At 72.9% G+C, this 230,686-nt stretch carries 200 protein-coding genes, 1 tRNA gene, 1 pseudogene and 1 riboswitch (2 of these 203 cut by a window edge); of the genes and pseudogenes, 103 read left to right on the forward strand and 99 right to left on the reverse strand.

Annotation, left to right across the window (positions count from 1 at the left end):
* A protein-coding gene (locus tag OHQ87_RS08965) for an alpha-galactosidase (RefSeq protein WP_328346777.1) crosses the window boundary here: on the forward strand, positions 1–1,860 show its 3' portion. The gene continues 390 nt to the left of window position 1, outside the view; the window shows 1,860 of its 2,250 coding nt (coding positions 391–2,250); the start codon falls outside the window, past its left edge; its stop codon occupies positions 1,858–1,860.
* Here OHQ87_RS08965 and OHQ87_RS08970 read toward each other — a convergent pair.
* Positions 1,843–2,865, reverse strand: coding sequence for a LacI family DNA-binding transcriptional regulator (locus tag OHQ87_RS08970; RefSeq protein ID WP_328346779.1), 1,023 nt, complete (start codon positions 2,863–2,865; stop codon positions 1,843–1,845). The genes OHQ87_RS08965 and OHQ87_RS08970 overlap by 18 nt on opposite strands.
* A 297-nt stretch (positions 2,866–3,162) precedes the next feature.
* Between OHQ87_RS08970 and OHQ87_RS08975 the strand changes: the two genes are divergently transcribed.
* The 11 genes from OHQ87_RS08975 to OHQ87_RS31340 all read left to right on the forward strand — a co-directional run bounded on the left by OHQ87_RS08975 (position 3,163) and on the right by OHQ87_RS31340 (position 18,002).
* On the forward strand, positions 3,163–4,524 hold the full coding sequence (locus OHQ87_RS08975) for an ABC transporter substrate-binding protein (RefSeq protein ID WP_328346781.1): 1,362 nt from the start codon (positions 3,163–3,165) through the stop codon (positions 4,522–4,524).
* 98 nt (positions 4,525–4,622) lie between these two features.
* A complete protein-coding gene (locus OHQ87_RS08980) occupies positions 4,623–5,552 on the forward strand; it encodes a carbohydrate ABC transporter permease (RefSeq protein WP_328346783.1) in 930 nt (309 codons plus the stop codon).
* A complete protein-coding gene (locus tag OHQ87_RS08985; RefSeq protein WP_328346785.1) occupies positions 5,549–6,409 on the forward strand; it encodes a carbohydrate ABC transporter permease in 861 nt (286 codons plus the stop codon). The genes OHQ87_RS08980 and OHQ87_RS08985 overlap by 4 nt, the downstream gene beginning before the upstream one ends.
* Before the next feature lie 23 nt (positions 6,410–6,432).
* On the forward strand, positions 6,433–7,962 hold the full coding sequence (arfA, locus tag OHQ87_RS08990) for an arabinosylfuranosidase ArfA (RefSeq protein WP_328346787.1): 1,530 nt from the start codon (positions 6,433–6,435) through the stop codon (positions 7,960–7,962).
* A 211-nt stretch (positions 7,963–8,173) separates the two neighbouring features.
* Positions 8,174–9,565: a glycoside hydrolase family 43 protein gene (locus OHQ87_RS08995; RefSeq protein WP_328346789.1), complete on the forward strand. Its 1,392-nt coding sequence runs from the start codon at positions 8,174–8,176 to the stop codon at positions 9,563–9,565.
* Positions 9,566–9,586: 21 nt separating this feature from the next.
* Positions 9,587–11,227 (forward strand): glycoside hydrolase family 27 protein, encoded by a 1,641-nt coding sequence (locus OHQ87_RS09000; RefSeq protein ID WP_328346791.1) that lies wholly within the window; start codon positions 9,587–9,589, stop codon positions 11,225–11,227.
* A gap of 274 nt (positions 11,228–11,501) precedes the next feature.
* The gene (locus tag OHQ87_RS09005; RefSeq protein ID WP_328346792.1) at positions 11,502–12,557 is read left to right on the forward strand and encodes an arabinan endo-1,5-alpha-L-arabinosidase; all 1,056 of its coding nucleotides are present in this window, start codon (positions 11,502–11,504) and stop codon (positions 12,555–12,557) included.
* A 19-nt stretch (positions 12,558–12,576) separates the two neighbouring features.
* Positions 12,577–14,043: a family 43 glycosylhydrolase gene (locus tag OHQ87_RS09010; RefSeq protein ID WP_328348782.1), complete on the forward strand. Its 1,467-nt coding sequence runs from the start codon at positions 12,577–12,579 to the stop codon at positions 14,041–14,043.
* A gap of 729 nt (positions 14,044–14,772) precedes the next feature.
* Positions 14,773–16,098 carry an RICIN domain-containing protein gene (locus OHQ87_RS09015; protein ID WP_328346794.1) on the forward strand — a complete coding sequence of 442 codons (1,326 nt, stop codon included), beginning with the start codon at positions 14,773–14,775 and terminating at the stop codon, positions 16,096–16,098.
* Positions 16,099–16,304: 206 nt separating this feature from the next.
* The gene (locus tag OHQ87_RS09020) at positions 16,305–17,303 is read left to right on the forward strand and encodes a LacI family DNA-binding transcriptional regulator (RefSeq protein ID WP_328346796.1); all 999 of its coding nucleotides are present in this window, start codon (positions 16,305–16,307) and stop codon (positions 17,301–17,303) included.
* A gap of 63 nt (positions 17,304–17,366) precedes the next feature.
* Positions 17,367–18,002, forward strand: coding sequence for a copper resistance protein CopC (locus OHQ87_RS31340; protein ID WP_442930721.1), 636 nt, complete (start codon positions 17,367–17,369; stop codon positions 18,000–18,002).
* Between the two features lie 29 nt (positions 18,003–18,031).
* Here the strand turns inward: OHQ87_RS31340 and OHQ87_RS09030 are convergent, their stop codons facing one another.
* The 4 genes from OHQ87_RS09030 to OHQ87_RS09045 form a co-directional block, all read right to left on the reverse strand.
* Positions 18,032–18,739, reverse strand: coding sequence for a VOC family protein (locus OHQ87_RS09030; protein WP_328346798.1), 708 nt, complete (start codon positions 18,737–18,739; stop codon positions 18,032–18,034).
* Positions 18,740–18,764: 25 nt separating this feature from the next.
* Positions 18,765–20,552 (reverse strand): putative bifunctional diguanylate cyclase/phosphodiesterase, encoded by a 1,788-nt coding sequence (locus OHQ87_RS09035; protein ID WP_328346800.1) that lies wholly within the window; start codon positions 20,550–20,552, stop codon positions 18,765–18,767.
* A 781-nt stretch (positions 20,553–21,333) separates the two neighbouring features.
* Complete coding sequence (locus tag OHQ87_RS09040; RefSeq protein WP_328346802.1) at positions 21,334–21,555, reverse strand: hypothetical protein; 222 nt, start codon at positions 21,553–21,555, stop codon at positions 21,334–21,336.
* Between the two features lie 22 nt (positions 21,556–21,577).
* The gene (locus OHQ87_RS09045; protein ID WP_328346804.1) at positions 21,578–22,090 is read right to left on the reverse strand and encodes an SDR family NAD(P)-dependent oxidoreductase; all 513 of its coding nucleotides are present in this window, start codon (positions 22,088–22,090) and stop codon (positions 21,578–21,580) included.
* Positions 22,091–22,125: 35 nt separating this feature from the next.
* Here OHQ87_RS09045 and OHQ87_RS09050 point away from each other — a divergent pair, with 35 nt between their 5' ends.
* On the forward strand, positions 22,126–22,815 hold the full coding sequence (locus tag OHQ87_RS09050; RefSeq protein ID WP_328346806.1) for an SDR family oxidoreductase: 690 nt from the start codon (positions 22,126–22,128) through the stop codon (positions 22,813–22,815).
* 12 nt (positions 22,816–22,827) lie between these two features.
* On the opposite strand, the gene OHQ87_RS09055 is transcribed toward OHQ87_RS09050, so the two are convergent.
* Both OHQ87_RS09055 and OHQ87_RS09060 read right to left on the reverse strand, forming a co-directional pair.
* The gene (locus OHQ87_RS09055) at positions 22,828–23,388 is read right to left on the reverse strand and encodes a GNAT family N-acetyltransferase (RefSeq protein ID WP_328348783.1); all 561 of its coding nucleotides are present in this window, start codon (positions 23,386–23,388) and stop codon (positions 22,828–22,830) included.
* Between the two features lie 24 nt (positions 23,389–23,412).
* Positions 23,413–25,491: pseudogene (locus tag OHQ87_RS09060) on the reverse strand (penicillin acylase family protein); the annotation flags it as partial.
* A 58-nt stretch (positions 25,492–25,549) separates the two neighbouring features.
* On the opposite strand from OHQ87_RS09060, the gene OHQ87_RS09065 reads away from it, so the two are divergent.
* From OHQ87_RS09065 to OHQ87_RS09095, 7 genes are all read left to right on the forward strand, one after another.
* A complete protein-coding gene (locus OHQ87_RS09065) occupies positions 25,550–26,260 on the forward strand; it encodes a siderophore-interacting protein (RefSeq protein WP_328346809.1) in 711 nt (236 codons plus the stop codon).
* Positions 26,257–27,501: an MFS transporter gene (locus OHQ87_RS09070; RefSeq protein ID WP_328346811.1), complete on the forward strand. Its 1,245-nt coding sequence runs from the start codon at positions 26,257–26,259 to the stop codon at positions 27,499–27,501. Before OHQ87_RS09065 ends, OHQ87_RS09070 begins: the two co-directional genes overlap by 4 nt.
* 173 nt (positions 27,502–27,674) lie before the next feature.
* The gene (locus OHQ87_RS09075; RefSeq protein WP_328346813.1) at positions 27,675–29,204 is read left to right on the forward strand and encodes a pyridoxal phosphate-dependent decarboxylase family protein; all 1,530 of its coding nucleotides are present in this window, start codon (positions 27,675–27,677) and stop codon (positions 29,202–29,204) included.
* Between the two features lie 46 nt (positions 29,205–29,250).
* Positions 29,251–30,543: a lysine N(6)-hydroxylase/L-ornithine N(5)-oxygenase family protein gene (locus OHQ87_RS09080; protein WP_328346815.1), complete on the forward strand. Its 1,293-nt coding sequence runs from the start codon at positions 29,251–29,253 to the stop codon at positions 30,541–30,543.
* Complete coding sequence (locus OHQ87_RS09085; protein WP_328346817.1) at positions 30,540–31,115, forward strand: GNAT family N-acetyltransferase; 576 nt, start codon at positions 30,540–30,542, stop codon at positions 31,113–31,115. Before OHQ87_RS09080 ends, OHQ87_RS09085 begins: the two co-directional genes overlap by 4 nt.
* Positions 31,112–32,896, forward strand: coding sequence for an IucA/IucC family protein (locus OHQ87_RS09090; protein WP_328346818.1), 1,785 nt, complete (start codon positions 31,112–31,114; stop codon positions 32,894–32,896). The genes OHQ87_RS09085 and OHQ87_RS09090 overlap by 4 nt, the downstream gene beginning before the upstream one ends.
* Positions 32,893–34,386, forward strand: a complete 1,494-nt coding sequence (locus OHQ87_RS09095; protein WP_328346820.1) for an MFS transporter — start codon at positions 32,893–32,895, stop codon at positions 34,384–34,386. The genes OHQ87_RS09090 and OHQ87_RS09095 overlap by 4 nt, the downstream gene beginning before the upstream one ends.
* A 110-nt stretch (positions 34,387–34,496) precedes the next feature.
* On the opposite strand, the gene OHQ87_RS09100 is transcribed toward OHQ87_RS09095, so the two are convergent.
* The 7 genes from OHQ87_RS09100 to OHQ87_RS09130 all read right to left on the reverse strand — a co-directional run bounded on the left by OHQ87_RS09100 (position 34,497) and on the right by OHQ87_RS09130 (position 41,056).
* Positions 34,497–34,682, reverse strand: a complete 186-nt coding sequence (locus tag OHQ87_RS09100) for a hypothetical protein (protein WP_328346822.1) — start codon at positions 34,680–34,682, stop codon at positions 34,497–34,499.
* A 253-nt stretch (positions 34,683–34,935) separates the two neighbouring features.
* Positions 34,936–35,958 (reverse strand): STM4011 family radical SAM protein, encoded by a 1,023-nt coding sequence (locus tag OHQ87_RS09105; protein WP_328346824.1) that lies wholly within the window; start codon positions 35,956–35,958, stop codon positions 34,936–34,938.
* Complete coding sequence (locus OHQ87_RS09110) at positions 35,955–37,283, reverse strand: STM4012 family radical SAM protein (RefSeq protein WP_328346826.1); 1,329 nt, start codon at positions 37,281–37,283, stop codon at positions 35,955–35,957. The genes OHQ87_RS09105 and OHQ87_RS09110 overlap by 4 nt, the downstream gene beginning before the upstream one ends.
* A complete protein-coding gene (locus OHQ87_RS09115) occupies positions 37,277–38,080 on the reverse strand; it encodes an STM4013/SEN3800 family hydrolase (protein WP_328346828.1) in 804 nt (267 codons plus the stop codon). The genes OHQ87_RS09110 and OHQ87_RS09115 overlap by 7 nt, the downstream gene beginning before the upstream one ends.
* On the reverse strand, positions 38,068–39,165 hold the full coding sequence (locus tag OHQ87_RS09120; protein ID WP_328346830.1) for an STM4014 family protein: 1,098 nt from the start codon (positions 39,163–39,165) through the stop codon (positions 38,068–38,070). Before OHQ87_RS09120 ends, OHQ87_RS09115 begins: the two co-directional genes overlap by 13 nt.
* 1 nt (position 39,166) lies before the next feature.
* Positions 39,167–40,117, reverse strand: coding sequence for an STM4015 family protein (locus tag OHQ87_RS09125; RefSeq protein ID WP_328346832.1), 951 nt, complete (start codon positions 40,115–40,117; stop codon positions 39,167–39,169).
* 6 nt (positions 40,118–40,123) lie between these two features.
* Positions 40,124–41,056: an STM4015 family protein gene (locus OHQ87_RS09130; RefSeq protein WP_328346834.1), complete on the reverse strand. Its 933-nt coding sequence runs from the start codon at positions 41,054–41,056 to the stop codon at positions 40,124–40,126.
* A 203-nt stretch (positions 41,057–41,259) separates the two neighbouring features.
* On the opposite strand from OHQ87_RS09130, the gene OHQ87_RS09135 reads away from it, so the two are divergent.
* The 3 genes from OHQ87_RS09135 to OHQ87_RS09145 all read left to right on the forward strand — a co-directional run bounded on the left by OHQ87_RS09135 (position 41,260) and on the right by OHQ87_RS09145 (position 47,161).
* Positions 41,260–42,699, forward strand: a complete 1,440-nt coding sequence (locus OHQ87_RS09135) for a pectinesterase family protein (protein ID WP_328346836.1) — start codon at positions 41,260–41,262, stop codon at positions 42,697–42,699.
* Positions 42,700–42,936: 237 nt separating this feature from the next.
* Entirely contained in the window at positions 42,937–45,132 is a 2,196-nt protein-coding gene (locus OHQ87_RS09140) for a carbohydrate-binding module family 20 domain-containing protein (RefSeq protein ID WP_328346838.1), read from the forward strand.
* A gap of 211 nt (positions 45,133–45,343) precedes the next feature.
* Positions 45,344–47,161, forward strand: a complete 1,818-nt coding sequence (locus tag OHQ87_RS09145; protein ID WP_328346840.1) for a right-handed parallel beta-helix repeat-containing protein — start codon at positions 45,344–45,346, stop codon at positions 47,159–47,161.
* A 146-nt stretch (positions 47,162–47,307) separates the two neighbouring features.
* Here the strand turns inward: OHQ87_RS09145 and OHQ87_RS09150 are convergent, their stop codons facing one another.
* The 9 genes from OHQ87_RS09150 to OHQ87_RS09190 all read right to left on the reverse strand — a co-directional run bounded on the left by OHQ87_RS09150 (position 47,308) and on the right by OHQ87_RS09190 (position 59,511).
* A complete protein-coding gene (locus tag OHQ87_RS09150) occupies positions 47,308–48,693 on the reverse strand; it encodes a carbohydrate-binding protein (RefSeq protein ID WP_328346842.1) in 1,386 nt (461 codons plus the stop codon).
* Positions 48,694–48,762: 69 nt separating this feature from the next.
* Positions 48,763–50,490 (reverse strand): pectinesterase family protein, encoded by a 1,728-nt coding sequence (locus tag OHQ87_RS09155; RefSeq protein WP_328346844.1) that lies wholly within the window; start codon positions 50,488–50,490, stop codon positions 48,763–48,765.
* A gap of 158 nt (positions 50,491–50,648) precedes the next feature.
* Positions 50,649–51,848, reverse strand: a complete 1,200-nt coding sequence (locus OHQ87_RS09160; RefSeq protein ID WP_328346846.1) for a helix-turn-helix domain-containing protein — start codon at positions 51,846–51,848, stop codon at positions 50,649–50,651.
* Positions 51,838–52,005 (reverse strand): hypothetical protein, encoded by a 168-nt coding sequence (locus tag OHQ87_RS09165; RefSeq protein WP_328346848.1) that lies wholly within the window; start codon positions 52,003–52,005, stop codon positions 51,838–51,840. Before OHQ87_RS09165 ends, OHQ87_RS09160 begins: the two co-directional genes overlap by 11 nt.
* A 186-nt stretch (positions 52,006–52,191) precedes the next feature.
* Positions 52,192–53,430: a helix-turn-helix domain-containing protein gene (locus OHQ87_RS09170; RefSeq protein ID WP_328346850.1), complete on the reverse strand. Its 1,239-nt coding sequence runs from the start codon at positions 53,428–53,430 to the stop codon at positions 52,192–52,194.
* 140 nt (positions 53,431–53,570) lie between these two features.
* Entirely contained in the window at positions 53,571–55,136 is a 1,566-nt protein-coding gene (locus OHQ87_RS09175) for a Na+/H+ antiporter (protein ID WP_328346852.1), read from the reverse strand.
* 79 nt (positions 55,137–55,215) lie between these two features.
* Positions 55,216–56,469 carry a kynureninase gene (gene kynU, locus OHQ87_RS09180; protein WP_328346854.1) on the reverse strand — a complete coding sequence of 418 codons (1,254 nt, stop codon included), beginning with the start codon at positions 56,467–56,469 and terminating at the stop codon, positions 55,216–55,218.
* Positions 56,470–56,572: 103 nt separating this feature from the next.
* Positions 56,573–58,210, reverse strand: coding sequence for a copper resistance CopC/CopD family protein (locus tag OHQ87_RS09185; protein WP_328346856.1), 1,638 nt, complete (start codon positions 58,208–58,210; stop codon positions 56,573–56,575).
* Positions 58,211–58,242: 32 nt separating this feature from the next.
* On the reverse strand, positions 58,243–59,511 hold the full coding sequence (locus OHQ87_RS09190) for a PucR family transcriptional regulator (protein ID WP_328346858.1): 1,269 nt from the start codon (positions 59,509–59,511) through the stop codon (positions 58,243–58,245).
* Between the two features lie 96 nt (positions 59,512–59,607).
* On the opposite strand from OHQ87_RS09190, the gene OHQ87_RS09195 reads away from it, so the two are divergent.
* Positions 59,608–61,266, forward strand: coding sequence for an FAD-binding dehydrogenase (locus OHQ87_RS09195; protein WP_328346859.1), 1,659 nt, complete (start codon positions 59,608–59,610; stop codon positions 61,264–61,266).
* A gap of 71 nt (positions 61,267–61,337) precedes the next feature.
* Here the strand turns inward: OHQ87_RS09195 and OHQ87_RS09200 are convergent, their stop codons facing one another.
* A complete protein-coding gene (locus OHQ87_RS09200) occupies positions 61,338–62,354 on the reverse strand; it encodes a LacI family DNA-binding transcriptional regulator (RefSeq protein ID WP_328346860.1) in 1,017 nt (338 codons plus the stop codon).
* 559 nt (positions 62,355–62,913) lie between these two features.
* Between OHQ87_RS09200 and OHQ87_RS09205 the strand changes: the two genes are divergently transcribed.
* Together OHQ87_RS09205 and OHQ87_RS09210 are read left to right on the forward strand one after the other, a co-directional pair.
* Positions 62,914–67,023, forward strand: coding sequence for a SpoIIE family protein phosphatase (locus OHQ87_RS09205; protein WP_328346862.1), 4,110 nt, complete (start codon positions 62,914–62,916; stop codon positions 67,021–67,023).
* Positions 67,020–67,328, forward strand: coding sequence for an STAS domain-containing protein (locus OHQ87_RS09210; RefSeq protein ID WP_328346864.1), 309 nt, complete (start codon positions 67,020–67,022; stop codon positions 67,326–67,328). The genes OHQ87_RS09205 and OHQ87_RS09210 overlap by 4 nt, the downstream gene beginning before the upstream one ends.
* Positions 67,329–67,434: 106 nt before the next feature.
* Here OHQ87_RS09210 and OHQ87_RS09215 read toward each other — a convergent pair whose 3' ends face one another.
* The 3 genes from OHQ87_RS09215 to OHQ87_RS09225 form a co-directional block, all read right to left on the reverse strand.
* Positions 67,435–68,139: a VOC family protein gene (locus OHQ87_RS09215; RefSeq protein ID WP_328346866.1), complete on the reverse strand. Its 705-nt coding sequence runs from the start codon at positions 68,137–68,139 to the stop codon at positions 67,435–67,437.
* A gap of 87 nt (positions 68,140–68,226) precedes the next feature.
* The gene (locus OHQ87_RS09220; protein WP_328346868.1) at positions 68,227–69,960 is read right to left on the reverse strand and encodes an ABC transporter ATP-binding protein; all 1,734 of its coding nucleotides are present in this window, start codon (positions 69,958–69,960) and stop codon (positions 68,227–68,229) included.
* Positions 69,957–71,690 carry an ABC transporter ATP-binding protein gene (locus OHQ87_RS09225; RefSeq protein WP_442930722.1) on the reverse strand — a complete coding sequence of 578 codons (1,734 nt, stop codon included), beginning with the start codon at positions 71,688–71,690 and terminating at the stop codon, positions 69,957–69,959. Before OHQ87_RS09225 ends, OHQ87_RS09220 begins: the two co-directional genes overlap by 4 nt.
* A gap of 183 nt (positions 71,691–71,873) precedes the next feature.
* Here OHQ87_RS09225 and OHQ87_RS09230 point away from each other — a divergent pair, with 183 nt between their 5' ends.
* Positions 71,874–73,019: a hypothetical protein gene (locus OHQ87_RS09230; protein ID WP_328346870.1), complete on the forward strand. Its 1,146-nt coding sequence runs from the start codon at positions 71,874–71,876 to the stop codon at positions 73,017–73,019.
* Positions 73,020–73,064: 45 nt separating this feature from the next.
* Entirely contained in the window at positions 73,065–76,301 is a 3,237-nt protein-coding gene (locus OHQ87_RS09235; RefSeq protein ID WP_328346872.1) for a BTAD domain-containing putative transcriptional regulator, read from the forward strand.
* On the opposite strand, the gene OHQ87_RS09240 is transcribed toward OHQ87_RS09235, so the two are convergent.
* The 4 genes from OHQ87_RS09240 to OHQ87_RS09255 form a co-directional block, all read right to left on the reverse strand.
* Positions 76,261–77,088 carry an ABC transporter permease gene (locus OHQ87_RS09240; RefSeq protein WP_328346874.1) on the reverse strand — a complete coding sequence of 276 codons (828 nt, stop codon included), beginning with the start codon at positions 77,086–77,088 and terminating at the stop codon, positions 76,261–76,263. The genes OHQ87_RS09235 and OHQ87_RS09240 overlap by 41 nt on opposite strands.
* The gene (locus OHQ87_RS09245; RefSeq protein WP_328346877.1) at positions 77,085–78,062 is read right to left on the reverse strand and encodes an ATP-binding cassette domain-containing protein; all 978 of its coding nucleotides are present in this window, start codon (positions 78,060–78,062) and stop codon (positions 77,085–77,087) included. The genes OHQ87_RS09240 and OHQ87_RS09245 overlap by 4 nt, the downstream gene beginning before the upstream one ends.
* A gap of 140 nt (positions 78,063–78,202) precedes the next feature.
* Positions 78,203–79,342: a CaiB/BaiF CoA transferase family protein gene (locus OHQ87_RS09250; RefSeq protein ID WP_328346879.1), complete on the reverse strand. Its 1,140-nt coding sequence runs from the start codon at positions 79,340–79,342 to the stop codon at positions 78,203–78,205.
* Entirely contained in the window at positions 79,332–80,498 is a 1,167-nt protein-coding gene (locus OHQ87_RS09255; protein ID WP_328346881.1) for an acyl-CoA dehydrogenase family protein, read from the reverse strand. The genes OHQ87_RS09250 and OHQ87_RS09255 overlap by 11 nt, the downstream gene beginning before the upstream one ends.
* Before the next feature lie 162 nt (positions 80,499–80,660).
* Here OHQ87_RS09255 and OHQ87_RS09260 point away from each other — a divergent pair, with 162 nt between their 5' ends.
* Positions 80,661–81,311 carry a TetR/AcrR family transcriptional regulator gene (locus OHQ87_RS09260; RefSeq protein WP_328346883.1) on the forward strand — a complete coding sequence of 217 codons (651 nt, stop codon included), beginning with the start codon at positions 80,661–80,663 and terminating at the stop codon, positions 81,309–81,311.
* Positions 81,312–81,461: 150 nt separating this feature from the next.
* Here the strand turns inward: OHQ87_RS09260 and OHQ87_RS09265 are convergent, their stop codons facing one another.
* Positions 81,462–81,632, reverse strand: a complete 171-nt coding sequence (locus OHQ87_RS09265) for a hypothetical protein (protein ID WP_328346885.1) — start codon at positions 81,630–81,632, stop codon at positions 81,462–81,464.
* 26 nt (positions 81,633–81,658) lie between these two features.
* On the opposite strand from OHQ87_RS09265, the gene OHQ87_RS09270 reads away from it, so the two are divergent.
* The 6 genes from OHQ87_RS09270 (at position 81,659) to OHQ87_RS09295 (ending at position 89,715) form a co-directional block, all read left to right on the forward strand.
* The gene (locus tag OHQ87_RS09270) at positions 81,659–82,168 is read left to right on the forward strand and encodes a hypothetical protein (RefSeq protein WP_328348785.1); all 510 of its coding nucleotides are present in this window, start codon (positions 81,659–81,661) and stop codon (positions 82,166–82,168) included.
* Positions 82,165–82,527, forward strand: a complete 363-nt coding sequence (locus tag OHQ87_RS09275; RefSeq protein WP_328346887.1) for a hypothetical protein — start codon at positions 82,165–82,167, stop codon at positions 82,525–82,527. The genes OHQ87_RS09270 and OHQ87_RS09275 overlap by 4 nt, the downstream gene beginning before the upstream one ends.
* Entirely contained in the window at positions 82,527–83,549 is a 1,023-nt protein-coding gene (locus OHQ87_RS09280) for a quinone oxidoreductase family protein (RefSeq protein ID WP_328346889.1), read from the forward strand. Before OHQ87_RS09275 ends, OHQ87_RS09280 begins: the two co-directional genes overlap by 1 nt.
* Positions 83,550–83,653: 104 nt before the next feature.
* Positions 83,654–84,235, forward strand: a complete 582-nt coding sequence (locus OHQ87_RS09285) for a hypothetical protein (RefSeq protein ID WP_328346891.1) — start codon at positions 83,654–83,656, stop codon at positions 84,233–84,235.
* Positions 84,232–87,318 carry a M48 family metalloprotease gene (locus OHQ87_RS09290; protein ID WP_328346894.1) on the forward strand — a complete coding sequence of 1,029 codons (3,087 nt, stop codon included), beginning with the start codon at positions 84,232–84,234 and terminating at the stop codon, positions 87,316–87,318. Before OHQ87_RS09285 ends, OHQ87_RS09290 begins: the two co-directional genes overlap by 4 nt.
* A 276-nt stretch (positions 87,319–87,594) precedes the next feature.
* A complete protein-coding gene (locus OHQ87_RS09295) occupies positions 87,595–89,715 on the forward strand; it encodes a transporter substrate-binding domain-containing protein (protein WP_328346896.1) in 2,121 nt (706 codons plus the stop codon).
* 99 nt (positions 89,716–89,814) lie between these two features.
* On the opposite strand, the gene OHQ87_RS09300 is transcribed toward OHQ87_RS09295, so the two are convergent.
* Genes OHQ87_RS09300 through OHQ87_RS09310 form a run of 3 tightly spaced genes read right to left on the reverse strand, consistent with a single transcriptional unit; the run spans position 89,815 to position 92,557 of the window.
* Positions 89,815–90,642, reverse strand: coding sequence for a DMT family transporter (locus OHQ87_RS09300; RefSeq protein ID WP_328346898.1), 828 nt, complete (start codon positions 90,640–90,642; stop codon positions 89,815–89,817).
* Positions 90,643–90,650: 8 nt separating this feature from the next.
* The gene (locus OHQ87_RS09305; protein ID WP_328346900.1) at positions 90,651–91,376 is read right to left on the reverse strand and encodes a polysaccharide deacetylase family protein; all 726 of its coding nucleotides are present in this window, start codon (positions 91,374–91,376) and stop codon (positions 90,651–90,653) included.
* On the reverse strand, positions 91,373–92,557 hold the full coding sequence (locus OHQ87_RS09310) for an MGDG synthase family glycosyltransferase (protein WP_442930723.1): 1,185 nt from the start codon (positions 92,555–92,557) through the stop codon (positions 91,373–91,375). The genes OHQ87_RS09305 and OHQ87_RS09310 overlap by 4 nt, the downstream gene beginning before the upstream one ends.
* Before the next feature lie 238 nt (positions 92,558–92,795).
* Between OHQ87_RS09310 and OHQ87_RS09315 the strand changes: the two genes are divergently transcribed.
* The 9 genes from OHQ87_RS09315 (at position 92,796) to OHQ87_RS09355 (ending at position 108,731) form a co-directional block, all read left to right on the forward strand.
* Complete coding sequence (locus OHQ87_RS09315; RefSeq protein ID WP_328346904.1) at positions 92,796–93,578, forward strand: lytic polysaccharide monooxygenase; 783 nt, start codon at positions 92,796–92,798, stop codon at positions 93,576–93,578.
* An 18-nt stretch (positions 93,579–93,596) separates the two neighbouring features.
* Positions 93,597–94,241, forward strand: a complete 645-nt coding sequence (locus OHQ87_RS09320; protein ID WP_328346906.1) for a DUF305 domain-containing protein — start codon at positions 93,597–93,599, stop codon at positions 94,239–94,241.
* Positions 94,242–94,612: 371 nt separating this feature from the next.
* Entirely contained in the window at positions 94,613–97,459 is a 2,847-nt protein-coding gene (locus OHQ87_RS09325) for an AAA family ATPase (RefSeq protein WP_328346908.1), read from the forward strand.
* A 150-nt stretch (positions 97,460–97,609) separates the two neighbouring features.
* Positions 97,610–98,620 carry a hypothetical protein gene (locus tag OHQ87_RS09330; protein WP_328346910.1) on the forward strand — a complete coding sequence of 337 codons (1,011 nt, stop codon included), beginning with the start codon at positions 97,610–97,612 and terminating at the stop codon, positions 98,618–98,620.
* Positions 98,621–98,840: 220 nt separating this feature from the next.
* Positions 98,841–101,123, forward strand: coding sequence for a TOMM precursor leader peptide-binding protein (locus OHQ87_RS09335; protein ID WP_328346912.1), 2,283 nt, complete (start codon positions 98,841–98,843; stop codon positions 101,121–101,123).
* Positions 101,124–101,198: 75 nt separating this feature from the next.
* Positions 101,199–102,656 (forward strand): SagB family peptide dehydrogenase, encoded by a 1,458-nt coding sequence (locus OHQ87_RS09340; RefSeq protein WP_328346914.1) that lies wholly within the window; start codon positions 101,199–101,201, stop codon positions 102,654–102,656.
* Positions 102,653–103,462, forward strand: coding sequence for a hypothetical protein (locus OHQ87_RS09345; RefSeq protein WP_328346916.1), 810 nt, complete (start codon positions 102,653–102,655; stop codon positions 103,460–103,462). The genes OHQ87_RS09340 and OHQ87_RS09345 overlap by 4 nt, the downstream gene beginning before the upstream one ends.
* Entirely contained in the window at positions 103,459–105,639 is a 2,181-nt protein-coding gene (locus tag OHQ87_RS09350) for an NHLP family bacteriocin export ABC transporter peptidase/permease/ATPase subunit (RefSeq protein WP_328346918.1), read from the forward strand. The genes OHQ87_RS09345 and OHQ87_RS09350 overlap by 4 nt, the downstream gene beginning before the upstream one ends.
* Positions 105,640–105,662: 23 nt before the next feature.
* Positions 105,663–108,731, forward strand: coding sequence for an ATP-binding cassette domain-containing protein (locus OHQ87_RS09355; protein WP_328346920.1), 3,069 nt, complete (start codon positions 105,663–105,665; stop codon positions 108,729–108,731).
* Here OHQ87_RS09355 and OHQ87_RS09360 read toward each other — a convergent pair.
* Positions 108,677–109,432: a MerR family transcriptional regulator gene (locus tag OHQ87_RS09360; protein WP_328346922.1), complete on the reverse strand. Its 756-nt coding sequence runs from the start codon at positions 109,430–109,432 to the stop codon at positions 108,677–108,679. The genes OHQ87_RS09355 and OHQ87_RS09360 overlap by 55 nt on opposite strands.
* Positions 109,433–109,802: 370 nt before the next feature.
* Here OHQ87_RS09360 and OHQ87_RS09365 point away from each other — a divergent pair, with 370 nt between their 5' ends.
* The 5 genes from OHQ87_RS09365 (at position 109,803) to OHQ87_RS09385 (ending at position 115,436) form a co-directional block, all read left to right on the forward strand.
* On the forward strand, positions 109,803–110,165 hold the full coding sequence (locus OHQ87_RS09365; protein ID WP_328346924.1) for a hypothetical protein: 363 nt from the start codon (positions 109,803–109,805) through the stop codon (positions 110,163–110,165).
* Between the two features lie 163 nt (positions 110,166–110,328).
* Positions 110,329–110,703, forward strand: a complete 375-nt coding sequence (locus OHQ87_RS09370) for a hypothetical protein (protein ID WP_282265158.1) — start codon at positions 110,329–110,331, stop codon at positions 110,701–110,703.
* A 29-nt stretch (positions 110,704–110,732) separates the two neighbouring features.
* Entirely contained in the window at positions 110,733–111,893 is a 1,161-nt protein-coding gene (locus OHQ87_RS09375) for a YcaO-like family protein (protein WP_328346931.1), read from the forward strand.
* Positions 111,890–113,290 carry a TfuA-like protein gene (locus tag OHQ87_RS09380; protein WP_328346933.1) on the forward strand — a complete coding sequence of 467 codons (1,401 nt, stop codon included), beginning with the start codon at positions 111,890–111,892 and terminating at the stop codon, positions 113,288–113,290. Before OHQ87_RS09375 ends, OHQ87_RS09380 begins: the two co-directional genes overlap by 4 nt.
* A gap of 10 nt (positions 113,291–113,300) precedes the next feature.
* The gene (locus OHQ87_RS09385; RefSeq protein ID WP_328346935.1) at positions 113,301–115,436 is read left to right on the forward strand and encodes a B12-binding domain-containing radical SAM protein; all 2,136 of its coding nucleotides are present in this window, start codon (positions 113,301–113,303) and stop codon (positions 115,434–115,436) included.
* Positions 115,437–115,479: 43 nt separating this feature from the next.
* Here OHQ87_RS09385 and OHQ87_RS09390 read toward each other — a convergent pair whose 3' ends face one another.
* Entirely contained in the window at positions 115,480–116,916 is a 1,437-nt protein-coding gene (locus tag OHQ87_RS09390) for an ATP-binding protein (protein ID WP_328346937.1), read from the reverse strand.
* On the reverse strand, positions 116,913–118,571 hold the full coding sequence (locus OHQ87_RS09395) for an FAD-dependent oxidoreductase (RefSeq protein ID WP_328346939.1): 1,659 nt from the start codon (positions 118,569–118,571) through the stop codon (positions 116,913–116,915). Before OHQ87_RS09395 ends, OHQ87_RS09390 begins: the two co-directional genes overlap by 4 nt.
* 523 nt (positions 118,572–119,094) lie before the next feature.
* Here OHQ87_RS09395 and OHQ87_RS09400 point away from each other — a divergent pair.
* Positions 119,095–119,418 (forward strand): TraR/DksA family transcriptional regulator, encoded by a 324-nt coding sequence (locus OHQ87_RS09400; RefSeq protein WP_328346941.1) that lies wholly within the window; start codon positions 119,095–119,097, stop codon positions 119,416–119,418.
* A 673-nt stretch (positions 119,419–120,091) separates the two neighbouring features.
* Positions 120,092–121,018: a diacylglycerol kinase family protein gene (locus OHQ87_RS09405; protein WP_328346943.1), complete on the forward strand. Its 927-nt coding sequence runs from the start codon at positions 120,092–120,094 to the stop codon at positions 121,016–121,018.
* Here OHQ87_RS09405 and OHQ87_RS09410 read toward each other — a convergent pair.
* Both OHQ87_RS09410 and OHQ87_RS09415 read right to left on the reverse strand, forming a co-directional pair.
* Complete coding sequence (locus OHQ87_RS09410) at positions 120,981–121,937, reverse strand: EamA family transporter (RefSeq protein ID WP_328346945.1); 957 nt, start codon at positions 121,935–121,937, stop codon at positions 120,981–120,983. The two genes, OHQ87_RS09405 and OHQ87_RS09410, sit on opposite strands and share 38 nt — an antisense overlap.
* Positions 121,934–122,701 (reverse strand): HAD family hydrolase, encoded by a 768-nt coding sequence (locus OHQ87_RS09415; RefSeq protein ID WP_442930724.1) that lies wholly within the window; start codon positions 122,699–122,701, stop codon positions 121,934–121,936. The genes OHQ87_RS09410 and OHQ87_RS09415 overlap by 4 nt, the downstream gene beginning before the upstream one ends.
* An 86-nt stretch (positions 122,702–122,787) precedes the next feature.
* Here OHQ87_RS09415 and OHQ87_RS09420 point away from each other — a divergent pair, with 86 nt between their 5' ends.
* Both OHQ87_RS09420 and OHQ87_RS09425 read left to right on the forward strand, forming a co-directional pair.
* Positions 122,788–125,586: a DEAD/DEAH box helicase gene (locus tag OHQ87_RS09420; RefSeq protein ID WP_328346947.1), complete on the forward strand. Its 2,799-nt coding sequence runs from the start codon at positions 122,788–122,790 to the stop codon at positions 125,584–125,586.
* Between the two features lie 167 nt (positions 125,587–125,753).
* Entirely contained in the window at positions 125,754–126,641 is an 888-nt protein-coding gene (locus OHQ87_RS09425) for an MHYT domain-containing protein (protein WP_328346948.1), read from the forward strand.
* A 92-nt stretch (positions 126,642–126,733) separates the two neighbouring features.
* Here the strand turns inward: OHQ87_RS09425 and OHQ87_RS09430 are convergent, their stop codons facing one another.
* The gene (locus tag OHQ87_RS09430; protein WP_328346949.1) at positions 126,734–128,005 is read right to left on the reverse strand and encodes a glycosyltransferase; all 1,272 of its coding nucleotides are present in this window, start codon (positions 128,003–128,005) and stop codon (positions 126,734–126,736) included.
* A gap of 178 nt (positions 128,006–128,183) precedes the next feature.
* Complete coding sequence (locus OHQ87_RS09435) at positions 128,184–129,104, reverse strand: 5'-3' exonuclease (protein ID WP_328346951.1); 921 nt, start codon at positions 129,102–129,104, stop codon at positions 128,184–128,186.
* 167 nt (positions 129,105–129,271) lie between these two features.
* On the opposite strand from OHQ87_RS09435, the gene OHQ87_RS09440 reads away from it, so the two are divergent.
* On the forward strand, positions 129,272–130,339 hold the full coding sequence (locus tag OHQ87_RS09440) for a DUF4037 domain-containing protein (RefSeq protein ID WP_328346953.1): 1,068 nt from the start codon (positions 129,272–129,274) through the stop codon (positions 130,337–130,339).
* 84 nt (positions 130,340–130,423) lie between these two features.
* Here OHQ87_RS09440 and OHQ87_RS09445 read toward each other — a convergent pair whose 3' ends face one another.
* Positions 130,424–131,557, reverse strand: a complete 1,134-nt coding sequence (locus OHQ87_RS09445) for a glycoside hydrolase family 5 protein (RefSeq protein ID WP_328346955.1) — start codon at positions 131,555–131,557, stop codon at positions 130,424–130,426.
* A 217-nt stretch (positions 131,558–131,774) separates the two neighbouring features.
* On the opposite strand from OHQ87_RS09445, the gene OHQ87_RS09450 reads away from it, so the two are divergent.
* The 3 genes from OHQ87_RS09450 to OHQ87_RS09460 are packed head-to-tail and all read left to right on the forward strand — an operon-like array spanning position 131,775 to position 133,681.
* The gene (locus OHQ87_RS09450; RefSeq protein ID WP_328346957.1) at positions 131,775–132,917 is read left to right on the forward strand and encodes an acyl-CoA dehydrogenase family protein; all 1,143 of its coding nucleotides are present in this window, start codon (positions 131,775–131,777) and stop codon (positions 132,915–132,917) included.
* Positions 132,918–132,926: 9 nt separating this feature from the next.
* Entirely contained in the window at positions 132,927–133,142 is a 216-nt protein-coding gene (locus OHQ87_RS09455; protein ID WP_328346959.1) for a DUF433 domain-containing protein, read from the forward strand.
* A 59-nt stretch (positions 133,143–133,201) separates the two neighbouring features.
* On the forward strand, positions 133,202–133,681 hold the full coding sequence (locus OHQ87_RS09460) for an Lrp/AsnC family transcriptional regulator (protein WP_328346961.1): 480 nt from the start codon (positions 133,202–133,204) through the stop codon (positions 133,679–133,681).
* A gap of 66 nt (positions 133,682–133,747) precedes the next feature.
* On the opposite strand, the gene OHQ87_RS09465 is transcribed toward OHQ87_RS09460, so the two are convergent.
* Positions 133,748–134,314 carry a histidine phosphatase family protein gene (locus OHQ87_RS09465; protein WP_328346963.1) on the reverse strand — a complete coding sequence of 189 codons (567 nt, stop codon included), beginning with the start codon at positions 134,312–134,314 and terminating at the stop codon, positions 133,748–133,750.
* Positions 134,315–134,567: 253 nt separating this feature from the next.
* Between OHQ87_RS09465 and OHQ87_RS09470 the strand changes: the two genes are divergently transcribed.
* Together OHQ87_RS09470 and OHQ87_RS09475 are read left to right on the forward strand one after the other, a co-directional pair.
* Positions 134,568–134,780, forward strand: coding sequence for a CsbD family protein (locus OHQ87_RS09470; protein WP_328346965.1), 213 nt, complete (start codon positions 134,568–134,570; stop codon positions 134,778–134,780).
* A 62-nt stretch (positions 134,781–134,842) separates the two neighbouring features.
* Positions 134,843–135,178, forward strand: a complete 336-nt coding sequence (locus OHQ87_RS09475) for a YnfA family protein (RefSeq protein ID WP_328346967.1) — start codon at positions 134,843–134,845, stop codon at positions 135,176–135,178.
* A 54-nt stretch (positions 135,179–135,232) separates the two neighbouring features.
* Here the strand turns inward: OHQ87_RS09475 and OHQ87_RS09480 are convergent, their stop codons facing one another.
* The gene (locus OHQ87_RS09480) at positions 135,233–136,639 is read right to left on the reverse strand and encodes a KamA family radical SAM protein (RefSeq protein WP_328346969.1); all 1,407 of its coding nucleotides are present in this window, start codon (positions 136,637–136,639) and stop codon (positions 135,233–135,235) included.
* A gap of 165 nt (positions 136,640–136,804) precedes the next feature.
* On the opposite strand from OHQ87_RS09480, the gene OHQ87_RS09485 reads away from it, so the two are divergent.
* The 9 genes from OHQ87_RS09485 to OHQ87_RS09525 all read left to right on the forward strand — a co-directional run bounded on the left by OHQ87_RS09485 (position 136,805) and on the right by OHQ87_RS09525 (position 147,157).
* Entirely contained in the window at positions 136,805–137,866 is a 1,062-nt protein-coding gene (locus OHQ87_RS09485) for a zinc-binding alcohol dehydrogenase (RefSeq protein WP_328346971.1), read from the forward strand.
* Positions 137,867–137,871: 5 nt separating this feature from the next.
* Entirely contained in the window at positions 137,872–139,437 is a 1,566-nt protein-coding gene (locus tag OHQ87_RS09490; RefSeq protein WP_328346973.1) for an amidohydrolase, read from the forward strand.
* A 64-nt stretch (positions 139,438–139,501) separates the two neighbouring features.
* Positions 139,502–141,061 (forward strand): lysine 5,6-aminomutase subunit alpha, encoded by a 1,560-nt coding sequence (locus OHQ87_RS09495; protein WP_328348787.1) that lies wholly within the window; start codon positions 139,502–139,504, stop codon positions 141,059–141,061.
* 53 nt (positions 141,062–141,114) lie between these two features.
* Entirely contained in the window at positions 141,115–141,891 is a 777-nt protein-coding gene (locus OHQ87_RS09500; protein ID WP_328348789.1) for an OAM dimerization domain-containing protein, read from the forward strand.
* On the forward strand, positions 141,888–142,280 hold the full coding sequence (locus OHQ87_RS09505) for a hotdog domain-containing protein (RefSeq protein WP_328346975.1): 393 nt from the start codon (positions 141,888–141,890) through the stop codon (positions 142,278–142,280). Before OHQ87_RS09500 ends, OHQ87_RS09505 begins: the two co-directional genes overlap by 4 nt.
* Positions 142,277–143,617, forward strand: coding sequence for a glutamate mutase L (locus tag OHQ87_RS09510; protein WP_328346977.1), 1,341 nt, complete (start codon positions 142,277–142,279; stop codon positions 143,615–143,617). Before OHQ87_RS09505 ends, OHQ87_RS09510 begins: the two co-directional genes overlap by 4 nt.
* A 520-nt stretch (positions 143,618–144,137) precedes the next feature.
* Complete coding sequence (gene lnt / locus OHQ87_RS09515; RefSeq protein ID WP_442930726.1) at positions 144,138–145,739, forward strand: apolipoprotein N-acyltransferase; 1,602 nt, start codon at positions 144,138–144,140, stop codon at positions 145,737–145,739.
* A gap of 22 nt (positions 145,740–145,761) precedes the next feature.
* A complete protein-coding gene (locus tag OHQ87_RS09520; protein WP_328346979.1) occupies positions 145,762–146,535 on the forward strand; it encodes a polyprenol monophosphomannose synthase in 774 nt (257 codons plus the stop codon).
* A 94-nt stretch (positions 146,536–146,629) separates the two neighbouring features.
* Positions 146,630–147,157: an FxsA family protein gene (locus tag OHQ87_RS09525; protein WP_328346981.1), complete on the forward strand. Its 528-nt coding sequence runs from the start codon at positions 146,630–146,632 to the stop codon at positions 147,155–147,157.
* A gap of 116 nt (positions 147,158–147,273) precedes the next feature.
* On the opposite strand, the gene OHQ87_RS09530 is transcribed toward OHQ87_RS09525, so the two are convergent.
* The gene (locus OHQ87_RS09530; protein ID WP_007070998.1) at positions 147,274–147,615 is read right to left on the reverse strand and encodes an RNA polymerase-binding protein RbpA; all 342 of its coding nucleotides are present in this window, start codon (positions 147,613–147,615) and stop codon (positions 147,274–147,276) included.
* Positions 147,616–147,854: 239 nt separating this feature from the next.
* On the opposite strand from OHQ87_RS09530, the gene OHQ87_RS09535 reads away from it, so the two are divergent.
* A complete protein-coding gene (locus OHQ87_RS09535; protein ID WP_328346983.1) occupies positions 147,855–149,993 on the forward strand; it encodes a molybdopterin-containing oxidoreductase family protein in 2,139 nt (712 codons plus the stop codon).
* Here the strand turns inward: OHQ87_RS09535 and OHQ87_RS09540 are convergent.
* The gene (locus OHQ87_RS09540; RefSeq protein ID WP_328346985.1) at positions 149,981–151,141 is read right to left on the reverse strand and encodes a hypothetical protein; all 1,161 of its coding nucleotides are present in this window, start codon (positions 151,139–151,141) and stop codon (positions 149,981–149,983) included. The genes OHQ87_RS09535 and OHQ87_RS09540 overlap by 13 nt on opposite strands.
* Positions 151,142–151,280: 139 nt before the next feature.
* Between OHQ87_RS09540 and OHQ87_RS09545 the strand changes: the two genes are divergently transcribed.
* The gene (locus tag OHQ87_RS09545; RefSeq protein WP_328346987.1) at positions 151,281–151,787 is read left to right on the forward strand and encodes an NUDIX hydrolase; all 507 of its coding nucleotides are present in this window, start codon (positions 151,281–151,283) and stop codon (positions 151,785–151,787) included.
* 30 nt (positions 151,788–151,817) lie between these two features.
* On the opposite strand, the gene OHQ87_RS09550 is transcribed toward OHQ87_RS09545, so the two are convergent.
* The 4 genes from OHQ87_RS09550 to OHQ87_RS09565 form a co-directional block, all read right to left on the reverse strand.
* Entirely contained in the window at positions 151,818–152,876 is a 1,059-nt protein-coding gene (locus tag OHQ87_RS09550) for a LacI family DNA-binding transcriptional regulator (RefSeq protein ID WP_328346989.1), read from the reverse strand.
* Positions 152,873–155,350 (reverse strand): beta-glucosidase family protein, encoded by a 2,478-nt coding sequence (locus OHQ87_RS09555; RefSeq protein WP_328346991.1) that lies wholly within the window; start codon positions 155,348–155,350, stop codon positions 152,873–152,875. The genes OHQ87_RS09550 and OHQ87_RS09555 overlap by 4 nt, the downstream gene beginning before the upstream one ends.
* A 228-nt stretch (positions 155,351–155,578) precedes the next feature.
* The gene (locus OHQ87_RS09560) at positions 155,579–156,799 is read right to left on the reverse strand and encodes an ROK family transcriptional regulator (RefSeq protein WP_328346993.1); all 1,221 of its coding nucleotides are present in this window, start codon (positions 156,797–156,799) and stop codon (positions 155,579–155,581) included.
* A 198-nt stretch (positions 156,800–156,997) separates the two neighbouring features.
* Positions 156,998–157,153 carry a hypothetical protein gene (locus tag OHQ87_RS09565; protein WP_328346995.1) on the reverse strand — a complete coding sequence of 52 codons (156 nt, stop codon included), beginning with the start codon at positions 157,151–157,153 and terminating at the stop codon, positions 156,998–157,000.
* A gap of 157 nt (positions 157,154–157,310) precedes the next feature.
* Here OHQ87_RS09565 and OHQ87_RS09570 point away from each other — a divergent pair, with 157 nt between their 5' ends.
* Together OHQ87_RS09570 and OHQ87_RS09575 are read left to right on the forward strand one after the other, a co-directional pair.
* Complete coding sequence (locus tag OHQ87_RS09570) at positions 157,311–159,356, forward strand: beta-galactosidase (protein WP_328346997.1); 2,046 nt, start codon at positions 157,311–157,313, stop codon at positions 159,354–159,356.
* A gap of 89 nt (positions 159,357–159,445) precedes the next feature.
* Entirely contained in the window at positions 159,446–160,732 is a 1,287-nt protein-coding gene (locus tag OHQ87_RS09575; protein ID WP_328346999.1) for an O-antigen ligase family protein, read from the forward strand.
* A 5-nt stretch (positions 160,733–160,737) separates the two neighbouring features.
* Here the strand turns inward: OHQ87_RS09575 and OHQ87_RS09580 are convergent, their stop codons facing one another.
* A complete protein-coding gene (locus OHQ87_RS09580) occupies positions 160,738–161,388 on the reverse strand; it encodes a LysE family translocator (protein ID WP_328348791.1) in 651 nt (216 codons plus the stop codon).
* Between the two features lie 141 nt (positions 161,389–161,529).
* On the opposite strand from OHQ87_RS09580, the gene OHQ87_RS09585 reads away from it, so the two are divergent.
* On the forward strand, positions 161,530–162,126 hold the full coding sequence (locus OHQ87_RS09585; RefSeq protein WP_328347001.1) for a GNAT family N-acetyltransferase: 597 nt from the start codon (positions 161,530–161,532) through the stop codon (positions 162,124–162,126).
* A 42-nt stretch (positions 162,127–162,168) separates the two neighbouring features.
* A complete protein-coding gene (locus OHQ87_RS09590; RefSeq protein WP_328347003.1) occupies positions 162,169–162,642 on the forward strand; it encodes a J-domain-containing protein in 474 nt (157 codons plus the stop codon).
* A gap of 28 nt (positions 162,643–162,670) precedes the next feature.
* Here the strand turns inward: OHQ87_RS09590 and OHQ87_RS09595 are convergent, their stop codons facing one another.
* Positions 162,671–163,006, reverse strand: coding sequence for a cupin domain-containing protein (locus tag OHQ87_RS09595; RefSeq protein ID WP_328347005.1), 336 nt, complete (start codon positions 163,004–163,006; stop codon positions 162,671–162,673).
* Positions 163,007–163,077: 71 nt separating this feature from the next.
* Here OHQ87_RS09595 and OHQ87_RS09600 point away from each other — a divergent pair, with 71 nt between their 5' ends.
* Positions 163,078–164,001 carry a GlxA family transcriptional regulator gene (locus tag OHQ87_RS09600; protein ID WP_328347007.1) on the forward strand — a complete coding sequence of 308 codons (924 nt, stop codon included), beginning with the start codon at positions 163,078–163,080 and terminating at the stop codon, positions 163,999–164,001.
* A 6-nt stretch (positions 164,002–164,007) separates the two neighbouring features.
* Here OHQ87_RS09600 and OHQ87_RS09605 read toward each other — a convergent pair whose 3' ends face one another.
* A complete protein-coding gene (locus OHQ87_RS09605) occupies positions 164,008–164,229 on the reverse strand; it encodes a hypothetical protein (protein WP_442930727.1) in 222 nt (73 codons plus the stop codon).
* A 222-nt stretch (positions 164,230–164,451) separates the two neighbouring features.
* The gene (locus OHQ87_RS09610) at positions 164,452–165,312 is read right to left on the reverse strand and encodes an NAD(P)H-binding protein (protein WP_328347009.1); all 861 of its coding nucleotides are present in this window, start codon (positions 165,310–165,312) and stop codon (positions 164,452–164,454) included.
* Between the two features lie 88 nt (positions 165,313–165,400).
* Here OHQ87_RS09610 and OHQ87_RS09615 point away from each other — a divergent pair, with 88 nt between their 5' ends.
* Positions 165,401–166,126 carry a TetR/AcrR family transcriptional regulator gene (locus tag OHQ87_RS09615; protein WP_328347011.1) on the forward strand — a complete coding sequence of 242 codons (726 nt, stop codon included), beginning with the start codon at positions 165,401–165,403 and terminating at the stop codon, positions 166,124–166,126.
* A 297-nt stretch (positions 166,127–166,423) separates the two neighbouring features.
* Here the strand turns inward: OHQ87_RS09615 and OHQ87_RS09620 are convergent, their stop codons facing one another.
* Entirely contained in the window at positions 166,424–167,422 is a 999-nt protein-coding gene (locus OHQ87_RS09620) for a tyrosine-type recombinase/integrase (protein WP_328347013.1), read from the reverse strand.
* Between the two features lie 412 nt (positions 167,423–167,834).
* On the opposite strand from OHQ87_RS09620, the gene OHQ87_RS09625 reads away from it, so the two are divergent.
* Together OHQ87_RS09625 and OHQ87_RS09630 are read left to right on the forward strand one after the other, a co-directional pair.
* Complete coding sequence (locus OHQ87_RS09625; RefSeq protein ID WP_328347015.1) at positions 167,835–169,244, forward strand: OFA family MFS transporter; 1,410 nt, start codon at positions 167,835–167,837, stop codon at positions 169,242–169,244.
* On the forward strand, positions 169,241–169,366 hold the full coding sequence (locus OHQ87_RS09630) for an MFS transporter small subunit (protein WP_328347016.1): 126 nt from the start codon (positions 169,241–169,243) through the stop codon (positions 169,364–169,366). The genes OHQ87_RS09625 and OHQ87_RS09630 overlap by 4 nt, the downstream gene beginning before the upstream one ends.
* A gap of 56 nt (positions 169,367–169,422) precedes the next feature.
* Here OHQ87_RS09630 and OHQ87_RS09635 read toward each other — a convergent pair whose 3' ends face one another.
* On the reverse strand, positions 169,423–170,151 hold the full coding sequence (locus tag OHQ87_RS09635) for an SDR family NAD(P)-dependent oxidoreductase (RefSeq protein ID WP_328347018.1): 729 nt from the start codon (positions 170,149–170,151) through the stop codon (positions 169,423–169,425).
* Positions 170,152–170,308: 157 nt separating this feature from the next.
* Between OHQ87_RS09635 and OHQ87_RS09640 the strand changes: the two genes are divergently transcribed.
* Positions 170,309–170,770, forward strand: a complete 462-nt coding sequence (locus tag OHQ87_RS09640; protein WP_442930728.1) for a peroxiredoxin — start codon at positions 170,309–170,311, stop codon at positions 170,768–170,770.
* A 66-nt stretch (positions 170,771–170,836) separates the two neighbouring features.
* A complete protein-coding gene (locus OHQ87_RS09645) occupies positions 170,837–171,529 on the forward strand; it encodes a hypothetical protein (protein WP_328347022.1) in 693 nt (230 codons plus the stop codon).
* A 100-nt stretch (positions 171,530–171,629) separates the two neighbouring features.
* Here OHQ87_RS09645 and OHQ87_RS09650 read toward each other — a convergent pair whose 3' ends face one another.
* From OHQ87_RS09650 to OHQ87_RS09660, 3 genes are all read right to left on the reverse strand, one after another.
* Positions 171,630–172,826, reverse strand: a complete 1,197-nt coding sequence (locus tag OHQ87_RS09650) for a GNAT family N-acetyltransferase (protein WP_328347024.1) — start codon at positions 172,824–172,826, stop codon at positions 171,630–171,632.
* Positions 172,827–172,943: 117 nt separating this feature from the next.
* Positions 172,944–173,942, reverse strand: a complete 999-nt coding sequence (gene cydB, locus OHQ87_RS09655) for a cytochrome d ubiquinol oxidase subunit II (RefSeq protein ID WP_328347026.1) — start codon at positions 173,940–173,942, stop codon at positions 172,944–172,946.
* Between the two features lie 15 nt (positions 173,943–173,957).
* Positions 173,958–175,364: a cytochrome ubiquinol oxidase subunit I gene (locus tag OHQ87_RS09660; protein WP_328347028.1), complete on the reverse strand. Its 1,407-nt coding sequence runs from the start codon at positions 175,362–175,364 to the stop codon at positions 173,958–173,960.
* Between the two features lie 173 nt (positions 175,365–175,537).
* Here OHQ87_RS09660 and OHQ87_RS09665 point away from each other — a divergent pair, with 173 nt between their 5' ends.
* From OHQ87_RS09665 to OHQ87_RS09685, 5 genes are all read left to right on the forward strand, one after another.
* Positions 175,538–176,365 (forward strand): lysophospholipid acyltransferase family protein, encoded by an 828-nt coding sequence (locus OHQ87_RS09665; RefSeq protein ID WP_328347030.1) that lies wholly within the window; start codon positions 175,538–175,540, stop codon positions 176,363–176,365.
* Positions 176,362–177,204 (forward strand): SDR family NAD(P)-dependent oxidoreductase, encoded by an 843-nt coding sequence (locus OHQ87_RS09670; RefSeq protein ID WP_328347032.1) that lies wholly within the window; start codon positions 176,362–176,364, stop codon positions 177,202–177,204. Before OHQ87_RS09665 ends, OHQ87_RS09670 begins: the two co-directional genes overlap by 4 nt.
* Before the next feature lie 76 nt (positions 177,205–177,280).
* Complete coding sequence (locus tag OHQ87_RS09675) at positions 177,281–178,048, forward strand: glycerophosphodiester phosphodiesterase (RefSeq protein ID WP_328347034.1); 768 nt, start codon at positions 177,281–177,283, stop codon at positions 178,046–178,048.
* 15 nt (positions 178,049–178,063) lie between these two features.
* On the forward strand, positions 178,064–179,455 hold the full coding sequence (locus OHQ87_RS09680) for an MFS transporter (protein WP_328347036.1): 1,392 nt from the start codon (positions 178,064–178,066) through the stop codon (positions 179,453–179,455).
* 57 nt (positions 179,456–179,512) lie between these two features.
* Entirely contained in the window at positions 179,513–180,223 is a 711-nt protein-coding gene (locus OHQ87_RS09685) for a thymidine kinase (protein ID WP_442930730.1), read from the forward strand.
* A 32-nt stretch (positions 180,224–180,255) separates the two neighbouring features.
* On the opposite strand, the gene OHQ87_RS09690 is transcribed toward OHQ87_RS09685, so the two are convergent.
* Positions 180,256–180,714, reverse strand: coding sequence for an Rv0361 family membrane protein (locus OHQ87_RS09690; protein WP_328347038.1), 459 nt, complete (start codon positions 180,712–180,714; stop codon positions 180,256–180,258).
* A gap of 111 nt (positions 180,715–180,825) precedes the next feature.
* Here OHQ87_RS09690 and OHQ87_RS09695 point away from each other — a divergent pair, with 111 nt between their 5' ends.
* Complete coding sequence (locus OHQ87_RS09695; RefSeq protein WP_328347040.1) at positions 180,826–182,532, forward strand: acyl-CoA dehydrogenase family protein; 1,707 nt, start codon at positions 180,826–180,828, stop codon at positions 182,530–182,532.
* A gap of 77 nt (positions 182,533–182,609) precedes the next feature.
* Here OHQ87_RS09695 and OHQ87_RS09700 read toward each other — a convergent pair whose 3' ends face one another.
* The 3 genes from OHQ87_RS09700 to OHQ87_RS09710 form a co-directional block, all read right to left on the reverse strand.
* On the reverse strand, positions 182,610–183,608 hold the full coding sequence (locus OHQ87_RS09700) for a tyrosine-type recombinase/integrase (protein WP_328347042.1): 999 nt from the start codon (positions 183,606–183,608) through the stop codon (positions 182,610–182,612).
* Between the two features lie 115 nt (positions 183,609–183,723).
* Positions 183,724–184,146: an Hsp20/alpha crystallin family protein gene (locus OHQ87_RS09705; protein WP_328347044.1), complete on the reverse strand. Its 423-nt coding sequence runs from the start codon at positions 184,144–184,146 to the stop codon at positions 183,724–183,726.
* Positions 184,147–184,262: 116 nt separating this feature from the next.
* Complete coding sequence (locus tag OHQ87_RS09710) at positions 184,263–184,652, reverse strand: cupin domain-containing protein (RefSeq protein WP_328347046.1); 390 nt, start codon at positions 184,650–184,652, stop codon at positions 184,263–184,265.
* A 102-nt stretch (positions 184,653–184,754) separates the two neighbouring features.
* Between OHQ87_RS09710 and OHQ87_RS09715 the strand changes: the two genes are divergently transcribed.
* Together OHQ87_RS09715 and OHQ87_RS31345 are read left to right on the forward strand one after the other, a co-directional pair.
* Positions 184,755–185,567 carry an NAD(P)H-binding protein gene (locus tag OHQ87_RS09715; RefSeq protein WP_328347048.1) on the forward strand — a complete coding sequence of 271 codons (813 nt, stop codon included), beginning with the start codon at positions 184,755–184,757 and terminating at the stop codon, positions 185,565–185,567.
* Between the two features lie 273 nt (positions 185,568–185,840).
* Positions 185,841–186,152: an endonuclease VII domain-containing protein gene (locus OHQ87_RS31345; protein WP_442930731.1), complete on the forward strand. Its 312-nt coding sequence runs from the start codon at positions 185,841–185,843 to the stop codon at positions 186,150–186,152.
* A gap of 295 nt (positions 186,153–186,447) precedes the next feature.
* Here OHQ87_RS31345 and OHQ87_RS09720 read toward each other — a convergent pair whose 3' ends face one another.
* Positions 186,448–187,011, reverse strand: a complete 564-nt coding sequence (locus tag OHQ87_RS09720; RefSeq protein ID WP_328347050.1) for a hypothetical protein — start codon at positions 187,009–187,011, stop codon at positions 186,448–186,450.
* A 153-nt stretch (positions 187,012–187,164) separates the two neighbouring features.
* The gene (locus tag OHQ87_RS09725) at positions 187,165–188,283 is read right to left on the reverse strand and encodes an FAD-dependent oxidoreductase (protein WP_328347052.1); all 1,119 of its coding nucleotides are present in this window, start codon (positions 188,281–188,283) and stop codon (positions 187,165–187,167) included.
* A 53-nt stretch (positions 188,284–188,336) separates the two neighbouring features.
* Here OHQ87_RS09725 and OHQ87_RS09730 point away from each other — a divergent pair, with 53 nt between their 5' ends.
* Positions 188,337–189,029, forward strand: a complete 693-nt coding sequence (locus OHQ87_RS09730) for a TetR/AcrR family transcriptional regulator (RefSeq protein ID WP_328347055.1) — start codon at positions 188,337–188,339, stop codon at positions 189,027–189,029.
* A gap of 165 nt (positions 189,030–189,194) precedes the next feature.
* Here the strand turns inward: OHQ87_RS09730 and OHQ87_RS09735 are convergent, their stop codons facing one another.
* The gene (locus OHQ87_RS09735; protein WP_328347057.1) at positions 189,195–189,974 is read right to left on the reverse strand and encodes an endonuclease/exonuclease/phosphatase family protein; all 780 of its coding nucleotides are present in this window, start codon (positions 189,972–189,974) and stop codon (positions 189,195–189,197) included.
* A gap of 189 nt (positions 189,975–190,163) precedes the next feature.
* Here OHQ87_RS09735 and OHQ87_RS09740 point away from each other — a divergent pair, with 189 nt between their 5' ends.
* Positions 190,164–190,922, forward strand: a complete 759-nt coding sequence (locus OHQ87_RS09740) for a TSUP family transporter (RefSeq protein ID WP_328347058.1) — start codon at positions 190,164–190,166, stop codon at positions 190,920–190,922.
* Between the two features lie 35 nt (positions 190,923–190,957).
* Here OHQ87_RS09740 and OHQ87_RS09745 read toward each other — a convergent pair whose 3' ends face one another.
* Entirely contained in the window at positions 190,958–191,572 is a 615-nt protein-coding gene (locus OHQ87_RS09745; protein WP_328347060.1) for a malonic semialdehyde reductase, read from the reverse strand.
* A 97-nt stretch (positions 191,573–191,669) separates the two neighbouring features.
* Here OHQ87_RS09745 and OHQ87_RS09750 point away from each other — a divergent pair, with 97 nt between their 5' ends.
* From OHQ87_RS09750 to OHQ87_RS09760, 3 genes are read left to right on the forward strand one after another with little or no spacing between them, the layout of a single operon-like run.
* Positions 191,670–192,017, forward strand: coding sequence for a winged helix-turn-helix transcriptional regulator (locus tag OHQ87_RS09750; RefSeq protein WP_328347062.1), 348 nt, complete (start codon positions 191,670–191,672; stop codon positions 192,015–192,017).
* Positions 192,018–192,020: 3 nt separating this feature from the next.
* On the forward strand, positions 192,021–192,299 hold the full coding sequence (locus OHQ87_RS09755) for a hypothetical protein (RefSeq protein ID WP_328347064.1): 279 nt from the start codon (positions 192,021–192,023) through the stop codon (positions 192,297–192,299).
* Positions 192,296–192,409: a hypothetical protein gene (locus OHQ87_RS09760; protein WP_328347066.1), complete on the forward strand. Its 114-nt coding sequence runs from the start codon at positions 192,296–192,298 to the stop codon at positions 192,407–192,409. The genes OHQ87_RS09755 and OHQ87_RS09760 overlap by 4 nt, the downstream gene beginning before the upstream one ends.
* An 11-nt stretch (positions 192,410–192,420) precedes the next feature.
* On the opposite strand, the gene def is transcribed toward OHQ87_RS09760, so the two are convergent.
* The 3 genes from def to OHQ87_RS09775 are packed head-to-tail and all read right to left on the reverse strand — an operon-like array spanning position 192,421 to position 194,957.
* A complete protein-coding gene (gene def / locus OHQ87_RS09765) occupies positions 192,421–192,930 on the reverse strand; it encodes a peptide deformylase (protein WP_328347068.1) in 510 nt (169 codons plus the stop codon).
* 10 nt (positions 192,931–192,940) lie between these two features.
* The gene (locus tag OHQ87_RS09770) at positions 192,941–193,729 is read right to left on the reverse strand and encodes a TetR/AcrR family transcriptional regulator (protein ID WP_328347070.1); all 789 of its coding nucleotides are present in this window, start codon (positions 193,727–193,729) and stop codon (positions 192,941–192,943) included.
* Between the two features lie 37 nt (positions 193,730–193,766).
* On the reverse strand, positions 193,767–194,957 hold the full coding sequence (locus OHQ87_RS09775) for a chorismate-binding protein (protein ID WP_328347072.1): 1,191 nt from the start codon (positions 194,955–194,957) through the stop codon (positions 193,767–193,769).
* 123 nt (positions 194,958–195,080) lie between these two features.
* Between OHQ87_RS09775 and OHQ87_RS09780 the strand changes: the two genes are divergently transcribed.
* Positions 195,081–195,281: a DUF5999 family protein gene (locus OHQ87_RS09780; protein ID WP_067311530.1), complete on the forward strand. Its 201-nt coding sequence runs from the start codon at positions 195,081–195,083 to the stop codon at positions 195,279–195,281.
* A gap of 139 nt (positions 195,282–195,420) precedes the next feature.
* Here the strand turns inward: OHQ87_RS09780 and gcvP are convergent, their stop codons facing one another.
* From gcvP to OHQ87_RS09860, 16 genes are all read right to left on the reverse strand, one after another.
* Positions 195,421–198,264: an aminomethyl-transferring glycine dehydrogenase gene (gene gcvP / locus OHQ87_RS09785; protein ID WP_328347078.1), complete on the reverse strand. Its 2,844-nt coding sequence runs from the start codon at positions 198,262–198,264 to the stop codon at positions 195,421–195,423.
* Between the two features lie 75 nt (positions 198,265–198,339).
* Positions 198,340–198,437, reverse strand: a riboswitch (glycine riboswitch).
* 57 nt (positions 198,438–198,494) lie between these two features.
* Complete coding sequence (locus tag OHQ87_RS09790; protein WP_328347080.1) at positions 198,495–199,382, reverse strand: NAD-dependent protein deacetylase; 888 nt, start codon at positions 199,380–199,382, stop codon at positions 198,495–198,497.
* 103 nt (positions 199,383–199,485) lie between these two features.
* Complete coding sequence (locus OHQ87_RS09795; RefSeq protein ID WP_328347082.1) at positions 199,486–200,124, reverse strand: hypothetical protein; 639 nt, start codon at positions 200,122–200,124, stop codon at positions 199,486–199,488.
* Entirely contained in the window at positions 200,121–201,347 is a 1,227-nt protein-coding gene (locus OHQ87_RS09800) for a globin domain-containing protein (protein WP_328347084.1), read from the reverse strand. The genes OHQ87_RS09795 and OHQ87_RS09800 overlap by 4 nt, the downstream gene beginning before the upstream one ends.
* 2 nt (positions 201,348–201,349) lie before the next feature.
* Entirely contained in the window at positions 201,350–202,543 is a 1,194-nt protein-coding gene (locus tag OHQ87_RS09805) for a nitric oxide synthase oxygenase (protein ID WP_328347086.1), read from the reverse strand.
* A gap of 407 nt (positions 202,544–202,950) precedes the next feature.
* Positions 202,951–203,568, reverse strand: a complete 618-nt coding sequence (locus OHQ87_RS09810) for a MerR family transcriptional regulator (RefSeq protein ID WP_328347088.1) — start codon at positions 203,566–203,568, stop codon at positions 202,951–202,953.
* Between the two features lie 174 nt (positions 203,569–203,742).
* Positions 203,743–204,207: a bifunctional nuclease family protein gene (locus OHQ87_RS09815; protein WP_130401049.1), complete on the reverse strand. Its 465-nt coding sequence runs from the start codon at positions 204,205–204,207 to the stop codon at positions 203,743–203,745.
* 167 nt (positions 204,208–204,374) lie between these two features.
* Positions 204,375–205,070, reverse strand: a complete 696-nt coding sequence (gene ftsR, locus OHQ87_RS09820; protein ID WP_328348793.1) for a transcriptional regulator FtsR — start codon at positions 205,068–205,070, stop codon at positions 204,375–204,377.
* A 50-nt stretch (positions 205,071–205,120) separates the two neighbouring features.
* Positions 205,121–205,573 (reverse strand): oxoglutarate dehydrogenase inhibitor Odhl, encoded by a 453-nt coding sequence (odhI, locus tag OHQ87_RS09825; RefSeq protein ID WP_067311506.1) that lies wholly within the window; start codon positions 205,571–205,573, stop codon positions 205,121–205,123.
* A 220-nt stretch (positions 205,574–205,793) separates the two neighbouring features.
* Complete coding sequence (gene gcvH / locus OHQ87_RS09830; RefSeq protein ID WP_328347094.1) at positions 205,794–206,174, reverse strand: glycine cleavage system protein GcvH; 381 nt, start codon at positions 206,172–206,174, stop codon at positions 205,794–205,796.
* A 55-nt stretch (positions 206,175–206,229) separates the two neighbouring features.
* Positions 206,230–207,222 (reverse strand): DUF881 domain-containing protein, encoded by a 993-nt coding sequence (locus OHQ87_RS09835; protein ID WP_328347096.1) that lies wholly within the window; start codon positions 207,220–207,222, stop codon positions 206,230–206,232.
* A 9-nt stretch (positions 207,223–207,231) separates the two neighbouring features.
* Positions 207,232–207,564, reverse strand: a complete 333-nt coding sequence (locus OHQ87_RS09840) for a small basic family protein (protein ID WP_067311500.1) — start codon at positions 207,562–207,564, stop codon at positions 207,232–207,234.
* The gene (locus tag OHQ87_RS09845) at positions 207,561–208,511 is read right to left on the reverse strand and encodes a DUF881 domain-containing protein (RefSeq protein ID WP_328347100.1); all 951 of its coding nucleotides are present in this window, start codon (positions 208,509–208,511) and stop codon (positions 207,561–207,563) included. Before OHQ87_RS09845 ends, OHQ87_RS09840 begins: the two co-directional genes overlap by 4 nt.
* The gene (locus OHQ87_RS09850) at positions 208,508–209,143 is read right to left on the reverse strand and encodes a CDP-alcohol phosphatidyltransferase family protein (RefSeq protein ID WP_328347102.1); all 636 of its coding nucleotides are present in this window, start codon (positions 209,141–209,143) and stop codon (positions 208,508–208,510) included. Before OHQ87_RS09850 ends, OHQ87_RS09845 begins: the two co-directional genes overlap by 4 nt.
* Positions 209,144–209,410: 267 nt before the next feature.
* Complete coding sequence (locus OHQ87_RS09855) at positions 209,411–209,878, reverse strand: MarR family winged helix-turn-helix transcriptional regulator (RefSeq protein ID WP_328347104.1); 468 nt, start codon at positions 209,876–209,878, stop codon at positions 209,411–209,413.
* Between the two features lie 47 nt (positions 209,879–209,925).
* Positions 209,926–211,092, reverse strand: a complete 1,167-nt coding sequence (locus tag OHQ87_RS09860; protein ID WP_328347106.1) for a PP2C family protein-serine/threonine phosphatase — start codon at positions 211,090–211,092, stop codon at positions 209,926–209,928.
* Between the two features lie 260 nt (positions 211,093–211,352).
* On the opposite strand from OHQ87_RS09860, the gene OHQ87_RS09865 reads away from it, so the two are divergent.
* Both OHQ87_RS09865 and OHQ87_RS09870 read left to right on the forward strand, forming a co-directional pair.
* The gene (locus OHQ87_RS09865; protein ID WP_328347108.1) at positions 211,353–212,231 is read left to right on the forward strand and encodes a universal stress protein; all 879 of its coding nucleotides are present in this window, start codon (positions 211,353–211,355) and stop codon (positions 212,229–212,231) included.
* A gap of 80 nt (positions 212,232–212,311) precedes the next feature.
* Positions 212,312–212,521 carry a phosphatidylethanolamine-binding protein gene (locus OHQ87_RS09870; protein ID WP_328347110.1) on the forward strand — a complete coding sequence of 70 codons (210 nt, stop codon included), beginning with the start codon at positions 212,312–212,314 and terminating at the stop codon, positions 212,519–212,521.
* Positions 212,522–212,660: 139 nt separating this feature from the next.
* On the opposite strand, the gene OHQ87_RS09875 is transcribed toward OHQ87_RS09870, so the two are convergent.
* The gene (locus OHQ87_RS09875) at positions 212,661–212,861 is read right to left on the reverse strand and encodes a hypothetical protein (protein ID WP_328347112.1); all 201 of its coding nucleotides are present in this window, start codon (positions 212,859–212,861) and stop codon (positions 212,661–212,663) included.
* A gap of 140 nt (positions 212,862–213,001) precedes the next feature.
* Here OHQ87_RS09875 and OHQ87_RS09880 point away from each other — a divergent pair, with 140 nt between their 5' ends.
* Positions 213,002–213,658 (forward strand): hypothetical protein, encoded by a 657-nt coding sequence (locus tag OHQ87_RS09880; protein ID WP_328347114.1) that lies wholly within the window; start codon positions 213,002–213,004, stop codon positions 213,656–213,658.
* A 54-nt stretch (positions 213,659–213,712) separates the two neighbouring features.
* Here OHQ87_RS09880 and OHQ87_RS09885 read toward each other — a convergent pair whose 3' ends face one another.
* From OHQ87_RS09885 to fdh, 8 genes are all read right to left on the reverse strand, one after another.
* A complete protein-coding gene (locus OHQ87_RS09885) occupies positions 213,713–213,889 on the reverse strand; it encodes a hypothetical protein (RefSeq protein WP_328347116.1) in 177 nt (58 codons plus the stop codon).
* A gap of 144 nt (positions 213,890–214,033) precedes the next feature.
* Complete coding sequence (locus OHQ87_RS09890; RefSeq protein ID WP_091240450.1) at positions 214,034–214,231, reverse strand: hypothetical protein; 198 nt, start codon at positions 214,229–214,231, stop codon at positions 214,034–214,036.
* Positions 214,232–214,318: 87 nt separating this feature from the next.
* Positions 214,319–216,079, reverse strand: a complete 1,761-nt coding sequence (gene selB / locus OHQ87_RS09895) for a selenocysteine-specific translation elongation factor (protein WP_328347121.1) — start codon at positions 216,077–216,079, stop codon at positions 214,319–214,321.
* 1 nt (position 216,080) lies between these two features.
* The gene (gene selA, locus OHQ87_RS09900; RefSeq protein ID WP_328347123.1) at positions 216,081–217,379 is read right to left on the reverse strand and encodes an L-seryl-tRNA(Sec) selenium transferase; all 1,299 of its coding nucleotides are present in this window, start codon (positions 217,377–217,379) and stop codon (positions 216,081–216,083) included.
* A 22-nt stretch (positions 217,380–217,401) separates the two neighbouring features.
* A tRNA-Sec gene (locus OHQ87_RS09905) sits at positions 217,402–217,497 on the reverse strand.
* A gap of 45 nt (positions 217,498–217,542) precedes the next feature.
* Positions 217,543–218,487 (reverse strand): NrfD/PsrC family molybdoenzyme membrane anchor subunit, encoded by a 945-nt coding sequence (gene nrfD / locus OHQ87_RS09910; protein ID WP_442930813.1) that lies wholly within the window; start codon positions 218,485–218,487, stop codon positions 217,543–217,545.
* A 227-nt stretch (positions 218,488–218,714) separates the two neighbouring features.
* Positions 218,715–219,854: a 4Fe-4S dicluster domain-containing protein gene (locus OHQ87_RS09915; protein ID WP_328347127.1), complete on the reverse strand. Its 1,140-nt coding sequence runs from the start codon at positions 219,852–219,854 to the stop codon at positions 218,715–218,717.
* Positions 219,847–223,173: a formate dehydrogenase gene (gene fdh / locus OHQ87_RS09920; RefSeq protein WP_442930733.1), complete on the reverse strand. Its 3,327-nt coding sequence runs from the start codon at positions 223,171–223,173 to the stop codon at positions 219,847–219,849. Before fdh ends, OHQ87_RS09915 begins: the two co-directional genes overlap by 8 nt.
* A 373-nt stretch (positions 223,174–223,546) precedes the next feature.
* Here fdh and OHQ87_RS09925 point away from each other — a divergent pair, with 373 nt between their 5' ends.
* Positions 223,547–223,876 carry a hypothetical protein gene (locus OHQ87_RS09925; protein ID WP_328347131.1) on the forward strand — a complete coding sequence of 110 codons (330 nt, stop codon included), beginning with the start codon at positions 223,547–223,549 and terminating at the stop codon, positions 223,874–223,876.
* Positions 223,873–224,526 carry a nucleotidyl transferase AbiEii/AbiGii toxin family protein gene (locus tag OHQ87_RS09930; RefSeq protein ID WP_328347133.1) on the forward strand — a complete coding sequence of 218 codons (654 nt, stop codon included), beginning with the start codon at positions 223,873–223,875 and terminating at the stop codon, positions 224,524–224,526. Before OHQ87_RS09925 ends, OHQ87_RS09930 begins: the two co-directional genes overlap by 4 nt.
* Positions 224,527–224,594: 68 nt before the next feature.
* Here OHQ87_RS09930 and OHQ87_RS09935 read toward each other — a convergent pair whose 3' ends face one another.
* On the reverse strand, positions 224,595–225,497 hold the full coding sequence (locus OHQ87_RS09935; protein WP_328347135.1) for an SDR family oxidoreductase: 903 nt from the start codon (positions 225,495–225,497) through the stop codon (positions 224,595–224,597).
* A 271-nt stretch (positions 225,498–225,768) separates the two neighbouring features.
* Here OHQ87_RS09935 and OHQ87_RS09940 point away from each other — a divergent pair, with 271 nt between their 5' ends.
* Complete coding sequence (locus tag OHQ87_RS09940) at positions 225,769–227,571, forward strand: bifunctional metallophosphatase/5'-nucleotidase (protein ID WP_328347137.1); 1,803 nt, start codon at positions 225,769–225,771, stop codon at positions 227,569–227,571.
* Positions 227,572–227,630: 59 nt separating this feature from the next.
* Here OHQ87_RS09940 and OHQ87_RS09945 read toward each other — a convergent pair whose 3' ends face one another.
* Positions 227,631–227,816 carry a hypothetical protein gene (locus OHQ87_RS09945; RefSeq protein WP_328347140.1) on the reverse strand — a complete coding sequence of 62 codons (186 nt, stop codon included), beginning with the start codon at positions 227,814–227,816 and terminating at the stop codon, positions 227,631–227,633.
* Between the two features lie 79 nt (positions 227,817–227,895).
* On the opposite strand from OHQ87_RS09945, the gene OHQ87_RS09950 reads away from it, so the two are divergent.
* Entirely contained in the window at positions 227,896–228,930 is a 1,035-nt protein-coding gene (locus tag OHQ87_RS09950; RefSeq protein ID WP_328347142.1) for an NAD(P)-dependent alcohol dehydrogenase, read from the forward strand.
* A gap of 28 nt (positions 228,931–228,958) precedes the next feature.
* On the opposite strand, the gene OHQ87_RS09955 is transcribed toward OHQ87_RS09950, so the two are convergent.
* Positions 228,959–230,107 carry a geranylgeranyl reductase family protein gene (locus OHQ87_RS09955; protein ID WP_328347144.1) on the reverse strand — a complete coding sequence of 383 codons (1,149 nt, stop codon included), beginning with the start codon at positions 230,105–230,107 and terminating at the stop codon, positions 228,959–228,961.
* Between the two features lie 130 nt (positions 230,108–230,237).
* Here OHQ87_RS09955 and OHQ87_RS09960 point away from each other — a divergent pair, with 130 nt between their 5' ends.
* Both OHQ87_RS09960 and OHQ87_RS09965 read left to right on the forward strand, forming a co-directional pair.
* Positions 230,238–230,474: a hypothetical protein gene (locus tag OHQ87_RS09960; protein ID WP_328347146.1), complete on the forward strand. Its 237-nt coding sequence runs from the start codon at positions 230,238–230,240 to the stop codon at positions 230,472–230,474.
* Between the two features lie 91 nt (positions 230,475–230,565).
* Positions 230,566–230,686: the beginning of an MFS transporter gene (locus OHQ87_RS09965; RefSeq protein ID WP_328347147.1), read on the forward strand. The gene runs 1,355 nt beyond the window's last position; 121 of the gene's 1,476 nt are visible here — the first part of the coding sequence; its start codon is at positions 230,566–230,568; its stop codon lies off the right edge, out of view.

Below are 230,686 nucleotides of genomic sequence, written 5' to 3' on the forward strand. Positions count from 1 at the left end.
GACCGTACCTTCCCGATCGACGTGGTGCTGCACGCCCGCCCGTACGCCGACTCGAACGCCATCGCCCGGTGGGCGACCGTACGGCACCGGCCCGGTGGCGACGCGGCCGTGGAGGTCAGCCGCCTGGACTCCGGCAGCTGGTTCATCCCCGACGCCGAGGACTACCGGTACCGGGCGGCGTTCGGGGCCTGGGCGGAGGAGAGTCAACTCCAGCATGGCCGGCTACCGGTGGGCGAGCTGATCTTCACCAGCCGGCAGGGCATCACCGGCCACCACGCCAATCCCTGGATCATGATCGACGCCGGGGACGCCAGCGAGGAACACGGTGAGGTGTGGAGTGTCGCCCTGGCCTGGAGCGGCAGTTGGCGGATGACCACCACCCGCCGGCCGGAGGGCGGGACCGCGGTGACAGCGGGATTCGGTCACGACGGATTGCGGTGGCCGCTGCCGGCCGGGGCCGAGCTCGTCACCCCTGCGGTCCTCGGCCTCTACAGCGCCCACGGGTTCGGCGGCACCAGCCGTGGCTGGCACGACCATATCCGCCGGCACATCCTGCCCGCCGGCGACGAGGACCGCCCAGTGCTCTACAACTCCTGGGAGGCGACCGGCTTCGCGGTCACCGAACCGGAACAGCTCTCGCTGGCCCGGCGGGCGGCCACGCTCGGGGTCGAGCTGTTCGTCGTCGACGACGGCTGGTTCGGCCGGCGCGACGACGAGCACAGCTCGCTGGGTGACTGGTGGCCGCACCGGGAACGGTTCCCCGACGGGTTGCAGGGCCTGTTCGACGGCGTCCGCGCGCTGGGCATGAAAGCCGGCCTGTGGGTGGAACCGGAAGGCGTCAGCCCGGACAGCGACCTCTACCGGGCGCATCCCGACTGGACGCTGCACCTGGACAACCGTCGCCGCGACCGCAAACGTCACCAGCTCGTGCTCAACTTCGCCCGTACCGACGTACGCGACTGGGCCCTGGGGTGGCTCGACCGGCTCGTCACCGACCTGCGCCTGGACTACCTCAAGTGGGACATGAACCGGCCGTTCACCCAGGCGGGCTGGCCCGGCCAGCGCGCGGGCCAGGATCGTGTCTGGATCGACCACACCCGGCACGTCTACCAGGTCATGGCCCAGCTGCGCGCCCGCCATCCGGCATTGCGGATCGAGTCGTGCGCCGGTGGGGGCGGCCGGCTCGACCTCGGCATCCTGCACCACATCGACCAGGCCTGGCCGTCGGACAACACCGACCCGATCGACCGGCAGACCGCGCAGCACGGCGTCTGCCAGCTCTACCCGGCCAACGTCGTGTCCGCGTGGGTCACCGACTCGCCGAACGCGAACGTCGGCCGGTCCACGCCGTTGCGCTACCGCTTCCACGTCGCCATGGCCGGAGTGCTCGGCATCGGGGTGGACCTGGCCCGCTGGTCCGCCGCCGAGCTGGACGAGGCCCGCGCACTGATCGCACAGTACAAGGAGGTGCGCCGCACCATCCAACACGGCCGGCAGTACCGGCTCGGTGGACGGCCCGGCGTCGAGCGGTCGGCCCTGCAGTACGTGCGCGACGACCAGGTCGTGGTGCTCGTCTACCACCCGTACGGAAACGCCAAGAGCGGTCGCCGGTGGTTGCGGCTGACCGCCCTGGATCCGGACGCGTGCTACGAGGTGGTCGCCGGGGGCGACACCGACGGCGTACCCGGACGGCTGGCCGCCGGGTCGCGCTGGCAGGGCAGGACCCTGATGGCCGTCGGCATCCGCCCCACCGCCTGGGAACCCATCGGCGCCGACCACCGCAGCGACCTGATCGTGCTGCGGACCACCGCCGGTTCGGCTCCCGGCAACGCCGTCATCCGGTCACGGGACGTCCCGTAGCGTGCTTTCTCGGGGTATGAGTCGGTGGGCGGCGCGGAGTTCCACTCCGAGCACCGGCTCGGTGCTGCCGATCCGCATGATGAGCCGTTCGACGGCGAGTTGGGCGATGGCCTTCTTGTCGGGCGAGATGGTGCTGATGGTGGGTCGACCGTACCGTCCGTCCTCGATGTCGTCGTAGCCGATCACGGCGATGTCCTCGGGAACGCGCAGCCTGCGCTGGAGTGCGGTGTGGATGGCGCCCGAGGCGACCAGGTCGCTGTAGCAGAACACCGCGTCCGGCGGGTCCGGCCGGTCCAACAGGGCGGCCATGGCGGTGGCGCCGTCGGCCCGGTTGAAGCGCGTGGTGCTGATGATCAGTGACTCGTCGACCGGTAGGCCGGCGGCGGTGTGGGCGGCCCGGAAGCCCCTGGTGCGTAGCTGCGCCGCCTCCCCGGTGGGGTAGGGCTGGTCGCCGATCGCCGCGATCCGACGCCGCCCGATGCTGATGAGGTGGCGGACGGCCTCGGTGGCGGCGGCGACGTCGTCGATGCCGACGTGGTCGAAGGTGCCGTCGGAAGGGCGTTCGCCGAGGACCACCAGGGGCAGGGTCGGATCGCGGAGCGAGAGATCCTCCTGGGACAGGCCCAGCGGGCTGATGATCATGCCGTCGAACAGGAAGCGCCGTGGCCCGCGTCCGATCAGTTCGACTTCGTGGTCGCGGTCGCCGTCAGTCTGGTCCACCAGCACGTTGTAGCCGGCCTTGCGGGCGGTGGGGATGATCGTTTGGAGTAGTTCCGCGAAGTACGGGGTGTCGAGGTACGGCACCACGACGACGATCTGCCCGGACCGGCCGGTGGCCAGGTTGCGGGCGAGGACGTTCGGGCGGTAGCCGAGCACGGCGATGGCGTGCTCGACCTTGCTCCGCGTGGCGTCGGTGACCCGGGCATACCCGTTGACCACGTTGGACACGGTGCGGGGCGAGACGCCGGCCAGTTCCGCGACGTCCCGTAGTGTGCTTTCCCCCATGGGCGCCTCCCCGCCGGGCGGGTGATGGGTCTCCCGCAGTGACGATCGTATTTTCCTCAGGTCGCCTCTTGCCAGAGCCAGGGCCCCGGTGCATAGTCCTTTGCAGCGCTGCAATGTAACCTACATGACACATGCTCATCGATGCGTTGTTACCTCGCTTCTGCCAACGAACCCCCCGAACAGCACCTCGCCACAGCCTTCGAGCCGTGCCCCGCGTACGGCCATGTCGTCCTGCCCAGGAACGCGGTGGCCAGCGCGCGGTTCGGTGATCGAAGTCCCCTCAGGAGGCTCGCAGCAATGCGTACCAGCAAGAATCTGCCCGCGTTCGTCACCGCCGTGGCGGTCGTTCTCGGCCTGTCCGCCTGTAGTGGCGGTGACGACGGTGCTGGCGCGTCCCGCGCGAAGCCCACCAACTGCACCAACAAGATCGTTCACGAGGATGCGACCCGTGTCTCGGTCTGGGCCTGGTACCCGAACATGGCCAAGGTCGTCGACAACTTCAACAACGCCCACGCCGACGTGCAGGTCTGCTGGACCAACGCCGGCCAGGGCCAGCCGCAGTACGAGAAGTTCCAGACCGCGATCTCGGCGAAGAAGGGCGCTCCCGACGTCGTCATGCTCGAATCTGACCAGCTCGTCGGCTTCGAGATCCAGGACGCGCTGGTCGACCTCGCCCCGTTCGGCGCCGATACGGTGAGGAGGAACTTCAGCGAGGGTGCCTGGAAGGACGTCTCGCAGGGCACGGCCGTCTACGCCATCCCGGTCGACGGCGGTCCGATGGCCCTGATCTACCGCACTGACGTGTTCCGGAAGTACGGCATCACGGCCCCACCGAAAACCTGGCCCGAGTACGCCGCGGCGGCGGCCAGGGTGAAGGCGGCCGGCGGCCCGGTCTTCGGCGACTTCGGCAGCAACGTGCCGGCCGTGACCACCGCGCTGATGATGCAGAAGGGCGCCCAGCCGTTCGGCTACGACCTGTCCGACAAGCAGAACATCACCATCAAACTGGACGACCAGGCCACCAAGGACGTCCTCACCTTCTGGGGTGACCTGGCCAAGAACGGCCTGGTCGGCAAGGAGGACCAGTTCACCACGGACTACATCTCCGGCATGGTCGGCGGCAAGTACGCCACCTATGTCTCGGCTGCCTGGGCACCCGGCTACCTCACCGGCGCAGGCGTCGGTGGCGGCACGGAGAAGGGCACCTGGGCCGTGGCACCGTTGCCGCAGTGGGACCCGGCCAACCCGGTCGAGGTGAACTGGGGCGGCTCCACCTTCGCGGTGACCAGCCAGGCGAGTGACAAGGCGGCCGCGGCCAAGGTCGCGATGGGCCTGTACGCCGACGAGCCGTCACTGACCGACGGCTGGAAGTCGCAGACCATCTTCCCGCTCAACACCGGCGTGCTGACCTCCACGGAGTTCGTCGACGCCAGGAGCGAGTTCTTCAACGGCCAGACCGCCAATCGGGACGTCTACATCCCGGCGGCGAACGCCTACCGGGGCGCCGTCTACAGCCCGTTCACCGTCTACTACTACGCCCAGCTCCAGGCCCAGATCGTGAAGCTCAACGCGGGTCAGACGACCGGTGCGCAGGCTGCCACCGATCTGCACGACGAGATCGTCAAGTACGCCAAGACCCAGGGCTTCACCGTACGTTGATCCGCTCCGGGTGGACGCCGCGCACCGCCGACCACCCGGTCCCCTCTCGGAACGAAGGGAGACGCTCCGTGGCCGCCACCGTCGATACCAGACCGAGCATGCCGCGCGCCGTCGCGTCCGATCCGCCCGGCACGGCACCGGCTCGCCGCCGGTCCGCCCGACGTGGTGCCCTGGGCTGGCTGTTCATCCTCCCGTTCCTGATCGTGTTCGTGGTCTTCCTGATCGGTCCGTTGGCCTACGCGGGCTACCTCAGCCTCTATACCAAAGGGCTGGCGACGGGCACCACGTTCGCCGGCCTCGACAACTACACCCGGGCCTTCGGCGACCCGTCGTTCCGCAAGGGTCTGTGGTTCGTCCTCCGGTTCAGCCTCGTCGTCATCCCGCTGCAGATGATCGTGGCGTTGGTGGCGGCCCTGGTGCTGGACGAGGTGACCGGCCGGCTGGCGCGCTTCTCGCGTCTGGTCATCTTTCTGCCGTACGCGATCCCCGCGGTCCTCGGCGCGCTGATGTGGGGCTTCCTCTACAGTCCCAGCTTCGGGCCGATCGAGCAGCTCGCCTCGGTGTTCGATGTGCGGGCGCCGTTCCTGCTCAGCCAGGGCAACATCTTCTACGGCCTGCTCAACGTCGTCACCTGGCAGTGGGCCGGCTATTACATGATCATCATCTATGCGGCGCTGCAGAGTATCGACTCCTCGGTCTACGAGGCGGCTCGGATGGACGGCGCGAACGCCCGCCAGATCGCGTTGCGGATCAAGGTGCCGATGGTGACCTCGGCGTTGACCCTCATCCTGATCTTCTCACTGATCGGCACCCTCCAGTTCTTCACCGAGCCGCAGATCCTCGGCCCGATCGCGAACGGCACCGTCACCCCGGACTTCACCCCGAACATCTACGCGTTCAACCTGGCCTTCCGCTACGCGCAGTTCAACTACGCCTCGGCGATCTCGTTCGCGCTGGGCTTCGTGGTCTTCGTGGCGGTCGCCATCTTCATGATCGTTACGCGCAAGAAGGGGAGCATCTTCACGTGAGCGACGTGCGGCGTCGGCCCCGCCACGTCTGGGCGAAACTGCTGCTGCTGGCGATGGTGTGCTATTTTCTCGTGCCCGTCTGGTGGCTCGTGGTGGCCAGCACCAAGGACGCCCCGGGCCTGTTCGCCGGCTCCGGCGCCCTGTGGTTCTCCGGCTTCCACCTGTTCGACAACCTGGGCGACCTGTTCACCCACAAGAACGGCGAGTATCTGCGCTGGCTCGGCAACTCCGTGCGGTACGCGTTCGCCGGTGGCGTCGGCTGCACGATCGTGTCGGTGCTGGCCGGCTACGGCTTCGCCAAGTTCGACTTCCGTGGGCGGAGCGTCGTCTTCGCGCTCGTCCTGGGCTCGGTCATGGTCCCGCTCACCGCGCTGGTCATCCCGACCTTCGTCATGATGAGCAACGTCGGGCTCACCGACACGATCTGGGCGGTGATCCTGCCGTCCCTGCTCAGCCCGTTCGCCGTCTACCTGATGCGGGTGTACGCGGCCGTCTCGGTGCCGGACGAACTGCTGGACGCCGCGCGCATCGACGGCGCCGGCGAACTGCGCACGTTCCTGCGGGTGTCGCTGCCGCTGATGCGGCCCGGCGTCGTCACCGTGCTGCTGCTGTCGGTGGTCGGCACCTGGAACAACTACTTCCTGCCGCTGACCATGCTGTCCAGCTCCAAGCTCTATCCGCTGACCGTGGGGATCGGGCTGTGGTCGCAACTGGCCAGCTCCAACAACGGCGGTGGCCAGTCGCTGTGGAATCTGATCATTGTCGGTTCGCTGGTGTCGATTATTCCGCTGGTGATCGCCTTCCTCACCCTGCAGCGGTACTGGCAGGGCGGGCTGGCCGTCGGCAGCCTCAAGTAACGCGTTCTAGGATGGGGAGATCCGTGTTTGCCGCCTCGTTCAGCCTTGATCCGTCCTTCACCGTCGCGCCGGTGTCCCGGCGTACCTTCGGCTCGTTCGTCGAGCACATGGGTCGGTGTGTCTACACCGGCATCTACGAGCCGGGGCATCCGAGCGCGGACGCTGACGGCTTCCGTGGGGACGTCCTGGCCCTGGTGCGCGAGCTCGGGGTGTCCCTGGTGCGCTATCCCGGTGGCAACTTCGTCTCCGGGTACCGGTGGGAGGACGGCATCGGCCCGGTCGCGGATCGGCCGGTCCGCCGTGACCTGGCCTGGCGCAGCCTGGAGACCAACGAGGTCGGGATCGACGAGTTCATGCGCTGGGCGGGCAAGGCCGGCGTCGAGGTGATGTACGCGCTCAACCTGGGCACCCGTGGGGTGCAGGAGGCGCTCGATGTCCATGAGTACCTCAACCATCCCGACCGTACCCGCCTGGCCGAGCGGCGTCGGGCCAACGGCGTGGAGAAGCCGTACGGGGTGCGGATGTTCTGTCTCGGCAACGAGCTGGACGGACCCTGGCAGACGGGACACAAGACCGCCCAGGAGTACGGCCGGCTGGCCGCGCAGACTGCCCGCGCGCTGCGCTCCGCCGAACCGGAGCTGGAGCTGGTCGTCTGCGGTAGTTCCAGCTCGTCGATGCCGACCTTCGTCGCCTGGGAGGCGGAGGTGCTGGAGACGGCGTACGACGCGGTGGACTACATCTCGGCGCACGCCTACTACGAGCCGGTCGACGGCGACATGGCCAGCTTCCTGGCCTCCGCGGTGGACATGGACCACTTCGTGGGCAGCGTGGTCGCCACCGCGGACAGTGTCGGCGCCCGGCTCAAGAGCACCAAGCGACTGAACATCTCCTTCGACGAGTGGAACGTCTGGTACCTGCGCGGTTTCCAGGAACGGCTGGACACCGGGTCCACCGAGTGGCCGGTGGCGCCGCGCGTCATCGAGGACTGCTACAGCGTCGCGGACGCCGTGGTGGTCGGGAGCCTGCTGATCTCGTTACTGCGGCACAGCGACCGGGTCACCGTCGCCTGTCAGGCCCAACTCGTCAACGTCATCGCACCCATCCGCACCGAACCCGGCGGAGCGGCCTGGCGGCAGACCATCTTCCACCCCTTCGCCATCACCTCGCGCCTGGCCCGGGGTGAGGTGCTGCGGGTGGAGCCACGCTGCCCGACGTACGAGACCGCGCGGTACGGCGCGGTGCCGGCACTCGACGCGGTCGCCACCCACGACGCGGACACCGGTGACGTGACCGTCTTCGTGGTCAACCGGCACCAGTCGCAGGCGGCGACGCTGACCGTTGCGGTGACGGGCTTCGGCGTCGACCTGCGGGTGGCGGAATCGTGGACAGTCGCCGACGACGACCTCCTGGCGGTGAACACGGCGGACTGCCCGGACCGGGTGGTCGCCCGGCCGGCGGACGACGTCGAGGTGACCGACGGGGTGCTGCGCGCGGCCCTGCCGCCCGTCTCGTGGACCGCCGTTCGGCTCTGCGTGTCGGATCCAGAATGTTAGCGCTAACGCACTAGCTCGAGCCTCTTCAGATACTGCACAGGGGAGGTGTAGACAAAATATCGATGTAGGTCTATGTTAGCGCTAACACTGATGGGAAACCTGAACTCAACATTCTCGAAATGTGTTCGCCGACGCGGTGCTCCGGCACCGTCGAACCCGGAGATCCCCGCCCGAACCGGCCACCACCGAATCACCAGAGAGGTAGACCGCTGTGTCCCTGTCCCGGAGAGATTTCACCCGCCTCGCCACGTTGGGCACGCTGACCGCCGTCGGCGGCGGCGCGGCCGCGTTGGTCGGGCCGTCGGCCGCCTCGGCCGCCAACAGCGCGTACGTGTTCGGCTACTTCAAGGAGACGCCGAACGAGAGCGGCGACAGCTACGCGCTGCACCTGGCGGTCAGCGCCGACGGCCTGAACTGGCGTCCACTGAACCAGAACAACCCGGTGGCGACCCCGACCGCCGGCACGCTCGGGCTGCGTGACCCGTTCATCCTGCGCAAGCAGGACGGCACCTTCGTCGTGCTCGCCACCGACCTGCGGGGCCGCATCTTCAACCAGAACAACCAGTACCTGCACGTCTGGGACTCGGTCGACCTGCGCAGCTTCACCGGCTACCGCCGGATCCGGATGCACGGCCTGGCCACCCACACCTGGGCGCCGACCGCCTTCTGGGTGCCGTCGCGCAGCCAGTACGCGATCGTCTACTCCGCGAACAACGGTGCCGACGTCTTCATGGTCAACTACACCTCGGACTTCCGGACGGTGAGCGCCAACCAGGTCTACTTCAGCCCCGGCTACCCGGTGCTGGACGCCGACATCGTGGCCGACGGATCGACCTTCTACATGTACTACAAGAACATGTCCAACGGCCTGATCTACGGTGCCCGGTCGTCGACCGGCGCGCCGAACAGCTACACCAACTACACCAGCGGCCTGCGGCAGGGCAATGCGATGGAGGCGCCCCTGCTGATCAAGAACAACACCGGCAGCGGCTGGCGGTTGTGGGGCGACTCGTTCAGCCCGGTCAACAACGACTACTACGGCTGGTCCACCTCGAACGTGGCGGGCAACTCCTGGACGCTGCTCAACCAGCGCGACTACACGCCACCGCTGAGCGCCAAGCACGGCTCGATCGTCGGTGTCACCTCGGCCGAGTACGACGGGCTGGTGTCCCGCTGGGGCCTGCCGTCCTGGGTCCGGCTGAAGTCGTACAACCTCCCCGACTACTACGTGCGGCACGCCGGCGACGTGGGCCGGATCGACGCCTACCCGTTCGACCCGCACCAGGACCAGCTGTGGCGTATGGTCGCCGGCCTGGCCGACTCCACCGGCGTATCGTTCGAGTCGGTCAATTCTCCCGGGCGCTACCTGAGGCACAGCGACTACGCGATCCGGCTGGCGGCCAACGACGGCACCGCGACGTTCCGCGCAGACGCGACCTTCCGGCGGGTCCCCGGCCTGGCCGACTCCGCCTGGTCGTCGTTCCGGTCCTACAACTTCCCGGACCGCTACCTGCGCCACTCCAACTACGTGCTGCGCATCGACCCCCTCAGTGCGAGTTCGAGCACCGGTGACCGCCAGGACGCCACCTTCCGTGTCTCCTGATCCCCGAAGGCAGAGGTAACTGTGCGATCTCGGATACGAACACTGCTGGCCGTCCTCGCCGCCAGCGCCACCGTCGCGGCGGGTACCGCGCTCACCCCCGCGTCGCCCGCCTCGGCGGCGCCCGGCAGCCCGGCCGTCCGGCCGCCCCTGGGCTGGAACAGTTGGAACACCTTCGGCTGCAACATCAACGAAGCCAAGATCCGCGGCGCTGCGGACGCCATGGTCAACTCCGGTATGCGCGCGGCCGGCTATCAGTACGTGGTGGTCGACGACTGCTGGCAGGCCACCACCCGGGACGCCGCCGGCAACCTGCGCTCCGACCCGGTGCGATTCCCGTCCGGCATGAAGGCGCTCGGCGACTACATCCACTCGAAGGGGCTCAAGTTCGGCATCTACCAGGCACCTCGTGAGGAGACCTGCGCCCAGTACTTCAACGCCCTCGGCGGGGCCACCGGCGCGCTGAATCACGAGCAGCAGGACGCCACCACGTTCGCGTCCTGGGGGGTCGACTTCCTGAAGTACGACTGGTGCTCGCCGTGGGGCAGCCTGAACGACCAGATCGCGGGCTTCACGAAGATGCGCGACGCGCTGCGTGCCACAGGCCGGCCGATCGTCTACTCGATCAACTCCAACAGCGCGCACTCCAACACCGGTCCGTCCTACGACTGGAGCAACGTGGCGGACATGTGGCGTACCACCGAGGACATCACCGACCGGTGGAGCACCGGCTGCCGGGCCGACTGCTTCATGGGCGTCACCGAGATCCTCGACGTCCAGGCGCCCCTGGCCGCGTGGGCCGGCCCGGGGCACTGGAACGACCCCGACATGCTCGAGGTCGGTGTCCGCGGGACGTTCACCCCGACGCAGAACCGCGCGCACTTCAGCATGTGGGCCATGATGGCCGCGCCGCTGATCGCCGGCAACGACATCACCGCGATGCCCGCCGACGTCCGTGACGTGCTGACCAACCCCGACGTGCTGGCGGTCAACCAGGACAGCGCGGGCCGGCAGGCCCGGCGGGTGCGCGACCTCGGCGAGACCGAGGTGTGGGCCAAGACCCTCGCCGACGGCTCCGGCGCGGTCGCCCTGCTGAACCGCTCGGGCAGCACCGCGACGGTGTCCACCACCGCCGCCGAGATCGGCATGCCGGCGGCCGGCAGCTACACCCTGGCCGACGTCTGGACCAGGGCGTCGCGGAACACCGCCGCGGCGATCAGCGCGACCGTCCCGCCGAACGGCGTGGTCATGTACCGGGTCCGGACCGGCTCGTCGACGCCCACCACCTCCTTCGGCCTGCGCGGCGTGGGCTCCGGTCGCTGCCTGGACGTGCTCGGCGGCGCGCCGACCGACGGCGTCCAGGCGGTCCTCTGGGATTGCAACGGCGGCATCACCCAGGTCGTCACCGCGGCTTCGGGCCAACTCCGCATTGGCGGGAAGTGCCTCGACGCCGAGAGCAACGGCACCGCGAACGGCACCAGGGTCATCCTCTGGACCTGCGGTACGGGCACCAACCAGCAGTGGACGAGCCAATCTGACGGCACCATCCGAGGAGGGCAATCAGGGAAATGTATCGACGTCAATCAAGCGGGTACTGCCAACAACAGCCCGTTGGTCCTGTGGACCTGCTCCGGCGCGTCCCACCAACGATGGACGCGCGTCTGACGGGCAGGGACGGGCCGCCCCGCGCGGAACGAACGACGCAGCGGGGGAGCCGTCGGACCGGTGTCCACCGTGCCGACCGGTGGGCCGACGCCGACCGAGCATCCCGCTCGTGAAACTCCGGGCATCCATGGCCCCCTGACCCCGTCTCCGACATCCATCCGCACCCGACCACCGATGCGCGCTGATCCACCGCAAGCCACCGAACGACGTACCACCCATCGCGCCGTTCCCGCAGGCCATCGGGCTGCCCGGCGCCCCGTCCCCAGGAGTAGTCGTGACACCTTCAGTTTCACCCGTACGGAGAACGCCCATCCTCCGCCGCCTGGCGGTGCTGTCCCTGTCCGTCGCCGTTCTGGCCGCCGGAGGGGCCGCGGCAACGCAGTCCTCGTCCGCCGCCGCGCCGACCGTCGCGCCCCGGGCGGCGGCGACCCCCACGACACCGCCTGGGTCGTACCCGGGGCCGGGCCGGGTCACCGGGGACGTCGGGGTGCACGATCCGACGATCGTGGTCCGTCCGGGTGGTGGTTACCTGTTGGCGCACACCGGTGCCAACATCGCCCTCAAGACCTCCAGTGACCGGACCGCGTTCCGTAACGCAGGTGCGGTGTTCCCCAACGGTGCGCCGTGGACCACCACGTACACCGGTGGCAGCAGCAACCTGTGGGCGCCGGACCTGTCCTACCGTGATGGTCGGTACTGGCTGTACTACTCGGCCTCGACGTTCGGGTCGAACCGGTCGGCGATCTTCCTGGCCACGAGCACCACCGGTGCCTCCGGCAGTTGGACCAACCAGGGTCTGGTGATCGAGTCCCGGACGTCGGACAACTTCAACGCGATCGATCCGAACCTGGTGGTCGACGCCTCCGGCAGGTGGTGGCTCAGCTTCGGGTCGTTCTGGTCCGGCATCAAGATGGTGGCGCTGAATCCGGCCACCGGGAAGCGCTCCGACACGACGGTGCGCAGCATCGCGGGCCGCAACGGAGGCGCGATCGAAGCCCCGGTGATCGTGCGGCACGGCAGCTACTACTACCTGTGGGTGTCGTTCGACAGGTGCTGCCAGGGCGCGGCGAGCACCTACCGGGTCATGGTGGGCCGGTCCACCTCGGTCACCGGGCCGTACCTCGACCGCAACGGTGTGGCGATGACCGCCGGCGGTGGCACCCAGGTGCTCGCCGGGCACGGCAACATCCACGGACCGGGGCATCAGGCGGTGTTCACCGACACCGACGCCGAGGTGCTCGTCTACCACTACTACGCCGACAACGGCGCGTCGTTGCTGGGCATCAACCTGCTCGGCTACGACAACGCCGGCTGGCCGTTCGTCTACTGACCGGGAAGGGGATCCGATGATGCGCAGAATCCTGGTCACCGGGGCGGTGGCGATGCTCGCCGCGGCGGGCACGGCGGTCGCCACCCCGGCCGCCGAGGCCGCAACGGTGCAGCCGAACGTGTCCTACGTGCTGGTCAACCGCAACAGCGGCAAGGCCCTCGATGTCTACAACCTGGCAACCACCGACGGTGCCGCCATCAACCAGTACACCCGCAACGACGGTGCCTGGCAGCAGTGGCGGTTCCTCGACTCCGGCAGTGGCTGGTACCGGCTGCAGTCGGTGCACAGCGGCAAGGTGCTCGACCTGCCCACCACCGCCGACGGCGTCCAGCTGGTGCAGAACACCGACCGCAACGACGCCCGCCAGCAGTTCCGGCTCGCCGACTCGGCCGGCGGTCAGGTCCGGCTGGTCAACCGCAACAGCGGCAAGGCCCTCGAGGTCTGGGAGTGGTCCACCGCCGACGGTGCCAGGGTCTCGCAGTACCAGGACCTCGACGGCGCGAACCAGCAGTGGCAGCTCGTCGCCCTCGGCCCCGGCACCCGAACCTTCACCAACCCGATCAAGCGCAACGGCCCGGACCCGTGGCTGCAGTACCACAACGGCTACTACTACCTGGCCACCACGACCTGGAACTCCACCATCACCATGCGCCGGTCGACCACCCTGGCCGGGTTGGCCACCGCGCCCGACCAGGTCATCTTCAACCTGTCGAGCCGGCCCAACGGCTGCTGCAACATGTGGGCGCCGGAGTTCCACCTGATCAACGGCCCGAACGGCAACCGCTGGTACTTCTACTACACCGCCGGCCGGAACGTCCCCGACTACAACCCCACCCAACGGCTGCACGTCCTCGAATCGGCGGGCACCGACCCGATGGGCCCGTACACCTTCAAGGCCGACCTCGGCAGCGACTGGTCCCTCGACGCCAGCGTGCTGAAGGTGGGCAGCAGCCTCTACCTGATGGCAACCTATGGCGGTGACGGCGCCGGGCAGAGCAACTCCATCCAGCGGCTGTCCAACCCCTGGACCCTGCAGGGCTCCCGTGCGCGGCTCTCCGCACCGACGCTGTCCTGGGAACGGCAGACCGGGGTGGTCAATGAGGGACCCGAGCCGCTCTACCACAACGGCAAGGTGATGGTCGTCTATTCGGCCTCCGCCTGCTGGGGTCCGGACTACAAGCTCGGGCTGCTCACCCTCACCGGCACCGACCCGATGAACCCGGCGCACTGGACGAAGAAGTCCACCCCGGTGTTCCAGCGCAGCGACGCGAACGGTGTGTTCGCGCCCGGCCACAACGGGTTCTTCAAGTCACCGGACGGCACCGAGGACTGGATCGTCTACCACGCCAACGACTCCGCCTCCGGCGGATGCGACATGAACCGTTCCACCCGTGCCCAGAAGTTCACCTGGAACGCAGACGGCACGCCCAACTTCGGGACCCCGGTACGGCTGGGCGCGACGCTTACCGCACCCTCCGGCGAATAGCACGCGCAGGTCCCGGTCGCCACCCGCGCCCAGCAGTCCCTCCGGGCGCGGGTGGCGACCACCTCGCTCAACTGCACGGGTATCGGTGGCGCAGCCGGTCGTCATTCGTGTCGTCGCTGAACAGGATCTGCCTGCACGGGACGTCGGATATGGACGCGCCCGGGGCTCCACTCGGCCTGCGGCGAATGGTTCAAGGTGGCCACAAGCCGGGTGACGGCAATTGCTGTAGAGCATGAACATTGACGGAAGTCTATCTCTTTGTTAAGTTGCAGAAGTAACTGGTAACACCGAGGAGCATGACGATTCCCGCCGTCATCGTGCGGCGAAAGGGCGTCACGAGCGTCCGACCCGAGTCGTCTCACGCTTCCGGCGGTGACCGTCCGGGCAGCCACCCCGGCGCTCGGAGCCGGGCGCGGAAGGGGGCCGGGGCGCACCCCGGTCGAGATCCGGACCGCGACGGCCAGCCCGGTCAGCAGCTCCGGATCAACGCCGACGGTACGGAGACCGCGGTCGACGCCGGCAGGTGCCCGGACGTCGACGGTGCCGCCACGGCCGACGGCACCCGGCCGCGACTGCCGGACGGCGATAACCGGACGCGGACCCGGCGACCTGCCAGGGGCGCGGCACCCGATCCGTGCCCGGACGGGGTTCGCCACGTGGGTCCGTTCACGGGTGCCGGGAAGCAGGACACACCGACCCTGATCACCTCCATCGCAAGGAGTGAGTCTCATGTACAGACGTAACTTCCTCAGGCTGGGCGTCGCCGGAGTGGCCACCGTGGGCGCGGGGTCCGTGTTCGGTCCCTGGCAGGCGCACGCCGGCCCGGTCCGTCCGCTCCGGGCCGCGCCGACCACGCCGTTCGCCGTGGGCGTGCGCCAGTACAACTGGGTGCGCGGCAGCCGCCGGATCACCACCTTCGTGTACTACCCCGCCACCGGTGCTCCCGGCGGTAATCCCGTCACCAACGCCCCCGTCGCCCCGGGCGTCTTCCCCGTCTGCGCCTACCAGCACGGCCTCGGCGGCACCCCGCAGGGCGCCCTGTCGGTCATCCGCCCGCTGGCTGCGGCCGGTTTCATCGTGCCCGCCGTCAGCGTGCCCAGCGTCGGCATCGGTGACACGTACAACGGCGAACTGCCCAGGGACAACTCCGAAGCCATCACCCGGACCCTTGCCCTCAACACCGCGGGTGACCCGTTGGCCGGCCACATCGACACCACCGTCGGGGTCGGCATGTCCGGGCACTCGATGGGCGGCATGACCACCCATGCGATGCTCACCGCCTTCCCCGACCCCCGGATCAAGGCCGCGATCCCGATGTCCTGTGTGGACATGGGCAATCCGAGCGGCAGTGTCCGTGCCAACGTGCTGTTCATCCACGGAGACCGGGACCCCACCTGCCCATACCCCTCGGCCCGCCAGGCGTATGCGGAGCTACCGGCCCCCAAGGCGTTCCTCACCTTCGTCGGTGGCGACCACGGCAACTTCTTCGGCAACGCCCTGTCCATGCGGACCTTCATCGACTGGATGCGGTGGAGCCTGTACGGCGACACCACCGCCCGCGACCGTCTCACCGCCGACGCGACGTCATCCACCACCAGGTGGGAGTTCGCCCCGGGCTCGACCGTGCCGCCGCCCACCTCCACCTTCTACGACCTGACAGCCCAGCACAGCGGCAAGGTCGCCGAGATCACCGGTGCCTCCACCACGGCCGGAGCCGCCCTCGTCCAGTGGCCGAGCAACGGCGGGCCGAACCAGCAATTCGAGTTCCTCGACGCCGGCGGGGGCTACTTCCGCATCAGGGCCCGCCACAGCGGCCTGGTGCTCCAGGTAGCCAACAACACCAGCGGTGCCGACATCACCCAACAGCCCGACACCAACGCGGCCAGCCAACAATGGCGCATAACCGACCATGGCGGCGGCGTGATCAGCCTCGTCAACCGGCAATCCGGCCTGGCCATGGACGTGTGGGAGAACTCCGCCACCGACGGCGTCCGCATCTCCCAGTACGCGTACTCCGGCAACCCGAACCAACGTTTCACCCGCCGACCCGTCTGACCCGGAAGCCCGTCGCCCCGGTGCCGGCCCGCGCCGGTACGGGGGCGACGGGCGGCCCGCCGACACCTTCTCGGCGGTCGTCGTCAGGACCGTGGGTGGACCGAGATCGAGGAGAATGGGTCGTGATCGAGGTGAACGGCCGCCGGTTGGCGGGCGACCCGTGGGCGATAGCCTCCCGACCGGCCAGGTGGCCCAGGGGCCCCGGCATGCGTGACGTCGCCGAGCTGGCAGGAGTGTCCTACCAGACGGTTTCCCGGGTGATCAACCGGCATCCGCACGTCGCGGCCGCAACCCGGCAGCGGGTGCTGGACGCGATGCAGAAGTTGCACTATCGCCGGAATCTCCTTGCCCGCGCGCTGGTCACACGGCGGTCCGGCACGGTGGGGATCATCGGCTGCGAGAGTTCGTTGTTCGGTCCGACCTCGATGCTGTTCGCGATCGAGAGCGCGGCCCGGGCGGCGGGTTACTCGGTGAGCGTCGCCAGCGCCCGCCACCTGGACCGCCGGTCGGTGCTCGATGCGGTGGACCGGCTCTGCCAGCAGTCGGTCGAGGGGATCATCACCATCGCGCCCAAGCCGGCGATGTCCGACGCGCTGACCGAGGCCCCGCCCACGGTGGCCTGCGTGACCGTGGGCGGGGGCAGCAGCGACGCGGTGCCGAGTACCCAGATCGACAACGTCGCGGGCGCGCGCCTGGCCAGCCGGCACCTGATCGAGCTGGGGCACCGCACCGTCCACCACCTGGCCGGGCCGGACGACTGGCCTGAGGCCGGCGAGCGGCTCCGGGGCTGGCGTGAGGCGTTGCAGGACGCCGGTCGACCGATCCCTCCCGTCATGTCGGGGAACTGGAGTGCCCGGGCGGGATACGAGCAGGGTGGGCGACTGGCAGCCGACCCGTGCGTGACGGCCGTCTTCTGCGCCAGCGACCAGTTGGCCCTCGGCGTGCTGCGGGCCCTGCACGAGGCCGGTCGACGGGTCCCCGAGGATGTCAGCGTGGTGGGTTTCGACGGGGTGCTCGACGGCGCGCACTATCTGCCGCCGCTGACCACCGTGCGCCAAGACTTCGCCGAGCTGGGTCGGCTCAGCCTGGGGCTCCTGCTGTCCCAACTGGACCCGGCCGGGGACCCTCCGACATCTCGGCGGCAACTGCTCGTTCCTGAGCTGGTGATCAGGCGTAGCACGGCACGACCTCGTCACCGGGAATGAGCGAGGCTCTCCGCGTCGCGTAACCGGAAGCTCCCGCCACCCCTTGTTCGGATATGACGTGACATGGCGTCGTGCCATGGAGATTCAGGCACGACTCGTTCTGGGCGTGCTCGACGGAACGCAGCCCCGATACCATGGCATCAAGATCCGATAAACCTGGACGACGTGCGGCCCCCGAGCGCGCCTACCGAGACCGCGCTCGAATTCATGGAGCGGCTCGACCAACGTTCACCATCATCGTGCTCACCGACGCGGCCAGACGATAGATCCCCACCGGTGATCCGGTGGTCGCCGGAGCAGAGAACACGGTGCAGAGGTGACCGCCCCCTGCCGAACGGCACGTGCACGGTTGCCTACCGGGTCGTCTCCACCAACGGGCACCCGGGGCAGGGGTCGTACCCGTTCACGGTGGCCGACCCGAACTCCACCGTCCCACCGGTCGCCAGCCCGCCGACGGACACCCCGCCCGCTGCCGCGACGGTGAAGGACGACCGAGGTCCGGGCGTCGGCGTCCTCCTCGTCGCCGGTTCCACCCTGACCGTCCTCGTCGTGCTGGTGGGTGGGCTGCGGCGGCGGGCGGCCCGCCGTTGGCCAGACCCCCGCTCCCGCGATCGCGGCACATTCTCCGAGGGGATCCCTGAACGCGTGGCAGGCCGGGTCCCGCCGTGCCTCGGTGTCGGTCTCGGGACGCCAGGGTGACGACGACCTGCGGGAGAGACGCCTGGCAGTCAGCTACCGGTGTGGGCCGGTCGAATGACGGTGAAGACGGCTCCCGCCGGGTCGGCGAGCGCGCAGACCCGACCGGTCACCACGTCGCGCGGCGGCACCAGCAGTCGGCCACCGCCCCGCTGGGCCCGCTCGGCGAGGTCGTCCGGGTCCGCCACGGCCAGATAGACCATCCAGCCGGCAGGCAGCAGGGTATCCAGCGGCGGAGGCGTGGCGAGCCGGCCGGCGACCGGCGCGACGTCGCCGACGAGCAGGGCGTACGAGTCGTCGGGGGCACCGGGTGGCACGCTGGACCGCAGGCCCAGGGCGGCAGTGTGGAACCGGTCCGCTCCGGCCGGGTCGGTCGTCATGTACTCGTACCAGCAGGGCCGACCGAGGCCCGGGACCACCGGGGCCGGTACGGTGCGCAGCCGGAAGCTCCCGCCCAGCGGGTCGTGCACCTCGTCGCCGGTCAGCCGGGCGCCGGCCGCGCCGGCGGCGGCCCGGACGGTGGCCTCGTCAGCGGTGCCGAAGACAGTCCACCAGCGGGCCGGGGCAGGACCGAACCGCAGCTCGGCGGCGGGAACCCCGCCGGCGGACGCGGTGCAGCCGTCGGCGGTGGTCTGGTACGTCCAGCCCAACAGGTCCTGGTAGAAGGTACGGGCAGCGTCGAGATCGCTCGTGACAAGTTCGGCGCCGGTGGGGAACGGCCTTGTCCGGGGTGCGTTCACCTGAGTCTCCAAACCGGGCGGTTGATCAGGGTTCAGGATGCCCCACGACTGTCCCGGCCGCGCCGCCGCCCTGCCGCAAATCGAACGTTCGACCGAGCAGTTCGTCCAATGGGGCCGGTCGGCCCAGGTGGTAGCCCTGGCCGGCGTCTACGCCCAGCATCCGCAGCGCCGGCACCAGCGCGGCACGCTCCACCGACTCGGCGACGGTTCGCATGCCCAGGCCGTGCGCGGCGCGGACGACCGCGTCGATGAGCACGGGATCGGCGCCGCCGTGATCCGCCTGGCGGACGAAGTCGCCCGCGATCTTGACCGTGCTGAAGGGGAGGTGCTTGAGATAGGCGAACGAGCCGAACCCGGCGCCGAAGTCGTCCAGGCTCAGCCGGCAACCCGCGTCGCGCAGGGTGCTGGCGAGGTGCCGCACCGCGGCGACATTGGTGATCGCCGCGGTCTCGGTGATCTCCAGGCCGAGCCGGCTCGCGTCGATACCGGCCGCGCGCAGGGTGCGCACCACCCAGTCACCGAAGCCCGGCGATTCCAGGGAACGAGCCGAGATGTTGACGTCGAAGCACATTCCCGCCGTCATGGCCTTGGGGTGGGCCAGCGCCTCCGTGGCGGTGAACACCACCCACCGGTCGAGCTCACCGATGAGGTCGTCACGTTCCACCGTCGGCAGGAACTCCGCCGGTGACAGGCTGGGCTCCCCGCCGTCCCGCAGCCGGATGAGCAGCTCGCGGCTGACCACTTCCCCGGTCGACAGGTCGATGATCGGCTGGGCGTCCAATCGCATCCGGTTCTCGTCGAGGGCCTTGCGGACCCGGGTCACCACGTTGACGCGCTGCACGGCGTGCCGGTACTGCTCCGGCAGGTAGAGCCTGGCCCGGTTGCGGCCGGCGTTCTTCGCCTCATACAGGGCGAGGTCGGCGTGGGCGAGCACGGCGTCGCGGGTGTCGCCCGGTTCCAGCGAGGCGGCACCGATGCTCAGGGTCACCCGCAGCCCGGTGCCGGCCAATGGCACGGGCGTGCGGACACTGGCGTCGCAGAGCCGCTCGGCGACGGCGAGGGCGTCCTCGGCGTACGCCCCCGGCAGGACGACCGCGAACTCGTCGCCGCCCAGGCGGCCCAGCACCGTGCCGTCGGGCAGCTCGTGCAGCAGCCGCCGGGCCAGGACGCGCAGCACGTCGTCGCCGACCGCGTGCCCGTGCACGTCGTTGATGTCCTTGAAGTTGTCGATGTCGATCAGCAGCAACGCCGCGGACCGTTCCCGCAGCTCGGCGATCAGGTCGTCGAGGCGGGCCAGCAGGGCACGGCGGTTCGGCAGATCGGTCAGCGGGTCGCGTTCGGCCAGCTTGGTCAGCTCGTCCTGCACCCGCCGCATCGCGGTGATGTCGTGGGCGGTGCCCAGGACGCGCGCCGGCGCCCCAGCGGCATCGGGGAAGACCTCGCCGTAGCACTCGAAGACGCGTAGTGTCACGCCGTCGGCGAGGTACATCCGATGCGTGTAGGAGAACGAGCCGCCGTCGCGCAGGGCCTTCTCCAACGTCCGTTCGATCATCGCAACGTCGTCCGGGTACAACATCTGCCGGTAGGAGTCGTAGTCGAGGTGCGCATCAGCAGGCAGACCGAACATCTGCAGCAGCACGTCGCTCCAGACGACCTCACCGGTCAGTACGTTCCACTCCCAGGTGCCCACCTTGGCGAGTTGCTCGAGGTGGGCCAGCCGCCACCGGTAGTTGCGCCCACGGTCGCGTTCCTGCCGCTCGGCGCTGACGTCGCGCAGCTCGTACAGGCGCAGCGGTTGCCCCTCGTGCTCCATGCCGTGACATCGCACCCGTAACCACCTGGTGGCCCCGTCGGCACCTCGCACCGGGAGGTCCACCGCGGGCCCGTCGGGCCCGATCTGCCCCAGCGGCAACTCTGCCAGCCCGACACCCAACTGGTGACCGGCCGGGTTGCACCAGAGACAGCGGCCGTCCGGGGCCATTATCGCCAAGGCGGTGGAGGCGGTGTCCGCCGCGAGTCCCGGCAGCATGCTCACCTAGGGCTACCCACTTCCCTTCGCCGAGCAGGGCACAGCACGGCCACGGCTGACGGACGGTCATCCTATCGCGACGGGCAGTCTAGCGGCCGTCCGGACGGTCCGCTCAGGGCGTCGGCGGCGAGAGCGGCGGGACCGGTCGCGATGCTGTTCGATCGGGCTCGTGGTGACGGGTTGGAGCTGACCGGTGAGGGCGGGCTGTGGCAGCAGTCATGAGGGCACCCCGTGGTGGTCGGCCGATGGCACGTCCGAGGGTCGCGCCGCCGGGCCGGACGGCACGGGTCCGGTGATCTCGGCCGCGGCTTCGGCTATCCCGCAGACCGGCACGTGAGGTCAGCGGCCATTGATGTCGGTGGCTTGCGCGCGGCACGGTGGCGTGGCAGGAGGAAGGGGCCTCCGGAACGAACAAAGGACTCTGGACCGGATCAGCAGGTGGTGAGCATGCCGACACGCCACCGCGACGTACAGGCCGCGCCGGGCCGGTCGCCGGAGCCGGCTCGTCTTCGCCCGCCGCGACGGCGGTAAACGGGGACGATCTCCCGACGACAACGGCGCCGGATTACGCGTCCGGCGTGATGTCGGTGGAAAAGGCCACCTCGCAGCCGTTCTCGACATCGGCGGTCAGCGCGTCGATGCGGGCCTTCGCCGACCCGTACGAGTCGGAGCCGAGTAGCTGGTGCAACGGGGCCTTGCCGTCGGCGGCCACTTCGATGATCGCGGCGGCGGCCTTGACCGGGTCGCCGAGCTGGGTGCCGGGCATCGCCTGACGCGCCTCGGTCATCTCCCGGATCGCCTGGTAACCGTCAATCGTGGCCGACGGCAGGCAGAGAGATGGTAGGCAGGAAGTCGGTGCGCGTGTAACCGGGCTCGATGAGATTCACGTCGGTGCCGAAGCCGGAAACCTCGGCGGCCAGTGCCTCGGTGAGGCCTTCCAGGGCGTACTTTCCGGCGCAGTAGAGACCCCAGCCTGGGAACGCGGTCATGCCGAGGATCGACGAGATGTTGATGATGCGACCGCCGCGCCGGGCCCGCATGGCCGGCAGCACGGCCCGTAGCACGTTCCAGACTCCGAAGATCTGTACGTCGAACATCTGCCGGGCCTCGGTGTCGGAGACCTCCTCGACCGCGCCGAGGAAGCCGTAACCGGCGTTGTTGACCACCACGTCGATCTGACCGAACCGCTGGGTGGACTTCTCCACGGCCGCCGCGACGGCCGCCTCGTCGGTGAGGTCGAGCTCGAGGATCAGCAGCCGGGACCGATCGGCTTCGCCGAGCGCCTCGTCGAGGCGCCGCGCCGTGCGGGTGGTCGCGGCCACGGTGTCGCCGCGACGCAGCAGTTGGGTGACCAGCTTTGGCCGGGCGGGGAGCGGTCGTCGTCGCCCACTTCGGCACCGACCGCGAGGGCGCTGCGGCGACCGTCGACCGGATCGGGCGGGACGGGGGAACGGCGTACGCCGTCGGCGCGGAACTGGGTGTGGACGGCGACGTCGAGACGTTGTTCGCGGGGGTCGAGGCGTGCCTGGCCGGACGGCCACTGGACATCCTCGTCAACAACGCGGCGGCACCACCCGCCGACCCGCTCGGTGTCACCACCCGGGCTGCCTTCGACCACCTGTTCGCGGTCAACGTCCGCGCACCGTACTTCGTCATCGAACGGGCGTTGCCCCTGCTGAGCGACGGCGGGCGGGTCATCACGATCTCTTCCGTGGCGACCCGGACGGCCAACGCCGGCCAGACGTCGTTCGCCATGACCAAGGGCGCGGTGGAGACGATGACCCGGACCCTGGCCCAGCAGCTCGGGGCCCGGGGCATCACGGTGAACGCGGTCGCGCCCGGCGCCACCCGGACCGCGACCAACGGGCCGGTCTTCGCCACGCCGGGCCTGGCCGCGCTGATCACCTCGATGACGGCACTGGACAGGTTGGGTGAGCCCAGTGACGTCGCCGACGTGGTCGCGTTCCTCGCCTCCGACACCGCGCGTTGGGTCACCGGGCAGGTCATCGACGCCAGCGGCGGGCACTTCCTCGGCCCGCCCGCCTGACCACCGGTCGGTTCAGGCCGGGGCCGGGTGGTCCGCCTCGAACCGTTCCCGGGTGAGGAAGGCCAGCTGGGCCCGCTTGTCGGGCATGTCGATCTCCTCGGCGAAGGTGAACCCCTCCCGCTGCAGCCGGTGCAGTGCGAACCGGTTGCGTACGTCGGGCTCGACCACGATCCGCAGGCGGGTGGGGTCGCGGAACAGGAACCGGGCCAGCGCCGGACCGATCGCGGCGGTGAGCCCGCGCGGCGGGCGACGCCCGGGGGCGAGCAGCAGGTGCATGCCGATGTCGCCGGGACGCACCCGGTAGCGCTCGCCGACCGGGTCGGCCTCCGGCTGGTAGCTCTGGAACAGGCCGACCGGCGTGCCGTCCAGTTCGATCAGGTACGCATGGTGGGTGCTCAGCCCGTCGACGAACGTGTAGGTCTCGCGTACCTCCTCGACGGTGTGCGACCCCATGCCCCAGAACGCCGCGCGGGGCTCGGTCACCCAGCCGTGCAGCAGCGCGGCGTGGGCGGCCGGGTCGACCACGGTGAGGGTCAGCTCACCGAAGCCGGGGATCTTCTCCTGGTAGGTCACGGGGTCCTCGTCTCGGGGGGAACGGGTCAGGGTGCGCCAGTCGGTCTCGACGGGGATCAGCCCACCGGTGGCCCACAGCGGGAGCTGGTCGGCGAAGTGCGGGTCGTCGGGGCGGCCGGAGACACCGAAGGGGACGATCCACCGGCTCGCCGCCCGGTCGGTCAGGTCCCACACGTACCGGGCGACCGGCCCCCGCCAGCACGCGTCGGAGACCCCGGGCACGCTGGAGGTGGCCAGCACACAGTCGGTGTCGCCGCCGAGGGCGGTGCCGTCGCGCATCGCGGCGACCCGGTCCGCGACCGCCGGGGACACCCCGAGGTGCAGCGGGTGCAGCAGGTGCCGCCGTCCCCAGGCGTCGGGAGGGTCACCGGCCGCGACCTCCTCCAGCGCGGCGGCGGCGAGCGGCTCGACCGCGCCACCGAGGCGGGGAAGCCCGGCGACCACCCCCTCCACGGCGTGCCCGATCCGGGCCAGCGGGTCGGTCCACGGCGTGAAGAGCGGGTCGTAGCCGCCGGGGGCGTGCAGGGGAGCCAGGGCCGGGTGCGCGGCGAGCCGGCGGACCAGCGCGGCCCGCCAGGCGGCGAACGCCCCGGCGTCGACGCTGTCGGGGTCCATCCGGCCGTCCCAGCCGGTCAGCCGGTCCCGCAGCCGCCGGGCCGGCCCGCTGAGCGGTCCCGGGTCGAGCCGGTCGAGCAGACCGCGCAGCACCGTCGACCCCCGCCGGGTGTCCATGTGTACGGCGGGCGCGGCGACGCCCTCGGCGAGCAGCTCGCGGATCCGGTGGGCCCGGTGTGGCGGGGCGAAGTCGACACCGAGGTCGGCCACGTCGTCACGCCTGTCGTTGGCGCAGACCGCCGGTCCACCGACGGCTACCGGTTTGGTGGCGGCGTAGTCGCCGCGCCACCGGTAGCGGGGGTCCCAGCCGGGCACCGGTTCCCGCCGGCACCTGTCGTCGCGGTGGGGCACCAGACCGGCGACGAGCTGCTGCACCGTTCCGTGCCGGTCGGCGACGAGCACGCTGTTGACCGGTTCGACCCAGCCGCGCAGCGCGTCGGCGACGTCGTCGGCGGTCCGGGCCCGCAGCAACGGCAGCAGCGCGTCGAAGCCGAGACTCCCGGTCACCCGGGCCGGGGTGCGCAGGCTGAGCGCCTCCCCGGTGTGCCGGTCGTGGTCGATCACCGGGCCGCGCGGGGTCTCGATGATCTCGACGGTCTCGGTCGCGCCGCCGCGTACCTCGATCCGCTCGACGTGCCGGTGGGCCGGCACCCAGCCGTCGGCGTCGCGGACCAGCACCCGGTCGCCGTCGCGGCGCAGCTGCTCGCGATAGAGGTCCTGGTAGTCGGCCATCGCGTTGGTGACCGCCCAGGCGACGTCGCCGGCGTGCCCGAAGTGCGGCAGCCCGGGCACCCCGGGGAAGGCCAGTCCGACCACGTCGAACTCGGGGCAGGCCAGCCGGATCTGCTGGTAGATGCCGGGCAGTTCGAGCAGCCGGTGCGGGTCGCCGGCGATCACCGGCGCGCGGCCGGTCACCGGGTCGGCGGGCAGCGCCCAGGCGTTGCTGCCCGAGCCACCCGGCCCCTCGACGGCGAACAGGTCACGGGCGGCCGGGCCGAGGGTGGCGGCGACGTGGGCGTGCCACAGCTTCTGCGGGAAGGTGCCGAACAGGATGTGCTGGACGGCGAAGACGCCAAGCGGTGACCAGGGCCGCCACCGGCCGGGGGTGCTGCCGGTGGCGGCGAACTCCGGTGCCGCCGCCGCGCCGGCGGGGAGCGCGTCGTTGACCCCGTCGGCGTACGCGGTGACCCAGCGCCGGGTGGCCGGGGTGAGCCGGTCGAAGCAGCGCCGGGCGGTGTCGTCGAGGCGGGCCCGCCGGGCGAACCGGTCCCAGTCGCGCTCGGCGGGGCCGACGTGGGCGGCGAGCCGGCCCTCGGCCCGCCAACGCTCGACCTCCACCTGCCAGGCCCGGTCGGTCGCGGCCACCCGCCCCTGCCACCGGGCCAGCTCGTCGACGGTCTCCGCCCACAGGTGCGGTACGCCCGACCGGTCGCGGCGTACGCCGACGGCCGGACGCCCGCCCGGCGGGGTGCCGGTCCCACTCTCCACAGGACTCCCTAGATAAGTTACCCTCGCCTAACTTAGGCGGACCTTACCTGGAGGGCGTGTGAAACGGAACTGGGAGGCCCTGGTGCTCAAGGCCATGGGCGGCCGGGACTTCCGGCTGACCGTGCGGGGCACGGAGTCGGTAGGCGGGCACTACAAGCGTCTGCTGATGGACGACGGCGGCCTGCTGGCGGCGGGCAAGGTGCACCCCACCATGTGGATCCGACTCTGGTTCGACGACGCCGGCCGCCCGCACCAGCGGGCGTACACCCTGGTCGACCCGGAGCCGGCGGCCGGCCGGTTCACCCTCGAGTTCGCCCTGCACGACGGCTGCGCGGCCCGCTGGGCGAGCAGCGCGCAGGTCGGCGACACCATCGTCGCCACCCTCCAGGGCAGCGCCTTCGCCCTGCCCGACCCGGCACCCGCCCACCTCTACCTGGTCGGCGACGCCTCCTCGCTGCCGGCGGTGAACAGCCTGCTCGACGCCGCCCCCGGGATCCCCGCCACGGTCTGGCTGGAGTACGCCTCCGACGGGGAACGGACGCTCGCCCCGCGCGCCCGCGACCACCACCGGGTCACCTGGGTCCCACGCGGCGAGGACGGGCGGCAACTCCTGGATGCCGTCCGCGCCGCGCTGCCGGCCGCGCCGGACGCCCACTACTGGGTGGCCGGTGAGGCGGCCAGCACCCGCGCCCTCACCCGGCACGTCCGGCGTACCCTCGGCGTGGGCAAGCAGCAGCTCACCGCGCTGGGCTACTGGAGCGCCAGTTGAAGGGACGCCTCGGCACGCTCACCACGCTCTACGTCACCCAGTACCTCGGCATCGGGTTCATCACCGTCGGGCTCACCGCCATCCTGCGCGACGGCGGGACCTCGCTGGACACCCTGGCTCTGCTCCAGTTCGTCGGCCTGGTCTGGCCGCTCAAGTTCCTCTGGGCGCCGCTGGTCGACAGGTACGGCTCCCGTCGGCACGGCCACTACCGGTCCTGGCTGCTGCCGTTGCAGGCCGGGCTGGTGCTGACCCTGCTGGCGCTGTTGCCGTTCGCCGACCCGACCCGGCAACTCGGCCCGGTGGTGGCGATCTGCGCCGCCTACGTGTTCCTCTCCGCCACCCAGGACATCGCCGTCGACGCGGTCGCCGTACGGGTGCTGTCCGAGGGGATCCGGGGCACCGGCAACGGCATCCAGGTCGCCGCCAGCTACCTGGGCAACCTGCTCGGCGGTGGCGCGTGCGTGCTGGTCTACGACCGGTACGGCTGGGTGCCGGCGATCGGGCTGCTGGTCGCGCTGACCGCCGTCGGTCTGCTCGTGGTGTGGCGGCTGCGGGAGCCGGCCCGGACCGCCCGGGTGGCCGGTGCCGGGCAGGCGTACCGGGCGTTGCTGTCGGTGTTCGGCCAGCCCGGCTGTCGCTTGTGGACCTTCGGCGTGGTGCCGCTGGTCTACACCGGGGCCGGCGCGGCCTACGCCCTGGTCACCCCGGCGCTTGTCGACGCGGGCTGGTCGCTGGCCCGCATCGGGGTCGTCACCGGGGTGGTGATCAGCGCCCCGGCGATCGTCGCCGGCCTGCTCGCCGGGATCGGCGTCGACCGGTTCGGCCGGGGGCGGCTGCTCGTCGTCGGGGGAGCGGCCCTCGCGGTCTCCACCGCGCTGCTGCTGCCGTTGATGAACGGGCGGGCCCCGCTGGTGACGACGGTGGTCGCGCTGTGCTGCTTCATGGCCGCGTACACCGTCGCCAACGTGGTCCTCTACGTGGTCAACATGGACTACTCGCGGGTGGGCACCGGGGGGACGGACTTCACCGTGCTGTCGTCGTTCGGGTTGATCTGTTCGTTCCTGGCGGCCTCACTCGGGCTGGCCGTGGCCGACCGGGTCGGGTATCCCGCCGTCGCGATCGGTTCGATCGTGCTGGTCGCCCTCGGCGTGCTGGTGGGGCTGGGGCACCAACGCCGGTTCCCGGCCGTCAGGGTCGGCCCATCCGAGCGGGTGGCCCCGCCGGTCACCGTGCCCGGCTGACCTGATCCCGGCTGCTGCGGCCCCGGCCATTCGATCCCGACCACACCGGGTGTCGGCGTTGACAACAACTTAGGTTAGGGTAGCCTAACTTGCGAGATCAACTGGGTCGACGGGACGACCGGGGACGCCCGACGTCCCTGCCCGCGCCCGTCACCGACCGTCGAGGACTGCCCATGAGCCTGCCCGGATCCACAATCGAGGCCCCCGTGACCGGGACGCGTCCCACCCCGCCCCGTGCCCACCTGTTCACCGCCGGCACCGTCGAGGAGTACCGCCGGGCCGTCACCGAGGGGATCGACCGGGTGGCGGCCCGGGTGGCCGCCGTGGACCGGCCGGGCACCGGCATCACCCCCGACGCGTTGGCCCCCCGGGTCGCCGGCATCGACCTGGACCGGCCGCTCGCCGACACCACGGCCGCCCTCGACGAACTGCACGACGTCTACCTGCGTGACGCCGTGTACTTCCACCACCCCCGCTACCTGGCCCACCTCAACTGCCCGGTGGTCATCCCCGCCCTGCTCGGCGAGGCGGTGCTCAGCGCGGTCAACTCGTCCCTGGACACCTGGGACCAGAGCGCCGGCGGCACCCTGATCGAACGTCGCCTGGTCGACTGGACCGCCGGGCGGATCGGCTTCGGCCCGGCCGCCGACGGCGTCTTCACCAGCGGCGGCACCCAGTCCAACCTGCAGGCGCTGCTGCTGGCCCGGGAGGAGGCGTACGCCCGGATCGTCGGCGGCGGCAGCGACCGGCCCAGCCGGCCCGAGGTGCTGTCCCGAATGCGGATCGTCACCTCCACCGCCGGCCACTTCAGCGTCCAGAAGGCCGCCAAGCTGCTCGGCCTCGGTGCCGACGCGGTGCTCACCATCGCCACCGACGCCGGCCGGCGGATGCGTACCGACGACCTGGCCGCGACCCTCGACCGGTGCCGCCGCGACGGTCAGACCGTGCTCGCCGTGGTCGCCACCGCCGGCACCACCGACTTCGGCACCATCGACCCGCTGGACCGGATCGCCGAGATCTGCACCGCCGCCGGGGTCTGGCTGCACGTCGACGCCGCGTACGGCTGCGGGTTGCTGGTCTCGCCCACCCGGCGGCACCTGCTCACCGGCATCGAACGGGCCGACTCGGTCACCGTCGACTACCACAAGTCGTTCTTCCAGCCGGTCAGCTCCAGCGCTCTGGTCGTCGCCGACCGGCGGGTGCTGCGGCACGCCACCTGGCACGCCGACTACCTCAACCCGGCCCGGATGGCCGAGCGGCGGATCCCCAACCAGGTCGACAAGAGCCTGCAGACCACCCGCCGGTTCGACGCCCTCAAGCTCTGGCTCACCCTGCGGATCATGGGGCCGGACGCCATCGGCGCGCTCTTCGACGAGGTGGTCGACCTCGCCGCCGCCGCCTGGCGGCTGCTCGCCGACGACCCCCGCTTCGAGGTGGTCACCCGCTCGCAGCTGAGCACCGTGGTCTTCCGCTACCTGCCCCCCGGCGCCGGCCGCGACGTCGTCGACGACGCCAACCTGTACGCCCGCGAGGCGCTCGCCGCCTCCGGCGCGGCCCTGGTGGCCGGCACCAAGGTCGACGGCGCCCACCACCTCAAGCTCACCCTGCTCAACCCCGAGACCACAGTGGACGACATCGCCCACGTGCTCGACCTGATCGCCGAACACGCCGGCTGGTACGCCCGCACCCGCGCCACCGCCTAGCCGTCCAGCCCCGTCGGCTGACCACCCCGCCCTGGAGAAAACCCCTGTGTCGACCCACGACTTCATCGCCGTCGGGCTGGGCCCGTACAACCTCGGGCTTGCCTGCCTGACCGCGCCGCTCGACGACCTCGACGGCCTGTTCCTCGAAGCCCGCGACGACTTCGACTGGCACCCCGGCATGCTGCTGGACGCCACCCGGTTGCAGACGCCGTTCATCGCCGACCTGGTCACCCTGGCCGACCCGACCTCCCCGTACTCCTTCCTCAACTACCTGAAGGAGGTCGGCCGGCTCTACCCGTTCTACATCCGGGAGAGCTTCTTCCCGCTGCGCCACGAATACAACGACTACTGCCGGTGGGCCGCCGCGAAACTGCCCTCGGTGCGCTTCGGTCACCGGGTCACCTCGGTCGAGTACGACCCCGCCGACGAGCGGTACGTGGTGCATGCCGAGGTCGACGGCGAACGGGTCACCCACCGGGCCCGGCACCTGGTGCTCGGCACCGGCACCCCGCCACACGTCCCGGACGCCTGCCAGGGCCTCGGCGGCGACGTCGTCCACAACTCCCGCTACCGGGAACACCGGGCGGCGCTGCGCACCAGGCGCAGCATCACCGTCGTCGGCAGCGGACAGAGCGCCGCCGAGATCTACCACGACCTGCTGACCGACCTCGGTGCCCACGACTACCAGCTCAACTGGGTCACCCGCTCGCCGCGCTTCTTCCCCCTCGAATACACCAAGCTCACCCTGGAGATGACCTCACCGGACTACGTGGACTACTTCCACGCCCTGCCCGAGGCGACCCGCTACCGGCTGGAGGGCACCCAGAAGAACCTGTTCAAGGGGATCAACGCCGACCTGATCAACGACATCTTCGACCTGCTCTACGCCCACCGGGTGCACGGGCCGGTGCCGACCCGGCTGCTGACCAACACCGAACTGACAAGCGCCCGCTACGACGAGGTCGCCGGCCGCTACACCCTCGGGCTGCGCAACGTCGAGCAGGAGCGGGACCTCACCCTCGACACCGAGGCGCTGGTGCTGGCCACCGGCTACCACTACCGGGTGCCGGAGTTCCTCGCCCCGATCCGCGACCGGCTGCGCTGGGACTCCCACGATCGGTTCGACGTGGCCCGCAACTACAGCATCGACCACACCGGGCGGGGGGTCTTCCTCCAGAACGCCGGCACCCACACCCACAGCATCACCTCACCCGACCTGGGCATGGGCCCGTACCGCAACTCCTGGATCATCAGGGAGCTGACCGGGCGCGAGCACTACCCGATCGAGGACCGGATCGCCTTCCAGGAGTTCGGCGTCCCGACCGGAGGCACCTCGTGACCGACGTCGTGTACCGCCGCCACCACCCCGCACTCGGTGGGTTCGCGCTGCGTACCCTCGATCCGGAGGGCGACGCCGGGCTGCTGCACGGCTGGGTGACCCACCCGAAGTCGGCGTTCTGGCTGATGCAGGACGCCGACGTCGACCGGGTCGCCCGGGAGTACCGGGGGATCGCCGACCACCCGCACCACGACGCGTACCTCGGGCTCTGGCGCGGCGAGCCGGCGTTCCTCGCCGAACGCTACGACCCGGCCCGGGTCGAACTGGTGGGCCTCTACCCCCCGGTCGACGGCGACGTCGGCATGCACTTCCTGTGCGCGCCCACCGACCGGCCGGTGCACGGCTTCACCCGGGCCGTCATCACCACCGTGCTGGACTGGCTCTTCGCCGACCCGGCCACCCGGCGGGTGGTGGTCGAACCCGACGTGCGCAACACCGCAGTGCACGCCCTCAACGCCGCCGTCGGCTTCACCGTCGTCGGCCCGATCCGCAAACCGGAGAAGGACGCCCTGCTCAGCGTCTGCACCCGCGACCAGTTCCTGGCCGCCACCCGAGGAGACGTGCCCGCGTGAACCCCGCCGCATCCGTGGCCCACCTGACCCCCGCCACCTGGGCCCGCGCCAACCGGCTGCTGGTCGGCAAGGCGCTTGCCGAGTTCGCCCACGAACGCCTGGTCACGCCCGCCCCCACCGGCGACGGGCGCTGGGTCGTCCGCACCGACGACGGCACGGTGGACTACCACTTCACCGCCCGCCGCTTCGCCCTCGACCACTGGCAGATCGACCCGGACAGCATCACCCGGCGACGCGGCGACGAGGAACTGCCGCCCGACGCCGTCGACCTCTGCCTCGAACTGCGCGCCGCGCTCGGCCTCACCGACCAGGTGCTCCCGGTCTACCTGGAGGAGATCACCTCCACCCTCGCCGGCACCGCGTACAAGCTGGACCGGCCGGCGGTCAGTGCGGCCGAACTGGCCCGCGCCGACTTCCAGGCGATCGAGACCGGCATGACCGAGGGCCACCCGTGCTTCGTGGCCAACAACGGCCGGATCGGCTTCGGCGTCCACGAATACCACGCGTACGCCCCGGAGACCGGCCGGCCGGTCCGGCTGATCTGGCTGGCCGCGCACCGCGACCACGCCACCTTCAGCAGCGCCGCCGACCTCGACTACCCCACCCTGCTGCGCACCGAACTCGGCCCGGACACCCTGGCCCGGTTCACCGCCACCCTCACCGACGCCGGCCTCGACCCGGACGACTACCTGCTCATCCCGGTGCACCCCTGGCAGTGGTGGAACCGGCTCGCCGTCACCTTCGCCGGTGAGGTCGCCCGGCAGCGCCTGGTCTGCCTGGGCGAGGCCCCCGACGAGTACCTGGCGCAGCAGTCCATCCGCACCTTCTTCAACGTCACCAGCCCGCACCGGCACTACGTCAAGACCGCGCTGTCCGTGCTGAACATGGGCTTCCTGCGGGGCCTGTCGGCCGCCTACATGGAGGCCACCCCGGCGATCAACGACTGGCTGGTCGACCTGGTCGCCACCGACCCGGTGCTCGCCGGCAGCGGACTGACGATCATCCGGGAGCGGGCCGCCGTCGGCTACCGCCACCCGCAGTACGAGGCGGCCACCGACCGTTACTCGCCGTACCGCAAGATGCTCGCGGCGCTGTGGCGGGAGAGCCCGGTGCCCGGCCTGGCCCCCGGCCGACGGCTGTCCACCATGGCCGCCCTGCTGCACACCGACCGCGATGGGCGGTCGCTCGCCGCCGCCCTGATCGCCGAGTCGGGCCTGCCCCCGCAGGAGTGGCTGCGCCGCTACCTCGACGCCTACCTGGTGCCGCTGCTGCACAGCTTCTACGCCCACCGGCTGGCCTTCATGCCGCACGGCGAGAACGTCATCCTGGTGCTGCACGACGGCGTGGTCGAGCGGGTGATCTTCAAGGACATCGCCGAGGAGATCGTGGTGATGGACCCGGACGCCGACCTGCCGCCGCCCGTGCAGCGGGTCCGCGCGGTGATTCCCGAGGACGAGCAGCTGCTGACCATCTTCACCGACGTCTTCGACTGTTTCTTCCGGCACCTCAACGCCGTGCTCGCCGGCGAGGGGGTGCTCGACGAGGACGACTTCTGGCGTACCGTCGCCGACTGCGCGACCGACTACGCCGCTCGCGTGCCGCACCTGGCCGACCGGCTGCGCCGGCACGACCTGTTCGCCGGGGAGTTCACCCTGTCCTGCCTCAACCGGCTGCAACTGCGCAACAACCAGCAGATGGTCGACCTGGCCGACCCGTCGGCGGCGCTCCAGTTCGCCGGCACCCTGACCAACCCGCTCGCCCGCTACGCCCCGCCGCGATGAGCACCGCGCTGTCCGCCGCGCCGCCCGCCCCGGCGACACCACTGCGGTCCCGTTGGCTGATCCTGGCGGTGCTCTGCCTCGCCCAGTTGACAGTGGTGCTCGACAACACCGTGCTCACCGTGGCGGTGCCGGTGCTCACCACCGAGCTGGGCGCCAGCACCACCGACATCCAGTGGATGATCAACGCCTACGCGCTGGTGCAGTGCGGGTTGCTGCTCACCGCCGGCAGCGCCGCCGACAGGTACGGCCGCCGCCGGATGCTCGTCGCCGGCCTGGTGCTCTTCGGCATCGGCTCGCTGGCCGCCGGGCTGGCCCGCTCCGGCGACCAGCTGATCGCCGCCCGTGCCGGCATGGGCATCGGCGGGGCGCTGCTGGTCACCGCCACCCTCGCCGTCGCCATGCAGGTCTTCGACGGGGCCGAGCGGTCCCGGGCGATCGGCCTCTGGGCGGCCACCAGCGCCCTCGGGTACGCCGCCGGCCCGCCGATCGGCGGGATCATCCTCGCCCACCTGCCGTGGGGTGCGATCTTCCTGGTCAACGTGCCGATCGTGCTGGTCTGCCTGGTGGCCGGCCGGGCGTTGGTGCCGGAGTCCCGGGACCCGGTCGGCGGGCGACCCGACGTCGGCGGGGTGCTGCTGTCCACCGCCGGCCTCACCGGTGTGGTCTGGGCGATCATCGACGGCCCCGAACGCGGCTGGACCGCACCGGCCATCCTCGGCGCGGCCGGCGTCGGCGTGCTGCTGCTGGCCGCCTTCGTCTGGTGGGAACGGCGGATCGCCGCCCCCATGCTGGACATGCACTTCTTCACCGACCGCCGGTTCGTCGGTGCGGTCACCGGGGTCGTCCTGATCACCTTCGGGTCCACCGGGGCGCTGTTCCTGCTCACCCAGCACCTCCAGTTCGTCCGTGGCTACCCGGCCTGGGAGGCGGGACTGCGGATGGTGCCGTTCGCGCTGTCCATCGTGCTGCTCAACCTCGGCGGGGTCGCCGCCCGGCTGATCCGCCGGCTCGGGGTGCCCGGGGCCATCGCGCTGGGCATGGTGCTGCTCTCCGCCGGCCTGACCCTGATCACCCACGTCCGCTCCGACGGCTACGCGGTGCTGTTGACCGGGCTGCTGGTGATGGGCTTCGGCTGTGCCCTGGCCAATCCCGCGATCGTCGAGGCGGTGATGAGCGCCATCCCGCCGTCGAAGGCCGGGGTCGGTGCCGGGATCGACGGCACCATGGCCGAGGTGGGGGGCAGCCTCGGCATCGCCGTGCTCGGGGCGGTGCTCAACGCCCGGTTCGCCGCGCTGGCCCCGGTCGCGGTGGCCGGTGCCGCGTCGTACCCGGCCGCGCTGGCCGCCGCCGGGGGCGACGCCGACCGCGCGCAGGTGACCGACGCGTTCGCGTCCGCGCTGGTCACCGGGCAGACCGCCGGGGCGGTGGCGGTGCTCGCCGGTGGGCTGCTCGCCGCCGGAATGCTGCGCCGCGCCGAGCGCACCCGCTGATCTGTCGTGCCCCACCGAGCGGTGCCGACAGGGTTTACCCTGCCACCGACCGTGCCGGCCGGACGGTCAGAGTCGGGGCAGGCCGGGTCGTAGATCGGATAGTGCTCGGGTCAGACCCACAGGTAGTCACCCGACTCCGACACCACCCGACGCAGACCGGCGAAGTCCCGCGCCGGCTCCAGAGCGAGCAACAACTCGCGGACGGCCCGGAAACCGGTCAGTTGGTTCCTGCGGAAATCGGCGTCCGACGAGGCGGAGAACGCCAGTCGGGGCGGTGGGTCGCTGCCGCTCGGCACGATGCTCGTCCGGCCGGGGACAGCACGGTACTGCCCAGCCGGTGGGCTTCACGAACCCGGTCGAGCACGGACGTCGACATTCAGGGTCCCCCGGGCGCTTTGGCGGACGGCGGTGGTGCCGTGCCGCCCGCGTGGAACGCCGAACATCCCACGCGGGCAGCCGATCGACGATCGTACTGAGGGCACGCCAACGGCGGGCGGTCCGGTCCGGATGTGGAAGTCCACTCTGGACGAACCGGCCGGTGACCCCTCCTCAGCGACCGGGGCCGGACACGCTCCGCACCGGCCAGGCGGCCGGAATCCGTTCCAGCACCCCACCGGCGAACACGTCGCGCAGCCCGAGCGGCTTGAGATGGACGTACCCGATGTGGCAGTCACAGAGCGCGGCATCGCAGGCCCGGGGTTTGAGGGCGGCCCGCCACGACCCGTCGTAGAGGTTGCCGATCGGGGCGGGCCGGAAGTGGCAGCGGCGTACCGTGCCGTCGCCGAGCACGGAGATCGCCGTCTCCCCGGCGTGGCAGGGCCGGTCGCGCGACGGGTGCGGGCGGACACTCCAGCCGAACAACGGGTCCAGCGCCGTCCAGGTCGCCTCCTCCTCGGCGGAGTAGCGGTGCCCGTCGGCGGCGTTCACCCACAGGTAGACCCCGTCGGGCAGGGCGGCGCGCAGCGCCCGCGCCTCGGCCAGGTGGTCGGGCAGGCCGACCACCCCGACCGAGTAGCGGACGCCCAGCTCGGACAGGCGTGCGCAGCGGGCGAGGAACCGGCCCCGGGTGACCTGCCCCGGGTGGTACGTCGTCCACAGTGCCGCGCTCGCCCGGTCGGCGTCGGCCAGCCACTCCACCCGGGCGGCCAGGTTGGTCTGGATGACCACCCGCCCGACGTGCGGCAGGTGGGAGAGCGACACCATGGCGTCCCGGTACCAGCTGCGGGTCAGCCCCTCGCCCCACGGGGTGAACAGCACCGACAGCCGCAGGTCGGTGGTGGCCGCCACCCAGTCGGTGAACCGCCCCAGCGCGGTCCGGTCCGCCCGCAGCAGTTCCGGTGGGTCGACCCGCTTGGCGAACGGGCAGTACGGACAGTCGTAGTTGCAGCTCGCCAGCGGCCCCCGGTAGAGCACCGCCAGCTCCGCGACCGGCTCGTCCCGCCGCACCGGCAGCGACGCGGTCGGGTGCGCCGGCAGCGTGGCCGGCGCCCGGACGGCGGGATCTGGCAACGGCGTCGGCGACCGGACGGCGGGGTGCGGCAACGGCGTCGGCGGCCGGGCGGCGGGAGTCACCGGGGCACGTACCCGGTCATCGCCTGCTGGACCCGGGCGGAGGTCAGCCACGGGCCGATCGCGTCGGAGCGGGCCAACCCGGACGCGGTGAGCCGCAACCCGTCGGGGGCGGCCCAGCCCCGGGCGACCAGCCGCCCCAGCTCGGGAAAGTCCACAGCCGGCGGCCGGCCGAACCGGGCGGCGTAGGCCGCCGCGTCTACCCCCTCGGCGCGCAGCAGCGACTTGAGCAGCCAGCGGCGGCGCTGCTCGGCGCCGTCGAGGGCGAAACCGAACTCGGCGTGGCGGAAGTCGTCGGCCGGGCGGGCCAGGTAGTCGGCCAGCACCGCCCGGACCTGCGACACCCCGACCGCGTAGTCGAACGAGTAGTGCAGCGCGGTGGTGTAGGAGCGCGCCCCGCACCCGAGCCCGACCATACCGTCGTCCTGGCAGCAGTAGTCGGGCCCGTCCGGATCCGGCACGTCGGCCCGGCGGAACTGCCGCATCGACTCCTGCCGGTAGCCGGCCGCACCGAGAACCTCCACCGCCTGCCGATAGAGGGCCGACCGGTGGGCGTCCCAGTCGGCCCGGCCGTGCGCCCGCCGACCCAGCCCGGTCAGCGGGCGTACGTAGAGCGGGTAGAGGTAGAGCTCCTCCGGCCGCCAGGCCAGCGCCGCGTCCAGGCTCTCCCGCCAGGTCGCCGCCGTCTGCCCGTCGATTCCGTAGATCAGGTCGATGTTGAGCACCGGGACCCTCGCGTCCCGGATCGCGCCGAGCGCCGCCTCCACCTCGTCGCGCCGCTGCGGCCGGCCGGCGGCCCGCGCCTCGACGTCGAGGAAGCTCTGCACCCCGATGCTCACCCGGCTGACCCCGTGCGCCGCCAGCACCGCCAGCCGGTCCGGCGTCGCGGTGGCCGGCGAGGTCTCCACCGACAGCGGTACGCCCGGCAGCCGGGCCCCCGAGGTGCCCGTGACGATGTCGAACAGCTCGGTCAGCTCGTCGGCGGTCAGGTAGGTGGGGGTGCCGCCGCCCAGCGCCACCCGGGCGTACCCGGCGTCGTCGCCGAGCGCGTCGGCGACCCGCTCGGCCTGCCGGCGCAGCTGCCGCAGGTAGGCCGTCACCTGCTCCTGCGGCGCGTTGGCCCGGGTGAACAGGTTGCAGAAGCCGCAGCGCATCTCGCAGAACGGCAGGTGCACGTAGAGGAAGAGCGTGTCCCGGGCCTCGGCCCGCCACACGTCGGCCAGCAGCGGCCGGGGCCGCAGCGCCCGGTACGAGGTCTTGTGCGGGTACGCGTACAGGTACTGCTGGTACGGCGAGCCGTCGAGGCCCGTGCCGGTGCTTGTCACCATTCCCCCGGTCGCAGAGTGAAGTGGGCGTACGGGACGGTCCACACCACGTCGTGGCCGATCCGGTGGCCGGTGTGGCCGTCCTCGCCGTACGCGGTGCCGTGGTCGGAGCAGATGATCGTGAACACCGGTCGCCCCCGCCCGGTGAGCAGGGCGAACAGCCTGTCGACCCGGGAGTCGACGTACTCCAGGGCGGCGGCGTGACTGTCCCGGCTGTCGTCCTCGGCACCGGGCAGGTGGTGCCGGTTGGGCTGGTGCAGGGCGGCGACGTTGAGAAAGGTGAACAACGGCCGGTCGGGCGGCTGGCCGGGCAGCACCTCGGCCAGCCGGTCGAGCTGCGCGTCCAGGCAGGTGGGGGAGGTGACCCCGAACGCCGGCTCCCAGTGCGCCTCGGCGAACAGGCCGGGCAGCACCGATCCGAGCGGGCTGCGCCGGTTGAAGAAGCCCACCCCGCCCAGGCAGAGCGTGTGGTAACCGGCCCCGGCCAGCGCGGTGGGCAGGTCGGGGGCGTCGAAGACCCAGGTGTCGGCGCCGGCCGTCTCGCTGCCCGGGAACGCCGCCGCGTACAGCCGCTCGTGCCGGCCCGGACCGACCGGGGTGGGCAGGAAGCCGGCGAAGTAGGCGTGGTGCGCGGCGTAGGTGAAGCTGGCGGGGGAGTGCCGTCGCTCCCACCGCCCACCCGGCAGCACCCGGGCCAGCCTGGGTGTCCGCCCCGCCCCGGCCAGCTCGGACGCCACGTCGAAGCGCAAGGTGTCCAGGGTGAGCAGGCAGATGTCGTGACTGCCGATCAGCGTACGCATCCCACCGTCTCCCGCTCCGCCGCCACGGTGGCCCGCCACCGGTCCCACCGGCCGCTGGTCAGCGCGTGCACCTGCTCGGCATAGGTGTCCCGGCCGTCGGCCAGCACCCCGGGTAGCAGGTCGCCGAACGCGTTGACCTCGGCGACCGCGTGCCGCCGCCAACCCAGCAGGAACATCAGGTCCACCCCGACGTGCAGCGACCGGGGGAAGCAGGCCGCCGCCCGTTCGCAGGTCCGCATCGCCGCCGCCCAGGCCGTCGGCCCGGCCGCCGCCCGCAGCGCGTCCAGGTCGCCCCGCGCGTTGCCCAGGTGCAGGTTGGTCAGTGGTCCCCGGGCGGCCCGGACCACGGCGTGGGTGGCCCGACCGGCGACCACCACCACCCGCAGGTCGACCACCCGGTCGGCCAGCCCGGCCTTGGGTAGCCACCGCTCCACGTGCAGCCCCTGCGGGGCGAGCCGGTCGACGAGCGCCGCCACGGTCGTCTCGTCGTCGTAACGGCGCAGCCGCAACGAGTTGAACAACCCGTCCGGGGTGGTCTCGATCGTGGTGACCGCCTGCACCCGGCGCGGCCCGACCGCGAGGGCGATCACCCCGGCCGCCGACGAGCCGTGCGCCGGCTTGACGAACACCCGGCTCCAGCCGGCCGCCGCCATCGCCGCCCGCATCTGCGGATAGCCCTCCACCGGGGGCAGCGCCGCCGGCACCGGCACCCCGGCCGCCGACAGCAGCGCGTGACAACGCCGCTTGTCGCACAGCACCGCCACGTCGTCCGGGTGGTTGAGCAGCGTCGCGCCGCCGGCGGCCACCCGGCCCATCCCGGCCACCAGCCCGGCGTACGTGTCGGCGAGGCCGACCAGCTCACCGTGCCTTGCCTGGGTGGCCGCCCCGCGCAGCAGCCGGTCCACCTCCGCGTCCTCGCCGGGGGAGTCGACCCGGACCAGGGTGTCGACGTCCGGCGGGGCTGCCCCGGTGAGCACCCGCGCCCAGGGCAGCACCGCCGGATCGGGCAACCCCGCGTCGCGCACGGCCCGCCGGAACAGCGCGACCCGCCGGTTGTCGGGGTTGCCCACCACGGTCAGTCGCATGTCACTCCGACACCGCCGTGTAGCGCAGGAGTTCGCCGTCGTCCTCGTCCGGCTCCTGCGGCTCGGAGACGTCGACCTCGACGCCGGGCAACGCGGCGACCACCCGGTTGGCGGCCTCCTCCGACAGGTAGTGGTGGTGCAGGTCGAGGGCGGTCAGGTGGGTCAGGGACTGCCCGGCCAGCAGCGCGGCGAGCCCGTCGTCGCCGAGGGTGCCCAACGACAGGTCGAGCCGTTCCAGCCGGGGCACCACGGCGGCGGTGGCGAGCGCGGCGGCGAGATCGTCGGTGATGTCGGCGTTACGCAGCCCGAGCCGGCGCAGCGCCGGGAAGACCTTGCCGGCCAGCAGTGGTTCCAGATCGGCCACGGTGGTGTTCCCGCCGTAGTCGTCGGTGCCGAGCCACAGGTCCAGGTCGGTCAGCGCGGGCAGCTCCGAGCTGAGCACCGCGCCGACGAACTCCCGGGACAGCCCACCGGTCTGCACGGACAGCCTGCGCAGCCGGTCGTGGCGCACCGGGGAGAAGGTGAAGTCCTCCCCGCCGCGTACCCGCAGCACCTCCAACTGCGGGTACGCGGTCAGCAACGGGCTGACGTCGCCGACCCGCATCCAGGAGACCTCGCACTCCTCGGAGGTCATGTCGCCGAGGAACAGGGCCCGCAGCCGGGGCAACCGGGGGGCCGCCGCGCAGAGCTGGGCGATCGGGGCGTGGTGGAACGCCGCGTATCCCCAGGCCCCGACGACCAGCGCCTCGACACGGTCACCGACCTGCTCGACGAACCGGTCGAACCGGTCCCGGAACTGCGCCGACAGGGTGTCCTGCCGGGTGTTCCCGTCGAAGTGCCAGTCGGCGATCCGCCAGCAGACCTCGCCGTTGACGACGGGCAGCGGCCCGTCGGCGGGGAACTCGACCACCGGCCGGCCGGCGAACGTCTCTGCGTGGGAACCGAAGCTCATCGGCGCTCACTCCCCGACCGCGGTGAACCGGTAGATCGTGCCGTGGTACTCGTCGGGCGTCTGCGGGTCGTCCAGGTCGACCTGGACGCCGGGCAGCGCGTCCACCAGCCGCTGTGCGACCTCGGGCGAGAGGAAGTGGTGGTGCAGGTCGAGGCGGCGCAGGTGGGTCAGCGGCTGCCCGGCCAGCAGCGCCTCGGCGCCGGGGTCGGTCAGCACCCCCATCGACAGGTCGAGCACCTCCAGCCGGGCCACCACCGGGGCGGCGGACACCGCCTGCGCGACGAGGTCGGCGAACTCGGCGTTGCAGACCGCCAGGTGCCGCAGCGCCGGCAACCGGTCACCGGCCAGGATGGCGGCCAGATCATCGGTGCCGGTGTCGCCGCCGTAGTCCTGCCGGCCCAGCCACAGGTCGAGCCGGCGCAGCGCGGGCAGGTCGCAGTCGCCCACCGCGCGGGTCACCCCGGCCGGCAGGCCGCCGGTCTGGAAGCCCAGCTCCCGCAACCGGGTGTGCCGGACCGGTTGCAGGCTCAGCTCGTTGCCCCCGCGTACCCACAGCACCTCCAGCTCGGGGTAGGCGGTCAGCAGCGGGGTGAGGTCGCCGTGGGTGAGCCAGGAGATCTCGCACTGCTCGCTGACCAGGTCGGCCAGGAACACCGCGCGCAGGGCGGTCCAGTCCTTCGCCGCGTCGGCCAGCAGGTCGACAGGCAGTGCCCGCTCGTACGCCGAGCCCCACTCGCCGACGACCAGCGCGCGGACCGCCTCGCCGGGAACCTCCGCCCGCAGCGCCGCGACCAGGCCGGCGAACTCCTCCGGGTCGGCCTCGAAGTCCTCGACCTCCAGCCGCCAGGCGACGGCCGACGGGTCGTCGGGCAGCGTCATCCCCGGTGTGAAGGGGACCACCGGCATTCCGGCGAACGACGACATGTGCGAACGGATCACGCCTACCTCCGGCTCGACTGGTGCGACAGCGGCGCGACCGTAACAGGGCCGCCCGACAAGATGATCAGCGCCGGTGGAGCCGGATCGTCCGCGGGCCACCGGGTGTGCCCGGCCGGTGACGCTTTACAGACAGGGCCGGGTGTGCAACTGTCGTGTCAGCGCTCCCACGGCTGTCCATGCTCGGATACCCGGGGAGTCCTCTCGTGAGAAATCGCACCCGGCGGGCGGCGTCCATCGTCGCCACCGCCGTCACCACCACCTTCGTCGCCGGTGTCGTCACCGCCGTCTCGGCCCAGGCCGCCGCCGGCTGTCAGGTCACCTACCAGGTCGGCGCGCAGTGGGCCGGCGGCTTCACCGCCGCCATCACCATCAAGAATCTGGGCGACCCCGTCGACGGCTGGCGTCTCGGCTGGACCTTCCCGGCCGGGCAGACCGTCACCAGCGCCTGGGGCTTCACCGCGAGCCCGGCCAGCGGCAACGTGGTCGCCACCAACCTCGACTACAACGCCGCCATCGCCACCAACGGCAGCATCGACGTCGGGTTCAACGGCACCTGGACCGGCAGCAACCCCAGCCCCACCGCCTTCACGCTCAACGGCACCGCCTGCACCGGATCGACCACCCCCACCACGGCTGCGCCGCCCACCACCCCGCCGGTGACCACTGCGCCCCCGACCACGCCACCCCCGACGACGCCGCCGGTGACCACCCCGCCGCCGACCACGCCCCCGGCGACGGAGACGCCGACGGTGGCGGCGGACGGCAGCGGCAGGTACCGCACGGTCCAGGCCGCCATCGACGCCGTGCCGGCGAACAGTTCGAGCCGGGTCACCATCACCATCAAGGCCGGCACCTACCGCGAGGTCGTCCGGGTGGCCTCGAACAAGCCCAACATCACCCTGCGCGGGCTCGGCTCGTCGCCGTCGAACGTGGTGCTCGTCTACCACAACTCCGCCGGCACCCGGAAGCCGGACGGGACGACCTACGGCACCTTCAACAGCGCCAGCATGTTCGTCGACGGCGCGAACTTCGTCGCCGAGAACCTCACCATCTCCAACGACTTCGTGGAGAACTCCTCCGGGGTCGACCAGCAGGCGGTCGCGCTGCACCTCAACGCCGACCGGGCGGTGCTGCGCAACGTCCGGTTGCTCGGTGACCAGGACACCTTCCTGGTCAACGACAAGACCCGGGCGTACGTGGTCAACTCCTACGTGGAGGGCACCGTCGACTTCATCTTCGGCGGTGGCACGATCGTCATCGACAGCACCTCGATCTACGAGAAGCGGTCGACGGGCGGGCCGATCACCGCCGCCCGGACACCGGCCAGCAAGACGTACGGGATGCTGATCTACCGCTCGACGATCACCGGAGCGACGAACAACACCACCCAGCTCGGTCGTCCGTGGGGGCCCGACGCCCAGGTCCTCTACCGGGAGTCGTCGCTCAGCGCGACCATGAAGACCGCCCAGCCCTGGATCGACATGTCCGGCAACGTCTGGCAGAACGCCCGCTTCCGCGAGTACCGCAACACCGGCCCCGGCGCCGGCACGAACGGCAACCGCCCCCAGCTCACCGACGCCCAGGCCACCACCTACACCCCGCAGCGCTACCTGGCCGGCACCGACGGCTGGAACCCCCTCTAACAGAGCCGTTGATCAAGAGGTTTACGTCAAGTTGATCACGGTGGATGACGTGAACCTCTTGATCAACGCGTCGAGCCGGGGTTGGCAGTGGGTGGGTGTGGATGGTTCCGAGGGATTGCAGAAACCTTGCTGCAAGGTATTGCAGGATCTTGCAGGCGTCCTGCATCGTCTTCTCCACCGGACAGTCGTCCACACCCACCAGTGCCTCTTCGACCCCCGGAAGCAGGTCCACTCCTGATGTCCACACCCCGCGTCCCCCGGGGAACCCGTCTGCGACGGGGTCTCCTCGCCCTCGCTGTCACCGCCTCCTCCCTCGCCGCGCTGAGCGCGCTGCCGGCCGCCGCCCCCGCGACCGCCGCCGTCGCCCTCAACGACAGCGAGGTCACCGCCAACCTCTGGGAATGGAACTGGCGTTCCGTCGCCTCGGCCTGCACCGACCACCTCGGCCCGGCCGGCTACGGCGCGGTCCAGGTCGCCCCGCCGCAGGAGTCGGTCAGCCTGCCCACCAGCCCCGACGGCGTACACCCGTGGTACGAGGTGTACCAGCCGGTCTCCTACCGGCTGGAGAGCCGGTTCGGCACCCGCCAGCAGTTCGCCGACATGGTCACCACCTGCCACGACGCCGGCGTGCGGGTGTACGTCGACGCGGTGGTCAACCACATGGCCGGCGCCAACAACCCCGAGTCGGTAGTCGGCTACGCCGGCACCGACTTCTCCGGACCCGGCTACAGCTTCCCCGCCGTGCCCTACGGCACCGGCGACTTCCACCGCCCGGGTGACAACTGCCCGACCTCCGGCGCGATCAACGACTGGAACAACGAGGCCCAGGTGACCAGCTGCGAGCTGCTGTCCCTGACCGACCTCTACACCGAGAAGGACAGCGTCCGCACCAAGATCGCCGGCTTCCTCAACGACCTGATCGGCCTCGGCGTCGACGGCTTCCGGGTGGACGCGGTCAAGCACGTCAAGAAGGACGACTTCGCCGCGATCCTCGGCAAGCTGCGCAACACCACCGCCGAGAACAAGCGTCCGTACGTCGCCCAGGAGATCTTCGACGGCGCCGGTAACGACGCTCTCAAGGCCCGCGCCTTCATCGGCAACGGCGACGTGCTCGACTTCGGGTACGCCAAGGGCCTGAAGTCGGCCTTCCAGGGCTCGATCGCCAACCTGGCCAACGTCGGGAGCTGGAATCTCGACGCGCCGAGCGCGAACGTGTTCGCCATGGTCACCAACCACGACCTGGAGCGCGACGGGGTGGTGCTGTCCTACCGCGACGGCAGCGACTACGTCCTGGCCAACTACTTCGCGCTTGCCTACCCGCACGGCAAGCCGTCGGTCTACGACAGCTTCTCCTGGTCCAACCGCAACCAGTCGCCGCCTGCCGACGGCAACGGCTTCGTCGCCGACGCCGTCTGCGGCAGCAGTTGGAACTGCCTGACCCGGTCCACCGGGATCAAGGGCATGGTCGGCTGGGCGAACGCCGCGAGGTCGGTCCGGACCGTCTCCGACTTCACCGTGGTGAACAGCAACGTCATCGGCTTCCACCGGGGCGACCGGGCCTGGATCGGGATCAACGACTCCGGTTCGGCCAGCACCGCCACCTTCACCACCGGCCTGGCCGACGGGTCGTACTGCGACGTGATCTCGGGGGCGCGCGGCGCGGCCGGCTGCACCGCAACGACGGTGACCGTCACCGGCGGCCGGGCCACCGTGCAGATCCCCGCCAACGGCGCGGTGGCGCTGCACGTCAACGCGAAGGGCGGCAGCACGCCGACGCCCACCGCGACCGCGACACCCACGCCCACCGCCACGCCGACCCCGACCGCCCCCGCCGGTACGGTCGCCACCACCTTCACCGTCACCGCGTCCCTCGCCGGTGACCAGGACGCCTACGTGGTGGGCAGCGTCCCGGCGCTGGGTTCGTGGACCCCGGCCGGCGCGGTCAGGCTGACCGCCCAGGGCGGTGGGGTCTACCGGGCGGTGGTCGACCTGCCGGCGGCCACCACTGTGGAGTTCAAGTTCGTCAAGAAGACCACGGCCGGCGCGGTGACCTGGGAGTCGGGGAGCAACCGGACGCTGACCACGCCGACCGGCGGCACCGCGACGGTCACCGACACCTTCCGGGGTGACCCGGCCGGCACCGCGGCGGGCGCGTCGTTCACCGTCAACGCCACCACCTCGTACGGGCAGAACGTCTACCTGGTGGGCAGCATCGCGGCGCTGGGCTCGTGGAACCCGGCCAACGCCGTGGCGCTCTCCTCGGCCGCCTACCCGCTGTGGCGGGCCACGGTCACCCTGCCGCCGAACACCACTGTCGAGTACAAGTACCTGAAGAAGAACCCCGACGGGACGGTGACCTGGGAGTCCGGTGGCAACCGCAGCGCCACCACCGGGTCCACCGGCGCCTGGAGCGCCAACGACACCTGGCGGTGACGTCGGGCGGGTGCGGCGGCCGGTCCCCTTCCCGGGGGTCGGCCGTCGCGCCGTCGGTGCCGGGGGCGCCGGTCCGGCGCCGACGGCGGTGGGGTACGGCCGGATCGGCGGGGATACGAGGTTGACGGACGTCGATGCATGCTCGTATCGTCCAGGAAAGCGCTTTCTCTCCGCCGCCACCCCCACCGCCCACCGTCGGAGGTACAGCCTCATGCGACCGTCCCGCCAGCGTCGGCTGGCCCTGCTGTTCGCCGCGGTGCTCGTTCCCGTGACCGCCCTCCTGGTCGGACCGGTCGCCACCGCCTCCGCCGCCACCCTGTTCAGCGACGACTTCACCGACGGGGACACCGCCGGCTGGTCGAAGTCGGGCGGCACCTGGGGAGTCGTCACCGACGGGTCCCCGGCCGTCCGGCAGTCGAACGTCGGCAGCGAGAACGCCCGGCTCTTCACCGGCAGCACCGGCTGGACCGACTACCTCGTCCAGGCCAGGGTGAAACCGCTCAGCCTCGGCCCCGGCGGCCAGGTCGGCCTGCTGGCCCGCGCGGCCGGGTCGACGCGCTACTACCGGTTGGCGCTGCTGCCCGGCGACCAGGTGCAGTTGCAGGCGGTGAACGGCGGCGCGGTCACCGTGCTGGCCGGCATCTCCCACCCCGTGGCCACCGGCACCTGGCACACCCTCGCCGTCGAGGTCACCGGCGGCACCGTGCGGGGCCGCGTCGACGGGGTCTTCGTCGGCGAGGTCGCCAGCTCGCTGATCGGGGCCGGCCGGATCGGGTTGCAGACCGCGTACTCGTCGGCCTCCTTCGACGACGTCCTGGTCAGGAACGCCGACATCCCGCCGGCCCCCACCCACACCCCGCCACCGAGCCCCACCCCGCCGGCCACCACCCCGCCCGTGACCCCGCCGGCCACCACGCCGCCGGCCGGGGCCGTCGTACTGGTGGTCGCCACCGACGGCGACGACGCCAACCCCGGCACGCCGGCCCGGCCGCTACGCACCATCCAGCGCGCGCACGACCTGGCCGAGCCCGGCACCACCATCGCGGTACGCGGCGGCACCTACGCGCCGACCAGCACCATCAAGATCCTCAAGGACGGCACCCCGGGCCAACCGATCACCCTCACCGGCTACCAGGGGGAGAAGGTGGTGATCGACGGCGAGAACATGCCGTACACCCCGGGCGCGGTGGGTTCCAGCATCCCCCGGGCCGACCGGGGTGCGCTGCACGTCGAGGGCGACTGGTGGCGGTTCGTCGGCCTGGAGATCGTCCACGGTCCGTACGGGATCTTCGGCGTCGACACCAACCACGGCAGCTACGAGCGCCTGATCACCAGGGACAACTACGAGTCCGGGCTGCACCTGCAGGGCGCGTCCAGCGACAACCAGATCATCGACCTGGACAGCTACGGCAACCGCGACCCCCGCAAGAACGGCGAGAGCGCCGACGGGCTGGCCATCAAGGAGGGCTCCGGCACCGGCAACGTGGTGCGCGGCGCGCGGCTCTGGCGCAACTCCGACGACGGGTTCGACGCCTGGCTTTTCCTGTCGCCGATCCTGATCGAGGACAGTGCCGCCTACGACAACGGCTACAACTACTGGAACCTGCCCGACTACGCCGGGGACGGCAACGGCTTCAAGCACGGTGGCGGCAACGACCCGCGTCCGGCCGTCGACCATGTCACCCGCAACAGCATGGCCTGGGGCAACTCGGCCGGCGGATTCATCGACAACGGCAACCCCGGCACGCTGGTCTTCGAGCGCAACACCGCGTGGCGCAACGGCAAAGCCGGCTTCGACGTGTCCCGTTCGACCTCCCAGCTCCGCCGCAACCTGGCGGTCGGCAACACCCCTGACGTGTCGCTCGGCTCCTCGACCGGGGCCGACAACTCCTGGAACCTCGGCGGCAGCTGGCCGCTGGCCGGCACCGACCCGTCGACCATCACCGGTCCCCGGGCGGCCGACGGGTCCATCCCGCCGTCTAACTTCCTGCGCCCGGCCAACGGTGCCGACGTGGGCGCCCGACTCTGAGTCACCTGTCGGCCGTGCCCCCGCCCGCACCGTCGGGAGCCCGGCCGCCCCGCCCGCCGACCGGGACCGGTCCACCGGTTCCGGTCGGCGTGGTCGGGGCCACCTGGTAGGGGCGGCGCGGTCGGCCGGTGTCCCTGAGGCGGGGCTCAGCGTCCCTGGAGGGTGCGGACGTTGTCGCCGAACGTCCAGCCCTTGGACCCGTCCCAGTTCACCGACCAGGTCATCAGCCCCTTCAGGCCACCCCGGTAGGTGTTCCACGCCTGGGCCACCGAGGCCGGTGCCAGGTAGCCGCCGCCGGCACCGGGCTGCGCGGGCAGGCCGGGCACCTGCTTGTCGTACGGGACCCGGATGGTGACGCCCTGGACGACCAGGCCGGCGTTGAGGCAGTCGGTCTGCGCGGTGAAGCCGGCCACCGTCCCGGCGGGGTACGAGTCACCGGCGCAGCCGTACATGCTGCCGTTGTAGTACTGCATGTTGAGCCACCAGAGCCGTCCGTTGTCGACGTACCGCTTGATGACCGGCAGGTACACGCCCCAGATGGAGCCGTAGGTGACGCTGCCGCCGGTTACGTACGCGGTCTCCGGGGCCATGGTCAGGCCGAAGCCGGCCGGCATCTGGGCCAGCACGCCGTCGATGATGCGGACCAGGTTCGCCTGCGAGGTGGACAGCCGGGTGATGTCCCCGCTGCCGGTCAGCCCGGTCTCGATGTCGATGTCGATGCCGTCGAAGTGGTACCGCTTGAGGATCGGCACCACGGTGGCGACGAACCGGTCGGCGACGGCCGCCGAGCCGAGGTCGATGCCGGCGGTGGCCCCGCCGATCGACAGCAGGACGGTCAGACCGGCGGCCTTGGCCTGGCACATCTCGGTGGGGGTGGGCACCCTGACGGTGGCGTCCATGCCGTCCTCCCACAGCACCGTGCCGTCGGCGCGGATCACCGGGAAGGCGGCGGTGACCACGTTGTAGCCGTGTCCGGTGATCCGCGCGTCGGTGAGGGGGATCCAGCCCAGCGGCGGGTGGACGCCGTTCGCCGCGCCGTCCCAGTTCTCCCAGTAGCCCTGGAGCACCTTGCCGGTCGGCCGGGGCTTCAGCGCGCAGCCCGTGCCGTCGGGCGGCGGTGTCGTCGTGCCGGGGGTGGCGGTGGGTGTGGATGTCGGGGTCGGCGGGCGGGTGGGCGTGGCGGTGGGGGTCGGCGACGGGGTGGGGACGACGGTGGGTGACGGGGTGGGGGAGGGGGTGCCGGTGCAGGCGCCCAGGTCACGCCAGAGCGCGGGGACGGCGGCCGGGTTCCAGCCGGCGCCGGCCGGCGGGGTGTGGGTGACCAGCGACTCGTAGAGACGGCCGAGATAGCTGACCCGGGTGCCGGCCGGGTAGCTGACGCCCTCGGCCCAGGCCGGTGCGGAGCAGGCCACCAGGGCGCCGGCGTTACCCGTGGTGGTGGTCGGCGCGGCGAAACCGTTCGTGACGGGCAGTGCGGCGGCGAGCAGTACCGCACCGGCCAGCACGGCCGTCGTCGCAGGTCGAAGTCGCATGACATACCTCCTCGTCGATGGCGGGAGGTTATCAGTTAACTTTGTTAAAAGTAAATGCCTGACTGCCGGTCAGGGGACCGGGTTCCAGCCGTCCGTGCCGGCCAGGTACCGCTGCGGGGTGTAGGTCGAGGCCTGCGCGTCGGTCAACTGTGGCCGGTCGGTGGTGACCGTCGACCCGGGGCCGCTGTTGCGGTACTCGAAGAACCGGGCGTCACGCCACGAGAAGCCGGACATGTCGCTCCACGGGGAGTCCTTCACGTGCGCGCCGAGAACGCTGTCGCGGAACACCGCCTGCCCGATCGCGTCGACGTTCCCGCTCGGGTGCCACGGCCGACCCAGGTGCACGCTCTGCGCCGCCGCCGAGTCGGTGGTCAGCGTGCAACCGGTGAAGAGCAGGCCGTACGGGTTGCCGATCATGGTGGACGGGGCGGTGACGTACCCGTTGTTACTCGTCGAACCCCGGTCGAGCGACCGGATCTCGCAGCGGTCGAAGACCCCGGTGCCCCGGCCGAAGACGAAGTCGACGTCGCCCTCGACGTAGCAGTCGCGGAAGTACGCCCGGCCGACTGCGTCGACGCTGGCGCTGTTGTGGTAGAGCGTGTCCTGGTTGCCGAGGAACCGCACGTCGTCGAAGACCAGCCGGTCGGCCCGGGTGAGCACGGCCACCGCCTGCTCGGCGCTGTAGTCGTGCGCCGCCTCGTCGAAGTCGTTGGCGAAGGTCAGGTGCCGGGCGGTGAAGTCGTTGCCGTCGACGGTCACCGTGGCGCTGCCCGAGGTGCCGTAGGTGCCGCCGCCCGGCTTCGGGGTGCCCGAGGCGTTGTCGTAGACGATGACCACGTCGCGGGCGTCACCTGTCGACCCGACGAACGACACGTACGGCTTGTCGGCCGGGACCGACACCACCTCGCGGTAGGTGCCCGGCTCGATGGTGATGGTGTGTCGGCGGGTGTTGCCCGTCGGCACCGCGTCCACCGCCGCCTGCACGCTGGTGAAGTCCCCGCTGCCGTCCGGGGCGACCACCGAGGACCCGTCGCCCGGCGCGGTGCCGGTCGGCGTGGGCGTCGGGCTGGTCGGTGGCGGGCTGCTGGGCGGCGCGGTGTCCGTCGGCGAGGCCGTCGGGCTCGGCGAGGCGACGGTCGGGGTGGCGGTGGGGGTCGGCGGCGCGCTGGTCGGGGCGGTGTCGCCCCGGGTCACCACCACGTCGTCGAACCGGGCGGTGGCGTACGCGGTCTGTACGCCGATCCGGCCGGTCGCGGTCAGCGTGCCGGTGCCGGTGCCGACCGGGACGCCGTCGACCCAGCCGCGTACCACCGTGCCGGCCACCTCGATCCGCAGGGTGTGCCAGCTCCCCACCGTCACCGGGTGGGACACCGTGCCCAGCGGGGTGACCCGGCCGCTGCGTACCGCTTCCAGCCGGACCTGGTCGCCGGGGAGCACGGCGAGCCGGTAGTAGCTCGTCGCGCCACTGGCCCTGGCGAGCAGCGCGACCAGGCCGTTGCCGGGCAGCGTCAGCGGCTTCACCCGGGCCTGGACGGCCTGGTCGGCCCAGGACGCGTCGCCGGCGAAGAGTCGGGCGTCGGTGCCGTCCCTGGCCTGCTGCAACGCCGGGCTGTCGTCGGAGACCACCGACCAGGTGCCGCCGGACCGCGACCAGCCGGCGAGGTCGCCGCCGGAGAAGTCGTCGCTGAACAGGGTGGCGGCGTGGGCGACCTGTGCCCCGCCGAGCGGGGTGAGGGCCAGCAGCGTGGTGGTGAGCGCCGCGACGGCGGCGGCGAGCAGGCGGCGGCTTCTGCGCATGGCGGATGAACCTCCGGGGACGGGGTGGAGGTGGGCAACGGTGCGTGAAAGCGCTTTCCTGGCGCACCGTAACCCCGCCCACGCACGACTGTCAATGCGTTCGGGGTCGGGGGAGAGATGCCGTCCAGGGCCTGCACGCTCCTGCTGGGAGGTCTTCCTCAGCCCGCGCCGAGGGCGGCGGCGAGGCGGACGAGGCTCGCCGGGGCGGCGGGCTCCCGGGCGACCCGGGCGAGCACGTCCCGGCCCGCCGGCCGGTGGCGGATCTCGGCGGGGGCGATCCGGTCCGCGTCGACCAGGACCCGGCCTGCGCTGACCGGGTCCGCACCCTGGAGGTAGGCGCGGGCCGCGTCGACCAGGTGCGCGGCCCGGTGCTCGACGGGTAGCCACCGCCAGCCGTCGCGCCGGGTGACCTCCTCGTGCCGGGTCACCGCGCCGTGGGTGTCGCCCAGTTCGACAGCGGCGGCGGCTCGCGCCACCGCCACGGCGGTCGGCCCGAAGCCGGTCCGGTGGTGGTCCTGCCCGTCGCCGACGGGGGCGGCCAGGGTGGCGGCCTCGTCGAGCAGGTCGACCACCGCCGCGCCGTCCCCGTGGCTGGCGGCAGCCATGGCCGCCTGGAGGAGCAGCGTCCCGCACAGGGACAGCTCCGCGGGTGCGCCGCCTTCGATCTCCGGCGGGGCGATCCGGTACGCGGCAGCCAGCATCGCCGACTTCGCCACCCGGGCCTGGCCGGACGCGCGCAGCACCTGGCCGAGCTGCACCGCTGCGGCGGCGACCAGGGCCGGGTCACCGGCGGCGGCGCTCATCGCCCGGTCCACCGCCAGCCAGGCCAGGTCCGGTACGGCCAGTTTGACCAGCAGCGATGCGGTGATCCGGTACGTCTCCACAAGTGCCGCCCGACCCGCCGGATCCGCCGCGTGGCTGCGCTCGACGTCGGCCAGCAGCCCAGGCAGCAGAGCTGCCAGCTCGGGGTACCGGGCATGCTGGAAGGTCGTCCAGGCGTGTGCGACCTGCCGCGCCACCTGGCCGACGGGCGGCACCGGCCGCCCGCCCGCCGGTCGGGCCAGCGGAACGTCGTACCGGGACAGGGCCACCCGGATCCGCGCGACGTCCGCGGCCCGCCCGGTCACCTCGGCCGGCTGTACGTCCCGACCGAGCAGCACCGCCGGATCGATCCGCAGCACGGCGGCGATCTCCTGGAGCGTCGACATCTTGTCCAGTGTGCGGACACCCCGCTCCACCTTGTCCACCCAGCTCTTCGACTTGCCCAGCCGGTCGGCGAACACCTGCTGCGACAGGTTGCGCCGCCCCCGCCAGTACGCCACCCGCCGACCCACCGGCAACACCTCGCTACTGTCCACGACGCCACCGCCGGTCGGGCACCGCCCGGGTGGTCTCCTCGGCCGGTATCCGTTCGGCCTCGGCCTGCGCGAGAAGCCGCTGCTTTGCTTCCTCATGTTCCGCCGCCTGGATCTGCTCACCCCGGCTCGCCACCGGCTTGTCGCCCTGATCCCGCATGCTGCCTCCATCGATAGGGGCGCGGCGGCACGCTCCTGGAATGACATCACGCCGCGTCCTGCGTCGGTCACCCACTTCAACGAGCAGGTGACCGAAACACAGGCTGTAGTGACTCAGGGTAGTTTCACAGGTGCGAATGGTGCGATTCGTAGATCGCTTCTCGCCACCTCGGACGCGCCGTACCAGTCAGCGTGCGCCGTCCATCAGCTTGGTCAGCTCCGCCAACTCGTCAGTCATCGCGCGACGGCGACCCGCGACGATGGTGTCCACGATGTCCCCCGCGTACCGCTGCTGCCGCAGCCAGGTGGGCGCGGTGTCCCGCAACTGCGACAGCACCGCCGTCGCCTTTCCATACCGCCGCAACTGCGCATAGGCCCAGGCCAGATCGAGTCGATGCCGCCGCCAGGCCGAGGTGCTGATGGTGGGCACGGGCGGCACCAGGGCCGACAGTTCCAGCACCCGGCCCGCGTCCCCCGCCACGGCCGCGGCCTCCGCCCGCTGCATCTGCACCTTGGCGGTGTCGAAGCCGCCCACCAGCATCAGGTGATCCGACGCCGGCACCCGCTCGCCGATCCGTGCCGCGGCGGCAGCGGCGACGCCGATCAGGTCCGCCGCCTCGTCCGGTCGGTTGTCCCTCGCCTGCGCGGCGGCGGCACTCAGCAGCAGCCACCCCCAGCCGGCCAGCTCGGCCGGGGTTGCCCGGGACAGTCGCGGCTCCACCTCGTCGGCGGTCGCCACTGCCAACTCGGCCGACTCACCGATACGTCCCTGGCGCATCAGCAGCCAGCACATCGTCCGGATGACTGTGGCAGCCACCACCCGGTCCCCGGACCGCCGGGCGGCGTCGAGCGCTCCCGACAACGCCGTCTGCGCCAGGTCGTCGGCCCGCAGTTGGATCAGGAGACCACCCGCCACGTGCTGGGTGCGGGCCAGCAGGTCATACGCGGCATCCTGCCGCTCGCTGCCCGCAAGACCGACGGCGGCGTGCACGTTCACCAGCAACGGCGGCACCACCCGCAGCGCGACCGCATAGTCACCGGCGTTGTATACCCGATCGGCGGCGTGCAGGTTCCGGCGCAGCGTGTCGAGGTCGGGCGGCTCGTCCATCGGTAGCACGAGGGGAGTGCCGTCGATCCCACGCACCGGGGCCACCACGCGGCGGATCTCCGCCAACGACAACTGCCGGTGACCCGGCTCGCCCTGCGCGGCGGCCTGTGACGCGTCACCCAGCAGCGCGGACGTCGACACCTCCAGGGCGCGGGCGAGGGCATGCAGCGTGTCGAGTCGGGCCGCACCGCGGCTGCCCTGCTCCAGCTTCCGGATCACCTCGACGCTGACGCCCGACCGCTCGGCAAGCTGCTCCTGGGTCAGCCTCGACTCACGCCGGATTCCCGCGAGCCGCTCACCCACCGTCGGTATGGCCATGGCCTCTCCCGCCAACGCAACGAGCAGCCGCCAGCCTCGCCCGGTGGCTGCCAGTTCGGACGGTACACCCAGCGTCGAGCGCAGGAAGTGTCCGGGTGCCTACCCTCCGCGTCCATCCTCTGGGTCTGTCGACGTGGCGGTCAGTCCTCGGTCTGGGGGCCGAGCAGGCGGATCTCCTCGATGTCCAGGGTCGCCTGCACCTCCCGGAGCACGGTGTCGTCGATCTCGTTGTCGTCGCGCAGCCGGGTGACCTCGCGCCGCTTGTGTTCCAGCACCCCCAGCCGCAGTTGGGCGTCCAACTCCTGTGCCCGGTCGGCCTCCTGCCCGCCGCCGGCCGCCGTCACCAGGTCCAGGTGCCGTTGGTAGTCGGCGCGCAACCGGTCCACCATCTCCGGATCGACCTCGAGGTCGGCGGCGACGTGGGGCAGCGCGGTCAACGCCGCCTCGGTGGCCCGGCGGTGGGCGTGCCGGACCTCGTCGCCGCGTGCCTCGTCGCCGCGCAGGCCGGCCCAGCGGGCCACCACAGGCAGGGTGGTGCCCTGCACCAGCATGATCGACACGATCGCCACGGCGGTGCAGAAGATGATCAGATCGCGTTCCGGCACCGGCGCGTGGGTGGTGGCCGTGGTGACCGGCACCGCGAGGGCGGCGGCCAGCGACACCGCACCCCGGAAACCCGCCCACCCGGCCGCCACCCGGACCCGCCGGCTCACCTCGGCCCCCCGGCCCACCACCGGCAGGCCGTACGAGAACAGTTGCAGCCACGTCAGCCGGACGACCACCACCATCAGGGTCACCGAGGCGGCGATGGCCACGGACCGCACCAGCGAGGTGCTGGTCACGTGGTTCACCGCCCGGGGGATCTGCATCCCCAGCAACACGAAGAGCGCGCCGTTGATCAGGAATGTGGACAGGTCCCAGAAGGCGTACGCCAGCACCCGGGACCGGGCCCGGATCACCCTCGGCCCGGCGTACGACAGCAGCAGCCCGGCGACCACGACGGCGAGCACCCCACTGGCGTGCACCACCTCGGCGGCCAGGAACGCGGCGAACGGGGTGAGCACGCTCAACGCGCCCTCCCGCAGCGGGTCGTCCAGCCGGCGGCGGATCAGCACCACCACCAGGCCGACGGCCAACCCGGCGGCGATCCCACCACCGGCTGAGCCGACGAACCGGCCCAGGAACCCGAGCACCCCCGGCGCGGTGCCGCCGACGATCAGCCCGACCGTCACCGAGAACAGCACCAGCGCGGTGCCGTCGTTGACCAGGCTCTCCGCCCGTAACGTGGTCAGGATCCGGCGGGGCATCCGCTTCGCCAGGCCGGCGACCGCCGCCGCATCGGTGGGGGCGAGCACCGCGCCCAGCACCCAGGCGGCCTGCGGGCTCATCCCCAGCGCCTTGGCGACCAGCGCCACCGCCACCATGGTCACCACCACCAGCGCCACCGCCAGCGAGGCGATCACCAGCAGGTTCGACCGGATCTCCCGCAGGCTGATCACCAGGCTCTCCCGGTAGAGCACTGCCGGCAGGAAGAGCAGCAGCACCACCTCGGGTGCCAGCACCACCTCCGACAGCGGCGGCAGCAGCGCCAGCAGCCCACCCATGGTGATCAGCAGCACCGGCGGGGCCACCCGGTACCGGCCGCCGATGGTGGTGCCGACCAGCACGGTGGCGGCCAGCACCACGATCAGGACCAGGACCTCCACGGCACCCCCCGCCTCCACCCGACATGCTGGTACGAAGTCGGCGGCGACGCGGGGGAATCCGGGATCTACCCGCCGTGGCTCAGGTGACCCGGGACGGCTCCGCCGGCAGCTCGGCCCAGGCCCGCCGCTCGGCGACGTCCCGCAGCCGGTCCATCGCGTCCCACACGTCGACGTGGCGGGTGTAGAGCGCCGCCGGGCCGAGCCGCAGCCGGTCGGGCACCCGGTAGTCGCCGACCACCCCGGCGTCGACCAGGGCGCGGGAGATCCGCAGCGCCTCCGGGTGGTGCAGCGACACGTGCCCGCCGCGTCGGCGCGGATCCCGGGGGGAGGCGAGCCGGAAGCCGTGCGGGACGAGCCAGGCGTCGGCCAGCTCGATGATCAGCTCACCGAGCCGTACCGACTTCTCCCGGACCCGGTCCATCCCGGCGTCGGCCAGCACATCCAGGGCCGGGTCGAGGGCGGCCATCCCGAGCACCGGCGGGGTGCCCACCAGGAACCGTTCCGGGCCGGGCGCGGGATCGTAGCCGGCACCCATCCGGAACTGCTCGCGCTGGCCGAACCAGCCCCAGATCGGCTGCCGCAGCGACTCCTGCAACTCCCGCCGGACGTAGAGGAAGGCCGGTGCGCCGGGGCCGCCGTTGAGGTACTTGTAGGTGCAGCCGACCGCGAGGTCGGCACCGGCGGCGGTCAGGTCCAGCGGCACCGAGCCGACCGCGTGCGAGAGGTCCCACAGCACCAACGCGCCGACCCGGCGGGCGGCGGCCGTCACCGCCGCCACGTCCAGCAGCGCCCCGCAGCGGTACGACACCGCCGACAGCACCACAAGCGCCACGTCCTCGGTCAGCGCCGCCGTCAGGGTGTCCTGGTCCAGCCCCTCGTCCAGGTCGGAGGGGAGTAGCCGCAGGGTGTGCCCGCGCTGGGCGGCCAACCCCTCCAGCAGGTACCGGTCGGTGGGGAACTCCTCGGCGTCGGCCAGGATCGTCCGCCGGCCGGGCCGGGCGTCGAGGGCGGCGGCGGCCAGCTTGTAGAGGTTGACCGAGGTGGAGTCGGAGACGATCACCTCACCCTCCCGGGCGCCCAGCGCGTGGCTGGCGATCCGGTCGCCGATGCGGCGCGGCCACTCGATCCAGGTCGGCCAGCTCCGCACCAGTTCGGTGCCCCAGCCGCCACGCACCAGGCCGGCCAGGTGGTCGGCGGTGGCGGCCGGCAGCCGGCCCAGCGAGTTGCCGTCGAGGTAGAGCAGGTCGTCCACCACGAACCGGTCGCGTAATCCGGCGATCGGGTCGGCGGCGTCCCACTCCTGCACGACCTGTCGGGACGTCTGCTCGGCCATGGTGTCCTCCCTCCGCCGGGGTCACCCGGGTCGATGCAGGCTAGCCGATCGGCCCGTCGACCGGTAACGGCCGGTGGGCCGCCCACCCCGTACCCCGGCCAGGTCAGCCGACCGGGACGGTGGCGGTGACGGTGGCCTGGTCGATGTCGCTGGTCCGGACGGTGAACCGGATCGTCCACTCACCGCGCGCCGGCAGGCTGATCTCGGCACTGCCGTGGTGCGGCTCCGGGCTCTCCACCGGTACGGCCATCGGTTCGATCCCGGCCGACGGCAGGGCGAGGCTGACCGTCCACTGGACCACCGGCAGCGGCTGCCCCTGCGGGGTGTAGACGTAGGCGTGCAACGAGTTCGGCACGCCCACCCGTACCGGATAGATGTCGAACTGGAGGGTGTAGTGACCGCTGGTGAGGGTCTGGGCGACGCCCTCGCGGCTGGCGCGGGCGGCCTGGGTGTCGGCGGTCCGGCCGGGCGGGGTCTGCACCAGCACGGCGGTCAGTGCCAGCACCACCGCCGTGACGGCGAGTTCCACCCCGGCGGCCCGCGCCACCCGGCGGGGTCGGTCGGCGGCCCGACCGCCGCGCACCATCCGCCGCTGCCCGGCCGCGACGCCGAGCACGGCGGCGAGCAGCGCCGCCTTGGCGCAGAGCAGCCGCCCGTAGCCGGTGCCGAACAGCGCCGCGGGCCGGCCGAGTTCGATCGCGGCCTGCCCCACGCCCGAGGCGACCAGCCACCCGACCGCGATGGTCGCCCACCGCGACCAGGCCGGCAGGACCCGGGCCAGCACCCGCCGGTGGGTGCCGGGCAGCAGGAACACCGCCAGGGTGAACAGCCCGCCCAACCACACGCTCATCCCGGCCAGGTGCACCACGTCGGCCAGGATGCTCACCGGCGGCAGTGGTGAGGCCACCGGGTGCCCGGCCAGCGGCCAGGTGACCAGCCCGACCAGGCCCACCACCGCCAGCACCGCCCGCCGGCCGCGACCGGCCCGCCCGCCGGCCACCGCCGGCAGCAGCACGGCGGCGAGGCCGGTCAGCGCCAGCCGGGCACCCAGCACCGGCCCGATGTCGCTGCCCGCCACCGCCGTGAGGTCGCCGCGGGACAGGCCGCCGACCGGCACCCCGACCATGTCCGCGGCCTGCGCCACCCAGGACCCGGCGGTGCCCACGGCCACCAGGGCCAGGCCGACGTACCCGGTGGTGGTCACCGCGCGCCGGCGACGACGGCGGGGCCAGCGTGCGGCACCGAGCAGCGTCGGGCCGACCGCCAGCACCAGGCCCAGGTAGCCGACGAACCGGGCGGCGGGCGTCCACGCGCCGGCGGGCCGCTCGTCCACGGCCACCGGCTCCGGGGGAGTCGCCGACGGCGCACCGGCGGAGTAGGCGAAGCTGCCGGCGACCGGGTGGCTGTCGGCCGAGATCACCCGGTAGCTGACCAGGTAGGTGCCGAGCGGCCGGTCCGGCACCCGCACCGGGATCCGCAGCGTGGCTCCCTGCGCGACCGGATCCCCGGCGGTGACCCGTCGCCCGTCCGGGCCGAGCACCTGCACCCGGCCGACGACCGGGGAGACCGCCTCGCTGAAGACCAGCACCACCTCGCCGGGTGGGGCACCGATCACCGCGTCCCGGACCGGGCTGGTGGCGACCAGCGCGGCGTGGGCGGCGGCCGGCGTCGCCGGGGTCAGCGGTACGGACAGCAGCGCGAGGAGCAACCCCAGCAGCACGGCGGAACGGGTGGTACGCACACACAGTGGTTCGTATTTCGTGATCACATGGTTCAACCGGCGGTGGAATGATCTGCCTCGCCGGTCGGTCGTTGGTGCAGGGCGAGGGTCAGCAGGAGGCGGGCGTCCGGGTCGTCCAGGGCCGGACCGAACAGGGTGCGCAGCTGCCGCATCCGGTAACGGACCGTCTGCGGGTGGGTGTGCAGGTCCTCGGCGACCGCGACCACCTGCCCCTGCCGGCGCAACCAGCCGTGCAGGGTCTCCGCCAGGGCCTGCCGGGTGGACGGTCGGAGCCCGGCCAGCGGGGCCAGCACGAGGTCGGCGAGGTGTCCGGCCAGGCCCGGCTCCCACGCGGTGAGCAGGGTGAGCAGCTGGTCGTCGCAGGACACCACCGGCTCCGGGCCGAGCGCGCCCTGCTGGTGCAGGGTCAACGCCCGGCGGGACAGCCGGTACGACAACCGCGCCCGGTGCCGCGGCACCGCCGGCCCGAGCACCGCCCGCCGCCCGGCCAGCGCCTGCCGGGCCCGGTCGAGCCGACTCGGGGTACCGGGATCGGGCAGCACCACCCGGACGGCGTCGCCGATGACGGCGGCCACCGCGCCCGCACCGATGCCCCGGGCCAGGTGCTCGGCGTCGGTGCCGTCCACGCTGAGCACCGCCACGGTCGCCGGCAACGGCCAGCGGGCCGCGTCGGCGGCGGCGTGCAGCACCGCCTCGGTCGGCGGATCGGGCTGCACGAGCAGGGTGACCAGGCGACGTCGGATGGTGGCCCAGTCCTGGGCGGTGTCCCGCTGCTCGTCGAGGAACCCCTCGGCGGCGGCACCGGCCAGCGCGTCGGCGTAGCCGAACAGCGCCCCGGCGATCACGTACAGGTCGGCGGGTGCCGGGCCGGTGCCCCCGCCGGTCGGCGCGGTGGCGGGCCCGGCCTGCCGGGTGGCGACCCGGGTCGCTGCGGTGGCGTGTTCCACCAGGAAGGCCCAGATGTCGCGGGCCCCGAGGGTCAGCACGGTGCGTAGCGCGTCCACCCGGTGGCCCTCGCGGTACTCGGTGCGGCCCAGGGCGTGGAACACCTCCCGGGTGCCGGTCAGCTCCCGGCCGGGGTCGGCGACCGCGTCGACGAAGGTGTCGACGGCGGTCTGCACCCCCAGGGCCAGCCCCTGCCCCTGTCCACCGGTCAGCGACCGGCCCTGGGCAGCCATCGCGGCCCGGACGGTGCCGAGGATCCGCTCGTGCAGTAGCCCGCGCAGCCCCCGCAGGTGGTCGCCGACTGCAGGTGCGAGACCGGCGAGGCCGGGCGCGATGTCGAGCAGGGCATCCGACACGGACGGCCTCCCTTTGTCATCCAGGTGACAACTACGGAGGCGGATTCTGCGCCCCGGCACTGATAATTTTGGCACCCTCGTACGTAGGGTCGGCGGATGGACACGGATGTCATCGTGATCGGTGCCGGCCTGGCCGGCCTGGTCGCCACCGTCGAGGCCGCCGACGCGGGCCGTCGGGTGCTGCTGCTCGACCAGGAATCGGCGGACAACCTCGGTGGGCAGGCCTTCTGGTCGTTCGGCGGGCTCTTCTTCGTCGACTCGCCCGAGCAGCGGCGGATGGGCATCCGTGACTCGGTCGAGCTGGCCTGGCAGGACTGGACCGGCAGCGCCGCGTTCGACCGGCCGGAGGACCACTGGCCGCGCCGCTGGGCGCAGGCGTACGTGCACTTCGCCGCCGGGGAGAAGCGGGCCTGGCTGCGGTCGATGGGTCACCGGGTCTTCCCGGTGGTGAGCTGGGCGGAGCGGGGCGGGGGAGCGGCCCACGGGCACGGCAACTCGGTACCCCGGTTCCATGTCACCTGGGGCACCGGCCCCGGCGTGGTCGAGCCGTTCGCCCGGCGGGTCCACGACGCCGTCGCGCAGGGCCGGGTGACGCTGGCGTTCCGGCACCGGGTCGACGAACTCGTCACCACCGGCGGCGTGGTCACCGGGGTACGCGGCGCGGTCCTCGCCCCCGACGACGCGCCGCGCGGGCGCAGCAGCTCCCGGGAGGTCGTCGGCGACTTCAGCCACGGCGCGCAGGCGGTGATCATCACCTCGGGTGGCATCGGCGGCAACCACGACCTGGTCCGGCAGGCCTGGCCGGCCCGGCTCGGCACCCCGCCGACCCGGATGGTCGCCGGGGTCCCCGCCCACGTCGACGGGCGGATGCTCGCCATCACCGAGACCGCCGGTGGGCAGGTGATCAATCCGGACCGGATGTGGCACTACACCGAGGGGCTGCGCAACTGGGACCCGGTCTGGCCCGAACACGGCATCCGGATCCTGCCCGGCCCGTCCTCACTGTGGCTCGACGCCACCGGGGCCCGGCTGCCGGCGCCGTTGTTCCCCGGCTTCGACACCCTGGCCACCCTGCGGCACCTGCGCGCCACCGGCCACGACTACAGCTGGTTCCTGCTCACCCAGAAGATCATCGAGAAGGAGTTCGCGCTGTCGGGCTCCGAGCAGAACCCGGACCTGACCAACCGCAGCGTACGGCAGGTGCTGCAACGGGTCCGGCCGGGCGCACCCGGGCCGGTGGAGGCGTTCAAGCGGCACGGGGCCGACTTCGTCGTCGCCGACACCCTGCCGGAGCTGGTGGCCGGGATGAACAAGCTGGCCGCCGAGACCGGCGGACCGCAACTCGACACCACCGCGCTGACCGCCCTGGTCGAGGCGCGCGACCGCGAGGTCGCCCACCCGTTCGGCAAGGACGCCCAGCTCACCGCGATTCGGGGGGCCCGTCGCTACCGGGGTGACCGGCTGATCCGGGTGGCTGCCCCGCACCGGCTGCTCGACCCGGCGGCCGGCCCGCTGATCGCGGTCCAGCTGCACGTGCTCACCCGCAAGAGTCTCGGCGGGCTGCACACCGACCTGTCCGCCCGGGTGCTGCGCCCGGACGGGGAACCGCTGGGCGGGGTGTACGCCGCAGGCGAGGTCGCCGGCTTCGGTGGCGGGGGCATGCACGGCTACAGCGCGCTGGAGGGCACCTTCCTCGGCGGCTGTCTCTTCTCCGGCCGTACCGCCGGTCGGGCCGCGGCGGCGACGGCCGGCTGACCGTCGGCGTTCCAGGCGTGGCGTTGCGCTTTCGACGTGGTCGTGGCGTTGCGGTTTCGGCGCGGGTGGGATCAGGGCAGGCGTCGGGTGCTGTGCCGGACGATCAGCGGGGTGGCCAGCTCGATCCGATGGCTGTCCAGCCCCTCCCCGGCGATCAGCGACAACAGCATCCGGGTCGCCATGCCGGCCATCTCGGCCAGCGGCTGGCGGACGGTGGTCAGCGGCGGGGCGGCCCAGCGGGCGGAGTCGAGGTCGTCGAAGCCGACGATGCTGATGTCGTCGGGAACCCGGGCGCCGCGCTCGTAGAGCGCCTCGTAGGCGCCCAACGCCATCTCGTCGGCGCAGGCGAACACGGCGCTGGGCGGTTGGGCGAGGTCAAGCAGGGCGTTCATCTCCCGATAGCCCGACGGGGAGGTGAAGTCGCCGTGCCGGACGTACCCGGCGGGGATCTTGCGGTTGGCGGCGTTCATCGCGGCCCGGTACCCGTCGACCCGGGCGCGGCTGCACGGCACGGTCGGTGGCCCGCCGATCACGGCGATCCGGTGGTGGCCCAGGTCGAGCAGGTGTTCGGCGGCGGCCACGCCCCCGGACCAGTTGGTCGCGCCCACCGAGGGGATGCCGGCGCCGGGTTGGCCGGCCGGGTCGATGATGACCACCGGGATGCCGAGCTCGTTGAGCTGACCCTGCTGGCTGGGGGACAGGTCGGAGAGCACGAGCAGCACCCCGTCGCAGCGGCGCTTGGAGAGCTGTTCGATCCACCGCCGGTCGGGGCGGCTGCGGCTGCGGCCGTGCACGGCGGAGACCACCACCCCGACGCCGGCCCGGTAGGCCAACTCCTCGACGCCGTCGAGGATCTGCATCGCCCAGGGGCTGCCGAGATCCCGGAAGACCAGGTCGATGAGGCCGGCGGCACCGGGCATCGAGGGCGCCCGGCGGGCGGTGTACGACCGCCTGTCGAGCAGGTCCTGGATGCGACGCCGGGTCGCCGGGGCGACGTCGGGTCTACCGTTGAGCACCTTCGAGACGGTGGGGACGGACACCCCCGCGGCCGTCGCGATCTCCGACAGCGTCGCCCGGTCCTCCGCCATGCCCATCTCCTCACAGTCACGCGCCCGCGGGCAGCATAGCCCGAAAGTTTCGGAAGTCGGGGGTCGGCCTGGCCGGATCGGCGGTTCGGCCGGTCCGCGCCCGCCGTTCGCCGTGCGGCGGTGTCGAGGCGTACCGCCGGACGGTGGGGAATTCGAAACTTTCCCGAAACGACTGTCCGCCGGCCGGTCGGGCACGCCGACGCCGGCGCCAGGCAGATGTCGCGTCACCGCGCCACTGCGCCCACCGCGCCCACTGCGCCACCGCGCTCGATCCAGGATGTAGTGGCCTCGGCCCCTTCGGATCCCACTACATCGTGGATCGAGCGCGGCGCGGCGCGGCGCGGCGCGGCCCGGCGGCGCGGTCGGCTGCCATCGGGCGGACCAACGGTCGGTGGATCGGGTTCCCCGCTCGACCCCGCCGGGGGCGGTGCCCGATTTCTGCTCCGGCTGCTCATACGGCATGCTGTGCCGCAACGGCAGGAGACTCTGCCGGTGGCCGGCGACGACCTGCGGACACGGGGTCGTCCCTGCGCGAGACGTGCGGGAGGACAGGGCGGCGATGGCCGAAGCTGAGGCGTGGCGTTCCGTGTTCACCGGCACCAGTGAGATGGCGGCGCGGATGCGTGCCTTCGACTGGTCCGCCACCTCGCTCGGCCCGGTCGACGAATGGCCGGCGAGTCTGCGTACGGCCACCCGGATCTGCCTGACCTCCCGCTTCCCCATGATCGTGTGGTGGGGGCCGGAGCTGCGGTTCATCTACAACGACGCCTACGGCCCGCTGCTCGGCAGCAAGCACCCCGCGCTGGGCAAGCCGGGTGACCAGGTGTGGCCCGAGATCTGGGAGATCATCGGGCCGATGCTGCGCGGCGTGGTGGAGACCGGCGAGGCGACCTGGTCGGAGGACCTGCTGCTGCCGATGAACCGGCACGGGTACTGGGAGGAGACCTACTGGACGTACTCCTACAGCCCGCTGCACGACGACGACGGTGTGGTACGCGGTGTCTTCACCGCGGTCAGCGACACCACCGAGCGGGTGATCGGCCAACGCCGGCTCGCCGCGTTGCAGGACCTGGGCGCGCAGGCCGGCACCGCCCGCACAGTGGGGGAGGCGTGTGAACTGGTCGCCACCTCGCTCGGCCGGGCCGGGGTCGACGTGCCGTACGCGGCGGTGCACCTGCGTACCGGTGACGGTGACCTGAGTCTGGCCGCCAGCACCCTGGCCGGTGAGGTCGACCGGTCCACCGGGGCGGCTCCGCCGGTGTGGCCGGTGGCCACCGTCCTCGCTGACGGCCTGCCGGCCCAGCTCACCGACGTCCTCACCAGCGTCGGTGAGCTGCCTACCGGTGGTTGGCAGACCGCACCGACCGAGGCGGTGGTGCTGCCGCTGCACGGCGAGACCGGTGCCGAGGACATCGGCGTCATCGTCCTGGCCGCCAGCGCCGGCCGGGCGCTCGACGACGGTTACCGCACCTTCCTCGACCTGGTGGCCCAGCAGACCGCCGCGTTGATCAACGGCGCGGTGGCCTACGAGGTGCAGCAGCAGCGGGCCGAGGAGCTGGTGGAGCTGGACCGGGCGAAGACGGCGTTCTTCTCCAACATCAGCCACGAGTTCCGTACCCCGCTCACCCTGATCAACGGACCGTTGCAGGAGTTGCGCGCCCGCCTGGGCGACCAGGACGAGCAGGTTCGCGCCGAGCTGGAGGTCATCAACCGCAACGCGCTGCGGCTGGGCAAGCTGGTCACCGCGCTGCTCGACTTCTCCCGCATCGAGGCCGGCCGGATGCAGGCCAGCTACGAGCCGGTCGACCTGGCCCGGTTCACCGCCGAGCTGGCCAGCGTGTTCCGGGCGGCGGTCGAACGTGCCGGCCTCACCCTCGACGTGGACTGCCCACCACTGTCCCGGCCGGTCCACGTCGACCGGGCGATGTGGGAGAAGGTGGTCCTCAACCTGCTCAGCAACGCCCTGAAGTTCACCTTCCACGGTGGCATCCGGGTCTCGGTGGCCGAGCACGACGGCATACCGGCGGTGCAGATCGCCGACACCGGCATCGGGGTGCCGGCCGACGAGATCCCCCGGTTGTTCGAGCGCTTCCACCGGGTGCCGCAGGCCCGGTCCCGGTCCCACGAGGGCAGCGGTATCGGACTGGCCCTGGTCAAGGAGTTGGTCGGCCTGCACGGCGGCACGATCACCGTCGACAGTGCCCCGGACGTGGGCACCACCTTCACCGTCCGGCTCCCGTTCGGCGTCGCCCACCTGCCCGCCGAGCACGTCGTCACCGGCACCGCGACGCCGGCGACGTCGGACAGCGCCGAACCGTTCGTCCGGGAGGCGCTGCGCTGGCTGCCCGCCGACGACACCGGCGACCGGCCGTTGCCCGACCCGCACCGGCCCGACGACGCCGGCGCCGACCGGCCCCGGGTGCTGATCGCCGACGACAACGCCGACATGCGCGAGTACCTGCACCGCCTGCTGCGTTCGCGCTACGACGTCACCGCGGTGGGCGACGGGTACGCCGCCCTGGCCCGCGCCCGGACCGAGCTGCCCGACCTGATCGTCAGCGACGTGATGATGCCCGGCCTGGACGGCCTCGAACTGGTCGCCGCGCTCCGCGCGGAGCCCCGCACCATGGGGGTGCCGGTGCTGCTGTTGTCGGCCCGCGCCGGCCAGGAGGCAGCCGTCGAGGGGTTGGAGGCCGGTGCCGACGACTACCTCGTCAAGCCCTTCTCCGCCGAGGAACTGTTGGCCCGGGTCCGGGCCAACGTCGACCTGGCCCGGTTGCGCAACCACCACGCCAACTGGCGGGCCGCGATGATCAACTCGTTGCAGGAGGGCTTCTTCGTCCTCGACGCCGACGGCGCGCTGGTCGAGATGAACACCGCCTTCGCCGACCTGTTCGGGTACGGCCCGGAGGGCGTGCCGTACCGTCCGCGCTATCCGTGGTGGCCCGACGGCACGACCGACCCGTCGGCGAACCGGTTGGTGGCCGACGCGTTCGCCCAGGCCATGACGGTGCCCCACGGCTCCTTCGTGGTGCCGTTGCGACACCGTGACGGCCACCGGCTCTGGACGGCCGTCGCCTTCAACGCGGTCACCGACGACCACGGCCGGCGGATGGTGGTCGGCACCATCCGCGACGTCACCGCCGAACGGTACGCGGTGCAGCGGGAAACCGCCCTCAGCGCACTCAACCAGCGGTTGTCCCGGGCAGCCAGCACCACCGAGGTGTTGCACGCCGGGGTGGAGGAGCTGCGCCATCTGTGGCAGGCCCGTCGGGTCCTCGCCGCCCACTGGGAAGCGAGCGGTGCACCGACGTTGACCGCCACGGCCGCCTCCGACTGGGCGCAGCTCCCCGGCCCGGTCCGCGACACGATCACCGCTCTCCGGTCGCAGCCGCCGTTGCGGATCACCATCGACCCGGCCACCGGTGTTCGACCGGCCGGTGCCGGCACCACTGTCGACTCGCCGCAGGGGCCGCTGGTGATCTGGCTCGAACTCGACCCGGCGCGGGGGTTCGGCACCGAGGACCAGATGCTGCTGCTGCTTCTGTGCGGGGCACTCGGGCAGGCGTTGCAGCGGGCCCACGCCGCCGACCAGCAACGTGAGGTGGCGGTGGCGTTGCAACGCGCCATCCTCGGCCCAGCCGACCTGCCCGACGGCTTCGCCGTCCGGTACGAGCCGGCGACCCGCCCGCTCGAGGTCGGTGGCGACTGGTACGACGCGGTGAACCTGCCGGACGGTCGGATCGGCATCGTCGTCGGCGACTGCGTCGGCCGGGGTCTGCCCGCCGCTGCCGTGATGGGGCAACTGCGCAGTGCCTGCCGGGCGCTGCTGCTGGAGGCGTCCAGCCCGGCGCAGGTGCTCACCGCGCTGGACCGGTTCGCCCGGATGCTGCCCGGGGCGGCCTGCACCACGATGTTCTGCGGCATCCTCGACCCGGAGACCGGGAAGCTGACGTACAGCAGCGCCGGGCATCCGCCCGCGATCCTGACCCACCCCGACGGTCGTACCGAGCTGCTGGCCGGGGGGCGGGGCAGCCCGTTGGGGATTCCGTCCCGGGGCGGTCGTCCCGACGCGACGAGCCTCGTCCCACCCCGCGCCGTGCTGCTGCTCTACACCGACGGTCTGGTGGAACGGCGCCGCCAGTCGCTCGACACCGGTATCGCGCAGGCCGCCTCCGCGGTGCGGGAGGACCACACCGCCGGGGTGGAGCAGCTCGCCGACCGGGTGATGAGCCGGATGACCCCGCAGGGCGGCTACGACGACATCGCGCTGCTGCTCTACCGTCATCCGGCGCCGCTGGAGCTGTCGTTTCCCGCCGACCGGTCGCAGATGGCCCCGGTGCGGTCCACCCTGCGACAGTGGCTGCGTCGTACCGGCGCCGACCCGCACCTGGCCCAGGACGTGCTCGTGGCCACCGGTGAGGCCTGCGCGAACGCGGTCGAGCACGGCCACCGCGACGCCCGACCCGGGCTGATCCGCCTGCTCGCCGTGGCCGCCGGTGCCGACCTGTTCGTCAGGGTGGCCGACTCCGGTCGGTGGAAGGTGCCCGAGATCGATCACGACCGGGGCCGCGGCATCAACCTGATGCGTGCGTTGATGGCGCACGTCGAGATCCAGACCACCGATGCCGGCACCACCGTCGAGCTGCACACGAGGATTCCCGCATGAACACGCCTCTGGACCTGGTCACCGGCCTCCAGGCGGACGGTACCCCGGTGCTGACCGTCGTCGGTGAGATCGACATGAGCAACGCCGACCTGTTCCGGGCCGCGATCGCCGACGCCGTCGTCGACGGGCACCGGCTGACCGTGGACCTGTCCGCCGTGGAGTATCTGGACAGCGCCGCGCTCGCGGCGTTGTTCGCCCACGTCGACCGCCTCGAGGTGGTGGCGAATCCGCTGCTGGACAGCGTCCTGACCATCTCCGGTCTGCGCGAGCTCACCACGGTGACGCTGTCGGGATCCCAAACCTGATCTACCGGTGACCGAGCGTCGGTCGCCGGCCCGTCGCGCCGGAAGGACCCGCCACCGGTACGACACCCGGGCCGCCCGTCGAGATCATCCGGCGGCCGGGTGGCGCTCAGCCCGCCGTCACGCAGAACTCGTTGCCGTCCGGATCGGCCAGTACGACGACGCCGTCCGCGCCGACCTCGACCCGGGCGGCCCCGAGCGCGACCAGCCGGTCGACCTCCGCCTCCGGGTCACCGTCGGGCGCGAGGTCGAAGCGCTGCCGGTTCCGGCCCTGCTTCGGGGCCACCGGCGGACCACCCCAGGCGACCTTCGTCCCGCCGTGCGGTGACTGGACGGCGGTCTCCTGGTCCTGGTCCCACACCAGTGGCCAGCCCAACGCCTCGCTCCAGAAGAGACCGACCTCCCGGGTGCCGTCGCAGGAGACCTCGCCGAGCAGGCCGCAGCCGGCCAGGAAGCGGTTGCCCGGCGCGATGACGCAGAACTCGTTGCCCTCGGGATCGGCCAGCACGATGTGCCCCTCCTCGGGGCGCTGGCCGACGTCGAGGTGGGTGCCGCCGAGATCCAGCGCGGTCGCCACCTGCCGCTGCTGGTCGTCGGGGTCGGCGCTGGTCAGGTGCAGGTGTAGCCGGTTCGGACCGACCTGCTCCGTCCCGCTCGACACGAACCGCAGGCCGAGCTGGGTGTCCGTGCCGGGCAGCAGGACTCCGCCGCCGACCTCCTCGACGACGTCGCGGCCGAGCAGGCCGGCCCAGAAGCGTGCCGGTCGGATCGGATGGTGCGCATCGAAGGTCACGGTCAGTGGTCGCGAGAGCATCACCGCACCGTAGACACGGCCCGGCGCGACGACAAGGGAATTGCGCCGGGCCGGGCCGGGGCGTCCGGGGCGGGGGGCGGGGTCGATTCAGCGGCGGTGCCAGGAGTGCCAGAGGGCGGCGTAGTCGCCGTCGGCGGCGACCAGGTCGTCGTGCCTGCCGATCTCGGTGATCCGGCCGTCCTCCAGCACCGCCACCCGGTCGGCGTCGTGCGCGGTGTTGAGCCGGTGCGCGATGGCGATGACCGTCCGTCCGGCCAGCACCGCACCGAGCGCCCGTTCGGTACGTCGGGCGGTCGTCGGGTCCAGAGCGGCGGTCGCCTCGTCGAGAACGAGGATGTCGGGGTCGGCGAGGACGAGCCGGGCCAGCGCCAACTGCTGGGCGTCGGCCGGGCCTAGGTCCCGCACCCCGTCGCCGAGCGCGGTGTCGAGACCGTCCGGCAGGTCGGCGTACCAGTCGGCGCCGACCGTGGCGAGCGCGGCCCGCATCCGGGCGTCGGTGACACCCGGCGCGGCGAACGCCAGGTTGTCGCGCAGCGAGCCGATGAAGACGTGGTGTTCCTGGGTGACCAGGGCGATCCGGCGGCGTCGCTCGGCCGGGTCGAGGTCGGTGACCGGGACACCGCCGAGGCTCACCACACCCTGACCGGGCACGTCGATCCCGGCGAGCAGCCGGGCCAGCGTGGACTTGCCCGCCCCGGACGGGCCGACCACGGCCAGTCGTTCGCCCGGGGCGACCGTCAGGTCGATGCCGTGCAGCACCTGTGGGCCGCCGGCATAGCGGAAGGTCACCCCGCGCACCTCCACCGCCCGGCCGGCGGGCACGGCCGACCGGCCGCGCGGCTCGGGTGGCACCTGCCCGACACCGAGCACCCGGGCGAACGAGGCGATGCCGCGCTGTGCCTGCTCCACCCACTGCAAAAGCCGGTCCAGCGGTTCGATCGCCTGTTGCAGGTAGAGCGTGGCGGCGACCACCTCGCCCAGGCTGACCCGTCCCCGGGACAGCAGGACGCCCCCGGTGAGCAGCACGGCCGCGATCGGGAGCGGATAGCTGCCCTCCACCACCGGAAAGACCACCGACCGCAGGGCGAGGGTGGCGCGGCGGGCGGCCCACACCGTGCCGATGCGGGCGGTGCCGTGGGCGACCCGGCCATCGCCCAACCGCAGCGCCTCGACGGTGCGCGCGCCCTCGGCGGTCGTGGTCAGCGCCTCGGTCAGCTCCGCCGTCGCCGCCCCCTCGGTCAGGTAGGCCGGGGTGGCCCGGCGCAGGTACCAGCGCGACGCCGCCCAGATCGACGGGAGTCCGGCGAGCGCGACCAGGCCGAGCAACGGGTCCAGCAGGAACACCGCGCCGAACAGCAGCGTCAGCTGGGTTCCCGCGATGACCAGCACCGGCACCACGTCGCGCAGCATGGTGCCCACCGTGGACACGTCCACCGAGCCCCGGGTGGCCAGGTCACCGGTGCCGGCGTGCTCCACCACGGAGACGGGCAGGCCGAGCAGCCGGGTCACGAAGTCCTCCCGCAGTCGGGCCCCGGCCCGCTCACCGAACCGGTGCCCGGCGTACTGGGCGTAGCGGGCGAGCAACCCCTGGGCCAACACGCAACCGGCGATGGCGAGCGCCAACCGGTCCACCGCGCCGGTGCCGGCGCCGGCGGTGACCTCGTCGACGATCCGGCCGATCAGCCACGGCGCTGCCAGTCCGGTGAGGGCGGAGGCACCGTGCAGCGCCAGCACGCCGACGACCGCCCACCGGTCGCCGGCGAGCACGTCGCGGGCGGCCCGCCGGACCACCGCCGGGCCCGCGACCGGGAGTTTCGTCATCGTACGACCGGCTCGTCGTCGGTCCCGCCGGTGCGGGACACCAGCCGTCGGTATCCCGCGTCGTCGGCCAGCAGCGCGGTGTGCGGGCCGGTGCCGGTGACCCGACCGCCGCACAGGTGGGCGACCGTGTCGGCGTGGCCGAGCAACACCGGCGAGGTGGTCAGCAGGACAGTGGTCCGGCCGGCCCTGGCCTGCCGCAGGCGCTGCGCCACCCGGGCCTCGGTGTGCGCGTCCACCGCCGACGTCGGGTCCACCAGGATCAGCACCTCCGGGTCGGCGACCAGGGCGCGGGCCAGCCGGACCCGTTGCCGCTGACCGCCGGAGAGGGTACGGGCCCGGTCACCGATCGGGGTGTCGAGGCCGTCGGGCAGCCCTTCGGCGACGTCGCGGGCCGACGCCACGTGCAGTGCCGCGTCGATCCGTACGTCGTCGACGGCGTCGTCCGGGCCACGCAGGATCTGTCGCAGCGTGCCGGCGAAGAGGTACCCGTCGTGGTCGGCGACCAGGATCCGGGCCCGTACCTCGTCGAGCCCGACGCTGGTCAGCGGTACTCCGCCCCAGGTGACCGTGCTGGTGACGTAGCGGCCCAGCCGGTCGGCCAGGGCCACCGCGTCGGCCGGGTCGTCGGCGGCGACGCCGACCAGGCGACCCGGGGTGACCGTCAGTCCGCTGTCGGGGTCGTGCAGTTCGGCCGGGCCGTCCGGGGCGGCGCGGGTCGCCGGGCCGCCCACCGGGTCGGGGGTGAGCCGGAGCAGGTCGACGATCCGCCGGGCGGCGACCCGCCCCTGGATCAGCTGGTAGCTGCCCTCCAGCAGGAACCAGACCGGCACCACGAGCACCGCCACGTACCCGTAGACGGCCACCAGTTGCCCGACGGTGATCCCACCCTCGGCGGCCATCCGGGCGGCCAGCCACACCACCGCGGCGAGGAAGACGCCGGGGACGACGATGGTCAGCGCGTCGACCCAGCTGAGTACCGCGCCCACCCGGTACCCCTCGGCCCGCAGTCGCTGCGACCGCGCGGCGTACCGGCGGGCGAACAGGTGCCGACCGCCGACCCCGGCGAGCACCCGCAGACCGGCCACGATGTCGTCGGCCCGGGTGGTCAACTCGCCCTGCTGCTGCCGGTAGACCGACTCGGCCCGCTCCAACCGGCGCAGCAACGGCCCGATGGCCAGCGCGACCGCCGGCACCCCCAGCAGCGTCACCAGCGCCAGCAGCGGGTCGATCGACCAGAGCACCACGGCGGCGACCGCGTACGCCAGCACGGCGCCCACCCCGGGACCGGTGATCGTGAGCACCTGGGAGGTACGCACGATGTCGTACCCGCCGACGGTGGCGACGTCACCGGCGGCGAGCCGGCGGGGCAGCACCGCACCGGTCCGGGCGAGCTGACGCAGCAGCACGGCTGCCGAACGGGCGCTGGCGTCCTCACGGATGAACGTCATGGTCCGGTGCCGCATGACGCCCAGCCAGGCCACCGCCACCCCGGCGGCGACGATCGCGGCGACCCAGCCCAGCAGCGCCCGGGTGTCGCCGGTCCGCAGCCCGTCGTCGACGGCCCGGGCGATCAGGTAGGGCCGCACCGAGAGCCCCACCATCCAGACCGTCCCGAAGAACGCGCCGCGCAGCACCCGCCCCGGTTGGCAGCGGACCAGCCACCAGATGTACCGCAGCGGCCCCGCCGTGTCCGGAGTGCCGGGGTCCGGGTGGGGCAGGTGTGGGGGCACCGCATCAGGCTAGTCACCGACCGCCGCACGTACCGGCCCGTACGGTGTTCCGGCGCGGTGGCGTACGCCTCAGCGGATCGCCCCGGGGGAGACGTTGACGGGGCGGACGGTGAGCGGACAAGCTCCTTGTCTGCGGATCTTCGGCGGCGGGTCACCGGCACCGGTGCGGCGGGGGAGAAATCGATGACGAGGCGAGGATGGCCGCCCGCACGGGCCGGCTGGTCGACCGTGCTCGCCGCGCTCACCGTAGTCCCGGGCCCTGCGCAGGCGGCCTTGCCGGGCCCTGCGCTGGCGGCTGCGGCGACCCCGGTGTGCCAGGTACGCGACGAGCGGTTGACCGAGATCTCCGGGATGGTGGCCACCGACTCCGGTTTCGTGATGGTCAACGACGGCTCCGACGAGGCGTCCCGGCGGCGGATCTTCTTCCTCGACGCCCGCTGCGCGGTGGTGCGTACGGTGGCCTACCCGTCGCGGCCCCGCGACACCGAGGACCTGGTGGTCGGCGCGGACGGGACGATCTGGGTGGCCGACATCGGTGACAACGACCGGACCCGCGCGACGGTGGGGTTGTGGAAGCTGTCCCCCGGGGCCCGCCGGCCGGTGCTGCACCGGTTGACGTACCCCGACGGCGCGCACGACGCGGAGGCGCTGCTGGTCGACGGGGACGGCCGGCCGGTGGTGGTGACCAAGCAGGGCGGAGAGGCAGGTGTGTACGTCCCGACCGGGCCGTTGCGGGCCGGCGTGACGGTGCCGTTGGCGCGTGCGGGGCAGCTGCGGTTGCCGGCCACCACGACCGCGAACCCGTACTCGTTCTTCGGCCGTCGACTGGTCACCGGCGGGGCCACCGCGCCGGACGGCCGGCGGGTGGTGCTGCGCACCTATGCCGACGCGTTCGAGTTCGACGTCACCGACGGCGACGTGGTGGCCGCGCTGACCACCGGTACGCCCCGGGTCGTCGCGCTGCCCGACGAGCCGCAGGGCGAGTCGGTCAGCTACTCCGGGGACGGCCGGTGGCTGCTCACCGTCTCCGAGACCGCCGACCAGCCCCCCGGAACCCGGCCGACGGTCCTGCGCTACGCCCTGCCGGCGGGACCTGCGTCACCGGTGTCCTCCCCGCCCGCCGCATCCCCGCCCGCCGCATCCCCGGACGTGCCCGCACCGGCCGACAGGTCGCCGTCCACCCCGGCGCGGGACGCGGTGGACGCCGCCGACTCCGGTGCCGGTGCCGGTGGCGTCCGGTCGTTGCTGCTCGGGGTCGGGGTGATCGTCGCCGGACTGCTGGTGGCGCTGGTCGGGGCCGGCAGGGCGCGGCGCACCCGCCGCCGATGACGGGACGGGCGACAGCCCGACATCCGGGTGAGGAATGCTGGACCCGTGCAGATCACCATCCTCGGCCCGCTCGCCGTCGACGGGCGGCCGGTCCGGGGCGAACGGCTCGCCGCAGTCGTCCGCGCCCTGGTCGACGCCCGGGGCCGGGCGGTCTCCATCCCGCTGCTCGTGGACGCGGTGTGGGACGGCACCCCGCCCGACGACGCGGCCGGTGCGGTGCAGGCGCTGATGTCCCGGGCCCGCCGGCTCGGGCTGCCGGTGGTAGCTGTGCCGGGGGGTTACCGGCTGCCCCTCGACCAGGTGACCGTCGACTCGGTACGGGCCCGTGCCCTGGTCGAACGGGGGCGTGCCGAGCTGCGTGCCGGTGACGTACCGGCGGCGCGGGGAACCGCCGATGCGGCCCGCGCCCGGTTCCCCGAGGTCCCGGAGCTGGACACCGCCGAGACCACCCGGCTGTTCGCCGACGTCGCCGCACTGCGCGCCGAGGTGGCCCTCGCCGGCGCGGGACCGTACGACGAGGTCGACCTGAGGCGGCTCGTCGCGCGTACCCCGCCCGACGAGCCGTCGGCGGCGCTGCTGGTCCGGGTACTCGCCGCCCAGGGACGCGACGCCGAGGCGCTGGAGGTGGTCGAAGGGCTCCGCGCCGAACTGGCCGACCGGTACGGCGTCGACCCGTCCCCGGTGATCACCCAGGCGCACCTGGCGTTGTTGCGCGGCGAGCTGACCGGCCCGGCCGCCACGACACCGCCGGCCGCTCCGCCCCGGGCCGACCTGCCCGCCGCGTGGCGACGACCGACGACCGCCCTGGTCGGTCGGGAACGGGACGTCGAGACGGTGACGGCGGCGCTCACCGAGGCGGCCCTGGTGACCATCGTGGCGACCGGGGGCGCGGGCAAGACCAGGCTCGCCGCCGAGGTGACCCGTCGGGCGGCGGCGGCCGGACGGCCGGCCCGGGTGATCGAACTCGCCGGCCTGCGCGCACCCGAGGAGGTGCTGCCCACCGTGCTCGCGGCCCTCGGCGGGGCGGACACCACGGCGACCGGCGGCGCGCTGGGCCTGGAACGACGGGTGCTCGACCCGGGGGAGCGACTACGCGCCCTGGCACCGGACCTCGACGGCCTGGTCGTGCTGGACAACTGCGAACACCTCCTGGACACCGTGGCGACCGTCGTCGCGGACCTGGTCGCGGTCGCCCCGACGGAGGTCGCCGTGCTGGCCACCAGCCGGGCCCCGCTGGGCCTGGTCGGCGAACGGGTCCACCGGCTGGCCGTGCTGCCCGACGCCGACGCGCTCGCGCTGATCGAGTCCCGCGCCCGCGCCGGTGGCGCGGTGCCCACCTGGGACACCGACCGGGTGCGGGAGTTGTGCCACCGGCTCGACAACCTGCCGCTGGCCCTCGAACTGGCCGCCGCGCGGTTGCGGCACATGCCGATCGACGACGTGCTCGCCGGGCTGACCGACCGCTTCGCGCTGCTCGACGCCGCACTGCGCGGCCTGCCGGAACGGCACGCGAGCCTGTGGGCGATGGTCGACTGGAGCCGGGAGTTGCTCGCGCCCGCCGACCGGGACCTGCTCCAACGGGTCGCGGTGGTCCCCGCCCCGTTCACCGCCGACCTCGCCGCCGCCGTCGCCGGGTCCGCCGTCGCCGGGTCCGCCGCCGTCCGACGTGGTCTGGCGACACTTGTCGAACAGTCCCTGCTGACCCTGGTCGAGGGGGACGGCCCGCCCCGCTACCGGATGCTGGAGACCGTCCGGGAGTACGGCGAGGCCCGCCTCGACGCGGCCGGTGAACGCGACGTGGCGATGGCCGGCCTGGTCGGCTGGGCCCGGGAGCAGGCGGTCGGGTTCGCCGACCGGTTCATCGGCCCCGGTCAGCTCGACGCGTTCGCCAGCTGCGCCACCGAGCACGACAACCTCGTCGCCGGCCTGCGCTGGGCGCTCGGGCACGACGACGAGCCGGCCGCCGTCGACGTCGCCACCGCGCTGCTCCATCTCTGGGCCGTGCGCGGCCTGCACCTGGAGGTTTCCGGGTGGGCCCGGGGCCTGCTGCACCTCGACGATCCCGACCGGCGGGTCGGCTCGGCGATCCTGTCCGGCCGGGCCAGCGGTCGCCCGTTGCCCGAGGCCGACCGGCTCGCCTGGACCTGCCTGCTGATCGCGGTCAACGCCGGCATCAGCGGCCCGCTCCGGCTCGCCGTGCTCGCCCGGCGGGCCCTGCGCCGGCTCCTGGCGGAGCGGCCCCGGGAGGTCTCCTCCCGGCTGACCGCGCTCGCCTCGGCGTTGGCTGCCTTCGACCAGCTCGATCCGGACCACGTCCTGCCGGGAGCCGCGGTGTTGATCGCCCACCCGGACCCGTACGTGCAGGGGTTCGGCCTGTTCGCCCGGGCGGCGGCCCGGGACAGCGGTGGCCTGCCGGAGGAGTCCGTGGCCGACGCCGAGCAGGCGTACCAGCGGTTCGAGGCGGCCGGCGACCACTGGGGGATGGGGATGGCGGCGCAGGCCGTCGGGCACGCGCTGACCGCGCCCGACGGTGACCGGGCCATCGAGTGGCTGGCCCGCAGCGTGCACCACATGGACCTGATCGGCGCCACCCAGGATTCCCGGTCGATCCGGGTGCTGCTGGACGTGCAGCTCGCCCTGGCCGGAGACCCGGCGGCCGAGCAACGACTGGGGGAGACCGCGACACCGGGCCAGGGCGAGGAGCTGGACACCGCCCAGGCGTGCCTCGGGCTGGCCCAGCTCGCCTGGCGACGCGGCCGGTACGCCGAGGCGCTGGAACACGCCGACGCGGTGACCAGGGCGCTGGCCGGATGGACCGGTTCGCCGCCGCAGCCCCGGGTGGTGCTGCGGGTCGCGGTGGCGGTGTTCCACCTGCGGGTCGCCCAGGTGTGGCCGACCGCCCGGCGTACCGCCGACGTCCGGGCGGTCGGGTTGCTGGCCCAGGCCGGCGTCGAGGCGGTGTCCTCCCGGGACCTGCCGGTGATCGGGACGTGGGCGTTGGGCGGCGCCGAGCTCGCCGCCTGCCGCGACGACGTCGAGACCGCGCGGGAGTTGTTCGTGCTCGGCGTCCGGCTGGGCAGCAACTCGACGACGTTCTTCCCGCCCGGCACCGGCGAACGGCTCACCGCCGCGCTCGGGGACGAGCAGTGGCGGGAACCGTTGCTGGCCGGTTGGCGGGCCCGCCAACCCGGGCTGGCCGCCACCCGCATCCACGAGCTGATGGACGACCTGCTCGGCCTGGTCAGACCTTCCGACGGTACGCCCGCAGCGCCAGTGGCATGAACACCGCCACGAAGCCGGCGCACCAGAGCAGCGTCCACCACACGTGGTTGCCGACCGGGGTGCCGAGGAACAGTCCGCGCATCGCCGTCACCAGGTGGGTCAACGGGTTGACGGCCACCACGGCCTGCATCCAGCCCGGCAGGGTGCCGGCCCCGACGAACACGTTGGACGCGAAGCTCAGCGGCATGATCAGCGCGAACATCAGTCCCTGCACCGCGCCCGGCGTACGCACCTTCATGGACACGAAGACCGGCAGCCAGCTCAGGCAGAGCGCGAACACCACCGCGAGCAGGCAGCCGGCGACCGCCCGCAGCGGGCCGGACTCGACCCGGAAGCCCATCACGTAGCCGATCGCGAGGGTGGACCCGGTGACGATCACGTACCGCACCACGTCGCCCAGCACCGCGCCGACAAGTGGTGCGGAACGGGGGACGGGCAGTGACCGGAACCTGTCGAAGATGCCCTTGGCGATGTCGGCGTTGAGGTTCACCCCGATCGCGATGCAGCCGGTGGCGATGGTCTGCGCCAGGATGCCGGGCAGCAGGAACTGGAGGTAGTCGTGGGTGGAGCCGGCGACCGCGCCACCGAAGACGTACACGAAGATGACCAGGAAGAGCGCCGGTTGCAGGGTGACGTCGATCAGCGCCTCGGGGGTACGCCAGGTCTTGATCAGGCTGCGCTTGGCCAGGGCCAGCGAGTGTCGCAGCAGCCGCAGCGGCCGGGGGTTCGCCGCCACCGTGGACAGCTTCGGGCTGGTCCTCGGCGGGATACCGGTCAGGGTGCTCATGCGGCGACCTCCGTACGGGTGGTGTCGTCGTCGGCCGCGGTGCGGCCGGTGAGGGTGAAGAAGACCTCGTCGAGGCTCGGCAGGTGCAGGGACAGTTCGGTGACCGCGATGCCGGCGGTGGCCAACCGGGCCACGCTCTCGGTCAACGCGGAGTCGTCGGCTACCGGCACCGCGAGCACGCCCCGGCGGATCTCGTCGGCGGGTGCGCCGGAGCCCACCTGGGACAGGATCGCCGCCGTCGGGGCCAGCTGCGCCGGATCGGTCGGCCGGACCTCCAGGGTCTGCCCGCCGACGACCCGCTTGAGCCCGTCCGGGGTGTCGTGCGCGATGACCCGGCCGTGGTCGATCACCGTGATCGCGTCGGCGAGCGCGTCGGCCTCCTCCAGGTACTGGGTGGTGAGCAGCACGGTCGCCCCGTCGGCGACCAGTGAGCGGACCACGTCCCACATGTCCTCGCGCTTGGCCGGGTCGAGGCCGGTCGTCGGCTCGTCCAGGAAGATCACCTCCGGCGAGCCGACCAGGCTGGCGGCCAGGTCCAACCGCCGCCGCATGCCCCCGGAGTAGGTCTTGGCCGGTCGGTGCGCGGCGGCGGTCAGGTCGAACCACTCGAGCAGTTCGGTGGCCCGCCGCCGGGCACCGGCCCGACCGAGCTCCAGCAGGGTGCCGAACAGCTCCAGGTTCTGCCGCCCGGTCAGGTCCTCGTCGACCGAGGCGTACTGGCCGGTGAGGCCGATGGACTGCCGGACCCGTTCGGCCTGGCGTACCACGTCGAGGCCGTGGATCCGGGCGGTGCCGGCATCCGGGGTCAGCAGCGTGGACAGGATGCGTACGGCGGTGGTCTTGCCGGCCCCGTTGGGGCCGAGGACCCCGAGCACCGTCCCCCGGGGTACGGCGAGGTCCACCCCTCGCAGCGCCCGGGTGCGCCCGAAGGTCTTGACCAGACCCTCGGCCTCGATCATCAGCTCAGTTGTCATGCCGGGAAGCGTGCGCCGGCCGGCTGACACCACGCCGACACGCGGCCGACACCGGCTGACATCCCGGTGTCGGGGCGATCCCGGTGTCGGGACGGTCAGCAGCGGCTGATCGTCGAGGCGCGCACCACCGCCGGGCGATGTCAGGGGAGGGTGGGCCAGCCGTCGATGACCGTGGCGACGTCCAGCGGATCCCCCGGGTCCGGAGCGGGGCGGGGCGGGGGCGCCGGTGTCCGCCCGAACCGGGGTGCCGGCGCCGGCTGGACCTCGCCCCCCACCCGTACGAACGTGCCCCGGGCGGCGTTGTGCGGGTGGCGGTGCGCCTCGGTGGGGGCGAGCACCGGTGCGACACACGCGTCGAGGTCGGCGAAGACCGCCGTCCACTCGTCGCGGGTGCGCGCGGCGAACCGGGCGGTGAACCGGCGGCGCAGCTCCGGCCAGCCGCCCGGGTCGTACTGGGCGGGCAGCTCCGGGTCGTCGGCCAGACCCAGCCCGGCCAGCAGCGCGGCGTAGAACGCCGGCTCCAGCGCGCCCACCGCCACGAACCGGTCGTCGGCGGTGCGGTAGGTGTCGTAGAACGGGGCACCACCGTCGAGCAGGTTGCCGCCGCGCGGCGCGGACCACCGGCCGGCGGCGATCATCCCGTGCAGGAACGCGGTGAGCAGCGCCGACCCGTCGACCATCGCGGCGTCGACCACCTGGCCGAGGCCGGAGCGTTCCCGTTCCAGCAGCGCGGCCAGCACGCCGGTGACGAGCAGCATCCCGCCCCCGGCGAAGTCGCCGAGCAGGTTCAGCGGGGCGTGCGGGCGTTCGCCGGGGCGGCCCAGCGGCTCCAGCGCACCGGCCACCGCGATGTAGTCGATGTCGTGCCCGGCGCGGGCGGCCAGCGGGCCGTCCTGGCCCCAGCCGGTCAGCCGGGCGTACACCAGTCGGGGGTTGCGCTCCCGGCAGGCCTGCGGGCCGAAGCCGAGCCGCTCGGCCACCCCCGGCCGGTACGCCTCGACCAGCACGTCGGCTCGCTCGACCAGACGCAACAGGTCGGCCACCCCGGCGGGGGACTTCAGGTCCAGCGCGGTGACCCGCCGGCCCCGGTGCAGCGGCCCGGTCGTCGGGGCGGCCAGCCGTCCCGGGCCGGGGCCGTCCGGCCGGTCGACCCGCACCACGTCGGCGCCGAGGTCGGCCAGCACCAGGCAGCCGAACGGCGCCGGTGCCAGACTGGCCAGCTCCACCACCCGTACCCCGGCCAGCGGCCCGGTGCCGGGGGGTTCGCGGTCAGAGGGCACGGGCGATCAGCTCCTTCATGATCTCGTTGGTGCCGCCGTAGATCTTCTGCACCCGGGCGTCGGCGTACATCCGGGCGATCGGGTACTCGGTGGTGTACCCGTAACCGCCGAACAGCTGCAGGCAGCGGTCGACGATCTCGCACTGCCCCTCGGTGAGCCAGGCCTTCGCCATCGCCGCGGTGGCCACGCCCAGCTCGCCCCGGTCGTGCCGACTGATGCAGTCGTCCAGGAAGACCCGGCTGACCCGGGTCCGGGTGGCACACTCGGCCAGCACCATCCGGGTGTTCTGGTGGTCGATCAGCGGCTTGCCGAAGGCGGTGCGTTCCTTGACGTACGCCGTGGTCAGCTCCACCGCCCGCTGCATCGCCGCGACCGCGCCGACGCCGATGACCAGGCGTTCCTGGGGCAGCTGCCGCATCATCTGGGCGAAGCCGAGACCCTCGGCCCCGCCGAGCAGGTTCGTCGCCGGCACCCGCAGGCCGTCGAAGAACAGCTCGGCGGTGTCGTTGCCGTGCAGCCCGATCTTGGACAGCAGCCGGCCCCGCCGGAAGCCGTCCGGGCCGCCGCCCACCTCGCAGACCAGCAGGGAGATGCCGGCGGCCCGCTGCTGCGGGTCGGTCTTGACGGCCACGACGACCAGGTCGGCGAGGCCACCGTTGCTGATGAAGGTCTTGGCCCCGGTGACCAGGTAGTCGTCGCCGTCGCGGACCGCCCGGGTCCGGATCGCCTGGAGGTCGGAGCCACCGTCGGGCTCGGTCATCGCGATCGCCCCGATCAGCTCGCCGCGGCACAGCCCGGGCAACCAGCGCCGTTTCTGTTCCGCGCTGCCGTAGGCGACCAGGTAGCCGGTGACGATGCCGCTGTGCACGCCGAGGCCGAGGGTGCTCTCCCCGACGTGTGCCTGCTCGTGCAGCAGGACCGCCTCGTGGCTGAAGCCGCCGCCTCCGCCGCCGTACTCCTCGGGGACGGAGAGGCCGAGCAGGCCCAGCTCGCCCGCGCGGCGGTAGTGGTCGCGGTCCGGGTGGCCCTGCGCCAGCAACCGTTCGGTGTGCGGCAGCACCTCGCTGGTGAAGAAGTCGCGGGCCAACTCGGCGAGGTCGTGGTGCTCGGGCGCGCACCACGGCGAGGTGTAGTCGGCGAGTCCAGGCGTCGGCATGGATACACCCTCAGGCCGTGTTGGCGATGTGTCAACAAGGCGTGATCGTCGACCGGCGTCGGACCCGGCCCGGCTTCACCCTCGACACCGCGACCGCCCGGCTGGCGGGACCGGCCGCCGACCCGAGGTGAGCCCCGTTCACCGGCCGATAGGGTTCGGCGGGTGAGTCTCGACACGGAATTCCGGCGACGACGCCTGGAACCCGACGCCCGGCGGGGGCAGATCCTCGCCTGCGCGGTCCGGCTCTTCGGTGCGCGCCCCTACCCGGACGTGTCGACCACCGACATCGCCCGCGCGGCCGGGGTGGCCCGGGGCCTGGTCAACCACTACTTCGGCACCAAGAAGCAGCTCTACCTGGAGGTCGTCCGGGTGATGGTGACCGTCCCCGAGGTGGCCGTCGCGCGGCTGCCCGCCGGTGACCTGCGGACCCGGGTCGACGCCAGCGTCACCTGGTTCCTCGACGTGGTCTCCCGGCACCGCACCTCCTGGCTGGCCGCGGTGACCGCCGGGGGGATGGGCCACGACCCCGACGTCGCCCTGGTCCTGACGGAGGCCGAGGAGGTCGCGGCCGACAGTGTGCTCGTCGCCGTGGGGTTGGCCGACGTGACCGCCCATCGCGCGGAGCTGCGCGGCATGATCCGGGCGTACGGCGGGCTGGCCACCTCGACCGCCCGGGAGTGGCTCCAGCGGGGCACCCTGGACCGGGCCCAGGTGCACCTGCTGTTGACCGCCACCCTGCTGACCATCGTGGAGCAGGTCTTCCCCGCCATCGCCGGCCGTCACCCCGCCCCGGGCCGGCCACCTTCGGCCTGACCGTCCACCTGGTCACCGCGCGGCGACGTCGCGTGCCTGCGGCGGTGTGGTCGCCGCATCGGTGCAGCTCGACGCGGGCCGGCGGGGAACCCGGGCGCGATCCCCACCGGGCCCGGGTGCGCCCGGCCGGGACCGCCCCGGCCGGGCGGCTCAGCCCGGGGCGGGCGTGGTGGGCCGCTGCACGGCCATCGGCACGGTGTCGAGCCGGGCCCAGTCCTGACTGATCGCGGCGGCGGTCCGCAGCAGGCGCGGCAGGTGCTCGTCGGTGAGCCGCTCCAGCGAGGTCTCCGCGGCGTGCACGGTGACGTTGAGGGCGGCCACCACCCGGCCTGGACGCCGGTTTCGACCTGGCCTTCAGCAACGAGCTGCGGATCGACCACAGCATCACCTGTCCGATCATCACCCTGCGGCCCGAGGCGGACCTGCCGATCGTGCCGATCTACACCAACATCTTCGCCCCGCCGCTGCCGCAGCCGAAGCGGTTCGTGCAGCTCGGCGCGGCGATCCGGGAGATCGTCGAGAGCTGGCCCAGCCACCTGCGGGTGGCCGTGATCGGCACCGGCCACCTGTCGCTGGAGCTGGGCGGGCCCCGCCAGTTCGGCCCGCAGGGCCCCGACCCGGAGTTCGACCGCCGGGCGGTGGAGTGGATCGCCAACGGCGACCTGGACGGCTGCCTGTCCGAGGTGACCCTGGACAGCCTGCACGCACCCGGCAACGCCACCCACGGGTTCATGGACTTCATGCTGATGATGGGGGTGGCCGGCGCGGGCGCCAAGGCCGACCACGTGGACACCCTGGACCTGTTCCACACCATGGAGGCGTACTTCACCTGGTACCCGAACGGAGCGCCGGCATGAGCCGCTACCTGGTCGACAAGTTCCTCTACACAGTCGACCGCGACCCGGAGCTGGTCGAGCGCTACCGCACCGACCCGCGCGCCACGGTGACCTGGTGGGAGGCCGAACGCGCCAACGCCGTGCTGAACTGCCACACCGGTGAGGCGAGCACCTGGCTGCGCTTCACCGACGAGGAACGCGACGCGCTTGTCGCCCACGACCACGTCCGGCTCTTCGCCCTCGGCGCCCACCCGTTCCTGACGTTGACCCTGTTCATCGCCATGTTCGAGCGGGACCACACCGAGCCGATGGCCTACCAGAAGGAGTACGGCCTGCGGCTGGCCCACTTCTCGCTGCCCTACCCGGACATCGCCACCTGATGGCCGCCGCACCCGACACCGGGCCGGCCGCCGGGGAACCCGCCGCCGCGCTGATGCCCGCCGTCGTCGTCACCGGTCACGGCGCGCCGCCCGTCGTGGTCGAGCGCCCCCGCCCGGTCCCGGCCGAGGGCGAGGTGCGGGTACGGGTCACCGCCGCGCCGCTGACCCCGCTGGACCTGCTCTGCGCCTCGGGCACCTCCTACCTGGGCGCCCCGGCGCTGCCGTACGTCCCCGGGGTGCAGGGTGTGGGCACCCTGGACGACGGCACCCCGGTCTGGTTCCCGACCCGGGCGGGCCTGGCCCCCGGCGACGGCAGCCTGGCCGGGTACGCGGTGGTGCCCGCAGCCGATCCGGTGCCCCTGCCCGACGGCGTGGACCACCGCCTGGTGGCGGCCCTCGGGCTCTCGGCGGTCGCCGCCTGGGCGGCGCTGACCCTGCGGGGTGGCCTGCGTCCCGGGGAGGTGGTGCTGGTACTGGCGGCCGGTGGCACCGTCGGCCAGGCGGCGGTGCAGCTCGCCCGGCTCGCCGGGGCGGGACGGGTGGTCGCGGCCTGCCGGTCCGACGCCGCCGTCTACTCCGCCCGCCGCTCGGGCGCGGACGCGGTGGTCCGGCTCACCGCCGCCGACGAGCCGGAGACCCTCGCCCGGCGTTTCCGGCACGCCGCCGACGGCCCGGTCGACCTGGTGCTGGACCCTCTGTTCGGGGTGCCGGCGGCAGCGGCCCTGCGCGCCCTGGCCCCGGGTGGCCGGTTGGTCAACCTCGGTGGATCGGCGGCACCGACCGCCACGATCGACTCGGCGACCCTGCGCGGTGGGTCGTTGCGCATCCTGGGCTACACCAACAGCGAGTTGACCGCCGCCGAACGCGCGACGGCGATCGCCGTGGTGGCCGGGCACGCCGCCGCCGGCCGGTTGACCGTCACCCACCAGGTACGACCGCTGGCCGAGGCGGCGGCGGCCTGGGCCGACCAGCGCGCCGGCACCACCGCCGGCCGCATCGTGCTGGTGCCACCACCGTACTGATCCGCCCGCGCGCCCGCCCGGGCCGGCCGCGGTTCCCGTCGGCGGCTGACCGATTTCTGACCGAGGGCTGCTGTCGGCTTGCCCGTCGGCGCGAAGATGAGACGGTGCTCGATCTTCCCCCGCAGGTCGCCTTTTTCGTCGTCGACGCCGCCCGGACGGCCGTGACCCGGCAGGCCCCCGAGGAACTGGAGGTCTTCGACGCGGTCGCTGCCGACTGGCGGGCCGGCACCGCCCCTCCCGCCCGCCCGTCGGGGGCACCAGGCAGCGCGGTCGGGTTCGGCATCGACATCTCCCTGGTAAGCGAGCTGTTCCTCCAGGCGGTGGCTGCCGCCACCAGCGAGGTGCTCGTCCTCGGGGCGACCGGTATCGGGGCGGGGATCCGGGCCGGTTGGCGACGTCACCGCCGACCGGCCGACCCGGCGTCGCTCACCGCGTCACCGCCGACCCCACCCTCCGGCGACCAGGACGCCACGTCGTCCGCCGGGCGGGGGGTCGCCGCCACGTCGGCCCTTCCGCGCACCGGGGCGCCGGGACCGGAGGGGCGACTGGAGCTGACCGCCGAGCAGGCGGCCCGGTTGCACGAGGCGTGCCGGCGGCACGCGCTCGCGCTGGGTCTGTCTCCGGAGGCGGCCGACCTGCTCGCCGACGCCACCATCGGCGCGGCGGTCGTCCCGGACGACCGATGACCGACCCGGCCGACACCCGCCGACCCGACCCGGCCGGGACGACCGCAACCGTCCACGCCGCTGCACCCGTTGCGGGATCCACCGGCGGCGGGTCGGCGCCGGTCGACCCCGATGGCACCGGACCGGCCGACCCGCTTTCCGGGGACTTCGATGCCGCACCGGACCGGTTGGGCTGGTGGTACCTGCTCGTGGTGGCGGCCCTCGTTGCGGTCGGGGTCGGCGCGGGAGACCTGTACTTCCTCGCCGACCGGTTGCTCAGCCTGCCCTGGGTGGTGGCCTTCGGCGACTGCGAGCGGGCGTCCGGGGCGACCGCCACGAATCCGGTGCCGCCGGGGTTCACCGACTGCCTGGCCGCACCCGCCCGAGAGCGGGCACTGGTGCTGCTCGTCGCGGTCGTCATCGTGCTGGCCTGCGCGGTGGTGCTGCTGGTGGCGGTGCCGGCGGTGGACCTGTGGCGACTTCGCCGTCACCGCAACCGCTTCACCGTCGGCGCAGCGGTGCAGCGGTTCACCGCGCTCTGCGCCGCCGAGGGGCTGACCGGCCGGGACCGGCCGCGCCTGTTGATCGCCGGTCCACCGGTCCGGCAGGCATTCACCGTCGGGCTCGTCGGCCGGCGACCGGTCGTGGTGCTCCCGGTCGGGCTCGCCGTGGCGTACCGGGACCCTCGACGGTTCGACCCGGTGGTGCGGCACGAGCTGGCCCACGTGCGGGCCCGGGACGTGACCTGGGTGGCCGCCGTCCGTGCCCTGGTCTGGCTGCCGCTGCCAGCGGTCGCCGTCGGCGGCCTGCTGGAGGTCGGCGCATTCGGACCGAATGCGATCGTCGCCGGTGCGTTCCTGCGGGCCGGACTACTGGCCGGCCTGGTCGCCGTGCTGGCGGCGGCACTGCTGCGGGCGCGCGAACGGGCGGCGGACCGGCATGCGGCACGACGTGACGCGGGGGGACTGAGCGCCCTGTTGCGGTCGGGCGTCGGCGGCAACCCGCCGGCCCGGCGGGTGCCGTCCCTGCTGCGGGGAGTCTTCGCCAGGCATCCGACAGCCGAGGAACGGATCAGGTCGCTGCGGGAGCCGGCGAGTCGGCGGGCCGGTGAGCTGACCCAGGGGGTGGCGGTCGGCGTGGTGACGGTGGCGACCATGGCCGCCGCCCACGAACTCGTCATGAACGGGCACTACCCGGCGCTGGGCTGGCTGCCCCGGCTGGTCGACGTCTGGGTGGGCGCGGTGCTGATCGTCGGCGGGCTGCTGCCGTCGCTGCTGCGCCGGGCGGCCACGGCCCACCGGTCCGGGGTGGCGGTCGGCTGGTGGCGACCGGTCACCGGCACGGGCATCGGCCTGTTCGGGGCCACCCTCGGCACCACCTGGCTGCCGTCGCCCGGCGGTACGGACCTCTTCCTCGACCAGGGGCCGGCCGCGAGCCTGGTCTTCGCCGTGGTGACCGCGGCGCTCGGCGCGGGCGCGGTCGGGTTCTGCGTACTCGTCGCGACGGCCCTGGCCGACCGGGCCCCACCTTGTACCCGATGGTGGTTCGCCGGGCACGTGACCGCCCTGGGTGTCACGGTCGCGGTGCTGTGGCCGGTGCCGGGACTCCCGCCGGTGTGGCACGATCCCGGCCTGGTGCGGAGCTGGCTGGCCTACGAACTGCCCGCCACCGGCTGGCTGCTGCCCGCCCTCGGACTGCCGGCGTTGCTCGCCCTGCGCGCCCTGGCCGTCGCCGGACACGGTGGGCGCGACGTCCGCGCCCTGGCCCGCCGGGTGGTCCGCTCGACGCGGGCCCGGGTGGTCGCGGTCGCCGTGCTGGTCTGCGCCGGTGGTGCGGTCGGGCAGCTCCGGCTCGCACCACCCGGCACCCTCGACGAGGCGGTGGGTGACGCGCAGGCCCGGTGGCTGCTCACCGCACTCGCCGGTGGCATCGTCCTGCTGGCGACCGCGACCGGATCGAAGCCTGCGACCGCGCCCGGGTCTGCACCTGCGACCGAGTTCGCGACCGCGAACCGGTCCGGACCTGCGACCGGATCCGACCCCGGCTCGACCGCTGAGGGTCGGTCGGTGTCCCGGGCACGGTCGGATCGGCTCGGCCGGGCGTTGCTCGCCGCGGTGGCGACGACCCTGGGGTCCGCGCTGGTGCAGTACCTGGATGCGGTGCTGGCCGGACGGTCCGCCGACGGGTCGGCGTTCCGGCTGACCGTGGGCAACCCGCTGGTCGGGTTGCTGTACCTGACCGCCCTCGGTGTGCCGGTCCTGCTGCTGCCCCGGGTGCGCCGGGCCGGTCGCCGCCGGTGGGCGTTGCCGGCCCGGCTGGTGCTGCCGGCGGTGGTGCTGGCCATGCTGACGCTGACCATGCTGGTGCTCGGGCCGGGGGTGCCCGGCACCCGGGTCCCGCTGCCCACGGTCGGCCCACCGTCCGTCCCCCGGTCCATCCCGGCCGCACCGGTGCCGCCGACCGTGGCAGCGTCCGGCCGGCCGTCCGACGCTGGCCCGACGGTGTCCGGCCCGCTGCCCGTCGCGGGACGACGGCTCACCGCCGCCGAGGCGCGGACTGCTGCCCGTGCGGCCCGGTCGGCGCTGCCGGCGTCCTGGGTGTCCCGACCGGTCACCCCCGCCGGCGACGATCGGGTCGAGCCCGCCGCGTGTGCCCCTCTGGCCGGGGACCGGTACCTCGACCAGCTCCGGCCGGGGGAGCGGGCCCGTGCCGAGACCAGGTACGCGACCCCGCCCGGCCGGATCGGTGTCGCCTCGACCACGGTGGCGGTCGGCGTCACCTCCTACGCCGAGCCGGTCTCCGGGGCTGTGTTCGCCGCCGCCGAGACCGCCCGGGCCGCCTGTCACCGGTTCACCGGCGGCGGAGTGCGGTTCTCCGTCGGGGGGCGGCCCGCCCCGGCGCTGGGCGAGCAGTCCTGGCGGGTCGACTACGCCCTGGCTGTCGGCAGCGGCCGGAGCCGGATCACCGGCGCGACCGCTTTCGTCCTGGTGCGGGTGGGGCACAACCTGGTCACCGTGTCCGTGGTCGCGGTGGTGGAGCCACTGGACGAGCGGCTGCTCACCGACGTGGCGACCACCGTGGTCGATGCCCTCGACCGTCCCTGACCGGCAGCCCGCCGGACCGGCCACCCGGCCGGTCGGTCGGTGCCCCGCCACCTGCCGCAGCACCGCTCCCGACCGCCACGAGCGCACCCGGGGGCGGTGGGCGATCGCCGGGGGAGGAGGACCCGACGGGCCGGGTCCGGTTGCCGACAGCCGTGCTGGCCGACCGGGGGATGCGTCCGGGGCCGACCGACTGGTGGTCTGATCACCGACTCCGATGCGCTCGGAGGACCGATCGCGGCCGGTCCGCTGCCGCACGTCACCCGCCGGGATGGTGCCATGCGCCTGCACGTCCGCCGGTCGCCCGGCCGGGCGCGTCCCCGCACGGCCCCGTGGCGCGGGATCGGCCCGTTCCTCGCCCTGGCGCTGGTGGCCGTCTCGACCGCCGCGTTCAACCAGGGCGCGCTGAAGAGCCCCACCGTCGCGGACTACCTGCGGCGGTCCTCGATCGCTGGCCGCGACCTGCGGGTGGGCGTGTTCGCCGACCAACCGCTGCTGAGCACACCCGTCGGCGACAACCGGTTCACCGGTTTCGAGGCCAGCCTGGCCACCTTCCTGGCCCGGTCGATCGGGGTGACCCCCGACTTCGTGCCGCTGGAGCCGACGGAACGGCTGGCCGCGTTGACCTCGGGTCGGGTCGACGTCGTCCTCGCCGGCCTGGCGATCACCGCGGAGCGGCAACGGGTCGTCGAGTTCGCCGGCCCCTACCTGGTCGGCCACACCAAGGTGGCGACCCGTACCACCTGGCCGCCCCGGTCCGGACCGGGGCGGCTGTGCGTGGTGTCGGGGTCAACAGCCGAGGCCGAGGCCGCCCGGCTGGAGCACCGGATCCTCCTTGCCCCGGATCTGCAGCGCTGCCTCGCCGCCGTGCGCGTCGGCCGGGCCGACGCGGTCGCCGGTGACGAGATCCTGCTGCGTGGCCTGGTCTGGGCCGCGGACCCGGGGTGGAAGCTGGTCCCGTTCGACGGCACCCCGATCACGCAGATGTACGGCATCGGGGTGGCCCGTGGCGATCCCGCGCTGAAGGCCCTGGTCGACTCGTTCCTGGTGGCCAGCCTGCGGAAGAAGACGTCCGGGGCCTGGCAGGTGGCGATGGACGCCACCCTGCGCCAGGCGGGCTACACCGCTGCGCAGCCGTACGTGACGGGTCGGCTGCTGCGCGGCGCGAGCGACGGGCAGAACGGCACCGGAGGGGTCGTCGGCCTGCCTGCGGCGGTACCGCCCGTCGTGGCGGGGCCGTCCCGCCGGAGCCGGACGGTGGCGCATCGCCGACGTCGCCGGAGGTCGGGGCGGGTGGTCACCCGTCGACCGGTCGCCCTCGGGCGCGCCCCGGCGGGTGAGCCGGCGTCGAACGGGGCCGCTCCCGCAGCGTCCACACCGGGGGCGTGGTCGCTGCTTGTCGGTGTGCCGGTCGCGGTGTCCGCGCTGTATCTGTGGATCCAGTCCGGCGGTGACCGTCAGTTCACCCTGATGCTGGCCCAGAGCATCAACCCGATCACCTTCCTCGCCACGGTCAGCCTCTCCGTCGTGTGGGTCTTCCCCGCCGTACCCGCCCTGGTCTTCGCCATCGGCGCGGTGGTGCTCGGCGCGGCGGTCGACGACGCCGACCGGCAGCGGCTGCGTGCCCGGTACCCGGTGGCCCGCTGGACGGACCGGGCACCGGGTTGGGTGGTCTGGGGCAGTATCCTGGCCGCCGCCGCCAGCACCCCGCTGGTGTTCGCCCCGGCCTGGGCATTGGCGCTGTGTGTCGTCGGTCGACCGGGGCCCGGCGGGCGGGCCGGTGGACCTCGGCCGGGACGCGCCGTGGCCGTGGCGGGCCTGCTGCTGCTCTGCGCCACGATCGCCGGTGCGGCGTTCGCCAGGGGCGAGGTGGTGCTCGCCCTGATCGCCGGTTGGCCGGTCGCGCTGCTGCTCACCGGTGCCGACGCGCCGCTGCGTCCCGGCCAGGTGACCGCCTTCGTCCAGGCCGCCGCCGTGCTGACCGCGGTACTCGTGTCGGGTGTGCTGCACGCGGTGGTGACCACGCCGATCCTGCCGTCCACCGCGATCCAGGTGGCCGTTCCGACGGTGGCGAAGCCCACCCCCACCCCGTCCGGGTCGCCGGCCGCCGACCCGGACACCGCGGCGGTGGCCGATCCGCCGACACGCCAGTTGCGCGGGTACGTCGTGTCGGTCGACGACGAGTCGACCACGCTGCTGTCCGACCTGGGCGGGGTGGAGATCGTCGCCAACGACGAGATCAGGTCCCGGGTGTCCTGCCCCAGCCTGATCGACCTGCCGGGCGACTCGGTCGAGGTGTTCGGACTGCCGCTGCGGGAGTCACTGCTCAAGGCGCTGGCCCGCAAGCAACGGCCGACGACCGTGCAGGACCCGCGCTGTCTGCTGCGCGCCGACGGCTAGGCGCGGTACGCGGCGACGGCTGTTCACGGCGGTTCGGCTGTTCACGGCGGTTCGGCTGTTCACGGCGGTTCGGCTGCGCCGCGACGGCCCGCCGGGCGCTCACCGTCCGGCCCGGGACGCGCCGAGCCGGACACCCACCACGAGGGCGACGACGGCAGCGACGACGAGCGGCAGCCGGGCCCCGCTCAGCGACAGGGTCTCCCGGAACGCGGTGGCTCCGACGGCCACCGCGGTGACCGGCTCGGCCAGGGTCAACGCGACAAGTGGGGCGGCGAGCCGGCCGTTCTGGAACGCGACCTGGTTCACCTGCACGCCGAGCAGACCCACCACCGTCAACGCCCACAGCCGTGGGTCGGCGAGCAGTGCGACCGGGTCGCCGTGCCACCGGGCGGCCACCGACTTGAGCAGCGCGGCGGCCATCCCGTAGAGGACCCCGGCGGCGACCCCGAGCAGGGCACCCCGGGTCGCGTCGTTCACCCGGCGGGCGACGAGCAGGCAACCGGCCACCGTCGCGCCGGTGCCGGCCGCCACCCACCACCACGCCGGGGCGCTCGGCTCGGTCACGCCGGCCCGGGGGTCGGCGACGGCCAGGAAGGTGACCAGACCGACGGTGCCCACCAGGGTGGCGGCGAGGTCCCGTCGGTGCACCGGCTGCCGGTTCCAGCCGGCCTCGATCAGGATGGCCATGAAGAGCCCGCTGGCCAGCAGCGGCTGCACGAGGGTGAGCGGGCCGTACCGCAGGGCCAGGGCCTGGGCGGTCACCCCGACGAGGTCCGGAACCCAACCGACCTGCCACAGCCGGGTCCTCAGCAGCCGCGACAACAGCCGCAGGTCGAGCGCCTGCCGCCGCTGCTGCCGCTTCGCCGCCCGCTGGTGCAGCGTGGTGGACAGGGCGAAGGCGAACGCCGCCACGAGTGCGGCCAGCACCGCGGCGATCATGCCCCGGCCAGGTGACTGCCGAGCGGGCCCACCGTCCAGCCCCGTCGGTGGCACTCGTCGAGCAGGTATGGCAACGCGTCGAGAGTCGAGCGCCACGCACCGGGCGCCGCCGTGCAGGAGGAGTCGTGCAGCAGGACCGTGCCGCCGCCGGCGAGTCCACCCCGGATCTCGGTGAGCACCGATCCGGCGTCGGCCGAGCGGATCCAGTCCCGACCCCAGCAGGTCCAGAGCACCGGCCGCAGGCCCAGCCGCCGGGCGGCGAGCAGCGCCGATCCGGTCAACACCCCGTACGGTGGACGGAAGAACCGGGGGGTGCGCCCGGTCACGGTGGTGATCAGCGCTCGCCCGGCGGCGATGTCCCGGCCGGTGGCCAGCGGACCGCGCAGCAGCAGGTTGCGGTGTTCCCAGCCATGCAGGGCGACCTCGTGCCCGGCGGCGACGAGCTGCCGGCCGAGTTCGGGTGAGCGCCGCAGCATCGCGCCCAGCAGGAAGAACGTGGCCCGTACCCGGTGTGCCGCCAGCACCTCCAGGAAGTGGGGCGTGGACTGCGGATCCGGGCCGTCGTCGAAGGTCAGCGCGATCCGGTCCGGCGGGCCCACCCCGTCGAGCCGGTGCAGGAGACGTCCCCGCAGCGCCGGCACTGCGGTGACCGCCGGGGCCAGCTGCAGGGCGCCGAGCGCGACCAGTCCGGTCGCCCACCGCCCTGCCGTCCGCTGCCTCACCGGCGCCCACCGGACGACGACTGGAGCAGGGCCACGACCACGGCCACGGCGTCGCCGAGCACGTCGAGCGGGGACCGCCGGCGACGCCTGTCGTACGCGTCCGCTCCGCCGGGTACGGCGGCAACCGCCGCGACCAGCCCCTCCACGTCGACCGGGTCGGTCGGTGGGGGAGCGGGCCGGTCTCGCCTTGCGGTCGTCTCCATCAGTGCCGGCCGCAGCTGCGCCGCCGACGACACCCGCCGGATCAGCCCGGCCCGTGCGAGGATCGAGGCGTTCGCCCGCCCGTGCCCGGGAAGCGGTCGGTAGGTGACCACCGGAACCCCGGCGGAGAGCGCCTCCTGGCAGGTCAGGCCGCCCGCGTTCTCCACCACGACGTCCACCGCGCGCATCAGCGTCGCCATGTCGTCGACCCAGCCGAACACGTGTTCCCAGTCCTGCCGCAGCCGGTCGTACAACAGGGTGTTGCGCCCGCAGACCACCACCGGGCGGGCCCAGCCGGTGGCATCCACCTCGGCGACCGTCGTCTCGACATCGCCGGCACCCCAGGCGCCGGCGACGATCAGCGCCAGCCGGTCCCGCTCGGGCAGGCCGAAGCGTCGACGGGCCTGCCGCCGGTCGGTCCGGTGCGCGCCGCCGAAGGCGGGCGACACAAGCGGTTGCACCGTCGTGACCGGCACCCCGTCCGAATCGTCGGAAGGGGGTAGCTCAGCGTGTCGCAACGCGTAGTACCGGTCCACTCCGGGGCTCACCCAGGTCGGGTGGAGCGCGAAGTCGGTGACGTAGCTGACCACGGGGACGGCCAGCCGGCCCTGCCGGCGCAACGGCCCGAGCAGCTGGTTGGCGAACGGGTAGGTCGTCACCACGGCGAGGGTGTCCGGTGGGATCGTCCGGCCCAGCCGACGTCGTACCGGACGCAGCAGACCCCGGATCGCCGAGACCGACCACCGGGACCGGGCGGTGAGGGCGAACAGCAGGTCGTAGCCTCGGGGGAGCCAGCGCAGCATGTCCCGGTACGCCTCGCGGAACGCCCAGCGCACCGGTCGGGGCAGCACGTCCAGCAGGTTCAGCCGGTCCACCGTGAAACCGCGTTCCCGCAGCCGGTGGGCCAGCTCGCCGGCTGCGGTGTCGTGGCCGGCACCGACATCCGCCGAGATCACGAGTATCCGCCCTCGGCACTCCATGCCAGCGCGGATACCCGCCCACGAGCGGGACAGTCTCCGGGCAGCGGGTGCGGTCGACGGTTGCGGGAGCAGGAAAAACAGTTCAGTTGCTTTACTGTTAACAAACTTTAATTTACCGTGGTGGCAATCGTTCGAGGTCGATCCGATCGAGTGCTACGGGTTCACCGGGCGGCCCCGGTCCCCCGGTGCCCGCCCACGCCCGTCCGGACGGCCGCCCCCACCGTCGAGGAGTGCTCCCATGCGTCGAACCCTCACCGTCCCCCTGGTGGCGACAGGTGCCGTCGTCACCTCCCTTGGCCTCGCCACGCCTGCCCAGGCCCACGGCTACGTCTCCGCCCCACCCAGCCGCCAGGCTCTCTGCGCCCAGGGCAAGGTGCCCGACTGCGGCCAGATCCGGTACGAGCCGCAGAGCGTCGAAGGCCCGAAGGGGCTGCGCAGTTGCAGCGCCGGGATCAGCCAGTTCGCCGTCCTCGACGACGACAATCGGGGCTGGCCCGCCACCTCGGTCGGCAGCACTGTCACCTTCACCTGGGTGAACACCGCCCGGCACGCCACCCGCAACTGGGAGTACTTCATCGGCGGCACCCGGGTCGGTGTCGTCGACGGGGGCGGTCGGCAGCCCGAGGCCACCGTGGCGCACACCGTCAACCTGGGCGGCTTCTCCGGTCGGCAGAAGATCCTCGCCGTCTGGAACATCGCCGACACCGCCAACGCCTTCTACTCCTGCGTGGACGTGCAGATCGGCGGCGGTGGTCCGACCCCGAGCCCCACCGCCGCCCCGAGCCCCACCGCCACCCCGACCCGCACACCGGGTCCGACACCCACCCCGACCCGCACCACCCCGCCCCCGACAACCCCCACCGGTTCGCCGACCGTCGGCGGCAGCTGGACCGCCGGCCGCAGCTACCAGGTCGGCGACCTGGTCACCTACCAGGCGGTGAGCTACCGGTGCCGGCAGGCGCACACCGCCATCCCGGGCTGGGAACCCCCGTACGTGCCCGCCCTGTGGACCCAGGTCTGACCGGCCCGGGAGAGCGACGTGTCACGGGCGACCACCACGATGCCGGGCCCCACCGCGACCGCCCGACGTCCGACGGCGGCGCGACCTCCGACAGTGGTGCGGGGCCTGGCCGTGGTGGTCGTCGCGGTCACCCTGTTGCTCGCCGGGTGCACCTCCGCCGGGCACCCGGCCACCCCGGCATCGACCGGGTCGGGCCCGCCGACCGCGATCAGCGGGCTCGACCTGGTGTTCCTGCACGCGATGACGGCCCACCAGGAGCGGACCCTGGCCATCCTCCGGGTCGCACCGGAGCGGATCCGCCATCCGCGACTGCGTACCCTCGTCGCGGCGGTCGACGCGACCGAATCCGACGAGGTCACCCGGGCCCGCGAGCAGATCAGGGCCGCCGTCCCGGCGGACGGCGCGCCCCGGCACGAACACCCCGATCCGACCGGCGTCGACGACCCGGTGGCCCGGTTGCGGGGCACCCCGGCCTCCGGTTACGACGCCGTCCTGGTGGCGGTGCTGGTGCCCCAGCAACGGCAGGCCGCCGACCTGGCCCGCGCCCACCTGCCGCTGGCGGTCTCCCCGGCCGTACGTGACCTGGCCCGGCGCATCGACGAGTCCCGTACCGCGCAGATCCGGCTCCTCACCGCGCTGCCGGTCGCCCGGACCACGCCCTGACCAGGTGGTCTCCATGGGGGCGGTGACCCCACCGGGTCCGGCGGGCGGGCGGCGGCAGCGCGGCCAGGTGGAGTCCCGGCACGACAGATCTCCGAGTCGGGAGAACCGCGCGAATAGCTGTTTTCCCGACTCGGAGCACCGGTGCCACCACAGCTCCCACGCGGTTACCGGACGGTCGCCCGAACTGCCGGCGGAATCGGTTTGCGGGGCGGTCGCCATAGCGGAAGCGGCCGATTCCGCCACCCGTACGGCCAGCAGGCCGAGCCGTTCGGCCACCCCGCCCGCATCGATGTTCCTCGTATTCCCCGGCCACCGGTATAGTCCCGTCAATCCCCATTGGAGTGTCGCAGGGAAAGCACGTGATCTGCGTGATGGCAGCTGGACTGGAAACTGCGCTGTCCGGCCCACCATTCGTCGGGCGGCGACCGGAGATCGCGCGCATCAGCGCCGCGCACACCGAGAGCGTGCACACCGGGACACAGGTGGTGTGCGAGGTGGTCGGCGACCCGGGAATCGGCAAGACCCGTCTCGTCCACACCGCGCTGGACCGGTGCGCCCCGGCCCTGCCCCGCGTCGTCGGCACCTGTGTGGAGACGGAACAGGGCATTCCGTTCCACGTCTTCCGACACGCCTTCGACACCCTCCGCCCACCCCGCTCCGACCCTCGGCTGTCCGCCGGCCGGGCCGAACCCGACGACGCGCTCGTACCCCGAGGTGCCGGCCCGGTCGACGTACGTCTGTTCCGCACCTACCAACTGGCCCGCCGGCTGCTCGCCCTGGCCGCCCGGGACGGGCTGGCCCTCGTCCTGGACGACCTGCACTGGGCCGACGCCTCCTCCACCGGGCTCGTCACCCACCTGCTGCGCTACCCGGTGCCGGCCCCGTTGCTGCTGATCCTGGTCTACCGGCCCCGGCAGACGGGCACCGTGATGCCGTTCGGCCCGCCCGACACCGGCGTCCCGGCAGGCAGGGGTAGGGACCGGATCGAGCTCGGGCCGCTGAGTCTCGCCGAGACCGCCGAGCTGTACCCGCAGGCCGGCCCGGCCGAACTGGGTGAACACCACGAGCGGGCCGCCGGCAACCCCGGCTACCTCGCGGCGCTGGCAGGCGTCGCACCGGTCGACGCCGACCGGGATGCCGGGCTGCCCGGCCCGCCCCGGCTCACCGACGGGACGGTCGCGACGCTGCGCGTCGAGTGGGCCGGCCTACCGCCGGCCGACGCGGTGTGTCTGCGGGCCGCGGCGGTGTGCGACACGCCCTGCGCGGTGGATCAGCTCGCCGAGGTGGCCCAGCTGCCGGCGCAGGCGGCCAACGAGGCGGCCTGGCGGCTGGTCCGTCGCGACCTGCTGCGGGTCGTCCCGGCAACGGCCCGGTTCACCTTCCGGCACCCGGTACTGCGCTCGGCGGTCGCCCAGGACACCGACCCGGCCTGGCGGGTCGAGGCCCATCACCGGGCGCTGAGCGCGTTGCTCGCCCGGGGCGCGCCCCCGGCCGAGCGGGTGGCGCAGGCCGAACGGCTGCTCACCCTGCCCCACGACCGGCCGGTCGGTCCCTACGTGGACGTACTCTGCCGGGCCGCCCAGGAGATCCGCCGGGACGCTCCGGACCTGGCCGTGCGCTGGCTGCGGACCGCGCTGCGCGCACTGCGGCCCCCGGCCGGCTCCCCGGACAGCCGCCACGACGTCACCCTGCTGCTGGCCCGGATCACCGGGGAGGCGGGGAACCTCGCCGAGAGCCGGATGCTGCTGCGGGAGGTCGTCCCCGAGCTGCCCGTCGACCCGACCGGCCGCCGGGCCGCCGCCGTCGCCCTGTGGGTACGGGTGGAGCGACTGCTCGGCAACTACGCGGAGGCCGCCGCGATCAGCCGTCGCGAGCTGATCGGCACACCGACGCCGACCGCCGGGGCGTACCAGCTCGCCACGGAACTCGGCGCGGTCGGCATCCTGTCCGGTCACCCCTCGCCGATGCCCGCCGGAGCGCCCGACGGGGACGCCAGCGGCGTCGACCGGGCCAGCCTGCTCGCGGTACGCGGACTCGCCGCCGCCCACGACGGCGCGGTCGACCTCGCCCGTGGCCTGCTCGCCACCGGCGCGCCGATCGTCGACGCACTACCCGACCGGGATCTGCGCGACCATCCCGACTGCCTGCTGGCGCTCGGGCTGGCCGAGCTGTTCCTGGAACGGCCCGCCGACGCCACCCGGCACCTGGACCGGGGGATCACCCTGGTCCGCGACGCGCACCGCGACGACGGACTCTGCCAGCTGCTGCTCGGCCGCAGCCAGGTGGCCTACCACCGGGGTCAGCTCGGCGCGGTGATCGGGCTGACCACCGAGGCGGGGATCGTCGCCCGCCGGATCGGCAGCCGCTCGCTGCTCAGTTTCGCGCTGGCGTTCGAGGCGCAGGCCACCGCCTGGCGGGGCGGCCCCCGCGACGACGAACGGGCGGTGGCCCTGGCCCGCAGCGCGGTGGAACTCGCCACCGACCTGGACAGCTGGTCCGGACGTACCGCGGCGACCGCGCTGGCCACCGCGACGCTGCTCGCCGGTGACCCGGCCACCTGCGTGGAGATGCTCACCGATGCCGGCGGCGACGGTGGGCTGACCCGCCTGCAGGCCTCCCTGCGTCCGATGTGGCACGAACTGCTCTGCGCCGCCGCGCTGGCCGATGGGGAGCTGCCCGAGGCGGAACGGCGGGCCCGGGCCGCGCTGGCCGCCGCCGACCTGATCGGTCTGCCCGGCCAGCGCGCCTTCGCCGAGTCGGCGTACGGGGAGGTGTTGCTCGCCCGGGGCGAGGTGGTGGCGGCGATGCCGTACCTGCGCACCGCGGCGGACAGGTTCCGGGCCGCCGGCATGACCCTGCGGCACAGCCTCGCCCTGGTCGCGGTCGCCCGGGCGGCCGAGGCGGTGGACCAGAGCGGTCCCGCCGCCCGGGCCCGGCACCGGGCGCTGGAACTGGCCGTGCGCTGCGGGACCGAACGGGTCGGTCTGCGGCTGGCCCGACCGGTCCGGGCGCTCGCCGAGACCGCGCTGACCGACCGGGAGTGGCACATCGCCCGGTTGGCCTCCACCGGTGTCACCAACCGGTTGATCGGCCGCCGGCTGCACATCAGCCCCCGCACCGTGGAGGCGCACCTGACCCGGATCTACCGCAAGGCGGGGGTGGAGTCCCGCTCCGGTCTGGTCGCCTGGGTGTCCCGCTTCGATGACACCGATCGGTGACCGGTTCCCGGTGCCGATGACACCGCCCGGTGCGCCGTCGCCGGGCGCCGCACCATGAGGCCGCACCGCACCCGGCACCGCCTGTCGACGGCTCACATACTCGATCCATCGGGCGCGATTCCCGCGATCCGGCAACGGACGGAGAACGACATGGTGGGCACACGATCCGTCCGGCGGCCGCGCGCCCGTACCGGACCCACCGTCGCGTTCGTGGTGACGCTGCTCGTCCTGGCCGGTTGCGGCGACCAACCGGTGGACGCCGCCGCCCCGGCCGCCGCGTCCACCACCGCCTTCGGCGCGGACCGGGCCGCGCTCGTGCTCACCGCCTTCGACCAGGCCGACTCGGCCGCGTCCGTCTCCGGTGACGTGCAGACGCTGCGCACCCAGGAGGTGTCGCCGTCGTTGGACGTGAGCATCGCGGCGATCCACCGGGCCGAGCACAACCAGCGCCCACAACCAGCGTTCCAACACGTCAACCCGGCTTTCGCCGTACCGCCGGGTGAGCCGGGCTGCTTCCTGGCCACCGCCACCCTCCGGTTGACCGGGGCGGAGCTGGCCCCGACCGACGTCAGCCAGTTCGTCCGGGACGCCGACGGCCGGTGGAAGCTCAGCCACAACGTCCAGGTCAGCCAGCCCGCCCTGGTCACCGCCCGGAGCATCGCCGGCCGACCGGCCACCGCCGGGGGCACCGCCGTGGACGAGACGAGCCGGCAGGTCCTCGCCGCGGAACTGTTCGCCCGCACCACCGGGGCGAGCACCGGGAACAGGTCACTTGTCGCGTCGGGCCCGCTGCTCGACGGCCAGTTCGCCGGCGGCTGGGAGGTCTACCAGCAACAACTTGCCGGGGTCGGTACGCGGGTGGCGCGCACCCTGGACCGGGCGGAGTGGTCGGAGTGCGCGGTCGCCGTGCCCGAGGGAACCCTGACCTTCCTGACCGTGTACGCCACCGACACCCTCAGCCCCGCGCCCGGCGGACCGGCCACGGTGCGGATGATGCCGCAGAGCCCCGACATGATCTCCACCGGCAAGCGCGCCCCGATCGCCGGCAAACGGATCCGGGTCACCCGGGTCGAGACGTTCCTGCTCGTCGTCCCGGCGCAGACCACCGGCACCTCGGTGCTGGGTCTCAACGACACCGCGCTGACCGTCACCGCCGGCTGACCGGTTCGGCTCCGCCGACCTCCCGGCAGCTCGTGGCAGCACCGTGCCCCCGGTCGTCGGCGTGCCCTCCGACGCGACCGTGCCGGGCAGCACGCCGACGGCTGAAACCGGTGGCATCGGTCGGGATCCGGCCGGTCGGCGGTGACGATGGCAGCAGCCGTGCTCGTCGGCGACGCCCCGCCGGAGATCCCCGGTGTCGCGCCGGCGCGGGGAGGAACCCATGTGGCATCCGCGTTTCCGCTCCGACCACGTACCCGTACGGCTGCCCGAGGGGCACCTCGTGGTCCTGGGCGAGACCCGCAGTCTGCTCATCGACGACCCGGTCGCGGCGGACCTGGCCGACCTCCTGGACGGCACCGCGCCGCTGGCCGACGTGGTGGCCCGGCTGGCCGCCCGGCACCCGGTCGCCGCGGTCGCCGCCGCCCTGGCCCGGTTGCGCGGCCACGGCCTGCTCGCCTCCGGTCCGTCCGGGGTGCCGGTCGCCGAGGCCGCCGGCTGGGACGCCCGGGGCGTCGACCCGGCCGCCGGCCGGCGCTGGACCCGGTACGGCACGGTCACCCTCGTCGATCTCGGTGCCCCCACCGTGTTCGAGACCGCCGAGGCGCTGCGGACGGTGGGGCTCACCGTCACGGTCACCCGGCCGGACGCCCCCGAGGCGGACCCGGCCACCGGCCGGGATCCGGTGCTGGTCGTCCCGTCGTCCCTGCTCGACCCGGCGCTGGCCGCCGTCAACGACAGGCACCTGGCCGCCGGGCGGCCCTGGACCCTGCTGCGCCCGCACGGCAACGTGGTCTTCCTCGGTCCACACCTGATCCCCGGCGAGACCGGCTGCTGGGCCTGCCTGCGTCAGCGTTGGGAGGCCAACGAACAGGTGGCGGCGTTCCTGACCGGGCAGGATCCTGCCGGCGAGGTGCCGTCGGCCGCCCGCGCGGTCGTTCCCGGGGTGGCCCTGGCGGTGGCCGGACTGCTCGCCGCCGACCTCGCGGTGCTGGCCACCCGGGGCCGCTCGCCCCGGCTGACCGGCCGGATGATCGCCCTGGACACCCGTGACCTGAGCACCGAGAGCCACCACCTGGTCCGTCAGCCGCAGTGTCCGGCCTGCGGCGACCCGGACCTGGTCGGCAAGGCCGACCCCCGGATCGAGCTGCCCCCGGCCGGCACCCTGCCCAGCCGGGCCGACGGCTCCCGCACCCGCGACCCCGCCGAGACGTACCGGGCGCTGGCCCACCACGTCAGCCGGTACCTCGGGGTGGTCAGCCGACTGACCAGCCTGGAGACCGTGGACAACGGGGTCACCCACACCTACTCGGCCGGGCACAACTTCGCCCAGCCCCGGCAGCTCGCCGGGCTGCGTCGTAACCTGCGCGGGCAGAGCGGCGGCAAGGGCCGCACCGACGTGCAGGCGCGGGTCAGCGCCATCGGCGAGGCGGTGGAACGCTGGTGCGGGGTGTGGCGTGGCGACCGCCCCGTGCACCGCGCGAGCTACCGTCAGCTCGGCCCGGACCGCGCCGTGCACCTGCGTGACCTGCTGCTCTTTTCCGACCGCCAGTACGCCGACGCCGACCGGCTCAACCGGGACCTGGGCCACCTGCACCGGGTACCCCGGCCGCTGCCCGACGACCGGGAACTGGACTGGACCACCGGCTGGTCGCTCACCCACGGCGTCGCCCGGGAACTGCCCGCCGCGCACTGCTGGTACGGCCACCCGGAGCAGACCACCCTCGGGGTCTGCGCGGCCGACTCCAACGGCTGCGCCGCCGGGTCCCACCTGTCGGAGGCGATCCTGCAGGGCTTCTGCGAACTCGTCGAACGCGACAGCGTGGCGCTGTGGTGGTACCACCGCTCCCGGCTGCCCGGGGTCGACCTGGCCTCGTTCGTCGACCCGTGGACGACCGCCTGCGTCGACCATCACGCCACAGCGCTCGGCCGCCAGCTGTGGGCCCTGGACCTCACCGCCGACCTGGGGATACCCGCGTTCGCCGCGGTGTCCCGGCGGCTCGACGGCCCGCCGGAGGACGTGCTCGTCGGCTTCGGGGCGCACCTCGACGCACGGGTCGCGCTGACCCGGGCGCTGACCGAGGTCAACCAGTTCCTGCCGGCGGTGCCCGGCCCCACCGGTGGGCGGCTGCGCTACGGCGTCGACGACCCGGACAGCGCCCGCTGGTTCGGCACCGTCCGGGTCGACGAGCAGCCCTGGCTGACCCCGGACCCGTCCCGACCGGCCCGCACCCTGGCCGACCACCCGCCGCTGACCACCGGGGACGTCGCCGAGGACGTCCGCGTCTGTGTCCGTCTCGCCGCACGGGCCGGCCTGGAGGTGATCGTCGTCGACCAGTCCCGACCCGATGTCGAGCTGGCGGTGGTGAAGGTCGTGGTGCCGGGGCTGCGGCACTTCTGGCGGCGGCTCGGCCCCGGCCGGCTGTGGCAGGTCCCGGCCGCGCTGGGCCGCACCCCACTGGCCGCCGACGAACGGTCGGCCAACCCGCTGAACGTGTTCTTCTGACCGGGCCACCGGCCCGGCCGGACGAGGGGAGTCGACGATGACCACAGCGGCGGACGCCACCGGCCGGCGGACGCGGTGAGCACCGCACTGACCGGCCCGGCCGTGCAGGACCTGTACCGGCTGCGCCGGGACGCGGAGCTGGTGCTCGACGAGGACGGTGCGGCCACCCTGCGCCAGGGGCGGTTCCGGTTGCGGCTGGAGCAGCCCGGGATGAGCCGGCGGGCGTTGCTGCTGCGACTGGGTGCCGGCTGGGTCAGCGACGTCGAGGTGGGCCGGCTGGTCAGCAGCCTGGAGGGGGAGACCCGGGTGCTCCCCGCGCAGCTGCTGCTGCGCCGGCTGCTCGGTCACTCCTGGCTGGAACGTCGGGCCCAGGTCGCCGACCGTCCGCTTGTGGAACTGCTGCCGACCGGGTTGGGGCGGGGCAGCCTGCCGGAGACCCGCCGGCACGTCCCCGGGGTCCGCTACCGGCTGTCCCGGTTCGCCGCCATGCAACACGAACGCGGCATGCTGGTCGCCACGTCACCGCTGAGCACCCTCGCCGTCGGCTGCGTCGACGTGGCGCTCGGCGCGGTGCTGGCCGCGGCGGTGCAGGGCGTCGGCCCGGACACGGTGGCCCGGTCCCTGGCCGTGGCCCCCGACGTCGCCGGCCGGGTCCTCGACGAACTGGTCACCGCGCGGATCCTGGTCACCGCCGCCGAGTTCGCCGCCGAGGTCGACGAGGCACCGTTGGCCTACTGGTCGCCGGAGGAGCTGCGGCTGCACCACCGTTCCCGGGTGGGCCGGCACACGCTGCCGGTCGGCGGCACCTACCGGATGCGGGACCGGTTCCCCCCGCAGCCGCTGCCGCGCCCGTACGACGGGGGGCGGGCCATCGAGTTGCCGCTGCCGGACCTGGCCACCATCGCCAAGGCCGATCCGTCGTTCAGTCAGGTCGTCGCGGCCCGGCACAGCGTGCGCGGGCACGACGACACCGCCCCGCCCACCCTCGACCAGCTGGCCGAGTTCCTGCACCGGGTGCAGCACGCCACGGTGACCGGGGAGTCCGGTGGTCAGCAGGTGGGGCACCGCCCCTACCCCGGTGGCGGCGGGATCTACGAACTGGAGCTGTATCCGCTGGTGCGCCGGTGCGCCGGCCTCGATCCGGGCCTCTACCACTACGACTCCACCGGCCACCGGCTGGAGTCGGTCGCCGGATGGGGTCCGGCCGCCGACCGGTTGCTGGGCTACGCCCGCGCGGCCGGCGCGATGACCGGGCCACCGCAGCTCGTCCTGGTCGTCACGGCCCGGGTGCAGCGGCTGATGTGGAAGTACGAAGGGATGAGCTACGCCATGATCCTCAAGGACGCCGGGGTGCTGACCCACCAGATGTACCTCGTCGCCACCGCCATGGGCCTCGCCCCGTGTGCCCTCGGTGCCGGCGACTCGCACGCCTTCGCCGAACTGTCCGGCCTCGACCCGCTCGTCGAGCCGAGCGTGGCCGACTTCCTGCTCGGCTCGGTCGGCGACGCACCGGAGGCGGTGGTCCGGCCGTGAAGTTCCGTCGGCAGGCGCTGCAGCAGCTGGAGGCCCCCGAGCAGCTGGACCGGGCGGTCCGGCTGACCACCGTGCCGAGCTGGCTGGGCACCGCCGCGCTGGTGATCACCGTGGTGGTGGCCGGCATCTGGTCGGTGCGTACGGTGGTGCCCCGTACCGTCGAGGCGGCCGGGGTGCTGATCCACTCCAACGGCATCTCCGCCCTGGACGCGTTGGACAGTGGCCAGGTCACCAAGGTCTGGGCGGCCCCGCACCAGCGGGTCGTGAAGGGCACCCCGCTCTACAGCCTGCGTACCGTCGACGGGAAGATCCTGGTGGAGACCGCGCCCGGCGACGCGTACGTGGTGTCCTGGCTGGTGTCGGAGGGGGAGATCGTCACCCCCGGCAGCCACCTGGCCGACCTGGAACGTCTCGACACCGCCGGGGACGCGTTGCAGGCCGTCGTCTACGCCCCCGCGGTGGCCGCCCCGCTGCTGCAACCGGGCGTCCCCGTCGAGGTGGCCGCCGCCGCCGCGCCACGCAACGTGTTCGGCACCCTGGCCGGGCGGGTCCTCACGGTCGGCGCGTTCCCGGAGACCGAGGCGTCGCTGCGCGCCTTCCTCGGCACCGGTCAGGACGTCCGGCGGCTGCTGGCCGACGGCAGCGTCGTGCGGGTGACAGTGGCCCTGGAACCCGATCCGGCCGCCCCGGGTGGCCTGCGCTGGACCAAGGCCCCGCCGCCGTTCCAACTCAACTCGGCAAGCGAGGTCACCGCCTGGTTCACCGTCGCCCGGGAGCACCCGATCGACTGGTTGCTGCGCCGGTGACCGCGCCGACGACCGGGGCGGTCCCGGCACCGCAGCGGCCCCGGATCCGCCGACGGCGGGTCCGCACCCCCACCCTGATCCAGATGGAGGCGGTGGAGTGCGGGGCCGCCGCACTGGGCATCCTGCTCGGCCACCACGGCCGGCACGTACCGTTGGAGGAGCTGCGCCGGGTCTGCGGGGTCAGCCGGGACGGCTCCACCGCCGCCACCGTGCTCAAGGGCGCCCGCCGGTACGGCATGGAGGCCAAGGGTTTCCAGATGGACCTGGTCGGCCTGCGTACGGTGGCCCTGCCGGCGGTGCTGTTCTGGCGCTTCGAGCACTTCGTCGTCCTGGAGGGGCTGGGCCGCAAGGTCTGGATCAACGACCCGGCCACCGGCCCCCGGGCGGTGAGCTGGGACGAGTTCGACGGCGCCTTCACCGGCATCGTGCTCACCATGCGCCCCGGGCCGCAGTTCCAGCCCGGCGGGGCCCGCTACCGGATGGTCCGGGCCTTGGCGGAACGCTGGCGTGGCCCCGGTTCGGCGATCGTGCAGATGCTCCTGCTCGGCCTGCTGATCGCCCTGGTCGGGTTGACCGTCCCGGTGCTGGCCCGGGTCTTCGTCGACCGGGTGCTGCTCCAGGAGGACCGGGCGGCCTTCGCCGGCCTGGTCGCCGCGGTGGCGGTGGCCACCGTGCTGACCTTCCTGGCCAGCTGGTTGCAGCAGCGGCTGACCGTCCGCACGGAGACCGCGCTGGCGTTGGCCAGCGCCGCCCGCTTCTTCCGACATCTGTTGCGACTACCGCCGACGTTCTTCGACCAACGGCAGGCCGCGGACCTCAGCCAGCGGGTGCGCGGCAACGACGTGGTCGCCGAGGTGCTGACCCGACGGGCGGCCACCACCGTCGTCGACACCGCCCTGGTGCTGGCGTACGGCGCCCTGCTGTGCCAGTACGACCTGGTCCTCGGGTGGTGCGCGGTGGTGCTGGCCGGGTTGAACGTCACCGTGTTGCGGGTCGTCGCGGCGACCCGTTCGGTGGCGGTGGCCGGGTTGCAGGCCGACCGCAGCAAACTGGTCACCGCCGTCTACACCACCGTGCAGATGATCGAGACGGTGAAGGCCGGTGGTGAGGAGGAACGTGCCGCCGCCCGGTTCGCCGCCCGCAACGCCACGGTCGCCAGTCGCCAGCAACGGCTCGGGGTGCCCACCGCGGTGCTGTCCGTCCTGCCGGCCCTGCTGGCCGCGCTGACCACGGCGGTGCTGCTCGGTCTGGGCAGCGACCGGGTGGTGACCGAGGCGATGAGCGTCGGGGTGCTGGTCGGCATGCAGGGCCTGGCCGCCGCGATGAACCGTCCGTTGGGCAACCTCACCGCGCTGGGCTCCCGGTTGCAGGACATGAGCGCCGACCTCAACCGGCTGCGGGACGTGGAGCGCTATCCGTTGCCGGACGACGACGCGCCGACGCTCCCGGCCGCGCCGATGGAGGGGCACCTGCGCATCGAGGACGTCACCTTCGGCTACCACCCGTTGGGCAAGCCGCTGCTGTCCGGGTTCACCCTCGACCTGCCCCCGGGCGCCCGGGTCGCCCTGGTGGGCCGCTCGGGCAGCGGCAAGTCGACAGTCGGGCGGCTGGTCGCCGGCCTGTACCGGCCGTGGACCGGCCGGGTCACCGTGGACGGCGTCGAACGGGTGGCGGTCGACGACGGGCTCTGGGCGGCCACCGTCGCCATGGTCGACCAGGACCAGCGGCTGTTCGAGGGCACCGTCCGGGACAACGTCACCATGTGGGACCTGACCGTGCCGGACGAGGACGTGCACGCCGCCCTCACCGACGCCTGCGTGCACGCCGAGGTGACCGCGCGGGCCGGTGGCCTGGCCAGCACCGTACGCGAGGGGGGCCGCAACTTCTCCGGCGGACAGCGGCAGCGGTTGGAGATCGCGCGGGCGCTGGTCCGCAACCCCCGGGTGCTGGTACTCGACGAGGCCACCAGCGCGCTGGACGCCGAGACCGAACGCCAGATCGACAGGCACCTGCGTCGACGCGGGGCGACCTGTCTGATCGTCGCGCACCGGCTGTCCACGGTCCGCGACTGCGACCTGATCGTCGTGCTCGACGCGGGCCGGGAGGTGGAACGCGGCACCCACGACGAACTGGTCGCGCGGGGCGGGGCGTACAGCCGCCTGGTCCGGGACCACTGATCCGCGCAGGCGAGGAGACGACGATGAGCGGTACGACGCCGGACACCCCGGTCGGCGGCCTGATCGGTTTCTGCGGCGACGCCGTACGCCGGACCTGCCGGCTGGACGGGCCGGACGCCGGCTGGCTGATCACCGGCGGCGAGGCCGACCTGTTCGCGGTGCGCCGCTCGGGGCTGTACCCGTCGCGCCGGTTCCACGTGGCCCGGCTGCCCGCCGGTGGGCTGGTGCCGACGTCCACCGCGATCGGCGCCTGGCAGCTGATCCTGGTGCCGCTGCCCGGCACCGAGCTGCGCGGGCTCGGCGTCGGTGAGCTGTCGGTGCTGCAACGGCAGGTCCGCCGGCAGCGGGGGCCGGCCGACGCGGCGGGGGTGCGCGCACGGGCCGCCGCCGCGCAGCTGGTCGCCGCCGTCGACCTGGTGTTGCTCACCCTCGCCGACGCGCTGCGCCGGGGCCAGGCGCCCCGGGAGGCGTCCACCCTGGCCGGCCGCGAGATCGTCTCGCTGGCGCAGGGCAGCACGCTGACCGCCACCGGCGGGGTGTGGTGGCTGCGCTGCGCCGGTGGTCACCTGCGCCGCAACGACGGCGGCCCCAGTGAGACGTCCGGCGAGCAGGAACTGCTGCTGGTCGCCGGCCGGGACTGGGTGGTGGCCGACGCGCCGTGTGTGGTGGAGAGCCAGGCCAGCGCCGATCTGCTCGCCGCCGGCCAGCTCCGGGTGGCGGTGGACCAGCACGTGGCCCGGCTGCTGCGCACGGTGGAGGCGCGCGTCGCCGACGCCGACGCCGCGCTGCTGGACGCCGTCGAGCGTCGCCGGCAGGCCGACGCCGCCGTGGTGGCCGCGGCGGCCCGCCGCTCGATCGGGGTGATCGGCGCCGGCGAGGCGGTGGCCGTGCCGGAACGGGCCACCGAGTTCGACCTGTTCGGGCCGGCGGCGGCGGTGCTGCGGGTGGTCACCGCCGGGTGGGACGTCACCGTCGAGGAGCCGGCCGACCGGAGCCGGACACCGGACGGCGAGCGGGCCGCCGTACACGCCGTCGCCCGGTCCTCCAGCCTGTTCCTGCGGGACGTCCGGCTGCCCGACCGGTGGTGGCGGCGGGACCTGGGGCCGCTGATCGGCTGGCGGGACGGCGACGGCGGCGGGCCGCCGGTGGCGGTGCCCATGATGTTCCGCCGGGGCCGCTACCACCGGGTGGATCCGGAGACCCGGGTCCACCGCCGGATCGAGTCGGCCTTCGCCGCCGGTCTGGCCACCGCGGCCACCCAGGTCCAGGCCCCACTGCCGCACGTCACCTCGATGCGGCACCTGTTGCGCGCCGGCCTGGTCGGCGCGGCCCGCGACGTGCGCACCCTGCTGCTGGCCGCTGGCTGTGTGGCGGTGCTCGGCCTGGGCGTGCCACTGGCCACCGGCGCGGTGCTCGGCCAACTGGCGAGGCGCGGCGAGGTCGAGGGGCTGTCCGGGTTCCTCGCCCTGATGCTCAGCGCGGCCGTGGTGGCCGGCCTGCTCGGCGTCGCGCAGAATCTGCTGCTGCTGCGGTTGGACGGCCGGATGCAGTCCGGCGTGCAACTGGCCCTGTGGGACCGGTTGATGCGGCTGCCGGCCCGCTTCTTCAGCCGGCGCAGCAGCGGCGAGATCGCCAACTCGATGCTCGGCGTCGCCTTCGTCGGGGAGGCGCTCAGCGCCCTGCTGCCGCAGCTGCTCACCGCCGCGGCGACCGTGCTGGTGACCACCGCCATGCTGCTGCTCGTCGAGCCGGTGCTGGGCCTGTGGGGGTTGGGCGTCGTCGTGGTCAGCGGGCTGGCCTTCGCCGTGTTCACGCTGCGTGTGGTGGGGCAGCAGCGGGCCGCGCTGGCCGCCGAACACCGGGCGGCGGCGATGACCAACCAGCTGCTCGGCGGCATCGTCAAGCTCAAGCTGGCCGCCGCGGAGTCCCGCGCCCACGCCCGCTGGTCGGAGCTGGCCGCCACCGCGCGGGCGGCGCTGCAACGGGTCCGGCAGAGCCAGGCCGGGCTGATCGCCTTCGCCACCGTACTGCCGGTCGCCGGCCAGCTGGTGCTCTTCGCCGTCCTGATGGGCCCGCTGGCCGGGCAGGTGTCGCCTACCGACTTCTTCGTGCTCAACGTCGGGTTCGCGATGCTGCTCGGCGCGCTGCTGGTGCTGGTCTCCGCCGGGGTCGAGGTGATCGCCGCGGTGCCCCGGCTGGGCAGCCTGCGCGACATCCTGGCCGCCGAACCGGAGGCCCGGCCGGACCGGGTGGACCCGGGGGAGCTACGTGGTGGGATCGGCCTGCACCGGCTCACCTTCGCCTACCAGCCCGACGACCCGCCGGTGCTCGTCGACGTCGACCTGCACGTGCGGCCCGGCGAGTTCGTCGCGGTGGTCGGGCCCAGCGGATGCGGCAAGTCCACCCTGCTGCGCCTGCTGCTCGGCTTCGAACGCCCCCAGCAGGGCGCGGTGCTCTACGACGGGCAGGACCTGTCCGAACTGGACGTGCAGGCGGTCCGACGGCAGTGCGGGGTGGTCCTCCAGGACGGTCAGCTCTTCGCCGGCTCGGTACGCGACAACATCTGCGGCGCCGGCGGGTTCACCCTGGACGAGGTCTGGGAGGCGGCCCGGATGGCGGGGCTCGCCGACGACCTGGAGGCGTTGCCGATGGGGATGAGCACGATGGTGCCGTTCGGCGGTGGCACCCTCTCGGTCGGGCAGCGGCAGCGGGTGCTGATCGCCCGCGCGTTGGCGCCCCGACCCCGGATCCTCTTCTTCGACGAGGCGACAAGCGCGCTGGACAACCGTACCCAGGAGGTGGTGACCCGGAGCACGGCGACGCTGGCGGCCACCCGCCTGGTGATCGCGCACCGGCTGTCCACGGTGCGCGACGCGGACGTCATCGTGGTGCTCGACCAGGGACGCATCGTGCAGCGGGGCAGCTACGCCGAGCTGATGGAGCAGCCCGACGGGTTGTTCCACCGGCTGGCCCGGCGGCAGTTGCTCACCGAGCCCGACAGCCCCCCGCCGCCCGGGGAGCAGCCGCCGCGCGACGGTCAGCCGTTGTCGACGGGGCTGCCGTCCTCGACGGACAACTCCGCGCCGAGGTGATTCTCCAGCAGGTCGGCGACGTGCGCCTCGGCCTGGTTCTCCACCGCCAACCGGAACGCCTCGGTGAGCACGTTGACCACGCCCTGGGTCAGCAGGATCGTCTCCCGGTCGACGTCGGCCCAGGACGACCGGGACGCGGTGCCGCCGAGTTCGGGGGCGAGGGCCAGCATCCGGGCGGTGACGGCCGCGACCAGTTCGTCGGCGAGCGGTCGGACGCTGTCGAGCACCTCGCTGAGGGCCTGCAACGCCGGCACCGTGCCCATCCGTACCCGGTGCAGGTCCAGGGCGGCGCGTAGCGGCCGGGGCCGCACCGTGCGTACCGTCCCGTCCGGGGCCCGTCCGATCACCCCGTGTCGGGTCAGCGCGTGGGTCAGCGCGGGCCGCTCGGTGGCCAACCGTTGCAGCATCGCGGTCAGCCCGTCGGGTGCCTCGTCGCTGGCCCGCACGCCGAGCATCGCCTCGATGGACACCAGGTTGAAGCCCTGCCGTTGCAGGGTCAGGATGGCGTCCAGCCGGCGGACGTGGGAGTCGTCGTAGAGCGCGACCCGCCCCCGGCGTACCGGTGGGGCCAACAGGCGGCGAGCCTGGTGGGCGCGGATGTTGCGCGCCGACATCCCCACCTTGCGGGCGAGTTCCTCCACGGTGTAGCCGACCGCGGTGCCGGCGGTCGCCGGTCCGGTCGTCACCCGGTCGATGGTCACGGTGGCCTCCGCAGGCGTCGGGGACGGGGTACGGCGACCTGCCGGCCGGTTGCGGCGGACGGCGGGCTCCCCGGGGCCGAGAGTATGGCGGGGCGACCCGCGGGGGACAGAAGGGGAACCACTACTTGCCCCCGACGGTGGTGAACCATTATCCTCCGTGACCGCACGATCACAGCTATTCCGCATTACCCGAGTTCCGCCGTTTCCCGCCCCATTCGCGGCCACATTCGATGAAATTCCCCCCGGGGTGATCCCGGCCCGCTCCGGCTGACCCAGGATGAAGCGAAATCGGGTGGCCCGGGATTGGCCGGGCCGCCCCCGCCGTCGCCGCGCCGCAGGCGCGACCCGGCCGTCGAAGGGAGCAGGAACCGTGACACCTGTCGATCGGGCGGTCTTCGTTGCCGCCTACAGCCGGTTGGTCGCCGATGTGTGGGCCGACCCGGCCCGGGAGCGGGCGCTGGACCGTGCCCCCCGGACGTTGCTCGCCGAGTACGGCCTCGGCCTGCCCGAGGACGTGCAGGTCCGCGTGGTCCGGGACGTCGCCGACGCCGACCCCGACCTGGAGGCGCAGGTCAGCTCGTGGCAACAGGCGTCGTCCACCGGCACCTTCGTGCTCTTCGTGCCGGCGTTGCTGCCGGTGACCGAGGTGGAGTTGGCCGAGGACGAACTGGACAGCGTGGTGGCCGGGTTGGACTCCAGCTGCGCCTGCTGCTGCCCGTGCTGCTGCACCTGACCGGCGGGCCTGCCACCGATGTCTGCCGCTCGAGGGGTGCCGTGGCTGCTTCTGGTGGCAGCCGACCGGAATCCTTGATAGTCGGGCACCGATGTTCTTAACGTTCTCGTCACACCAATTAAACGCCATTTCACGCGGCGAACCCCGAAGAAAGGTGCGATCGATGAGCAACGAAGAGCAGGAGTTCGGCGCCAGATTCGTCACCAAATACTCCGAGCTGGTCACCGCGGTGTGGCGCAGCGACGAGGAACTCCAGCGGCTGCTCGCCGACCCGACCGGCTACGCCACCGCCGCCGGCCTGCCGGTCAGCCCCGGCGCTACCGTCGAGGTGGACCGGGCCCAGCCGACCACGCTCTACACCAAGGACGAGATCGTCGCCGACTGGTCGGGCACCCCCGGGCGGCACGTCCTGCACGTGCCCGAGGTGCCGCTGGTCGACCTCAACGAGCTGACCGAGGCCGAGCTGGAGACGGTGGCCGGTGGCGTCCAGGCCCCGGCCGACAACAACGTCAACATCGTCGCGGTCCTCATCCTCTGAGTTCCCACCCCACCCCGCCGGGAGCCACGATGCCCACCACCGAGACCATCGCGTTCCGCGCCGGCACCTACCGGACGGCCACCGTCGAGCAGACCTGGGAACGGGTCGCCGCCATGCTCGACCGGTTCCGGATCACCCGGGTCGCCGACATCACCCGCCTCGACGAGATCGGCCTACCGGTGCACGTCGCCTACCGGCCGGTCGGGGCGACCATGGCGGTCAGCGTCGGCACCGGCGCCACGCCTACGCAGTCGCGGGTCAGCGCGGTCATGGAGAGCATCGAGTCCTGGCACGCCGAGAACCTCCGGTTGGGGACCGTCACCCGGTCCCCGGCCGAGAGGCTCGACCTGCCGTACGACGTGCGCTGGCTGCACCTGGCCGAACGCTCGCCGCTCACCTCGGCAGTGGTGCTCGACTGGGTGGCCGGCCGGGGGCTGGTCACCGGCACGCCCTGCCTGGTGCCCCGGGCCACCATCGAGCTGGACTTCACCGTCCGCCGGGGCTGGGCCCGCGCACTGTTCAACCCCAGCAGCAACGGCCTGGCCACCGGCAACACCTTCGCCGAGGCCAGCCTGCACGCCCTGCTGGAGGTGATCGAACGGGACTGCATCGCCCCGTACTGCACCTCGGCGCTGGCCGACCGGACGTACACCGACCCGGGCACCGCCACCAACCCGATGACCCGGGGCGTGCACGAGGCGCTGCTGCGGGCCGGCTGCTGGGTGGAGGTCTGCGACATCACCAACAGCATCGGGGTGCCCTGCTACGCCGCCTCGGTCTGGTCGCCGGACCTGCCTGTCACCTTCGGCGGTTTCGGCTGCCACGTCGACCCGGAGATCGCGGTCGGCCGGGCCATGTCCGAGGCCGCCCAGTCCCGGCTGGTGATGGTCTCCGGCGCCCGCGACGACATCGACGCCACCGCCTACCACGACGTCGCCGGGCCGCCGGTACGACCGCCCACCGTCGACCGCCCCGCCGGTCCGGTACGCGCCGACCGGCCACCGACCGGCACCGTCACCGACGTGCTGCGCGAACTGGCCCTTCGGGTGCAGCGCAGCACCGGCGTCGAACCGTTCGCCGTCGACCTGACCCACGACGACATCGGCATCGCGGTGAGCAAGGTCTTCGCCCCCGGCCTGCGGATGTTCGACGAGCGGGCGCTGAGCACCCGACCGGGGGTGCCGGCATGACCGACATCGTCTTCGTCGGCCCCAGCCTCCCGGCCGGACAGGTCGAACGGCTGCTGCCCGACGCCCGGATCCACCCGCCGGTGGCCCACGGCGATCTGCTCCGGCTCGACGTCGGACCCGGCGACCGGGTGCTGATCATCGACGGGTTCTTCCTCCAGCACCCGCCCGTGCGGCACCGGGAGATCCTCGACCTGCTCGCCCGGGGCGTCACCGTCGCCGGGGCGGCCAGCATGGGCGCGTTGCGGGCCGCCGAGCTGTGGCCGTTCGGGATGCGCGGGGTCGGCGACGTCTACCAGCTCTACCGCGACGGGGTGGTCACCGGCGACGACGAGGTGGCAGTGGTGCACGGCCCCGCCGAGGACGGCCACCGCATCCTGAGCGAACCCCTGGTCAACGTCCGGATCGCGCTGCGTCGGGCGGTCACCGCCGGGGTGCTCGACGACGTCGAGGCGGCCCGGCTGCTCCAGCTCTGCCGGGACCTGCCGTTCCGCCGCCGGTCCTACCGGGCCCTGGAACGCACCGCGCCACCGGACGCCGCCGAGGTGGTGGACCGTTTCCTGACCTGGCACCGGAGTGACCCCTGGGACGCCAAGGGCGCCGACGCGCGGCTGCTGCTGTCGCTGGCCGCCGCCGACGCCGCCGAGTTGCACCCGGCCGGCCCGGCCGACCAACCGATCGACAACCTGCACACCCGGTTCCTGGACAGTTGGCGTTCCCGGCACGCCGGGGCGACCGTCGGCGGGCACTGGGTCAACGACCGCGACGTCGCGGCGGTGCTGATGCTGCTGCACCCCGAGTCGCCGGCCCGGCACCGGCGGGCCGTCCTCGCCGGGGTGGCACAGGTCGACCCCGCCGACCCGGACGTCGAGGACCGCGCCGTCGAGGTGGCCCGGGAACAGGGTCTGCTCGCCGGCGGCCCCACCGGCCAGGACTGGCTGACCGACGCCGAACGGGACCTCGACCCCCGGGAGGCGGCGTTGCGGCTGCTGGTGCGGGCCTTCGGCACCACCCCGTACCGCAGCCTGGCGTGGTGGATGGTGGCCGAGCCGCTGCGCCGGCCCGCGCTGCGGGCCGCCGCCCGGCAGGTCGCCGCGACCGCGATGTCGCTCAACGAGACGATGCTGCCGCGGACGACCGGCGGGCGGCGGCCCGGCGGCCGGCTGCACTTCCGCACCGAGGTCGTCGACGGCTGCTTCGCCGCGCTGTGGGGCTGCCCGCCCGACGGGCTGGCCGCGGCGGCCTGGGACCGGGGCTTCGTCGACCTGGAATCGTTCCGGTACGCCGCCGAACCACTCGTCGCGTACCTCAGGGCCTTCGGCCCACCCCGACTGCCGGCAGCGCCCGGCGGACCGGTCAACGACGAGTCCCGGGCCGGTACGCCGGTCCGGGTGGGCTGAGGAGGAGTCGATGACCGGCACGGTGAAGACGGCGCTGATCTATCCGCCACTGACGGACCCCACCTCGGGGTACCACTCGCTGAACTACCTCGACTCCTACGCCCGCGCCCAGGGGCACCGGGCGGCGGACATCATCGACGCCAACATCGAGGCGTTCCACCACTCCTACACCCCCTCGGCGTACGAGTGGCTGCGCCGGGAGCTGGCCCGGCCGCCGGTGACCGACCTGACCGGCCCGGACGCGCTGATGGCCCGGGCGAACCGGTTGGGCCTGCCCGAGCCGGACCCGCAGCGGCTGCGCCGGTCGATCGGAGTGCTCCAGGACCCGGTGCTGTTCTACGACTACCGGCACTACCAGGAGGCGGTCGAGGGCGTCATCTCCTGGATGGACGCGCTCGGCGCGGTCGGTTTCCCCGGGCAGTTCCGGGCCGGCTTCCGGTTGCAGGCACCGCCGGCGGTCTCCATCGGCTCGGTCGCCGCGCTCACCGACGAGGCGACGCTGGCCCGGCTCAACCGGCCCTTCCAGCCGTACTACGAGGACGTGCTGATCCCCCGGCTGGCCGCGGGCGGGTACGACGTGATCGGTATCAGCGCCACCTACCAGTGGCAGCTCCCGTTCACCCTCTGGCTGGCCCGGCTGATCCGGCAGGCCTGCCCGGACGCGTTCGTGATCACCGGGGGCACCGAGATCTCCGACGTGTGGAAGTGCGCCAGCCGCCCCGAGCAGGTGTTCCAGGTGCTCGCCGACTTCGACGCGATAGTCGTCGGCGAGGGGGAGAGCGCGTACACCGAGATCCTCGACGCGGTGGCGGCGGGCACCCTGCCGGCCGGGCACCCCAACGTGCGGCTGCACCCGAAGTACGGCCGGCAGCGGCAGCTCCCGCTGCGCTACGAGCGGCTCGGCAACATCCCGGTGCCGGACTTCTCAGGCCTGCCCTGGGACCTCTACCTGAGCCCGGAGAAGTTCGTCTACTACTCGCCCACCCGGGGCTGCTACTGGAACAAGTGCACCTTCTGCGACTACGGCCTGAACACCGACGGTCCGACCAGCCCGTGGCGGCAGGACACCGCCGACACGATGATCGCCGACGTGACGGAGCTGGCGAAGTTCGCCAAGTTCATCTACTTCTCGGTGGACGTGCTGGCCCCCGCGACGATCCTGCGGTTCGCCGAGAAGGTCGTCGAACGGGGCCTGGACTTCCGTTGGGGGGCCGAGATCCGGCTGGAGAAGTACTGGTCGGAGGAGCGCTGCGAGCTGTTGCGCCGCAGCGGCTGCGTGGCCGTCTCGGTCGGCTTCGAGTCCGGCAACCAGCGCATCCTGGACCTGATCGACAAGGGCACCCGACCGGAGCAGGTCCGCCGGACGATGACCGCGATGACCAAGGCCAACATCGGGGTGCAGATGATGGGCTTCACCGGGTTCCCCACCGAGACCCGGGAGGAGGCCCTGGACAGCATCGGCTTCCTGCGCGACAACCCCGACCTGTGGACCCTCGGCGGCCTCGGCGACTTCATGCTCACCCCGGGCGCGATCGTGGCCAAGGAGCCGGAGCGCTTCGGCATCAGCAACGTCCGTCCGGTGGAGGGCTCCGACATCGTCCGGGTGCTGCGCTACGACGAGCCGGTCACCGAGGCCGCACACGACGAGGTGATGCGGGCGAAGTCCACCTTGAACCCCGGCCATTACCACCGGCCCTGGCTGGGTAGCACCGACACCCCGCACTCGTTCTTCTACCACGACCGCTACGGCACCGACGTGCGCGGCGTGCTCGCCCACGACCGGGTCCGCCAGCACGACGACGACCGCACCGAGTTCGTCGCCAACGGCGTCTTCGTCGACCGGGCCGACGAGCAGGCGTGGGATGCGTACCGGCGGATGCGGGCCGACGAGCAGGAGGGCACCCCGGGCGCGCAGCTGCCGATGGACCGGCACCTGTTCCGCCGGGCCGACGGGCAGGTCTTCGCGCTCAACCGCAGCAGCCGGGTCTTCCTGGACCTGTTCGCCGCCCCGCTCACCCTGGCCGAGGCACAGCACCGGCTCTGGGTGGTCGAGCCGACCGTCGCCGACCGGGTGTGGCGCACCTTCATCGGCCAGCGGCTGCTGCGCCGGCACGCCCTGCCCGAACCCGTCGCGGCCACCGACTGACTCTCCGGCCCGTGCCGCCGGCCGCGCTGCTTCGGGCGGCCGGTCAGGCGGTACGGGCCGGGGCGGTGAACGGCAGCAGCACCCGGAACACGGTCGCCCCCGGGACGCTGTCCACCCGGATGTCGCCGTGGTGCTTGTTGACCACGATCCGGTACGAGATGTCCAACCCCAGCCCGGTGCCCTCGCCGACCGCCTTGGTGGTGAAGAACGGTTCGAAGATGCGCGGCCGGACCACCTCGGGGATGCCCGGCCCGGTGTCGGCGACCTCGACCGCCAACAGGTCGCCGGCCCGCGAGGTGCGCAGCGTCACGGTGCCGTCCGCGCCCATCGCCGACAGCGCGTTGTCGATCAGGTTCGTCCACACCTGGTTCAGCTCGGCCGCGTACGCCGGGATGGGCGGCAGGCCACGGTCGTACTCCCGGACCACCCGCACCCCCGGCGGGATCTTCGCCTTGAACATCACCAGGGTGGCGTCGAGCAGGTCGTGCACGTCGACCACCTGGTGCGGGGCCCGGTCCAGCTGCGAATACTGCTTGGCCGCCCCGACCAGGGTGGAGATCCGGGTGACCGCGTCGTCGATCTCGGCCATCAGCTGCTCGGTGTCCAGCGTGTACGACAGCCACCGCACCGCCGACTCCAGGTCCTGCGGGCCGACCGCCTCCCGCACCCGGTCCAGCCATCCGGTGTCCAGGCCGGCGGCGACCAGGGTGGGCGCCAGGTCCCAGCCGGCGGTGACCCGGTGCCCGTCCAGCCAGTCGGCCAGTTCGTCCTCGGCGTCGCTGGCGGCCATCGGGGAGAGCTGCGGCGCGCGGGCGGCCCGCTTCACCGCCTCCTCCTGCAACTCCACCAGGGTGTGCAGCCGGTGGCCGTCGAGCCGACCGTCGGCGATCATCGCCAGCTTGTGCCGCATCCCGGCCACCCGGTCGCGCAGTGCGGAGGTGGCCCGGACGGCCGCGCCGGCCGGGTTGTTCAGCTCGTGGGTGAGCCCGGCGGAGAGCGAGCCCAGGGCGAGTAGCCGTTCCCGCTCGCCGACGATGGTCTGGGTGTCGCGCATCCCGACGAACAGGCCCTCCAGCAGGTGCATCGCCATCGGGAACCAGGTACGCACCGCGTGGGCGAACGTCTCGGCGGGCAGCACCAGGAACTCGGCGTCGGTGACCGCCCGCAGGCTGTTGAGGTACGTCTGGGCGACCTGTCCGCCCAGGTACGCCTGGGTGGCCCCGCCGTACACGCCGCGCTGGTCGGTGCGGTTGACCTCCATGTCGTCGCCGTGCACCCGCCGGCTCATCGCCACCGTCCCGGACAGCAGGACGAAGAAGCAGCTCGCCGGCTCGCCCTCCGGGTAGACGACGGTGCCGGCGGCCCGCTGCTCGACCCGGCCGTGCGCGGCCAGCCAGTCGAGCTGGGCGGGGTCGAGGGCGGCGAAGAGGAAAAGCTCCCGCAGCTGGTCCGGGGTGAGTCGTTCGTCGGTGTCGCTCACTGTGCCTCCAGGTAGCGGTGTACCAGCGAGACGGCCATCGCGCCCTCACCGACCGCCGAGGCGACCCGCTTGACCGACGAGGCCCGCACGTCACCGGCAGCGAACACCCCCGGCAGGCTCGACTCCAGGTGGTACGGGTCGCGGGCCAGGGTCCAACCGGGTGGTCGCCGGCCGTCCGCCGTCAGGTCGGGGCCGGCGACGATGAAGCCCCGTTCGTCGCGGACCAGCACCCCGTCCAGCCACTCGGTGCGCGGTTCCGCGCCGATGAAGATGAACAGCCAGGAGGCGTCCACCTCGCGTACCTCGCCGGTGCGGGCGTCGCGCAGCCGCAGCCGCTCCAGGTGCTCGTCGCCCTCACCACCGACCACCTCGGTGTGCGGGTGCACCACGATCCGGTCGTTCCGCTCCAGCTGCTGGATCAGGTACGACGACATCGACGAGGTCAGGTCGGCGCCCCGGATCAGCACGTGCACCCGGCTGGCGTACCGGGAGAAGTGCACCGCCGCCTGGCCGGCCGAGTTGGCCCCGCCGACGATCCAGACGTCCTGGTCGACGCAGCTCGGCGCCTCGGTTGACGTCGCGCCGTAGAACACCCCGCGGCCGGTCAGGTCGGCCAGGCCGGGGGCGTCGAGCACCCGGTAGGACACCCCGGTGGCCAGCACCACCGTGTGCGCGGCGATGGTGCTGCCGTCGCCGAAACGCAGCAGCCGGGCCGCCCCGGCGCTCTCCAGCCCCACCACCTCGCGGGTGCTGAGCAGTTCCGCGCCGAACTTCAGCGCCTGTCGGCGGGCCCGGTCGGTGAGCTGCGCGCCGGAGACCCCGTCGGGGAAGCCGAGATAGTTCTCGATCCGGCTGCTCTGCCCGGCCTGGCCGCCGGTGGCCCGCCGTTCCACCAGCACGGTGCGTAGTCCCTCCGAGGCCCCGTACACGGCCGCGCCGAGCCCGGCCGGCCCGCCGCCGACCACCACCAGGTCGTAGAAGTCGGCGGCCGGGGCGACGGTGAGCCCGGCCACCGCGGCCAGTTCCGCCTCCGTCGGGGCGACCAGCGCCTTGCCGTCCGGGGTCACCACAAGCGGTATGTCGGTCGCGTCGGCCCCGGCGGCGGCGAGCAGCCGGCCGCCCTCCGGGTCGTCGGTGAGCAGCCAGCGGTACGGCACCAGGTTGCGGGCGAGGAAGTCCCGGACCGCGAACGACGGCGCCGACCAGCGGTGCCCGACCACCCGGATCTCGTCGCTGGCCTGGTCAGGGCTGGCCGCCCAGGACTCCAACAGGGTGTCCACCACCGGGTAGAGCTTCTCCTCCGGCGGATGCCACGGCTTGAGCAGGTAGTGGTCCAGGTCGACCACGTTGATCGCGTCGATCGCCGCCTCGGTGTCGGCGTAGGCGGTCAGCAGCACCCGGCGGGCGGCCGGGAAGAGGTCCATCGCGGCCTCCAGGAACTGGATGCCGTTCATCTCGGGCATCCGGTAGTCGGCCAGCAGCACCGCCACCCGTTCACCGCGCAGCTTGATCTCCCGCAGCGCCGTAAGTCCGCCGGGGCCGGAGTCGGCCCGGACCACCCGGTAGCGGTCGCCGTACCGGCGGCGGATGTCCCGGGCCACCGCCCGGGAGACGGCGGGGTCGTCGTCGATGGTGAGGATCACCGGCTGTGCCATGGTGCCCATGTAAGCACAGCGGTCCGTCCGGGCGTCCGTGCCGCCGGTGGCCGGTCGGCTCGGTGCGTTATCCGTTGGTTTTCTCCGGGGTACGGCCTATGGTGGGCCGCATGTCCCCGGCCGTCCGACTGCTCGGTCCCACCGCCACCGGTTCTCCGGTGACGGCGGTCGTGGTCGGCCGGAGCCTGGCGTCGGTGCCCGGTCCGGCGTCGGCGGCTGGTTCCGCGCGGGCGGTCGACGCGGCTTCCGTCGCTGTTGTGGCGAAGGTGGCGCTTGCGGCAGGTGCGGCGGCTGTGGCTCGGGTGACCGCTGCCGCGCGACCCGCCGTCGTGCCCACCCAGGGGCGGCCGAGCCCGATCCCCGCCGGGCGTGGCCCACCGGAGAAATGCTGTTACTCCGGAACGGCCACCAGGGCGAAGCCATTCGGCTTCGGCCCTTTTTCTGTTTCCCGGGGTTTCCGTTCCCCTCCCGACGTCGTCGTCGCCCGAAGCGCCCGAAGGCGCTCTGCCCGAAAGGACCTGCCATGAGCACCGATCTGCACGACCAGGCCGGACAGCACCGGCTGACCAGACTCCGCCAGACCCTCACCGATCAGTTCGCGGCGCAGACCGCCCGGCTGACCGAGCTGACCGCCGACACCGGTGACCCGGCCGAGGCGCACACCCGGGCCGCGCTGCTCGTGGCCACCCGGCAGAGCCTCGACCACCTGGCCGGGGCGTTGCGGCGGCTCGCCGAGGGCAGCTACGGCCGCTGCGAACGCTGCCAGGTGGCGATTCCGGCGGAACGGCTGGAGGCGTTGCCGCAGGCCCGCTTCTGCGTCCCCTGCCAGCAGCGGGCGCACGGCTGACCGTCCGCCCACCCCTGCGGTCCCCGATGAACCGGTGGTGATCGGACCGGTCCGATCACCACCGGGTCGCCTTCGTGGCCAGTTCGGACCGGAGGTCCGCCTACTGCCGCCCGGTCGTGCCGGCGGGAGCAGTGGTGAGGTCCGCGTCCTTTCGAGCTGATGACGTCAACGCATCACCCAGCTGGGACAACACCACAGGCCCCCCGTCGACCATCCCCCGGCCCGACCCCGCCGCCGCGGGCGCAGACCTCCGCCGGGGCCGGGCCGCACCCGCCACGACATCGGCACGCACCGGCTCGACCTGCGACGACACCGTCCGGCCGGCTCGGCCTTCGGCCGCACTTCCTCGACCCGCCTGCCGGCATCGGGACGGGCCTCGCCGCGCTGACCGGACGCAAGGACTCGGCCACTGCGATCGTCGGGTGAACCCCGGGGGCGAGTCGTTTACGTCATCAGCTCCAAAGGACGCGGACAGCACACTCCATGCCCCGACGGGTCGCGCGCAGTCGGTGGCCGAGCCGGCGGGCTGACACCGTCGTTCGACTGGCCGCCCGCCGCACCCTCCCACCTAGCAGCCTAGGATGCTCTAGGGGGAGCGGCGATCAGCACCTCGAAACGTCACGCCGATACCAGCAACCGTGGAGAGCCAGGTCCGTGGTTCCGGACCGGTACGGTGCTCGCCGTGACCGCAGACGATCGCCGGGCGGCAGGCCCGGTCGCCGTGCTCGCCAACCCCACCGCCGGCCGGGGCCGCCACCGGGGTCTGCTGCCCCGGGTCCTCGACGGTCTCGCCGCCGCCGGTCGCCCGGTGGAGCTGCTCACCGCGGACACCCCGGCCGAGGCGGAGGCGGCCTGCGGTGCGGCCGTTGCCGCCGGGGCGTCCGCGCTGGTCGCGGTCGGCGGCGACGGCACGGTCCACCGCGCCCTCCAGGCGATCGCCGGTACGGCGGTGCCGTTCGGCCCGGTGCCGGCGGGCACCGGTAACGACTTCGCCGCCGACACCGGTTTCCCGGCCGATCCGCTCGCCGCCGTCGAGGTGATCGCCGCCGCGCTACGCGCCGATCGGACCCAACCGGTCGACCTGGCCCGGACGACCGGAGGCGACGGCACCGCCCGCTGGTACGGGGCGGTTCTCGCCGCGGGCTTCGACGCGGTCGTCAACGAGCGGGCCAACCGGATGCGCTGGCCGTCCGGCCCCCGCCGGTACGACCTGGCGATCCTCGTCGAGCTGGCCCGGTTGCGCCCGCGCCGTTACACGCTGCGCCTCGACGGCGTCGAGCACCGGGTCGACGCCGTGCTGGTGGCGGTGGGCAACTGCGCCCGCTACGGCGGCGGGATGCGGATCTGCCCCACCGCCGACCCCACCGACGGGCTGCTGGACGTGGTGGTCGGCGGCCGGTTCGACAGGCGCACCCTGATCCGGGTCAAACCGCGCATCTACTCCGGCACCCACGTGGCGCACCCGCTGGTGCGCAGCTACCGGGCCCGCACCGTCGAGTTGGCCGCCGAAGGCATCACCACGTACGCCGACGGCGAGCGGTCGCTGCCCCTGCCGGTACGGATCACCGCGGTGCCTCGGGCGGTGCGTCTGCTGCGCTGAGCGGCCCACCCGGCTGGGGCCCTGAGGTGGCCGTCTGGCCGCCGGCCGGTGGCCCTGGCGGGGCGGGGGCGATGCGCGGGGCGGCGGCCCGGACCGCGCCGATGCTGGCGACGACCACCAGGCCGATCGCCAGCACCTCGACCGGGCGCAGGTCCTGACCGAGGATCAGCCAGCCGGCGAGCGCGGCGAGCGCCGGTCCGAGGCTCATCAGCACCGCGAAGGTCGAGGTGGCCAGCCGGCGCAGGGCCAGCAGCTCCAGGGTGTACGGCAGCACCGAGGCGAGCAGCGCCAACCCTGCACCGAGCGCCAGCACCCCCGGATGCCACAGCCGGGCCCCGGCGTCGGCCAGCCCGAACGGCAGGGTGAGCGCGGCGGCCAGGGCGAGGGCCAGGGCCAACCCGTCCGCGCGGGGGAACCGGCCGCCGACCCGCGCGGAGCAGACGATGTACGCGGCCCACAACGCGCCCGCCCCGAGTGCGAGGCCCGCGCCCACCGGATGCAGCCGGTCGAATCCGCCCTGGCCCAGCAGGGCCACCCCGGCCAGCGCGAGCCCGGCCCAGCACCAGGCGGTCCACCGACGGGCGGTCAACACCGACAGGGTGAGCGGCCCGAGCACCTCCAGGGTCACCGCGGGGCCGAGCGGGATCCGTTCGATGGCCTGGTAGAAGACCGAGTTCATGCCGGCCAGCGCCAGCCCGAACGCACCGACGGCCAGCCAGTCGGCCCGGTCGTGCCCGCGCAGCCGGGGGCGGCACACCAGCAGCATCAACACCGCCCCGATGGCCAACCGCAGCGTCACCGTGCCGGGCACCCCGACCCGGGGGAACAGCAGCGCGGCCACGGCGGAGCCGAAGTGCACCGACAGCGCCCCGCCGAGCACCAGCCCGACCGCCGCCGCCCGGCCGGACGGGTTGATCACGGGGAGGGCAGGGCCAGGTCGAGCACGGCGCCGAGGCCACTGGGGCGTCCCGGACCGGCGGCCGGCAGCACCAGCACCCCGCAGCCGGCGGCGACCGCCCCGGCGTCGGCGGGGGTGTCGCCGACCATCAGCGTCCGCTCCGGGTCCACCCCGAGCATCCCGCAGGCCCGCAGGAAGATGCCCGGGTCCGGCTTGCACCGCCCCACCTCGTACGACAGCGCGTACGCGTCGACCAGGCCGTCCAGTCCCCAGGCCGCGAAGTGTGGCCGGAGGTCGAAGCCGATGTTGCTCACCACCGCCACCGGAATCCCGGCGGCCCGCAGCGCGGTCAGCACCGGCGCGGTGTCCGGGTAGGGGACCCAGCCGTCGGGCACCAGCACCCGTTCGTAGAGCGCCTCGGCGAAGCCCTCGATCCCGGCGTCCACCGTCTCGGCCAGCCCGGTGTAGGCGGCCCGGTGGGCGTGCTCGTAGAGATCCCGGTCGGCCCAGAGCTCGGCCAGCCGGGGCGGCACCCGGGCCGGCAGTGGACCACCGGCCCGGCCTGCGGTGAGCAGCCGGTCGGCCAGTGCGGTGGCCCGCATCCGCTCCAGGTCCACCCCGCAGGTGGCGGCTGCGGCGACCACCCAGTCGTGGGCCGGCTCGACCTGGGCGAGGGTGCCGTGGAAGTCGAAGAGCACCGCCTCCACGGGGCGGCGGGACGCACCCGCTCGGGTGGCGTCCTCGACGCCGTTCGAGGCTTGGGGCGGTTCGGCATGATCCGGCACGCCGTGCACCCTACCGACCCGCCCCGACCACCCTGCCGGACGGCCTTGGCGGGTGGTCGTCGGTGGTACCGATTAACCTTGCTGACATGTCGAGCCCAGCCGAGCGGTACGCCGCGGCACGCCGTCGGGCCGCCCAGGCCACCCAGTTCCCGGCCCTGGAAGAGTTCGCCCTCGACCTGGGGTTCGATCTCGACGACTTCCAGCGCGAGGCGTGCGAGTCCCTGGAACGGGGCAGCGGGGTGCTGGTCTGCGCCCCGACCGGGGCGGGCAAGACGGTGGTCGGCGAGTTCGCCGTACACCTGGCGTTGCGGGGCACACCCGCGTCGGCGGCGGCCGACGGGGCGGTGGCGCCCGGGGCCCGGCGGAAGTGCTTCTACACCACGCCGATCAAGGCGCTGTCCAACCAGAAATACCACGACCTGGTGCAGCGCTACGGTGCCGCGCAGGTCGGCCTGCTCACCGGTGACAACGCGATCAACGGGGACGCCCCGGTGGTGGTGATGACCACCGAGGTGCTGCGCAACATGCTCTACGCCGGCTCGTCCACCCTGGCCGGCCTGGCCTACGTGGTGATGGACGAGGTGCACTACCTCGCCGACCGGTTCCGGGGCGGGGTGTGGGAAGAGGTGATCATCCACCTGCCCTCCTCGGTCACCCTGGTCTCGCTGTCCGCGACCGTCTCCAACGCCGAGGAGTTCGCCGACTGGCTGGTCACCGTGCGTGGTGAGACGGCGGTGGTGGTCAGCGAGCACCGGCCGGTGCCGCTGTGGCAGCACATGCTGGTCGGCAAGCGGATGTTCGACCTGTTCCACGACGCCGACGCGGCCCGCAAGCACGACGTGCACCCGGAGCTGCTGCGCTACACCCGGGACCAGACCCGCCGGCTGGAGCTGGGGGAGGGGCGCAGCGCCGGCCCCGGCGGCGGCCGGCGCGGCCCGCGCTGGCGCGGGCCGATGCGCCCCGACATCGTCGACCGGCTCGACCGGGAGGGGCTGCTCCCGGCGATCCTGTTCATCTTCAGCCGGGCCGGTTGCGCCGCCGCCGTGCAGCAGTGCCTCGCCGCCGGCCTGCGGCTGACCTCGGCGGAGGAACGGACCGAGATCCGCCGGGTGGTGGAGTCGCGGGTCACCGCGATCCCCGGCGAGGACCTGAGCGTGCTGGGCTACTGGGAGTGGCTCGACGGGTTGGAACGCGGTCTGGCCGCCCACCACGCCGGGATGCTGCCGGTGTTCAAGGAGGTCGTCGAGGAGCTGTTCGTCAGGGGCCTGGTCAAGGCGGTCTTCGCCACCGAGACCCTGGCACTGGGCATCAACATGCCGGCCCGCTGCGTGGTGCTGGAACGGCTGGTCAAGTTCAACGGCGAGGCCCACGTCGACCTCACCCCGGGGGAGTACACCCAGCTCACCGGGCGGGCCGGTCGGCGGGGCATCGACGTCGAGGGGCACGCCGTGGTGGTCTGGTCGCCGGAGACCGATCCCCGGCACGTGGCCGGCCTGGCCTCCACCCGCACCTACCCGCTGCGGTCCAGCTTCCGGCCGTCGTACAACATGGCGGTAAACCTGGTCGGCAGCGTCGGCGCGGAACCGGCCCGCGCGCTGCTGGAGTCGTCGTTCGCCCAGTTCCAGGCGGACCGGTCGGTGGTCGGGCTGGCCCGACAGGTGCAGCGCAACACCGAGACCATCGACGCGTACGGCGCCGAGGCGGCCTGTCACCAGGGTGACTTCGACGAGTACTTCGCGCTGCGGGTGGCCATCGCCGACCGGGAGCGGGCCATCGCCCGGCAGGGGCAGACCCAACGCAAGGCCGCCGCGGTGGCGGCGCTGGAGCGGCTGCGGGTCGGTGACGTGATCCGGGTGCCGTCCGGGCGGCGGGCCGGGCTCGCGGTGGTGCTCGACCCGGCCACCGGGGGGTTCGGTGAGCCCCGGCCGTTGGTGCTCACCCAGGACCGCTGGGCGGGCCGGGTCAGCCCCGGCGACTTCACCACCCCGGCCGAGGTGCTCGCCCGGATCCGGGTGCCCAAGCACTTCAACCACCGCTCGCCGGGTGCCCGACGGGATCTCGCCGCCGAGGTCAGCGGCATCGGGCTGGACCGGCACGGCGGTCGTCGGGGCGGGCGGTCCCGGCAGGCCGCCGGTGAGGACCACCGGCTCAGCCAGCTCCGTACCGAGCTGCGTCGGCACCCCTGCCACGCCTGCCCGGAGCGGGAGGAGCACGCCCGCTGGGCGGAGCGGCGACGCCGGTTGGAGAACGACACCGAGGAGCTGCGTCAGCGGGTGTCCGGGCGTACCGGCTCGTTGGCCCGTACCTTCGATCGGATCGTGGCGCTGCTGACCGCCCGGGGTTACCTGTCCGCCGACGGCGGGGTCACCGACGCCGGGCGGATGCTCGGTCGGATCTGGACCGAGGCCGACCTGCTGGTCGCGGAGTGCCTGCGGCGGGGCGTCTGGGACGGGCTGTCCCCGTCGGAGCTGGCTGCCGCCGTCTCGGTGGTGGTCTTCGAGGCCCGGCGGGACGCCGACGAGCGGGCGTCGCTGCCGCGCGGGCCGGTCGCCGACGCGGTCGACGAGACGCTCAAGTTGTGGAGCGAGATCGAGGCCGACGAGGCGCAGCGGGGCCTGACCGTCACCCGGGAGCCGGACTTCGGCTTCGCCTGGCCGATCTACCGCTGGGCGCGGGGGGAGACCCTGGGCAAGGTGCTCGCCAGCGGTCATCAGATCGAGGGTGAGATGCCCGCCGGGGACTTCGTCCGCTGGGCCCGGCAGGTGGCCGACCTGCTCGGTCAGCTCGCCGACTCCGGTGGTGCGCCGGCCGAGCTGCGGGCCACCGCCCGACAGGCGATCGCCGCCGTCAACCGGGGCGTGCTGGCGCACTACACCTCGGCCTGATCATCACTTTCGGTCACGTTGGTCGGGTGAATCGACGCAGCGGACGGTCACCGTGACGGCACCCCGCGGATAACCCGGGGGGCGCTGTTGCGCCTGCTAGAAGCCTCCCCGATCATTGCTCGGGCGCGGTCTCCTACGCGCCGGTAGCGAGTGGGGGGAAGACCGCCGTGGCGGAGATCAATCACTTTGAGTACGGGTGGATCACACCGGCGCTGAGTTATGCGCTGTCCGTGCTCGGTTCGTTCCTCGGTCTGGTCTGCGCCGGGCGGATCCGCACCGCCGCCAGTTCCGGTCAGCGCGTCTGGTGGGGTCTGCTGGCCGCCTGGGCGATCGGTGGCACCGCGATCTGGGCCATGCACTTCATGGCCATGCTCGGGTTCGCGGTCACCGGCACCCGGATCCGCTACGACGTGCCGCTCACCGCCGCCAGCACGGTGATCGCCGTCACCGCGGTCGGGATCGGCCTGGCCATCGTCGGCACCGGCCGGCTCAGTGCCGCCAAGGTCCTCGGCGGTGGCCTGTTCACCGGCGTCGGTGTCGCTGCCATGCACTACACCGGGATGGCCGCGATGCGGCTCAACGGTGACCTGGACTACGACGGCACCCGGGTGGCGTTGTCGGTGGTCATCGCCGTGGTGGCGGCCACCGTGGCGCTCTGGCTGGCGATGACCGTGCGTCGGGGCCTGGCCATCGCCGGCTCCGCCCTGGTCATGGGGGTCGCCGTCAACGGCATGCACTTCACCGGGATGAGCGCCCTGTCGGTGCACCTGCACGAGCGGCGTGGCGAGGTGACCGGGGCGGGGGTGAGCACCCTGCTGGTGCCGATCGTCCTCGCGGTGATCTTCGTGGTGGTCGGGTTGGTCTACGCGTTGCTCGCCGCCCCCACCGACGACGACCGGGCCGCCGCCGCGTACCTGCGCGCCCGGCAGGTCGCCCCGCCGGCATCCGAGCCGGAGGCCGCCCCGGACCCGGTGGGTCTGCGCAGCCGGTCGACCACCCTGGGCCGGCCGGGCACCCCGTTCCCGTCCCGCCGGGACGTCCCACCGCCGCGCTGACCGGGCACCCCGCACCCGGGCGGTCGGTCAGCGCGACAGCCCGGTGAACCCGTCCGTAGCCCGTCACGTACAGGGCCGTGCAGCGGCAGACATCACCGGCCTGCGGCAGCGACCTGCTCCAGGGCATCAACGGCGACGGTGACGCCGTCCTCCGCGCGGATCCGCTCGCCGAGCCGCCGTGCTGTCCCGGCCAGGCCCCCATCCTGTGCTGCGTGCCGGATCGCGACGGCGAGAGAGCGCGCGTCCAGGCGTTTCTGGCTGATTGGTGCGGACGCGACGCCGAGTCGTTGCATCCGGCGGCCCCAGAACGGTTGGTCGGCGACGAACGGGCAGATCACCTGCGGGCGGCCGGCACGGGCGACGGCTGCGGTGGTCCCGGCGCCGCCGTGGTGCACGATCACCGCGCAGCGTGCGAACGCCGCTTCGTGGTTGACCTCTCCTGTCACGAAGGCGTGTCGGTCGGAGGTGAACGGTTGCAGGCCGCCCCAGCCGCCGGCCACGATGCCGGGCAGCCCGGCAATGTCGAGTGCATCCAGGACGATGCGGGTGGTCGCGGCCGGGGACCGGCCGGCCATGCTGCCGAACCCGACGAAGACCGGCGGTACCGGCCCGTCCAACAGCGACCGCGCGTGCGCGCTGAGACCTCCGGTGGCCGGGTCGGTGGGCTCGGCGAACCAGTAGCCGGTGACCTGGGCGGTGGCCGGCCAGTCGGCTGGGCGGGGCAGGACCGCTGGGCTGATCGCGTGCAGCACCGGCGCGGGACTACCGTCCGGGCGGCGCGTGGGATCGTGCCGGTCTCGCCGACGGGGTAATCCGAGCGTGTCGCGCCACCGGTCGACGGTGCGGCCGAACACCAGTGCCGGCGCGCGCATCCCGGCGTACGTGGCCCGGTTCAGTGCTCGCGGCAGCAGGTCCGGAAACTCCTGCCCCGGCCACGGGAACTCGCGGGTCGGCACGTACATCGGCAGCGGCAACGCCAGAACTGCCGGTACGCCGAGCTTCTCGGCCACGTGTTGACCGGCGATCACCTGCCCGTTGTGCACGATCAGGTCCGCGCCGCCCGATGCGGCCTGCCAGCAGTCGTCGAGCACCCGACCGAACATCTCCGGAAGGCGGCGCATCAACGCCGCCTTCGCTCGGAGACCGCCATCGGCCACATCACCGACCGCGGAGCCGGCGTCCAGCACGCGCATCGGCCCATCGTCGAGGGCGACGAACGGCACCGTGTGCGCGGCGGCCAGCGCGGCGAACCGCTGCGGCGCGGCGACCACCGCCTCGTGACCACGACCGTGCAGTTCCCGGGCCAGCGGCAGGAACGGCTGCACGTCGCCACGCGTGCCGAGAGTCAGAATGAGAACCCGCACGATGAGCCTCCTGCTGGACGCGCGTGTGTGGACACGCCGACCAGGCTTCCCGGCTCACCAGCGGTGAGCCTACGCCCACCAGCGCGCAGGAAGCGACCCCGCGACATCGCAGCCGACCAGGATGGACGGCCCGGTGGCGGACGGTGGGCCCGAACCCGGCTGCGTGGGGGCGTACCCGTCAGGGGTGGTGGGCGAGGGCGTCGACCAGCCGTCGGCACGAGCCGGCCAGGTTCCATCGTTGCGCCAGCTCCAGCAGCCGGTCGGGGTCGGTGGGCGCGGTCGGCATCGCGGTGGACAGCGTCGGCAGCGGCACGTCGGTGGCGACCCGGACCACCTTCGGGGCCACCGCCAGGTAGTCCCGGGCACCGTCGAGCTTGGCCCGCAGCCCCGGCGCGAACCCGGAACCGGGGTCGTCGAGCGCGCTGAGGATGCCGGGCAGGCCACCGTAGCGGTCGATCAGCCGGGCGGCCGTCTTCTCGCCGACCCCGGGCACACCGGGCAGCCCGTCGCTCGGGTCGCCGCGCAGCGCGGCGAAGTCGGCGTAGCGGTCGGCGGGGACGCCGTAGCGGGCCCGGACCGCCGCGTCGTCGCAGTCGTCGAGCTTGGCCACTCCGCGACCGATGTAGAGCAACCGGACCCTCCGGGCGTCGTCGACGAGCTGGAACAGGTCCCGGTCGCCGGAGACCACCTCCACCGGGCCGGGTTGGGTGACCGACAGGGTGCCCAGCACGTCGTCGGCCTCGTAGCCGGTCGCCCCGACCGCGGTGATGCCGATCGCGGCCAACACGTCGAGGATCACCGGCACCTGGGGGGAGAGGGTGTCCGGCACCTCCTCGCCGCCCTCCGGGGCGACCCGGTGCGCCTTGTACGACGGCAGCAGCTCCACCCGCCAGGCGGGCCTCCAGTCGTGGTCGAGTGCGCAGACCATCCGGTCGGGCCGGCGGGTGCGGACGAGCTGGGCGAGCATGTCGAGGAAGCCGCGTACGGCGTTGACCGGCTGGCCGTCCTCGGTCCGTGCGGCCGACTCGGGCACGCCGAAGTAGGCCCGGAAGTAGAGGCTGGGGGCGTCGATCAGCAAAATCGGGGGTTGGTCTGCCACGCCCGACAGCCTGACACAACCCACCGACGACGGGGGTACGGCACGACGGCCGGGCGGGCTTCTCGATCGTGCTGGTCCTGGTGTCGCCGGGCCGCCCGCCCGCGGTGCCGCCCGGTGGGCGGGAAACCGGGGTGACGCCGGCCGGGCGGTGGGTGAGACTGCCGGCCATGGAGTTCGTGCCCGGCCTGGTCCTGTGCCGCCGCTTCCACGACGAGGCCGTCGCGCCGCTGCTGGTGGACCGCCTGCCCGGCCTGCGGTACTCCGCCGGCCTGCTCGACGGCGGTTCGGAGCTGCTGGGCCTGGACACCGAACGTTCCACCGACCACGACTGGGGGCCGCGGGCCCAGGTCTTCGTGGCCGACCCCGCCGACGTGGCACCGGTGCGGGCGGTGTTGGCCGACCTGCCGGCCTGGTTCCTGGGCCGGCCGACCCGGTTCCTCAGCTGGCCGGACGCCCGGGTGGGGGTGCCCGACGTCGACGGTGACCGCAGCGGGGTGGAGGTGGTCGGGTGGCGGGACTGGCTGCGGGGGCGGCTCGGTTTCGACCCCACCGTCGCCGTCACCACCGACGACTGGCTCGCCGTGCCGACCCAGCGGCTGGCCGAGCTGACCGGTGGCGCCGTCTTCCACGACGGTCTGCACGGCGCGGTCGGCGCGGTCCGTGCCGCCCTGGCGTGGTATCCGGACGACGTGTGGCGGCACGTGCTGGCCGCCGGGTGGACCCGGGTGGGGCAGGCCGAGCATCTCGTCGGACGGTGTGCGGAGGTGGGTGACGCGTTGGGCAGCCGGTTGGTGGCCGCCCGGGTGGCCCGGGACCTGCTGCGCCTCGGTCTGCTGCTGCACCGGCGCTGGCCGCCGTACGACAAGTGGCTCGGCAGTGTGTTCGCCGCCCTGCCGGACGCCGCGCCGGTGGTGGCGGCGTTGGCGGACGCGCTCGGGCCGGGTGACTGGCCCGAACGGCAGGCGGGTCTGGTACGGGCGCTGGAGACGGTCGCCGACTGGACCAACGCCACCGGGCTGGCCGCGCCGGTCGAGTCCACGGTCCGGCCCTTCCACGGGCGGCCCTTCCTGGTGCTCGACGCGCCCCGCCTCGCCACCGCGCTGAGCAACTCGATCGTCGACCCGTTCCTGCGGGACCGTCCCCTGGTCGGCGCGGTGGACCAGTACGTCGACAGCGTGGAGGTGCTGACGCACCCCGACCGGGTACGCCGGGTCTCGGCGGTCGTCGCCGGCTGACCGGCGTCGGCCGCCCGACGATCCTGACCGGCGATGCCGGCCGGGCAGCGGATCCCGCCGCCCGGCCGGCATCGACCAGGCGGCTCAGCCCAGGATCCGGGACCTGATGTACGCCCCCGACTCGGTGAGCACGGCGGTGCCTGTGTAGTCGGTGCCGGCGCAGGTGCCCTGCCGGAACACCGAGTTGCTCTCCGGGCCGTCGGAGTAGCTCCACATCGCGTAGCTGATCTTGAGGCTCTTGAGCAGGTCCAGCCAGGCGGTGGCGCTGTCCAGGTCGTTCGGGCCGTCGCCGGTGAAGGTCTGGGTGCCGAACTCGCTGACGAACAGCGGCAGGCTCCGCGCGGCGCGCGCCACCGTGGCCCGTTGCAGGTCCCGGTGGGACGCGGCGTAGAAGTGGAACGTGTACATGATGTTCGCGGCGTCGACCGGGTCGTCGATCACCTCGGTCTCGTCGGCGCCCTCGGAGACACCGAGCGAGGAGAAGCCCCGGGTGCCGACCAGCACCACGCTGTCCGGATCGGCGGCCCGGATCACCGGGATGACCTGCTCGGCGTAGCTCTTGATGCCGGCCCAGCCGACCCCGTTGGGTTCGTTGGCGATCTCCCAGAGGACGTTGGTCCGCGCGGCGTGCCGGGCGGCGACCTCGGCGAAGAAGGACTTCGCCCGGTCCAGGTTGAGGCGGGGGTCGCCCGGGGTCAGGATGTGGAAGTCGACCACCACGTACAGGCCGAGCGCACTGGCGGTCTCCACGGCCTCGTCGACCTTGCGGGTGAAGCCGACCGGGTCGGTCTCGAACCCGCCCTCCTGCACGTACATGGCGACCCGGACGAAGTCGGCCCGCCAGTCGGTGCGCAGCGCTGCCAGCGAGTCCGGGTTGAGGCAGTTCGGAAAGAACTGGAGGCCGTGGCTGCTCATCCCGCGCAGTTGGACAGGTGCCCCGGTCTGGTTGCACAGGTTCACCCCGCAGACCCGCAGCCGGCCGTTGACGGCCACCGGGGAACCGGCGGGCGCGGTGGCCGGTCGGCCGGTGGCGTCGGCGGTCGGCTCCGGCCCGTCGGCGGTGGCCTGCGGCCCGTCGCTGCGTGTCGACGTCGCCGGGCGCGTGGTGGCCGGCGGCCCGGTCTCGGCGCTCGCGGTGGGGACGGTCAGGGCCGCCCACCCGGTGGCGAGCGCGGCGAGGGCGACCCCCGCCGAGGTCAGTACGGTGCGTCGGTGCATCGGGAAACTCCGTCGGGCTCGTCGGGACCCGGGGAGGGCATCCGGTGGTACGGAGGTGTCGCCGCTGCGGTTCACCGCAGGCGCCGGCCGTCACGACCCGGGGTGGGTCGGGCCGCCGTGACCGGAGTGGGCCGCGGCCCGAACGACCGTTAAGCTGACGGCGTGGTGCCCGATGACGGCGGGCAACGGCTCAACCACCCCTGGAGCTCATCGCGCTATGACTGTCGACCGGATCCTCCCCACCGACGAGGCCCACGACCTGCTCGACCTCGCCACCGAACTCGCCGACCGCGAGCTCGCGCCGAGGGCCGCCGACTTCGAGGAACGCGCCGAGTTCCCCCGGGAGGTGCTGCGCACCCTCGGTCGGGCCGGGCTGCTGGGCCTGCCGTACGACGAGGAGCACGGCGGCGCCGCCCAGCCGTACGAGGTCTACCTCCAGGTGCTGGAGATCCTGGCCGGCCGGTGGCTCGCGGTCGCCGAGGCAGTCAGCGTGCACACCCTGTCCTGCTACCCGCTTGCCCAGTTCGGCACCGACGCGCAGCGCGCACTGCTGCCGGACCTGCTGGGCGGGGAGCTGCTCGGGGCGTACTGCCTCTCCGAGCCGCAGGGGGGTTCGGACGCTGCGGCGCTGACCACCAGGGCGGTCCGCGACGGCGACGACTACCGGGTCACCGGGGTCAAGGCGTGGATCACCCACGCCCAGGTGGCGGACTTCTACAACATCTTCTGCCGCACCGGCGGGCCGGGCCCGAAGGGCATCTCCTGCCTGTTGGCCGACCGGGGCACGCCGGGTGTCGCACCGCAGGCGGCGGAGCGGACCATGGGGTTGCGCTCCTCGCCCGTCGCGCAGCTCGTCCTCGACGACGCCCGGGTGTCCGCCGACCGGCTGATCGGCGGGGAGGGGGCGGGGTTCACCATCGCAATGTCCGCACTGGACTCGGGGCGGCTCGGCATCGCCGCCTGCGCGGTCGGCTTGGCCCAGGCGGCGCTGGACTACGCCGTCGGCTACGCCCGGGAACGGCAGCAGTTCGGACGGGCGATCGTCGACTTCCAGGGGCTCGGCTTCCTGCTGGCCGACGCGGCCACCCAGATCTCCGCGGCCCGGGCGCTCACCCTGGCCGCCGCCCGCCTACGCGACGCCGGCCGCCCGTACTCGATCGAGGCGGCCAAGGCGAAGCTGTTCGCCACCGACGTGGCGATGCGGGTCACCACCGACGCGGTGCAGGTGCTCGGTGGTGCCGGTTACGTCTCCGACCATCCGGTCGAGCGGTACATGCGCGAGGCGAAGGTGCTCCAGATCGTCGAGGGCACCAACCAGATCCAGCGGATGGTGATCTCCCGGGCGTTGGCGAAGGGCTAACCTGTGCCGGTGACCTTCCCCCGGATCACCGTCGACCCCGAGGTGATGGGCGGCGCACCCTGCGTGCGGCAGTCCCGGATCCCGGTGGCGACCCTGCTGGCGATGATGGCGGAGGGGATGTCGGTGACGGACATCCTCACCGATCTGCCCTTCCTCGACGAGGAGGATCTGGCGGAGGTGTTGAACTTCGCGGCCGACGCGGTGCGCGACCGGGCGGCCCGCTGAGCGTCACACCGGGCGGGACACCGTCGCCAGGGGAGTGCGCCACCGGGTAGGTTGCACGCGTGGAGGAGATCGACCGCGCCATCGTCGCCGCGCTGACCGCCGACGGCCGCCTGTCGTACACGGACCTGGCAGAGAAGGTCAGCCTGTCGGTCTCGGCCGTGCACCAGCGGGTCCGCCGGCTGGAACAGCGCGGCGTGATCAACGGGTACACCGCCAGGGTCTCCTTCGAGGCGCTGGATCTGCCGCTGACCGCGTTCGTGGCGATCCGACCGTTCGACCCGTCCCAGCCGGACGACGCGCCGGAGCGGCTGGCCCACCTGCCCGAGATCGACTCCTGTTATTCGGTGGCGGGGGAGGACTTCTACCTGCTCCTGGTGCGGGTGGCCGGTCCGGCCGACCTGGAACGGGTGCTCCAGGAGATCCGTACCGCGGCGAACGTCACCACCCGCACGACTGTGGTGCTGTCCACCCCGTACGAGTCACGACCGCCGAAGATCCCGCTGGCGGCAATGCCACGGCGGTCCCGCGACAACGGCTGAGCCCGTCGTGCCGGCACGGCGGCCTCTCCGGTCGCGGTCGTGCCGGCAGACCGCCGGCTCACCGGCTCAGCCGCCGTTCCAGCGCAGGATCACCTGTCGACCGTGCTCGTGGCCGAGGACGGATACGGTGGCGGTGTCCAGCCGTAGCTTCCCGCCGCCGGACACCGGCAGACCGATCCAGCGGGCGCCGACCACCCGCAGGGTGTGCGCGTGGCCGACGAACGCCACGCTGCCGAGCTCCAGCAGCGGGACGACCCGGGCGAGTAGTCGGTCGACCCGTACGCCGAGCTGCGCGGGGGACTCTCCGCCGGGGCAACCGTCGGTCCAGATGGTCCAGTCCGGGCGTTCCTGCTGAATCTCCGCGGTGGTGCGTCCCTCGTACTCGCCGTAGTTCCACTCGGCCAGGTCGTCGTCGACCTCGTCGACGGTGAGGCCGGCGAGCTGGGCGGTGTGCCGGGCCCGCCGGCGGGGGCTGGCGAGCACCCGGGCGAAGCGCTGGCCGGTGAGCACACCGGCCAGCGCCCGTGCCTGCCGCTCACCGTCCGCGGTCAGCTCCAGATCGGTGTACGAGGTGTGCCGGCGGCTGGCGCTCCAGCTGGTCTCGCCGTGTCGGACCAGGATGATCTCGCTCATCCCCCCAGTCAACCAGCCCTCGCCAGGACCGACCCGCCACCTGTTGTCCTAGGACGACCAGAGGACTGTGCGCCCTACCACCCTGATCATGCGGGATACCCAACCGTCCTAGGACGCCCTACGGATGGTGCGCCAAGGCGCACCCCCACCCCCGGCGCCTACGGCGCTGTTCGTTTCATGTCGAGCCGATCGGGGACGCCACCGATGAGCGGGGCACGCTGCCCCCGTGACCGCCTGAGCGACAGGAGGCGACATGAGCTTCACCGACAAGGCGAAGAACAAGGCCCAGGAGTTGACCGGCGCGGCCAAGGAGCGGATCGGCGACGTCGCCAACGACGAGCGGATGCGGACCGAGGGCGCCACCGAGCGGAGCAGGGCCCGGGCCAAGCAGGCAAACGAGCACGTCAAGGACGCCGGACAGGACGTCAAGGACGCCGGACAGGACGTCAAGGACGCGCTGCGCTGAGCGCTCCGTGCGACGGGTGGCCCCCTGGAAGCTCAGGGGACCACCCGCGTTAGCGTGCGGTCATGCTGGTCGCCCGCTCCCTGGTGTTGTTCGTCCTGGCCGCGCTCGCCGAGATCGGCGGGGCGTGGCTGATCTGGCAGGGCTGGCGGGAGCACCGGGGGTTGTGGTGGATCGCCGGCGGGGTGGTCGCGCTCGGCGTGTACGGCTTCGTGGCGACGTTCCAGCCGGACGCCAACTTCGGCCGGATCCTCGCCGCGTACGGCGGGGTCTTCGTGGCGGGCTCGCTGACCTGGGGGGTGCTGGTGGACGGCTTCCGGCCGGACCGGTGGGACCTGACGGGTGCGGCGATCTGTCTGCTCGGCGTCGCGGTGATCATGTACGCCCCGCGCGGGGCGTGACCCCGTGCGCCGCCCCCGGACCGGTCGGGTCGCGGGGGCGGCGCACGAGGTGTTTCAGTCGTCGCGGTGCGCGGCCCACCACCGCTGGCCGGCGTCGGGCAGCGTGTCGATCGGGTCGTAGTAGGCGTAGCGCTTGTCGAGCACCTCCAGGTCGGCCGACTCGATGGAGGTGCGGTAGTTCTTGGTCCAGTAGGAGATGCCGCGTTCGCGGTCGTACTCGGTGAGCATGTGCACCCAGCGTTTGCCGACGAAGGGGACGTCGCAGACGATCCGGGGGGTGGCGTAGCCGGGCAGGTAGCCCATGATGTCGTGCTGGAGCTGCTGGGCGTGCCAGACCGGGACCCGCCAGTGTTCGGCGTTGGGGATCATGTCGCACATGTAGAAGTAGTAGGGCAGGATGCCGGCTTCGCCCTGCAGGGCGAAGCAGAGGTCGAGCAGGTCGGGGGCGGTGGCGTTGACGCCGCGCATGAGTACACCCTGGTTGCGGACGTCACGGACGCCCACGTCGAGGGCGGTCTGGGTGGCCCTGGCGACCAGCGGGGTGATCGACTGGGCGTGGTTGACGTGGGTGTGGATGGCCAGGTTGACGCCGCGTCGGGCGGCGGTGCGGGCGACCCGTTCCAGGCCCTCGACGACGTCGTTCTGGAGCCAGTGCTGGGGCAGGCCCATCAGGGCCTTGGTGGCGAGCCGGATGTCGCGGACGGTTTCCAGTTCGAGCAGCCGCATGAGGTACGACTCAAGGTTGCGCCAGGGGACGTTGGCCACGTCACCGCCGGAGACGACCACGTCGCGGACGCCGGGGTGGGCCTTGAGGTAGCCGATGTGGGCGTCGTAGCGGTCGACGGGCTTGAGGGTGAGCTTGAGTTTGTCGACGGCGGGGGTGGAGTTGCCGACCAGGTCCATCCGGGTGCAGTGCCCGCAGTACTGGGGGCAGGTGGAGAGCAGTTCGGCGAGGACCTTGGTGGGGTAGCGGTGGGTGAGGCCCTCGGCGACCCACATGTCGTGTTCGTGGAGCGAGTCTCGGCTGGCGTAGGGGTGTGACGGCCAGTCGGTGCGCCGGTCGGCGGCGACGGGGATCATGTAGCGCCGGATGGGGTCGGCGCGGAACGCGTCGGTGGTCATCGGGGCGAACGGCACCATCGTGTTGATCATCTGGGGTGGCACCAGCATCGACATGGTGGCCAGGGCCTGCTGGTCGGCGGCCAGGTCGGTGTAGAAGGTCTCGTCGACGGTGTCGCCGAGGACGGCGCGTAGCTGCTTGATGTTCTTGACGCAGTTGACGCGTTGCCACTGGGCGCTCTCCCACTGCTCGCGGGTGACGTGACGCCAGCCGGGGAAGCGGGTCCAGTCGGGTTCGACCAGGGGGCTGCGGCGGTATTCGTAGGGCTGCCCTGCGGTCGGTACGGCGACCGGGGCGGGGCGGGGCCCAGGGATGGTCTCCATCGGTTGGGTCTGGGTCACGGCCCCTCCTCGTGGCGCCTGGCCGGGGTGACCGGCGTGCTGGTGTGATGATCGGTAGTTCCGAAGGCTACTGGAAAATATCCGGCGGAGAAATTAGTCTGCCGTAAGTTTTCCCGCGATGCGAGTCCTGGCCGGGGCTTCGCGCGGTGGAGAGGGGAGGTTGGTGTGACGTCACCGGTAGGCCTGCACCGTGTCGTGGAACCGGCGGGGGTGCTGCCGCAGGCGGCTTGGCGGTTGGACGCCGACCCCCGGATCGCCGTGAACGAGGTGCGGATCCGGGTGGAGCGGCTGAATCTCGACGCGGCGAGTTTCCGGCAGTTGGCGCAGAAGCACGGCGGGGACGGGGAGAAGGTCCGCGCCGAGGTGCTGGAGATCGTGTCGGCCCGGGGCAAGATGCAGAATCCGGTGACCGGGTCGGGTGGGATGTTGATCGGCACCGTGGAGGAGGCCGGCCGCCGGTCGCCGCTGGGGTTGACCGTGGGTGACCGGGTGGCGACGCTCGTGTCGTTGACGTTGACGCCGTTGACAATCCTCGACGGGTTGGCCCGTTGGGACGGGCGCAGCGAGCAGGTGCCGTGTGACGGGTACGCGATCCTGTTCGCCCGGTCCATCGCGGCGGTGCTGCCGGCGGATCTGCATCCCGAGTTGGCGTTGGCGGTGCTGGACGTGTGCGGGGCACCGGCGTTGACGGCGCGGGTGGTCGGTGACGTGGTGGCGCGGCGGGAGCGGGCCGGTGACCCGTCGACGGTGACGGTGGCGGTGATCGGTGGGGCCGGTAAGAGCGGGTCGTTGTCGTTGGTGGCGGCGCGGCGGGCGGGTGCTGGTCGTACCGTCGGGGTGGTGCCGGTGGCGGCGGAGCGGGACGCGTTGATGGGGGCCGGGGTGGCGTCGGTGGTGGCGTTGGCCGATGCCCGGGATCCGGTGACGTTGTCGTCGGCGGTGACGACGGCGTTGGGTGGGCCGGCGGATGTGACGGTGGTCTGCGTGGACGTGCCGGGGTGTGAGCATGGTGCGGTGTTGGCCACGGCGGACGGTGGCACGGTGATCTTCTTCTCGATGGCGACGAGTTTCGCGGCGGCGGCGTTGGGTGCGGAGGGCCTGGCGGCGGATGTGACGATGCTGGTGGGCAACGGCTTCGTGCCGGGGCACGCGGAGTTGGCGTTGGGGTTGGTGCGGTCGGAGCCGGGGGTACGTGGTCTCTTCGAGTCCCGGTTGGCGGCAGACTGAGTGCCATGACGAACCCCTCGACGTTGTACCGCTGTGGAGTGCTGCACTGTCCGGCGGAGCCGAGCGCGACGGCGCTGTTGGTGCGGGACGGGCGGATCGCTTGGTTGGGTGTGGACGCGGATGCGCCGGCTGCCGATCGGGTGGTGGAGTTGGACGGGGCGTTGGTGACGCCGGCGTTCGTGGACGCGCACGTGCATGCCACGGACACCGGGTTGGTGTTGTCGGGCCTGGATCTGTCGTCGGTGCGGTCGGCGGGGGAGTTGCTGGGGGCGGTGTCGGCGTTCGCGGCCGGTCTGCCGGGTGACGCGGTGGTGTTGGGACACGGTTGGGACGAGTCGGCGTGGGTGGATCCGCGGTTGCCGGGGGCGGTGGAGTTGGACCGGGCGGCGGGTGGCCGGCGGGTGTACCTGTCGCAGGCGTCGATCCATTCGGCGTTGGTGTCGCAGGCGTTGCTGGCGGCGTGTCCGGAGGCGGCGGGGGTGCCGGGTTTCGACGTGTCGGGGTGGTTGCGGCGGGACGCGCACCATGTGGTGCGGGCGGCGGCGCAGGGTTCGGTGGGTCGGGCGCAGCGGGTGGCGGCGCAGCGGGTGGCGTTGGCGCATGCGGCGTCGTTGGGGATCGCGGCGGTGCACGAGTGTGGTGGTCCGCAGATTTCCGACGAGGAGGACTTCACCGGGTTGTTGGCGTTGTCGGGTGCGGGGTTGCCGGAGGTGTACGGCTATTGGGGTGAGTTGTCGGGGGCGGCGCGGGCCCGGGAGTTGGGTGCGGTGGGTGCGGGTGGTGATCTGTTCGCGGACGGGGCGTTGGGGTCGCGGACGGCGCACGTGTCGCGGGATTACCTCGACGGTGAGGGTTGCGGGCACGGTTATCTGAGTGCGGACCAGGTGCGTGACCATCTGGTGGATTGTGCGGCGCACAGGATGCAGGGTGGGTTCCATGCGATCGGTGACGCGGCGATCTCGACGGTGTTGGAGGGGTTCGCGGCGGCGGCGGCCGTGTTGGGCACGGATCGGGTGCGGGCGGCCCGGCACCGGGTGGAGCACGCGGAGATCATGAGTAAGCGGTTGATCGCGGGTTTCGTGGAGTACGGGGTGGTGGCGAGCATGCAGCCGGCGTTCGACCGGTTGTGGGGTGGTGCGGGTCGGATGTACGAGTCGCGGCTGGGTCTGGCCCGGTCGCTGGAGTCGAATCCGATGGGGGCGATGCACGGTGTGGGGGTGGCGTTGGCGTTCGGGTCGGATTCGCCGGTGACGCCGTTGGACCCGTGGGGTTCGGTGCGGGCGGCGGCGGCGCATCACAGTGCGGCGCAGCGGATGAGTGTGCGGGCGGCGTTCGCGGCGCACACCCGGGGTGGGTGGCGGGCGGTGCACCTGGACAACGAGGGTTTGATCGCCAAGGGTGCGCCGGCGACGTTCGCGGTGTGGGACACCCCCGTGGGGGTGGAGCGGGGTCTGCCGGTGTTGCAGGCCGAGGATCCGGAGGTGCGGGGCCCGGCGGATCCGACGCCGCTGCCGGTGTGCCGGGCGACGGTGTTGCGCGGTGAGGTCATCTACGAGGAAGGCGTTTCGTGAGCGAGGGGATCATCGGCACGGGGTGGCGCTGTCGCGGCGTCGCCGGGCGGAGCGAGGTGTTGTCGTGACGGGGAAGCTTGACCTGGATCCGGTGTTGGTGGCGCGGGCGCGGGATTTGGCGCGTCGGGCGGGCCGGCCGGTGGTGGAGCTGGCGCGTAGCCACACCACGGTGTCGGTGGAGCGGGCGGTGTTGCGGTTGGCCGGGGTGTCGGGTGCGGATCCGGATGGGATTCCGTGGGTGAACCGGTTGGTGGATGCGGTGGTGGCGGATGTGGGTCTGGGGCACGGGGTGGCGTTGCCGGTGTTCGACGCGCTCGCGCGGGAGGGTGTGCCGGATGTGACGTTGCTGGCGCAGAAGGCGGCGGCCGGGTCGGTGCGGTTCGAGGTGCCGTCGGGTCCTGCGGTGACGGTGGCGCGGCGGGCGGCGCGCAGGGCGGTGGGGGCGGGGATTCGGCAGGTGGATCGGCGTCGCGCGGAGCGGGACCGGTTGGTGCGGCGGTACGGGGATCCGCGGCAGCGGCCGTGGATCTATCTGATTGTGGCCACGGGTGACATCTATGAGGACATTCCGCAGGCGCAGGCGGCGGCGCGGGCGGGTGCGGATGTGATCGCGGTGATCCGGTCGACGGGGCAGTCGTTGTTGGATTATGTGCCGGAGGGGGCGACCCGTGAGGGGTTCGCGGGCACGTATGCGACGCAGGAGAATTTCCGGTTGATGCGGGCGGCGTTGGATGAGACGTCGCGGGAGTTGGGCCGGTATGTGCGGTTGACGAATTACGCGTCGGGGTTGTGTATGCCGGAGATGGCGACGCTGGCGGGCCTGGAGCGGCTGGACATGATGCTCAACGATTCGATGTACGGGATTTTGTTCCGGGACATCAATCCGATCCGCACGTTTGTGGATCAGCGGTTTTCGCGGCAGGTGCACGCGCGGGCGGGGATCATCATCAACACCGGTGAGGACAACTATCTGACCACGGCGGATGCGGTGGACGAGGCGCACACCGTGACGGTGTCGCAGTTGCTCAACGAGTTCTTCGCGCATGAGGCGGGGTTGGCGGACTGGCAGCTGGGGTTGGGGCACGCGTTCGAGATCAATCCGGAGGTGCCGGAGTCGTTCCGGTTGGAGTTGGCGCATGCGTTGTTGGCGCGGGAGTTGTTTCCGGATGCGCCGTTGAAGTGGATGCCGCCGACGAAGCACATGACGGGGGATGTGTTCCGGGGGAATCTGCTGGATGGGTTCTTCAATCTGGTGGGGGCGATGACGGGGCAGGGGATTCTGTTGGTGGGGATGATGACGGAGGCGGTGGTGACGCCGTGGTTGTCAGATCGGGACATCGCCCTGCAGAACGTGCGGTACGTGTTGGGTGCGGCGGGTGGGTTGCACGAGGATTTCGTGCCGGCACCGGGTGGGTTCATCCAGCAGCGGGCGAACCGGGTGCTGGGTGAGGCGGTGGAGTTGTTGGAGCGGATCGGTGAGCAGTCGTTGTTGACGGCGATCGCGGAGGGCACGTTCGGGATCATGAAGCGGCCGGCGGATCGGGGTAAGGGTCTGGCGGGGGTGGCGCGGCATGAGGCGGGCTACTTCAACCCGGCGACGGAGATCCTGGAGCAGCCGGCATGAGCGAGCGCACCGAGCGGAGTGAGGGCCGCGAGAGCATGCCCGGTCAGCACGGCATGGGCGTCGTGGAGTCCGGTGGTGACGCCGGGAAGCGGGTCGTGCGGCCGTACGGTGACACCACCGGGGACGGGATGGTGCAGGTGTCGTTCACGTTGCCGGTGCCGCACGACAAGCGGGCCGAGGGTGCGGCGGTGCAGTTGGCCAACCGGATGGGTATCGATCCGGCGATGTTGGTGCATGCGAAGCCGATGAGTGACGGTTTCACGTTCTTCGTGGTGTACGGGCGGGTGAATCATCTGGTGGACCTGGGTGCCGTGCAGGTGGTGGAGCGGGATTTTCCGCTGCTGGGTGCCAGGGAGGTCAATGCGGCGGTGAAGCAGCGGTTGCGGCGGAAGTTGTCGGTGGTGGGGGCGTGTATCGGGACGGATGCGCACACGGTGGGTATCGACGCGATCCTGAATGTGAAGGGCATCGCGGGGGAGAAGGGCCTGGAGTACTACCGGGAGTTGAAGGTGACCAATCTGGGTGCGCAGGTGAGTGTGCCGGAGCTGGTGGAGGCGGCCCGGCGGGAGCGGGCGGATGCGGTGCTGGTGTCGCAGGTGGTGACGCAGCGTGATGCGCATCTGCACAATACGCGGGAGATGTCGGCGGCGTTCCGGGAGGCGTTGCCGGCGGGGAAGCGGCCGTTGTTGATCGTGGGTGGGCCGCGGTTCGACGAGACGATGACCGCCGAGCTGGGGGTGGACCGCATCTTCGGTCGGGGCACCACGCCGGGTGAGGTGGCGTCGTATCTGGTGCATGCGTTGGTGACGGACAGGAAGGCGAGGGTATGAGTGATTCCCGGGTGGGATTGACGGTCACGCATCGGCGGTATGTGCCGTACGCGCATGCGCATTACGCGGGGAACCTGGTGGACGGGGCGTACGCGTTGGGGTTGTTCGGGGATGTGGCGACGGAGGTGTGTATCCGTACCGATGGTGACGAGGGGTTGTTCGCGTCGTATGCGGATGTGCAGTTCCTGGCGGCGGTGCGGGCGGGTGACGTGGTGGAGGTGACGGCGACGGTGGTGCGGGTGGGCACCCGGAGCAGGACGATTGATTTCGTGGCGCGGGTGGTGTGTCGGGGGCGGCCGGAGCGGGGTGGGTCGGCGGCGGAGGTGTTGGCGGAGCCGGTCGTGGCGGTCACCGCGACGGGCACCGTGGTCGTGCCGGCGGCGGCGTGAGCCGGGTGGTCTGCGCCGACGTCGGGTCGACCTGGACGAAGGCGGCGGTGGTGGACCTGGACGTGGGGCGGTTGGTGGGGGCGGCGTCGGTGCCGACGACGGTGACCACGGATGTGCTGCACGGTCTGGATGCGGCGGTCGCCGCGGCGGTGGCGCAAGCCGGGGCGGTGGGCGGGGACCTGCCGTGGTTGGTGTGTTCGTCGGCGGGGGGTGGGTTGCGGCTGGCGGTGGTGGGTTACGAGCCGTTGGTGACCGCGCAGGCGGGCCGGCGGGTGGGGTTGTCGGCGGGGGCGGACGTGGTGCACGTGGCGGCGGGCCGGTTGGGGGCGGCGGAGTTGGCGGCGGTACGGGCGGCCCGGCCGGATGTGGTGCTGTTGGTCGGGGGCACCGATGGTGGGGACGCCGACACGGTGACCCACAACGCGACGCGGTTGGCGCGGGCCCGGTGGCGGGTGCCTGTGGTGTTGGCAGGCAACGTCGAGGTGCGCGACGGGTTGCGGGAGGTGTTGGCGGCGGCGGGGGTGCCGGTGACGGTGGCGGACAATGTGCTGCCCCGGATCGGGGTGTTGGCGCCGGCGTCGGCGCGGGCGGCGATCCGGGAGGTGTTCCTGCGGCATGTCATAGGTGGTAAGCGGTTGTCGCGGGGGGGCCGGTTCGCCCGGTTGGTACGGGCGGCGACCCCGGATGCGGTGTTGACGGGGGTGGAGGTTCTCGCCGACGTGGTGGGTGGTGATCTGGCGGTGGTGGATGTGGGTGGGGCGACGACGGATGTGTATTCGGTGTTGACGCCGGACGAGCGGGCTGATGGTCCGGGTCGGGAGGTGGCGGGGGCGTGGTGGCGGGCCCGCACCGTGGAGGGGGATCTGGGGATGCGGTGGAGTGCGCCGGGGGTGGTGCGGGCGGCGGTGGAGGAGCGGCTGCTCGACGCCGCCGGGCAGGAGGTGTTGGCGTCGGCGGCGGCGGTGCGGGCGGCCGATCCGGGGTTCCTGCCGGTCGACGACGAGGATCGGGCGGTGGAGGGGCGGATCGCGGCGTTGGCGGCGACTGTGGCGTTGCGTCGGCATGCCCGTGGGGCGGTCGGGGAGCGGGCCGGTCGGGATCTGCGGGACGTGCGGCTGCTGGTGGGTTCGGGTGGTGTGCTGCGTCACGCCGGGGCGGGTGCGGCGGTGGGGGTGTTGGCGCAGGTGCTCACCGATCATGCCGGGGGGTGGCCGGTGCCGCGGGCGGCGCGGCCGGTGGTGGATGTGGATTATGTGCTGGCTGCCGGGGGGTTGCTCGCCGGGGAGTATCCGGTGGCGGCGGGGGCGTTACTGCGTCGGCATCTGGGTGGGGATTGAGACGCGCCGACGCGACACGCCGGGTCGGTGGGTGCGACTGGCCGGGGGTGGGTTGACAGCGGCGGGGGTGCAGGCCGTACCGTCTTTGAGTCCTACTACGGGAAGCGGCTGTTGTTCGCTTCGTCCCTTCGTCCGCTGGCCGAGCGACATTGTTGGTGCATCTCGTCGCGGCGGCCAGGTCCAGCGGGCGGGGGTCGGCGGGGCGGCGCGAACCGGTCGCGGTTACCGGTGTACGGGCAGGGTGAGGGGCACGGCCAGTAGACAACGGCCCGGCGGGGGCAGCCAGTCCACCGTCTGGTCGGTCCGAAGGTCGGCGTCGCTCGTTCTCGCCCCACCGGCTGGGAAGGGCCTGGGAGCATCGGGGCGCGGCTTAGGCCGCGCCCCGATTTCGTGTCCGTGGTCTGGGGCCGGTTCCGGGGTGCCCGGTCATCGTGGTGGCTTTTCCCCTGTCCTGGTCGGTGGGCTCGGGGTGGCGGGGTGGGGCGGGTAGCCTTCGGCCCGTGATCGTGGTGAGGTGCCGGTGACGACGCTCGACCGGGATGAGACGCGTACCCCGCTGGTGGTACGGCCGACCAGTGCGGCGGTGCCGTTGCCGGTGGCGGTGCCGGTGGCGGTGGCCGCCGGGGTGGCGCTGCTGTTGGCGTTCCCGCCGTACGGGTGGTGGCCGTTGGCCCCGGTGGGGGTGGCCGGGTTGGCGGTGGCGGCGCATCGGCGGCGGCTGCGTGCGGGCGCCGGGTTGGGGTTCCTGACCGGGGTGGCGTTCTTCGCGCCGTTGTTGGCGTGGACCAATCTGCACACCGGATATCTGCCGTGGGTGTTGCTGTCGTTGTTGCAGGCCGGTTATCTGGCTTTGCTGGGTGCGGCGTCGGCGTGGTTGTCGCCGGTGGTGGACCGGTGGCGGTGGACGTGGCCGCCGGTGACCGGGGTGTTGTGGGTGGGGCAGGAGGCGTTGCGCGACCGTACGCCGTTCGGGGGGTTCCCGTGGGGGCGGTTGGCGTTCAGTCAGGACGCCTCCCCGCTGTTGGGGTGGGCGTGGCTGGGTGGGGCACCGCTGGTCACCGGGGTCGTGGCGGTGGCCGGGGGGTTGCTGGTGGTGGGGTGGTGGCGGCGGTGGTCGACCCCGGACGGGGTGTGGCGGCCGGTGGCCGGGGTGGCGGTGGGGTTGTTGGTGCTGGTCGGGGTGGGGTTGGCGGTGCCCACGGGCGCTGCCGGCGACGGCCGGTCGGTGCGGGTGGCGATCGTGCAGGGCAACGTGCCACGGTTGGGGTTGGATTTCAACGCCCAGCGGCAGGCGGTACTCAACAATCACGTCGACGCGACGGTGAAGTTGGCCGCGCGGGTCGCCAGTGGGGCCGTGCCGCGTCCCGACCTGGTGGTGTGGCCGGAGAACTCCTCGGACATCGATCCGTTGCGCAACGCCGCCGCCGGGGCGCGGATCTCCCAGGCCGCGGACGCGGTCGGTGCGCCGATCCTGGTGGGTGCGGTGCTGGCAGGCCCCGGTGACGGTGAGGTCCGCAACGCCGGGATCCTGTGGCGGCCGGGTTCCGGCCCGGACCTGACCCAGTTGTACACCAAGCGGCATCCGGTGCCGTTCGCCGAGTACGTGCCGTTGCGGTCACTGGCCCGGGCGGTGTCGTCGCAGGTCGACCGGGTGCGCGCCGACTTCGTGGCGGGGTCGACCCCGGGGGTGGTCGACGCGGGGGCGGTGGTGCTCGGCGACGTGATCTGTTTCGAGGTCGCCTACGACGGTCTGGTGCGCGACACCGTCGACGGTGGGGCGCAGTTGCTGGTGGTGCAGACGAACAACGCCACGTTCGACGTGGCGGAGGCCCGTCAGCAGTTGGCGATGGTGCGGTTGCGGGCGGTGGAGCACGGTCGCGCGGCGTTGATGGCCTCGACGGTCGGGGTGTCCGGGTTCGTCACCCCGGACGGGCGGGTAAGCGATGCCACCGGGTTCAACACCCGGGCGGTGGCGGTGCGGCAGGTGACGCTCTCCGACGGGCGGACCCCTGCCACCCGGGCCGGGAGGTGGCCGGAGGTGGCGTTGGCGGGCCTGGCGGTGGCGGCCCTGGCCGCCGCGGGGGCGCTGCGTCGACGGCGGGGGGTCACCTCCGTCGGGTGAGCCGGCAGGAACGGGGGAGACGGTGGGTGAGGCAGCCGTGGGGTATCCGGGGGTGGGCCGGGTGCTGGTGGTGATCCCCACCTACAACGAGGCCGACAACGTCAGCGACGTGGTGGCCCGGGTGCGCCGGGCGGCGCCGACGGTGGACGTACTGGTCGCCGACGACGACAGCCCCGACGGTACGGGGGCGTTGGCCGAGGCGATGGCCGCCACCGACGCGCAGGTGCACGTGCTGCACCGGCCCGGCAAACAGGGGTTGGGGGCGGCGTACCTGGCCGGGTTCGGGTGGGCGCGGCAGCGCGGTTACGACGCGGTGGTGGAGATGGACGCCGACGGTTCGCACGCCCCGGAGGACCTGCCCGCCCTGTTGGATGCCGCCCGGGACGCCGATGTGGTGATCGGGTCGCGGTGGGTGGGTGGGGCGCAGGTGGTGAACTGGCCGTGGCGGCGGTTGCTGCTGTCGCGGTGCGGGAACCTGTATGCGCGGTTGGCGTTGGGGATGCCGGTGTCCGATGCCACCGGCGGATTCCGGGTGTACCGGTTGTCGGCGTTGCGGGCGATGCGCCTGGAGTCGGTGTGTTCGCAGGGGTATTCGTTCCAGGTGGAGTTGTCGCGGCTGGCGCACCGGGCGGGGGCGCGGATCGTGGAGGTGCCGATCACGTTCGTGGAGCGGGAGCGGGGGGCGAGCAAGATGAGCCCGTTGATCGTGGCGGAGGCGTTGTGGCGGATCACCACCTGGGGGTTGCGGGACCGGCGGCCGGGGCGGTGGCGGCGTGGTCATGACCGGTGGCCGTGAGGGCGCCCGTGGCATGCTGGAGGGGCGGGCCTGTCGCCCCGGGCATTGTCCGACCGGTGGTGAGCGGGCGGCCGCCTGATGCGGATGAGGTGAGATGCGCCGATACCTGAGGTTCGTGCCACTGGCCCTGCTGGTGGCGGTGGTGGTGGAGTTGGCGGTGTTCGTCGGGGTGGGTCGGACCGTCGGGTTCGGTTCGGCGGTGCTGCTGGTGTTCGCCGCGTCCCTGCTGGGTCTGGTGTTGCTGCGGCGGGAGGGGATGCGCGCCTGGCGGGGGTTCCGCACGTCGGTGGAGTCCCGGCAGCCGCCGGGCCGGCAGGTGACCGATGGTCTGGTCGGGTTGGTCGGCGCGCTGTTGCTGGCGGTTCCGGGGCTGGTCAGCGGGCTGGTAGGGGTGTTGCTGCTGGTGCCGCCGGTGCGCCGGTTGGTGCGGTCGGGGGTGCAGCGGGCCACCGAGCGGCGGGTGTCGTCGATGGTCGCCGGTGACCTGTTCGGTCCGCGTACGGTGCGGGTGCGGCAGGGGGAGCCGGCGGCGTCGCCGGCGGACGGTGACGTGGTGGCCCCGCCGGTGGTCGACGGGGGTCGGGCCATCGAGGGTGAGATCGTGGAGCCCCGCCAGCCCTGACCTGCGGCGGGCGCGGGCCACCCGGGTGCGGCCCCGGTGGGCCGTGATGACATATGCGAACGGCGCCCCCGGGAGGTCTCCTCCCGGGGGCGCCGTTCGCGCAAGTCGGTGTGTCGTCAGGCGCGGCCGCGGCGGGTGCGGACCTCCTGGAGCCGTTCGGCGAGGATGTCCTCCAACTCGGCGATGGAGCGCCGCTCCAGCAGCATGTCCCAGTGGGTACGCGGCGGCTTGGCCTTCTTCTGCTCCGGTTCGGTGCCGTCGACGAGGCGGGCGACGCTGCCGTCGAACTTGCACTCCCAGGTCGTGGGGACCTCGGCGTCGACGGCGAACGGAACCTCGAACTGGTGGCCCTTGGCGCAGAGGTACTCGCGGGTCTGGCGTGGCGCGAGCTCCGTGTTGCGGTCGGATTCGTAGCTGACCGCGCCCAGACGGCTTCCGCGCAGCATACGCTCGCCCATGATCGACTTCCCCTCGTTCGTGGTGCTGGTCTACCGGTGTAACGGCCGGTCACCGTCGGGGCATTCCCGCCCGGGGGTGGAACGACCCTGGCAAGGGTAGCCGGCCACCGCACCGGCCCCGGCGGGGTCGTCCCCCGGCCGGGTCGCACCGGTGTTCACCGCGATGGTAGCCGCCCCGGGGCGAACCGCAGGCGGTGACGGGCCCGCCGGGGGTGTCGGCGGCGGATAGCATCCGCGGCATGGTCACCACCGTGCACCCCGGCGCGTGCCCCCTGGACTGTCCGGACACCTGCGTCTGGCAGCTCACCGTCACCGACGGGCGGCCGGTGGGCCTACGCGGCGATCCCGGACACCCGTACACCCGCGGCGCGTTGTGCGGCAAGGTGAGCCGTTACCTCGACGCGGTCACCGGCCCCGACCGGCTGACCACCCCGCTGGTGCGGGTCGGCCCCAAGGGGGTGGGGCCGGTGTCGTACCGGCCGGCGAGCTGGGACGAGGCGGTACGCCGGGTCGCCGACGGGTGGCAGGCCAGCATCGACATCCACGGTCCGGAGTCGATCCTGCCGTACTACTTCGCCGGCACCATGGGCCTGGTGCAGGGCTGGACGATGGGGCCCCGGCTCTTCGCCCACCTCGGGGCGTCGCGGCTGCGCACCACCATCTGCACCGCCGCCTCCCGGGCCGCCCTCGGGTCCCTCTACGGCGGGTCGGTCGGCTTCGAACCGGAGTCGGTGGTCGAGGCGAAACTGATCGTCCTGTGGGGGGCGAACCTGCTCTCCACCAACCTGCACCACTGGCCGTTCGTGCGGCAGGCCCAGCAGCGCGGCGCGTACATCGTCACCATCGACCCGCTGCGCACCGACACCGCCGCCCGCAGCGACGAACACGTCGCCCCGCTTCCCGGCACCGACGCCGCCCTGGCCCTGGGGCTGATGCGGCACGTGCGGGACCTCGGCGGCGCCGACCGGCCGTGGCTGGCCGCGCACACCGTCGGCTGGGAGCGGATGGAGGCCCGCCTGGACGAGTGGCCGGTGACCCGCGCCGCCGCCGAGTGCGGCCTCGACGCGGACGTGGTGCGCCGGCTCGGCGAACGGATCGCCACCACCCGGCCCACCGCCATCCGCATCGGGCTCGGTCTGCAACGACACGCCGGCGCCGGGCAGGCGGTCCGGGCCATCGCGGCGATCCCCCTGCTCACCGGTGACTTCCGCTATCCCGGGGGCGGGGCGTTGGCCACCACCAGCGGGCATCACCGCATCGACCCCGACCGTGTCGCCCGGCCCGCCGGGATGCCCGCGCCACCGGCCCGGTCGATCAACATGAGCCGGCTCGCCGCCGCACTGACCGGGGAGGCCGACCCGCCGGTCACCGCGCTGGTGGTCTTCGACACCAACCCGGTCGCCACCGTGCCCGACCAGAACCGGCTGCGCCGGGGGCTGACCCGCGCCGACCTGTTCACCGTGGTGCTGGAGCAGCGGTGGACCGACACCTGCGACTACGCCGACGTGGTGCTGCCGGCCACGATGCAACCCGAGCACCTGGACCTGCACACCTCCTACGGTCACCACTACGCCACCGTGAACCTGCCGGCGCTCGACCCGCCGGGGCAGGCGTTGCCCAACACCGAGATCTTCCGTCGGATCGCCGCCGCCCTCGGCCTGACCCATCCCCGGCTGCGCGACAGCGACGAGGACCTGGCCCGGCAACTGCTCGACGGCACCGGCATCGACTACGACGAGTTGACCCGCCGCACGTATGTGCGGGCCACCGGGGTGGCGGTGGGCTCCGCCCCGTACGCGCAGGGAGGTTTTCCCAGCCAGGACGGGCGGGCCCGGTTCCACGACCCCAGGTTGGCCGGGCAGGGGGTGGACCCGCTGGTCGGCTACACCCCGCCGGTCGAGGTGGGTGACGCGGCGCTGGCCCGCCGGTTCCCGCTGGCGTTGATCTCCCCGGCCGGCCGGTTCTTCCTCAACTCGACGTTCGCGTCGCTGCCCTGGCACCTCGGTCGCACCGGCCCGCCGCGCATCCACCTGCATCCCGTCGACGCCGCCGCCCGGGGCCTGACCGACGGCGACCCGGCGCGGGTGCACAACGACCGGGGGGAGTTCCTGGCCACCGTCGCCGTGGACGACGCCACCCGCCCCGGGCTGGCGTTCACCTACAAGGCGTACTGGGCGCGGTTGAGCCCCGGCGGCAGCACCGTCAACGCGGTCACCGGGGTCCGCGACACCGACCTCGGTGGGGGGCCGACGTTCCACGACACCCGGGTCGAGGTGCAGGCCGCCCCGGCGGACCTGATGCCGGCCGGCCCGGGGCAGCCGGAGCAGAGTCCGGCGGATGCCCCGCCCGCGCCGTCGGGTACCGCTCAGCCGGGCTGAGCCGTGCCGCCGAGCCGAGCCAGCGCGGTGGCCAGGGCGCTGACCTGGTCGGCGAGTTGGGCGGCCCGTTGGTGGGCGGCGTCGCGGTCGGCCTGCACCGCCGGCAGCAGCCGGTCCAGTTCGGTCAGCCGGGCCCGGTCGGCGGCGGTAGCCCGGTGGGCCTGCGCCAGGTCGGTGTGGGCCTGCGCCAGGTCGGCGGTCAGGGCGTCCACCCGGGCCAGGGCGGCGGCCAGGTCCTCGCCGGCCCTGGCGGTCGACGCGGCGGTCTCCTCCCGGGCGGCGTCGGCGTCGGCCCGCGCGGCGGCGGTGTCGCGACGGGCCACCTCGGCGGCGGCCTCGGCCTGCCGGGCCCGCTGCCCGGCCACGTCGGCCTCGGCACGGGACGCCACCGCATCGGCACGCGCCTGCCGGGTCTCCTCCCGGGAGGCGGCGGCGTCGGCGTCGGCGCGCTGTGCGTCGGCCTGCCGCCGGGCGGCGTCGGCGCGCGCGGCGTCGCGTTCGACGGTCAGGTCCGCGGCGCGTTGTCGCTGCGCGTCGCGTTCGGCGCGCAGGGTACGCAACTCGTGGCGGGCGGCGTCGCGGTCCCGTTCGGCCTGCACCCGCAGTGCCTGCGCGGCGGCGGTGTCGCGGCGGGCCGCCTCGGCGGCGGCCTCGGCCTGGGCGGCCGCCTGGTGTGCGGCGTCGGCCAGGGCCTCGGCCTGCGCGGCGCGGGCGTGCGCGGCGTCGGCGGCGGCTGTCGCGGCCCGGGTCTCCTGCCGGGCCCGGGTGGTCTCGGCGGCGGCCGTCTCGGCGGCCTCGCGGGCCTCGTCGCGGGCGGTGTGCGCCTCGGCGACCTGGGTGGCGGCGTCGGCGCGGACCTGGGCGAGTTGCCGTTCCACCCCGACCGGGGACAACTCGGCGTGCAACGCCTCGGTGAGGGTCTCCACCACCTGGTCGAGCCGGTCGACGGCCTCCCAGGTGCGGGCCACCTGACCAGGCAGGCCCGGGGCGTTGCGGTGGCGCATCCGCGAGTTGCGCGACGCCCGCTGGCAGGCGCCGTCGTTGTCCCGGCAGTAGCGGAACGGACGTCCCGCGCCGGCACGTTGCGGGACGTCACGTCCACAGTGCGCGCAGGGACGCAGGTCGGTGGGGGAGGGCTGCGGGTCCATCGACGGGGAAGTCTAGAGGCTGTGCCGGGACGTCGGCGGTCAGCCCGGCCGGAGCATGATCCAGGTCCGGGTGCGAGGGCCCCCGCGCGCCGGAGCCGCCAGGATGGTCCGCCGGCACCACGGCCGCTACCGTGGGCCGGTGACCGTCTCCCGGTACATCGCCACCCTACGCGCCCACATCGGGCATGACCTGCTGCTCCTGCCCGGGGTGACGGGTGTGGTCCACGACGACGCCGGCCGGGTGCTGCTGGCCCGCCGCGGCGACAACGGCCGCTGGTCGTTGCCGGCCGGGGTGGTCGACCCGGGTGAGCAACCCGCCGACGCCGTCGTCCGGGAGGTGTGGGAGGAGACCGGTGTGCGGGTCGTCGTCGACCGGATCGCCGGCCTCGCCACCCATCCGGTGGTCTATCCCAACGGCGACGCCTGCGAGTACCTCAACGTCTGGTTCCGGTGCCGGCCGGTCGGCGGGCAGGCCCGCGCCGACGGCGACGAGTCCACCGAGGTGGCCTGGTTCGCCCCCGACGACCTGCCGGAGCTCAACGAGTGGGCGCGGCTGCGCCTGGACACCGCCACGTCCGGGGACACCCCCTGGTTCGCCCCGCCGGGCGAACCACATCCCGCCCTGTGCCGACCCGACGCGTTGTGAGCGCCGCGCCCACCCGTACGGTCCGGCCGGTCACCGCCCGGACCGTACGGTGGGCGCGGCGGTGCTGTCCCGGATGGTCAGCCGGGGCGGCAGCAGGGTCACCTCCGGCACCGGTTCCTCGTGCAGCTTGCGCATCAGCAACGCCACGGCCTGCCGGCCGATCTCCTCGGCGGGCACCGGCACCGAGGTGAGCCGGGGGGCGGCCTGCTCGGCGAACTGGTCGGGGCAGATCGCCACCACCGACATGTCCTGCGGCACCCGCCGGCCGACGGTGGGCAGCGTGGCCAGCACCGGCCCGACGGCCGCCTCGTTCTGCACCACCAGCGCGGACAGGTCGGGGTGCCGGTCGAGCAGGGCGGCCAGCTCCTGACGGATCGACGCCGGCCCCTCCTCGAAGGGCTGGGTGACCACCGTGACGCCGTGCCGGTCGGCGGCGGCGCCCACCCCGGCGCGGGTGCGGTGGGCGAAACCGGTGCCCCGGTCGTAGACGGCGGCCGGGGCACCGAGCAGCGCCACCCGGCGGTGCCCCAGCCGGGCCAGGTGTTCCACGCACACCTGGCCGGCGCGGTGGAAGTCCAGGTCCACACAGGTCAGCCCGGTGGGGTCGGCCGGCACGCCGATCAGCACGCTGGGCCGGGTCAGGTCCCGCAGCAGCGGCACCCGGGAGTCGTCCAGTTCGACGTCCATCACCAGCATCCCGTCGACCATGGCGCTGCCGGCGATCCGGCGCAGCCCGGCCGGCCCCTCGTCGGAGGTGACCAGCAGCACGTCGTGGTCGTACCGGCGGGCGGTGGTGACCACCGCGATGGCGAACTGCATCACCACCGGCACCTGCATGCCGGCGCGCAGCGGCAGCACCAGGGCGATGGTGTTGGCCCGTCGGCTGGCCAACGCCCGCGCCCCGGCGTGCGGGTGGTAGCCCAACTCCCGGATGCTGGCCAACACCCGGGTGCGGGTCACCTCGGAGATGGCCCGTTTACCGCTGAGCACGTACGACACGGTGCTCACGGCCACCCCGGCGTGCCGGGCGACGTCGACGATGGTGACCTGGTCGGGGGACTTGCGGCGAGGCCCGGACGTCCCGCTCACCGCGACCCACCGCCGGCCCGTACCGTCGGGCGGGACGGCCCGGTCGGGGCGCCGGCGTGCACGGTCACCGCGCCGACCGCGCGGATGTCGCGGGCGGAGCGGCCGACCAGCAGGGTGTGCGTGGCGTCCTCCACCACCGGCCCACCGTGCTGCTCGTCCCACCAGGCCAGTTCGGTGGTACGCAGCCGCAGGGTGACCGTCCGCCGTTGGCCGGGGGCCAGGGTGAGCCGGACGAAGTCGCGCAGCTGCCGCAGGGGCTGTTTGACCCGGGAGCGCCGTTGCCGGGTGTAGAGCTGCACGGTCTCCTCACCCTCCCGGTCGCCGGTGTTGGTGACCTCGACGCTCACCTCGACCTCGTCGCCGACGGTCACCGTCGACGTGCTGACCCGAAGGTCGGCGTAGTCGAACCGGGTGTAGCTGAGGCCGTGACCGAACGGGTACAGCGGCTCACCCCGGTAGTAGAGGTAGGTGGTGTCCGCGCCGATCACGTCGTAGTCGAGCAGGTCGGGCAGGTCGGCGGCGTCGGCGTACCAGGTCTGGGTGAGCCGGCCGCCGGGGTCGGCGTCGCCGAGCAGCACCTGCGCCAGGGCGGTGCCGTGTTCCTGCCCGCCGTGCGCCGACCACAGCACCGCCGGCAGGTGCTCCTGCGCCCACCCGACCGCGTACGGGTAGCTGCTGGTGAGCACCAGCACGGTACGCGGGTTCGCGGCGTGCACGGCGCGCAACAGCCGGTCCTGCCCGGCCGGCAGGGTCAGGTCGATGCGGTCCTCGGTCTCCCGGCCGTCGACCATCGGGTGGTTGCCGAGGACGACGACCGCCACGTCGGCGGCGGCGGCCAGTGCGGCGGCCTCGGCCGCGCCGTCGGTGACGAGTTCGACGGTGAACCCGGTGGCGGTGTCCGGGTCGGCGGTGTCGGCGCGTAACCGCCCGTCGTCGTCGACCCGCACGTACGCGCCGGTGGCGAGGTGGTGCAGTAGGGCCGTGCCGTCGGGGCGGTGGTGGAACCGGAAGGTCTCCCGCACGATCCACCCGCCGGGCCCGGGCCGGTCGTTGGCCAGCGCCCCGTCGTCGTCGGCGCCGACGTGCCGGCCGTTGGCGACCGCACAGAGCGCCACCACGTCGTGTCCCCAGTCGAACACGTCGAACCAGGTGCCGTCGCGGCCGTCGTCGGCGGTCAGCGGGCCACCCTCCGACGCGCGGGGGCAGCGGACGTACCGGTCGCCGACGCGCAACGCGATCCGGTCGGCCCCGGTGTGGTGGGTGACCGCCGGCAGCCGCCGGGCCAGGCCCTCCCGGACGGTGACCGCGTAGGGCAGGGTGCCGCTGTACCAGTCGGCGTGGACGGTGTCGGCGAGCGGGCCGAGCACCGCCACCCGGGGTACGGTGGCGGCCGGCAGGGGCAGCAGCCCGTCGTTGTGGAGCAACACGATCGACTGGCGGGCGGCCTCCCGGGCCAGTTCCCGGTGAGCGGGGCTGTCGAGGACGTCGGGGGAGACCCCGGCGAACGGGTCCTGCCCGGGTGGGTCCAGGTCTCCCAGGCGGACCCGGACGGTGAGGATGCGGCGCACCGCCCGGTCCACGTGCGACTCGTCGATCAGGCCCCGGTCGAGGGCCTCGGTGAGCCGCCGGACGGTCTGCCCGCTGTCGGTGTCGTCCTCGGTGAAGTTGTCGATGCCGGCGCGCAGGGCGGCGGCGAAGCCGGTGACGTGGTCGGGCAGGTACTGCTGCACCCCGGCGATGTTGGTGACCGCGCCGGCGTCGCCGACCACCATCAGCGCGTCGGGGGTCCACCGCCGCAGTTCGCTCTCCAGCAGCGGGCTCAGGTGCGCGGGTACCCCGTTGACCAGGTTGTACGAGGCCATCACGGCGACCGCCGCGCCGGCGGCGAGGGGGGCGCGGAACGCCGGCAGTTCGTAGTCGTGCAGCACCCGGGGTGGCAGGTCGCTGGAGGTGGTGGCCCGGTCGGTCTCGTTGTTGTAGCCGAGGAAGTGCTTCACCGTCGGGGCGGTGCGCAGCCGGTGGGGGTGCTCGCCGCGCAGCCCCCAGGCGTAGGCGGTGGCGAGCCGGCCGGTCAGCCACGGGTCCTCCGACCAGCCTTCCTCGTTGCGGCCCCACCGGGGGTCGCGCAGCGGGTTGACCACCGGCGCCCACACGTTGAGCCCGACGGCGGCCGGGTCGGCCTGGTGTTTGACCCGCACCTCGTCGCCGACGGCGGCGCCGACCGCCCGGATCAGTGCGGGGTTCCAGCTGCTGGCCAGGCCGACGGCCTGCGGGAAGACGGTGGCCGGCCCGAGCCAGGCGACCCCGTGCAGCGCCTCGGTGCCGGTGCGGAAACCGGGCAGGCCCAGGCGCGGCACGGGGGCCTGCCACTGGTGCAGCAGGCCGATCTTCTCCGGCAGGGTGAGCCGGGCCAGCAGGTCGTCGGCGTACACCTCGGGGGACGGACCGGTGGCGCGGTCGGCGGGGTCGTTCATCTGCGGTTACCTTCCGGTGGGCGCGCGGTGAGGCGCCGACCGGCGGTCGAAGCGCTTCGACGGCCGTGGTGACGTGCGGCATCGCGCGGTGGTGGGGTCGTCGGCCCGGAGCGGCGAAGCGCTTCGACGACTGCGGAAAACATGCCGCCCCGGGTGCCCGAACGACGGGGCGGCGGTTCGAGGTTGGCACCTGCGCGTCGACCGGTCAAGGGGTGACCGGTACCCGGATCAGCCGACGGGAAGTCGACCGGCCTCGATGGTGGCCAACGCGGCGGTCGCACCGCCCAGCGCGGTGGCGGCGGAGTCCAACCGGGAGGCGTCGAGCCGGCAGCCACCGGCCTGCGGGGCGAGGGTCCGGGCGGCCAGTTCCGCCCGGGCCGCCGGCAGCAGCCAGGGTGCCAGGGTGGCGAAGTGCCCACCCACCACGATCGCCTCCGGGTTGAGCAGGTTCGCCAGCACCGACGCCCCGTGCCCGAGGTACCGGCCGATCTCGGTGAGCCCCGTCAGCACGAACGGGTCCTCCTGCCGGGCCGACGCGATGATCCGGTCGACCTCCGGCAGGTAGTCGGTGACGGGGCCGTCCCCGGTGGTGTCGGGCAGCAGCCGGGCGACAACGGCCGGGAGGGCGGTCACCGCGGCCAGGCAGCCGCGCCGCCCGCACGGGCACGGTGGCCCGGCCGGGTCGAGGCAGAGGTGGCCGAGTTCACCGGCGTGTCCCCGGCTGCCGCGCAGCAGCCGACCGCCGGTGAGCACCCCGGCGCCGACGGAGACACCGCCGGTGAGGTGGACCAGGTCGGTGGCGGCGGCGTACCCGCCGTGCCGCTGTTCGGCCAGGACGGCGAGGTTGGCGTCGGTGTCGACGGCGACGGGGAAACCGGTCTCCCGCAGCGCGGCCCGCAGGTCGGCGGCGAGCGGCACGTCCCGCCAGCCGAGGCCGCTGGCCAGCGGCACCCCGCCGGCGGTGTCGACCAGGCCGGGCACCCCGACGGTGAGGCCGAGCACGGTACGCCCCTGCCCGGTGACCCGGCCGACCGCACGTCGGGCCAGCGTGACCAGCGCCCGGACGGTCTCGGCGGGGGAGGCGGTGGGGGCGGGGAACGCCCGCCGCCAGGTGAGCAGCCGGTTACCGGCCGGGTCCACGGCGACGACCACCAGGTCGTCCGCCCCGATCTGCAGACCCAGCGCGGCGTAGGGGGCGCCGTCGAGGACGAGCATGGTGGCCGGCCGGCCGACCCGGTTGCCGGTCAGCCCGGTCTCGCGGACCAGCCGCCGGTCGAGCAGCTCGGCGACCAGGCTGGACACGGTGGCCTTGTTGAGTCCGGTGGTGGCGGCGATGTCGGCCCGCGAACAGGGGGCGTGCAGGCGGACGTGCCGCAGGACCACGGCCCGGTTGGCCACCCGGACGTCGCCCAGGTCGGTCGGCTGCGGTGCGTTGTGGATGCTGATCACGATCTGCCCGCTCCCTGCGGCCGACGGTGGGTGGTGCCGTGCCGGTGCATCATCGCCCACCGCCGCCGTGGCGGCGGTGGGCGACACCGTCGGTGGGCCGGTGCACCGACGGAAAGCCTATTCGGATGGAAATTCAACTAATCCTAGCGGCACACCCGGCACCGGGGCACCGTGAGGAGGACCGCCGACCCGCAGGGCTCAGTCACCCGGGAACCACTGCGCGAACGGCGTCAGGGGACCGGTTCCCCGTTGAGCGGCGGGGGTGCCGCCGGTGTGGTGCGGCTGCCGGACCGGCAGGTCGGGCGGGTCGGCCTCGAAGGTCTCGTACGAGACCTTCGGCGGGCGGTACGGCATCGGCGTCTCCTCTGGAGCGTTGTCCCGGCGGTACCGTCAGTTTCTTTGCTTTCCCAACGAACTGTCAACGATCCAGTTCGATCCGCCCACGAACCAACCAATTGACATGGGTAAACCCGATACATAGTTTGGACATCTACCAAACAAAGTAGGTGGGATGGTGGGTATGTGGGACGACGGGCGGCTCTGCCACGGCGGCGACTACAACCCCGAACAGTGGCCCCCGGCCACCTGGCGCGAGGACGTCGACCTCATGCGCCGCGCCCGGATCAACCTCGTCACCGTCGGCGTCTTCGCCTGGTCCCGACTGGAACCCGCCCCCGGCCGCTACGACTTCGACTGGCTTGACGAGGCACTCGACCTGCTCCACGACAGCGGCATCCGCGTCGCCCTGGCCACCCCCACCGCCTCCCCGCCACCCTGGTTCTCCCTGGCACACCCCGACGCCCTCCCCGTCACCGCCGACGGCGTCCGACTACACCACGGCAGCCGCGACACCTACTGCGCCGCCGCCCCCTCCTACCGGGCCGCCGCCCGCAGCATCGCCGCCACCCTCGCCGCCCGCTACGCCCACCACCCGGCAGTCGCCCTGTGGCACGTCCACAACGAATACGGCACCACCTGCCACTGCCCCCACACCGAAACCGCGTTCCGCCGCTGGCTCATCGACCGGCACGGCGACCTCGACACCCTCAACACCGCCTGGGCCACCAGCTTCTGGAGCCAGCACTACGCCGACTGGGCGTACGTCAGCACCCCCCGGGCCACCCAATACCATGCCAACCCCGGCCACCTGCTCGACTTCCGACGATTCTGGTCCGACACCCTGCTCGCCGCCTACACCGAACAACGCGACCTGCTCAAGGCAGCCAACCCGACGATCCCCGTCACCACCAACTACGTCCTCGGCGACTGGGTACCCGTCGACCACGCCCGCTGGGCGACCGAAGTCGACCTCGTCGCCATCGACCACTACCCCTCGGCCGTCGACGGCGGCGCCGAGGAACAGACCGCCCTCGCCGCCGACCTGGCCCGCGGCTGGGCCCGACACGGCCACCACCGGCGAGCCCACCCCACCACCCCCGACCGACCCGCCACCCCGGCCACCTGGCTCCTCATGGAAAGCGCCGCCAGCCAGATCCACACCACCGGCCGCTCCCACACCAAAGAACCCGGCCGAACCGCCCGACACAGCCTTTCCCACATCGCCCGCGGCTCCCTCGGGGCGATGTTCTTCCAATGGCGCGCCCCCGCCGGCGGCGCAGAACGCTTCCACTCCGCCCTCGTCCCGCACACCGGCCCCGACAGCCGGACCTTCCGCGAATCGGTACGCCTCGGCGACACCCTCGCCCGACTCGCCGAGGTCACCGCCGGCGAGGTGACCGCCGACATCGCACTGGCCTGGGACGCCGCCAGCAGCTGGGCACTACGCCACCCCGGCATGCCCTCCACACTGCTCGACGGCCACGCCGAACTGGCCGCCGCACACCGGGCACTCTGGCGGGCCGGATACGCCTGCGACGTGATCGTCCCCGGCGACCCCCTCGACCCCTACCGGCTACTCGTCCTGCCCGCCCTCTACCTGGCCGACGACACCACCGTCGACTGGGTCCGCACCCACGTCGACGCCGGCGGGCACCTGCTGGTCAGCTACCTCAGCGGGGTCGCCGACCCCCACGCCCGCATCCACCTCGGCGGCTACCCCGGCGCCTACCGCGACCTCCTCGGCCTCCGGGTGGAGGAGTTCCACCCGCTCGCCGCCGACGAACAGGTACTCCTCTCCGGCGGTGGAACCGGCCACATCTGGTCGGAAACCGTCCACCCACACGGCGCCGACACCGTCTGCACGTACGTCGGCGGGGTGCTCGACGGCCGACCGGCAGTGACCCGGCACCGGGCCGGCACCGGGACCGGCACCACCTGGTACCTGTCGACCCGACCCGACGACAACACCTACCGGCGGCTGATCACCGAGGCGGCCCGCACCGCCGGCGCACACCCGGTCCACCCGGACGCCCCACCCGGCGTGGAGGCCATCCGCCGCGCCCACCCCCAGGCCAGCTGGCTGTTCCTGCTCAACCACACCGACCGGCCACAACGGGTACCGACCGACGGGGTGGACCTGCTCACCGGCACCCCCACCGACGGGCAGACGACCCTGCCCGCCGGCGGTACGGCGGTGATCCGTGAACGCCTCCGGTGACCGGACCCCGCGGCCCCACCACACGGTGCGACCCGTCACAGCCGTCCCGCCGATGACCGAACCGCACATGCCGGCCTAGCCTTGCCCCGGTGGGAACGAGGAACACGGCGCCGCCGCGGGTGCTGCCACTCTGGCCGCTGTACGTGATGTTCGCGGCGATGCCGCTGTGGTGGCTGCTCGGCGGCCTCTACCTGGGCTGGACGCTGTTCGGGATACTGCTGGCGGTGGTCCTGCTCGCCCATGGCCGGGTGACGTGGCCGCCCGGCTCGGCGCTGTGGTTCGTCCTCGTCGGGCTCATCCTGGTCAGCGCGACCCGCCTGGAGAAGGCCACCGGCCTGCTCGTCTACGGACTACGGCTGGGCTTCGTGCTGACCGCCCTCGTGGTCTACCTGTACGTCTACACCGCCGCGCGGCAGGGGGCGCGCTGGGAACGGCTGTTCCAGCCGGTGCTGTTCTTCTGGCTGGCGATGGTCGCGCTCGGCTGGGTCGGAGTGCTGGCCCCCCGCCTGGCGTTGACCACCCCGATGGAGTCGCTGCTGCCCGACGGGCTGACCGGGCAGCGGATGATCCGGTCGGTCACCCACGTGCACGCCACCGAGTTCAACCCCACCGGCCGCAACCCGTACTACCGGACGGCGGCCCCGTACCCGTACACCAACAACTGGGGGACCGGGTTCGCACTGCTCGTGCCATGCGTACTGGCGTACCTGTCGGCGGTGCGTACCGGCCCGCTGCGCCGGGTGCTGGTGGCGTCCCTGCCGCTGGCCCTGGTGCCGGCGTTCCTCACCCTCAACCGGGGAATGTTCATCGGCCTCGGCGTGGGCCTGGTCTACCTGGGGCTGCGCGCACTGCTGCGCGGTGACGTCCGGCTCATCGGCACGATCACCACCGGCATGGCCGTGGCCTGGGTGGTAACCCTGGTCGTCCCGGTCGGCGACATGATCATGAGCCGGGTGGAGAACACCGACTCGACCCGGGACCGCGCCGACCTCTACCGGCAGACCCTCGACGCGGTCCTGCACTCGCCGCTGCTCGGCTACGGCGCCCCCCGCAGCGTCGACACCACCACCGGCGTGGAGCCGCTCGGCACCCAGGGCCAGGTCTGGCTGACCATGTACAGCCACGGCATCCCGGCCCTGCTGACGCTGCTGACCCTGCTCGTGGTGCTGGTCCGCAGCACCGCCGCCGCGGTGTCCGCCGCCGGCCGGTGGCTGAGCGTGGTCCCGGTCGTCGCACTGGCCCTCGCCCCGTTCTACGGGTTCACCGACATGAACCTGTCGGTGATGTTCTACGCGATCGGGCTGGCCGTGGCCGCCGTGGACGGCCCGGTGAACCGGAAACTACCGACGGCCGTGGCCCGGCCGTCGCCGGCCTGACCGGATCAGCCGGTGGCCACCGCGGCCCGGGACCGATCCGCCGCGATCCGCACCGCCATCGCGGCGAGCACGCTGCCGGTCACCCAACGCTGCACCCGCGCCCACCCCGGCCGGCGCACCAGGAACACCGACACCGACCCGGCGGTCAACACGATCACCGTGTTCACCGTCAACGCGACGGTGATCTGAGTGGCCCCGAGCAGCAGGCTCTGCACCGCCACGTCGCCCCGGGCGGGGTCGACGAACTGCGGCAGCAGCGACACGTACAGCACGGCGATCTTCGGATTGAGCAGATTGGTGAGCAACCCCATGGCGAACAACCGCCGCGGCCGATCCACCGGCAACGCCTGCGGCACGAACGCCGACCGCCCACCCGGACGCACCGTCCGCCACGCCAACCACAGCAGATACCCCGCACCGGCCAGCTTCACCGCCGTGTACAGCGGCGGCACCAGCACGAAGACCGTGGCGATACCGGCAACGGCCGCCGCCAGATAGACCCCGAACCCGGCAGCCACCCCCAACAGGGACACCAACCCGGCCCGACGACCCTGCGCCACCGACCGGGACACAAGGTGAACCATGTTCGGCCCCGGCGTGAGCACCAGACCGAGCGCCACCAGAGCGATCCCCACCACCGCACCGACCGTGACCATCGACATCCCCCGTGCGTTATCCCTGCCCGGCACCCTACGCCGCCCGACCGCACCCGGAACGCCCCGTCACCGCACGACCCGACGCCGCACCGCCCACCGCAGGGGTTCCGGCCGGGAACGGGCACCGGCCACACTGCACAGATGTCTGTGACCCTGCGGGCCGCCCCCACCCCCACCGCCCCCGGACTGGTCCTGCGCTGCTGGCGCGACGACGACGTCGACGCGTTGGTCCAGGTCTACCGGGATCCGGAACTGCGGGCCCGGACCCGCCACCCGCTGACCACCCCGACACAGGCCAGACAATGGGTGGCCGACAACCGGCAGGGCTGGGCGGCGCGCCGCCGGTTCAGCTTCGCCGTCTGCGAACCCACCCCCGGCGGCGAGCGGTTGGTGGCCTGCGTCCTGCTCAAGGACGTGGTGCCGGGACGCCCCGACGCGGAGGTCGGCTACTGGACCGCCGGCCCGGCACGCGGCCGGGGAGTGGCACCCCGGGCGGTGGACACGGTGAGCCGATGGGCCTTCACCCGCTTCACCGCGACCGGGCTACGCCGCCTGGAACTGCTGCACCAGGTGGACAACCCGGCATCCTGCCGGGTCGCGCAGAAAAGCGGATACGCCTTCGTCGAGGTGCTACCCGCCCGACCGCCGTTCCCCCGCGACGGGCACCGCCACGTCCGACACCACCCCTCAGACACCCCGGCGGGAATGCCCCCCGCCCCGCCGACGCTGCACCGGTGACGGCCAGGGCGGATACGGTGGGCGCGGGGAGGTGTCCAGGCGATGGTGGACGCGTGGGAAGCGGCGGTCGAGGCACAGATCCGCAGCGCCCAAAAACGAGGCGAATTCGACAATCTGCCCGGTACGGGCAAACCCCTCCCCGGCCGCGACCTGCCCTACGACGAGTCCTGGTGGATCACCAGTTTCCTGGAACGGGAAGCGCTGCCCACCGACCTGCTGCTGCCCACCCCGTTGCAGCTGCGCCGCCGGGTCGAACAGCTCCCCGCCGAGGTTCGCGACCTCCACACCGAGCAGTCGGTACGGGAATTCGTCGGACTACTCAACCGGGAGATCGTCGACTGGCTACGGTTCCCCTCCGGCCCCCGGGTGGTGGTCCGCCCCGTCGACACCGAGGCGGTGCTGCGCCAGTGGCAGGCCCACCGCGCCACCCGGAACACCGCCGTCGCCACCGCGGCACCGCCACCACCCTCCACGCGCCCCCGGCGACGGTGGCGCTGGCCGTGGCGACAGGCCTGACTACCACCCGCGGCGCACGCACCGGCGGTCAACCCGCCGGGTAGAAGAGGAACAGCGTGCAGCCGGTAACCGTCGCGGGCACATGCCACGACCCGGCCGGAGCGTGCAGGAACGTCCCCGCCGGATAGTCGCGCGCACCGTCGTGGAACGTCCCGGTCAGCACGAACACCTCCTCCGGACCGGGGTCGTGCACGTCACGGCGGGGCCACGAACTACCCGGATCCATCTCCAACACCGCGGCCTGCGCCCCACCCGGCCCGGTCCACAACGGACGAAGCCGGACCCCGGGAAACACCTCCCGCACCGGGGACGCCTCGACCGCGACGGAACAGTAGCCCTCCTGGGCCAGGATCTCAGGATGCACGCCTCCCACCGTGCCGGCATCCGCCGTACCGGAACAGGACCCGCGCCGACAACATGGGGTACTTTCCTGCCATGCATCACGTGGTCGCCCTGGTCCGGCCGGTGCAACCCGCATTCGCACTCGGCTGCGCGGTGGAGGTCTTCGACACCGTCCCACCCGGCACACCCCGCCACTACACGTTCGAGGTGGCCACCGAGACACCCGGCCCCATACCCACCACCGCCGGATACGCGATGTCGGTGCCCCGGGACCTCTCGGCCGTCCGGTCCGCCGACACCGTGATCATCCCGGGCTGGACACCGGTGGAGACACCGCCGTCCCCGCAGGTGTCCCGCGCGCTGCGGCAGGCCCACCAACGCGGAGCACGCCTGGTCGCCCTCTGCGGCGGGACGTTCGCGTTGGCCCGCACCGGACTGCTCGACGGCCGGTCGGCCACCACCCACTGGGCACGTGCCGACCGGCTCCGGCAGGAGTTCCCCGCGATACGGGTGGAGTCGGACACACCCTTCGTGGACCACGGCGACGTGGCCACCAGCGCCGGCGCCGGCGCCGGCGTCGACCTGTGCCTGCACCTGCTCGCCCGGGACCACGGGGCCGCGCACGCCGCACTCGTCGCCCGGTACCTGGCGATGACCCCGCACCGCGCGTCACACGGCACCCACCCGCCGCCCGAGGACCCCCTGGACGGGTTGGCCCGCTGGGTCGACGCGCGGCTGGGCAGCCCCCTGTCGGTGACCGACCTGGCCGCGCAGCTCCAGGTGTCACCCCGCACCCTGGCCCGACGCTTCACCGACAGGTTCGCCACCAGCCCCGGCGCATGGCTGCTGGCCCGCCGGGTGGCCGCGGCGCGTACCCTGCTGGCCGAGACGGACCTGCCGGTGGACGCGGTCGCGGCCCGCGTCGGTCTCACCTCGGCGACCAACCTGCGTCGCCGCTTCCGCGCCCAGGTCGGCACGACACCCGGTGCCTACCGGCGGGCGCTGCGCGACGGCTGACCGGCCTCAACCCCGCGCGGCCCGCCAGCTCCACGAGGCACGACGCGGCAGGCCGGGTAGGGCGGTCCGACCGGTCGCCCAGAGCAGCACGTCGGACGGGTCACCGGCCGGGGCGTCGGGGAAGAGCCGCCGCAGCACCGCCGCGCTGGGCGCCGCCGGCAGCCGCCAACCCACCCCCAACCCCCTGGTGATGTCGTACGTGTGCAGCAGCATCTCGGCGATGCCCATCGCGGCGAAACCGGGCGGGTCGCATGGCCCCCAGTGCCAGGCGCGGGTCTGCGGGACCGCTCCAGTCCCGGTCGGAGTACGGACCGAGCACGCGGGTCAGCTCGCCGACGGTCTCCCGTACCCCGTCCCCGGACAGCCACTGCTCGATGGGCATACGGCGATCCTCCCACCGGCCGCGGCCGCACGTCCTGCGGGAACCGACCCACCCGTACCCGTGGCCCCTCAGGCGGCGGCGAGGGCCTCGATCACCGACCGGGCGGGCGTCGGACGCCGACCCAGGAGAGCCTCCAGGGTCGGGTCGGTGACGGCGAACTCCCCCCGTCGTGCCGCCCGGTACATGCCGAGGGTGAAGTCGGCGGCCGCCTCCGGCATGCCGCGTCCCACGGCGGCCGACCTCCACTCGTCGTCCCCGACGACGATCCGGGAGATCGTCCGCCCGGTGAGGTCGGTCAGGATGCCAGCCACCGATTCGAGGTCGAGCAGCTCCCGGGCGGTCAGCGGGGGCGTGACCCCGTCGAGGACCCCCTCCTCGGTCAGGGCGACGGCGGCGACCTCGGCCAGGTCGGCGTGCGCGGTCCAGGACACCGGACCGTCGGCCGGCGCCACCAGGCGACCGGTCCGCCGGGCGTCGCCGATCGCGAACTGCAGGGCGCTGGCATAGAAACCGTTGCGCAGAGCGGTGAAGGGGACACCGAGCCCCGCCAGATGCTCCTCGGTCTCGGCATGGGTGAGCTGGGCCGGGAAGAGGGAGTCCCGGGCGGCAGCCTGGTGACTGGTGTACAGGATCCGCCTGGCCCCCGCCGCGTGGGCGGCGTCGACGGCGGCGCGGTTCGCGGCTACCGCACCGCCGCCGCGAATGGCGGCCGACACGATCAGCACCTGGTCGGCCCCCGCGAAGGCGTGCTCCAGCGTGGCGGGCTCGGTGAAGTCCCCGCCACGCACCCGCACCCCACGGGCGGCCAGGTGGGCGGCCCTGTCGACGTCGCGCACGCTCACCCCCACGGTGTCGGCGGGAACCCGGGTGAGCAGCTGGTCGACGATCCGGGAACCGAGCTGGCCGGTGGCGCCGGTGATGACGAACACGATGACGACTCCTTGGCCGATCCACTGATACGCCGGCGACGTTAGCACCGATATCTCAGCGATAACAATGCTCTGTTAGCATCGATTCATGACCGCGACCCCGGCCACCCCACCCCGCGACGGCGTCCGATCCGACATCGTCGAAGCCGCCACCCGGCTGCTACGCGAAAACGGCGCCCACGCGGTCACCACCCGGGCCGTCGCCCACGCGGCAGGCGTCCAGGCACCCACCATCTACCGCCTGTTCGGCGACAAGAACGGCCTCGTCGACGCCGTCGCCGAACACGTACTGGCCACCCACGTCACCACCAAGACGATCACCGCCCACGACACCGGCGACCCGGTGGCCGACCTGCGCTCCGGATGGCGGACCCACGTCGAGTTCGGCCTGGCCAACCCCGAACTGTTCCGGCTCCTCGGCACCCGCGGACCGGACGACCTCTCACCGGCGACCATCGCCGGCATCGAGGTGCTACGGACCCGGGTCCGCCGCCTCGCCACCGCCGGACTGCTCCGGGTCGACGAACAACGGGCCACCATGATGATCCACGCCGCCGGCACCGGCGTCATCCTCGCCCTGCTGGAGACACCCGCCCCGCAGCGCGACGCCGAGCTGGAGAAAGCCATGTTCGACGCCGTGCTCGGCAGCATCCTCACCACCACCCCCGTCACACCCGACCCCACCATCAGCGCCGTCACGGTGACCTTCGCCGCAGCGGCACCCGACCTGCCCGGACTCACCGACGCCGAACGCGCCCTCATGGCCGAATGGCTCCACCGGTCACTCACCCGGCTACGAAACCCACACGGGTGACGACCCGCCCGTGCCGCAGCCCACCGACCGGAACCGGGGGCGGCACCCACCGCCCCCGGCACGGATCAGAACGCATGCTCACACAGGACGATGCCCGTGCCGTCGGTGCCCCACCGACACGGCGAGGATCGCGACACTGCCGCTTCGCCGCGCCGGCTGCACCACCCAGGACGTCAACTGGCGGCCGAAAGCAGCGGCAAGCCGACTCTCAGCTGCGGGTACGCCACGCCGCGAAGCAACTCGTGTTCCCCATGCTATCGGCCACGGCAACCACCCCCACACCACCGCCCACCGCTGCTAGCACCGGTCCGACACCAACCCCACCAGCACCCGATGCGTCCGGTTCGACCGCACCGCCGCCCGCTGCTGACCCGCCGTCACCTCGATGTACGTCTGCGACGAAGCCAACGACGCATGCCCCAGCAACCGCATGATCTCCGCCGCCCCCGCCCCGTCCTCGGCCAACCGGGTGGCGAACGTGTGCCGCAACGCGTGCAACCGGGCCCCCGCCGGCACCCGATCGGTGATCCCCGCCCGCCGGTAACAGGAATCCACCAGGTACTGCAACCCGCCACGGCGCAACGGCTCACCCCGCCGATCCACCAACAACACCCCGTCCGGGCGTACGCTGCGCGCCCCGAACCGCCGCCGCCGGCTCTCCAGATAGGCCGACACCACCTCGTCCAACTCCGGCTCCACCGGCACCACCCTCGGCCGGCCACCCTTACCGGCCACCGACACCCGCCGCTCACCGGCCCGCCCCGACACCGACGACACCCGCAGCGCCAACAACTCCGCCAGGCGCAATCCCGCGCACAGCGCCAACGCCAGCACCGCCACGTCCCGCTCCGGCCACGGATCGCGCTGCCGCCCGTCCTCCCGCGACACCGACGCCAGCAGCACCTCAGGGGTGTCCTCGCCCCGTAGCGGCTTGGGCTGGGGGAGCGGGGTGCGGGGCCGCCCCACCGCCGGCATCGGATTGCCCGCCACCACACCCTCGGCCACCAGGAACGAGAAGAAACCGTTCCAACTCGACCAGGCCCGGTGCACCGACGCCGCCGCCCGGGGAGCAGCGAACCGGGCGAACGCCGCACGCATCACCCTGGGGGAGAGGGCGGAGATCATCAACTCGTCGACGGGCAGGGGTGGGACGTGCTCCTCACCGATCAATCCCGCGACCGTACGCAGATCCCGCCGGTACGCCTCCTGGGTGTGCGGGGAGGGCTTGCGGGTGGCCCGCGCGGTGAGGAACTCCTCGATGAGCGGCCCCACCGATTCGTCCCGTTCATCATGCATAAGGTATATTATGCAGCTTTCTTGGGTTCCCGACCACCCGGGAGGAGGGGAGCGGCGCACCCGCCACCGGTCATGACGGGCCGATGCTCGGCGGGCCGACGGGCACCCCGGTGCCGCGCCGCCGGTCCAGGCGGCCATCGTCCCCGGGTCGACCCGGGGGATGTGGTCCGTCTCGGCTGCCCGGTCTCCTGCGGGAGCTGCACCAGGATGCGGCGGTGCGGGGCGCGCCGGAGGAGGGTCCCGACCGACTTACTTTACATAATGTGCATTATCGAATCTGTGGAGCGGGGTGTGCCCGGACGACCGTTCGGCTCACCGGGGTGACCGCCGGGCGCGACGCCGGTTTGGTCGCAGCGTGCGGCGGGGGCATGAAACGTGCACGTCACCGCCATGTTCCGGAGAGGAAGCAAGCATGCTGTCCGCACTCGACCGTCGGCACACCGTCGCGCCACCCGGGTACAGCCGTTGGCTGATCCCACCGGCGGCGCTGGCGATCCACCTCTGCATCGGCCAGGTCTACGCCACGAGCGTCTACAAGAACTCCCTGATCGCGCACTTCGACGCGAGTCAGACGGCGATCGGGGTGATCTTCAGTATCGCGATCGTGATGCTGGGGCTCTCCGCTGCGGTGGCCGGCACCTGGGTCGAGGCGAACGGGCCGCGCAAGGCGATGTTCGTCTCGGCGTGCTTCTGGGCCGCCGGGTTCGGGGTGGGCGCGCTGGGCATCGCCACCGGGCAGTTGTGGCTGCTGTACGTCGGGTACGGGGTGCTGGGCGGGATCGGCCTGGGCATCGGCTACATCTCCCCCGTGTCCACGTTGATCAAGTGGTTCCCGGACCGTCCCGGCCTGGCCACCGGTCTGGCGATCATGGGGTTCGGTGGTGGGGCGATGGTGGCCTCTCCCCTGTCGCGCCAGTTGTTGTCGCTCTACGACTCCGGGTACGACCCGGCGGACGCCGGCTCGACGGCGTCCGGGTCGGCGCTGGTGTGGTTGTTCGTCACTCTCGGTGTCGGTTACTTCGTGATCATGATGTTCGGGGTGTTCAACGTCCGGGTACCGGCGGCGCACTGGCGACCGGCCGGGTTCGATCCGGCGCAGGTGGCGGCGAAACCGCTGGTGACCACGGCGAACGTGTCGGCGGCGAACGCGGTGCGGACCCGGGCCTTCTGGCTGCTGTGGGTGGTGTTGTTCTGCAACGTGACCGCCGGGATCGGGATCCTGGAGCAGGCCAGCCCGATGATCCAGGACTTCTTCCGGGATGGTGGCACCTCGGCGGTGTCGGTGGCCGCGGCGGGTGGCTTCGTGGGGTTGCTGTCGTTGTTCAACATGGCCGGTCGGTTCGTCTGGTCGTCGACCTCCGACGTGATCGGCCGCAAACCGATCTACCTGGTGTACCTGGGTGTGGGGATGGTGCTGTACGCGTTGCTGGCTCTGGTAGGGCAGACGGCGACGGCGTTGTTCGTGCTGCTCGCGTGCGTCATTCTGTCGTTCTACGGTGGTGGGTTCGCGACGATTCCGGCGTATCTGCGGGATCTGTTCGGCACGTTCGAGGTCGGTGCGATCCACGGTCGGTTGTTGACGGCGTGGTCGGCGGCGGGGGTGGCCGGGCCGTTGATCGTGAATGCGTTCCTGGACGCGCAGGGCAAGCCGGGGACGTTGACGGCGGCGGCGTACCGGCCGGCGTTGTTCACGATGGTCGCGGTGCTGGCGGCGGGCTTCGTGGCGAACCTGCTGGTTCGTCCGGTGCCGCAGCGGTACCACGAGCCGGGCGGTGACCGGGAGACGGAGATGGCGGCGACGCAGAGGGGTGGGACACGATGAACGAGCGGAGTCCTCGCGGGCAGCGGGCCCGGTTGTGGGTTTCCTGGTCGGTGGTGTCGGCGCTGTTGGGCTACGGCGTGGTGCAGACGGTGCTGACGGCGGCGAAGTTGTTCACCGGCTGACCGTCCGGTGTCGTGCGTGACCGGTGGCCCGGGACGGTGCGTCCCGGGCCACCGGTCTACAGGCCGCCGGCGACGCGCAGCACGGTGCCGGTGGTGTAGGTGGCGTCGGGTCCGAGCAGCCAGGCGACGGCGCCGGCGACCTCGTCGGGTTCACCGGCGCGGCCGAGTGGGATGCGGCCGGCTGCGGTGTCGGGGCGGTCGGGTGCGCCGGAGGCGGCGTGGATGTCGGTGCGGATGATGCCGGGGGCGACGGCGTTGACCCGGATGCCGTGCGGGGCGAGTTCCTTGGCCAGGCCGATGGTGAGGGTGTCGGTGGCGGCTTTGACGGCGGCGTAGTGGACGTACTCCCCCGGGCTGCCGAGGGTGGCGGCGGCGGAGGAGATGTTGACGATGGCGCCGCCGTGGGTGAGGCGGCGGGCGGCCTGTTGGGCGCAGAGGACGTACCCGATGAGGTTGATGTCGACGACCCGACGCAGGTCGTCGGGGCGCAGGTCGGTGAAGGGGCCGATGGGGCTGGTGACGCCGGCGTTGTTGACCAGGGCGGTGAGGGGGCCGAGTTCGGCGGCGGCGGTGAAGAGGCGGTCGATGTGGGTCGGGTCGGTGGTGTCGGCGGGGACGGCGACGGCGCGGCGGCCGAGGCGGTGGATGTCGGCGACGACGGTGGCTGCGGCGGCGTGGTCGCGGCGGTAGCCGATGACGAGGTGGTGGCCCTCGGCGGCGAGTCGTCGGGCGGTGGCGGCGCCGATACCTCGGCTGCCGCCGGTGATGACGGTGACCGGAGTCAATGCCCTGCTTCCCTGTCGGCCTGTGGTGCGGTGGTGTGACGGTACCGCCCGGCCGATGGGGTGGGCAGGGTGTGGGCGGTCACGTGGCGCGGTGGCGCGGTGGTGTGCGGGGTGATCGCTTACGCTCACCGCGTTTCGGACGGATCGGTGGAGGTGTGTGGTGGGTGTGAGTGTCGGTGATCTGGTGGAGGATTTCGTGCTGCCGGATCAGACGGGTACGCCGCGGCGGTTGTCGGAGTTGTTGGCGTCGGGGCCGGTGGTGTTGTTCTTCTATCCGGCGGCGATGACCCGTGGGTGTACGGCGGAGAGCTGTCACTTTCGGGATCTGGCGGCGGAGTTCGCGGCGGTGGGGGCGCAGCGGGTGGGGATCAGTCGGGATCCGGTGGCGAGGCAAGCGGAGTTCTCCCGGTTGCACGGGTTCGACTATCCGCTGTTGTCGGATGTCGACGGGGTGGTGGCGCAGGCGTTCGGGGTGCGGCGGCGGTTGCCGTTGGGGCCGTTGAGCACTCGGCGGATGACGTTCGTGATCGGGGTGGATCGGCGGGTGCTGGCGGTGGTGCACAGTGAGTTGGGGATGAACGAGCACGCCGATGAGGCGTTGCGGGTCCTGGGGGGCTGATCTTCCGGTTGTCGTGGTGGGCTGGTATCAAGGCAGGATCAAACACGTGTACGAAAGAGGGCTGTGATGGTGGACCAGGGTTTGTCCGAGGACGAGGTGCGGGGCATCCGGGAGGCGTTGGCGGCGGGGCGGAAGCCGAAGGTGGTGTTCACCGCGGCGGCGGGGCAGGTCGCCGGGCAGGTGGGTCAGGTGGTGGAGCTGACCGATCCGGCGGTGTCCGACGAGTTCGTGGTGGTGCGGTTCGGCCGTGACGAGTTGCCCTTCTCCCCCGCTGATGTGGCGGTGGCGCCGCGCGGTGTGGGTCGCCGGGTGGCGGAGCCGAAGCCGGAGCCGGTGGTGGAGCAGGTGGAGTCGAAGTCGGCGCCGGAGTTCGTGTTGGACACGCCCCGGGTGCCGGGGCAGCGTCGGGAGGAGCCGGCGGCGGAGCCGGTGCCGGTGGTGGAGAAGCCTGCGGCGCGTCGGCCGGCGAAGGTGGCGAAGCCGAAGGGGCCGGCGGGGTTGACGGTGACGTTGGCGTATGCCGACGGTGAGTGGACGGTGGCGGCGCAGCAGGGGGCGAAGGCGTTGGCGAAGCCGTACGTGGTGAAGCCGGCGGAGGCGTTGCGGATGGTGGCGCTGGTGGACGTGCCGGGGGTGCAGGAGGCGGTGGAGCAGATCCTGTCGGCGGAGCGGTCGGAGGCGGAGCAGCAGGCGGAGAAGCTGCGTGCCGAGTTGGCGGAGATCGAGGCGCGGTTGGCGGAGTTGCGCGAGGCGCGCTGAGGTCGGTTCGTGGTGGGCGGCCCGACGGCTGGTTTCCCGTGCTCGGGTGGCGGTCGGGGCGTCTCCGCGGCGGTGGGGGGTGTGGTGCGGCGGGGCCGGGTCAGAAGTAGTCGCCGAGTTGGGCCGGGCCGCCGGCGGCGAGCAGGTCGAGGGTGGCGGGGTCGGTGCCGGTCGGGTGGTGCAGGAGGCCGGCCTGGGCGATGGTGCGGGCGGTGGCGGCGCCGGTGTAGAGCAGGGCGAAGCCGCGGACGGTGAGGTGCAGGTCGGCGGGGGTGGTGGTGCGGCGTAGGTCGGCGCTGCCGTTGGTGATCTCCAGGTGCCAGGTGCCGGTGTTCCAGTCGGCGAGGGGGTCGTCGAGGGTGAAGGTGGCGGTGCCGTGCAGGTGTGCCGGCCAGCCTCGGTCGCGGATGGCGCGGCTGACGTCGACGGGGCGGTGCATCCAGGTGTCCTGTTCGTGTTCGCGGGCCTTCTCCACCGGTAGGTGGGGGGTGAGGGGGTCGCCGGGGATCAGGGGCAGGCGCAGGGTCGGGGCGACGCTGTGCCAGCTGGCGAGGACGCCGACGAGTTCGCGGGCGGCGTCGGCGGTGGTGGCGGCGAGGTCTTCGACGGTGAGGGTGCCGTGGTCGCCGTAGCCGTCGCGGCGGTTCCAGCCGGCGTAGCCGACCAGGTGGCCGTGGTGTTCGACGAGGGTGAGGCCGTCGTAGGGCAGGGTGGCGTCGGTGGTGTGGCGGGCGCGGTGGTGCTCGTGCAGGGGTCCGCTGCGGGCGAGCAGGCCGCGGCGGTGGCGGGCGGTGGTGGTGTGCAGGTCGTCGACGGTGGTGAGGTCGGCGGGGGTGCCGGGGCGGACGGTGAGGTGTGGGGTGGGTTGGTGGCGGGTGAGCAGGGCGGTGGGTAGTTCGACGGTGCGTAGGGTGCCGGCGGTTTCCCAGCCGCAGGCCCGGTAGGGGGCGGCGACGGTGGGGAAGAGCGCGCTGATGGCGGCGCCCCGGTCGTGTGCGCCGCGTAGCAGGGCGGTGAGCAGGGCGCGGGCGACGCCTCGGCCGCGGGCTTCGGGGGTGACGGCGACGCTGGCGATGTCGGCGGCGGCGACGGTGCGGCCGTCCCACCACTGGTCGTGGTGGAGGTCGACGGCTTTGCCGATGAGGCGGCCGGTGTGGTCGAACGCGCCGTAGCGGGTGGTGCCGGGGGTGGTGGTCGGTGGTGGTGGTTGCGGGTCGGAGCCGAAGGTGGTACGGCCGAGGTGCCAGGCGGCGGTGGCGTCGTCGTCGGTGAGTTCCCGGACGTGTGGGGCATGCATGCGGCGACGATAGCGGTGGGTGGGTGGGGCGGCGATCGGTTTGTGTGGGGATGCGTTGCGGGGCCGGTGCGACCCCCTCGCACCGGCCCCGCGTCCCCGCGCCCCTCGCGCGTCTTTCTAGTGTTGCGGGATGTTCTGTACCCCGATTCGCTTGCGGAACACCCAGTAGGTCCAACCTTGGTAGGCGAGGACGATCGGCGTGAAGATCACCGCTACCCAGGTCATGATTCTGAGGGTGTAGGGGGTGGAGGCGGCGTTGGTGGCGGTGAGGGTGCCGGCGGGGTCGAGGGTGGAGGGCATGACGTTGGGGAACAGGGCGGCGAAGAGGGTGGCCACGGCGAGGGCGATGGCGAGGGCGGTGCCGGTGAAGGCCCAGCCTTCGCGGCGTACCCGGGCGGCGGCGAGGGCGCCGAGCAGGGCGAGGGCGGCGCCTACGGCGAGCACGACGGCGGCCGGGCTGGAGCGGATGGTGAGGGTCCAGGTGAGGAAGGCGACGGCGGCCACGGCGGTGCCGGCGCCGAGGGTGACGGCGAGGGTGCCGGCGCGGTGGCGGATGTCGCCTGTGGTTTTGAGGGCGAGGAAGACCGCGCCGTGGGTGAGGAACAGGCCGAGGGTGGTGAGGCCGCCGAGCAGGGCGTAGGGGTGGAGCAGGTCGAGCAGGCCGCCGACGTATTCGTGGTCGGCGTCGAGCGGTACGCCGCGGAGGATGTTGGCGAAGGCGACGCCCCAGAGGACGGCGGGGATGGCGGAGCCCCAGAAGATGGCGTGGTCCCAGCGGCGTTTCCAGGTCGCTTCGGGGCGCTTGTGGCGGTATTCGAAGGCGACGCCGCGGGCGATGAGGGCGAGCAGGATGAGTAGTAGGGGTAGGTAGAAGCCGGAGAAGAGGGTGGCGTACCACTCGGGGAAGGCGGCGAACATGGCGCCGCCGGCGGTGATGAGCCAGACCTCGTTGCCGTCCCAGACGGGGCCGATGGTGTTGATGAGGACGCGGCGTTGCCGGTCGTCGCGGCCGAGGACGGGGAGCAGCATGCCGACGCCGAAGTCGAAGCCTTCGAGGATGAAGTAGCCGGTGAAGAGCACGGCGACGAGGAGAAACCAGATGGTGGTCAGTTCCACGGGGGGCTCCGGGGCTCAGTAGGCGAAGGCGAGCGGGCGCTCGGCGTCGTCGGTGTCGTCGGGTGTGGGGGTGATGTCGGGTACGCCGGCGCGGGCGTAGCGGAGGAGGAGTTTGAATTCGATGACGGCGAGGGTGGCGTAGATGAGGGTGAAGGCGGTGAAGGAGGTGAGGACTTCGGTGAGGGAGACGGTGCGGGAGACGCCGTCGCGGGTGAGCATTTCGCCGAAGACGATCCAGGGTTGGCGGCCCATTTCGGTGAAGATCCAGCCGAAGGAGTTCGCGAGCAGGGGTAGGGCGGGCATGATCAGGCCGGCGCGCAGCAGCCAGCGGTTGGTGGGGGTGCGGCCTTTGCGTTGGGCCCAGAGGACGAGCAGGGCGATGGCGGCGGCGGCGAGTCCGAAGCCGATCATGAAGCGGAAGCTCCAGTAGGTGACCGGGATGATCGGGGTGTAGCTGCCGGGGCCGTACTGGCTGGCGTACTGGGCCTGGAGGTCGTCGATGCCGTGGACGGTGCCGTGGGGGTCGCCGGTGCCGAGGTAGGACAGCAGGTAGGGGATCTTGAGGGCGAAGACTTCGCGGCTGCCGTCGAGGCTGCCGATGGTGAGTACGGAGAACGAGGCGGGGCTCTCGGTGGTGTAGAGGCCTTCGGCGGCGGCCATCTTCATCGGCTGCACCTGGGTCATGATCTTGCCTTGGATGTCGCCGGTGAGCAGGACCAGGGTGGCGGAGATCAGGACGACCCAGGCGCCGAAGCGGGTGGCGTACCGGTAGGCGTCGGTGTCGGGGCTGGTGCGGTGGCGCATGAGGTGCCAGAGGCCGACGGTGGTGACGAGGGAGCCGGCGACGAGGAAGGCGCCGGCGAGGGTGTGCGGGAAGGTGATCAGGGCGACCTTGTTGGTGAGGACGGCGGGGAAGTCGGTGAGTTCGGCGCGGCCGGTGTCGGGGTTGAAGCGGTAGCCGACGGGGTTCTGCATGAACGAGTTGGCGGCGAGGATGAAGTAGGCGGACAGGTTGGTGCCGATGGCGGCGGCCCAGATGCTGGCCAGGTGCAGGCGTGGGGGTAGCCGGTCCCAGCCGAAGATCCACAGGCCGATGAAGGTGGATTCGAGGAAGAAGGCGACCAGGGCCTCGATGGCGAGGGGGGCGCCGAAGATGTCGCCGACGAAGCGGGAGTAGTCGGACCAGTTCATGCCGAACTGGAATTCCTGCACGATGCCGGTGACCACTCCCATGGCGAAGTTGATCAGGAAGAGTTTGCCGTAGAACTTGGTGAGTTTGAGGTATTTCTCGTCGCCGGTGCGGTGCCATCGGGTCTGGAGGATGGCGACCAGGACGGACAGTCCGATGGTCAGTGGTACGAAGAGAAAGTGGTAGACGGTGGTGACACCGAACTGCCAGCGGGCGACGTCCAACGCGTCCACCGGGATCCCCCTGCCGTTGATACTACGATACGTAGTAGATACTACTGCGTGTCGTAGCCCGACGGGCAGGGCCGGGGGTCACGACCCGACCCGGGACCAATGACCCTGATCACCGCAGGCCACCCGACCCGGGGTCCGGTCCTCCCCCGTGCCCGTGCGACCATCGGCGACTGATGGACACCCCGCGCCCCGGCTGGCAGCCACCACTGTTCTGGCGTGCCGCCCAACTGTTCGCCCGGCTGGTCGTCGCCCTGCTGGCCCGGCTGGAGGTCACCGGGGACGTGCCCGCGCACCTGCGTCGGGGGCCGCTGATCCTGGCCGCCAACCACATCAGCCCCTTCGACCCCATCGTCCTGGGCGCCGCCTGCCGGGCCCGGGGCATGGCGCCCCGCTTCATGGCCACCGGAGGGCTGTTCCGCGCCCCCGGGCTCGGCGCGCTGATGCGTCACGCCGGGCATCTGCGCGTCGACCGGGGCACCACCGCCGTACGCCGGGCCCTCGACGACGCCGCCGCCGCGGTCACCGCCGGTTCGGTGGTGCTGGTCTATCCGGAGGGCCGCATCGGGCTGGACCCGGCCATGTGGCCCGAACGGGGCAAGACCGGCACGGCACGGCTCGCGATGACCTGCGGCGCCCCGGTGGTGCCCGTCGCCCAGTGGGGGTCACACGAGGTGCTGCCCTATCGGACGCCCCGGGGGATGCTGCGCGGGCTGGGCCGGTCACTGCTGCGCCGGCCGGTGATCCGGGTCCGCTTCGGCGCGCCACTGGACCTGCGGGACCTCTCCCCCACCGCGCCCGGCGCGGCCCGCCAGGGCACCGACCGGATCGTCGACGCGATCACCGACATCCTGGTGCCGCTGCGCCCCGACGAACCCGACAGCCCCCGGCACGTCGACCCGGGCCGTCCCGTCGACACCAGCCGGATCCACAGCCGCCCGTCGTCACCCCGACCCGGGTCGACGCCCACGCACAGTCGTCCCCCGGAAGAAGGTCAGCAATGAGCGAACAGACCGTCCTGATCACCGGCACCTCCAGCGGCATCGGACTGGAGACCGCCCTGGGCTGCGCGCGGGCCGGCTGGCGGACCGTGGCGACCATGCGCGACGTGTCCCGGGCCGCGCGGCTGCGGGCCGCCGCCGAGGCCGCCGGCGTCGCCGACCTGATCGACGTACGGCACCTGGACGTGGTCGACCCGGCGTCGGTCACCGCCGCCGTCGCCGACGTCGTCGACAGGTACGGGCGGCTCGACGCGGTGGTCAACAACGCCGGCGCCGGTCACCTGGGCACCCTGGAGCATGACGGCGTGGACGCGGTCCGCGCCGTCATGGAGGTCAACTTCTTCGGGGTGCTGCACGTCAGCCGGGCCGCCCTGGTGCACCTGAGGGCCAGCGGGGGCCGGCTGGTGACCGTCAGCAGCGTCGGCGGGGTGGTCGGGCAGCCGTTCAACGAGGCGTACTGTGCGGCGAAGTTCGCCGTCGAGGGGTTCATGGAGTCCCTCACGCCGGTCGCCGCCACCGTCGGGGTCACCGTCACCGTGGTCGAGCCCGGGGCGGTGGCCAGCGAGTTCGTCGCCAACGTCGGCGTCGACCGGGACGCGGCGGTGACCGCCGTCGGGGCGTACGGGCCGGCGCTGCGGGCATACCTGCGGCGTACCGACGACGCGTTCGCCGCCGCGCAGTCCCCCGCCGACGCCGCGGCGGTCGTAGTGCGGGCCGTCACCGGGCCGACCCCGCCGCCTCGGGTGCAGACCTCCGCGCCGGCCCGGCAGTTCGTCGGGGTGAAGCTCGCCGACCCCGACGGCACCACCGTCACCGCGCTGACCGGGGCGTGGATCGACTGAGGCCGCCGGCGCACCGGGGGGCGACGGTCGCCGGTCGGCCACCCGCCGGTCACCGGGGGCGGGCATACTGCGCTGCGTGCCGACCGGTTCCGGTTACCTGGACGCCCCCGCCCCGCTGGCCTTCGCCCACCGCGGTGGCGCCGCCGACGGCGACGAGAACACCGTCGCCGCGTTCACCCGGGCCGTCGACCTGGGTTACCGGTACGTGGAGACCGACGTGCACGGCACCGCCGACGGGGTGTGTGTGGTCTTCCACGACGCCACCCTGCACAGGGTCACCGGTGAGCGGGGGCGCATCGCCGACCTGCGCTGGGCCGACCTGGCATCGGTGAGGGTCGGCGGCGCCGCGGTGGTGCCCCGGCTCGACGAGGTGCTGGCCGGTTGGCCGCAGGTCCGGTTCAACATCGACGTGAAGGCCGACGGGGCGGTCACCCCGGCGGTCGAGTCGGTGACCCGGGCCGGCGCGGCTGACCGGGTGCTCCTGGCGTCGTTCAGCGACGCCCGGCTGACCCGGCTGCGGGCGGCCACCGGCGGCCGGGTGGCCACCGGGCTGGGCATGCGCGGGGTGGCCCGGCTGTGGTGGGCGTCGCGGCACGGCCGACCGGTGCGGTTGCCACCGTCGGTGGTGGCCGCGCAGGTGCCGCCCCGCTACGGGCGGGTGCCGGTGGTCGACCACCGGTTCCTGGCCTACTGCCACCGGTCGGGGTTGCAGGTGCACGTCTGGACGATCGACGAACCTGCCCAGATGCACGACTTACTGGATCGTGGTGTGGATGGCATCATGACCGATCACGTCGACGTGCTGCGCGACGTCTACCGCAGCCGCGGCCACTGGGCCGCCTGAACACCGAGGACCGCGATGGCCGAGCCGGTCACCACCCCCACCGTCGCCGACGCCCCGGCGAGCACCCGCCGGGAACGGCGGGGCTGGTACCTGTACGACTGGGCCAACTCGGCCTTCCAGACCACCGTCATCACGGTGTTCCTCGGCCCGTTCCTCACCACCGTCACCGAGTTGGCGGCCGGCTGTGAACTCGGCGCGGACAGCTGCGACGGGTACGTGCACCCGCTGGGCATCCGGGTCGCCGCCGGGTCGTACTACCCGTACCTGATCTCGTTGTCGGTGTTCCTGACGGTGTTCGTGCTGCCGGTGGTGGGGGCGGTCGCCGACCGGACGGTGCACAAGAAGCGGTTGCTGGCCGGGGCGGCGTTCACCGGGGCGGGGGCGACCATCGCGATGGCATTGGTGACCGGGGAGCGGTACCTGCTCGGCGGGGCGTTGTTCCTGGTCGCCAACATCGCCTTCGGGGCGGCGGTGGTGGTGTACAACTCGTTCCTGCCGCAGCTGGCCGGTCCCGACGAACGCGACGCCGTGTCCAGCCGCGGCTGGGCCATCGGCTACCTCGGTGGTGGGCTGCTGCTGGCGTTGAACCTGGTGGCGGTCACGCTGCTCAGCGAGGACGACAACCCGCAGCGCACCCTGGACCTGGCCCGCTGGTCGATCGTGTCGGCCGGGGTGTGGTGGGCGGTGTTCACCCTGGTGCCGTTGCGGTGGTTGCGGGAGCATCCCACCGCCGAGGCGTTGCGCGGCGGCGGTCGTAACGTGGTCACCGACGGGTTCCGGCAGTTGGGCCGGACCCTGCGGGAGATCAAGGCGTATCCGTTGACGTTGTTCTTCCTGCTGGCGTTCCTGGTCTACAACGACGGCATCCAGACGGTGATCACCCTGGCCAGCCAGTACGGCACCGAGGAGCTGCGGTTGGGGCAGAGCACCCTGATCGTGACGATCCTGCTGGTGCAGTTCCTCGCCTTCGGTGGCGCGTTGGGGTTGGGGGCGTTGGCCCGGCGCATCGGCGCGTGGAAGACGGTGCTGCTGTCGCTGGTGCTGTGGACCGGGGTGATCCTCGGCGCGTTCCGGTTACCCGCCGAGGCACCGGTGCCGTTCATGGTCCTCGGTGCGGCGATCGGTCTGGTCCTCGGTGGCAGCCAGGCGTTGAGCCGGTCGTTGTTCAGCCAGCTCATCCCCGCCGGCCGGGAAGGCGAGTACTACGGCTTCTACGAGATCAGCGACAAGGGCACCAGTTGGCTCGGCCCGCTGGCCTTCGGGTTGGTGTTCCAGCTCACCTCCTCCTACCGGGTGGGTCTGGTGTCGCTGCTGATCTTCTTCGTGGTCGGGTTCGCGCTGCTGGCCGCCGTGCCGATGCGTAAGGCCATCCTCGCCGCCGGGAACACCCCGCCCCGGGTGCTCTGACCGGCGGGCAACCCAGCAATCCCAACGGCGTGTGTCGATGGGCTAGGCTGCCCCGACGTGACCGACGACGCCATCCCCTCCTGCCTGGCCCGCCCGCTCCCGGGCCCGGACGACGGGCGCACCGGCTGCGCCGCCGCCCGGGGCGTCGACGGTCGACCGTTGCACGCCGCCGCGTTGAAGTTCTTCTGGGGGCCGATGGACTGCGGGAAGTCCACCATGGCGTTGCAGATGAACTACAACCATGCCCGGCAGGGCCGCCGGGGACTGGTCACCACCCGCATCGACAGGTCGTTGGGGCCGCAGGTGACCACCCGCATCGGGCTGGCCCACTCGGCCGTCGAGGTGACCGACGGGTTGGACCTGCGCACCCTGGTCCGCGACACCTGGGCCGAGGGGGTGCGCATCGACTACCTGATCTGCGACGAGGCGTCGTTCTACGACGTGGCGCACGTCGAACAGATGGCCGAGCTGGTCGACGGCTACGACGTCGACGTGTACGCCTTCGGCCTGGCCACCGACTTCCGGTCCTGCCTGTTCCCGGCCGCCCGGCGGCTGTTCGAACTGGCCGACGAGGTGGCCCGCATCCAGGTGGAGGTGCTGTGCTGGTGCGGCCGGGAAGGGCTGCTCAACGCCCGGGTCGTCGACGGGCGGGTGGTCCGCGAGGGCGCCCAGGTCGTCATCGGCGACACCGTGGACACCGCCGAGGTGCGCTACCAGGTGCTGTGCCGGCGGCACTACCGCTCGGGGGACCTCGGCCCGCGTACCTGAGGGAGGACCCTCGCCCCGCGACGGGCCGGCGGTCAGTACGGGTCGCCGCAGACCCGCCACTTCCCGTCCTCCTTGACCACCGGCAGCCGGCGCTGTTCGTCGGCCCCGCCGTCGCGGGTGACCCGGACGGTCACCTCACCGGCGGGCCGGCCCGCCCTGGTGCGCACCGACACGTCGAGGATCTCGTAGCCGGTGACCACCGGCGGGGTGCGGACCCAACCGGCGAAACCCACCTCGCTCCACCGGCTGCGGGTCTGCGCGCACAGCCGCCGGTAGGCCGGGTCGACCTGTCCGCCGGACAGCTCCCGGAAGAACCCGTCGGCGGTGTCCCGCACCGGGCCGGAGGCACCCATGACGACCTGCATGTTCCACAGGCCCAACCCGGCCACCCCGACCAGACACAGGCCGACGGCGAGACCACCCAGGAACAGCCCGGTGCGCACCGGGCGGTGCCGCCGCGCCGGCCTGGTCCACACCTGGTCCACACCCATCACCTGCGACGGTATGCGGCCGGGGAGGTGCCGCGCAGGCGCTTCGACCCCTGTCGCGCCGCCGCGCCGATCGTCTACCGTCGGCGGACACCCCTGGCGAAGGAGCGACGGATGAGCCGTTTCGTGCAGCCGGTACCGGCCGTCGAGGACCCGTACACCGGTGATCCGCTGCTACGGTCCTGGCTCACCCGGCACCTCGGGCCGGCCGGGCACGCCGCCGCGCAGGGGCGGCTGGCCGACCTGGCCGCCGACGTCGTCGGGCCGCTGCGCGCCGCGCACGCCGACGCCGAGGCCCACCCGCCGACGCTGGTCCGCTACGACCCGTGGGGTGCCCGCGTCGACCGGGTCGACACCAGCGCCGGGTGGCAGGCGCAACGGGCCGCCGCCGCCCGGCACGCCGTGGTCGCGCTGCCCTACCTGGAGTCGGCGCGCGGCACGTGGGGGGCCGCCGCCCGCGTCGTCCAGCACGCCCTGCTGCACCTGTACGGGCCGGAGTCGGCGACCTTCTCCTGCCCGGTGGCGATGGCCGACGGCGCGGCCGCGCTGCTCAGCAGCCCCGGGGTCGACGCGGGAGTACGCGACGCGTGGCTGCCCCGGCTGATCTCCACCGACCCGGACACGGCGGTCGTCAGCGGGCAGTGGATGACTGAGTCGCAGGGCGGCTCGGACCTGTCCCGCACCACCACGGTCGGGCGGCCCGCCGCCGACGGGTCGTGGCGGTTGACCGGGGAGAAGTGGTTCTGCTCGGCCGCCGACGCGGCGGTGGCGGTGGCGTTGGCCCGGCCCGAGGGCGCCGGCCGGGGCAGCCGGGTCCTCGCCCCGTTCCTGGTGCCCCGGTACGCCACCGACTCACCGCTGGCCGGGGCGGACGCCGCGCCGGGCTCTCCCGCCCCCGGGATCACGGTGCACCGGCTCAAGGACAAGCTGGGCACCCGGGCGCTGCCGACCGCCGAGATCGGGCTGCGCGACGCGTACGCGTCGCCGTTGGGTGACCCGGCGGTGCCGGGGCTGGCGCGGGCGATGACCCTGGTGGTGGTGACCCGGGTGCACAACGCCTCGGCCGCCGCGTCGGGAATGCGCCGTGGCCTGGCCTACGCCCGGGCCTACGCGGGCAGCCGGCACGTCGCGGGCGGGCCGCTGGCCGACGATCCGCTGCACCGGGCCACCCTGGGGGCCTTGGCGGTCGACGCGGCGGGCGCGTTCGTCCTGGCCGGTCACGCGTTCGCGTTGCTCGGGCGGGCGGAGGTGGGCGCCGACCCGCAGGCCGCCGCGGAGCTGCGGGTGGTGGCGCCGTTGGCGAAGCTGGCCACCGGCCGGTGGGCGGTGGCCTCGGCCGCGGAGTACGTGGAGGCGTTCGGCGGGGCCGGTTACGTCGAGGACACCGGGGTGCCGAGGTTGCTGCGCGACGCGCAGGTGCTGCCGATCTGGGAGGGCACCACCAACGTGTTGGCGGTGGACGTGCTGCGCGCGGTTACCCGGGAGGACGCCGGCACCCCGCTGCTGCGTCGGCTGGCCGGGGCGGTGGACCTGGCCAGGCCGTTGGCGCCGGCCCTGGCCGACACCCTCGCCGAGGTGGTGCGGGAGCTGCAGGTCACCCTCGCCGAGGTGACCGCCGACCCGGGCGCGGTGCCGGTACGGGCCGGCGCGCGGGCGGTGGCGCTGCGGATGGCGTACGCGTTGACCACGGCGCTGCTGGTCGAGCAGGCCGCGTGGGGTGACCAGCAGGCCGAGGTGGCCGCCCGGTTGTGGGCCCGACGGTGGCTGCGGCACGAGGACGTCTCCGCCGACGCCCACCACCACCTGGACCTGCTCGGCTGAGACACCCGCCCGATGTGGCCGGACGAGGGCCGGGCTCCCCCGCAGCGGGCGCTCACCGGGGTCGACGGGTCCTTCTCTCAGCCCCGCCGTCGCGCCCGGGCCGCCCAGATGACGTATGCCGGGTCCCGGTCGAGGTTGTGCCGGTCCCGGTCGTAGCGGCGGGTGGTCCGCGGATCGGCGTGACCCATCGCGTCCTGGACGTCCTCCAGCGGCACCCCCTCCTCGCGGGCGGTGGTGGCGAAGGCGTGCCGCAGCGAGTGCGGGGACAGCTTCGCCGCCGCCGCGATGCCGGCGGTGGCGGCCAACCGGCGCACCAACCGGAACACCGAGTGCCGGTCGAGGCGGCCACCGGTGGTGGTGGCCAGCAGCGGTCCGGTCAACGCGTCCACACTCACCCCCGCCGCAGCGGCCCGGTCGGCCAGGTAGGCGTCCACGGCGTACGCGGTACCCGGGGTGAGTGCCCGGCGGCGTGGCTTGCCGCCCTTGCCGACGAAGCGGACGCTGCGGTGCCCCCGTTCGGCCCCGAGGTCGGCGAGGTCGAGCGAGACCAGCTCACCGACGCGCAGCCCGAGGTCGGCCAGCAGGGCGACGGCGGCCCGGTTGCGGGCGGCCGTCGGGCCGGTGTCGGCGTCGGCGGCGGCCAGCAGTGCGTCGACCTCCTGCGGGCTGAGCCCGACGGTGGCCGAGTGGTCCCGGTCGACGCGTGGGCGGTCGGCGCCGGAGACCGGGTTGGCGTCCACCGCACGCAGCTTGACCAGGAACTCGTACCAGCTGGACAGGGCGGACAGTTTCCGGGCCACGGTGGCGGGGGTCAGTGGCCGACCGCTGCGTGCCGCCGGGGTGGCCTCCAACTGCCGGGCGTAGGCGTTGACGTCGAGGAAGTTGGCCCGCAGCGGATCCAGGTCACCGGCGGCGCACCAGGTGAGCCAGCCGGCGATGTCGCGCCGGTAGGCGTCGCGGGTGTGCGCCGACAGCCTCCGGTTGCGCAGCCACGCCTCGGTGAAGTCGACAGGTGTGCCGGACAGGGCCGGGCGGGTCGAGGTGTGGGGCAGCACGGGGACGTCGGGGCGCGGCATGTGAAAAAGGCTCTCAGCCTCGGTGGGGAATCGTGGTGAGGCGCGCCCGACCGGATCACCCGAAGTCGTCCGCCCGGTGGGGGCCGGTGCGGCCCCCACCGTGTTGGTGCGCAGGTCAGGCGGTGAGCTGCCGGCGCCCATCGCCGGCGGTGACGGGCACCCGGCGTGGCTTGGCGCGCTCCGCGATCGGGATGCGCAAGGTCAGCACACCGTGCTCGTACGCCGCCTCCAGGCGGTCGGTGTCGAGGGTGTCGCCGAGGAAGAGCTGCCGGGAGAAGGTGCCCATCGGCCGCTCGGCGGCGACCAGTTCGACGGATTCGGTGGTGGGACGGCGGCGCTGCGCGCGGACGGTCAGCACGTTGCGTTCCACCGTGCAGTCGATGCTGTCGGGGTCCACGCCGGGCAGGTCGAACGCGGCGTGGAAGTGGTCGCCGTCGCGCCAGGCGTCCAGGTGCATCACGGCGGGTCGGCTGGTGGTGCCCAGCAGCTGCTCGGCGAGCCGGTCGATCTCCCGGAACGGGTCGGTACGCATCAGCATGGTCGTGCCTCCTCGGTTTCCTCGGGCCGAAGGTCCTTGAGTTGAGTCGGGTGGGCTCAACTCGTACTTCAGTATTTACCGCGTTGCGGCCCGCTCGTCAACCCGACGGGTGAGGCTCAGAGGGGGTGGCCGGTGGTGGCGTCCACGTGGGCGGGCACCTCGTCGTGCCGGTCCCCCACGCTGGACGTCCCCGACGGCTCGAACAGCAGGATCGACGCCCCGGCGGGGGCGGACGGTCGGTGCGCCACCCCGCGCGGCACCACGTACACCGCGCCCCGGGGCAGCACCACCGTGCGCTCGCCGGCGTCGTCGCGCAGGGCGATGCGCAGCTCACCATCGAGGACCAGGAAAAACTCGTCGGTGTGGTCGTGGGTGTGCCACACGTGCTCGCCGGCCACCTTCGCCACCCGGACGTCGTAGTCGTTGACCCGGGTGACGATGTGTGGGCTCCACAGCTGGTCGAAGGAGGCCAGCGCGGTCGTCAGGTCGATCGGCTCGTCGCTCATCGCACCATCGTGGCACCGCCGGCCGCCGGGCACCGCCCCGCGTCGGGCGACGGTCGGCGAAACCCGGTTGTCCGCGACCGGATCGCCGGCCAGGGTGTGCCCATGCCCCACGAACTGTTCGCCGTCACCGCGGCCACCGGCGCCCTCGGCCGCCTAGCCGTCGCACACCTGCGTGACCGGGTACGGCCCGACCGGATCGTGGCCGTCGCCCGCGAGCCCGGCCGCGCCCGGGACCTGGGAGTCGCCGTACGCCCCGGCGACTACGACGCTCCCGACACGTTGGTCAGCGCCTTCGCCGGGGTCACCGGGCTGATCTTCGTCTCGTCCCCCGAACTCGACCCCGCCCGCCGTACCGCACAGCATCGTGCCGTCGTGGCGGCGGCGCTGCGCGCCGGGGTCACCGACGTGGTCTACACCAGCTTCCACCCGGTCGAGGGTCTCTTCGACGCCCACCGGGCCACCGAAGAGGCGCTCGTGGCGGCAGGGCTGGCCCACACGGTGCTGCGCAACCCGTTCTACACCGAGCCGTTGGTCGACGCGGCGGTCGGGGTCGACGTGCTGGTGCACGCCACCGACGGCCGGGGTCTGAACACCGCCGCCCGGGCGGACCTGGCCGAGGCCGCCGTCGCCGCCCTGCTGCGGGCCGACACCCGGGGCCGGACGTTCACCCTCACCGGGCCAGCGTGGACGTATCCGCAGCTGGCCGCTGCCCTCGGTGTCCCGGCCCGGTCCGGCGAGGTCGCCGGGGCGATGGGTTGGCTGCACGCCCTGGCCTGCGCCGGTGTCCTGGAAGTGTCGACCGGGGATCTGCGGGAACTGCTCGACCACGCACCCACAGGCATCGTCGACCAGCTACCGAGCACCGGTCCCAAGCCTGGAGGCACCAGCGGGTCACGAGGCCTCAACGCAGGCTAGGAATAATCCTCACCGCACCATGCGTGGCGCGTTACTCGACGAGGCCCGGCAGGGCCCAGGCCTTCCTGAACAGGAGGATTTGTCACTACCGGCGACTACATTGCGCACGTGTCAGAAAGCAGAGTGTGCAAGCGGTGCCGGAAGTCGCGGAGTGTCAACGCCTTCATCGGAACATCAGGATGCCCCACCATCTGCTGCTCGACTTGCCTGCAGCGAGGCCGCGACATGAACCGCGCCACTCGCCAGAGGCTTGGACCGGCGGCGGTGCGGGCGATGAACCTCCGCACGAAGTACGGCATCACAGAGCAGGAGTACGACGCGCGACGCGCCGCCCAAGACCACCGCTGTGCCATTTGCGGCACTCACGAGCGCGACATTCCCTCCCACCCCGTCGGTCGCCCCCGGTTGGACGGAACGCCCACGGCTGATGCCGCGCGTCTCGTGGTGGACCACTGCCACGAGACCAAGCGGGTGCGAGGACTGCTCTGCGTGGGCTGCAATGCCGCGCTTGGCCACTTCAGGGACTCTCCCCAGTCGCTGCGTGCCGCGTTGCGCTATCTGGAACAGCCGGCAACAGACGGGTAATTCCTACATGGATGTAGGAAAATAACAGAACAGACATTATGGTGTCTGGTCGATCTGCCCCATATGCACTACTGGTTTAGCGAATTACTGGTAATAGTTATTCGATAATACGGGCGGGTGTGGTCGAGGGTGGAGGCCGACGACGAGCGAGGGCTGATGGCGGGCGCGCGTGGGGCCACGAGGCCGCTCCGCAGCCAAGGGGCATGCGCGGGTGCGGGCGGCGTGAAGTCAGGTCGTGTGGCGGAGGATCAAACCGGCGATCCGCTCGGTGAGCCCCGGCGAGAAGACCGGATTGTCAGCCTGCGGTAGCGAGTACCGCGGGGCTGCCCTGCACCACCCGCAGGTCCATGCGCGGGTAGCGGGCGCTGATCTTGCCTGCGTCGCGCTTCGGGTTGTTGATGCCGACCGCCACGTACTGGCCGGGCTCCGCGCCGACGCTGTGCAGCTGAATGCCTCGCCCCTGCCAGTAGGTGAAGTCGTCGCTGATCTGCTCGACCCACGCGTCGAGGGTCCGCTTGGAGTACCTGGCGTCGGTGAACTGCACTGTCACGGTGGGCACCACCGCTCGGACGGCGGCGTCGAATCCGGGGGTGGGGATGCGCTGTACCAGCAGGAGCTGGGCGGGCATGTCGAGGGCCACTCCGGCGTAGGCGTCGGGCCAGCGCGACGGGGCCGTTTCGTCCACGGTCGTTGCGGCGTCCCCCAGTTCCTGTTGGCGTGGCCATTCGGACTGCCCGGGGTTGGGTGTGGTGCTCGCGGGTGGGAGCTGAGGGGGTGTCGTTGGCGCGGCTGTGGCGGCGGTGCACGCGCTGAGGGCCAGCAGCGGCGGCGCCAGCAGCGTGGTCAAGTGTCGGGGCATGGGTCAGACCTTCCTCGCAGCGGCTACCGAGAAGCCGCTAATAGGGCGTTAGGGATTTAGCGAGCCGGTCGGGGGTGGGACGTACTCCCGCCCCCGACCGGTTTCCCGAGTCCCCCGAACGAGGTCAGCGTGCGGCTTCTCGTTGCCCGGCGGTCAGGACGGTTGGACCTGGTCGAAGAGGGCGACCGCTTCGGCGGGGTCCGGGCTCACTAGGCGTTCCAGACCAGCCGTCGTCATCGCCGCCCACCTGTTGGCCCGCGCCCACATCCGTTCCTCGAAGGCCCGGACGGCCTCGTCAAGATCCTCCGGGCCGACGGCGACGGACTCCGCGAGCTCGGCGCCGTCCAGCATCGCGAGGTTCGCGCCGGCCCCCAACGGTGGCATCAGATGGGCGGCATCACCCAGCAGCGTCACCCCGGCGACGTGGGCCCACGTGTGGGACACGGGCAGGACGTAGCAGGGGCGGTGGACGAAAGCGGTGCCGTGGCCGAGCAGGTCGAGCACGGAAGCGGCCCAGCCGTCGAACAGCGCCAGCAGACCCGACCGCGTGGCCTCGACGTCGGCCAGGTCCAGCTCCGTGTGCCAGTCCGACGGGGCGCGGAAGGTGGCGTACACCTTGACGTGACCGCCGCTGTTGCGTTGGGCGACCAGGGACCGGTTCACGCCGTACACGGCGAGTGCACCGTCGCCGATCAACCGGGCGAGGTCGGGGTGGCGGGTGTCGACGTCGTCCAGGGAGGTCTCGACCGAGGTGACGCCCGTGTAGTGCGGCGTCACCGACGACACCGCCGGGCGGACCCGGGACCAGGCTCCGTCCGCGCCCACCACCAGATCGAACGTCTCCTGCTGTCCGTCTGCGAAATGCACCACTGGCCCCTGCCCGGTGCTCGGCATCACCTGGGTCACCTTCCGTCCCCACCGGACGTCGAGACCGCCGAGCAGCAGGTCACGCAGTTGCCCACGGTCGATCTCGGGATTGGCCCGTTCGTCCGATCGTGGTCGCCAGTCCCGAAGGACGGTCCCGGTCGGGTCCAGGATGCGCATGGCCTGACCCTCGGGACGGGACAGCGCCTGGAAATCGGTCAGCAGCCCCGCCTTGTCCAGCGCCAGCTGGCCCAGTTCCTCGTGCAGGTCGAGGCTCCCGCCCGGAGGGCGGGCGTCGGGTCCGGGATCGCGTTCGAGCACCGCGACCGGGTAGCCGTGGCGGTGCAGGACCCGGGCGAAGGTAAGGCCAGCCGGGCCGCCCCCGACCACCGCAATACGATGTCTCATAGGAATACACTGTATCGAGCTCCTACAATGCTGTGCAACAGCAGGGAGTGACCATGACCGTGTGGGACCGACCGGAGCCGCCCAGGTCTCCGACGCCGCTCGACCGGCAGCGGATCGTCGCCGCCGCCATCGCCCTGGCCGACGAGGGCGGGCTGGCGGCGGTGTCGGTGCGCAAGGTCGCCGCCCGGCTGGACGCCGGCCCGATGCGGCTGTACGGATTCATCTCCACCAAGGACGACCTGCTCGACCTGATGGTGGACGAGGTCCACGCCGAGATCCTTCCCGAGCAGCAGCCGGGCGACTGGCGGGAGGCACTGCGTATGCACGCCGACCGCACCAGGCAGGCGGCGCTGCGGCACGAATGGTTGGCCGACCTGCTCGGCGGCCGCCCGACCCTCGGCCCGAACGGCCTCGCCGTGACCGAGGCCAAGCTGGCCGCCCTCGACGGCCTCGCCGACATCGACACCGTGATGCGCGCCGTCGCGACGGTCAGCGCCTACGTCACCGGCGCGATCAGACGCGAGGTCGCGGACCTGCGGGCCGAACGCGCCACCGGTCTGTCCAAGCGCGACTGGCAGCGCGCTTGGGGCCCGCACCTGACCGGAATGTTGGCCACCGGCCGCTTCCCGGCACTGAGCAGGGCCGTGCACGACGCCATGGACGTCGATGCCGAGACGTCCTTCGCGGCCGGCCTGGAATGGGTCCTCGACGCCGTGGCCGCCAAACTCCCCCGCGCGTCGACCTGACGCCCGCTTCTGCCGCAGGTGAGCGAGATCGGGGTCGGGGGCCTCCAGGGCGACGTTCGTCAGGGGTACCGTGCCCGTGTCCGTCGCGTGCCCACCACGGACAGGTCGGTGGCGATGGGCGTTTCCGTGACGCGGGCGCCGCAGCGAACTGCCGGGCGGCGGCAGTCAGCCGAGGTCGACGACCAGCGGCCGGTGGTCGGAGATCGTCGAGCGGGGGGTGTCGACGGCGGTGACCGGGGGCAGCCGGTGCAGCCCCCGGGGGTCGGCGAGGATGTGGTCGAGCTGCACCCGGGGTGCGATGGCGGGGTAGGTGGGGCGGCGGGCGAGGGGTCGCCAACCGGTGAGCAGGCGGGCGGGGCCGGCGGGCAGGTTGAGGTCGCCGAGGAGGATGCGGGGACCGGGCAGGGCACGCAGGGCGCGCACGACGCGGCGCAGTTGGTATGCGTTCCAGCCGGGGACGAAGGACAGGTGGGTGGCGGCGACGGTGAGGGGGCCGTGCGGGGTGTCGAGGACGGCGGCGAGGACGACACGGGGTTCGTCGCGCAGCAGCAGCAGTCCACCGCCGGGGCCCGGTGCGTAGATCGGGGATCGTACGGGTGCGGGGGCCAGCCGGGTGACCTGCCAGGTGCGCACGGGGTGGCGGCTGATCAGGCCGATGCCGTAGCAGGGTTCGCCGTGGCCGTCGTCGTCGTGGCGCAGGGGCCGGAACTGTTCGCCTGGGGTGCCGACGACGGCGGCGGCGAAGCGGTGTTCGGGGGCACCGAGGGCGTGTGCGGCGATGCTGGTGAGGTCGTGGTGGCCGCTGCGGGACTGGTCGCGGTCGACTTCCTGGAGGGCGAGGACGTCGGCGTCGAGGGCGTGGACGGCGGCGGTGAGCCGGTCGGGGTCGACGAGCCCGTCGGTCAGGGAGCGGCCGTGCAGCAGGTTGAAGGTCGCCAGGCGCACCTGTGCACCCTACGTCCGTGGCACAGTTACCGGATGATCAAGTTGCTGTGTTGTTCGGTGCTGGTGTTCGTGGCGCTGGGTGCGGTGGGGGTGTGGATGCGTCGGCGGCGGGGGCGGTGAGCTGGGCCACTTCGGTGGCCGGGTGGGCGGGTGGGGTGGGCAGAATTGCCGCCCGTGGATCCTGTGTCGTTGACGACCCTGTTGATTGCGGCCGCCCTGGCTGGTGGGGTCGACGCGGTGGTGGGCGGGGGCGGGTTGTTGTTGTTGCCGGCGTTGTTGGTGGCGGCACCGGGGGTGCCGGTGGCGACGGCGTTGGGGACGAACAAGTTGGCGGCGATCGCGGGGACGTCGACGGCGGCGGTGACGTTCGCCCGGCGTACCCGGGTGGACTGGGCGGTGGCGGCTCCGGCGGCGGTGCTGGCGGTGGGTTGCGCGGGGGTGGGGGCGGCCTTGGCGGGATCGGTGCCGGCGCAGGCGTACCGGCCGGTGGTGTTGGTGGTGTTGCTGCTGGTGGCATTGTTCGTGGCGGTGCGGCCCCGGCTGGGGACGGTGGCGGTGCCGCGACGGCGGACTCCGGTGCGGGTGACGGCGGCGGTGGGGGTGACCGGCGTGGGTATCGCCCTGTACGACGGGTTGATCGGTCCCGGTACGGGGACGTTTCTGGTGCTGGCGTTCACCGTGTTGGTGGGGGCGGATTTCCTGCACGGCTCGGCGATGGCGAAGGTGGTCAACGCGGCGACGAATCTGGGGGCGTTGGCGGTGTTCGCCGCGACCGGGCACGTGTGGTGGGGGTTGGGGCTGGCGATGGCGGTGTGCAACGTGGCGGGGGCGGCGGTGGGGGCGCGGCTGGCGTTGCGCCGGGGGGCGGGGTTCGTGCGGGTGGTGTTGCTGGTGGTGGTGGCGGCGCTGGTGGTGAAGTTGGGTTACGACCAGTGGTCGGCCGGCTGAGCGTGCGGTGGCGCCCAACCGGCCCGACGGTGGGCTCAGGCGTGCCGGACGGCGGTGTCGTAGTCCAGGCGGGGCAACCGGGGGTACCAGGCGTCCGGGCCGGGGTGGCCGATGTTGACCAGGAGCAGGGACTTCCAGCTGGTGCCGGCGAAGAACTCGGCGTCGACACCGGCGGGGTCGAAGCCGCCCATGGGGCCGGCGGCGAGACCGGCGGCGCGGACGGCGAGCAGGAAGTAGCCGACCTGGAGTCCGGCGTTGAAGCGGGCCATGTTCTCCCGTCCGGTGGGGTCGGCGGCGAAGTGCTCGCGCATGCCGGGGCGGACCGGGAAGACGGTGTCGAGATGTTCGTGGAAGTCGGTGTCGGCGGCGAGGACGGCGACGACGGGGGCGGTGGTGGTCTTGGCCCGGTTGCCGTCGGCGACGTGGGTGAGTAGCCGGTCACGGCCTGGGCCGGGGCGGACGAACAGCACGCGCAGGGGTTGGACGTTCATGGCGGTGGGTGGGTACTTGGCGAGGTCGAAGATGGCCCGCAGCTGGTCGTCGCCGACGGGGGTGTCGGTGAAGGTGTTCGCGGTGCGGGCTTCGGTGAACAGCTGGGCCTGGGCGGCGGGGTCGAGGGTGATCAACTGGTCGGGCAGGACGTGGGTCATGGCTGGCCTCCGGTCGGATCGGATGTGCTGCGGCAACGATAGCAGCTAGTTTTTTCGTAGTCGCTAGGGTGAGTTGCAGACCACGTATGCTGGACAGATGACGACGTGCCCCCCTGTCGACGACGGGCCCCGCGCCTGCCCGGGGGGCCTGTCCCGCGCGTTCGCGTTCCTCGGCAAGAGATGGAACGGCATGATCCTGGGCACCCTCGCCGCCGGCCCGGCCGGCTTCGCCGAGCTGACCCGGGCGCTGCCCGGAATCAGCGAATCGGTGCTGTCGGACCGGCTGGGTGAGTTGGCCCGGGTCGACCTGGTCAGCCGCACGGTCCGGGAAGGGCCGCCGCTGGGAGTCAGCTACCAACTGACCGAACGCGGCACCGCACTGCTGCCGGCGTTGGACGCACTCGCCCGGTGGGCCGACGAGAACCTCCCCACCCGCGGTTGCTGACCGGTGCCGGTCCGCGCCGAACACGACCGTGCCGTACTGGCCGCGCTGCTGCGCCGCGATCCGGTCCTGTACGCCTACCAGTTGGGTGACCTCGACGACTTCTTCTGGCCGTACACCTCGTGGTTCCGGCGCGGAGACCAGGTCGTGCTGCTCTACCACGGGGCTGCGGAGCCGGCCCGGCTGGACGCGGTCACCGGCGCGGGTGAGGTGCTCGGCCGGTCCGACCTACCGGCGCCGTCGCCGCGCTGTGCGCCCGGCTGCGCGACAGCGTCGACCACGTGACGTTGAACGTGAAGACCGACAACGCCACGGCGCTGCGCCTCTACCGGCGGCTCGGTTTCACCCGGGTCGCCCGGTTCGGCGAGTACACGTTGACCATCGGGGCGGGCTGAGCCGCCGCCGGTCAGCGGGAGCGGCTGGGGGAGTCGAACCGGCCGGCGCGGATCTCCCGCAACGCCCGCCGCCGCACGTCACCGTGCAGGGTGTCGACGTAGAGCCGGCCGGCGAGGTGGTCGGTCTCGTGCTGCAACGCCCGGGCCAGGAATCCGCTGCCGGAGATGGTCAGCGGATCGCCGTGCCGGTCGACGCCGTGCACGGTGGCGTGCAGGGCCCGGCGGGTCGGGAAGTACAGCCCCGGGATGGACAGGCAGCCCTCGTCGTCGTCCTGGACCTCCGTCGACACCTCGATGGTGGGGTTGATCAGGTGTCCCCGGTGGCCGTCGGCGTCGTAGACGAACACCTGGGCGTCGACGCCGATCTGCGGAGCGGCGACGCCGGCCCGGCCGGGCGCACCGAGCAGGGTGTCCATCAGGTCGTCCACGAGCTGCTGCAACTCGGCGTCGAAGCGGGTCACCGGGGCACAGGCGGTGCGCAGGACGGGATCACCGATGATCCGGATGGGGCGTACGGTCATGCCCGGAAGGCTATCCGGGTGGCACCGGTGACGCTACGTCGGCGCACCGGTCGGCCACCAGGGCGGCGACGCCGTCGAGGACCCGGGCCAGACCGAACTCGAACGCCCGGGTCGGGTCGACGGCGGCCTGGTACTCCTGCCCGGCGGCGGCCCCGACCCGGGCGGCCGTCGGGAAACGGGCCGGGTCCATGACCCTCTCCAGGTACGGTGCGTGCGCCCGCCACCACTGTTCGTCGGTCAGGCCGGTGCGTCGGGTGGCCTGGGCGGCTTCGACCGCGCCGCGTACCGCGCCGTGGACGTAGGAGTCGACGAGGGCGATCACGGCGTCCATCTCCAGGTCGGTCAGGCCGACGCCCTCGACGGCGCGCAGCGCGTGGTCGTACCGGGCGGTGACCTGGGGGCCCAACGGTGGGCGGGTGGTGGCGACCTGCAACAGCCACGGGTGGCGCAGGTACAACGCCCAGGTGTCCCGGGCGAGGCGTTCCAGCCGACCCCGCCAGCCACCGGGGACGTCGGTGGGGCGGGGCGTCTCGCCGTGCACGGTGTCGAGCATGACGTCGAGCAGTTCACCCTTGCCGGGCACGTGGGTGTAGAGGGACATGGTGCCCACGCCGAGTCGTTCGGCGACCCGGCGCATGGACAGCGCGGCGAGCCCGTCGGCGTCGGCGACCTCGATGGCGGCCCGCACGATCCGGTCGACGCCGAGGTCACCGCCGCCGCGGTTGGCCCGGTCCCGGGTACGCCAGAGCAGGGCGAGGCTGCGCGCGGGGTCGCCGGTGCCGCTGTACTCGACGTGCATGCCGCCACCCTAGCCGTATGGTGTACGGCCGGTGTGTTCAGCCGGCGGCGAGCAGGGCGCGCACCGGGGCGGCCTTGGCGGCGGCCTCGGCGACCTCCGCGGCGGGATCGCTGTCCCAGGTGATGCCGCCGCCGGCCCACAGGTGCAGCCGGTCGCGGTCGGCGGCGACGGTACGGATGGTCAGACCCAGATCGAGGTGCCCGGGACCCACCCAGCCGAACGCCCCCATGCCGGCGCCCCGACCGACGGGTTCGACGGCGGCGATCAACGCCAACGCGGCGTGCTTCGGGGCACCGGTGACCGACCCCCCGGGGCAGGTGGCGCGCAGCAGGTCGGCCAGGCCCACCCCGTCGGCGAGGGCCGCGGACACGGTCGACTCGGCCTGCCACAGGTCACACCAGCGGCGTACCGCGAACAACTCGTCGACGGTCACCGAACCGGTACGGGCCACCCGGGCCAGGTCGTTGCGCTCCAGGTCGACGATCATGATGTGTTCGGCGCGTTCCTTGGCCGAAGCGAGCAGGTCACGGCGGCCGGCGGCGGTCGCCGGGCGGGTGCCCTTGATCGGTCGGGTGACGACCCGGCCGTCGTGCACCGCGACCAGGGTCTCCGGTGAGGCGCAGCCGATCGCCCAGCCGTCGCCGTGCAGGGTGCCGCCGTAGCGGGCGCCGGGCAGCCCGGCGAGGCGGGCCAGCGCGGGTCGCGGGTCGCCGCGGTATCCGGCGGCGGCGTGCCCCACCACGTTGACCTGGTAGACGTCGCCGCGGCCGATGGCGGCGCGGACGGCCCGCACCGCGTCGGCGTGCTGCCCGGCGGTCCAACTGTCCCGCCACGGCCCCATCCGCAACCCGCCTGCCGTCGGACCGGACGGGGTGGGGGTGGCGGCGTGGGCGTAGACCACCACGGCCACGTCCGGCAGGCCGGGCGTGGGGCTGACCGCGCCGACGGGTGCGCCGACCATCCGGGCGCCGGCGGCGGCGGAGACGAACACGGCGGCCCCGCAGGGACCATCGGGCCGGTGGGTCGCCGGTCGGGTCAGGTCCTCGACGGGCAACCCGTGCGCGGTGAGGAACCCGGCGGTCAGCGCGGCCGGGTCGCCACCGTCGGTGACGTGCCACTCGAACCGGTCCCGCTCCACCAGCACGCTGCGGCAGCGCACCGGTACTCCCGGTACGTCGACCGACGCCGTTGGGAGCGTTTCCACGCCGGGTGGACCATTCCCGCTCATCCGTTCAGCGGATTTCGGGGCGACATGACGGAAGGCCGCTCGATCCGACACGGCGTCCCTTGGTACTGTGCGTCACTGGTCATGTGAACCATGACACAGTGCCCCCACAGTCCGGAGAACCCGATGTGCCAGCACCAGATCACCTGCCCCTCCGCCGAAGCGACCGACCGGGACGCCGCCCGGGTCATCGCCTGCTTCCCCGAGCAGGGCTGGAGCCTGCTCTGCAACGGTGTCATCGTCTTCGAAGACACCGGTGAACTCCTTCCCGACGGCAGCACAATCGCCCCGCACCGCGGGCCGGCCCGACACGCCCTCGTCGCCTGACCCGCACCCGGGTCGCGTGACCTGCTCACCGAGCGTGGGCAGGCCCGACCAGGACACCCCAGGCTAGCCCCCGGGACAGGGGCCGCCCTCCCCCGGTCGCCGCACCGGGGCGGCACGTCCGCCGCCCCGGCACCGCGCCTCAGTCCTCGAACGCCTCCGGCGCCGGACACGAACACACCAGGTTCCGGTCCCCGTACGCGCCGTCGACCCGCCGCACCGGCGGCCAGTACTTCCCCACCCGGTCCACCCCGGCCGGGTACGCCCCCACCGACCGCGGATACGGGTGCGACCACCGGTCACCGGACACCATCACCGCGGTGTGCGGGGCGTTGGCCAACGGGTTGTCCCCCGCCGGCCACTCCCCCGAGGCCACCCTGTCGATCTCCGCCCGGATCGCGATCATCGCCTCGCAGAACCGGTCCAGCTCGGCCAGGTCCTCACTCTCGGTCGGCTCCACCATCAGCGTCCCCGCCACCGGGAACGACATCGTCGGCGCGTGGAACCCGTAGTCGACCAACCGCTTCGCCACGTCGTCGACACTCACCCCGGTCGCCTTCGACAACCCCCGCAGATCCAGGATGCACTCGTGCGCCACCAGGCCCTTGTTGCCCGCGTACAGCACCGGGAAGTGCTCCCGCAGCCGCACCGCCACGTAGTTCGCGGCCAGCACCGCCACCCCCGTCGCCCGGGTCAACCCCGCCGCACCCATCATCCGCAGGTACGCCCACGGGATCGGCAGGATGCCCGCCGACCCGTACCGGGCCGCCGAGATCGCCGGCGCCCCCGGCACCGGGGCAGCCGACGGATCACCGGGCAGGTACGCCGCCAGGTGCGCCCGCACCGCCACCGGACCCACCCCCGGCCCACCACCACCGTGCGGAATACAGAACGTCTTGTGCAGGTTCAGGTGCGACACGTCCGCCCCGAACCGCCCCGGCTTGGCGAACCCGACCAACGCGTTGAGGTTCGCCCCGTCGACGTACACCTGACCACCGGCGTCGTGGACCTTCGCACACAACGACGCGATGCCCGTCTCGTACACCCCGTGCGTCGACGGGTACGTCACCATGATCGCCGCGAGCGCGTCCCGGTGCTTGTCGATCTTCGCGTCGAGGTCGACCAGGTCCACGTTGCCGTCGGCGTCGCAGCCGACCACCACCACCCGCATCCCGGCCATCACCGCCGACGCGGCGTTCGTGCCGTGCGCCGACGACGGGATCAGACACACGTCCCGGTGGGCGTCCCCCCGGTCCCGGTGGTAGGCACGGATCGCCAACAACCCCGCCAACTCCCCCTGCGACCCCGCGTTGGGCTGCACACTGACCGCGTCGTACCCGGTCACCTCCGCCAACCATCCCTCCAACTGGGCGATCAGCTCCCGGTACCCGGCGGTCTGCGCGTCCGGCGCGAACGGATGCAGGTGGGCGAACTCCGGCCAGGTCACCGGCTCCATCTCGGTGGTCGCGTTCAGTTTCATCGTGCACGACCCCAACGGGATCATCCCCCGGTCCAGGGCGTAGTCGAAGTCCGCCAACCGGCGCAGATAGCGCAGCATCGCCGTCTCCGAGTGGTGACTGCGGAACACCGGATGGGTGAGGAAGTCCCCGTCCCGCACCAACGCCGCAGGCAGGGCCACCTCCGCCGCAGGCAGGGCCACCTCGACGTCCCCGTCGACCGGGTCGACCCCGAACGCCGCCCACACCGCCGCCAGGTGCGCCGCCGTGGTCGTCTCGTCACACGACACCCCCACCCGGTCGGCGTCGACAAGCCGCAGGTTCACCCCCCGCTGCGCCGCCGCCGCCACCACCCGCGCCGCCCCACCCGGCACCACCGCCGTCACCGTGTCGAAGAACGCGACGTCGGTGACGGCGACGCCACCGGCCCGCAACCCGGCCGCGAGCCGCACCGCCATCCCGTGGGTACGCCGCGCGATACGCCGCAACCCCTCCGGCCCGTGGTACACCGCGTACATGCCGGCCATCACCGCCAACAGCACCTGCGCGGTGCAGATGTTGCTGGTCGCCCGCTCCCGCCGGATGTGCTGCTCCCGGGTCTGCAACGCCAACCGGTACGCCGGCTCACCTGCCGCGTCCCGGGACACCCCGACCAGCCGGCCCGGCAACATCCGCTCCAACCCCGCCCGCACCGCCAGATAACCGGCATGCGGCCCACCGAAGCCCATCGGCACCCCGAACCGCTGCGTCGTGCCCGCCGCGATGTCCACCCCGATCCGCCCCGGCGCCCGCAGCAGCGTCAACGCCAACAGGTCCGCCGCCACCGTCACCAACGCCCCCACCGCGTGCGCGGCGTCGACAAACGGCGCATGATCCCGCACCGCACCCGACGCCCCCGGGTACTGCAGGTGCAGCCCGAAGAACTCCGCCGGCAACTCCTGCACCGCCAGGTCTACCACCCGCACCTCGATACCGAGGGGCTCGGCCCGGCCGGCGAGCACCGCGACGGTCTGCGGCAACGCGTCCGCGTCGACCACGTACACCGCGCTGCGGCTCTTCGACGCCCGGCGGGCCAGGGTCATCGCCTCCGCCGCCGCGGTCGCCTCGTCGAGCATCGACGCGTTCGCCGTGGCCAGCCCGGTCAGGTCGGTGACCATGGTCTGGAAATTCAGCAGCGCCTCCAGCCGACCCTGACTGATCTCCGGCTGATACGGGGTGTACGCCGTGTACCAGGCCGGGTTCTCCAACACGTTACGGCGGATCACCGCCGGAGTGTGCGTACCGTGGTAACCCAGGCCGATCATCGACACCGCCACCGTGTTACGGGCCGCCAACGCCCGCAGCTCGGCGATCGCCTCCCGCTCGGTGGCCGGCGCCGGCAGATCCAGGGTGCCGTGCCAGCGGATCACCTCGGGAATCGCCGCGTCCATCAGCTCGTCGATCGAGCCGTACCCGACGGCCTCCAACATGCGACGCTCATCGTCGGCACCGGGACCGATATGCCGGTCGGCGAACTGCTCTACGGTCATGCGTGCGCTCCAGACTCACGGCGAGGTCGACGGATCAACCTCCCCCTGAGTCACGCGCACGGCGCTCCACAGTGCCTGCCCGTCGCGGTCCTTCTGCCTGAGAGGTTCCGGGGAGAATCTGCCCCTTCGGCGCCGCCCGGATACAACTGGGCGATCTCTCCCGCGCGGGTGGTGTCGGCATGGTCAACGCTACCAGCGCCGCTGTTACCGGCGGATGTCGTACCCCCGGGTCAGCCCGCCACCGGCGTCGCCGCCGGCACCGGACCCGACCCGCCGCGCGCCGACGGCACGGCGGCGGCCACCCGGTCGGCCAACCCGGTCAGCACCCGCCCCAACGGGGCGTCCACCCGCAGCGCCGCATACCCGTCACCCCGGGTGGCACCCTGGTTGGCGATCACCACCGGGATGCCCAACGTCGCCGCCCGCGACACGAACCGCCGCCCCGACAACACCGTCAACGACGACCCCAACACCAACAACGACCGCGCCCCACCGACCATCGCGAAACACCGCGACACCCGCTGCGCGGGCACCGCCTCCCCGAAGAACACCACGTCCGGTTTCAGCATCCCCCCACCACAACACGTGCAGTCGACCATCCGGAACCCGGCCACCCGGTCGTCGTCGAGCTCCACGTCACCGTCCGGATTCACCACGTCGACCCTCACGTCGAACCCCGGGTTCGCCGCGACCAACCGCCGATCCAGATCCTCCCGCGACGTACGGTCACCGCAACGCAGACACACCACCGTGTCGAGCCGGCCGTGCAACTCCACCACCTGCCGACTACCCGCCGCCGAGTGCAGACCGTCGACGTTCTGAGTGATCACCCCGTCGACCAGACCCGCGGCCTGCAACCGGGCCACCGCCCGATGCCCGTCGTTCGGCGCCGCCCGCGCGATCAACCGCCACCCCAGGTGACTACGCGCCCAGTACCGCCGCCGGGCCACCGGATCCCCGGTGAACGTCTGGTACGTCATCGGGGTGTGCCGACGGGCCGCACCGGTCGGCCCCCGGTAGTCGGGAATACCCGACTCGGTGGACAACCCCGCCCCGCTGAGCACCACCACCCCACCGGCGGCGACCAGCCCGGCCAACGCGTCGCTCGTCTCCGTCACCGGTCCATGCTGCCTCAGCCGACCCACCCGCGGCGACCCGAAGACACCTGCACCCGGCGCACCGGCCCCACACCCCGCGGCAGACCACACCCACCGCAGCGGATCAGCCGCCCAGCACCGCCCGCAACTGGGCGCTCGCCCCACCCGCCGCCGCCGCATCCGCCCGCAACTGCTCCGACTGCGCCGACAGGTACGCCTGCCACCGGTTCAGCTGCTGCTGCGCCGCCGCGACCGCCGCCAACGCCGCCGCATGCCGCTCCTCCAACGCCTGCAACTTCCCGGCCAACTCCGGCGACGGCCCCCCACCGGACAGCGGACCCGACCCGCCCACGTCACCGGCCCGCCGATGCGCCTCCGCCAGGATCTCCTCCGCCTGCCGCCGGGCATCCGCGATGATCTCCGCACCCTCCGCGCTGGCCTCACCGATCGTCCGGTTCGCCTCGTCCTGCGCCCGCATCGCCAACTCGACCACCATCGGATCCGGGCCCTGCGGCGCACTGCTCGGCAACGTCCCGTGCCGCAGCATCTCCACCTGACTCAGCAGCCCCTGGTTCTCCCGCCGCTGCCGCTCCAACTCCGCCGTCAACAACCCGATCCGGTCATCCGCCGACCGCACCACCGACGCCACCTCGTCGGCGGACAACCAGTGACTACCCCGGAACCGCCGCTCCTCCAACACCGACAACTGGCGGGTGATCTCACCCTGCTCGGCCCCGACCCGGTCGGAACGGTCGACGCTCATCGTGCACCTGTCCCACTGAAGTCACGCGGAGCACCGGAAACGGCCTCGGCGAGCGGCGGATAAAGAGAATGATCATAGCTCTCCGTCAGGATCTGCTCCGGTTCCACACCCGAGCGCACCAGGATCGCCACCGTCTCCCGGGTCATCTCCGGACTCCCACACACCAGGATCTCCGTGTCCGACCACGGCCCCAACCGCACCGCCGTGTCACCGGCCCGCCCGACCGCACCCCGCCAACCCCAACCCGTCTCCACCGTCGGCACGTACCGCAACCACCCCGACCCACCCTGCCAACCCGCCGCCGGCGGCATCGACGCCAACCGCGACAACGTCGGCTCGTCATACAGGTCGTCCGGAGTACGCCCACCCACCACCAACGTCGTACGCCGCCCCGCGCCCTGCTGCACCGCCTCCACCACCGCCCGCAACGGCGCCAACCCCGTCCCCCCGGCGATCAACAACAACGGCAACTGCGGCGACCTGTCGTACGACGACAACGCCGTCCCCGTCGGATGCCCCAACAACAACCGCTCACCCGCCCGCAACCTACGCACCAGATGCGTGGAGAACCGGCCCGCCGCCCGGACATGGAACTCGATCGTCCCGTCCGCCCGCGGCGCGTTCGCCGGCGACAGATACCGCCACGTCCGCAACTGCGGCACCTGCACCGGCAACGACTGACCCGGCCGGTACGCACACAGATAATTCGGACGCACCGTGAACACCACGACGTCGGCGCGCCGCCGCTCCACCGTCAACACCTCCGCCTCCCAGTGCGGCGGCGACGTCCGTTCCGCCTCCGCCGCGCCGTCGAGCATCACCTTCGCCACCAACTCGTACGCCGCCGCCCACTGCGCCCGCAACGCCGGAGTGAAGTACGGGCCGAGGAACCGCTCCAACGTCGCCAACAACGCCTGACCCACCCAGATGTAGTGCCGCTCCCCCAACGCCACCGGATTACCCCGCTGGTCCCGACCGTGGAACCGACGGTGGTCGGCACCCAACCGCTGCGCGAACGTCGTCAACGCCCCCGGATCGTCCAGACTGGTGATGATGTGCCCCAACGCCGCCAGGAGCTTGTCCTCCTGATACTGCATGTTCGTCGGAAACATCGACCGGGCCTCCGGCGCCACCACGAACAACGTGGCATAGAAATACTTCGCCGCCTCCGGCCCGGCAGCGGAGAACTGGCTCCAACTCTGGCGCAACGCCGCGTTGTCCATCCTCAGTCCTCCTGCGCGCGAGCCAGGTCATGACGCTCACGCAACGTCATCTCCACCACACCGTCCGGGTCGTAAGCGCGGTCAGCCTGCCACAGATTCGGATTCGGCACCCGGGTGTCGTAATAGCGGTGATGCACCGCGTGCAACGCCGCCCACCCCACACTCCCGTTGAGCCACGACCAGTCACCGTGCACCGGCCGACCCGCCCGCTCCTCCTGCGCACAGAACTTCATGAACAACTCCGACTCGGTGTGCGGATCGGACACCCGCACCCCCGCCACCCGGAACGAATGCAACACCGCCTGGTTCAACACCAACGCCGCATGCTCCCGCCACAGCGTGTCCTCCCGCGACGTGTCCAGCCCCAACCCCGCCGCCACCACAGGCAACTGGTCGTACCGCTCCCGGTCGCCCATGTTCCGGGTCCCGATCTCGTCACCCAGGTAATGCCCGTTGAACGGCGCGCAACTGTAGTCGACCCCGCCGACACGCAGACGCATGTTACTGATCACCGGCAGCGCATGCCAACGCAGCATCAGATCCGCGAACCACGGATGATCCGGATGACTCAACGCCACCTCCCGCACCAGCTCCCGCGGCACCTCCCACACCGTCGGCCGCTCCTGCGCCGTCTCGATCACCCACGGCAACAGGTCGAACCGCCCCGGCACCGGCGGCGGACGCCACCCCAACCGGCGCGCCGCCCGCACCATCCCCACCTGCGCCGGATCCCCCACCACCGAACCGTCAGCACGCACATGACCGCAGTAACGGACCAACTGGTCGTTCCAGATCCGCGCCCGCGGACCCACCCCCGGCCGATCCGGCGCGAACACCGTGATCACCGACTGGATACGCCCCCCGTTGTCCCCCGCCGCCAGATGCGCCGACAACTCCTGGGCGATACCCGCCGCCGTCGACACGTGCCGACGGTCCCGCACCCGCAACCCCGCCCACCGCACCCGCCCCACACACCGCGCCGACTGCCGCCACGCCACCCGCGCCCCGTACACCAACTCCTCCCGGGTGTGCCGGTAGGAACCGGTCAACGCGATCTCCTCGCGCACCTCCGCCCACCGCGCCGCCAACCCCGACAACTGCCGTTCGGCGTACATCGACTCCAGGAACTCCGCCGCCTCCGCCGCCACGTCCACACCGGCACCGACCGGTTCAGCCGGCGGAAGTGCGGCCGTCACCGGGCAACGCGCCCCGGCGGCAAGATCGGCGACAGCACCACCGGCCCGCGCGGAACCCAGACCGACATAGTGATCAATGTGCACTTCGGTTCGTTTCCCGTCCTCGGCGGGACCACGGATGCGACCCCCGCACCATGGTCCACGCATCAGCTCGACGCCACCACCAACCATCACCCAACGTGATCAGTCGATGTCCCCCGTGATCGCCCTGGACAGGATTCCTGGCCCCACCACAGCTGTCAACAACACGACCCCACCACCGGAAATCCACAGTGGACGCCGCCACACCCCAGTCCCACCCAGGGCACCACGCCAGCCACGACCTGCATCGATGCGACAAAAATCACTACCCACCCACGAAAAAACGCCGCGACCGGAACCCGGCCGCGGCGTCCCCGACACCCCGCTCAACCCGCCCTACGCCGCGCCCGCCGCGCCGCCAGCTCGTCACCCACCACACCCGACGACGAACCCTCCGCAACCTCACCACCGGCCGGCACCGACACCCCACCACCGGCCACCGCCGGCTCCGCCGGCAGATGCGACAACGAACCCTGGATCTCCTTGAACGCCCCACCGATCGCTATCCCGAACACACCCTGCCCACCCTGCAACAGGTCGACCACCTCCTCCGGAGAACGACACTCGTACACCGTCGTCCCATCCGAGATCAACGTGATCCCCGCCAGGTCCTCCACCCCCCGCGACCGCAACGCCTCGATCGCCTTACGGATGTTCTGCAACGACACCCCGGCATCCAACAACCGCTTGACGACCTTCAACACCACCAGATCCCGGAACGAGTACAACCGCGACGTACCCGAACCCGACGCGTCCCGCACACTCGGCACCACAAGCGTCGTCCGCGCCCAGTAATCCAACTGGCGGTAACTGATCCCCGCCGCATGACACGCGGTCACACCCCGGTATCCGACCGCACCGTCACCGTCCAACGGCACCGGCGACGACACCACCGGCGGCTCGCCCCGCTCCACACCTGGCTCAGGATCCCGCGGCTCGTGCATCCCGACAACCTCCCCGTCAGTGCGGCAACCCGCCGTTTCCCACGACGTGCACCCCTCGACACGGCAACCCTAACGCCGCACCCAGGGGTTACCACGGAGAAACCGGCGCGACACGCCGCGCGACGACACACCGCACCACGGCACCGCCACCGCGACACCGACGAGAACCGGCGATCAGCCGGCGAAATCCTCCGGACGCACCTGCTCCAGGAACTCCCGGAACTTCTCCACCTCGTCCTCCTGCTCGTCGGGAATCACGATCCCCGCCTCACTGAGGACCTGCTCCGCACAACGAATAGGCGCACCAACCCGCAACGCCAACGCGATCGAATCACTCGGCCGGGCCGACACCCGCACCCCGTCACCCAGCAACAGATCAGCGTAGAAGACGTTCTCCTTCAACTCCGTGATCTCCACCGCCTGCAACGGCGCCTTCAACGCCGCCAGCACGTCCCGCAACAGATCATGCGTCAACGGCCGGGCCGGTTTGACCCCCTGCTGCTCGTAGGCGATCGCCGTGGCTTCGACCGCACCGATCCAGATCGGCAGATAGCGGTCGCCCTCGACCTCCCTGAGCAGGACGATCGGCTGGTTGCTGGGCAACTCCACCCGAACCCCGACCACGCTCAGCTCGCGCACCGCCGCCTCCGTGTCGTTGTCACCTACACCCGCCGCGCCCTGTCCCTGCACGGTACACGGACCGCGACACGGCCGTCCCATCCGCACCAGCACACACCACGCGCCAGAAAAGGGATTACCCCGGCAAGCCTACGGCACGCTTCCCGGGGCAGAACCTTCCGCACACCTCACCGACCCAACGTCGACCGCAACCCCACCCGCACCAACGCCGCGTGCAACTGCTGCGACAACGCCACCAACTCCCGCGCCGTCTCCGCCGCCCGCGCCCGCGCCGCCGGATCCGACTGCCGCGCCAACGGCGCCACCAACTGCGCGAACAGGCCGACCTCACGATCCGCCGACGACCGGTAACCCCGCAGATGCCGAGGCTCCAGGCCGTACGCCGCCAGCCCCGCCACCGCCTGCGCGATGATCAACGCATCCGCGTCATACCACCCCGGCGGATCCGGCACCAACACACCCAGCCGCTCCAACTCACCCAACGTCGACTCGGCGATCCCACTACGCGCCACCAGATCGGCCCGCCCGAGCCGCACCTGCGACTCAGGCTCCTCCACCGACCGGCCCGGCACCTCACCACCGGGACCCACCGCCACCAACGTCGGACGCTGACGACCCGGCGCCTCGTCGCCACCGTCCCACTGCGCCAACTGCTCGCGAATCACCCGCAACGGCAGATACTGATCCCGCTGCGCCGTCAGCACGAACCGCAACCGGGACACATCGTCCCAGCTGTACTTCCGGTAACCCGCCGCCGTCCGCTGCGGCTCCACCAGACCCTCGGCCTCAAGGAACCGCAACTTCGAAATCGTGACGTCCGGAAACTCCACCCGCAGCTGACCCAACACCTCACCGATACTCATCAGCGGGTGCGACCGGGCCGCCCCGGACGGTACGGAGGCCGCAGGCTCGTTCACCCCCGGCCGGCCTCCTCCTCCGGGCGAGGACCGGCGATGAAGACCACCCGGAACTTACCGATCTGCACCTCGTCACCATTGCTCAACGTGGCCGCCTCGACCCGCTCCCGGTTCACGTAGGTGCCGTTCAGGCTCCCCACGTCCCGCACCGTGAACGTCCCCGAATCCCGATGGAACTCCGCGTGCCGCCGCGACACCGTCACATCGTCCAGGAAGATGTCACTGTCCGGATGCCGGCCACTCGTCGTCACATCATGATCCAACAGGAACCGGGCACCCGCATTCGGGCCCCGACGAACCACCAGCAGCGCCATACCCGGCGGCAACGAGCCGGACATCCGACTCGGCACCACATCGGTGTCCGGACCCTCCAGCACTTCGTCCAGCGAACCGAGATTGAGCGTCGAAGTGACGTCGAGCGGGGGGAACTCGTCGCCTGGGCGCGTCATGGGACCACCTCACGGATCAGTTCGGTCAACGTCAAGGTGACGGCGGGATGGCCACCGGGCAGATCACACACCCAGCGGCTGGCTCCCCGTGCCCAGGAAGGCAATCACCCAACGCTCACCATTTTTGGGGTTCTCGGTCGACTGGGCGAGCCTAGCCAGCGCCGAAATGCAGGGCAACCGGACGCGCGGAGAACATCACCCACGCCCGGCACGACACCACTCAGTTCTCGGTGAGCTCACGGTACTCATCAGCGGACAACAAACCGTCCACCGCCGCCGGATCCGCCGGTGCGATCTCCACCAACCAACCCGCACCGTACGGATCCGAATTGATCACCTCGGGAGAATCACCCAACGCCTCGTTCCGCGCCGCCACCGTACCGCTCACCGGCGCGTAGATCTCCGACACGCTCTTGGTCGACTCGATCTCGCCCAACGACTCACCGGCCTCCACCACCACACCGGAGTCCGGCAACTGGACGAACACGATGTCACCCAACGCATCCTGCGCGAACTGGGTGATACCGACCCGGACGTTACCGCCCTCGGCACCGGCCACCCACTCGTGCTCGGCGGTGTAACGCAGACCCTCAGGAATCACCAGCGCGTCCCTCATCCATCGATACGCCGGGACGGACCCGGCGCGGCCGCGCCGGTCAGGAGACCGGACGGGCGTGTTCCAGCTTCAACGGCGCGTGCAGCGCCGAAACCTCGGCAACCTCACGCTCCTCGACGCTCACGTTACCGCCGTCACCGCGAACCGATGCGGCCACCCCGCCCGGAATGTTCAACGCGGTACGCATCGTCTCCGGATCCCCGATCACCGTGATCGTGAACGGACCCGTCAACGCCCGCCCGTCCACCACCAACACGTCCCCGGACCCGTCCAGGAAGTACGTCGAGGCGATGATCCGCACCGACGCCCGATCCCCACCGGAGATCTGCATCGCCTCCGCACCCGCACCCCGCAGCTCCTGCACCGCGTCCAGCACCCGATCCGCCCGGATCGGCTTGCCACCCGGGTCGAACCGCACCGCCAGACCCGGCCCCCGCGCCGGCAACGCACCCGACAGGATGCCCAACTCGTCGGCCCGCTTCGTCGCCTCCTGCAACGCCGCCTGCCGACCCTGCTCCCCCGACCGCAACTGCCGCTGACTGTCCTCCAGGCCCTCGATGTCCTGCTGCAACCGCTTCTCCCGGGAATCCAGATCCGAGAAGATCCGTACCAGGTCCTCCTGCCGGGTCGCCGCCAGCGTCGGATCCGTCGACGTGGTCTTCAACTGCACCACCAGCGTGAACCCCAACAACGCCAGCAACGCCGCGATCATCACCCCCGCCGACGACACCTTCCGAGCCGCCCCCGAGGCACCAGCCGACCCGGAAGCACCAGCCGACACCGACGAACCCCCCGAGGACCCGGCGGACCCCGACGGCTGCGCCCCCGGCGACGCCAACTCCGCCAGATTCACCGTCGCCCCATCGTCGTCACCGGACTCCGCCGGACGACCCTCCGGCGGCTCATCCGGCACCAACGGACTCAACTCGTCCGGATTCGGCGCGTCCGGCCGCGGATCCGGCTCATCCGTCGGCCCGACCGGGTCCGCCGGCTGCGGCCACCCGGTACCCGTCTCCCGATGCTCGTCGCTCACGCCACCAACCTACGCCCGGAACAGGTGCCGGCGGATCGCCGCCACGTTGCCGAAGATCCGCACCCCCAGCACGACCACCACCCCCGTGGACAACTGACCACCCACCCCCAACTGGTCACCCAGATACACGATCAACCCGGCCACCAGGACGTTCGAGATGAACGACACCACGAACTGCTTGTCGTCGAAGATCCGGTCCAACTTCGCCCGCACCCCACCGAACACCGCGTCGAGCGCGGCCACCACCGCGATCGGCAGGTACGGCTGCAACGCCGCCGGCACCGTCGGATCAAGATAGATCCCCAGCACCACACCGGCGAGCAACGCCAGCACCGCGATCATCGGACACCTCCGGAAGAGCGGGAAGACGGACCCGGACCGGACGACCCGGTACCGGACGGACGAACAGCACCCGAACCCGTCGACGACGGACTCGGACTGACCGACGGCTCCGCGTAGCGTAGCCGTGGCTCCGGAGCGGCCGGCAGCGTGAGGTCGTCCGCCTCACGCACCTCGAACGACAACCCCGTGTCCCGGGCCACCCGACGCATCAGATACGCCGACCGGCTGTCGTCGAACTTGTCCCGCAACGACCTCGGCCCGATCGCCGACACCTCGTACGGGCTGGTCACCGGACGGAAGTCCACCAGGATCGCCGCCCCCGCCGACCGGATCGTCGACGTCGCCGTCAACCGCTGCCCGTTGATCGAGATCGCCTCCGCACCCGCGGCCCACAGGTCGTTCGCGACCTTCTGCAGATCCGAGTAGATCACCCGCGACGGCCCGGCCCCCGAGTCACCGCCCACCGCCCCGTCGTCCTGCACGGGGGCGTCGGCCAACCGCACCACCACCCCGTCCCCCCGCACCCGGCCCAGCCCGGTACCGGCCTCAAGGTTGCGCAACCGGGCCGCCTGCGAACCACTCAACGCCGCGTCCCGTTGCCGGCCGACCTCCTCGCGCAGCCGCCCGGCCCGCACGGTCATCTCGTCGGTCTCCGCCTCCCGCTGTTTGATCTGCGCGATCAACGCAGCCCGCGCCTGACTGCGACTCGGCTCGTCGGCCATCGTCTCCCGGTACGCCACCGCGAACAGGAAACCCACAGCGGCGACCACCACGATCGCCACCGCCCGCGCGGACGCACTCCGCCACCCCCTCGGCGCCGGTGCCTCCCGCCGCCGGGCCGCCGCGTCGGCATAGCCCGGATCCAACGGATTCTGGAACAGCTCGGTGAGGAAGTCCGGGGTGAACAACCGGACCGGCGGCTTCGGCCCGTCCTGCGGCGCGCTCACGCGGCGGCCCCCGAGCGGGCCGCACGGACCAACCGGGACGCCTGCATCACGTACATCGCCCCGGCCACCCAGTACAGCACCAGACCCCACCAGGCCGCCCCCCAGCCGATCGCCGCGGCGGTCGTCGCCGTCACCGACGTGGTCGTCGACGCCAGGAGCAGCACCGGGAAGGCGGCCAGCAGCATGAAGGTGGCGGTCTTGCCGAGGTAGTGCACCGGCGGCGGCCCGTAGCCGTACCGGCGCAGCACCGCCAACGACCCGAGCAGCAGCACCTCCCGTGCCAGCAGCGCCACCGTGAACTGCCACGGCACCACCTCGCGGGCGGTGAAGGCGAGCAGCGTGGCGAGGATGTAGAGCCGGTCGGCCAGCGGGTCGAGCAGCTCGCCGACCCGGCTGACCTGCCCGAGCCGGCGGGCGATCCACCCGTCCACCCAGTCGGAGGTGCCGCCGGCGGCGAGTACCACGATCGCCGCCACGTCCGCCTCCACGACCAGGAAGAGCCACAGGAACAGGGGCACGCCGAGCAAGCGGACGAAGCTGATCAGGTTCGGCAACGTCAGCACCCGGTCCGTCGCGCCGGCGTCACCACCCGATGCACGCGGATGCTCTGCCCGAGCCGGCCGACGTGACACCGAACCTCCCTCCGCAGCACGATCCGGGTGCCCACGTGGGCACCACGGTCAGCCGTGCGCTACCGGGCCGGCGAGTGCCGGCGCCTCGGTGATCCCGGGCCGGGACCTCCCCCTGATCCGGTCCGGGATGGTCGACACCCTGGGCCGGCAGCCACTATATCGGGCGCTCTCGCCTTGTCCGGCGGGACGCGTGGCCGTGGTGCCGTGGTGTGCTGAGCAACCATCCGTAAAGCGTCCTAGGACACAAGGGGACCGGAACGGCAGCGTTCAGGCGGTGCGGACGGCGGGGTCTGCCTGCGGCGGCGTCCCCGAGGCAGCCGCCTGCCCGAAGGCCAGCAACGCCAGCAGCAACTCGTGCTGGGCCCGGGGCGGCATCCGGTCCAACACCGCCTGCACCGCCCGGTGCCGCCGCTGGCGTACCTCGGCCAACAGGGTCACCGCCGCGGCGGTGAGGACCAGTCGCACCTCCCGCCGGTCCCGAGGGTCCGGGGTGCGGCGCAACAGCCCGGTGGCCTCCAACCGGTCACAGAGCCGGCTGGCCGACGAGGGCACCACGTCCAGCAGCTCGGCCAGCCCGTTGACGTTCGTCTCCGGTCGTTCCCTGATCAACGCCAGCACCCGTAGCTGGGTCGGCGGGATCGTCACCTGGTGACGGGAAGTGGCCGAGTCGAGCACGCCGACGAACGCCTCGGCCGCGGCGTCGATCGCCGCAGCAAGATCCGGAGGTCGATCCACCCGCTGTCCCCTGCGATTGTCCGCTGTCGTGTGGCGCTGACCACCGATCATCGTCCGCGCCGCCCGCACCAGTCCAGGCACACGACGACGGCGTCGTCACGTAGATCAGTGTCGGCATGATATGCGAACAGCTCGCGCATCACCGTACCAACCGCCTCCGTCGCCGGTTGCAGCCGAGTCGACCGCATCGACCGGGCCATCGCCCGCTCACCGTAGGCCTCCTGGCCACCTGGTTGCGCGTCGTACACGCCGTCGCTGACCACGAAGAGTCGATCGCCGGGCCGCACGTCGAACTCCTGCACCGTGTACCGGGTCTCGGGGAACATGCCCAACGGCAGTTGCTGTTCCAGGGCGATCCGTTCGACGGTGGTCCCCCGCAGTCGCAGCACGCGCGGCGAACCGGCGTCCACCGCCCGCACCCGGCCGGTGGCGGTGTCCACCGCCAACAGCAACGTCGCCACGTGCCGCTGGCCGCGGTGTTGGTAGAACAGGGTGTCCGAGGCCAGCTCGGCCTGCTCCACCAGGCCGCCGCCCGAGCGCCGCGCGTTGCGGATGGCGTTGACCGTGAGGGCGGTGAGCATCGCGGCGGCCAGTCCGGTGCCGGTGCCGTTGAGGACGGTCAGGGTGAGCCGCCCGGGATCGACCGACCAGTCGAAATGGTCACCACCCACGGAGTACGCCGGCTCCAGCTGCCCGGCCAACAGGAAGGCCTCGTGGGTGACGCTCCGCCCGGGCAACAGGTCCCACTGCATCTCGGCGGCCATGCTGAGTCGCTCCCGACGACGTGTCCGCCGGTAACGGTCGGTCTCCCGGTCCGCGGCCCGCAGGGTGGTGGCCAGGTCGACGGCCAGATCGGCGATCAGGTCCAGCGTCGGGCGGTCCGGGCTGTCGGCCAGCTCGACCAGGAGCACCCCCAGCCGTTCCCCCCAGGCGGTCAGCGGCACCCACACCCGACAATGCCCGCCGTCGTACGGATCGAGCACCGGTTGCTGGCTGCTGAAACAGCGTTGCGCGACGCCCTGGCCGCTGAGGGAGCCGGCAGACAGCTCCGGGTCGAGCACCGACCACAGCCCACTGATCCGGTAGTCGGCCAGGAACACGTCGACCCGTACGGCGGCGAACGTGGACCGGAGAGCCCGGTCGACGGCCTCCACGAGCTGGTCGGGTGGAGCCTCACGTAGCGCACGCGACATCGCTGCGAGCGCATCCGGCATGTTCGTCCCTCCGAGATTCTTGCTACAGGGCAAGCATCATACGGAGCGGTCACCCCACCCCGGTCCCGGGCCACCGGTGCGCCAGGTCACCGAGCAGACGGCGCTGCGCACCCCCGGTCGGCGGGTCACGAGCGGGCCGTTGCGTAGACGGCCCGTCGCACGGGTCACGAGCGGAACGGTCGGGCCCCGGCCATGGTTGCGGTATCGCCCCGCCGGGACCCGCCCGGCCGCGATACTGGCGCGGGCAGGAGGTGCGCGGGGTGAACTCGGCGAACGACGCGGCGGTGGTGGTGGGCGTGGACGGTTCGGAGCCGGCGCTGCGCGCCGTCCGGCTGGCCGCGACGGAGGCGGCACGGCGACACCGGCCGCTACGGGTGGTGCACGGTTTCATCTGGCCGCTGCTGCGGGTGCCGATCGATCCGGTCGCCGGGAACCCACCCGGCGGCGGGTTGCGTCAGCAAGCGAAGAACCTGGTCGAGGCGGCGGTGGCCGAGGCCCGGGCGGTCAGCCCCGGGATCCGGGTGACCGGCGAGATCCTCGACGGTGAGGCCTCGGCGGTGCTGCTGGGTGAGTCACCCACCGCGGCCGTGATCGTCCTGGGCGACCGGGGCCTCGGCGGATTCACCGCCCTGGTGGTCGGTTCGGTGGCGATCCAGATCGCCACGCACGCAGACTGCCCGGTGCTGGTCGCGCGGGGCCAGGAACACGCCGGCGGCCCGGTGGTGGTCGGGGTCGACGGCGCGGCGTCCCTTGACGCGGTGGAGTACGCCGCGGCGCAGGCGTCCGCCCGGGGTGCCCGGCTGCGGGCCGTGCACGCCTACACCCATCCGGCGTCCGCCCGTCCAGGAGACATCCAACCCCTGGTGCACGACGAGGCCCGGCTGCGCGACGAGGAGGCCGACGTACTCGCCGAGAGCCTCGTCGGCCTCGCCGAACGACACCCCGACGTGCCAGTAGACGCCGAACCGGTGCGCGCCCGACCGGTCGCCGCGCTCACCGAGGCGTCCCGTCGGGCGCAGTTGGTGGTGGTGGGTGGCCGGGGCCACGGCGAGCTGACCGGTCTGCTGCTCGGGTCGGTCAGCCACGGGGTGCTGCACCACAGCGCCTGCCCGGTCGCGGTGGTGCGCAGCCCCGACTGAGCGGACCGGCGCGGTTGGCCGGACGGAGGAAGGGTAGTCGGCGCGGGTACCGCAGGCGAGGACGGACCGAGGAGGCGGCGATGCCAGGACCACGGCCAGGAAGCAACGCGTACGACAAGGAACGGGCACGGCTGCGTGACCTGGTCGAGCAGTCGGGACGCGCCTCCGACCAGGAAGCCAACCAGGTGGCCAACCGGATCCTCCAGGACGACCGGGGCCAGCGTGGCGTGGTCCGGGGCGAACGGACCTACGGCCCCAAGGGCGAACGCGAACCCGGCGACCCGAAGTGAGGCACGCGGGCACCCCGCCGACGCCCGACCCGGTCCGGCGGCGGGGTGCCCGCGTCGTGCCGCCCGGCCCGGGTGGTCCCGGTCGGGCGGCACGACGGACGCGGCCGGTAGCCCGGCGGCGGACACCACCGGGCGGTGGTCAGCCCCGGTCGCTGTGGTCGTCGGCGCGCTGCTGGCCCGGACCGTACGGGGAGGCCTGGCCACGGGGCGTCGGTCGGCCCCGGTCACCCGGCGAGGTGCCCCGGTTCGCGGGATGGCCCGTCACACCTGGGCCCTTGCTGTCCTGCACGGTCGGGTTGTTCCCGTTGCGACGCATCTCGGGCTGCTGCACGTTCGTCACGGGTGTCTCCTTCCGGATGGACGGGCACGGCCCTCCGCGCCCGCCAGCCGGTTACCCGCCACCGCCTGACGCATGCGGCCCCGGGGCATTCCGCCCCCGGGTGCAGGGCTGAGGTGCGGCAGGACGGGTAGTACCGGGAGATGGGGAACGACCGACTGGTGGCCCGGACGTTGCTGGAGCGGCACGGCCGCACCTACGCCGAGGAGGCCGGCATCACGCTGGCCGACCGGCCCGGTCCGCTCTATCAACTGCTGGTGCTCACCACGCTGCTGAGCACCCGAATCCGGGCCCAGGTGGCGGTGGCCGCCGCCCGGGAGCTGTTCGCCGCCGGCTGGCGTACGCCGCAGGCGATGGAGGCGTCACGCTGGCAGGACCGGGTGGACGCGTTGGGTCGCGGCCACTACCGCCGCTACGACGAGCGGACCGCCACGATGCTGGGCACGGGCGCCCGACTGTGTCTGGACCGCTGGCACGGTGACCTGCGGCGGTTGCACCGGGAGACCGGGGGCGAGCCGGCGGCGCTGCGGCGGGGGCTGACCGGGTTCCCCGGCATCGGCCCGACCGGGGCGGACATCTTCCTGCGGGAGGCGCAGACGGTCTGGCCGGACGTGCGCCCGTACGCCGACCGGCGCACCCTGGCCGGGGCGGAACGGCTCGGTCTGCCGGCCGACCCGCACGGGCTGGCCGGGCTGGTCGCCGAGCCGGACTTCGGTCGGCTGGCGTCGGCGCTGGTGCGGGTGGCCCTCGGCGAGGAGTCGGCCGGCGAGGTGACCCGGGCCGCCGCCGCGACCCGCTGAGAGGTGAGCTGACCCGGGCCGTGGTCGCGCCGCTCCGCCGGATCGACCGACGGCTCAGTCGACCGGTTTGTTGCCCGCCGGCTTGGTCAGGTGCCACACCAGCAGGGCGGCCAGCAGGGCCAGCAACACCACCCCACCGGAGACCCCGCCGCCCTCCTCGGTGGAGCTACGCCCGGTCACCCCGAAGTAGATCACCGCGAGACCGGCGAGCACCGCCAGGAACGTCCGCATCCCTCGATCCTTCACGCCCCGCACGGTACGAGCAGCAACCCGACCGAAGTAGACGTATCGGACACGCTTCCCTCGTCCGGGCGACGGCGGGCTGGACGAGGGGCGGCAGGCCGCCGATCCGGATCAACCGCTCTCCTGCCCGGGTCAGTCGGTCTCCAGGTCGTCCAGGGAGATCGCGTGGGTCATCAACCAGCGGGCCAGCGCCGCCATGCCGAACAACCACAACGGCGCGGACTCGGTGGGTCCGTTGGTGGCGAAGATGGCGAACCGCAGGTCCGGCGCGCGGTAGGCCTCGATCCGCCAGCGGTGGTTCCGGTCCCGCCAGACCGCCGAAGGGTCCATGGCGTCACGGTAGGCGACCGGGAGCCGGCGGGAGGACGGTTCACCAGCGCGCCCCGACCGGTCGCCCCGGCACGACGCCTCGGCCGGTCAACCGGAGCCGGTCACCTCGCGGGCGTCGTCGGGCAGCCGGCGGGTCAGCCCGCGCCGGTCCAGCAGCTCCAACAGCGGCACCGCCACCCGCCGGGTGGTGTCCAGGGCCTGCCGGGCGGCGCTGAGGGTGAACGGTTGCGGCAGCCGGGCGAGCACCCGTACCGCGTCGTCGGCCGCGTCGGGCAGCAGCACCACGTTCTCCGCCAGCCGCAGTAGCGCCCCGGCCCGGACGGCGGCACCGACCTCCCGGGGCCCGAGGCCCAGCGCGGCCAGCCGGTCGGCCTCCGGCGCGCGGAACGGGTGGGCGGCGTACTCACGGCGGACCCGGTCGACCGCCCGGGCCACCGGCTCGGGCAGCCCGCCGGTGTCACCGACGCCGATCCGGCCGGCCCGTAGCGTCAACGGCGACCGGACCAACGCCTCGACCAGCGCCCGGTCGGGCAGGCCGAGCCGCTGCCGCAGCGCCTCCACCGGGGCGCCCGGCTCCAGGGGGTGCGCGGCAGCCCAGGCGGTGACCTCCTCGACCAGCCGTACCCCCAGCTGCCGCCAGTGCCCGGGGTCGGCCAGCCATTCCCCGGCGACCGGGACGGCGTCACCGGTGATCCCCATCCGGGTCAGGTCGGTGGCCCGGACGAGCCGGCGGCGGCGCAGCTCGCCGGCCAGGTCCGGACGCCCGTCCAGGTCGACGAGGACGGCGGCGCGGGCGGCGGCGGCGCCCCGCCGGGTCAGCGGCGGCGGCGCCACGTCCAGCACGGTCACCCCACCGCAGACGTGGTGCCGCCCCGGATCGCGCAGCAGCGCCCGGTCCCCGACCAGCAGCGGCAACGGACGGGCCAACCGCAGCCGCAGGGTGTCCCCGCCGAGCGGCCGGACCCGGGCCGGCACGGCCGCCGAGCCGACGTGCAGGGTCAGCGTGGCCGGCAGGTCACCGGCCGGGTCACCGGCCAGCCGCACGTCGAGCAGGCCGGTCCGGTGGAACGCGTCGGGGGTGAGCAGCGCGTCGCCCCGACCGAGCCGGTCCCGAGGCACCCCGCGCAGGTTCACCGCCACCCGGGCCACCGCCGCGACCCGCTGCTCGGCCACGCCGAGGCGGTGCAGGCCACGGACCCGGACCGGTTCGGCGCTGCCGGCGACCTCCAACTGGTCGCCGACGCGCAGGCTGCCACCGCCGAGGGTGCCGGTGACCACCGTGCCGCTGCCCCGGATGGTGAACGCCCGGTCGATCCACAGCCGCACCGGCCGGTCGGTCTCCGGCGCGGGCAACCGACCGACCAGCCGGCCCAGGGCGGCGCGCAGGTCGGGCAGGCCGGCACCGGTGACGGCACTGACCGGCACCGACTCCACCGGGCCGAGCGACGTGGCGGCGATCTCCGCCCGGGCCTGCGCCGACGCCGGTCCGGGGTCGGCCAGGTCCGCCCGGGTCACCACCAACAGCCCGTGGGACACCCCCAGGGCGTGCAGGGCGGCCAGGTGCTCGGCCGACTGCGGCATCCACCCCTCGTCGGCGGCGACGACGACCAGCGCCGCCGGCACCGGACCCACCCCGGCGAGCATGTTCGGCACGAAACGCTCGTGCCCCGGCACGTCGACGAAGGCGATCGTGTCGCCGGTGGGCAGGGCGGTCCAGGCGAAGCCCAGGTCGATGGTCATCCCCCGGCGGCGTTCCTCCGCCCACCGGTCCGGCTCCATCCCGGTCAACGCCCGGACCAGCGTGGACTTGCCGTGGTCGACGTGCCCGGCGGTGGCGACGACGTGCATCTCAGTCGGCCACCCGCAGCACCGCGTCGCACAGCGCGCCGTCGGCGTCGGCGGGGACGCAGCGCACGTCCAGCAGGAGCCGGCCCCGCACCACCCGGCCGAGCACCGGCGGATCGCCCCGGCGCAACGGTGCGGCGTACCGCTCGGGCAGGCTCAGCGCCCAGGAGTCCAGCTCGACGCCGGGTGCCCCGCCCCCACCGACCACGGCGACGCTGGGCACCACCTCGGCCTTGCGGCCCTCGACCCCGAGGGCGTCGCGCAGCCGTTCGCAGCGGTCCCGCAACACGACCGGGTCGGCGTGCAGGGCGGACCGGGTCGGGGTGTCCGGCCCGCGCAGGGTGGCCGTCAACGCGGCGAGGGTCAGCTTGTCCACCCGCAGCGCCCGGGCCAGCGGGTGCCGACGCAACCGGTCGACCAGGTCGGCGTCGCCGAGCAGCAGCCCGGCCTGCGGGCCGCCGAGGAGCTTGTCGCCGCTGGCGGTGACCAGGTGCGCACCGGCCCGCAGGGTGCCCGCGGCATCCGGCTCGGCGGGCAACAGCGGGTCGGCGGTGAGCAGGCCGGAGCCGATGTCGACCACCACCGGCACGCCGAGGGTGGCCAACTCTCCGACGTCGACGGCCGAGGTGAAGCCGGTGACCACGAAGTTGGACGGGTGCACCTTGAGCACGAAGCCGGTCTGCGGCCCGACGGCTGCGGCATAGTCGTCGCGGGTGGTGCGGTTGGTCGTGCCCACCTCCCGCAGGCGGGCGCCGGTGCTGGCCAGCAGGTCGGGCAGGCGGAACCCGTCGCCGATCTCCACCAGCTCACCCCGGCTGACCACGATCTCCCGCCCGGCCGCCAAGGCGGTCGCCGCGAGCACCAGGGCCGCCGCGCCGTTGTTGACCACGTGCACGGCGGCGGCGTCGGGCACCGCGGCGGCCAGCGCGTCCAGCGCGTCGCGTCCGCGGCGGGCCCGCCGACCGGTTTCCAGGTCCAGCTCCACGTCGGTGCAGCCGGCGGCGGCGACCAGCGCGTCGACGGCGGCGGCGGACAGCGCGGCCCGGCCGAGGTTGGTGTGCAGCACCACGCCGGTGGCGTTGAGCACCGCGCGCGGATCCGGGGCGGGCAGCGCGGCGAGGGCGGCGTCGCGTACCTCGTCGGGGGTGATCTCACCGTGCCGGGCCCGCTGCTGGGCGTGGGCGACGGCGACCTTGACCCGCGCGCGGCCGAGGGCGGCCGTCGCGGCGGCCAACCTCGGGTCGGCCAGCAGGACGTCGGTACGGGGCACCCGCCGTCGCGGATCCGTCGACGCCTCGCCCATGCGTGTCAACTCCCCCGGTGGTTGGCGGAGACGGACGGGAATCGAACCCGCCTGGCCCGGATCCCGGACCACACCAGCTTTGAAGGCTGGGAGGGGCACCAGCCGCCTGAACGCCTCCGCCTCCGAGTCAACCACAGGGCCGTCCCGGCGGCGCGGCGAGGTGTCAGACCTGCCCGGCCTCGCGGCGACGGATCCGTTCCCGCTGCGGCAGCACCGTGTACTTCGGGTCCCGCGCCGAGGCCACCCCGCCGTGGAAGATGCCGAACCGGGTGGCCACCGAGGCGGCCAGCAGCGCCGTGCCGGCCAGCGCCGACAACGCCCGGCTGCGCCGACCGACAAGCGCCCCGACCACCCCGGCGGCGGTGAGCAGCCGACCGGCACGCAGCAGCCGACCCGCCGTGCCCTCCCGGTAGGGCTCGCTGAGCAGGCCCAGCCGGGTCTCCACCGAGTGGGCGCCCCACAGCTCCAGCGCCGCCCCGGCCACCGCCATCCGCCGGGCCGGCCCGGCCTGCGCGCAGGGCGCGGCGAGCAGCCCGACGCCGGCGCCGCTGGCCAGCGCGCTGGCCGCGAAGATGGTCGGCAGCTCCGGGTACGCCTCGTGCCAGGACGGCACCGCCGTCCCGGCCAGCAGCACACCGGTGTACGTGGCCAGCGCCGGCGCGACGGCGGCGGCGGCCAACCCGGCGACCTGCCCGGCCGGGGGCAGCAGTCGACGGGCCAGCCCGGACACGCCGCGCTCCGGCAGCAGTGGTGCCCCCTCGGCGACGGCGGCGAGCCCGGCGGCCGGGCCGTAGGCGGTGAGGATCCAGGTGCCCACCGACATCGGCGAGGTCGGCTTCGCCACCCGCAGCATGTGGTGGAACCGTGAAGGCCGCCCCAGATCGTTGACCAGGAAGTACGCGCTCGCGGTGACCGCACCCAACGCGGTGACCCGGCCGGCCCGCCGCAACGCCGGCCGGCCGGTGAGCTGCCCCCCGGCGGCCAGCAGCGACGAACCCGCGGCCAGCCCACCGGTGAACAGGTAGGCCGCGATGTCCCACCGCCACACCGGGGCCTTGAGGATCGGCCGGCCGTAGTAGGAGGTGAACTCCGCCTCCGGGACCCGCAGCTCCTCGCCGCCCCGCCGACCCCGTCCGCGCCGCCGCCTGTCGACAGGCGGAACGTCACGGGGCGGTACGACGACCGGGGTGTCGGCCGGCCCTCCGGCCGGGCCGGCACCGACCTTCGACCCATGGCCGAGCCGTGCCGAGGACCGCACCGGCTGGAGGACACCGTCGGCCGCCAGCCGCTCGCGGAAGCCCCGGAACCGCTGCCCCAGCGGGACCCGGCCCGCGGTCACGAGGACCCTCCGACGAACGCGGCGACGGCCGCCGCCGTCATGGCCAGCGCGGCCAGCCCGGCCCGCCGCCACATCCTCGGCAGATCCCGGGTGGTGACCACCGGGTCCGGCGGCAGGCCGTACACCTCGGGCTCGTCGAGGAGCAGGAAGAACGCGCCGTCGCCGCCGACGCCGTCGGTCGGGTCGTGGCCATACAGTCGGGCCTCCGGCACGCCCCGGTCGTGCAGCGCGCTGACCCGCTGGGCGGCCCGCTCCCGCAGCTCGTCGAGGGGACCGTACTGGATGGACTCGGTCGGGCAGGCCTGGGCGCACGCCGGCGTCATGCCGGCGCCGAGCCGGTCGTAGCACAGCGTGCACTTCCACGCCCGGCCGTCGCCCTTACGCTGGTCGATCACCCCGTAGGGGCAGGCCGAGATGCAGTAGCCGCAGCCGTTGCAGATGTCCTCCTGCACCACGACGGTGCCGAACTCGGTGCGGAACAGCGACCCGGTGGGGCAGACGTCCAGGCAGGCGGCGTGGGTGCAGTGCTTGCAGACGTCCGACATCATCAGCCAGCGGAAGTCGGTGCGGGTCTCGACACCGGTCCCCCGGCCCGGCGGGACGGCCCCGGGCATCCCGAGGAACTGGGTTCCCGTGCCGACGGCCCCGCCCGCAGGCACGCCACCTGTGCCGCCCGGGGCGGTGGTCGGGGCGGTGCCGCCCGGCCCGGCGGTGGTCGGGGCCGTGGCAGTGGCCATCCGGGCAGCGGCGTCGGCGCTGCCCGGGGGGACGCCCGGGTCGGTGCCGCTGGCGCTGCCGGTGCCGGCGGCGACCGCCGCCGACGCGGCGCTCGCCGACCCGCCCGTCGGATTCCCGGCGAACGGCGCGCTGCGGTGACCGGCCGGCACCGGCTGCTCGACGAAGGCCACGTGCCGCCAGGAGTTCGCGGTCAGCGCGCCGGTGTTGTCGTACGACATGCCGAGCAGGTCGAAGCCGGACTCCGGGACGGCGTTCCACTCCTTGCAGGCCACCTCGCAGGCCTTGCAGCCGATGCAGACGCTGGTGTCGGTGAAGAACCCCATCCGGGGGCCGGCAGACGTCCAGCCCGCGTCCGGGGCCGGATCGAGCGGACCGTAGAGACTGTTGCCGTCAGGCATGGTCGGCGCCCTTCTCCCGTGGCCCGTCGTCACTGGGACCCGCCGGCCGGCGGACCCGGGTCGTCACCGTCGGCGGGCGTTCACCGGGGACGATCCCGGCCCGTCGACGGTAGTCCTCGACCAGGTCCCGCAGCGGTGGGCCGGTCGGCCGCCGCCCCGGAAGGATGTCACAGGTGCCGACCTTGCTCTCCTGGATGAGCACGTTCGGGTCCAGGGTGATGCCGAACAGGTCGTTGGCCGAGTCGCCGGTGACCAGGCCCTCGTACCCGAAGTGGTACGGCAACCAGAGCTGGTGGATCACCCGGCCGTCCACCCGCAACGGGGTGAGCCGGTCGGTGACAAGCACCTTCGCCTCGATCACCGCCCGACCGCTGACCAGGTGCGCCCACCCCAGGTGGGTCAGCCCCGCCTCGGCGGCCAACTCCGGGGACACCTCCACGAACATCTCCGGTTGCAGCTCCGCAAGCGGTCGCACGGTGCGGCTCATCGCGCCGGCGGTGTGGTGTTCGGTGAGCCGGCTGACCGTGAACACGTACGGGAAGACGGCGCTGTGCTCCTGTGGCGGGCTCGGGTTCACCGAGTTCACCGGGTGGGCGTAGACCTTCCGCGTCGGGTTGGCCTGCTGACCGTAGAGCGGGTTGCGCATCGGCGACTCCGCCGGCTCGTAGTGCGTCGGCAGCGGACCGTCGAGCACCCCGCTCGGGGCGTACAGCCAGCCCTTGCCGTCGGCCTGCATGACGAACGGGTCGTCCCCGGCCAACGCCTCGGTACCCGACGCGCCCTCTGGCGGCCGGTACGTCGGCGGCTTGGTCTTCTCGAAGTCCGGCACGTCGTAGCCGGTCCACTCGCCGGCCTGCGGATCCCACCAGACGTACTTCTTGCGCTCGCTCCACGGTCGGCCCTGCGGGTCGGCCGACGCCCGGTTGTAGAGGATGCGCCGGTTCGCCGGCCACGCCCAGCCCCACTCGGCGGCGACCCAGTCCTGCTCGTGCCGGGACCTGCGCCGGGCGGCCTGGTTGACCCCGTCGGCGTAGACGCCGGTGTAGATCCAGCAGCCCACCGCCGTGGACCCGTCGTCCTTCGCCTCGGCGAACGAGGCGAGTGGGCGGCCGGTGGACACGTCGTACCCGTTGATCTCGCGCAGCACCGCCTCGGCGCTCGGTTCGGCCAGCGGGCCGTGCGTGGGGTAGTCCCAGGCCAGGTCGAGCAGGGCGCGGTCGCGCCGGTGGGCGGAACCGGCCAGCTTCTCCCGCAGCCGCCGCCCCAGGTGGTAGAAGAACCACAGCTCGGAGCGGGCGTCGCCCGGCGGTTCGACGGCCTTCTCCCGCCACTGCACCAGCCGCTGGGTCTGGGTGAAGGTGCCCTCCTTCTCCACGTGCGACGCGGCCGGCAGGAAGAACACCTCGGTACGGCACTCCTGCGGCACGATCTCGCCGGTGGCCACCTCCGGGCCGTTCTTCCAGAAGGTGGCGCTCTCGATCATGAACAGGTCGCGGACGACCAGCCAGTCCAGGTTGGCCATGCCGAGGCGCTGCGCCCGCCCGTGCGCCGAGCCGACCGCCGGGTTCTGACCGAGCAGGAAGTACCCCTTGATCTTGCCGTCGATCATGTTCAGCACCTGCTGGTAGGTGCCGTGGTCGCCGGTCATCCGGGGCAGGTGCTCGTAGCAGAAGTCGTTCTCCGGGGTCGCCGCGTCCCCCCAGTACGCCTTGAGCAGGCTCGCCGCGTACGCCCGCGCGTTGCCCCAGAAGCCCTTCTGCCCGGGGTGGCAGATGCTGTCCACCCAGTCGTCGAAGGTCGGGTGGTCGGCGTGGTGCGGCATCGGCAGGTAGCCCGGCAGCAGGTTGAACAGGGTGGGGATGTCGGTCGAGCCCTGGATGCTGGCGTGCCCGCGCAGCGCCAGGATGCCACCGCCCGGCCGGCCCATGTTGCCCAGCAGCAACTGGATGATCGCCCCGGTGCGGATGTACTGCACGCCGACGCTGTGCTGGGTCCAGCCCACCGAGTAGATCAGCGCGCCGGTGCGTTCCCGGCCCGAGTTCTCCGTCCAGGCCCGCGCCAGTTCCAGGAACTTCTCCTGGGGGATGCCGCAGACCCGCTCGACCATCTCCGGGGTGTAGCGGGCGAAGTGCCGGCGCAGGATCTGGTAGACGCAGCGCGGATGCTGGAGGGTCTCGTCCCGCTCCGCCTGGCCGTGCACCCCCGCGCCGTGCGACTCGTGGAGCAGACCTGCCGCGCTGTCGCGTTCCTTGGCGGTGTGCCCGCTGCCGGAGTCCTGCTCGTGCCCGGCGTACTGCCAGCTGGTCTGCACGTAGCTGTCGGTCTTCGGGTCGTAGCCGGAGAACAGGCCGTCGCCGTCCTCGGTGTCGACGAACTGTTCGCTGACGATCGTCGCCGCGTTGGTGTACGCCAGCACGTACTCCCGGAAATCCAGTTCGTTGTCCAGGATGTAGCGCACGACGCCACCGAGCAGGGCGATGTCGGTGCCCGCCCGGATCGGCAGATAGGTGTCGACCACCGCGCTGGTGCGGGTGAACCGGGGATCGACGTGAAAGACCTTCGCGCCGCGGCGCTTGGCCTCCATGACCCACTGGAAGCCCACCGGGTGGGCCTCGGCCATGTTCGAACCCTGGATGACGATGACGTCAGCGTTGGCGACGTCCTGTTGGAAGTCCGTCGCGCCACCGCGACCGAAGCTGGCCCCCAGACCGGGGACGGTGGCGGAGTGTCAAATCCGGGCCTGGTTCTCGATCTGGAGGGCCCCCATCGCGGTGAACAGCTTCTTGATGAGGTAGTTCTCCTCGTTGTCCAGCGTCGCCCCGCCGAGGCTGGAGATGCCCAGCGTGCGGTGCAGCGGCCGGCCCTCGCTGTCGACGTCCTCCCAGGTCTGCTCGCGGGCGGCGAGGATCCGGTCGGCGATCATGTCCAGCGCGGTGTCGAGGTCGAGGTCCTCCCAGTCGGTGGCATACGGTCGGCGGTAGCGGACCGTGGTCTGCCGCAGCGGGCTGGTGACCAGGCTCTTGCTGGCCGAACCCTTCGGGCAGAGCCGGCCCCGGGAGATCGGGCTGTCCGGGTCGCCCTCGATCTGGGTGACCCGGTCGTCGGTGACGAACACCCGCTGCCCGCAGCCGACCGCGCAGTAAGGGCAGACCGAGCGGGCCACCCGGTCGGCGGTCTCGGTGCGGGCGGTCAGCTCGGCGGAACGGTCGGACTGCGCCGCCGCGCCCCGGCCCAGCGGGTCGGTGCCGGTGAGCTGGCGGTAGACCGGCCAGCCGGCGATGAAGGTACGCAAACCCACTGCGCTCCCCCTTCCCGGCATGATCCGTCACACGGCCGACCCCCTGAACATAGGCCAGCGCGGCGTGGTCCGCGAGCGGAGCGCGAGGATCTTTCCGCGACAGACGGCACCGCCCCCGACCTGGCGGGGTCGGGGGCGGTGGCAGAGCGCCGGTGTGCATGTCGCCTCTCGGCGCGTGGCGCAACGCGGCTCCAGCCGAACGGAACTCCGCGACGGCAATTCAGGTGAGGCCCGGGGACACTGGACACACCGACGCTCCGGTCACCAGGATACCTCGCCCGGCGCTTCACCGCCCCCTTCCGCGCGGAGCCGCAACGGTGGGCAGACGCCAAAAGATCGGCGGGTCGGGAAAGGCACGTACCTGAGCTGGTCGCACCGGCGTTACCCTGACACCATGCAGGCCACCCTGGCGACCACCCACCTGGCCCGACCGGGCCGCCCGGTGGTGGTGGCGCGTACCCTCGCCGAGCTGACCGGCCCCACCGGTGGGTTGGTGGAGCTGCCGGTCCGGTTGATGTGGAGCAGCGAGCGGACCTTCGACCTGGCCGAACCGGACGATCTGCTCTGGCTGTACGAGAACGTGCTACGGGAGACCACCCGGGCCGACGACCTGCGGGCGCTCATCGACGGGCGCACCCTGCGTCGGGTGTGGCGGCGGCTCAACCTGCCCCGGGGGGTACGGCAGGCCTGGGAGAGCCGGCACCGGGGTCTGCGTACCGCGTGACCCACCTGCACGACTTCTACCGGGAGGTGGCCCGGGTCGCCCTGACCGCGGCCGGGCCGCACCGGTTCGTGCTCGGCGGCGGGGTGGCCTGGGCGGCGCACGGCCTGGTCGCCCGCCCCACCGAGGACGTCGACCTGTTCGCCGACGTGGAGGGGGCCGCCGAGGCGGCGGCGGAAGAGGTGCGGACGGCGCTGGAGCGGGCCGGGTACACCGTCGCGGTGGCCGACCCGGACAGCGACCTCGGTGACCTGTTCGAGGGCTTCGACCGGGACATCAGGGACTTCGTGGTCGGCCGGGACGACAGGCGGATCCGGCTCACCCTGGCCCGGCTCGACAGGTACCGCTCACCTGTCGTGATGGACCTCGGCCCGGTGATGGACGTCCGCGACCTGCTCGCCAACAAGACCGCCGCCCTGGTCAACAGGCGGGAGGCCCGCGACTACATCGACGTGGCCGCCGCGCTGGCCCACTACCCGGTCGACGAGCTACTGGCGCTGGCCCGGCAGGTGGACCCGGCGCTGGAGGACGAGGACGTCCGGGCCGCCGGCCGCTACCTGGACCGGCTGCCGGACCGGCGACTCGCCCGCTACGGCCTGGACCCGGCGCAGATCGCCCAGGTGCGGCACCGGCTGACCGGCTGGCCCCGCTGAATCCCGCCCCATCCTGCCGGGTCCACCGGCCGGGCCGGACCCGGGCGCCGGCCGGTGGACCCGCGCGCTCACTTGGTGAAGCGGCCACCGGTGACGCCGAGGATCTCCCCGGTGACGTAGCTGGACTCCTGGGAGGCGAAGAAGACGTACGCGGGGGCCAACTCGGCGGGCTGCCCGGCCCGGCCCATCGGGGTGTCGGTGCCGAACTGCTTCACCTTCTCCGGCGGCATGGTCGCCGGGATCAGCGGCGTCCAGATCGGACCGGGCGCGACCGCGTTGACCCGGATCCCCCGGTCGGCGAGCTGCGCGGCGAGGCCCTTGGTGAAGTTGGCGATGCCCGCCTTGGTGGTGGCGTAGTCCAGCAGCGGCGGCGACGGGTCGAACGCCTGGATGGAGGTGGTGTTGATGATCGTCGCGCCCTCCTTCAGGTGCGGGACGGCGCTGCGGCAGAGCCAGAACATGGCGTACAGGTTGGTCTTCATCACCCGGTCGAACTGCTCGGTGCTGATCGACGTGATGCCGTCGTCCTGGGCCATCTGGTAGGCCGCGTTGTTGACCAGGATGTCCAGCCCGCCGAGGTCGGTCACGGTCCGGTCGACCAGGTCACGGCAGTGCTGCTCGTCGGTCAGGTCGGTGCGTACCGCGACACCCCGCCGGCCGGCCTCCTCGATCAGCCGCACCGTCTCCCGGGCGTCGGCGTCCTCCTCCTCGCTGAGGTAGGACACGACCACGTCGGCACCCTCCCGGGCGAAGGCGATCGCCACCGCCCGGCCGATGCCCGAGTCGCCACCGGTGATCAGGGCCCGCTTGCCGGTCAACCGGTCGCTGCCCCGGTACGACGTCTCGCCGTGGTCGGGCTCGGGGCCCATCTCGTCGGTCCGGCCGGGCACCGACTGCTGCTGGGCCGGCTGACCGTCCTGGTGGCCGTACTGCTCGGTCGGGTCCTGGGGGGTGTACTGGTCCTGGCTCACCGTGCGGCTCCCTGCCTGGTTTCGTCCGTTCTGGGTCCAAGGCTCACCTACCCCGACGGCCGAGCCGGAAACAAGCCCGACGGCCAGGCCGGAAACAAGCCGACCGCCGGGCCGGAAACACCCGCAGGCGGGGTCGCCGCGATGGCGGGAAGGTGGCCTGCGGGGTCGGCGCGGTGAACAGTTCCGGCCACTGTGGCAGGAGCGGCCGCTTGTCGTTATGGTGCGCAGCGGCGCCCACGAGGCGCATCCACCCCCATCGAAGGGCACCCTCATGACCTCCTTCCCCGACGCCTCGCGCCGCCAGGTGCTGGCCGTCGCCGCCGCTGCGGCGACCGCCCCGCTGATCGCCGGCGAACCCGCCCGCGCGGCCGAACGGAAGCCCCCGAAGGGGCCGCGGACCTGGGACCTGACCGTGCTGGGCACCTCGGACACCCACGGCAACGTCTACAACTGGGACTACTACCGCGACGCCGAGTTCGACGACAGCAGGCACAACGACGTCGGCATCGCCAAGCTGGCCACCCTGGTCAACCAGATCCGCGCCGAGCGCCGGGGCCGGGCCACCCTGGTCCTCGACGCCGGCGACACCATCCAGGGCACCCCGCTGGCCACGTACTACGCCAAGCAGGAGCCGATCACCGTCACCGGCGAGACGCACCCGATGGCCCGCGCCATGAACATCCTCCGGTACGACGCGGTCACCCTCGGCAACCACGAGTTCAACTACGGGTTGCCGCTGCTGGCGACCTGGATCGACCAGCTGGGCTTCCCCGCGCTGGCCGCGAACGCGGTGAACGCGAAGACCGGCAAGCCGGCGTTCCGGCCGTACGTGCTCAAGCGGGTGCGGCTCGGCGGGCCCGGAGCGCCGACGCTGACGGTGGGCATCCTCGGCCTGACCAACCCCGGGGTGGCCATCTGGGACAGGGGCAACGTCGAGGGCAGGCTGGTCTTCCCGGGCATGGTGGAGACCGCCGCCACATGGGTGCCGATCATGCGGGCCCGGGGCGCGGACCTGGTCGTCGTCTCCGCCCACGGTGGCGACAGCGGCACCTCCAGCTACGGCCCGGAACTGCCCAACGAGAACCCGGTGGCGCTGATCGCCCAGCAGGTCCCCGGCATCGACGCGATCCTCTTCGGCCACGCGCACAACGAGGTGGTGCAGAAGTTCGTCACCAACACCGCCACCGGGGCACAGGTCCTCACCGCCGAACCGTCGAAGTGGGGCCAGCGGCTGACCCGGATGGACTTCACCCTGACCCGGGAGCGGGGCCGCTGGAAGGTCGTCGGCAAGGGCGCCACCATGCTCGACACCAACACGGTGGCCGAGGACCCCCGGGTGCTCGCCGCCGTCCGGGGCCAGCACGCCAAGACGGTCGGCTACGTCAACACGGTGGTCGCCCGGTCCGCGCAGGAGCTGTCCGCCGCCGAATCCCGCTACCGGGACACCCCGATCCTGGACTTCATCAACCACGTCCAGACCGAGGTGGTCACCGCCGCCCTCGCCGGCGGCGCGTACGGGTCGCTGCCGGTGCTGTCGATCGCCGCGCCGTTCAGCCGTACCGCCGTCTTCCCGCAGGGCGACGTGCGCATCCGGGACGTCGCCGGGTTGTACGTCTACGACAACACCCTGGAGGCGGTGGTGCTCACCGGCGCCGAGGTGAAGGCGTACCTGGAGTTCTCGGCGAAGTACTTCACCACCCTGCCGGTCGGCGCGCCGGTCGACCCGGCGACCGTCAGCGACCCGGCGGTCCCGGACTACAACTACGACGTGATCTCGGGGCTCGACTACGACATCGACGTCTCCCGGCCGGTCGGCCAGCGGATCACCCGGCTGGTGCTGCCGGGCACCGACACCCCGGTCGCCGCCGACGCCCGGTTCGTCGTCGCGGTGAACAACTACCGGCGCAGCGGCGGCGGCAACTTCCCCGGCATCGTCAAGACGCAGGTGTACAACGCGCAGCAGGAGATCCGCCAGCTCCTCATCGACTGGGCGCAGGCGAAGGGGACGATCGACCCGGCCGACTTCTTCGTGCCGAACTGGCGGCTGGTCCGCGCCGGCGTGCCGGTCTTCTGAGCGCACGGGCGGCCGGGCCGGGTGGGTGCCGCGCCCACCCGGCCCGGTCCGTCGCCCGATCAGCCGCCCGCGCGCGAGTCCTGCTCGTACTGGCCGGGGGTCGGGTCGGGACTGAAGCGGGGTGGCTCGGTCTCGGTCGACGCCCCCCGGTCCTCGGGGCGTACCGGCGGCGGCAGCTCGCCGAAGCGCACGTGCCGCAGGAACGCGTGCTGCTCGTCGGTGAACGGTGCGGTGGGTTCGCTCATGACTCGTAGTGTGCGCCCGGCATCAAGGCCGGTGGGAGGGGTAAGCGCGCGAAACCGTCGGCGACGAGAGGACGAGACCATGCGCGCGGTACGGATGACCGCTCCCGGGGTGCTCGAACAGGTCGAGGTCCCGACCCCCACGCCCGGCCCCGGTGAGGTGCGGGTACGCGTCGGCGCGGTCGGGGCCTGCCACTCCGACCTGCACATCCTCGACGCCCCGCCGGGGACCTTCCCCACCCCGCTCACCCTCGGGCACGAGATCGCCGGCACCGTGGACACCGTCGGCGACGGGATCACCGGGTGGTCCGCCGGGGACCGGGTGGCCGTCTACGGGATCATCGGCTGCGGCTCCTGTCGGGGCTGCCTGCGTGGCCGGGAGAACCAGTGCCGGAAGGTGCCGGTCGGTGGCGTCGGGCTCAGCCGTGACGGTGGGCTGGCCGAGCACGTGCTGGTGCCCGCCTCCCGGCTGCTGCCCGTCGGCGACCTGGAGTTGACACAGGCGGCGCCGCTGACCGACGCCGGGCTGACCCCGTACCACGCGATCGAGCTGGCCCGGCCGGCACTGCGGCCCGGGACGTCCTGCGTGGTGATCGGCATCGGCGGGCTGGGGCACATGGCGGTGCAGATCCTGGCCGCGACCACCGCCGTGCGGATCATCGCGGTGGACAGCGACGTCGCCGCCCTGGACCTGGCGACCCGGGTGGGCGCGCACCACGTGCTGCCGGCCGGCCCGGACACTGTCGACCGGATCCGGGAACTCGTCGGCCCCGCACCGGACGGCGCCGACGTGGTCGTCGACTGCGTCGGGGCGGACGCCACCCTCACCACCGCCCGCAACGTCGTCGCCACCGGCGGGCGGCTGCTGCTGGTGGGGCTGGCCGGCGGCACCCTGCCGGTGCGGCCGGTCGCCGACGAACCGCCCACGGTGCCGCTGGAGACCAGCGTCGAGGTCCCGTTCTGGGGCACCCGGGCGGAACTCCAGGAGGTGATCGCCCTCGGTCGGGCCGGGCTGCTCACCGCCGACGTGCAGACCTTTCCACTGGACCGCGCCCCGGAGGCGTACGACCTGCTGCGGGCCGGCGACATCCACGGCCGTGCGGTGATCGTGCCCTGACGTCGGTGGCCCCGCCGGGCGGTCGGGGTCAGCGGCCGGCGAGGTGGGCGCGCCGGCTGGCCAGCCGGTCCAGCAGGGCCAGCGCCGCCCGCACCGACCCCCGGTCCAGGGTCCGGTCGAAACTCGACCGGCCCTGGCAGAAGCGGACGAACATCGCCCAGCCGACCGGGGTAGCCAGGAAGGCGTGGCACACCTCGGGGCGACGGGCGAAGATCTCCAGCAACCGACGGCCGGCGCGCATCGACGGCACCAGGCGCTCGTGCACGTCCCGGGGGTAGCGGTCCAGGTCACCGGCGGCTACCGCCGCACCGGCCAGCGTCCCGGAGCGCAGGGCGTAGCTGATCCCCTCCCGGGTCCACGGCTCCAGCAGGCCGGCGGCGTCCCCGGCCACCAGCACCCGGCCGTGCCGCAGCGGCGCGTCGTCGACCCGGCAGCGGGTCAGGTGCCCGGAGTCGTGCTCGGCGGTCACCCCGGCCAGGCCCAGCCGGTCGAGGAGGTCCCGCAGGTAGGCCCGGGTCCGGTCGCCCTCACCCCGGGCGCCGATCACGCCGACGGTGAGCCGGTCGCCCTTGGGGAAGACCCAGCCGTACGCGCCGGGGAACGGGCCCCAGTCCAACAGCAGCCGTCCCCGCCACCGGGCCGCCTGCGCCGGTGACACCGGAAGCTCCCGTTCCAGGCCCAGGTCCACCTGACCGTAGCGGACCCCCACGTGCCGGGCGGTCACCCCGGCGGAGCCGTCCGCCCCGATCACCGTACGGGCGGTCACGGCGGTGCCGTCGGCCAGCCGTACGCGTACCCCGTCGGGGTCCTGGTCGAGGGCGCGGACGGCGACGCCCCCACGGACCTCGGCCCCGGCGGACACCGCCGCCGCGCGCAGCCGGTCGTCGAACTCGTCGCGGCGCACCATGGTCACCAGCGGTGTGCCGTGCCGTCGGGTGAAGCCCCGCCGCCCGTCCCGGGTGAAGGTCACCCGGTCGACCCGGTCGTGCGCGGGCACCTCGATCCGGCCCGCCACCGCCGACAGCGAGGTGCCGATCAGGCCGCCTCCGCAGGTCTTGTAGCGGGGGTGCACGGCCCGGTCCAGCACCAGCGTCCGCACGCCGGCCGTCGCGGCCTCCCGGGCCGCGCTGAGCCCGGCCGGCCCGGCGCCGACGACGACGAGATCCCAGCTGATCATGCCGGCCAGCCTAGGGCACCGGCCCGCCCACAGGCCCATCCGGCAGGCCCACCCGGCAGGCATTGTCGGGCCACCAGCGGGTAAGCCGGGCCACCCGACCGGTCGGCCGGGCCACCGCAAGGAGGGGACCATGCAGCAGGTACGTCTGTCGGAGGCCGAGGTACGCGTCTACGAGGCGGTGACCGTGCTGGAGACGCGCGGTCAGGTGCCGTACCCGGACCTGATCGCCGAGGAGGCCGGGCTGACCGAGCAGGACGTGCACGCCCCGCTGCGTCTGCTCACCGAGAAGGGTCTGCTGCACCGGGAGGACTCGCCACTGGCCGGGCTGGACTTCGGCCCCCGCTGGTGCGCCCGCCAGCCGGCGTGAGCGCCGGTCCGCCCCGCCCCGCAGCCGGCCCGATCGGCGGTTTGCCCCGTCGGTCGCCGGGTAGCGCTGCGGCATGCCCGATCATCGGTCCATGCCCGACCGCGATGCCACACCCGAGAGCCACGACACGCCCGACCGCCGTGCCGTGGTGAACTCGCCGGACGACCGACGCCGTTGGCAGGCCCTCGGGGTCGGTCTGGTCGCGGCGTTCA

The organism is Micromonospora sp. NBC_00421 (assembly GCF_036017915.1).
Taxonomy (GTDB): Bacteria; Actinomycetota; Actinomycetes; order Mycobacteriales; family Micromonosporaceae; genus Micromonospora.

Excerpts from the sequence above, each read along its gene's own strand:
- OHQ87_RS09110 (WP_328346826.1), bottom strand. The coding sequence starts at position 37,283 with ATGGTGACAAGCACCGGCACGGGCCTCGACGGCTCGCCGTACCAGCAG.
- OHQ87_RS09570 (WP_328346997.1), top strand. The coding sequence starts at position 157,311 with ATGGTGGGTATGTGGGACGACGGGCGGCTCTGCCACGGCGGCGACTAC.
- OHQ87_RS09840 (WP_067311500.1), bottom strand. The coding sequence starts at position 207,564 with ATGATCGCGGTGCTGGCGTTGCTCGCCGGTGTGGTGCTGGGGATCTAT.
- OHQ87_RS09280 (WP_328346889.1), top strand. The coding sequence starts at position 82,527 with ATGGCCGCCGCACCCGACACCGGGCCGGCCGCCGGGGAACCCGCCGCC.
- OHQ87_RS09625 (WP_328347015.1), top strand. The coding sequence starts at position 167,835 with ATGCTGTCCGCACTCGACCGTCGGCACACCGTCGCGCCACCCGGGTAC.
- OHQ87_RS09010 (WP_328348782.1), top strand. The coding sequence starts at position 12,577 with ATGCGCAGAATCCTGGTCACCGGGGCGGTGGCGATGCTCGCCGCGGCG.
- kynU (WP_328346854.1), bottom strand. The coding sequence starts at position 56,469 with ATGGCCGAGCAGACGTCCCGACAGGTCGTGCAGGAGTGGGACGCCGCC.
- OHQ87_RS09385 (WP_328346935.1), top strand. The coding sequence starts at position 113,301 with ATGACCGGCACGGTGAAGACGGCGCTGATCTATCCGCCACTGACGGAC.
- OHQ87_RS31340 (WP_442930721.1), top strand. The coding sequence starts at position 17,367 with ATGGCGTCGTGCCATGGAGATTCAGGCACGACTCGTTCTGGGCGTGCT.
- OHQ87_RS09380 (WP_328346933.1), top strand. The coding sequence starts at position 111,890 with ATGACCGACATCGTCTTCGTCGGCCCCAGCCTCCCGGCCGGACAGGTC.
- OHQ87_RS09710 (WP_328347046.1), bottom strand. The coding sequence starts at position 184,652 with ATGAGCGACGAGCCGATCGACCTGACGACCGCGCTGGCCTCCTTCGAC.
- OHQ87_RS09860 (WP_328347106.1), bottom strand. The coding sequence starts at position 211,092 with ATGCCGGATGCGCTCGCAGCGATGTCGCGTGCGCTACGTGAGGCTCCA.
- OHQ87_RS09795 (WP_328347082.1), bottom strand. The coding sequence starts at position 200,124 with ATGAGCGTCGACCGTTCCGACCGGGTCGGGGCCGAGCAGGGTGAGATC.
- OHQ87_RS09040 (WP_328346802.1), bottom strand. The coding sequence starts at position 21,555 with ATGACCGAGGCGCGTCAGGCGATGCCCGGCACCCAGCTCGGCGACCCG.
- OHQ87_RS09295 (WP_328346896.1), top strand. The coding sequence starts at position 87,595 with ATGCGCCTGCACGTCCGCCGGTCGCCCGGCCGGGCGCGTCCCCGCACG.
- OHQ87_RS09725 (WP_328347052.1), bottom strand. The coding sequence starts at position 188,283 with ATGAGACATCGTATTGCGGTGGTCGGGGGCGGCCCGGCTGGCCTTACC.
- OHQ87_RS09370 (WP_282265158.1), top strand. The coding sequence starts at position 110,329 with ATGAGCAACGAAGAGCAGGAGTTCGGCGCCAGATTCGTCACCAAATAC.
- OHQ87_RS09170 (WP_328346850.1), bottom strand. The coding sequence starts at position 53,430 with ATGGCCATACCGACGGTGGGTGAGCGGCTCGCGGGAATCCGGCGTGAG.
- OHQ87_RS09530 (WP_007070998.1), bottom strand. The coding sequence starts at position 147,615 with ATGGGCGAGCGTATGCTGCGCGGAAGCCGTCTGGGCGCGGTCAGCTAC.
- OHQ87_RS09245 (WP_328346877.1), bottom strand. The coding sequence starts at position 78,062 with ATGACAACTGAGCTGATGATCGAGGCCGAGGGTCTGGTCAAGACCTTC.
- OHQ87_RS09940 (WP_328347137.1), top strand. The coding sequence starts at position 225,769 with ATGACCTCCTTCCCCGACGCCTCGCGCCGCCAGGTGCTGGCCGTCGCC.
- OHQ87_RS09680 (WP_328347036.1), top strand. The coding sequence starts at position 178,064 with ATGGCCGAGCCGGTCACCACCCCCACCGTCGCCGACGCCCCGGCGAGC.
- OHQ87_RS09960 (WP_328347146.1), top strand. The coding sequence starts at position 230,238 with ATGCAGCAGGTACGTCTGTCGGAGGCCGAGGTACGCGTCTACGAGGCG.
- OHQ87_RS09445 (WP_328346955.1), bottom strand. The coding sequence starts at position 131,557 with ATGCACCGACGCACCGTACTGACCTCGGCGGGGGTCGCCCTCGCCGCG.
- OHQ87_RS09315 (WP_328346904.1), top strand. The coding sequence starts at position 92,796 with ATGCGTCGAACCCTCACCGTCCCCCTGGTGGCGACAGGTGCCGTCGTC.
- OHQ87_RS09355 (WP_328346920.1), top strand. The coding sequence starts at position 105,663 with ATGAGCGGTACGACGCCGGACACCCCGGTCGGCGGCCTGATCGGTTTC.
- OHQ87_RS09200 (WP_328346860.1), bottom strand. The coding sequence starts at position 62,354 with ATGGCGGAGGACCGGGCGACGCTGTCGGAGATCGCGACGGCCGCGGGG.
- OHQ87_RS09945 (WP_328347140.1), bottom strand. The coding sequence starts at position 227,816 with ATGAGCGAACCCACCGCACCGTTCACCGACGAGCAGCACGCGTTCCTG.
- OHQ87_RS09620 (WP_328347013.1), bottom strand. The coding sequence starts at position 167,422 with ATGCATGATGAACGGGACGAATCGGTGGGGCCGCTCATCGAGGAGTTC.
- OHQ87_RS09420 (WP_328346947.1), top strand. The coding sequence starts at position 122,788 with ATGTCGAGCCCAGCCGAGCGGTACGCCGCGGCACGCCGTCGGGCCGCC.
- OHQ87_RS09700 (WP_328347042.1), bottom strand. The coding sequence starts at position 183,608 with ATGCCGCGCCCCGACGTCCCCGTGCTGCCCCACACCTCGACCCGCCCG.
- OHQ87_RS09605 (WP_442930727.1), bottom strand. The coding sequence starts at position 164,229 with ATGGGCATCGCCGAGATGCTGCTGCACACGTACGACATCACCAGGGGG.
- OHQ87_RS09335 (WP_328346912.1), top strand. The coding sequence starts at position 98,841 with ATGTGGCATCCGCGTTTCCGCTCCGACCACGTACCCGTACGGCTGCCC.
- OHQ87_RS09690 (WP_328347038.1), bottom strand. The coding sequence starts at position 180,714 with ATGGGTGTGGACCAGGTGTGGACCAGGCCGGCGCGGCGGCACCGCCCG.
- OHQ87_RS09470 (WP_328346965.1), top strand. The coding sequence starts at position 134,568 with ATGAGCTTCACCGACAAGGCGAAGAACAAGGCCCAGGAGTTGACCGGC.
- OHQ87_RS09915 (WP_328347127.1), bottom strand. The coding sequence starts at position 219,854 with ATGCCTGACGGCAACAGTCTCTACGGTCCGCTCGATCCGGCCCCGGAC.
- OHQ87_RS09475 (WP_328346967.1), top strand. The coding sequence starts at position 134,843 with ATGCTGGTCGCCCGCTCCCTGGTGTTGTTCGTCCTGGCCGCGCTCGCC.
- OHQ87_RS09585 (WP_328347001.1), top strand. The coding sequence starts at position 161,530 with ATGTCTGTGACCCTGCGGGCCGCCCCCACCCCCACCGCCCCCGGACTG.
- OHQ87_RS09695 (WP_328347040.1), top strand. The coding sequence starts at position 180,826 with ATGAGCCGTTTCGTGCAGCCGGTACCGGCCGTCGAGGACCCGTACACC.
- OHQ87_RS09715 (WP_328347048.1), top strand. The coding sequence starts at position 184,755 with ATGCCCCACGAACTGTTCGCCGTCACCGCGGCCACCGGCGCCCTCGGC.
- OHQ87_RS09705 (WP_328347044.1), bottom strand. The coding sequence starts at position 184,146 with ATGCTGATGCGTACCGACCCGTTCCGGGAGATCGACCGGCTCGCCGAG.
- odhI (WP_067311506.1), bottom strand. The coding sequence starts at position 205,573 with ATGACGCGCCCAGGCGACGAGTTCCCCCCGCTCGACGTCACTTCGACG.
- OHQ87_RS09745 (WP_328347060.1), bottom strand. The coding sequence starts at position 191,572 with ATGACCCACGTCCTGCCCGACCAGTTGATCACCCTCGACCCCGCCGCC.
- OHQ87_RS09220 (WP_328346868.1), bottom strand. The coding sequence starts at position 69,960 with ATGACGAAACTCCCGGTCGCGGGCCCGGCGGTGGTCCGGCGGGCCGCC.
- def (WP_328347068.1), bottom strand. The coding sequence starts at position 192,930 with ATGACCGTACGCCCCATCCGGATCATCGGTGATCCCGTCCTGCGCACC.
- OHQ87_RS31345 (WP_442930731.1), top strand. The coding sequence starts at position 185,841 with ATGAACCTCCGCACGAAGTACGGCATCACAGAGCAGGAGTACGACGCG.
- OHQ87_RS09465 (WP_328346963.1), bottom strand. The coding sequence starts at position 134,314 with ATGAGCGAGATCATCCTGGTCCGACACGGCGAGACCAGCTGGAGCGCC.
- OHQ87_RS09720 (WP_328347050.1), bottom strand. The coding sequence starts at position 187,011 with ATGCCCCGACACTTGACCACGCTGCTGGCGCCGCCGCTGCTGGCCCTC.
- OHQ87_RS09120 (WP_328346830.1), bottom strand. The coding sequence starts at position 39,165 with ATGCGACTGACCGTGGTGGGCAACCCCGACAACCGGCGGGTCGCGCTG.
- OHQ87_RS09505 (WP_328346975.1), top strand. The coding sequence starts at position 141,888 with ATGAGTGATTCCCGGGTGGGATTGACGGTCACGCATCGGCGGTATGTG.
- OHQ87_RS09490 (WP_328346973.1), top strand. The coding sequence starts at position 137,872 with ATGACGAACCCCTCGACGTTGTACCGCTGTGGAGTGCTGCACTGTCCG.
- gcvP (WP_328347078.1), bottom strand. The coding sequence starts at position 198,264 with ATGACCGTAGAGCAGTTCGCCGACCGGCATATCGGTCCCGGTGCCGAC.
- OHQ87_RS09395 (WP_328346939.1), bottom strand. The coding sequence starts at position 118,571 with ATGGCACAGCCGGTGATCCTCACCATCGACGACGACCCCGCCGTCTCC.
- OHQ87_RS09195 (WP_328346859.1), top strand. The coding sequence starts at position 59,608 with ATGGACACGGATGTCATCGTGATCGGTGCCGGCCTGGCCGGCCTGGTC.
- OHQ87_RS09925 (WP_328347131.1), top strand. The coding sequence starts at position 223,547 with ATGCAGGCCACCCTGGCGACCACCCACCTGGCCCGACCGGGCCGCCCG.
- OHQ87_RS09665 (WP_328347030.1), top strand. The coding sequence starts at position 175,538 with ATGGACACCCCGCGCCCCGGCTGGCAGCCACCACTGTTCTGGCGTGCC.
- OHQ87_RS09800 (WP_328347084.1), bottom strand. The coding sequence starts at position 201,347 with ATGGACAACGCGGCGTTGCGCCAGAGTTGGAGCCAGTTCTCCGCTGCC.
- OHQ87_RS09125 (WP_328346832.1), bottom strand. The coding sequence starts at position 40,117 with ATGAGCTTCGGTTCCCACGCAGAGACGTTCGCCGGCCGGCCGGTGGTC.
- OHQ87_RS09165 (WP_328346848.1), bottom strand. The coding sequence starts at position 52,005 with ATGCGGGATCAGGGCGACAAGCCGGTGGCGAGCCGGGGTGAGCAGATC.
- ftsR (WP_328348793.1), bottom strand. The coding sequence starts at position 205,070 with ATGAGTATCGGTGAGGTGTTGGGTCAGCTGCGGGTGGAGTTTCCGGAC.
- OHQ87_RS09215 (WP_328346866.1), bottom strand. The coding sequence starts at position 68,139 with ATGCTCTCGCGACCACTGACCGTGACCTTCGATGCGCACCATCCGATC.
- OHQ87_RS09375 (WP_328346931.1), top strand. The coding sequence starts at position 110,733 with ATGCCCACCACCGAGACCATCGCGTTCCGCGCCGGCACCTACCGGACG.
- OHQ87_RS09275 (WP_328346887.1), top strand. The coding sequence starts at position 82,165 with ATGAGCCGCTACCTGGTCGACAAGTTCCTCTACACAGTCGACCGCGAC.
- OHQ87_RS09580 (WP_328348791.1), bottom strand. The coding sequence starts at position 161,388 with ATGGTCACGGTCGGTGCGGTGGTGGGGATCGCTCTGGTGGCGCTCGGT.
- OHQ87_RS09885 (WP_328347116.1), bottom strand. The coding sequence starts at position 213,889 with ATGCGGACGTTCCTGGCGGTGCTCGCCGGTCTCGCGGTGATCTACTTC.
- OHQ87_RS09400 (WP_328346941.1), top strand. The coding sequence starts at position 119,095 with ATGAGCACCGATCTGCACGACCAGGCCGGACAGCACCGGCTGACCAGA.
- OHQ87_RS09145 (WP_328346840.1), top strand. The coding sequence starts at position 45,344 with ATGCGACCGTCCCGCCAGCGTCGGCTGGCCCTGCTGTTCGCCGCGGTG.
- OHQ87_RS09450 (WP_328346957.1), top strand. The coding sequence starts at position 131,775 with ATGACTGTCGACCGGATCCTCCCCACCGACGAGGCCCACGACCTGCTC.
- OHQ87_RS09500 (WP_328348789.1), top strand. The coding sequence starts at position 141,115 with ATGGGCGTCGTGGAGTCCGGTGGTGACGCCGGGAAGCGGGTCGTGCGG.
- OHQ87_RS09015 (WP_328346794.1), top strand. The coding sequence starts at position 14,773 with ATGTACAGACGTAACTTCCTCAGGCTGGGCGTCGCCGGAGTGGCCACC.
- selB (WP_328347121.1), bottom strand. The coding sequence starts at position 216,079 with ATGCACGTCGTCGCCACCGCCGGGCACGTCGACCACGGCAAGTCCACG.
- OHQ87_RS09205 (WP_328346862.1), top strand. The coding sequence starts at position 62,914 with ATGGCCGAAGCTGAGGCGTGGCGTTCCGTGTTCACCGGCACCAGTGAG.
- OHQ87_RS09535 (WP_328346983.1), top strand. The coding sequence starts at position 147,855 with ATGGTCACCACCGTGCACCCCGGCGCGTGCCCCCTGGACTGTCCGGAC.
- OHQ87_RS09075 (WP_328346813.1), top strand. The coding sequence starts at position 27,675 with ATGAGCCTGCCCGGATCCACAATCGAGGCCCCCGTGACCGGGACGCGT.
- OHQ87_RS09150 (WP_328346842.1), bottom strand. The coding sequence starts at position 48,693 with ATGCGACTTCGACCTGCGACGACGGCCGTGCTGGCCGGTGCGGTACTG.
- OHQ87_RS09020 (WP_328346796.1), top strand. The coding sequence starts at position 16,305 with ATGCGTGACGTCGCCGAGCTGGCAGGAGTGTCCTACCAGACGGTTTCC.
- OHQ87_RS08970 (WP_328346779.1), bottom strand. The coding sequence starts at position 2,865 with ATGGGGGAAAGCACACTACGGGACGTCGCGGAACTGGCCGGCGTCTCG.
- OHQ87_RS09950 (WP_328347142.1), top strand. The coding sequence starts at position 227,896 with ATGCGCGCGGTACGGATGACCGCTCCCGGGGTGCTCGAACAGGTCGAG.
- OHQ87_RS09750 (WP_328347062.1), top strand. The coding sequence starts at position 191,670 with ATGACGACGTGCCCCCCTGTCGACGACGGGCCCCGCGCCTGCCCGGGG.
- OHQ87_RS09775 (WP_328347072.1), bottom strand. The coding sequence starts at position 194,957 with ATGAGCGGGAATGGTCCACCCGGCGTGGAAACGCTCCCAACGGCGTCG.
- OHQ87_RS09955 (WP_328347144.1), bottom strand. The coding sequence starts at position 230,107 with ATGATCAGCTGGGATCTCGTCGTCGTCGGCGCCGGGCCGGCCGGGCTC.
- OHQ87_RS09095 (WP_328346820.1), top strand. The coding sequence starts at position 32,893 with ATGAGCACCGCGCTGTCCGCCGCGCCGCCCGCCCCGGCGACACCACTG.
- OHQ87_RS08980 (WP_328346783.1), top strand. The coding sequence starts at position 4,623 with ATGCCGCGCGCCGTCGCGTCCGATCCGCCCGGCACGGCACCGGCTCGC.
- OHQ87_RS09330 (WP_328346910.1), top strand. The coding sequence starts at position 97,610 with ATGGTGGGCACACGATCCGTCCGGCGGCCGCGCGCCCGTACCGGACCC.
- OHQ87_RS09650 (WP_328347024.1), bottom strand. The coding sequence starts at position 172,826 with ATGCATGCCCCACACGTCCGGGAACTCACCGACGACGACGCCACCGCC.
- OHQ87_RS09670 (WP_328347032.1), top strand. The coding sequence starts at position 176,362 with ATGAGCGAACAGACCGTCCTGATCACCGGCACCTCCAGCGGCATCGGA.
- OHQ87_RS09615 (WP_328347011.1), top strand. The coding sequence starts at position 165,401 with ATGACCGCGACCCCGGCCACCCCACCCCGCGACGGCGTCCGATCCGAC.
- OHQ87_RS09540 (WP_328346985.1), bottom strand. The coding sequence starts at position 151,141 with ATGGACCCGCAGCCCTCCCCCACCGACCTGCGTCCCTGCGCGCACTGT.
- OHQ87_RS09525 (WP_328346981.1), top strand. The coding sequence starts at position 146,630 with ATGCGCCGATACCTGAGGTTCGTGCCACTGGCCCTGCTGGTGGCGGTG.
- OHQ87_RS09210 (WP_328346864.1), top strand. The coding sequence starts at position 67,020 with ATGAACACGCCTCTGGACCTGGTCACCGGCCTCCAGGCGGACGGTACC.
- OHQ87_RS09730 (WP_328347055.1), top strand. The coding sequence starts at position 188,337 with ATGACCGTGTGGGACCGACCGGAGCCGCCCAGGTCTCCGACGCCGCTC.
- OHQ87_RS09140 (WP_328346838.1), top strand. The coding sequence starts at position 42,937 with ATGTCCACACCCCGCGTCCCCCGGGGAACCCGTCTGCGACGGGGTCTC.
- OHQ87_RS09870 (WP_328347110.1), top strand. The coding sequence starts at position 212,312 with ATGCCAGGACCACGGCCAGGAAGCAACGCGTACGACAAGGAACGGGCA.
- OHQ87_RS09555 (WP_328346991.1), bottom strand. The coding sequence starts at position 155,350 with ATGAACGACCCCGCCGACCGCGCCACCGGTCCGTCCCCCGAGGTGTAC.
- OHQ87_RS09440 (WP_328346953.1), top strand. The coding sequence starts at position 129,272 with ATGGAGTTCGTGCCCGGCCTGGTCCTGTGCCGCCGCTTCCACGACGAG.
- OHQ87_RS09810 (WP_328347088.1), bottom strand. The coding sequence starts at position 203,568 with ATGCACGAGCCGCGGGATCCTGAGCCAGGTGTGGAGCGGGGCGAGCCG.
- OHQ87_RS09035 (WP_328346800.1), bottom strand. The coding sequence starts at position 20,552 with ATGGAGCACGAGGGGCAACCGCTGCGCCTGTACGAGCTGCGCGACGTC.
- selA (WP_328347123.1), bottom strand. The coding sequence starts at position 217,379 with ATGGGCGAGGCGTCGACGGATCCGCGACGGCGGGTGCCCCGTACCGAC.
- OHQ87_RS09780 (WP_067311530.1), top strand. The coding sequence starts at position 195,081 with ATGTGCCAGCACCAGATCACCTGCCCCTCCGCCGAAGCGACCGACCGG.
- OHQ87_RS09310 (WP_442930723.1), bottom strand. The coding sequence starts at position 92,557 with ATGGAGTGCCGAGGGCGGATACTCGTGATCTCGGCGGATGTCGGTGCC.
- OHQ87_RS09600 (WP_328347007.1), top strand. The coding sequence starts at position 163,078 with ATGCATCACGTGGTCGCCCTGGTCCGGCCGGTGCAACCCGCATTCGCA.
- OHQ87_RS09645 (WP_328347022.1), top strand. The coding sequence starts at position 170,837 with ATGGTGGACCAGGGTTTGTCCGAGGACGAGGTGCGGGGCATCCGGGAG.
- OHQ87_RS08975 (WP_328346781.1), top strand. The coding sequence starts at position 3,163 with ATGCGTACCAGCAAGAATCTGCCCGCGTTCGTCACCGCCGTGGCGGTC.
- OHQ87_RS09255 (WP_328346881.1), bottom strand. The coding sequence starts at position 80,498 with ATGCCGACGCCTGGACTCGCCGACTACACCTCGCCGTGGTGCGCGCCC.
- OHQ87_RS09890 (WP_091240450.1), bottom strand. The coding sequence starts at position 214,231 with ATGGACCCTTCGGCGGTCTGGCGGGACCGGAACCACCGCTGGCGGATC.
- OHQ87_RS09155 (WP_328346844.1), bottom strand. The coding sequence starts at position 50,490 with ATGCGCAGAAGCCGCCGCCTGCTCGCCGCCGCCGTCGCGGCGCTCACC.
- OHQ87_RS09240 (WP_328346874.1), bottom strand. The coding sequence starts at position 77,088 with ATGAGCACCCTGACCGGTATCCCGCCGAGGACCAGCCCGAAGCTGTCC.
- OHQ87_RS09565 (WP_328346995.1), bottom strand. The coding sequence starts at position 157,153 with ATGCCGTACCGCCCGCCGAAGGTCTCGTACGAGACCTTCGAGGCCGAC.
- OHQ87_RS09325 (WP_328346908.1), top strand. The coding sequence starts at position 94,613 with ATGGCAGCTGGACTGGAAACTGCGCTGTCCGGCCCACCATTCGTCGGG.
- OHQ87_RS09230 (WP_328346870.1), top strand. The coding sequence starts at position 71,874 with ATGACGAGGCGAGGATGGCCGCCCGCACGGGCCGGCTGGTCGACCGTG.
- OHQ87_RS09880 (WP_328347114.1), top strand. The coding sequence starts at position 213,002 with ATGGGGAACGACCGACTGGTGGCCCGGACGTTGCTGGAGCGGCACGGC.
- OHQ87_RS09290 (WP_328346894.1), top strand. The coding sequence starts at position 84,232 with ATGACCGACCCGGCCGACACCCGCCGACCCGACCCGGCCGGGACGACC.
- OHQ87_RS09115 (WP_328346828.1), bottom strand. The coding sequence starts at position 38,080 with ATGCGTACGCTGATCGGCAGTCACGACATCTGCCTGCTCACCCTGGAC.
- OHQ87_RS09630 (WP_328347016.1), top strand. The coding sequence starts at position 169,241 with ATGAACGAGCGGAGTCCTCGCGGGCAGCGGGCCCGGTTGTGGGTTTCC.
- OHQ87_RS09590 (WP_328347003.1), top strand. The coding sequence starts at position 162,169 with ATGGTGGACGCGTGGGAAGCGGCGGTCGAGGCACAGATCCGCAGCGCC.
- OHQ87_RS09770 (WP_328347070.1), bottom strand. The coding sequence starts at position 193,729 with ATGCACGTCGAGTACAGCGGCACCGGCGACCCCGCGCGCAGCCTCGCC.